Genomic DNA, 230,686 nt, shown 5'->3' on the forward strand with positions numbered 1-230,686 from the left:
TGCGATCCGGACTTCTCATTATCCGAATGATCCCTATATCTATGAGCTCTGTGACCGTTATGGTATTATGGTGATGGATGAAGCTAATATGGAGACCCATGGACTTGGTGGAAAACTCATGAACGATCCCTCCTGGCTGGCGGCACTTCAGGAACGTGTCACACGCATGGTGGAACGGGACAAGAATCATCCTTCGATTATCATCTGGTCGTTGGGGAATGAATCTGGAAGAGGTCCGAATACAGCCGCGATGGCTGCCTGGATCCATGATTTCGACATCACACGTCCTGTACATTACGAACCAGCTATGGGTAGCCATCAGTTGCCGGGCTATATTGACCCTTCAGATTCTCGTTATCCAAAATCCAACGATCACGCGCATCGGATTCAAAATGTAAAGGATCAATATTATGTCGATATCGTGTCGCGGTTTTATCCGGGCATTTTCACCCCCGCGCTCCTACTAAATCAAAATAATGGCGATAATCGGCCTATTCTCTTTGTTGAATATACCCATTCCATGGGCAATTCGACCGGTAACATTCGTGATTTCTGGGATATCTTTCGTACACATCCCCGTTTGATCGGTGGTTTTATCTGGGACTATAAGGATCAGGCCTTGATTCGCAAAGATTCCGTTTATGGTAAAGTGCTGGCTTATGGTGGCGATTTTGGTGAAAAGGTGCATAATGGCGCTTTTAGCCTGAATGGCATTACCGACGCTTGGGGACGCCCAAAAGCGGCGATGTACGAAAATAAGCGCATCTATCAGCCTGCAGAGGTCACTTTAGTTGATCCAGAAAAGGCCACGGTACAAGTCAAAAATAGATCAGCGGTGCTCAACCTAAATCATTATGATGCTGTCTTATTATTCCGCAGAAATGGGCTGCTGGTAAAAGAAGTACCAATATCGGCCATGAATCTGGCCGCAGGCGATTCTGCACAGGTAAGCTTTGCCAAATATTTACCTTTCAAGCGTGCCGCAGATCAGGAATATCAGCTCGATATTCAATTTCGTTTACGGGAAGTGACTGCATGGGCTCCAGTTGGATTTGTGGTCTCTTCATCGCAAGTACGCTTGCAGGAACAATCCAATGTCCTACGACCTTTATCATACAATGGAGGTAAGCTGATTAAGACAGAAACTACCGATAAGTATTATATCGCAGGCAAGACATTTCAGGTCAGCTTTGACAAATTAACCGGAAGTTTGACTGCGTTTAATTACAAGGGACAGGAAATAATCAAAGATGCCATTCGCCCAAACTTTACGCGGCCGGCTACGGACAATGACCGCCGGGGCTGGAAACCGGAGAAAAAACTAAAATACTGGTATGGCACACCAAAAGTAGTGTCGGTAAACGCGCAGGAAAAAGATCAAGGGTATGAAATACAGACACTGTATGCCCTTGCAGCTGATTCTGCACAGGTAAAAGTGATCTATACGGTGAAAAATCCAGGTATTGTGTCAGTAAACTACCAGTTGCAGGTGAAGGCTGGATTACCTAATATCCCAAAAGTTGGGCTCCAAATGGGTATCAATCCGACATTTGAAGACATCCAATACTATGGCTTAGGGCCGATGGAGAATTATCCTGATCGTGCTTATGGTTTTGACCTTGGTGTCTATCACATGAACATCGATCAATTGATGGAGCATTACCTTTATCCACAGGAGAACGGAAATCGGATGGATGTACGTTGGATGCACCTCAAAAATAGAAATTCGGGTCTTTTGGTTGTCGGCAAACAGCCATTGCATATGAGTGCATGGCCTTATTCACAAAAAGCGATTGTCGAAGCAAAGCACTGGTTTAAATTGAAAAAAGAAGATAAGATTACCTTAAATGTCGATTTAAAACAGATGGGTGTCGGTGGAAATGATACTTGGACAGATGTGTCGCAACCGTTGGAAAAATATCAAATTCCAGCACAAGACTATAATTATTCCTTTTATTTGATTCCGACAGATTTGAAACAATCGATCGAGGATTTCGTAAAATCTAATTAAATAAATGAAGATTAGAAGGAAGCTATCTAGTAAGTAAAGTTAAACCCTGTAGGTGTCGACTACTTGAAATGACGCGATAAGGGAGATAAATTCAAAAATGAAAGAAATAGGCTGCCCAACCTTTTTGGATAGCTTTAAAAAAGAACAAGATAAGATATGACGAGGATTCAGTTGCTATTAGGAACAAGTCTTCTTTTGGGCTGTTTGAACAGCAGTGCACAGATTAAAGGTATTCCAACGGCATTAGTTCCTTTGGATCAGCGTTCGTTTGAACAGGCAAAACCTTGGGTGTTTTGGTACTTTATGCATGCCAGTTATTCCAAGGAAGGGATTGCAGCAGATTTGAAAGCGATGGCGGATAACAACATAAAAGGAGCATATTTGGCCCCTATTAAGGGGAAAACTGATCCGCCGCTTTTCAATCCGCCAACAGAGTCTTTGACACCCGAATGGTGGGATATGTTTGGATACATCGTTGCCGAGGCAAAAAAATATGGATTAAAGATCGCTTTGTTACCTAATGATGGATTTGCGACCGCCGGTGGACCATGGATTAGTCCAGAAAAATCGATGCAAAAATTGGTTTATGCAGATACCGTAGTCAATAGCAAGGGCGGGCGATCACCTGGTATTCAATTGCCACAACCCCAAACGCAACAAGGCTATTACGAAGATATCGCTTTATTTGCGATGCCATTGACCCACTCGCCGCGAAAGAGCTTTACAGAGCTGGTAAAGGTAACCAATAGCTATGGCGAAGATCTAAAACGACTGGCTGAAAGAGGCAACAAACAAAATTTTGCAGCAGCTGCGCCAGGATGGATCCAATATGCTTTTGAGCGGCCCTTCCCTTGCAATTCATTGAAAATTGAATGGACAGCATCCAATTACCAAGCAAATCGTCTGCAAGTTTGGGCCAGCGATGATGGCTTAAATTTTCGGAAGATTACACAATTAGAATCCCCAAGAATGGGCTGGTTGGATTGGGATAATGGTGTAACACATCTGATCCCCTACACCAAAGCGAAATATTTTCGCTTCGTATACGATCCCACAGGAAGTGAGCCCGGAGCCGAAGACCTTGATTCTGGTAAATGGAAGCCTTCCCTAAAATTGAATGGTATCAGTCTGTTTGAAGAAGCGCAGGTTCATCAGATCGAAGGTAAGACAGGTGAAATATGGCGTGTTGGCAAAAAGTCCGACCCAAGCGCTGTTGTGCCGGAAGCTATTATTGGACAGCAACAGCTTATCCGTTTGCCTAAGCCGGATCAAGCGGGTCGTGTCGACCTGACATTACCTGCAGGAAGGTGGAAAATATTACGGGTGGGACATACCTCTACTGGCCATAAAAATGAAACTGCTGGTGCAGGAAAGGGCCTAGAATGTGATAAGTTGGACGCAGCTACTGTCGCTTTTCAATTTGATCAGTGGTTTGGAGCAGCCAAAAAGCATGTAGATCCACACTTGTCTAAAGAAGTTCTCACGGTATTTCATATTGATTCTTGGGAATGTGGTAGTCAAAATTGGACCCGTAGTTTTCCGGATGAGTTTTTAAAACGCCGGGGCTATGACCTGACTAACTATCTCCCGGTTTTAGCAGGTTGTTTTGTGAATAGTGTGGAAGATTCCGAAGCCTTTTTGCAAGATTACAGACAGACCATCAGCGAACTGTTACAAGAGAATGGCTATGCGACATTACGTCGAAAAGCGGATGAATACGGTGTTGAATTTACAGCAGAAGCGACTGCTCCTGTGATGGTCGGTGATGGTTTGGCACATTTTGCTTCAACCGACCGTCCAATGGGCGAATTTTGGTTCAGAAGTCCTTCGCACGATAAACCTGCGGATATCTTGGATGCTATTTCGGGAAGCCATATTTATGGTAAGCGCGTTACCATGTCGGAGGCTTTTACCCAGATCCGTGCACAATGGGATGAACATCCGCGGCTTCTGAAAAGTCTTCAGGACCGAAATTACGCCTTGGGCATCAACAATCTGGTCTACCATGTGTATGTGCATAACCCCTGGATGGACCGTAAACCTGGTATGACCATGGACGGTATCGGAACCTATTTTCAGCGCGATCAAACGTGGTGGAAGCCTGGTAAAGAATGGGTCAATTATGCAATCCGTTCACAGCAGCTACTGCAATATGGAGTACCCGTACGAGATGTGGCTGTGTTTATTGGGGAGGAGATTCCAAGAAGGTCTGTACTCCCAAGTGCTTTGATCGATGTCTTACCCGGTATTATTGGTGAAGCCCGTGTTCATCGTACAGATTCTTTGTTGGCCAATGTCGGCCTGCCCTTACAAAAAGTTGCAGGTGTGACTACAGGAGCCAATATGTATAGACCCGAAGATTGGGTCGATCCACTACGCGGCTATGCCTACGATTCCTTCAATCCCGATGCGCTTTGGAATCAGACTAGCGTACAGGACGGTAAGGTGATTTTTGCGAATCATATTGCTTATGCTTTACTTGTGATGCCTGGAGAAACAGGATTAAATCCGAATGGTAGCCAATATTCCCTTCGTACGCTAGAACGTATCAGGAGTCTTGTCAATCAAGGGGCTACGGTGCTCTTCCAAGATATTCCACAGACATGGCGGGGCAAACTGACCGATGACAAAGTACAACAGTATCGCATTTTGCTTGATGAGTTATTCACTGGGCTAGAGCCATTCACAAATACAACATTACAAACAAAGCAATTCGGCAAAGGCCGTGTGCTTGTTGGCCACTATGAAGAGAAAGATTTTAAGCCGCTAAATATTGCTCCCGATGTGCTGATTAACGAAGGGCACAATCCACATATTTCTTGGAACCACCGCCGTTTCGATGGTGGTGATTTGCTTTTTGTAGCCAATCAAGATAGTTTAGCGCAAAAGGCAACTTTATCCTTACGGACAAAAGAAAAATATGCCTACCGTTACGATCCTGTAAGCGACAAACTAGCGGTTTTACCGTTTAAAGTGATCCACGATAGGACCGTTATCGAACTATCGTTTGATGCGTATCAATCTGGCTTTGTATTGACCAGCGATAAAAAAATAGATATACCGACCTATCAATACTCCAGAAAAACAGCTTTGACAGGACCCTGGTCATTTACGGCTGATGGGTTATCCGGCAAGCAAGCAATTAAACAGCAAGAGCCTCAGTTTTGGACAGCCAGTGCAGACGATGACATTAAATATCATGCTGGATCAGGAAGTTATCAAACGACCATTCATATCCAAAAAATAGCTGAAAAGCAACGCGCTCATTTACAATTTTCGGCCATTGAATCTATGGCAGAAATCTTTGTCAATGGACAATATGCTGGGGTTGTCTGGACCAAACCTTATCAGATCGATGTAACTGATTTTATCCGGCAAGGTGATAATAAAGTACAGATCAAGGTCTATAATACATGGGGGAACCGTTTCCTTTATGAAAAAGAGAATACAACAGTAAAAAAGAAAATACAGACAACAGCGTCAGACAAGTTCCTCAAAGGCTTATTACCTTCCGGATTACAAGGGAAAGTTGACTTACTGTGGTTAGATGCAAAATAAAGAAATCATGAATACGAAGCACAAACTAATGATCCTAGGGCTCTTCTTCGCGACGGCCTGTCAAGTCCAGGCCCAGGAAAAGTCTATTACCAATACGGGGTCGAGTCCCCATGCTGTTCAAAACGCAGTTGATATGGGCGACGTGAAATGGACGAAAGGCTTTTGGGCGGATCGTACCAAATCGTGTTATGAGCAGATGGTACCGCAACTCTGGCACGTTTATACCGATGCCTCCATTAGCCATGCTTATCGTAATTTTGAAATCGCCGCGGGATTGGAAAAGGGTGAGCATAGCGGACCATCTTTTCATGACGGCGACTTCTACAAAACATTAGAAGCAGTCTGTGCACTATATGCCCAGACAAAAGATAAAAAGCTGCTTCGGATGATAGATGAAGTGACTCCTGCGATCCGAAAAGCACAACGTACTGATGGCTACATCTATACGAAAGCGACAATTGATCAGGAACGTTCGGGACAAAATATTGAATTTCAAGATCGTTTGAGCTTTGAGTCTTATAATATTGGACATTTAATGACGGCCGGATGCATACATTACCGGACAACGGGACAACGGGAACTATTGGATATTGCAATAAAGGCAGCGGATTATCTGTATGGGTTTTATAAAAAGTCCAATCCAACTTTAGCCCGAAATGCAATCTGTCCCTCTCATTATATGGGGACCGTCGAGCTTTATCGGACGACCAAAGACCCCAAATATTTAGAACTAGCCAAGCATTTAATTGATATTAAAGGTGAAATCGAAGACGGAACGGATGACAATCAAGACCGTATTCCTTTCCGTCAGCAGCATAAAGCTACAGGACATGCCGTGCGTGCAAGTTATCTATATGCAGGCGTCGCAGATTTATGCGCTGAAATTGCAGATACAACGTTGAGCAACCGCCTTTTTGAAATTTGGGACGATGTCACGAAGCACAAGATGTACATTACAGGCGGTCTGGGATCGCTGTATGATGGTACCTCACCTGACGGAACTTCCTATAATCCCAGTGAGGTACAGAAAATCCATCAGGCATTTGGGCGGGATTATCAATTGCCCAACTTAACTGCGCACAATGAGAGCTGTGCAAATATTGGTAATATGTTGTGGAATTGGCGCATGGCGAATTTCACGGGCGATGCAAAATACATCGATGTATTGGAGCTGGCACTCTATAATAGTGTACTGTCAGGGATTAGTTTAGATGGCGACAAATTTTTGTATACCAATCCATTGAGTTACTCCTCCGATCTTCCATTCCAGCAGCGCTGGTCTAAAAAGCGTGTTCCTTATATTGCACTGTCTAACTGCTGTCCACCTAATATTGTTCGTACGATAGCAGAAGTAGCCAACTATGCTTACGGATTAGCAACAGATGCCGTAGCAGTCAACTTGTATGGTGGAAATGAATTAAATACAACATATCAAGGCAAACATATCAACATTGTACAAGAATCCAGCTATCCATGGGTAGGAACCGCCACCTTCACCTTAAAAGAGTTTCCTTCCGATTATACATTGAAACTCCGGGTGCCGGGTTGGGCTGGGAAGGTTGAAATATGGAAAAACGAAACGAAAATCGAAGCACCGATGGAGAAAGGCTATGCCATATTAGCTGGATTGTGGAAGAAAGGTGATCGCGTTACCGTCAAACTGCCGATGGAGGTTGCTCTGATGGAGTCAAATCCACTGGTTGAGGAAACGCGTAACCAGGTTGCAGTCATGCGTGGACCGATTGTGTATTGCCTAGAGAAGCAGGATGTGGCTGCGGATGTCAATATCTTTGATCTGAAAATGAAACAGGGTGAACAGTTTGTGCCGAAAAATGAAAATATATTAGGGCAGGATATTGTCTTGTTGGAAGGAAAAGCCTATCGTACAAATAGCACGAAATGGAATTCACTATACCGTAAAACTTCCGATGGAAAGCCTGAAACTATCCCTGTGCGTCTAGTACCCTATTTTGCTTGGGGAAACCGTGCATTTGGTGATATGAGCGTTTGGATGCCAGTATTTTAATGGGATAAATCGTATGAAGATGAAAACTTATTTTTTTATGATCGTATTCCTATTGGCACAATTGGAGAGCCAGGCGGAAGTCCGTTTATCGGCGCTCTTTACCGATGGAATGGTGCTGCAACAACAAAGCAAAGTCCCTTTTTGGGGCTGGGCAGAACCGCAGGCAACAATAACCGTACAGACCTCCTGGAATGGGCAGAAATATCAAGCGAAAGCAGATAAACTTGGCCAATGGAAAATTGTAGTACAAACACCTGTAGCAGGTGGTTCTTATCAGATCAAGGTCTCAGAAAAGAATAGCATTGAACTCCATGATATTTTAATTGGTGAAGTTTGGTTATGTTCGGGCCAGTCGAACATGGAAATGCCTTTAAAAGGCTATCCAGGGCAACCGATCCTCGGTAGTACCGAAACGATGATGGATTCCAAAGACGATCAACTGCGTATCTATACCGTGCCTCGCAATCCACAGATTCAGCCCGCAGCTGACAGTAAACCAAGTGTTTGGAAGAAAGCAGAACCGCAATCCGTGGTCGGTTTTAGTGCAACGGCCTACTATTTCGGACGGCAATTGCGCAAAACTTTAGGGGTGCCTGTTGGTTTGATTCATAGCAGCTATGGTGGTTCAACTATTGAAGCCTGGATGGAGGCATCCTGGTTGGCAGATCAGAAAGGTCTGCAGATCCCCAAAGAAGAAGAGGGCCTGAAAGATAAAAACCGTATTCCGACCATGTTGTACAATGGTATGATCCATCCTATTGCCAGATACGGTATCCGGGGCATGATTTGGTACCAAGGAGAATCTAACTACGATCGTCCAGAGCAATATGAAGTGCTATTCCCCCGGATGGTTGAAAAATTCCGTGCGTTATGGGGAAATAATAAACTTCCGTTTTATTTTATGCAAATTGCACCATTTGATTATGCTTCATTGCCGCCTTATCATGTTGGGGGAAAATACAATTCGGCCTATCTACGCGATGCACAACGTAAATCTTTGGATAAAATTCCGTATTCTGCAATGGCCGTCACCTTGGATTTGGGCGAACAGAATTGCATCCACCCATCACATAAACAGCAAAGTGGCGAAAGATTGGCCTACCTAGCACTGCACGATAGCTATGGTTTTGAGACGTTAAATCTCAAAAGCCCCCTATATGAAACGTTGGAAATTAAAGGCAGTACAGCAATACTTTCTTTTAAGGATGCACCATTGGGGCTAACAGCATATGGTAAAGAAATAAAGACTTTTGAAATTGCGGGTAAAGATCAGGTTTTTTATCCTGCAGAGGCTGTTTTGAAAGGAAAGACCATTATTGTCGCGTCGCTCAAAGTTGAGGAGCCGGTGGCTGTTCGTTATGCATTTAAAGATTTCGTCGTCGGAGAGGTGTTTGGAGTCAATGGCTTGCCCTTAAGCTCTTTCCGTACAGATGATTGGTAAATAGAAATGATGATTGAAAAACGTATTATAGGCATTATATTCCTAGTAGCAACCTTCTTAAATCCAGCCTGGGCGCAAGAGTTCAACTGGAAGGACTACAATGTAACTTGGTCCAGGCAAAGCAAGAATTCATCTGAATCCATGCCTGTAGGAGGTGGAGATATTGGATTGAACGTGTGGATGGAGAACGGTGAACTACTTGTGTATTTAGGGAAGACCGGGGCATTTGACGAGAACAATACCCTGTTGAAGCTTGGCCGTATTCGACTTCGTCTCTATCCCAACCCGTTTTTGGACGGAAAATTTCAACAGGAATTGCAGTTGGAAAAGGGACACATTGTTCTGAAAGGGGAGAACAGAGGAGTGAAGGCTGAAATATTGGTTTGGGTGGATGTTTTCAATCCTAATGTCCATCTTGAAGTGAGCAGCAACCGGAAGGTTAAGGTGGAAGCGGCTTACGAAAACTGGCGCTTTCAGGATCTTTTTCCAAAGAAAAAGGAAAACAATGCAAACTCTTGGAAATGGGCACCTCCAAAACCGGTAGTGACGCCTAAAGATCAGATTGCAGCAACAGCAAACCGTGTTATTTTTTATCATCAAAATCAAGATACCACTGCATTTGATTTTGTCGTAGACCAACAAGGCTTGACAACAATCAAAGATTCATTATATAATCCCCTGCAAAGCCTAATTTCAGGGGGACTTTTAAAAGGAGAAGATTTTGTATACGCCGGTGAGCGTGCCGGAACCTATATGAATACACCATATCAAGCTTGGGTACTCGAAAGTAAAGCCGCAAAAACCAATCATGCACTTCAAGTTACGCTTCACGTAGGACAGCAAGCAGACCTAAAGCACTGGAAAGCGGAACTGGAAGATCTGGCTACGCCCAAACCTAGCTTTGTGTCGCTCAAACGGGCGACGGAATCCTGGTGGAAATCTTTTTGGGATAGAAGTCATATCGTTATCCAGCCTGGCTTAAAAGATCCCCATAATGAAGCTTGGCAAGTCGGCCGAAACTATCAGTTGTTTCGATTTATGCTAGCTTGTAATGCTTACGGAGATTATCCAACAAAATTTAATGGCGGTTTATTTACCTACGATCCTGTCACGATCGATAGTACGTTTACGTTCACACCGGATTTTCGGAATTGGGGTGGAGGTACCCATACCGCACAAAATCAGCGCTTAGTGTATTGGCCATTATTGAAGAGCGGTGATTTTGATCTAATGCCGGCGCAGTTTAAGTTTTATCAACGCCTTTTGAAGAATGCCGAATGGCGATCCAAATTTTATTGGGGGCACGCTGGTGCAAGTTTTACAGAACAGATCGAAAATTTTGGTTTACCCAATCCTGCTGAATACAATTGGAAACGGCCCAAAGATTTTGATAAGGGCCTCGAATATAATGCCTGGCTGGAATACGAGTGGGATACGGTGCTGGAGTTCTGCATGATGATACTGGAAACAGAACGTTATAATAAGTCCGATATTCAGACTTACATTCCGTTGATAGAAAGTTGTCTGCGTTTTTTTGATGAGCATTATCAATACCGGGCTCGGCAACGGGGTAGCAAGGTATTGGATGATGCAGGTCATCTTGTACTATATCCTGGCTCTTCTGCGGAAACCTATAAAATGGCCTATAATTCGGCAAGTACAATTGCTGCTTTACAGCAGGTGACCAAAGGATTGCTGGCATTGCCCAAGGGGTATATCAACGCTGAGTCGCGTGGTTATTTTCAGGGGTTTTTAACCAGAATCCCACCTTTGCCACAGCGTGAAGTTGCAGGCAGAAAAATGCTGGCTCCAGCCCAGCTATGGGCCCGGATCAACAATACCGAATCCCCGCAGCTCTATCCTGTATATCCTTGGGGAATTTATGGTATCGGTAAAGCAGATATCGATATTGCCCTCAATACGTACACCTATGATCCCGATGTGCTTAAATTCAAAAGCCATGTTGGCTGGAAGCAGCATAATATCTTTGCTGCACGCCTTGGGTTGACCGACGAAGCGAAGCAACTGATCCTCTCGAAACTAAAAAATGCAGAACGGCGATTCCCCACCTTTTGGGGGCCAGGGTTTGATTGGGTTCCGGATCATAACTGGGGTGGTTCGGGCATGATCGGCTTGCAGGAAATGCTTTTGCAGGTAACAGATGATAAAATTTATCTTTTTCCAGCTTGGCCCAAAGATTGGAATGTGGATTTTAAACTACATGCGCCGGGGCAGACTACCGTTGAAGGAAGATTAAAGGACGGTCAATTATTGGAGCTAAAAGTTTTTCCAAAAGAAAGAGAAGCGGCAATTGTCAACCTATTGCAATAGCCGCTTCGAAATTGTTAGCGAAACAACATCGCGAATTAACCCATTGTAACCATTAAATCGAGCGCTGAAAAATAAGAAAATAGACGTTTGATGCCTTGACTCCTAGGTCAATACACGCGATGTCTAAAATATTAATAAAGGGGCTATCCAAGAAGATCGGATAGCCCCTTTTGTTTTTTTTATACAAAATCGGGTCGTTCATAACAGTGCATAACAGTTCTGAAAAACCAAAGAATTATCTTAGTTGCTAAGAACCTAAATAACGTTTATATGAATGCAGTTTTCGGAGTTATATTTCATTTCATAGGCGGATTCGCTTCTGGAAGTTTTTATGTGCCGTACAAGAAAGTAAAAGGATGGTCCTGGGAATCCATGTGGATTCTAGGCGGACTTTTTTCGTGGATTATTGTTCCGCCCATAGCGGCGATGTTGACGATACCCAATTTTATTGAGATTATTAAAAGTGCGAATAACACGATATTAGGTTACACATTTTTGTTTGGTTTGCTTTGGGGCATCGGCGGTTTAACTTATGGTCTTGGTGTACGCTATCTTGGAGTATCCTTGGGTAGCAGTATTATTTTGGGCCTGAGTATGGTGTTTGGTTCTTTAATGCCCAGCATTTATTATTTTTTTAATAAAGCAGAAGGCAAGCATGGCATAGATTATTTTTTTACAACCCAATCCGGTATTTGTATTCTCCTTGGTCTTTTAGTCTGTGTGCTTGGTGTATATCTATGTGGTAAGGCAGGTGTTTCTAAAGAGAAACATATAACCTCCCTATCTACAGCGAGCAAATCCGATTATAATTTTGGTTTAGGAATTGTAGTAGCTATTGTTTCAGGGATACTAAGTGCTTGTTTCAATTTCGGTATTGAAGCCGGAAAACCTATGGCCGATGTGGCAAATACATTATGGAAGTCTGTTAATCCAAACCAAGGCGAATTTCTTTACCAGAATAATGTCACCTACATTGTGATACTTTGGGGCGGGTTTACAACAAACTTCCTATGGTGCCTTTATTTGTTGATTAAAAACAAAACGTTTTCGGATTATACGAAATCAAAAGCACCGAGAGGCAAGAATTTCCTTTTATGTGCTTTAGCAGGAACCACCTGGTATTTACAGTTTTTCTTTTACGGTATGGGAGAAAGCCGTCTTGGAAACGGCGCTAGCTCTTGGATCCTACACATGGCCTTTATCATTCTTATTTCCAATGCATGGGGCGTAGTGCTCAAGGAATGGAAAGGTGTCGATCGTTCGACGTATCGTTCAATCATAGGAGGAATTCTAACCATTATCATCTCTATTTGCATTGTAGGGTTTGCGAAGACATTAGAAAATTAATATTTAAATATAGAAGCAGTGAAAACGTACAAACATGTCAATTATTTATGGGACGATGAGAAAGCTCAGGCACTAAGGGGTGATGAAGTAGCTTTGTTATTATATCGTTCAAATATTCTAGGTGCAGATTTAAGAATTACAAATTATGGTGGAGGGAATACATCTTGTAAAGTAGTGGAAAAAGATCCATTGACGGGAGAAGAAGTAGAGGTGATGTGGATTAAAGGGTCTGGTGGAGATATCGGAACGTTGAAAAAGTCAGGTCTTGCAGCGCTTTATTTACAACGTCTTCGCAATTTGGAAAATGTCTATCGTGGTCTTGAACATGAAGATGAAATGGTTGAGTTATTTAACCATTGTATCTACGATTTAGCATCAAAAGCACCTTCTATCGATACACCTTTACATGGGTTTCTGTCGTTTAAACATATAGATCACCTCCATCCAGACGCTGCAATTGCGATTGCTGCGGCGAAAGATGGAAAGAAGATAACCCAAGAATTGTTTAATGGAACTATAGGATGGGTGGAGTGGCAACGCCCAGGGTTTGACCTAGGTTTGCAGTTGCGTGCTTGTTTAGAAGAAAACCCAGGTATCCGCGGTATTATGTTGGGCTCACATGGCTTATTTACTTGGGGAGATACGGCTTATGACTGTTATATCAATTCCTTGGACGTCATCGAAGCTTGTGCGGAATATCTTGAGCAAAACTATGGTAAAAAAGCGCCTGTATTCGGGGGGCAGCAAGTAACTAGTCTCAGCAAGGAAGAAAGAAATGCACAAGCAGCCAAGCTCGCTCCTGTTTTAAGAGGTTTTTGTTCCAGTGAGCGCCACATGATCGGGCATTTTACAGATGATGAGCGCGTATTGGAATTTATCAATTCAAATGATTTAGAACGTTTGGCTCCGCTTGGTACCAGCTGTCCGGATCACTTTTTAAGAACGAAAATTCAGCCGTTGGTATTGAATTTGGATAAATCACAAGATTTAGACAACGTGGAGGAGTTAAAAGCAAAGTTAACGCCCTTATTTGACGGATACCGTGAGATGTACGCGCAATATTATGAAAGCTGCAAACATGAAAATAGCCCGGCAGTGCGGGATAAAAATCCGGTAATTGTTCTCTACCCTGGAGTAGGAATGTTCGCATTTGCGAAAGACAAACAGACAGCACGCGTAGCAGCAGAGTTCTATACCAATGCAATTAATGTTATGAAAGGAGCAGAAGCAGTGAGTGAGTACACCGCTTTGCCCCGTCAGGAAGCATTCGATATTGAATATTGGTTATTGGAAGAAGCCAAGCTTCAGCGTATGCCAAAGCCAAAAGCTCTGTCAGGGAAAATTGCTTTGGTCACTGGAAGTGGGGGTGGTATCGGTAAAGCGATTGCAAAAAAGATGGCACAAGAGGGGGCTGTTATCGTGTTAAATGATATCAACACAGAACGTTTGGAGTCAAGCAAAGCCGAGTTTGTAGCCGAGTTTGGAAAAGATGCAGTCATCGCTACGAGCCTCGACGTAACCAATGCGAATTCGATCAAAGATGCTTTGGAAGATGCTACGCTAGCATTTGGTGGTATTGATATTGTGGTCAACAACGCCGGATTATCGATTTCGAAAACAATCGAAGATCATACGGAGAACGATTGGGACTTGTTATATAATGTACTGGTAAAAGGTCAATTCCTTGTTACTCAAGGAGTGACTTCATTATTAAAAGGCCAAGCAATCGGCGGTGATATCATCAATATCGTCAGTAAAAATGCCTTGGTCAGTGGTCCAAATAATACAGGATATGGAAGTGCAAAAGGCGCACAATTGCATTTAAGCCGTTTATGTGCTGCCGAATTAGGTCCGGCAGGCGTACGCGTGAACGTGGTTAACCCGGACGCCGTTATTTCAGACAGTAATATTTGGGCCGGCGGATGGGCCGAAGGTCGTGCTAAGGCTTATGGTATCACGGTAGCCGAATTGCCGGCCTATTATGCAAAGCGAACTTTATTGAATCAGATCATTCTTCCGGAGGATATTGCGAACGCTTGTTTCGCCTTTGTGGGCGGACTGTTGAGCAAATCTACAGGGAATGTTTTAAACGTTGACGGAGGTGTTGCAATGGCGTTTGTACGCTAATTTTTATATCTTAGGTGTCGCGTTCAGAAAGGGAAATATGGACGCGACACCTCACATTTTTACACAATAACCATTAAATTATGATTCTGGATAAGAAAATTATAGATCAGCACAATAACCAATTATTAGATAAGCATAGACGGGCATTTGACTACGTGTCGGCAGATATTCCACAGTTAGATGAAATGCTGAATAAACTTCAAAAATTTCAAATTGCCATACCAAGCTGGGCATTAGGTACAGGTGGAACGCGTTTTGGTCGTTTTTCTGGCGCAGGTGAACCCGGTACTTTAGAGCAAAAGCTAGAGGATGTTGGCTTGCTGCATGCGCTCAACAAATCGAGTGGAGCAATTTCGATGCATATTCCCTGGGATATTCCATCAGATGCAGTAAAAATTAAGGCATTGGCATCTTCCCTAGAAATCGGATTTGACGCAGTAAATTCCAATACGTTTCAAGATCAATCAGGTCAGGAGCATAGTTATAAATTTGGTTCATTACATCATGTCGATCCAAGCGTTCGTCAGCAAGCAGTAGATCATAACATCGAAGTTATCAATTATGGTAAAGCGGTCGGTTCTAAAGCCTTAACAGTTTGGTTGGCTGACGGATCATCTTTCCCAGGACAATTGAATTTTAGAGAGGCTTTTCAAAATACCTTATCAAGCCTACAAGAAATATATAAACATCTACCCGAAGACTGGAAACTTTTTGTTGAGTACAAAGCATTTGAACCCCATTTCTACTCCATGACGATTGGCGATTGGGGGCAATCTTTGCTGTTGGCCAATAAGTTAGGTCCCAAAGCATATACATTGGTTGATTTGGGACACCATCTGCCAAATGCAAACATTGAACAAATTGTCTCTTTATTGTTGATGGAAGGCAAATTAGGTGGATTCCATTTTAATGATAGTAAGTATGCAGATGATGACCTGACAGCAGGTAGTATCAAACCATATCAACTGTTCTTGATCTTTAATGAACTGATCGATGGTATGGATGTGAAAGGTATTGATCATGCCAGCGGATTGGGTTGGATGATTGATGCCTCGCATAATCTGAAAGATCCACTGGTAGACCTTTTACAGTCAGTGGAGGCCATTAAGATTGCTTATGCTCAAGCATTGTTGGTCGATCGAAAGGCATTGAAACAGGCGCAGCAAGCAAACGATATCGTGAAGGCACAGGAAATCCTGCAGGATGCATTCCGTACCGATGTCAGACCGCTTGTTGCAGAAGCAAGTACGTAGAAGTGGAGCGGCGCTGAATCCCGTTCAATTATTTAATGAAGAAAATTTACGGGCCAAACTTATCGAAGAACGCGGAAGGAATTCCGTCGCTACCGGTTTGTAACGAGGGAAAAGGAATGAGGGGAAAACCAATACCAGTAGTCGCTATATTCGACGTTGGAAAGACCAACAAAAAGTTATTTCTCTTTAATGAGCAGTATCAGATTGTTTTCGAAAGGTCTGCCCGTTTTTTAGAAACTACTGATGAAGATGGTGATAGTTGCGAAAACCTGGAGAGTTTACGTTTGTCCGTTTTCGATTCCTTGCATGAGGTATTTCGAAAAGGCGAGTTTGAAATTAAAGCGATTAATTTTACGTCCTATGGCGCAAGTTTCGTCTATATTGATAAAGATGGTCGGCCTTTAACGCCACTATATAACTATTTGAAAGAATATCCAAAGAAATTGTTGGATTCTTTTTATGCACAGTATGGCGGAAAAGATACCTTAGCGTTGGAAACCTCGTCTCCGAGTTTGGGAAGTCTAAATTCTGGATTGCAGATCTATCGTATATTTAAATTAAAGCCGGTAATATATAAGGAGGTGAAATGGGCATTGCATCTTCCGCAATACCTGAGTTATTTGATTTCAGGCCAAGCATATTCTGATATGACAAGTATAGGTTGTCATACCGCACTTTGGGATTTTAACCAAAATAATTACCATCAGTGGGTGCTTGATACAGGCATTATTCAAAAAATGGCACCTATTGTGCAGGGTGACCAATTGTTCAGGGCAACATTTCCTGGCAGTGGTTATCTTGTAGGCAGTGGGCTGCATGATAGTTCTTCGGCTCTCATCCCATACTTGTTGAATTTTCATGAACCTTTTGTGTTGATTTCAACGGGTACCTGGTGCATTTCATTCAACCCATTTAACGAACAACCGTTGACTAAAGAAGAGCTGCATGAAGACTGCTTACAATATATGACTTACACCGGTAAACCAGTTAAAGCATCACGCCTATTTGCGGGTTATGAACATGAAGAACAAGTCAGACGTATTGCAAATTTCTTTCAGGTGTCAACGGGCAAGTTCAAGCAAATTGGGCTGCAATGGAATATTATAGAAAAATATCAAGCGTTAGATATATCGGATGAGCTGTCGGCTTTTTCATCCATTGATTTGAGCCATTTTAATGATTATACCGAAGCTTATCATGTTTTTATGATGCATTTGGTAAAAGCACAGATCAAAGCAACCTCTTTGGTGTTACAGAACAACGGTGTTCAACGCATATTCGTTGATGGCGGATTTAGTAGAAATATAATATACATGACGCTATTGGCCCAAGCTTTTCCAAATAGTGAGGTTTTTGGAGCGTCAATGGCACAGGCTACGGCACTAGGAGCTGCCTTGGTCATTCATGAGCATTGGAATACGCAGGCTATGCCAAATGACATGATCGAGTTGCGCTATTTTAGGGCCAAACAGCAAACGCATATATAAAAGGTAGTTTGTGCAAATAAGAATCTAGTTTTTTTTATTGGTTATCGTGAAAGGTCAGGCACTTTGTTGTCTGGCCTACTTTTTATTTTCTAGCGTATGAACAAATAACCAGTAAGAGTTTCTCGCCACTTTAACAATATTAAAAAGGGATTCCAAACGGGGAGTAAAGTCCTGAACAGTTGGCGAGCAGGAAGAACTGGGAAAATTAAATTTGAGATTCCAAATTATAAAATTTAAAAATGAAGAAAGTTGCAACGGTTGTTTTTTTTGTCCTGTTCTGTCAGGTATTGTTCGCCGAACAGATTGTGAAGGAATTTAGCTTTGGTGATACTAAAAAACAGCGGGCTGTAATTGCGCTAAAGCAAGCCCTTCCGTATACGGAGGCCAAAGGGTATGGCTTTGAGTTTTTTACAGAAAAAAATGTAAGAATCGATCGAAAGAGTAAACATCTTTTTAGCGATAAACCATTCTACTTTTCTGTGAAAGTTCCTGAAGGGAATTACAAAATTACGATTAGTTACGATGGCTTAAGCGATAAACCCTACCAAAGCACGGTGCGGTCAGAATCGCGTCGGTTACAAATAGAAAATCAGGAAGTAGTGCCAAATAAATGCGTACAGAAAACGTTCATCGTACATCTCAAAGATCCCAAGATTTCATCAGGCGGAAGGGTGGAATTGAAGAAGCCCCGGGAGCAGCAAAAGTTAGACTGGGATGATAAGTTGACTTTGGAGTTTCAGCAAACGAATTGTATTTCGGCTATTCGCATTGAAGCGATGAGCAATGTCACAACGGTCTTTTTAGCAGGAAATTCTACGGTCGTGAATCAAGAAGATGAGCCATGGGCTTCTTGGGGACAGATGATTCCCCGCTTTTTTGATGCAGGCGTTGCTATTGCTAATCATGCCGAATCTGGGTTAGCATTGAGTTCGTTTTTATCCTCAAGAAGATTGGACAAAATTTTATCTGTAGCCAAAAAGGGAGATTATCTATTTATCGAATTTGGGCACAATGATCAAAAGCAAAAGGGAGAAGCTGCTGGAGCATATAAAGGTTACAGTGAACGATTGCATTATTTTGTCAATGAATTTAGAGCAAAGGGCGGTATTCCTGTTATTCTCACTTCGACAGCACGACGTTTATTTGATCAACAGGGAAATTTAGTTCATACTTTAGGAGACTTTCCAGATGCTGCACGTAAAGTTGCGGCAGAACTTCAAGTCCCTTTGATCGACCTTAATAACAAGACCAGTATATTTTATGAAGCATTGGGCGTTGAAGGTTCCAAGAAAGCATTTGTTCACTATCCCGCTTCTACTTTCCCAAATCAGGAAAATGCATTGGCTGATAATACCCATTTTAACCCGTATGGTGCTTATGAGATTGCAAAAATGGTATTAATGGGAATTAAAGAAAATAAGCTTGTTATTTCCGGTAATATGGTAGATTTTAACGGGTTTGATCCATACCACCCCGATGATTTTAAGACTTGGTATTGGCCTCCAAGTTTGATCAATAGTGTTTTAAAGCCGGATGGCAATTAGTTTTGTACTGATCTTCTTTAGCGAGAATTGAATGGGATCATAACATATCGATGACTCTTCATTATTTTGAATATGAAGCTTGTTTTTTATAAATGTAATATTTACATTTATAATTATTTCTGATTAATTATAACCAATGGAACGAGCTATTTTCACATTAAGAGCCTGCTCTTTTTTTCTTGCAAAAGCAATTTGCTTTTTTTGTCTGTTTTGGATTTTCAGTACACCCGCATATGCCTATAGCAGCACGATTTCTGAACCGGATTCAGCCTATCTCTTTGCTTATGCAAAAGATAAGAATGCTGGTAGAGAAGGGTTATTATATGCCTGGAGTTTGGACGGAAAACAATGGGACGCTATTGGAACAGAACTTGCATTTGTGAAATCAGATTATGGACGTTGGGGATCAGAAAAACGGATGATAAATCCGGTGTTGTTTCCTCGAAATGGCGGGGGGTGGTCCTGTGCGTGGCAATTAAGTCCTGAAAATAATGGACCATATGCCTATACTTTTACAACTGATTTTTTTAATTGGGGCAGGCAAGACTATTATGTCGAATTAAATGATTTGGATAAATCAATGGTTTCGCTTGTAAATAACAGTTTGTTGGACCGTGAGATTATTTCCATTAATGGGGAAAGTTTACGTGGAACGAAGCTGAAAGTTACATGGTCTATAATTAAAGAATTGATTAAACACTATGATCTTGCTCTGCTTAAGCAAAAGCAATGGTCCGAACGAAGTGTTGACGATGATGTACGCTTTGCAGGCTTAAAACCCTTGGATGTTAAGTTAACCCCAAAGATCGGACAAAGCAAGTCCATCAGCGATATGTTGGTAGGTGTATTTTTTGAAGATATTAATTATGCAGCAGACGGAGGTCTCTATGCGGAATTGATTCAAAATAGAGATTTTGAATATAAATTGAGCGATAAACAAGGGCATGACAAAAATTGGAACGAGAAAACAGCTTGGAGTATGGATGGATCGGGACAATTTCATATCGACAGTATCAATCCCATTCATCCCAATAATAAGCATTATGCGAGGTTACAAGGCGCGGGTATACTAAGAAATATAGGCTACGATGGGATTGCTCTGCATAAAAACGAACGCTATGATCTTTCATTTTTTGGACGGGGCACTGCGGGTAAAGGGCGTCAACTAAAAATCCGGATAAGTACACAAGATGGAAAGATCCTTGATGAAAAATCCCTTGTTGTTGACAGCAAAAACTGGAAAAAATATCAATTGGTATTGACAGCCAATGCGACCTGTAAGGATGCCGTATTGGAATTTGTATTTACAGATCGACAACAATTGGATTTGGACCTGATTTCCTTATTCCCTCAAAACACCTTCAAAGGACGTAAAAATGGATTACGTAAAGATTTAGCCGAGGCTATTGCAGCTTTGAATCCACGTTTTGTTCGTTTTCCGGGAGGCTGTTTAGCACATGGCGATGGTATCGACAATATCTACCATTGGTCCAATACTGTAGGACCTTTAGAAAGCCGTGTGCCACAACGCAATATGTGGGGATATCACCAAACTGTTGGTTTAGGATATTATGAGTATTTTCAATTTTGTGAAGATATAGGTGCCTATGCTGTCCCGGTAGTGGCGGCTGGGGTACCCTGTCAAAATTCGGGCGCTCACGGTCATCCATTGGGCGGGCAACAATGTGGTATTCCAATGGAAGATATGGATGACTATATCCAGGAAGTGCTCAATCTGATCGAATGGGCCAATGGGGATAAAAATAGCACCTGGGGAAAGGTACGTGCAGCAGCTGGACATCCAGAACCATTTCATCTCAAATATATTGGCGTGGGTAACGAAGATTTAATATCGAATGTTTTTGAGGAGCGTTTTACGATGATTTACAATGCTATCCGTGAAAAATATCCCGATATACAGGTTATTGGAACGGCGGGGCCATTTTTTGAGGGAACCGACTATGTTGAGGGCTGGAAAATCGCCGATAAATTAAGCGTACCTATTATGGACGAACACTATTACCAGACACCCGGATGGTTTATTCATAATCAAGATTTCTACGATAAATACGATCGGAATAAAGCGCAGGTTTATTTGGGCGAATATGCCGCTCATATCGAAGGACGTGCAAGTACCTTGGAAGTGGCATTAGCCGAAGCCGCATATCTCACTGCATTGGAAAGAAATGGTGATATCGTTAAAATGGCTTCCTATGCACCGCTGTTAGCCAAAGATGGCTATACCCAATGGCGCCCCGATCTTATTTATTTCAATAATACCGATGTGAATTTAACGCCATCTTATTATGTACAGCAATTATTCGGTCGTAATAATGGAACAGAATATGTTCCTGTGGAAGCCAGCTATTCTAATGCTGCCGTTGAGGTACAGAAGCGCGTGGCATTTTCTATTGTTAAGGATCCTAAAGATCAATCAATCATTATAAAAATGGTCAATGTTTTGCCTGTTGCCGTCAACATGGAATTGGAACTAGCTAAATTCAACCTAGAAACTGAGCCTGCTGTCGTTGCGCAGCTCACAGGAGAGTTGAAGAGTACAACAGCGAAGCCCGAACAAAAGAGCGTGCCAGTGGAAAAGCTTAAAAACCAGCAATTGCCACCTTATTCGTTAACCATCATTCGAATTCCATCGCGTGCAAAATAGCCCAATTCAACTCCTATGAAACCGCTAGTTGTGCAGAAAAGTATATGTTAGTTTTTATTCATCTCTATTTGGCAAAAATGAAAAAACAATTTCTAGTTACCCTATTCGTTCTTTTAACTTACCTGGTTAAGGCGCAATCTCCCGTATACCTTTTTTCGTATTTTGTAGATAATGGCGCTGATGGATTACATCTAGCTTATAGTTTGGATGGTTTGAAATGGGAACCATTGAATCAGGGAAAACCTTTCTTAACACCAACAGTAGGAAAAGATAGACTGATGCGCGACCCCAGTATTTGTCAGGGTCCCGATGGTACCTTTCATCTGGTATGGACAACAGGTTGGTGGGACAAAATTATCGGATATTCTTCCTCCAAAGACCTTAAGCAGTGGACCCAACAAAAAGCAATACCAGTCATGGTAGATGAACCAGATGCAAAAAATGTATGGGCTCCCGAACTTTTTTACGACAACGCGACGAAAGAATATTATATCATTTGGGCCACGACAATTCCTGGTCGCCACAAAGAGGTACCGACTAGTGCTAGTGAAAAAGGATTAAACCACCGGATGTATAGCGTGACGACGAAAGATTTTAAAACTTTTTCAAAAACTAAGTTATTTTTTGATCCCGAATTTAGTGTGATCGACGCGGCCATTATACAACAAGCCAATAAGCAATATATGATGGTGCTGAAAAACGAAAACTCTAATCCGCCGGAGAAAAACATCCGAATCACGGCAACAAAGAATTTAGCCAAAGGATTTCCAACTACTGTCTCTAAACCAATCACAGGCGATTATTGGGCGGAGGGTCCTGCTCCGCTGCAAGTAGGGGAGTATATATATGTATATTTCGATAAATACCGCGATCATAAATATGGTGCTGTTCGTAGTAATGATGGTATCAACTGGGAAGATGTCTCGGATCTGGTGAGCTTTCCTAAAGGCGTTCGTCATGGAACAGCTTTTACGGTAAATCCAACCGTTTTATCCAATCTATTAGCATTGAAAAGATAGTTGAGAATAACAGTTGTCATCTTAATTATAGCGATTGTAATAAAAAAGGTCTTCAAACGGGGAGAATGAAAACCTTTAAAATAACCAATTAATCCTAAATATATGATGAAAAATATCATGCTTTGCTATAGGCTTTCCTTTGATTTAAACCATCTCATCTAAATCATAACATATGTACAGGCCAATTAAATTGAAAAGCTACCGATTCAATACAGCAAGTTTACGTAAACCAAATGAACTTGTCATCCTGTGCTGTACTGTTCCAAAAGTATGGGGTTAGATCTGAACACCATTCAGGTAAGTTCAGGACACTAGTGCGTCCTGAATTTTTTATTTTAGGAGTTTGCTAAACCAAATGAATAGACCGATGCTTAAAATTCGAATTACGCTCTTTGCTTTAATATACGTTATGATGGCACATATCGCCTCAGCGCAAATTGGGAAAGAAATACAGTATCTTTCGGGAACTGACAACGTTCATACCGTTAATTGGGATTTTTGGGTGACGGGGGGGCGTAAAGCCGGGAAATGGGATAAGATCGCTGTGCCTAGCCATTGGGAACAACAAGGGTTCGGGGCATACAACTATGGACGGGATTATGTGACTTATGGCAAGAATTTTACCTTTCATGATGAGAAAGGTCTATATCGGCATCAATTTACTGTCCCAAAGAATTGGAAAGGGAAAAAAATAAACCTTGTTTTTGAAGGTTCAATGACGGATACTGAAGTCAAGATCAACGGGAAGCTAGCCGGAGATATCCATCAGGGTGCTTTTTATCAGTTTAAATACGATGTTACCGACAAGATCACCTTTGGCAAGGCCAATATATTGGAGGCTACTGTGTCAAAAATGTCTTCCGATAAATCCGTTAACAATGCGGAGCGCCTTGCGGATTATTGGATTTTAGGGGGTATTTATAGGCCCGTATACCTTGAAGCGACAGTACAGGAACACATCAGCTGGACGGCTATCGATGCAAAGGCAGACGGAGCTTTTCGAAGCAATGTGCACTTAGAGGGGCTCTCTAAGGCTAATAAACTATCGGTAGAGATCAAAGATCTGAAGGGTAATGTGATCGCGATTCAACAGTTTCCAATTACTGCGAAAGACTCAGTGAAATTGATCGAAATGAAAGTTGAAAACCCTTTATTATGGACCGCCGAGACACCAAACCTATATCAGGTCATCTATACCTTGTGGAATGGGAAGAATAAAGAATATCAATATCAAGATCGCTTTGGGTTCAGAACAATTGAAGTTCGTGAGGGAGATGGCATTTATGTCAATGGTGTAAAAGTGAAGATGAAAGGTGTTAATCGTCATGTATGGTGGCCCGAAACCGGACGGTCGGTAAACGCGCAATTGGATCTGAACGATGTTAAATTGATCAAAGAAATGAATATGAATGCGGTCCGCTGTTCGCATTATCCGCCAGATAGATCTTTTTTGGCCTATTGCGATTCATTGGGCTTATATGTTTTGGATGAATTGGCTGGCTGGCAAAAAGCATACAGTACTGTTGTGGGTAAAAAGTTGGTGCGAGAAATGGTTATTCGAGATGCCAACCATCCTTCCATTATACTTTGGAGCAACGGCAATGAAGGTGGACATAATAAAGAACTTGTAGACGAGTACAAGAAATATGATCTTTCGTCGAGAACAGTCATTCATGCACATCATAGACCGGGAAATGCAATCAATGGAATCGACTGTAACCATTATGAAGATTTTTATTCAACAAAAAAAATTCTGGAAGGACCAAATATTTATATGCCAACGGAATTTCTCCACGCACAGGATGATGGAGGTGCTGCGGCAGGATTGGCGGATATATGGGAGCTGCACTGGAATGCCAAATTGGGTGCCGGCGGATTTATCTGGGATTTTGCAGATGAAGGTATTGTGCGTACAGATTTCAATAATGCGATTGATGTCAACCGAGTAAATGCCCCTGATGGAATTCTTGGGCCACATCGCGAAAAAGAGGGAAGTTTCTATGCTATTCGGGAAATCTATTCACCTGTGCATATTACGATGAAGAAATTACCTGCCGACTTCAATGGAATTATTCCCGTGGAAAATCGATATCACTTTACAGACCTAAAAGATTGCAGGTTTGAGGGTAAATTGGTGACGTATCAACAACCCTATGCCGAAGAAGCAGGGGTGGACTCGGTGTTGAAACTAAAGATAAATAGTCCTGTATTGGCGCCGACTCAAAAAGGAAACGTGCAGTTGAATTTACCGAGCGATTGGAAACAATATGATGCGCTAATATTGATGGCAACTGACCCACATGGGGAGGAAATTTATACTTGGACCTGGCGTGTAAAATCCAATCAGGTTCTTACAGCTGAAATTCTACCTTTAAAATCTTCGACCGATGTTGAAGCGAAAGAGGACAGTGTGAATTATATCCTCAAGGCAAACGGAATAACAGCTTTTATCTCCAAAAAAACAGGATTATTGGTTGATCTAGCCAATGATTATAGCATGAAATTAGCTTTTAATAATGGCCCGGTGCTTATTGATGGACAGTCGGAGCTGAAAAGTGCTAAACGTTGGAAAGACGGAAAAAATGAAGCTGTTGAGTTTATGTTTGATGGTAACCTAAGTTTTATCCGTTGGACGATGCGGCCAGACGGCTGGTTGAAACTTGATTATGCTTACAATATGAAAAAAACGGTGCCTTATGCCGGAGTAAGCTTCAACTTTCCTGAAAACTATATTATTGGGGCCAAATGGCTCGGTAATGGACCGTATCGCGTATGGAAGAATAGGATGCAAGGTGTCACCCTAAATACATGGGAAAAAATGTATAATGACGGAAAAGCCGGTATTGGTCCATGGGCATTTCCTGAATTTAAAGGCTACTTCTCCGATGTTAGCTGGGTACAATTCAATACCGTGCAAGGCAAGTTTTTGGTCGCAACAGATCAGGAAGATTTATTTGTGCGATTGTTCGAGTTTTACGGAATTTCCGGTCCTAAAGGATATCCGCAATTGCCGTCTGGAGATATTTCCTTTTTAGATGCTATTCCCCCTATTGGAACAAAACTGGCATTGGGAATCAATGGAAATGCTGGGGTGAATGGACCCGCAGGTGAGCTTAATCAAATGGATAAAAGGATTAACCGGACACTCTATTTTTATTTTGGAACCCCAAAAGGCGAAAAAGAAAATACACAATTTGTGATGCCTAAGGTTAATGTGTTGACAGATTAAAAGAATAATGCATAAAAAAGGTGTACCCCTAATAGTATGTATTCTTTTCAATAATGCTTATTTAGGTTTTTTGACCCCAAAAAGGTTGTACTTTATTCACTTTTATCGCTATTCGTGTAGGAAAAATCATTGGCGTATTTATTTTGAATAGCAGTTGTTGTTGTTTTTTTAAGATGTTCATCCTTCAATTGTACGGTCTGAATTGGAAGTTCGGGATTGCCATTGATCTTCTAATTTTACCAAGCAAGACAGTACAAGGTGGTTTGGATATACTTTCTTATGGATAAGGTATTACCAAATCCATACCATCTCCTAACTGCAAGCGGATTGTTAAAAAGGTGAAAGCATAGCGAATCGACCTTTAAAGGTGGACTCAACGTGGACTCACTGTGCACTCAACGTGGTTGTAGTTAGGAGTTGGTAATAAGTTGGTAATAAGTTGGTATGGAGTTGAGGATTCTATAACAAATATATTACGAATAGCGTTGAATCCCTGTTTTTAACCTTATTATACATGAAAACGAGCACTTTCTGACTGTATTGTCTGGTTTGTTCAGGATACTACAGGATGGCTCTTGTTAAAAATGTTGATACTTTTAAAACGAGCTACTTATTAAGCATTCTTAAATACGCTAATCAATTCGAAGTCATTGTCTACATTTTTTAATTAAGCTGTAGACAAGCGGGAAAACAAGACTTAAAATAAAACTAAATATGATGAAAAAATTCTTTCGATTTTTACTCCTGCTTACATCAATTGCGATCTTGTCCAATGCACATGCGCAAGGCAAGTTTCCGGACGGAACAGCAATCTCAAAATGGTTTGAGACTGTAAAATCGACTGAGATCGAAACGCTCGGAAAGAAATTTCTCATCACAGATTTTGGTGTTGCGTCAGATAGCACCATCGTGCAAACGGCCAAAATTCAACAGGCTATTGATAAGGCCTATACCAGCGGTGGAGGTGTAGTCATAGTGCCTAAAGGTGTCTACCTGAGTGGATCCTTATTTTTTAAACCGAATACACATTTACACCTTGAAGAAGGAGCTGTACTGAAAGGAAGCGATGATATTGCGGATTTTGCGCTAGCGGAGACTAGGATGGAAGGGCAAACAGTGAAGTATTTTTTGGCGCTTGTCAATGCAGACCAGGTGGATGGATTTACAATTTCGGGTAAAGGTACACTCGATGGAAACGGGTTACGCTACTGGCGATCCTTCTGGCTTAGGAGACAGTTTAATCCACAATGCACAAATATGGACGAGATGCGTCCACGTTTACTTTATGTGTCCAACAGCAAGGATGTACAGGTTTCCGGCATTCGCTTGATCAATTCACCTTTTTGGACCTCACATTATTATAAATGTGAAAATCTCAAATTGATCGGTTTACATATTTCAGCACCAAAGGAACCTGTGAAAGCGCCTAGTTCAGATGCGATTGATTTGGATGTCTGCCGCAATGTATTGATAAAGGATTGTTACTTATCCGTTAATGATGACGCCATTGCATTAAAAGGTGGTAAAGGGCCAAAGTCTGATAAAGATCCTAACAATGGCCCCAATTCAAATATTATTATTGAGAACTGTTTCTTTGGTTTTTGTCATAGTGCACTGACTTGTGGTAGTGAATCTATTCATAGTTACAATGTGATTTTTAGGAACAATACCTTAGATAAAGCACGTAAGCTACTGCAATTAAAAATGCGCCCCGATACACCTCAGGAATATGAAAACATTCTGATCGAAAATATTAAGGGAAATGTCAATAGTATGTTGTTTATCAAACCTTGGACTCAGTTTTTTGATTTGAAAGGCGAGAAAGATATCAAAATGTCTTATGCAAAAAATATTGTTTTGCGCAATATTGACCTAGATTGCGACATCGTATTTGATGTACTCAACTCGGAGCAATATGTACTGTCAGATTTTACATTTCAAAATCTGCATGTCCGCGCCGCCAAAGATCCCGTGATTCATAAGGAATATGTTAAAAACTTTGTCCTGAATCAGGTGACTGTTAACAGTAAAATGCAATAATAATATGTACCAGGATATTGCTGTGGCTTAGACCTTGAATTATGAAGACAAAACTTGTTCTTTTGACTGTGGCGCTGATCGGTTCCCTATCCGTCTCAGGTCAACGTAAAATGGAGTTCTTGGATCGGGGGATGGTGGCTGTAAAAACGACGGATAACGCTGTTTTTTTAAGCTGGCGTTTGCTTGGTACTGACGATTTTGATACGGCCTTTTCAATTTATAGAAAGGAAAGGAACGGCAAACAGAAAAAACTAAATACTTCACCTTTGACCAAAGGGACTAATTTTTTGGACGATCATGTTGATTTGAATCAAGATGTTACCTACATTTTGGATATAGTAACCAGAGGAAAAGAAAAAGAAGTGGCTAAACTGACCTTACCAAAAGATCAAAAAGTACAGCAATACTTGGATATTCCTTTACGCACTCCTAAAGGCTATATGCCTGGGGATGTTTCCGTCGGCGATTTGGATGGTGATGGGACGTATGAACTTATTGTTCATCAGACTGGTGTTGGACACGACAATGCACACAATGGGATTACTTCGGAACCTATATTGCAAGCATACAAACTGGACGGTACTTTTTTATGGGAAATTAATTTGGGTAAAAATATCCGTGAAGGGGCACATTACACCCAATTTATGGTTTATGACCTCGATAGTGATGGCCGTGCGGAGTTAGTCTGTAAAACGGCCGACGGTACGAAAGATGGACTGGGAAATGTTATTGGTGATGCACAGGCCGATTGGCGTGATACCGTATTAAATTCGCGGACAGTTGGTCGTATATTGAAAGGTCCTGAATACTTAACGGTATTTGATGGATTGACGGGAAAAGCCCTGAGTACGGTTGATTATCTGCCACAACGCGGAGAGCTAAGTTCATGGGGGGATACGAATGGCAATCGAAGTGACCGATTTCTGGCTTGTGTAGCCTATTTGGATGGTGTAAATCCTAGTGTTATAATGACGCGGGGATATTATGAACGGACAGCTCTGGCAGCATGGGATTTTAAAGATAAAAAATTAGTGAACCGTTGGGTATTTGATAGCAAAGTGCGTAAAGATCCGTATTCCGGACAGGGATATCATAATCTTACAGTCGCGGATGTTGACCAGGATGGCAAAGATGAAATTGTGTTTGGTTCGATGGTTATTGATGATAATGGCAGAGGTCTATACAGTACAGGACTGGGACATGGTGATGCGCTGCATGTCGGCGACTTAGATCCGGATAGACCCGGCCTGGAGATCTTTGGAATCCATGAACTGAAAGGGGAGCGGAAAGGGACTGGTGTGGCTTTATTGGATGCCAAAACCGGGGCAATTTTGTTTAAAAGTGCAATAGACCAAGATATTCCTCGCGGTGTTGCTGCAAATATAGATCCCGATCATAAAGGGGCGTATCTGTGGTGGCTGGGATCTCGAGATATGTACGATACCAAAGGTAATCGTGTAGGACCGGCTCCGAGATCGACCAATTTTCTGATTTGGTGGGATGCTGATTTGAGCCGTGAACTTTTAAACAGCAACTATATTGAAAAATATAAAAATGGAAAAACAGAACGAATCTTTACGGCGATGGGAGCATCATCGATTAATGGAACTAAAAGTACGCCCAACCTGAGCGCGGATATCTTTGGCGATTGGCGGGAAGAATTGATCCTACGTTCAGATGATAATCAATATCTGCGTATCTATACCACAACGATCCCGACAGAAAAGCGTGTATATACACTCATGCATGATCCACAGTATCGTTTGAGTATAGCATGGCAGAATGTAGGTTATAATCAACCGCCACATACGGGGTATTACCTTGGGGTAAGTATGGATCGTCCGGTCAAACCGAATATTCAGTTGGTGAAGCCTGCCCGCACAAAATAGAAATTTAGACTCGTACGATTGGAATTGTTTGATTAAAAGAAATAGATACGTTAGCAAATGAAGCATACAATAAAATGGATAGGGATGGCATTGGTAGCGGTTGTTTTAATATCCTTTGCAAAGCAGCAAAATAGACCCACGATTTATCTTATCGGTGATTCGACAGTTAAGAACAGCAATAAGGAATATTGGGGCTGGGGTACCCTGCTTCCTGAATTATTGGATACGACACGAGTCCGTGTGGACAATCATGCGATGGCGGGGCGTAGTACACGAACATTTGTCAAAGAAGGAAGATGGGCAAAAGTTGATTCTTTGTTCAAGCCGGGAGATTTTTTATTGATTCAGTTTGGCCACAACGAGGGCAGTAAGCCCGATACCAGCAAACAAGGCTATCGAGGTGTGCTAAGGGGTATCGGTAAAGATTCTGTTGTTTTAGATTGGGGAAATGGAAAGAAGGAGACCGTGCACACTTATGGTGAAAACCTGCGTCTCTTTGTAATTGAAGCAAAGAAAAAGGGGGTAACACCGATTTTGTTATCCATGATTCCGCGCAACCAATGGGATGATCAAGGTAAAGTGAAGCGGGCCGACAAAGACTTTGGCTTGTGGGCTAAGCAGATTGCCGAAGAACAAGGCGTTCCTTTTCTGGATCTGAACAGTATTACCGCAGATAAATATGATCGCCTTGGACCAGAACTGGTAAAAACCAGTTTTTTTCCCGGTGACCATACACATACGAATAAAGCTGGAGCAAGAGAAAATGCATGGTCTGTTATCGAAGGATTTCGGAGGATTAAAAGCCAATTAGTACACTACATTAAATAAAAACGAAGATGAAATTGAAATTGTTGCCTTGGGCTGTGGTCCTTTTCGCTGTAATCAGTATGTCTTTTTTGGAAAAACAGCATAAACCGACCTTATTTATTATTGGTGATTCCACCGTAAAAAACGGACAGGGAAATGGGGCCAATGGACAGTGGGGCTGGGGAAGTTTGATCGGTCAGTATTTTAAATTAGATAAGATCAATGTCAAGAATCGTGCTTTTGGGGGAACAAGCACAAGAACATTTTATAATAATCCAAAACTCTGGCAAAAAGTACTGGATAGCATTCAGCCTGGTGACTTTGTAGTTATCCAGTTTGGACATAATGATTCAAGTCCCATTGTGGACACGTTACGCGCTCGAGGAACGATAAAGGGAAATGGTGATGATTACCAAGAAGTGTATAATCCATTGCTGAAACAGCATGAAGTAGTCTATAGCTATGGTTTTTACTTACGTCGATTTGTGAAAAACATTCAAGATAAAGGAGCGGTCGCGATTATCTGTTCGCCCATTCCACGCAATGCTTGGGATGGAAATCAGGTTCGTAAATCGGATTATGCAATATGGGCGAAAGAGGCTGCTGAACAGGCCAATGCATTTTTTATCCCATTGCAGGATCTCGTGATTGCCCAGTATGAAACATTGGGAAAAAAGAAAGTAGAAACGGAATTTTTTGATCCTAAAGATGCGACCCATACAATTAAAGCCGGTGCTATGCTAAATGCTAAACTCGTTGCTGAGCAATTGAAAGCACAAACCAAAATCGGACTAAAGAAATTTATGTAGTATGATAAAATCTACCTTTCCGCTGGCGATCTTCTTTCTGCTCACAGTATTTACAGTCCGTGCACAACAACGGCCCAATATTGTGTTGATTCTGGCCGATGACATGGGCTATGCTGATTTGGGTTGCTTTGGTTCTGAAATTCAGACTCCAAATCTGGATAAAATGGCAAAGGAAGGGATTAAGATGACTAATTTTTATAATGCTTCGCGTTGTTGTCCATCGCGTGCTTCCCTATTGACCGGATTATATCCGCATCAGGCGGGAGTCGGCGATATGATGAACAAGCGTCCTTTTCCAGCCTATCAGGGTTATTTGAACAGAAATTCGGTCACATTGGCCGAACTATTGAAAAGCGCAGGTTATGGAACCTATATGGCTGGGAAGTGGCATGTTGGACAGGAAAAGGAAAATTGGCCCCGGCAGCGTGGATTTCAGCGCTACTATGGGCTAATTGATGGAGCAAACAGCTACTTTGAAAACCGGCCTTATCGCCCCAATCAAACATTAACGATAGCCTTGGACAATGAGGCGATCGTTCCGCCAAAAGATTACTATAGCTCGGATGCCTATACAGATTATGCAATGACTTTCATTGGTGAGCATTTAGAAACTAAAAAAGAGAATCCTTTTTTTCTATACCTCGCTTTTCAGGCGCCCCACTGGCCTATACATGCCAAACCTCAGGATATTGCAAAGTATCGGGGTAAATATATGGAAGGATGGGAAGCTATTCGTGAAAAGCGTTTTCAAAAACAGCAGCAGTTAGGGATAGTGCCGCCAACGACCAAATTGTCTCCAATGGATACCACCTTGCGAAATTGGAATGATTGCAGTTGGGAAGAAAAAGTCAAATGGGACGAAAAAATGGCTGTCTACGCGGCGATGGTAGACGAATTGGATCAGAATGTTGGCAGACTGGTTGATTTTCTCCGATCGAAGGAACAATTGGACAACACTGTTTTTATCTTTCTCTCTGATAACGGGGCGAGCAATGAGACCATAACCAATGCTGGATTTACGGCAGACATTAGAGCGGCTAACGAATTTCCTGCCAGTCATCCGCGTTCTTTTACAGCTTATGGAGTCGAAGGTGCTGCGGTGAGCAATACGCCTTTCAAAAAGTTCAAGCATTGGGAGTTTGAGGGGGGGAATGCCACCGGATTTATCGCTTATGGACCGAAATTCCTACCAAGAGGGAAACAGTTTGATAGGCCAGCCCATTTGATCGATATCATGCCAACCTTAGCACAATGGTCGGGAGCAAATTATCCTAAAAATTATGCCGGTAATACGATTAAACCGATGGAAGGGGCGTCCTTGCTTCCACTATGGACAGCACAAAAAGGGGATGTTAATAGGGAAATTTGTTTTGAGCATGAGGGCAACAAAGCTGTGCGCAAAGGAAAATGGAAACTTGTGTCTTCCTATCCTGAAAATAGATGGTATTTATATAATATAGAAAATGATAGAAGTGAAACAGTAGACTTATCAGCCTCTTTTCCGAAAATATACCGAGAAATGGTTCAGATCTATGAAAACTGGGCGAAAAGGGTTGGTGTGATACCCTACGAGCAGCTCGCTCAAAAACCTTCATGATTTCGCAGACACCAACAGCAATGAAAGCAAAAGAAGGTTCTCTCTGGCCAATAAGATCAGACACTTTCAGAAAAAAAAGCAATTCCCGTTATGAATAATTATATAAAGAAAAACATGAAAATATTTAATACGTATACGACCACTTTATTGATTGCATTTTTCCTTTCAGCATGTTCATCGACGAAGAAAGTTGTCGAACAGAAGCAGGAATTAACCGCTGTAGATGTACTCCAATCGTTGCAGTTGACCAATCGTTATTTCATGAACAAATGGACAGACACGGGGAAACCGATCTACACCAACCGTTGGCGGCCGAGCAATATCTGGACCCGGGCCGTTTATTACGAAGGGCTCATGGCACTTTATCAGATTGATAAAAATAACGAATACTACAATTATGCTGTGGATTGGGGAAATAAACATGACTGGGGTATGCGCAACGGTTTGGAAACTCGAAATGCCGATGACCAAGCTTGTGGGCAGACCTACCTGGATCTCTATGAGATTGAAGCGAAGCCTGAGCGTATCCAAAAGATTAAAGCCAATATAGATTACATTATCAAATCTGGAAAAGTCGACGATTGGACCTGGATTGATGCCATACAAATGGCCATGCCAATTTATGCTAAACTGGGGGTAATGACGAAGGATCAAACTTACTTTGATTGCATGTATAAAATGTATCATCATTCAAAAACGCAAGAAGGTGGGGGCCTGTATAACAAGGCCGATAAACTTTGGTGGCGCGATAAGGATTTTGTTCCTCCTTACAAGGAGCCGAATGGTGAGGATTGCTATTGGTCACGTGGCAATGGATGGGTTGTGGCAGCTTTGGTTAGGGTACTCTCTTTGATTCCGGAGAACGAAGCACATCGTGCCGAGTACATGTCGGATTATAAAGCTATGATGGAAGCACTTGTTCCTATTCAAAGACCGGATGGATTCTGGAATGTCAGTCTACACGATCCGACTAATTTTGGTGGGCGTGAAACTTCAGGCACTGCACTGTTTGTCTATGGAATGGCCTGGGGGATCAATAATGGTTTCCTGGATGCTAAAATATATCGTCCTGTTGTAGAAAAGGCATGGAAAGCAATGGTCACAGAAGCAGTACACCCTTCTGGGTTTTTGGGCTATTTACAAGGAACAGGAAAAGAACCTAAGGATGGTCAGCCCGTCAGTTTTTCAAGTCAACCGGATTTTGAAGATTACGGTTTGGGTTGTTTTTTATTGGGGGGTACAGAGGTTTATAAAATGTTGTCCAGATAAGTACCCGCATCCATCAGGTATTAGCCAATTAAGAAAATTTGTCGATCATAAAATAGTTGAAGACTGAAAAGAAATGGAGAAAATAGCATTTAAAATGAAATTGAAACCGGGCATGTCTGCGGAATATAAGCGGAGACATGACGCAATCTGGCCAGAATTAATAACCTTATTACGCGAAAATGGGGTGTCTGATTATTCCATTTTTTTAGATGAGGAGACAGACACTCTATTTGCTGTTCAATATTTAGCAGGACATTCGTCGCAAGAATTGGGCAAGGAAGCCATTGTGCAGCGGTGGTGGGATTATATGCATGATATCATGGACGTAAATCCGGACCGCTCCCCAGTGTCGATAAATTTAAAAAAGGTGTTTCACATGGATTAGGCTAATTTTAACATGAAGAAGATCTATATTTCATTAGTGCTTGCCTGTAATCTGTTGGCTGTCGGTCGAACGATAGCGCAGGATCTATGGCCAGCAGTTACCAAAGAAATGAGGCCTTGGACCCGTTGGTGGTGGCTGGGGTCAGCCGTGGACCGGCCTAATCTCGAACGTGAATTAACCTTATTTGACAAAAGTGGATTTGGTGGCGTCGAGGTAACACCGATTTATGGTGCTAAGGGATTTGAATCCAGCTACCTGAACTTTCTTTCACCACAATGGATGAATATGTTGGGTGTAGCAACGGATAAGGCCAATGCCTTGGGCATGGGAGTGGATATTAATTTGGGAACCGGTTGGCCATTTGGGGGACCTCAAATCAAAGAAAAGGATGCCGCTACCAAATTGATCCTAGATGAATTTGAATTAAAAAAAGGTGAAAGGATCACGTTTCCCCTAAAACCTAAGGATCCTAAACAGCATTATTTCTTTCTGCAGGCTTTACAGGCATTTAGATCCGACAATAGTGAGATTAATCTGGATGATTATATTTCAAAGACCACTGGAACATGGGAAGCGCCTGCCGATATTCGCCTATTAGCGGTATTTTCTGGTAGAACGGGGCAGAAAGTCAAACGTGCCGCACCGGGGGGAGCGGGGTATACGCTCGATCACCTTGGACAGCAATCTGTCCTATCATATTTCAATAGATTTACCGAAGCTTTTAAAGATAAACCATTGCATGTGCGTGCTTTTTTTAACGATAGCTACGAAGTATATGGGGCAAACTGGACGGATGAGTTTTTGCAATCATTCGAACGGATAAAGGGATATAGGTTACAGGATCATCTCCTGGATTTTGCAGGTAAGGGCAAGAATGAAGCGAAAACAGCAGGCCTTAAATCGGATTATCGTGAAGTTGTGAATGCACTGCTTGCGCAGAATTTCTTGATCCCATTTACGGATTTTGCCCATCGCTATCGTGCGATTTCAAAAAATCAAGCCCATGGATCTCCAGGAAATCTGATTGACTTGTATGCGGATACAGATATTGCGGAGTGTGAAACCTTTGGATCCAGCAGTTTCGATCTTCCCGGATTAAGACGGGATACTGCTGATATCCGTAATGTGGATCCAGACCCCATGATGGCAAAATTTGCGACATCGGCGACAAATGTATACGGTAAAAAATATACTTCTTCGGAAACATTCACGTGGCTTACGGAACATTTTAAAACCTCCTTGTCACAAACGAAACCTGAAGTCGAACAACTATTCCTCGCTGGGGTGAATCATGTATTCTATCACGGGACAACCTATTCGCCGAAAAATGTTCCTTTCCCGGGATGGTTGTTCTATGCTTCCGTTAATTTTGTTCCACAAAACTCGTTCTGGGAACACCTTACCGGTTTGAATCAATATATTACGCGTGTGCAATCCATCCTTCAATCCAGCCGGGCCGACAATGAACTGCTGGTATATTGGCCCATTTATGATATTTGGAATAATGCCAAAGGAGTGGATAAGGCATTAAAGGTTCATGATGTGGACGAGTGGTTACATCCAACGCAATTTTATAAACAAAGTGTTCAGCTGCAGAAACGGGGGTATAGCTTTGATTTTGCAACTGATAAAATTTTAGAGGGAACTACAGTAAACGGCGGAAAATTACAAACCTCAAAGGATGCGATCCCGTATCGAGCAATTTATATACCTGCCTGTCATTATTTTTCAGAAGTGACCCTGCAGAAAATTCTGGAAATGGCCAATCAAGGCGCAACTGTCATCTTCCAGCAATTACCGAAAGAGGTTCCTGGATATAGCCAATTAGAGAAACGGCGCACGCTGTTCAATAAATTAATTGCATCACTAGGGTTCGAAAAAGATAAGGCTAATCAGTATACAGCATTTGGAAAAGGAAAAATCTATTTGACTACAGATATTAATTCAGCCCTGGAAACCGAACAGATATTACCTGAACGGATTAATCAAACCGGACTAAAGTTTTCAAGAAGAGTTGCCGGTAAGGATACCTATTATTATTTAGTCAATCACAGCGGACAGACCGTGGATCGCCATATCGCGCTGAATGTACAAGCGAAATATTATTCTTTATTGGATCCCCAGACTGGGCGGACCTATCAGTTGCCATCATCTGATGGCAAGATACGGGTGCAGATTCCATCGGGTTATTCTTGGATTGTCTTGGCCTCGGAGCAACAAGCCAGCGAACCTTTCCGTTATCAGGATGAGTTACACCAAGTGGCACAATTGGACCGCGACTGGAAAGTGAATTTTATTGCCGGAGGACCTGTTTTACCAAAGGCTAAAAAGCTTGATCAGCTCTCTTCGTGGACCGAATGGGGCGATAAAGATGCCGTTAATTTTTCGGGTACAGCAAACTACGAGAAAACATTCTCTATCCATAAAGACTTGTCAAAATCATATCTACTCAAGCTTGGGCGTGTTGCGGAAAGTGCCAGAGTATATATTAACGGAAAGGACGCGGGTGTGTTATGGTCAATTCCTTTTCAACAGGATATTACCCCATTATTGGTGAATGGCGAAAACAAGATTCGTATTGAAGTCGCCAACTTAATGGCAAACCGGATTTGTTATTTGGACCGCAAAAAAGTTACCTGGCGAAATTATCACGAAATCAATTTCGTCAATATCAATTATAAAGATTTTGATGCCAGCAAATGGGCGCCCATGGAAAGTGGGCTGATTGGGCCCGTAACCATTTGGAGTTATTAAATGAAAAACGATACATGTATAGCGTAAATGCTGCTGCTTAGAGATGTGCAATGAATCGTATGGAAACGGGGCTGTCTAACTTTCTTGGACAGCCCCGTTTTATTTAGAAGCCTCTTTCAGTGACAGGATTGAACAGGATGGTTATTACAAATCATCCTGTTACTTTTAACCAACATTATAAGCCTAAGGGGGAAATCTGATTATTTTTTTAATCCAGTCGTCCTATAAAGCAATACGTAAAGATCATCCAACACTTTCATTATCTCGTATAGTGAAAACCGATTTTCACTACCGAAGATCAAAAAGGGAAAGAATAAAATAATACCTAAATAATACTTTAATGATAAACTATTTAACAATTAGGTTTGATCATCATGTAAAGAAGTACACTTTTTTGCTACTTATGGCGATGCTGTGCACCTTGAATTTATTTGCTCAAACCGCTCGGACTGGAAAAGTAAACGATGAAAAAGGTTTGCCTATCCAAGGTGTAACTGTACAGGTAAAAGGCAAAACTATGACGGCAAAGACCAATGCCGATGGGTCATTTAACATCAATGCACTGCCATCGGATGTATTGGCCTTCAGAAGCCTTGGTTATGAACCTCAAGAAATTTCTGTGGGTAATAAAAATATCTTCAATATAGTTCTTGCACAAAAGGTCGATGTCATGGACGAAGTCGTGGTGGTTGGTTACGGCACGATGAAAAAGAAAGATGTGACGGGTTCGATAGCGAGTGTGGGCGAAAAAGAACTTAAGGCAATGCCCGTAAAAGATGCGTTGCAGGCGATGCAAGGCAAGGTGGCAGGGGTTGACATTACATCCAATCAACGGCCGGGAACAACTGGTAGCATAAAAATCAGGGGTGTAAGGTCGTTAAACGCCGATCAAGACCCTTTATATGTAGTTGATGGGATGGTATTGCAGGCCGGCGGAATTGAGAATATCAATCCGAGTGATATTGAGACCATTGATGTCTTAAAAGATGCTTCTGCAACCGCTGTGTATGGTTCGCGTGGTGCCAATGGTGTGGTTTTGGTGACGACTAAGCAAGGCAAAAAAGGTCGTTTACAATTAAATTATGCAGGTACAGCGACATTCGAGAAGATGTATGATGTCACAGAATACATGGATGCTGCACAATGGTTGGATTATGCGCGCTTGGCGAAATTTGGAACAACAACACCTAGTTATACAAGTGACTTTTCAAAGTGGGGCTCTGTAGCGGCCTCCTGGGCAAATATCGCGAAAGGATGGACCAATAATAATACGGTTTGGGATCCAAGCTTAGTAGGTAATTACGATTGGGCTGATGCTGGCCGTAAAAATGCCTTATCTACTGAACATACCTTAAGCGTCTCTGGTGGTGGCGAGAATTCAAAAGGTTATGGTTCATTTGGCTATTTAAAGCAAGATGCCACACAGCCAGGGCAAAAATTTAATCGCTATACTTCAAAAGTAAGTTTTGAAGCGACTCCGACGAATTGGTTTACTATGGGTGCTTCACTAAATGTATTTTTCTCCGATCAAGATTATGGCTATAACTTTTCTAAATCCGTCACGGGAGCGGGCGATTACTACAACGCTTTACGAGGAATGTTGCCCTGGACAGTACCCTATGACGAGAATGGAAACTACCTGAGAAACCCTGCGGCAGGTGATATCAATATCATTAATCCAATTAATGAATTGGAATACAATACCAATCAACGGCAGACTTTTGGTGCGAATGGTAGTTTCTTTAGCCAATTGGATTTTGGACAGATTTATGAGCCATTAAAAGGTTTAAAATATCGTGTGCAATTTGGGCCGGAGTTTAGATATTATCGTGCGGGCTTGGCCAATGCGGCTGAAGGAATTAATGGTGACGGAAATAACGCAGTAAGGTTTTCGACAACTCGAAATCTTGCTTGGACCTTGGATCATTTGATCTACTACGATCGCGACTTCGGCACAGATCATCACTTGGGGATTACCTTATTACAGAGTTCATCGAAAAAAAATGTCGAAACAAGCGATATGCGTGCGACCGATGTGTATAGTGCAAATGAACTATGGTATAATATTAGTTCCGGAGGTTTTATCGGTAGCTACGGGACAGGCTTATCAGAACGACAAATGGAATCCTATATGGCTCGTGCAAACTATAGCTACAGGGACCGTTATATGTTAACTGCTTTTGTGCGATGGGATGGATCGTCGGTATTGGCTCCAGGGCATCAATGGAGTTCATTTCCCTCTGTAGCTGCTTCTTGGCGTATTGATCAAGAAGATTTTATGAAAAATTCATCTTACATCAATACTTTAAAATTACGCATGGGATTTGGTATCGTAGGAAACGAGGCAATATCTCCTTATCGAACTAAAGGCTTATTAACACAGAACTTTTACAATTGGAGTGCAACGAATTCAACGCCAGGCTATATTGCATCAGACCCTTCTGCAGCGTCTCCCCAATCCATGGCAAACCCTGAGTTGGGTTGGGAACGTACGACGCAATATAATATGGGAATAGATTATGGCTTTTTCAATAACCGCGTTAATGGAGCGCTGGATTTCTATAAGACACGAACCAATGATTTAATTATGTTGATGGGATTAAACCCTGTAGCAGGATTTCCAAATACTTGGGCAAATATTGGGAAAACCGGTGGCTGGGGGATTGATTTACAATTGAATACTGTCAATATCAAACAGGATAATTTCCAGTGGAATACAACTTTAACTTGGTCCAAAGACAAGAGTAAAATTATCCAATTGCAAAACGGTCGTACGAGTGATATCAGCAACAAATGGTTTGTGGGTCAGGAAATTTCTGTTCCTTACGATCTAGTTTACGATGGTATTTGGAAGACTTCCGAAGCAGAAGAAGCTAAAAAATATGGTGCTAATCCTGGACAGATTCGTGTAAAAGATATTAGTGGTCCGGATGGTGTGCCTGATGGAAAAGTGGACAGAAACTATGATTCACAAATATTAGGTTCTTATCGTCCGAAATGGTCAGCAGGTATTATGAATACATTCACCTATAAAAACTTTGATTTATCTTTCTTTATTTTCTCCCGTTGGGGGCAAATGATTAATGCTGGTGCGGAGACCTTAGGCGGTCGTTTTATGATGCGTAAATTGGATTATTTTATTCCTGGGGTTCATGAAGATGCAGAATATTACCAACCAGGATCAAATGGAGAGGCGGCAGATCCGTGGAGTTCTTCCATGAATTATCGTGATGGCTCATTTATTAAGTTGCGGAATGTAAGTTTGGGCTATAATTTTCCGAAAACAAAATTAGCGAAGCTGGGGGTAAGTAACTTTAAAATCTATGCACAAATTATGAATCCGGCAATGTTGTATTCAAAAGTGGATTTCTTGGATCCGGATTTAGCAAGTTATAATAATAACACGACACAAGCTGGCTCAGCAATAACAACACGAGGTGCAGTAATTGGTGTAAACATTGGGTTTTAGACCGTAAAAAGATTAAAAAAGATTCTCATGAAAAATTATAAAATATTAATTGCTTTAATGCTTGGATCAGCGGGATTGCTGGGATTAAATGCTTGTAGTAAAGATTTTTTAAAAGAAGAGCAGATCACCACACCGACGACTGACTATTTTAAAACACAGGCAGGGTTGGATGATCTGGCGACAGGAGTTTACTCGAAGCTGAAATTTAAATATAATTATACCTGGGGCATGGCTTTGTTTAATTTAGGTGTTGACGAGTTTACGGATGCAAATAACCCCTCTCCGAGCTTCAATAGTTATAGTATGGATCTTAACCCAGCTGAATCAACCTATGGGGGAGCAAATATTCAGCCGGTGTTTGACAATATGTATAGCGGTATTGAATCGGCCAATACCCTGATTCAGAATGTACCACTATATTACGATAAATCCAATGCCAACTATAATACACGTCTAGGCGAGGGGTATTTTATGCGGGGATATTTCTATCTACAATTGATCGTACAGTTTGGTGGTGTACCCTTAAAGTTGACCCCAACGACAAAAGTGGAATCCTATTTTACGCGCGCTTCCGAAGACGCGTGTTTTGCGCAGGCCATTTCTGATCTGGAGCAGGCTTATGCCTTGCTGCCCGCTTCGGCGACAGAATTTGGACGGGTGACCAAATCAGCTGCAGCACATTACGTTGCTAAAGCCAGACTGACTCGGGCCAGTGAGTTATATTCTTCTTGGAATTCAAAATATATCGCAGAAGATTTGGATGCGGTTATCAAATACGGAACGGAAGTCGTGGCGGCACATCCCCTGGTTGATGACTATGTAAAATTATGGGATTATCAAAAGGCGAATAGTGCCAATGAAAAAGTATCTGAAGTTGTTCTTTCGGCACAGTTTTCGGACGACCAGGCAACCTGGGGACGTTATGGAAATCAGATCCATCTTTACTATCCTGCTGTTTATCAAGATTTAGGTGGAACGAGTCGAGACATATCGGGCGATCGTGAATTCTCCTATGCGCGTACCACAAACTATACCTTAGATGTCTTTGACCGCGTCAATGATTCCCGTTTCTGGAAATCCTTTATTACGATGTATGGCGCCAATAATACCGCGAATGCACCTGTATGGACTGCAACTAATGCATCTCTTGGGCCTACAGGGACTGTTGCAGGTACCAAACGCTTTAAAGGGGGTGAGCTGGGTATAAAATATATTGTAAATAACAATGGCGATACGCGCTACACGGCAGTAGCCAGTGATGCAACAGGGGTGCTTAAAAATGGCGTGATGCAAAATACCCATACCTTTGTACGTTATTTTCAAGGAGAACCGCAAGCCTGGGTGGGAAAACATGGAAATAACGGTTACTATGGTGTACAGTCACGCTATGTGGCGCTTTCAAAGTTTAGAGACGGTTATCGGGTTAGTATCGCCTCAGCTAACGGTACACGAGATGTGATTATGGCACGTTCGGCAGAAGACGTCTTGATGGTGGCCGAAGCGTATATCCGCAAGGGTGAAGGCCAGTATGCCAATGCCATACAGTGGATCAATAAACTACGTAGCCGTGCCGGCTATAAAAATGGTGAAGACCGCGCGAAAAATGTCGATGGCGGACAAGCCTATAAGAATAATTCCTATGCGGTCGGTAAAGGAGGTGGTTTTTCCGCTGAAGGTGCAATCTACTGGGAAGGGAACTCTTATTACGAATCCAATAATGATATGGCTAAAACCACGGCATCTTCGGAAACACAGATGCTGATCAATTCGGTCGCTGATATTTATAACTCAGCAGTAGATGCTCCAATCTACCAAAAATTGGGTGCGGCAAGCAATGCGCAGAAAATGATGGCTTTCCTGTTGAATGAGCGCACGCGTGAATTGTGTGGCGAACTCTACCGCTGGGAAGATCTGGCACGCACCAAAACCTTGGAATCGAGATGGAAGGCTTTCAATGATGGGTATGTACGGGGTAATACAGTGTTTAGTCCGAATACGCATTACTATCGGCCAATTCCGCAATCTTTCTTGGATGCAACCACCAATGAAAGTGGTGCTGCATTGACACCGGCCGAAAAACAGGCTATGCAGAATCCAGGATATTAGTAATTTTTATAATCAAACTCAACCTAACCTACCCGTTCTGAACGGGTAGGTTTTTTTTTGTGAAAATGCATGCGGTTACAGGATAGCGCAGGATAGGTCCCTTCGCTAGTTTTCTTATCTTACAGCTTGATTCGCCTATCACTGCGAGTCTAATTAAACCAAATTGTAAACCACGGGACGGAAGTGTTTAAATAGATAGAAATCCCATTGGCCATTCTGTGTATTTTCACGGTCGATGCCAGTGGGCTGGAGGTGCCCGCTCATATATTTAAGTATAACCAGAAACAATTATAAGTCAATGAAAAAGATTCTTAGTATGATTCTCGCAATTTTTGCTTGCGCAGCAGGTCAAGCGCAACAGACGACCTGGAGCAGTTCCCAGCAGCCCCTAAAAGAAATTGAACAGCTTAAAAAGATTATTGTGGCCCCCTCATTTAGAAATAAAGATTATTCCATCGCCGATTTTGGGGCACTTGGAGATGGAAAGACAAAAAATACAGCAGCTTTTAAAGAAGCAATTGAAACGTGCAATAAGCAAGGTGGAGGACGGGTGGTGGTTCCTAAAGGGGTATACTTGACCGGTGCTATTTATTTGAAAAGCAATGTCAATCTTCATGTTAGTGAAGGCGCAACGATACTGTTCAGTAGAGATAGCGCAGATTACCCAATGGTATTCACCCGTTGGGAAGGTATGGAATGTGTCAATTTTTCCCCATTCATCTATGCGTATAAAGAAGAAAACATTGCCATTACGGGAAAAGGATTGTTGGATGGAAATGCCGACAATGATCATTGGTGGTATTGGTGCGGTGCGAGAAAATATGGCTGGCATGAAAGCCGCCCTGGCGAACAAAAGCCTGCACGTGCAATTTTGCATCAGCAGATGGCCGAAGAGATCGATCCGCACAAAAGGGTATTTGGCGACGGAAATTTTCTCCGGCCCAATTTTGTACAACCTTATCTATGCAAAAATGTCTGGATTGCTGACGTGAAGTTAATTAATTCTCCGATGTGGAATCTCAATCCTGTCCTATGTGAGAATGTGTTGATTGAAGGAGTGAAAGTGGTGAGTCATGGACCTAATAATGATGGCTGTGATCCTGAAGCAAGTAAAAATGTATGGATCAGGAATTGCTATTTTGATACCGGCGATGATTGTATTGCCATTAAGTCTGGACGAGACGAAGATGGCCGCAATATTGGTCGACCTGCGGAGAATCATATCATCGAAAATTGTGAAATGAAAGATGGACATGGCGGTGTCGTTATCGGTAGCGAGATTGCCGGCGGAGCTAAAAATATCTACGCGCTGAACAATGTCATGGATAGTCCAAATCTAGATCGTGCCCTTCGGATAAAGACCAGTTCAAGTAGAGGCGGTACTATCGAAAATGTGTTTTTTTATAACACACAGGTGGGACAGTATAAAGAAGCTGCTGTGCGTTTTAATATGTTTTATGAAAAGCCCGGAAAACATATTCCGACGATTCGGAATATCTGGGTCGAAAACCTTCAGGTCAAAGGTGGCGGCAAGTATGCGGTGCTCTCCACGGCTTATGAATCGTCACCTGTCACTGATTTTACAATGGTGAATTGTAAAATTGAAGGTGTAAAAGAAGCCTATAAAGTGGATTACCTAAAGCATGTAACATTAAAGAATGTCATTGTTAATGGGAAGGAAATCAAGTCTTTCGATTAGCATAACCTATCCGTCACGGGAAAATTTAAAATCCATTGGCCATGAAGTAGCATGTTTGTCCTTAAAAAAGAAAGCTCAGCATCGCTAATGCATGAAATAATTATTGATATGATACGAAAGTGTTTGATTTTTTGTTGCTTTTCGATTGCCGTATTTTTACAGGAAACTCTTGCTCAATCCAAGCATTGGCAAGATAATGACCGCACGTTACATTATACCGAAGATCAGGGTGACTTCCTGCTGGTCAATGGGCGATATCGATTTAATCGCGCACTTTATGGTAATAACCTCGCATCCCGCGTTGAAGCAGGAGATCTACCCGAATTCGCGTTATACATGCCAGGAATGGGCGGTAATCTGCAATTTGTGTTAGGCAACAAGCAACTGCGAAAAAAAATGATTGATGCCGATCACATAGAGACAAGATATCGACCTGGAGCGATGCACTATCGTATTCAAGATGCTTTATTAGGAAAGGGCTATATTGATATTACTGTCCTGGCGCAGGCCAATGCTGAGGGGATGATCGTAAAACTACAGCCGAAAAACGTTAAATCTGATGTACAGCTGTATGCTATCTATGGGGGAGCGAGCGGACAAACATTCAGTAGAAATGGCGACATAGGCGCTGATCCTGAATCAGGGTTTTACCTTCTTCCAGCGTATTGTGAGCGTAACCACTATAGAATACACAAAAATAGTTTTGAGCTCAGGTATCAAAACAAGAAAAATGAGCCGCAGTTTATGCAAGGTAGTTTTTCCGATCTTTCAAAGCTGCGCGTGTCAGATGCTACCATTTTGGATGATCTTTCCAATCTGGCGAACCTGGAAAATAGGGGCAGCCCTATTCTTGTGGGAGAATATGATCTGACTGAAAAAACACATTATATTCAAATCGCTAAGGGTAAGCTTTCGGCCACGGAATTTTCTGAAAGCTCCATAGCGAAGATCTTTGAACAAGCAGAACAGAAAAGAGCTTCCTTAGCCGGTCGGGTCAAAATAAATACACCGGATCGCTTTATCAATAATTTGGGTGCAGCATTGTCGGTAGCTGCTGACGGTATTTGGGAATCGCCTACTTTTCTGCATGGTGCTGTGGCATGGCGTATGCGATTGAATGCCTGGCGGGGAGCTTATACAGCAGATGTGTTGGGCTGGCACGATAGGGCGAAAGAACACTTTTCGAGCTACGCCAATTCGCAGGTAATGGAACCAAGCTCCGGCCCCGTAGTGATGGATACCGCATTACACCTCGCACGACATTTGGAGAAAATGGGTACCTCCATGTTTTCCAGTGGCTATATTTCGCGCAATCCCAATAACAAGTCTGTCCCCCATCACTACGATATGAACTTGGTCTTTATCGATCAACTATTGTCACATTTTAATTATACAGGAGATGTTGCTTATATCAAAGAGATGTGGCCCATCCTGACCCGGCATCTCAATTGGGAAAAGCGCAATTTTGATCGTGACAATGATGGCCTGTACGATGCCTATTGTGCGATCTGGGCCAGCGATGGATTGCAATATTCTGGTGGGGCTGTCACGCATACGACCGCTTATATGTATCGTGCGTATCAGATGATGGCCAAGCTCGCAAAGGTTATCGGTGAAGATGCAAATCCCTATCAACAGGAAGCTAATAAGATTCAACAGGCATTAAAAAACCGACTTTGGCTAAAAGAAAAGGGATATTTCGCAGAATTTCAGGATGCGCTTGGCAATCAGCTTGTACACGAAAATCCGGGTTTATGGACCATTTATCATGCCGCGGATGTGGCTATCCTAGATGATTTTGAAAGCTATCAAAACCTGCAATATGTAACTAATTATTTGCCAAAGATTCCTATTCATGTCAACGGACAAGAGCAACAGCACCTGTATACTTTGCCCACGACGACATGGCAGCCCTATACCTGGTCCACCAATAATGTCGCTCTAGCCGAGAATTTACAAACGGCTCTTGCATACTGGCAGTCCGGACGGCCGGATGATGCGTATCAGCTTTGGAAGAGCAACCTTATAGAAAGCATGTATCATGGCATTAGCCCAGGAAATTTTCATCAACTCTCCCACTACGATGCATTTCGGGGTGAGTTGTACCGTGATTTTGCCGATCCCATTGGCGTCGCATCGCGAACGTTGGTTGAAGGTTTATTCGGTGTGCATCCCCGTCTATTGGATAATGAATTATTTATTAAGCCTGGTTTTCCAGCGACATGGAATCATGCGCAGATCGAATTGCCGCAATGGAGTTACGCTTATAAAAAAGATAACACCTCTATTACATTTCAAATTAACACGCGTTATGCAATGCCAGTAAAACTTACGTTGGAAGTTCCAGTAGATTTTACAGCGGTACGTGCCGTGAAGGTCAACGGAAAGGAAGTCAAGTGGTCGCTAAAATCTTCAGCTATTAATAGGCCATATGTCGTGATTGAATCTGACCCTGACAAAGATTTCGATATTTCAATCATCGGTGATGGTCAACTCGAAAGAATAGAAACCAGAAATGTAGAGCAAGCATTCACCGATCAATGGTCAGTCCCCTTAGCTGCTAATACCCAACTGTTAGAAAGCTTCGATCCTCAAGGTCTTATTGTAAACAGCATAGGGCAAAAATTTTCTTTCGTACAGCAAGAGCGGCTAGGGACCTTTTTTGTGAAGCTTCAGCAGGGAGAGATGATTTGGTGGCAAGCCGTTGATATTCGGTTATTACCACCATTGAAAGCAACGATTGTAAAAAAGCATGCAGGTTATGGGTTAATCGTAGAAAATCGTTCCGTTCACCCGCAAGACCTCAAAATTGAGCATAATAGTTTCCAGGCTACCTTAAATTTAAAATCTAATGAAGCAAAAGAACTGCAGCTTCCAAGTCGTATCTTTTCGAAAGGAACAAACAACTTTTATCTGCGTGGGAAGACTTATCTTCAAAAAATAGATTATACCGATTGGACGATTAAGGATAAACCGAGTTTTTTGAAACAAAATTTATCAAATTATTACAATGCCCGTTTGACAGATATATTTCAACAGCAATATCTTTCGCCACGACCAGAAGGTCCGACGTTGCAACTCCCTTGGCAAGGGATAGGCAATTGGTGCTATCCATTGACGACGGCAAATATTGATGACAGCGGAATCATGAAAAAAGCCGAGCAGAAGGATCTAACATACCTAAGTATTCCGTTTCAGCTAAAAAATGACTCCAAAAATGTTGTCTTTGTCAGCCAGTGGGATAATTATCCGACAAGCGTCAAAATACCTTTAGCGGGCCAGGCCAGCAAAATGTATCTCTTGGTCGCCGGTTCTACAAATCCCATGCAATCCCAGTTTATCAACGCTACGATTAAGGTGAAATATAGCGACGGAACTGCAGATACCCTTGATCTGATCAACCCCGTAAACTGGTGGCCAATCGAACAGGACTATTTAGATGACAATCATGCTTTTGATCTCCCTGATGATCGTATTCCTTATCGAATCAGTTTAAAATCGGGCGAGCTGTATAAAGGAGGCACCTGGAAGCATTACACCGATATTAAAGGATATAGCAGCAGAGCCATTGAAGGCGGAGCGGCTACCTTATTGGATTTACCGTTAAACGTAAAAAAGACGCTCCAATCCGTAGAGCTTATTGCTGTAGCAAACGATGCGGTCATCGGTCTGATAAGTCTCACTTTAATCCGATAGATAAATTAAGAAATATTAAGATGTACGCCGAAATTTCTAGTAGAAATCGTGCACTGGGGTAGCGTATATCTAAAAATACAATATAGATGAAAAAGAAGTTTAGTATTATTTTCACTTTCCTTATAAGTGCCTTAAATCCTATGTTGGTGTTAGCTCAGCAAGGGACTAAAATTAATCGAGAAAATGTCGTTAAGAGGCATAACGTCTCCAATCATGCTATGGATACTTTAGCATCGCTAACCGTGGGGAATGGTACCTTTGCCTATACGGTCGATGCTACAGGAATGCAATCTTTTCCGATCTATTACAAAAACGGAGTTTCTTTAGGAACGCAGTCTGAGTGGGGTTGGGACGCCTTTCCAAATACTAAGAACTATAAATTTGAGGAAACCTTACAATCTTACGACTTTAACAACGAAGGCCGGAGTGCAAAATATAGTGTGCAGCTGAAAGAGCCAGTGCGTAATGCCAGTGCAGTAAACTATTTTAGAGAAAACAAACATCGCCTGCAATTAGGGAACGTGGGTTTGGAGCTGTATCTAAAAAATGGCCAACGGGCTACGGTCAAGGATATTGAAGGCATTCGGCAGGAATTAAATCTCTGGACCGGTATTATTACCAGTGAATTTCGCATAGAGGGAGAGCCAATTGCCGTAAAAACGGCCGCATATCAAGGAAGTGACCGTATTGCTGTACATGTTGTTTCTCCATTAATCGCACAGCAAAGGCTTAAAATATTTATACAGTATCCGTATCCCAGCGGGAAATTTTTGGATGAAGGGACTAATTATGATCAGGCGGATAATCATCAAACCACCATCATCGATCAATCGTCAAATGGTGCAGTGATAAATCATCAGTTGCAGGGCACAAGTTATGTTACAAAACTGAATTACTCCCAAGGAATCCTAAAAAATAAGGCTTCACATTACTTTGTGTACCAGCCCGCTAGTACACTGGGAGAGTTTGATTTTTCATTTGCGTTTGCAGAAACAAACAACGTTGACAAAGGTGGGTATGGGTTTACGGAAGCTGCTGCCGAAAGTATCGATACCTGGAAGCGTTTTTGGGAAAGCGGTGCTGCCGTTGATTTTGCAGGAAGTACAGATCCCAGAGCCAATGAATTAGAAAGAAGAGTGGTGCTTTCTCAATACCTGACAAAGGTACAGTGTGGTGGAAGCAATCCACCCCAAGAAACAGGTCTTACTTTTAATAGTTGGTATGGAAAGCCGCACACGGAAATGCATTGGTGGCATGCCGTACATTTTGCATTATGGGGGCGATCAGACATGATGGAAAAAACATTAGACTATTATTTTAGGACTTTTAAAAAGGCCAGGGCACTGGCCGAGCGGCAAGGCTATCAAGGCGTTCGATGGATTAAAATGTCTGACAACGATGGCCATGAAAGTCCCTCATCTGTAGCTGCTTTTTTAGTCTGGCAACAGCCTCATATCATTTACATGACCGAATTGGCGTACCGTGACAAAAAGAACCTGGATGTCTTGAAAAAATACAAGGACTTGGTATTTGCAACGGCTGATTTTATGGCTGACTTTGCCCATTATGATCGAGTAACAGGTCGCTATAATATCGGAAAGGGAGTTATTCCGGCGCAAGAAGTATTCAAAGCTTCCGAAACAATGAACCCGACTTATGAGGTTGCTTATTGGGATTGGGCGCTGCGTATCGCCCAACAATGGAAGGAGCGTCTGGGAGAACCGAGGGTGGCAAAATGGGATGAAGTTATTGACAAATTAGCTCCCTTACCAATGAAAGACAACTGCTACCTGGCCACGGAAACTGCGCCCGATTCTTATACTTACGATCGATGGATGACAGACCATCCTGCGGTACTCGGTGCATTGGGCATGGTTCCTGAATCCGCGAAGCTCAATAAAGATGTGATGAAAAATACGTTGGATGTCATTTGGAAGAAATGGCATTGGGAAAAAACCTGGGGATGGGATTTCCCGATGACGGCCATGAATGCTGCTCGTCTAAATCTTCCCAATAAAGCACTTGATGCACTATTTATGAATGTCCAAACCAATACCTATCTCAAAAATGGTCATAATTACCAAGATGGACGGCTCAGAATCTATCTGCCCGGCAATGGCGGTGTGTTAACAACCGTTGCGATGATGCTTGAAGGTTGGGATGCGTCCACAGGTGATCTTCCTGGATTTCCAAAAGATGGTTCATGGGTTATAAAAAAAGAAGGATTTAAAAAAATGCCTTAATAGATGATATAGAAAATAAGAACGATGGCCAAAGGATAGAGTCCCCTTTGAAAAGCACCGATAGCCTCTGAGTATCAATGTGTCGTTTGGACATATAGCAGTACAGTGCAGGATGATGAAACCGGTTGCATTGTGTAATATTGAATCAACCAATATGATACAATTATAAACCCAAAAGCTAACGCGAGTTGGCTTGAAAATTCATTATTATGAAAAGAAGGTGTCTATTTTCTTTTGGCGCTTTGGCTATGATATTTATTTCTTGCGCTAAAGAGGGGCTTATTTCAAAGCTGGACTGGATTGAATGGATAGCGCACAATGCCACAGCAGACGGTTCTGCATTAGTAGCTTTCCCTGGAGCAGAGGGCTTCGGCCGTTTTGCGAAAGGCGCAAGAGCAGCAATCACGCCAAGCGTCTACTTTGTGACGAATCTGAATGACAGCGGACCAGGCTCTTTTCGGGATGCAGTCAGTAAACCAGGACGTTTCGTTTTATTCAAGGTTGCTGGGATTGTTTACCTCAAATCGAATGTATCCATTGCAGCACATACGACAATTGCAGGTCACACCGCTCCAGGACAGGGCATTGTACTCTATGGAAGAAAGGTCTCTTTTACAGGATCAAATGAAACGATCGCACGTTTTCTTCGCATTAGGCTTGGAGCCAATGCAGGGGCAGGAAAAAATGATGATGCTTCTGGTATTGCAAATGGAAAAAATATCATGCTCGATCATATGTCTTTCTCTTGGGGCTTAGATGAGGTATTTTCCATTAATTGGGATAATAAAGGAAATGAACCGGATAGTATCACCATTCAAAATTCGATTATTGGTCAAGGCCTGCAGCGCCATAATCATTCCGCTGGCGGATTGATACAGACTAGTGGAAAAATATCGATTATCAGATCCCTTTATCATAGTAACAAAACTAGAAATCCAAAAGTCAAAGGAGTCAACGAATTTGTGAACAATGTTGTCTATAACTTTGGGAATGCAAATACAACCTATCCGGATCATGCAATATCTGCCGATGCCTATATTCTAGGAGGAGAATCCTCTGGAGAGTCTAATGTGACCATATTGAACAATTATTTTGTTGGTGGGCCGTCAACACCCAAGACCAAAACAACGCCGTTCTCGCGAGGAAACGGCAACTTTAACCTCTATCAGTCGGGTAATTACTTTGATAACAATCAAAATGGAATATTGGACGGGCAACGCATTGAAGCGAATGAAATCTGGTACCCGGGCATTGCCGCAGAGAATTTTAAAACCATCGACGTTTACACGGCCTATCCCTCTGTGAGATCAAAATTAAGTGCCAAAGATGCCTATACCTACCTGATCAATAACGTTGGTGCCATATTGCCCAAAAGAGACCAAGTAGATGCTTTTTTAGTCACTGAGCTACAAAGTAAAGGAACTTTGGGATTTTATACCTATCGGGAATCTGACCTTCCCCTGGAAAATGGCGGTTTAGGTTATTATGAGAGCGCAGATATCCCGTTGGATTCGGATGGAGATGGAATACCGGATGAATGGGAGGAAAAGTTAAAGCTGGACAAAAACAATCGTGCGGATGCACTGCAATTAAGTACTCAGCAGTTGTTCAAAGGTTATCTCAATCTCGAAGCCTATTTGATCCTGCTTGCTCAGAAATAAATATAGTATAGTTCCCGATCATCAAACTCCAATTATAAACCAATGCCAGTATTAACAAATTGGCACATTTAATTTTTATGAAAAGACTATTCATCTATGTTATTAGTGTCTTTTTAGCCTGTACATATTCCTGCTCCAAAAAGGAACTTGTATCGCACTATGAGAGACCGGATTGGCTGAAAGGCAATGTGTGGGAGGTTTTGGACAATCGCAAAGAATTTACCATTTTTTTAAAAGCGGTTGAACGTGCTGGTTTTAAAGAAATATTGAATGGCAAAACAATTGTATCTGTCTTTGCGCCCAGCGACCCTGTGTTTTTAAGCTATCTGAAGGATAGAAACCTGGCCTCGATAGATCAAATCCCAATCCACGAACTAAAAAAAATGATCGGTTACCATCTGATCTATTATTCGTACGATAAAAATAGACTGATGAATTATCAACCGCAGGGGAGTCAAAATCTGCAACCAGCTTTTGCAGGACTGTATTACAAACACCGCAGCAGAAGTCAAGATTCCATCAGTGAAGAAATGGATGTAACCGATGGAATTGTCAAAAAAGTATATCATAAAGACAGGTTTGTTCCAGTTCTTTCTGCGACCCATTTTCAAACTAAAGGAATTGATGCAAAGCAGAATTATGAATATTTTTTTGGAGCAGATAGCTGGTCAGGAACAACTGGTTTTAATGTCTCGAATGCAGGAATTACGGAATATGATATTCCTGCAGATAATGGTTATGTGTATGTGATCGATCAGGTAATTGCGCCCTTACCTACTGTTTATGAACGATTGGATCATAGTACAGCCTACAAAGATTTCTTGGCTGTTTACGACCGTTTTCGAACGTACACGTATGACGAACAGGCGAGTATGAATTATGCAGCTGCAGGAGAGTCCTTATTTTTAGTTCACCACGGTGCTTTGCCTGCGATTGCTTCGGAATGGTCCTATAATGGTGAGTCAGGTACTCCAGACTATGCCAATCTTGGCGATCTTTCCTATAAAGCGTTTAATGTATTTGCGCCCAATAACCAAGCATTGTCGACTTTCTTTAATCAATATTTTAAATCATATTATCCGTCGATGAAGGAGGTCGATATGTTGCCTTTGGCAATGATGCTACGTAACCACGTATACGCTGGAAATATAGTCTTTCCTGCTGAGATCGGTAAGAATCCCGATATCAAAACAGTCGATGGAATTCCTATTGTTTTCAATACTCAGTCGGATGTAGGAGATAAAGCGATTGCCTCTAATGGAACATTCTATGGGTTAAATAAAGTGTTAATTCCGGAAGCTTTTAATAGTGTGACTGGCCCCGTGTTAGTCAATCCAAAATTCAAAATTTTCATGTACATGCTCCATAACTCGGGTATGTACAAAACGTTAGCGAGTAGGGATATACGTTACACACTGTTGATTCCATCCGATGAAGAAATTCTCAGTACACTTTATGGCGATAGTTATATCTTCTGGAACGAAGGTAACCCCTTTGTATTTGGAGACGAAGAAGTCCAAATTCAAAATAACGACGGTGTTAAAGTAGCCATGTCGCAACGTCAACAAGAGCTTTTTGTTTCCGATCATATTGTATATGATGATATCACCAATTTGGCCGGTACGAAAGTGTACCGTACTCGAAATCCATATAACTATATTTTTACTAAGAATGGAAGCTTGTATTCGACGGCTACCTATAATAGTAATGAGCCAGTTTCTGTGAAGCCAATTGCGGGAAGTTGGTATAATGGAAAGAGTTTCGAAGCAGCTCAAACTTTATTAGGAGAAACGCGAACGATCAAGTTTACACTGATTGGCGCTGAAACAAGTAGCAATCCGCTAAATAAATATGCAGAATTTTCGAAGTTATTGGCTAAAGCAGGGATGATAGATGCAGGCAGCTCGCTGTCCTTTCTTTTTGGCAATCGTTTTATGCTGTTCGCCCCGGATAACGCCACAGTTTTGTCGGGCCTAGCTGCGGGCCTGATTCCAACAGAGAAGACAGCCTTGGCAGAATATCTTAAATCTTATTTTGTTTCCGTATCCGACAATTCTATTGGCGATTATCCTTTCCCCGGTTTCGGTGTCCAGGGAACCTGGAATACCACACGAAGAACAGGGTATAACCTTTATCGGCAAATTACCCTAATGGATTATGGGACGGGACTGAGTTTGGAAGATTCAGATGGGACGCACATTTCAATCGTAGACTATCTGCCACAAGTATTTAATGATGGAGCTGTCTATCATATCAACAAACTTTTAAAGCCATAGGCATGGTTTCATTCGCGTTGATTCATTACCATAAACTAAAATTCATGAAGCTAAATATATTTTTAATCATTACCTGGATTGCTTTTGTACTGCCTGCTTATGGGCAGCGTGCAAAAGTCTTGACCGGTACTGTCCAAAGCGGACCAAACGCGCCTTTGGCAGCGGCTTCCGTCTATATCGAAAACAAAGATAATCGGAGTTTGATGGGCGCTTCAACAGACAATTTAGGTCAATTCACCATTGGAGTTCCCGCCGGTGAAGGCCTAACTATTGTCGCTGCCTGTATAGGTTATAAGACCACAAAAATTCCATTTAACGGGCAGAGCACTGTAATCATCAAGCTCGTTAAAGACGATCGTATGATTGACGAGGTTGTCGTTACAGGAGAGAAGGCCAATACAAAGAATAGCATGGGAATTAACTACCGCAATCAGGTTTCGGCAACAGAACGCTTTGACATGAAAGAGTTGGAAGCACTGCCTTTTGCTTCTATTGAAAGTGGGCTACAAGGTCGACTGGCGAATGTGGATATCGTGTCTAGCGCAGACCCCGGTGCAAGAAGCGCTATCCGGATTAGAGGGACATCCTCGTTGAATGGTAATTCAGAACCCTTAATCGTTGTTGATGGTGTTCCTTATCCTACCTCCATAGGTAGCGACTTTAATTTTTCCACCGCTAACGACGAAGATTTTGGTGGCCTAGTGAATATATCTCCTAACGATATCGAATCCATCGAAGTGTTAAAAGACGCCGCGGCTACAGCGATTTGGGGCTCTAAAGGCGCAAACGGCGTTTTACTCTTCACCACGAAAAAAGGACGTAAGGGTAAAACCCAATTTGCATTGTCCAGCAAATTGGATGTTAAGCGCGAAGCAGAAACAATCCCCATGTTAAATGGAGGACAATACGTCGCACTGGTACAGGATGCCATTTGGAATTCAGTGAATGATCTGGGCTATACTTCCGCGTTACCATACCTCAATTTACTCTATAATACGAACGAAATTAAATATGATCCATCATGGGTCTATTTTAATGAGTATAATCAAAATACCAACTGGCTTGAACAAGTGACCCAAGTGGGACATTTCGAAGATAATTCTCTTTCGATTAGTGGCGGAGGAGATAAAGCTACCTACAGGCTGTCGCTAGGTTTTTTAAATGATGTGGGAACGACAAAAGGAACCAAACTGAATCGCTATAATTCACTGTTGAGTCTCAATTATAAATTCTCTAACAAGTTTAATGTTAATGCCGATATGTCCTATTCCATTAGTGATCGGAAGAATTTTTGGACGGGTGAAGATATCAGTACACCAAGAGGTATGGCCATGACCAAAATGCCCAATATGAGTCCTTATGTCATCGGGGAGGATGGCCAATATACAGATCAATATTTTACACCACGTATTAACTTTCAGGGTTCATTTGGCGAGAACCAAATGTTCAATCCAGTAGCGATGGTGAATGAATCAATCAATAATACTGTCGGCGAGCAGGCAAGGGTCGTCTTTCGAGGGCTCTATACTATTATTCCAGCGCTTCAATATATTGGTACAGTTGGATTTGATACCAGGTCAACGAAAAATCGAAAATATTTGCCGCAGGCTGTTACCGGAGTTATCTGGACTGACCCGTTCTTCAATAGGGGATCGGATATGCTGTCAGATGAGTTATACTTAAACACCGAGAATAAATTTATATTCAATAAAAAGATAAAAGAGCATAGCATTGTTGCTACGGGCTTATTGCAGACAAATGAAGCACGAAAGTTTAGCTATGCCAGTGAGACATCAGGCAACGCATCATCATCTTTAAGTGATCCAACCGCCGGCGGCGCCGTCGTGAATATGGGGTCGGGAAATTCTAAAACACGGAATATCGGTGCGATTTCCAGTTTGCATTACGCATATAAGGATCGTTATATCGTCAGTGGTACATACCGTGGGGAGGCCAACTCCAGTCTCTCGGCACAACATCGCTGGAAAGGCTTTCCTTCAATTGGCGCTGCCTGGCATCTCGGTGACGAAGAGTTTATTAAAAAATTAGACCTTATTAGTACGGCGAAACTTCGCTTTAGCTGGGGGAAAAGTGGAAATGCCCCTTCGGGCGCTTTCACCTATTTGGGCACGTTTCAGCCGCTCACGCCAGGTTATATTGATATGACTGCTGTGGGACCAGTATCCATTCAATTGGATAATCTTAAATGGGAGACGATAACCCAAACTGATTTTGGTGTCGATCTCTCTTTCTTTAAAAATAGACTTCAATTTACGGGTGAGCTATATAATCGGGTGACCACAGACCTCCTACAAAAGGACGTGACATTACCTTCATCCACTGGTTTTGGTAAAATGCGGTACTACAATTCTGGCAAATTAGCCAATAAAGGCTGGGAATTGATTTTCAATGCTGAGGCAATCCGCTCCAAGGATTTTGGTCTCTCTGTTAATCTGAATGTGTCACGTAATAGAAATGAAGTTATTGTACTTCCCGATAACATGCAATTTGAGAACTACAACTTCGGTAATGGCAAATATGCGCATAAAATTATCGAAGGCAATCCAGTAGGCTCATTTTACGGCTACCATTATCTCGGTGTATATCAGAACGAACAAGACACCTATGCCAAAGACCTGGACGGAAAAGTAATGTACGACCTACAGGGGCAACCTGTCTATATGGTAAATGGCAACAGGCGGGTATTTGCCGGCGATGCCAAATATCAGGATATTGACGGGAATGGTGTGATTAATCAATATGACATTGTTTATTTAGGAAATGCAATGCCCTTATTTACAATGGGGGGCGGGATAAACCTGCGTTACAAAGCTTTTGCGCTAAGTACTTTTTTGCACGGTAGATTTGGTCAAAAAGTAGTCAATCAGGTACGGATCAATACGGAGAATATGTATGGTACAGCGAACCAAAGTACCGCTGTACTTGGAAGGTGGCGCCAAGAGGGAGATGTTACAGATATACCACGGGCGCTATATGGTGAAGGTTACAATTACTTAGGGTCAGACCGCTTTGTGGAGGATGCATCTTTTGTTAGGTTAAAAATGATCTCTCTCAAATATGCACTTCCTAAAAAAGTAATCGAAAGATGGGGATTGACCCGCTGTGAAATATTTACGACCGTTCAGGATGTCTTTACGTGGACTGATTATTCTGGTCAAGATCCAGAAGTCTCCCTCTCAAGTAATATTTATATGCTGAGCCAGGATAATGCAAGTACGCCACGTCCAAGACGCTTTGCCTTGGGGGTAAATATAAACTTTTAAAAAAAGGAAGTGATGAAAATATGCTATAAATTAATGATGCTATGTCTATTGTTGCCAGCGGCATCTTGTCAGAAATGGCTTGATCTCAAACCACAGAATGAACAGGTCAGTGATGCTTACTGGACCAATAAAGCTGAAGTGGAAGCTGTATTAGGTGCGGCCTATGTAAAATTACAAGGTGCTGTTAAAACAATGTTAGTATGGGGCGAAGGCCGGGGAAATACACTGAGCTTAGGCGGGTATGTTGATGTTGATCTTTTAAGGTTAAAAAGCTTCTCGCTTTTGCCGACAAACAATTATGCAAAATGGGGTGAATTTTATCAGATTATCAATTATGCCAATATGGTGATAAAGTATGCCCCTGCTGTTGTTGAAAAAGATCCAGCGTTTAATCAAGCGACTATGGCATCTTTTTTATCGGAGGCTTATTTTTTGCGAGCACTCAGTTATTTCTACATCGTTAGGAGTTTTGGCGAGGCACCATTGATCCTAGAACCCTATATGGACGATCAGCAAGCATACGAATTGTCAAAATCGTCCAAAGCTCAGCTCTTTGATCAGATTGTGCAGGATCTGACGGTTGCGTCAAACAACGGTAAGGAGATCTGGCCAACGGTTTGGGAAACCAAAGGGCGTTCCACAAAATGGGCTATACAAGCGCTGTTGGCAGATGTCTACCTCTGGCTGGGAAAATATGATGAGGCGATAATCGCCTGTAATACCATATTGCAGTCAGGAAAGTACGGGCTCTTGCAGGGAACAGTCAATAATAAGAATAATTGGTTCAGTATTTTTAATCCCGGAAATTCCAACGAGGGGATTTTTGAAATCCAATTTGATTATACCAAGAATCAAACAAATAAATTGATGGAAATATTTGGCTCCAACTATAATTGGATCATATCCAACTATTGTGTGTCGCTATTTACAGAAAATGCCGAAGATATCCGCGGCGCAGGGGCATCCTACGAAACGGTTGCCTACAAGCTTTGGAAATATTTAGGGGCAGAAGGAAATACAACGATTCCTAGACCCTATAGTGATCAAAATTGGATCATCTATCGGATGGCGGATATTTACCTGATGAAGGCCGAAGCATTGATTATGAAAGGAGAAAGTTACTACCCACAAGCGGTAGAATTGATCACTACGATTCGGTCAAGGGCCTCAATTTCCCGCCCGCTCGAAGCAGGGAGTACCGAATTGGATATATTGAAAGCATTAATGGATGAGCGTGCACGGGAGTTTGTGGGAGAAGGAAAACGTTGGTTTGATCTATTACGTGTGGCGCAACGAGATCAATATAAATATAAAGAATATTTGATCGAACAAGTATTACTCGGCGTATCAGGAGCCTCAACACCTGTGATTAGATCCCTATTGCTCAATGAGAATGCGCACTATTTGCCAATACATGCCGATGAATTGAAGTATAATAAATTGCTTGTGCAGAACCCGTATTATGAAAACCTAAATTAATGCAAAAATGAAAAAGAATCTTATTCCTCTTTCTAACCTTGTGCTGCTTTTTATTGGATTATTTTCAATCCTACTCTCCTCCTGTAAAGATGATTTTGAAAATAATACCTATTCAGCGTATGAAGATTTACCCATGGCTGTATACCTTAAAAATCAGCCCGAAAAATATGATCTATGGGTCAAAATCCTCGAGAAAGCAGATTTGTACAATACATTGAATATTAATACCATATACACGCTCTTTGCGCCAGTCAACGATGGTGTCGAACGATATCTCAAAAAAGTGAATCTGACTTCGGTTGATCAGATGACAAAAGACGATGCTAACTATTTGGTGCGTTATCATCTTGTTCCAAATGTTTCAATTGACCTCGGTCAGTTTCAAAGTGGGGCAATCTCAGATTTAAATGCTACCGATGATAATCTTTTTGTGGAGTTCAAAGATGGTGGATTGGATCAGATCTATTTGAATGGGCTATCGCGATTTAATGCTTTCGATATTAAGGTAACTAATGGAATTATCCATAGCGTAGACGATGTTTTGGAACCTCTTACAGCGACTATATTGGATCGATTGAAGGATCAAAAATATAGCATATTTCATGATCTGGCCGTCGCAACCGGATATGACGAGCGATTAAATACCGTCTACACAGCAGGCACAGACCCGGATGGAAATCCAATTCAACAGCGATTCAAATATACGGCATTTGCGGTAAGTGATGCTGTTTACCTGAAAGAAGGCATTCATACGCTAGCAGCGCTATTGAATAAACTGGGCGCATCAGGATCAGACCTGAAATCGACGAGCAATCTTGCTAATCGTTACATGGCTTACCACCTATTGGCGCAGCAGCGCTCTTTTGCCGATTTAGGTAAATTCCCTGCTGGCGCGACAAAAATGAATTTGGAAACCATGGCCCAATACGAATTGATAAAAATTAGCGAAGGAGGAGAAGGTTTGGTTATTAATACCGATGAACGTATCGGCAGTGCTATTCATTTTAATGAAATCAATATCCCCTGCAAAAATGGTGTATTGCACGATATTAGCCATTGGATGCCAATTTTCGTTCCAGAGCAGGTCAAGGTTATTTGGGAGTTTACAGACTACCCAGATATTGCCGCCAATGTTACCCAATACAGAAACCCGAGCCTTGGAGCGCAATACAATAAAATCTTTGTGGCCAACGAGCTGACGAGTATTACATGGCGGGCGCAACCAGAGACCAAGTCAAATGTATTGATTTATAGGAACAACAGGAGTGCGGACGGTATTTGGTATACCGGTCCGCTGAATTACGATCATTTACGTGTAGAATTGGGCGAATCGGGATGGATTCAGATGCGAAGCCCCACTATTGTAAAGGGAAAATACAAAGTCAAATTGACGTGGCCTAGTACTAAATATGCTTCAAATACAGGAATTTGTGCCTTTGTATTGGATAATGAAATGCTGTATCCCCGGTTGGTGATGTCCAATACCAGCTCCGACAAAATGATGACGCAGGATTTAGGAACCGTGGAATTTAGGGAAACAACAGACCATACCCTCCGCATACTATCACTGGATGGTAAGTTGCTGACGTTAGATTACATCCAGTTCGACCCGATTAATTGACCCAAATAAATGAGATCTAATTATACACACATGAAAAACGTTGTAGGAATTCTCCTGTTCATGCTTGTTGCAGTAACAGGATGTAAAAAGAATTGGAATGAGCACTACGAGGAACAAGGATCCATATCGCAATTAGATTTGTTAGCTTATCTTAAAACTCAACCACAATACAGCCTATTTGTCTCAAAACTGGAAGAATATGGGATTGCTGAAGAGCTGACCCGCGATCAAGAATTAACCATATGGGCGGTACCTAATGATCAGATGGCAGCCTTTGAATCATCCACAGAAGATAAAATCTCGATCTTAAAGTATCATATCAATAACCTCAAATATGACAGTGGAAAACTTAAAGATGGTTTAAAATTAATTACTTTAAATGGGAAGTATCTGATGGTTTCACGTAAGGATAATCAGGCATATGTTGGTGACGCCAAACTGATTAAGGCCAATCAATTTTGTAAAAACGGGGTGGTGCATGAAATTGATCTGTTGCTGAAGCCGGACGTTAGCATTTATGATTATCTCCGTGGTCTGGGGAATGACTATTCGATCATTCGAGATAGCGTTCTCGCCATGAATGATACGATTTTTGATTTGTCAAATAGTGTTCCCATAGGGGTAGATCCAACTGGGAACACGTTGTACGACTCCGTATTTACCATTACAAATCCAATATTTGAAAAGGCGAACATCCGCTCTGAGTTTGCAAATGTTACGATGTTCCTTCCTGCTAATCAGATTATTAAAAATTGTTTTGATGATTTACAGCGTCTCTATAATCAATTTGGAAAGAAGTTTTTGAGAGAAGACTCCTTAATCGCCTATACATGGATCAAAGAGGCTATTTTTTATAATGAAATTATAACTGACTATGGCACAAAGGATCTGACGTCCGCCTTTAATCGCTTATGGAAGCCAGGTATACAACTGGTAGATCCGCAATATAAACGCATGAGTAACGGTAGAATCTTTAACGTAACCAAATTAAAAATTCCCAATAATGTCCATATTCAAATGATAAAGCAGTTGTTTCATTATTATGAATATGTACCCGAAAATGAAAAGGCAAACCTGTTTGGCCTCGCCAATGTGACCGCTATAGAACCAAAAGACAGGGATAAGGTAAGTTTTCCTACATTGGGGATCGAGCTTACCTACCGAACCCTTCTCATACGGGGAGATATAGCCGACAATAAGCCTGCATCAATCAATTTTACTCCGATTATGTTAGCGCGGAAGCCAGATGGTTCAACAGGTTATAAAGTCGTGGAAGTTCCACCAGGAGAATATAATCTGTATATGGGATTTTTGGCCAAAAACCATCCATTTGTGAATATCTACGTAGACGATAAGTTAGTGGCAAAGTCTTTAAATGTGGAACCGTCGACGCCGTGGAACTATGATCGCGCGACAAATACTGTAGCTGGAACCAAGTATAATGGTTGGGGAGGACTAGTCGGACCTGTAGTGATCGAGGGCGATAAAATCCGGTCCTTTAAAATTAAAGTTGAATTTGCCGGGTTAGGAAAGGGAACTGTAGAAAATATTGAGCCTTACCACTGGGCGTTGATTCCAACAGTAAATAATTATTAACCAAATGAATTTTACAGATCTCATGTATAAGAAAAATAAACATGTGTGGAAGTTGTCAATGGCTTTGTCATTCTCATTATTCTGCATGCATAGTTATGCCCAGCAAAATATTCAGGGAAAGGTCGTGAAATCGTACGATAAAACTCCCATAGAGGGGGCTATTGTAAGTATTTTGAACTCAACACATACCACCAAGACGAAATCGGATGGAACATTTGTTTTCGATAATATACGAGATGAGTCGCCAGTTATTCGGATTTGGAGTCCCGGATTCTTTGAATCACGTATTGAAGTGTTGGGGCGTAACCAAATTGAAATAAAGTTGATTTCTGAGGGACGAGAACATTATGAAAATGTAGTTTCGGGGTCTTTTTCTGCAGCTAATGCGACGTTGTTGACCACGGAACACTATCCTAAGGGCGCAGCCACCGTTGAACAAGTACTAACTGGCCAGATTGTAGGGTTACGCACGACCAACAAAGGTGGAATGCCTTCAGAAGGTGCTGCATTGAATTTTAGGGGAGTGCGCTCGTTTGAAGCAAATAGCAATCCGCTGATTGTCGTCGATAATGTACCGTATTTACCAGACATGGATAATTCTCCGATTATTGGTGGATACTCGAGAAGTATCTTTGCCCCATTTAACCTTCATGATATTAAAAGTATTCAATTCTTGAAGGGAGCCGAAACAGCACGTTACGGTTCGTTAGGCTCAAATGGAGTACTCAAATTAGAAACCTCTGCATCCGATGATATGGAAACGGTTATTGAGTATCGAGGTAATTTTGGAGTAGCGCATCAGTATAGAACGCTGCCTGTGCTGAATGATAGTCAATACAAGAGTTATCTCGGTGCCGTTGGGATGACCAATTACAACGATATGGGCGAGCTGCTGGCGCAATTTCCTTTCCTGAAAGATGATCCGAATTATTATTATAACTACCTGTACAATAATAAAACGGATTGGCAAGATCAGATTTATCGAAATGCTTTTGCAACCGATCATCATTTAAGAATCAAAGGTGGCGATGCGGTTGCAAAATATGATCTCTCGCTTGGCGTGTTGAACCAACAGGGCGTAGTGGACAATACAAACAACACCCGATACAGCACGCGTTTGAATTCAACGATTGCTTTAGGACAGAAATTCGACTTGAATGCAATTATGGCATTGACCTATAACACCGGAAGAATGCAGGAACAAGGCATGTTAAAAGCCACCAATCCCATGTTGGCCGCAATGTATAGAGCGCCGATTCTTAGCCCCTATACAAAAGATAAAGACAACAACCTATTGACTGATTTGGACGGTGTTAGACAATTTGGCGTCTCTAATCCCTTAGCTCTTCTACAAACCGGCGATTTTACATCGGACGTCTACGATGTTTTTGCACAAGCTAATTTGCGCTATAGAGCGACTAAAGATCTTCAATTTAATGCTTTGCTTGGTTACTATACAAATTATAGCCGTCAGACAACCTTTGTACCAGGTTTGTCTAGCGGCACCATTCTCCCTTTAGAGAATGGAATTGCTTTAAATACAGCGCGATCGGGCGCTGGGCAGTCTACTAATATTTCCTGGAATTTTTATGGAAGTTATGCGAAACAGTTAGGCCGCGATCAATTGGATGCTGGTATCGGTATACAGGGCCTGCTGAATAGTCAGGAGTATGATGCCGGTGCGGGCAGGAATACGAGTTCCGATTTTTACCGTACACTGAATTATGTCAGTAATGCAGGACGTAAATTTTGGGGATATGATGAAGACTGGAATTGGATGAACATGTATGGTTTCGTCCGTTACAACTGGCGCAGCTTACTGAAATTAGATGCCAATCTTAGCGTTGACGGTAGCTCCGTTACAGGGGAAAATGCCAAAAGGTTTGGCCTGTTCCCGGGGGCGGACTTATCAATTCTGCTCTCTAATATGTCTTTTCTGAAGGAGAATGAATCGATAAACAACCTCGTGTTAAAATTTGGTTACGCAAAAACCGGTAACAGCCGTTTTTCATCAAAGATTGGACAATCGTACTACAATAGCCAATTATATCGACAACTTGCTGGAATTGTAGTGGGTAACATTCCTAGCAATGAAATTAGATGGGAAGATAACCAAAATATGCAGGGTAATTTAATCTTTTCGGGGCTAAATCAACGTTTAAATATGAACGTGGGATATTATTACAACCGTGCCAGTCATCTTTTGAATCGTTTTTCTGTGTCGCCCATAGCGGGAATCGACAGGATATTTTTAAATGGGGGTCAAATCAACAATCGTGGTTTGGAAGTGGATGCTAATTTTGTTTTCGTTGACAAAACAGACTGGTCCTTCACACTGGGCGGTAATTTATCCACATTAAACAGTACCGTAAAAAAGCTGTTGAGTGTGAATCCAATATTGTTACAGCAGGAAGATGATGTTATTCGCATCCATCAGGTGGATAAAGCACCCTTTTCTTTTTATGGATATCAATCCAATGGCGTTATTGCTAGCGCCAGAGAGGCCGAGCAATTGAATTTATACGATTATAAGAATAGAATGTTTGCTCCAGGCGATGTTTTCTTTGAGGACGTGAATAACGATGGTATTATAGATGCCGAAGATGAGGTCGATCTAGGAAGTAGTTTGCCGAAATTATTTGGGGGCGCATATTTCACTTTACGTTATAAGAAGGTTCAATTGCAGGGTCTCTTGAGTTTTACCAAGGGCAACAAGACTTATAATGCTGTACGTAGAAGTCTCGAGGATCTCGCCGGTTATAATAATCAATCCATTGCGGCACTGCGCCGTTGGCAGACCGATGGCCAACAAACTGATATCCCACAGGTACAATATGGTGATCCCATGGAGAACGCACGCTTTTCTAGCCGATGGATTGAAGATGCTTCTTATATGCGTTTAGAGAACTTGTCTTTGTCTTATCGTTTTGGTAATCATGGACTTAAAATTCTTGCGCATTCGGAATGGTATATCGTTGCTGAAAATTTATTTACATGGAGCAAATATTTGGGACTGGATCCTGTAACTGCATACAGCAATAGCATGGCTTATACCGGTGCAGACTATGGCAAAATCCCTTTACCACGGACCTTTAAATTAGGCGTCAATTTTAAACTCTAGAAAGTATGAAAAGTTATTATATACACTATAGCATAGTCGTCGTGTGCTTGGTTCTTACCAGTTGTTCCAAATATTTTGAAGTGAATACCAACGATGTTTTGACGGAAAAAGATTATGGTCAAGAAACCAATGAACTGTATTCAGGTTATATGGGAGTTGCTGCAAAAATGCAGGCTCTGGCCGATCAAACTGTATTTTTAAGTGACTTACGAACCGATCTACTTGAACCTACGGCCAATGCACCCCAAGATTTGTGGGATTTGTACAACTACAAGGAAAAAAAGGGCAATACCTTTGCCAACCCACGCACCTATTATGATCTTATTGTAAATGCCAATGCTTATTTGGAAAAAATTAGGTCTTATCGAAAAGCAAACCCAAAAGCATTGGAGGACGAGCACTATAATGCATTGATATCTGGAACAATTCGTTTTAAAGTATGGACGTATCTGACGCTAGGGAAATTATACGGTAAGGTAGCTTATTTCGATGATTCTAAGATCGATTTAGACAATCTGTCTTCCATTCCCGTAATTTCTTTAAATGAACTGTTGCCTAAACTGGTCGCATTGATGGAAATAGGTGTGGACGGTGTTGATGGAAAGTATGTCGCGAATTGGGGCAATATTTTATTTCCAGGGGTGGCTACTAATCAGCAAGATCTCACTTGGAATATGATTTGTCCATCGCCTGAACCATTATTAATGGAGCTGTATCTGTGGACGAAGCAATATACAAAAGTGGTCGATATCGGTATTCGCTTTATCTACGACAATGGTAGTAATAAGTTTAAGGTCAGTAATGACGATTATAATGGGGAGTGGGTTCAGGTATTTACGAGGGATCCAATAACACGTACAAGAGTATTGATGAATATCGTACCCTATGATTTTGAACGAAACCAGACAAATCGCTTGATGCAGTTTTTCTCGAATCAAAGTCCTTCCTTATACTATTTAAGGCCGACGGCAGCCGCCATGCGTCGATACCAGGAACAAATTCGATATGATGGACACACCTTGGGTGATCAATATCGGGGAGAGAATTACACCTACTTTTTACAGAACGGAGCATGGGTGATCCGCAAATTTTCGAGAGATCGGGAGAGTGCTTCGGAAATCTATAAAAATAATGTCCATATTGTCATATACCGAGATGCTGATATACACTTTTTTATGATAGAAGCCCTCAATAACTTGGGCATGTTTGATCAGGCGGAGGCATTGTTGAATGATGGTGTAGAGTTGTATCTTTCACGAAACGCAGGCAATTTAAAGTATCCTTTTGACAATGCGGCGATGAATGTTAGCCTTGCCAGAAATTGGGGAATTAGACGTCGGGTCAATCTCGCACCCGTGCACCCTGAAGGTGTTAGCAGAGATGATTTATCAACGACAGAAAAAGTTGATGCTTATAAGAAGGCATTAGATAAGTTAGTTGTTGAAGAGACCCTGATGGAAAGTGCGGGCGAAGCAAAGGCTTATTTTGCGATGATGCGCATTGCCGATCGTTGGAACGACCCTACAATTTTAGCCGATATCGTCGCGAAGAAGTACTCCGAAGGCCAAACGAACCAAATTCGCCAATATTTGCTGGATAGAAATCATTGGTTCGTTCAATATCCTTTAAATTAAACTTCAGTTACATTTTAAGCGGCTCAATATATAACGATTTCAATTGTTAAAAAATTCACTGTTAAAATAAGGGGATGTTTATATGATTCGAAGGCAGTAGATTTTTGTCATGGGCTGAATCGCAAAAGATCTTTGAAAACGGTGGTTTTTAAGTTTTTTTTAAAAAGTTATGAACAAATCGTTAATTTTATATTTCTTAAAATCTAACAATGACCAATTCAGTAAATCAATTTTTAAAAACTTTAGAAATTAGTGATTTCTCTGCTACTCCAAAGTATTTGCAATTGGCAAATACCATCACCGATGCCGTAAGAAACGAAATATTGGTCCGAGATGATATGTTGCCTTCCATTAATGAGTTAAGTGCCTATTTAGAAATATCACGTGATACCGTTGAAAAGGCTTACCGATACCTGAAGAAAAATGAGGTTATTGCTTCGAACCCCGGTAAGGGCTATTATGTGCATAAAACAGATGTACAATCGAAACTTAAGATTGCAATCTTTCTGAATAAACTCAGTGCGCATAAAAAGATTGTGTATGATTCCTTTGCAAAGGAATTAAGTGACTATGCGAATTTGGATTTGTTTGTTTATAATTCAGATCTATCGTATTTAAATACACTTTTAGGGAGTCTAACGAAAACTTATGACCATTATGTTCTTTTTCCACACTTTAAAGAAGGTAGGGATAAGGCCCCGGATATTATACGGAAAATCCCTTCAGAAAAGCTAATGTTATTGGGTAAGTTTATCGAAGATGTACCTGGCGATTTTCCAGCTGTTTATGAGAACTATGAACAGGATATTTACTCCGCTCTGGAGGAAGCTAATGAAGTTTTGAGTAAATACAAAAGCTTAAAACTGGTCTTTCCGGACTACAGTGATTTTCCAAAGGCTATTATCAAAGGATTTTATAAATTTTGTCAGCAATATGCTTTTGATCACGAATTAGTTTCTGATATCGATGAAGAGAAGGTAGAGAAGGGAACGTGCTACATTAATATTATCGAAGATGATCTTGTAAAACTGCTGAACAAAGTGATACAGAAAAAATTGGTCATCGGAACTGACGTTGGTGTGATCTCCTATAATGAAACACCATTGAAAAAATTTATTCTCAATGGTATCACAACCATATCGACTGATTTTGAAATGATGGGACGTTTAGCGGCCGAATTGATTATTAAAAAGTCCAAAGACCGTGTTGAGGTTCCATTTTATTTGAAAGTTAGATCATCGATTTAGAACCAGGATATAATAATGAGTTCTTCGCATAGCGGGGGAATATACATAAGGAATGCGCAGTCCAAAATCTGTGCCGATATTAGCTGTCTTTTTGTAATAGAGGCAGTTGTATATAAAAGAAAAAGACTGGTTAATTAGCGTCAACCAGTCTTTTTCTTTTATATATAAACTTCGTTTATTTTTTTAAGGTCTTCACCGGAAACAGTTCAATAACACCTTTTGCAACCTTGCTGATGTTATTAATTGCTTTTTCTGGGTTATCGACATCTCCTGATCCGCGTGCCTGCCAAATCACTGCATTTGTTTTGCGGTCAATAGCTTCAATAATTAGATGACCATAACGATAGCGCTCTTTTGCAACTGGGTAATAGCCGCCACCGTAGTAATAGGGTGAAAACCACGGACGATACCATCCCCAGGGTCCACCCCAGCCGTAGTAACCGCCGCCACCATAGACCAAGCGACTCTTATTATTGACAATCGTGATGTATCGAAATAGCAAATCAGGGTTATCTTTGGAATATTGAAGGCCTTTTGCTTCTAAAGCAGTATTAGCTGCGTCCAAGATATTGGTTTTAGCGATATCATTGTCAAAATAAGACTTTGATAACGAGTCGACCGGAGGTAACCAAGCATACGTCTTAAATGGCGTAAAATCCATCTTTTCTACCCGTGTGGTATTGTATTGATAAGACGAACATGATGCGAGTGCAACGCAAAGCACCAAAAATAATAGAATCTTTTTCATCGTAGTAATTATTTATAAGTGTGATCTCATTGGTGTAAATGAGCTCGTTTCACTCGGTTTGTTTATTAACTGTGATGAATCTACCATGAGTATTTTATCACCGTATTTAGCGGCCAACTCATGATGGTTCATGGCCTATATTGAACTTATATTTATTTAACTAATTTGTTTTTATTCCTTATCGTATACCTTTCAAGTGTAAAAATATTACAGTTGACGGTCTTTATGGCAATTGTTTCTTTATCCTCCGGGATGCTATTATCCTTTTTGATTTCACAACCTATTACTTTAGACAAAAAACTATAAATATGGTTTAATCGTAATTGTAAAATTAATAAGGATATTTTGCCACTAGCGGAATCTGTCTTCCAGGACCAAATGCTTTTGGACTGATCCGCAGGATAGGAGGAGCTTGAAAACGTTTGAATTCAGCATTATTAACCAATTTACATATCCTTTCTACTAACGATTGTTCGAAGCCCATTGCTACAACCTCAGATCCTGCTTTCTCATTTTCGATGAGTTCAAAGAGGATTTGATCCAATAGTTCATATTCCGGTAAGGAGTCTGAATCTTTTTGATCTGGCCGAAGTTCTGCGGAAGGTGCTTTTTCAATGGTATTGATTGGAATGATTTCCCGTTCTCGATTGATATAGCGTGCTAAATCATAGGCTTTGGATTTGTAAACATCACCGATTACAGAGATGGAACCTGCCATATCACCATAGAGCGTACCGTATCCTACAGCAGCTTCACTTTTATTGGACGTATTGAGCAGGATATGACCAAACTTATTAGAAACGGCCATCAAAATTACAGCACGGGCGCGTGCTTGTATATTTTCCTCAGTCGTATCGGGTTGTAGATTCTCAAAAAGAGGGGCCAAGCTATGCTCGTATGCATTAGCAATATCTTTGATGGGAACGATATGGTGTTTGCAGCCAGTGTTGTTGACCAGATCCATGGCATCTTTTATCGAATGGTCGGAAGAATAAACCGATGGCATCAGTATGGCCAATACATTATGGGCCCCGAGAGCCTCGCAGGCCAAGGCAGCAACCAAGGCCGAATCCAGTCCGCCCGACAGGCCTAAAACTGCCTTTCTGAAACCAGATTTTTGAAAATAATCACGAAGGCCCAGGATTAATGCATCATGCACAAGCTCCATCTCAGATTTAGGGTGCTTCGGAGCGGCTGTGGTGGAGATTATATTTTGTTGATGATAGGTTATAAATTGAAGATCCTCTTCAAAGCTTTTTAGTTCAGCGACCGTTGTACCTTCATTATTCAAGGCAATGGAGCGTCCATCAAATATAATATCCATGTGAGCCCCAATTTGATTAACATAAATAAGCGGTCTGCCCGACTTTTTGACCTGCTGACTAAGAACTTTAACGCGTTCCTCAAAATGCGTATAGGAAAAAGGAGAGGCCGCTATGTTGATGAGTAGGTCTGGATTTTCTCTTCTCAGTTCTGCCATGGGATCGCCAACGTACGAATTGCCACCCTCGTCATCGTCCCACAGATCTTCGCAAATTGTTAGGGCAATCTTTACGCCGTTCAGTTCGATGCAGTTGAAAACTCTACTAGGTTCAAAATAGCGATATTCATCAAATACATCATAATCAGGCAAAAGACCTTTTTTAACAACGTCCTTTACGATTCCATGTTCGATAAATACAGCAGAATTGTAGAGTTCTTTACCTTCAGGATCACCGTTTTTGAAGGGTGCTCCAATGATACAGGCGATATCCTGGCACTGTGCAGCGATTTGATGAATAGCTTCATCACATTGATGTTTGAATGCCTTATTTCTCAAGAGGTCCTTGGCAGGATATCCGCCAATTGCGAGTTCAGCGAAGATAATAAGATCGGCAGCTGCTTCTTTGGCCTGTTGGATGGCGCTAATTATTTTTTTAGTATTTGCTTCAAAATTACCGATATGGTAATTTAACTGTGCTAAAGCTATTTTCATATGCTATTGATCGTCTAAAAATAAGATACCTAATTATGGAGGATCTTCTCACAAATTTATTTCTTTTTTTTGATACTAAGCTTGCTCTTATTCGAATAAAGGAAAGTTAACCAAGAGAAATCGATGTTTGTACCCTGTATGTTACCGATGTAGCAATATATAGGGTTATTTGTAAGGTATACATAGAAATAAGCTAAGGGAATTGAATCGAATGGGGGCCGCTTCTTTGAGGCAGCAATAGCCTTTAAGCAAATCGGGGGGAGAGAATGAATAGTTTAACAGTATGAGATATGCTAAATTGTTTTAACATAATTTTAACAACGTTAAATGCTGTTAAATTTCTTGACATGAATGCAGATGTATAGTACCTTTGATATATCAAAAGCAACGAAAGATATTAAAAATAATATATAAAGAACTTTTCATAATTTAGGTTAATAATTGGTTAGGTAAAGCTCGGAGTTCCCCACTTCGAGCTTTTTTATTATAAACATTTCGCATTCGGTTTTTGCACCCAATTCATTTCCATCCCAATTTGATTTGTTAATGTATAGGAGGGATTCCTTTGTTACATAAGCACAGTTACTTTCATTTTTTTAATTTAATTCTTAACGGCAGCAAATGGAGATTAAGTTGTAACCAACTTGTACCATTTTAAAAATGGTGTTAGGATTTTTTAGATTCTAACACCATTGTATACAAGAGAACTTATAGTTAAAATATTTTTATTTAATGTCTACCACTTCAATCACGAAGTCTAAGGGTGAGTTGGCAGGAATTGGCCCTACCGCTCGGTTTCCATAACAGAATTTAGAAGGCGCCATGATATGAATTTTAGCACCTTTTTGAAGCCCTTTCTCTGTCAGTCCTCCGAGATCTACATCACCTATTTTTTTAGGAGCAAATGCGAATGTCCAAGCTGGTATAAGCGTGCTCTCGAAAGGATAATTATAACCGGTATTGGTGAGGAGCTCAAAGCTAGCCGTTTTATCGGTTTCAGTTTGGTCGAAAATACTGCCATTTAATAGGCGACCAGTATACTTTACAGTTGGATTAACTTTAAAGGCTTTAGCATTTAAGGTATCCACAATTTTATATTGATAATTTCCTGTGCCTTCAGCTAAAATTTTATACCAAATGCCTGTCTCGCTATTGTATTGGGCATCGGGATACTTTTGGCTAACATAATTTTTAAGTGCGACGGAGTCTGTTTTAAATTGTGCAGCTGCATCGTAAATCGGCGCATCATCACTTTTGGCACAGCTAATAATAATGAAAGCGATTGCTGTAATTCCTAAAAATAATGGTGATAACAATTTTTTCATGGTATTATTTGTTAGTTTTTCAATAAGTGGCCATTTCATTGTGAAATTGGCCCAGCAAATGTATAAGATTTTTTTCTTTTTGTATATTTACGCCTAAATAATTAACAAATTGATACAGTAATTTACATTTCTGTATTAAGATCTGCCAAAAAAAGCCATTCTCATTAAGAAAATGGCTTTTTTTAGCACGGCTTATTTGTTTAGTTGGAGGTAGCAGATCCAATACTTAACAATTCGATTGTATACACAACTGGTGTATTCTTAGGTACTGTCACCTTCTCACTGCCTTTGGTATATTCATTTTGATCAAACGAATAATATGAAGGCGCAATAAAAGTAATTTTATCTCCTTTTTGTAATCCTTTTGGAAGTAATCCGTGTGGGTAATAATCTATGCCATTCTGTTTAATTACAGGAGGCGTAAAGGCTCTCATCCATCCTACATTATATATATTGATGGCTTTGTATATATCAGTATAAACAGCTGGTGAACCAACTGGATTTTTATCAAAAACTCTTCCATCCATTAACTCTCCTTGAAAATTGAAAGTTGCCGCAAAAGGTGTAATCGCAGGACCATTATTTGTTAAAGTGATACCATATGTATAAGGTGTAGCGGTTTCTTTAGCATATTCGATTTTGTACCAAATACCTTTTGATAGCAAAGAGTCTGAACGCTTAGCATCGTTACCCCACTTCTGTCTCGCGTAAGCTTCCAAAAGAGGTGCTTGATCTTTATATAAAGAATCTTGTCTTGCTTTCTCCTTTTTTATCGCCTCTTCTTGTTGTTTGTAATAGGCGTCCCAATCAAAATTATCTTTATTACAAGCTGTAAAAAGAATGCCTAGACACAAAAACGCCATTAAAAATTTTGTGATATTTTTCATAATTTCTTAAAGTGTGTATTAATTATAAAACTCAAAACGCAGGCTGGACAAACTTCGCTACATCAAATGTTAAATTATTCTAAAAAAGCATATAACTCTTTTGAATTCAAGTATTTTTGTCGTATGCTTTTTAGATGAAATTTAGAGTCCAGCCTTAAAATACTCGGAAAGACAAACTGTTTTCCCTGCAGTAATTGTACTGCTAATGGATGGTATTTCCCTACTTTCTTTTTTCTGCTCAGTGACTTCCATATGCTGTTGTCGAAAACAATCTCTTCGGTAGATTCGGCATCGTACTTCACCGCATAGTAACGCTGGTTAATTAATTCAATAATTTCTCTTTTTGTAAAGATTTCTTGCTCCATTTTTCTGCAGTAGCTACACCAATCGGTATGGATGAAAAGCAGTGTTTCCCTTGGCTCAACAGCAAGTAAAGAATCAAGCTGTTCGAAGCTGATCCAATTAATCCGCTCTTGCCCAAAGTGACAGAGCGGATAAAATAGCATCATCGACATAACGTATATTTTCCTGATATGCTTCATAGATCAGTTATTGTATTTTAATGGAAATGGCCAACGCGCAAGCCAAAGGTAAATGTCCGAGGACGAGTCGGACCATAGATATAGTCTGAATCTCTCAATGGTCCCTTGTCAAAATCTTTCTGAAAAGCATTGAACATGTTTTGTATACCGCCGAAAATTTCAATACTAAAATCTTTATGTATGGGTAAGGTATAACCCAGCCGCAGATTTAACTCGACGAAGTCGCGCGCATTTTTCAAGGTCATCATATCGTTTTGGATATGAGGAACAATCATCTTTCCAGTGTAGACTCCGGTCAGATCGATTGCAAATTGTTTGGTCGCCTTTAAATTGCTATTCATATAGCCATAAATATTGGGTGTACGGACGTATTTCTTGGTCAGGATGTCCTGTCCGTCTTCCTTTCCCTCGTAGATAAGTTGATCTCTTTTATAGCGAGAGCGCTGAATGGTCCCACCGGTTTGGATAGAAAACCAAGATGATGGTGCAATATTGATCTCAATATTAGAGCCATATACCCGGGCACCATCACCGTTTTGCATCTCCTGGATGATCAATCCGTCTTTTTCTGATGCCATGACATTGACAAATTGATTGTTTAGATCCGTATAAAACCCCTCCACAAGCAGACTCGTCTGTACATTTCCAAAATTTTTGTTGTAGCTAAAGGAACCTGTATACGCATTGGAATACTCTGTTTTTAGATTTTCACCAATCAACACAAATACTTGATTTCCACCAATGGAAGTGACATGCATATCCTCGTTAAATGCCTGGGGCGCACGGAAACCGCGGGCATAGCCCCCTCTAAATTGAAGGTCCTTGGTGATATCATATAAGATTGTCAACCGTGGGCTAAAAGTGCCAAAACGCTGATATGAGTTTCGGTCTATACCTGCAAGACTGTATTTGCCATCGACATAGGTATAATCGTATCGGGCTCCGATCAAGGTTTTAAAATTACTTAAAGGCTTCCATTCGTATTGGGCATAACTGCCTAATCCTCTGTTTTGCTGATCAATGGTTCGTTTGTACCCCGGTATGTCGTCTTGGGTATCGTTGTACGAGAATTCCACTCCGGCGGTAAATACATCGCGTTCAAAGTTGTAGGTATACTGTCCCCCTGCAACCAGCGCGATATCATTTGTCTTTCCGTATGCATTGGCAGCTAATGTGCTGTCTGCGAGTGTTGCTCCGCCCCCTAGGCCGCCATAGTAGCTGTCACGAACGGTTTTCTGTACAGAGCCGTAAAGCGACATTTTTTGCTTGTAATCGCTAGAGTAATGATCGTAGGTGATTCCGCCAACAAGCGAACTGGTTTCCAATTGTTCTGTGATTTGCGTCAAGTGGGGTACTTTATCAAGCTGATCACCACCGCGACGGAACTCATTCACTGTACTAAAATCTACGGTTATCTTATCTAGATCACTCGGTTTGTAAAATATTTTTGTGCCAAAAGTAGTGTTTCGAAGTTTGGTCATTTCCGAAAAACCATCTCCATTAGCATCATATGCTTCCCGATTGCGGTGCATGCCGTAGAACGTCGCACCTCTCTTGAGGTCTTCCGCAACCGTCGAGGTGTTAAAATCAACTGTATTGTCCCAGCTTCTGCCACCTATGAGTGAGTTGGTTGATTTTACCTGCCAGTCATTTTCTACCGGATCTTTTGTAATAATATTGATTGTCCCAGCAATGGCATTGGCGCCAAATAATGCCGAACCGCCACTTCGTACGACCTCAATACGATCGATCATACTGGTGGGAATCTGGTCTAATCCATATACACTATTCAATGCGGAGAATACGCCTCTGCTATTGATCAATATTTGTGAATAGGGACCTTCGAGACCATTCAACCGGACTTGTGAAAAACCGCAATTCTGGCAATTGTTCTCTACGCGTACCCCCGGCTGATAATTCAGTGTTTCAGACATGGCGACAGATTGTGTCGCATTAAATAATTTGGGGCCTATTACATTGACAACTACCGGAGCATCCTTTCGTTTGACGCCGTAACGTGTAGCAGAAACAACAACCTCATCCAAATTGAGGTTGTCTTCCTCAAGTTGAATATGTAATGGAGCCTTTAGCGTATCAAGGGAGATAAGCTTGCTGATTGAGCGGTAGCCTACTGCAGATATATTTAATGTTACTTTTTGCATCGGTATAACAGACAACTTGAAGTAGCCCGCTGTATCAGATGTAGTCGCAAGCTTGCTGTTTTTTAAGGTCAGTGTGCCAGAGGGAACTGCTTCATGGTTTTTATTGAATAAATAGCCTTCAAGTTTCGATTGGGCATATATAGTGGATGTACCCGCCAGTAATAAGGCGAATAAAGTGTATTGCTTTAGCATAGTAATTTTATAAAAATTTTAAAAATACAAGCCTCATATCCCATTGTCTATAGCGTGCTATGAACAGCAATCAAGGTATTGAATACGGATAAGAAACAAGAAATAACTTGTCCTTAAGCAAGGCTATTGTACCAAGGAGTTCATTGAAACCACTGTAAGGTAGTCCGACGAAGGGTGTCGCCTTGGCATCAACGACAATGCTCGAAAAGGAGGCCAAAAAGAAATTGTATCAAAGACGCCGTACCGATATGGGCATTTCGTGGTATAGCAATCTGTTATTGGACGCTTATAGCCTGTTTCGCTTATTTGCGTCGAGTACTGCTATTCCAGACCACTGGTTTTCGAAATCTTTAATGTTGGTTTTATACTATGCTGGGGGGCCACGTAAATGGTAATGATCGATCGTTGTGGTGATCGCCTCCGGACAAAATGAATTATAATGTTCTTCTTTTACTTCACGCGGAATAGGAAATTCAAGGACGGTAAATTCGGTTTGTACGTAGGTGTTGTGGTAGATGACATTCAGGTATTCGATTTGGTCATCTGTTTCTTGGGGCTTTTGTTTCTTGGTAAAATCATAAGGGTGGGTGTGCATGACAATTTCACCTGTAGATTTTACCTCTTTGTGCATAAAAACAACACCTGAAATAATAATCAGCGACATTAACACCAATTGGCATAATGCGATAAGCTGACGTGGACTTCTGGTTGTTTTTCGGTACATAAAAAAGCGTTACTTTTTTAGGGTAACGCTTCAAAATTACGATTTTATTTTATCAGTATAGGGCTGTATGGATTAAAAAATATTAAGTATGTCTATTTTTGATACTTTAATGTTCTCTTTTCCTTACATCCATACTATTTAATCAGATGATTGTTGTCGTCTGGAAATACAAGCGAGGGTTGAAATTGTTTGGCTTCTTCAAAATCCATGGTCGCATAGGAAATGATGATGACGATATCGCCAACTTGAACCAGGCGTGCCGCAGCACCATTCAAACAAATTGTTCCCGAACCGCGTTGGCCAGGGATAACGTATGTCTCAAAGCGTGCTCCATTGTTATTGTTTACGATTTGAACTTTCTCGTTAGCGATGATATTTGCGGCATCCATCAAATCTTCATCTATTGTGATACTACCCACATAATTCAATTCCGCTTGTGTGACCTTAACGCGGTGAATCTTGGATTTCATTACTTCTATTACCATGGCGCAAAGTTAGGGCTTTCTACTGAATTTGAAAGATTTGTCAATTAATTTGACAAATTATTCAGAATCATATTATCGATCAGACGGACGCCCTCAACCCAGGCCGTGACGAGGGCAACATGTTGTTTGCTGAAATCGATGTGATCGACCTCCTTTAAGCTGGTACTTTCACATATGGCAAAGTATTCAACGCTCAGTCCATCTGTATCTGTTAAAATCTTCAGCGCTTGGTCTTTTACTTCCCGGAGTGCTATAGCATCATTGATGTGGTCTTTTACGTATGTCAAGGAACGTGAAAGGGCCAACGCTATTCTTTTTCCTTCTTCACTTAATCGCATGTTTCTGGAGCTCAAAGCTAGACCATCTAGATCTCTGATGATGGGACATATCGCCAATTGAATAGGTAGATCCTTCATTTCAATCATGCGTTTAATAACCATGACCTGCTGAAAGTCTTTTTGTCCGAAACAGGCAACATGCGGTTGTACTAATGTAAATAATTTATAGACGACTTGAGTGACGCCCTGAAAATGCCCTGGACGTTTTTCCCCTTCCCAGATTTGATCCAGTTCGCCCAAATCGATATGCCAGTGTTCGTGTTTGTCGGGGTACATTTCGTCAACGGTTGGCAAGAAAAGAATATCACACCCCACAGATTCCAATAGTTTGATATCGTTCTCGATTGGGCGTGGATATTTCTCGAGATCTTTTGGGTCATTAAATTGCGTAGGATTTACAAAAATACTGCAGACGCGAATGTCGCTCAAAGGTTTTGCATAATTTAATAAGGATAAATGTCCTTCATGTAATGCCCCCATGGTCGGGATTAGGGCGATTTTTTGATCGGTTTTTCGTGCTTCTTGCAGGTATGCTTGGAGAGAGGCTTTCGTTTTGAAAATTTCCACTTTGCTATTTAGTTTTTGTGGGCAAAGTTGCATATAATTTTGGGAATATAAAACGATGATTAATAGTAAATTGCATAGTAAGTATTTTTTTCGTACCTTTGTAGACCGATTTTACTGTTCGAAAATAATAAATAAAAATAACTGGAGATGGCAAAAACGAAGATATTGTTTATTACTCACGAGATGTCGCCTTTCCTCGAATTAACTAAAATTTCTGAAATCACACGTCAACTTCCGCAAGCGATGCAAGAAAAGGGTTTTGAGATCCGGATCTTAATGCCGCGTTTTGGGAATATCAATGAGCGTAGAAATAGATTACATGAGGTTATTCGTCTTTCAGGCCTGAACATTGTTGTGGATAATAATGATAATCCGCTAATTATTAAAGTTGCTTCATTACCTGCGGCCCGGATGCAGGTGTATTTCTTGGATAATGAAGACTACTTTCAGCGTAAAAAAGTTTTTAGTGATGAGCATGGCGAGTTCTTTGCAGACAACAATGAGCGTTCGGTGTTCTTCTGTAAAGGAGCGTTGGAAACTGTGAAGAAATTAGGTTGGTCCCCAGATGTAGTGCACTGTCATGGATGGTTCTCTGCGTTGGTACCGGCGTATGTCAAGACGACTTATAAAGACGATCCGACATTCAAGGATGCAAAAGTAATGTACTCTTTGTTCAATGAAGAGTTTAAAAGTACACTAGGTACGAAGTATGCGGAAATGGCACCAGAGGGTTCATTCAAAGCTGAGGATGCGCAGGTGTACGGTGATGGTAGCTATGAGGCTATCTATAAAGGTGCTTTGCATTTTACCGATATGGTCGTTGTTGCGGATCAAAATGTCAATACCGAAATAGTTGATTTTGCAAGATCAAAAGATATTCAGGTTTTTGAGCCCAACGGCGATCAAGACTATGATGCCTTTGGAGAAGTATATGATCAATTTGCGCCGGAAGAAGTAGAAGCGTAGGCTGTACTTTTTGAAGCGTTTCAAAAAACAATAAAAAAAGGTTATTTCAAAAAATAGCCTTTTTTTATTACGCAGGTTTTCATTAAGTCGAATTGCTATTTGAGTGACTTTCTTCGCAATGCCTCCTCCCTAAATCATTTGTAACAATAAATATAGCTGCGAATTGTTATCTTCGCAATAATCTGTCATTAGGTTTGTATGTTGATACGTGGAGATCTCGGAGAAGATGTCCTAAGTTTGATTTATAGCGGCGCTGGGCGGTTGTAATAGCTTATATTGACTTTGTTTTAAAGATATATAAATCGAGTGTCTCGGAATATTTTAAATAGGAGTAGACACCATAGTTATAATTATTGTCATGAAAATTAAGGTAGGATTTGGATTTGATGTCCATCAGATGAAAGAGGGTCATCCCTTTATTGTTGGAGGTGTTCAATTGGAGCACCATGCTGGGGCCTTTGGCCATTCTGATGCAGATGTATTGGTGCATGCGATATGTGATGCCATTTTGGGGGCAGCAAATTTAGAAGATATTGGCTACCACTTTCCAAACACAGATATGCGCTGGAAAGGTATCAGTAGCTTATTGTTACTGAAAGAATGTATGGCGCTGATTGCTGCGAAGGGATATACGCTTGGCAATATTGATGCGATGCTGTGCCTGGAAGCTCCTAAGATCAAACCTTATATCCCGCAGATGAAAGTTAAATTGGCTGAAGCCACTGGTTTGGATATCGATGATATTTCCATTAAAGCAACGACAAATGAAACCATGGGATTTATCGGCCGTCAGGAAGGGGCCGTTGCCTATGCGGTTTGCTTGATCGAACGGGCGTAGTTCTGCTCAATATTTTTCGCGTTTAAATTCTTGCTTTTGGTACAATTAGTAATACCTTTGCCAAGTAAGGATTATTGGCACACTATCTGATAGAGTGAGCATTAATGTCTTAATTGAAGTCTACAAGGATCAAAATAATGCAGTATTCAAGTTTTAAAATAGCACAGTGTGTGTAAAATCTGAATACGCTGTGTGGTCTTAAATGAATAATATTTACGTCTGAAATTTAGTGATTAGATGAAACGAGTATCAAAAAAAAATCAACTGACGGAAGCTGATATCAAACGATATACGTTCAATTTTTGGAAGATTATCGTTGGAGTTGTTGCAATAGGTTTTCTGTTTATATTGAGTATACGTCTTGGATTATTTGGGAAATTGCCCTCCTTCAGTGATTTGGAAAATCCAAAAAGCAATTTAGCTTCTGAAGTTATCACTGAAGATCATAAAGTACTGGGGACCTATTATGTTCAAAACCGTTCCAATGTAAAGTATAGCGAATTGTCCCCTTATTTAGTCAAAGCATTGGTGTCTACAGAGGATAAACGTTTCTATGATCACTCTGGTATAGACTATTCGCGTACATTCACAGTCATCTTCCATACCTTGACAGGTAATAAGCAAGGGGGGAGTACGATTACACAACAGCTGGCACTTAATCTCTTCTCGGATGGACGTCAGAAGAATTTTTTAAAACGAGTCATCCAAAAATTTCAGGAATGGATTACGGCGGTTCGTCTGGAGAGAAATTATACCAAGGATGAGATTATTACCATGTATTTCAATACGGTAGACTTTGGTGCCTACAATACATACGGAATCAAATCAGCTGCGCGGACTTACTTTAATACGACTCCCGACAAATTGACAGCGGAACAAGCAGCCTTGTTGGTGGGTATGCTAAAAGGTCCGGGAGCATATTCTCCGGTGCGTTACCCTGATAGATCTCGCACCCGACGTAATACGGTGTTGAACAATATGGTTGCCGCCAATTTTATCTCGGCAGAAGAGGCAACAAAAGCAAAAGAGAAACCACTTGGTTTAGAGCTTAAGATCGCAAATTACGGCGAAGGATTGGCTCCCTATTTCAGAGCGGTACTAAAAGACGAGATCAAAAAGGAATTTGCCAAGCTTTCTATTACCAAGCCGGATGGTACGCCCTATGATCTTGATCGCGATGGATTGAAAATCTATACGACAATCAACATGTCTATGCAGCAATATGCAGAGGATTCACAAAAGGAGTGGATGAAGCAATTGCAGTCTAAATTTTCCGCACAATGGAAAAATAGGGATCCCTTCAAAGGCGATAAAGCGAAGCTATTAATCAGCGGAATGAAGCGTTCTGATCGTTACCGCATTTTGAAGGAAGAAGGTTTGAATGAAGACGAAATCAAAAAGGCTTTCAATGTAAAAGTTCCTATGAATATTTTTACATGGAAAGGAAGCGTCGACACTATGATGACGCCAATGGATTCCATTAAATACAATAAACTCATGTTGCGCAATGCGATGATGTCAATGGAGCCAAAGACGGGACATATTAAAGCGTGGGTAGGGGGGATTGACTTTGACCATTTTAAATATGATCAGGTAAAAATGGGCACGCGTCAAGTCGGATCGACGGCTAAACCATTTACTTACGCGGTTGCGATTGACAATGGCTATTCACCATGTTATAGTATTCCAAACTACCAGCAAACGTATAACGGATGGACCCCAAGGGGAAATGCGCAAGGAGGAAACCCTATTACCTTGGCTAAGGCCCTTGCTTATTCTCAAAACTATGCGACAGCCTATTTAGTACACGAAGTTGGTGCTGCCGAAGTCGCTGCATTGACAAAGCGAATGGGTATAACAAGTGATGTGCCTAATTATCCTTCGATCTCATTAGGTGCTTATGAAGCGTCGGTGTTTGATATGGTGGGTGCTTATTCGGCATTTGTAAATCAAGGAACCTGGATTGAACCGACTGCGATCTTACGGATTGAAGATAAAAATGGTACACCGATCTATGATAAAGCACCAAAGGTCGTAAAAGCCTTAAATAGTGAATCTGCTTATATTATTGTTGATATGTTGAAAAAGGTGGTATCCCAAGGTACGGCGAGACGTATTCAATGGATGTACAAGCTCACCAATCCAATCGGTGGTAAAACGGGTACAACGAATGACAACTCGGATGCTTGGTTTATCGGTATTACGCCCGAACTGGTTACAGGTGTGTGGACCGGGGCGGAAGATCGGGGCATTAGTTTCGATCGCATGGAGTACGGTCAGGGGGCTGCGGCAGCTATGCCAGTATTCGCTTATTACATGCAGAAAGTATATAAAGATTCGAATTTGAAATATACTAAAGGTGATTTTGAACAACCTCAAGGTGGACTCACCCGTGTGATAGACTGTAATCAATACTGGGGTGGCGGAGGCTCTGATGTAGAAGATGGATCTACCGATTCGAGCAGTAAAGACGAAACTAAACTAAAAGATGACCGCTTAGGTTTCTAAGTTATTTTAACGAATACCAGTGGGCCAGACAATAAATTTTTTCGAAATTTGTTGTCTGGCTTTTTTGCTGAGCGTGCTTGATATTAAAACATAATGGACGTATTTGATTATAGAGAGGAATTAAAGAAGATACCGCATCGGCCTGGAGTCTATCAGTATTTTGATAAAAATAATGAGCTGATATATATTGGGAAAGCGAAAGATTTGCGCAATCGGGTCGGATCTTATTTCGTTAATGAAAATCAGCTGAATGGCAAAACACGCGTTTTGGTCCGTAAGATTAATCGGATATCTTTTACTATAGTTGATACGGAGATTGATGCTTGGTTGCTTGAGAATTCATTGATCAAGAAACACAAACCCAAGTATAATGTTCTTCTCAAGGACGATAAAACTTATCCTTGGATTGTTATCAAGAATGAGCCTTTTCCACGCGTTTTTTGGACCAGGCAATATATCAAAGATGGTTCGCGCTATTATGGACCCTATCCTTCGGTGGGGATGATGCATATTGTTTTGGATCTGATTCGTGAATTGTTTCCCTTGCGGACCTGCAATTTGGCCCTAACACAGGAAAATATACGGAAAGGCAAGTTTAAGATCTGTCTTGAATACCAAATTGGAAACTGTAAGGGGCCTTGCGAAGGATATCAATCTGAAGAAGACTATGATCAGAATCTGAGTGATATTAAGGATATTCTGAACGGAAAGATTGCTATGGTGACCAATCGCTTGAAAGAAGGTATTGCTACTGCCGCGGTAGCTCTGGATTTCGAAAGAGCACAATTAATCAAGGCGAAGTTGGATAAGCTAGACAATTATCAGAGTAAATCCACCGTTGTTAACTCATCCATTACAAACGTCGATGTATTTAGCATCGCTTCGGATGAGGGATATGCTTTTGTCAACTACTTGAAAGTGATGAATGGTGTGATTATTCAAACGCAAACACTGGAAATGAAACGGCGTTTAGATGAGAGTGAACAGGAGCTCTTAGCCCTGGCCATACCAGAGATACGGGAACGTTTCAAAAGTCTGTCGCGGGAAATTATCGTACCATTCGCGTTAGATATTGAAGAGAACGAACGGATTCGATTTACAATCCCCAAATTGGGTGAAAAGAAAAAACTCCTGGAGCTTTCGCAAAAGAACGTCGCATTTTTTAGGAAGGAACGTTTGTTGCAATATGAGAAGCTTAATCCGGATGTCCGCACTGAGCGTATTTTAAAACAGATGCAAAAGGACCTTCGGATGAATGTGCTTCCGCAACATATTGAGTGTTTTGATAACTCGAATATTCAGGGCAATTATCCCGTATCGGCTATTGTTGTCTTTAAGGATGCAAAACCTTCGAAGAAAGATTACCGCCACTTTAATGTGAAAACCGTGGAGGGGCCCAATGATTTTGCCACGATGGAGGAGGCTGTTTTTAGACGCTATAGGCGATTATTGGATGAAGATCAGCCTCTGCCCCAATTGATTATTATAGACGGTGGTAAGGGGCAGCTAGGGGCCGCGTTAAAGAGTCTGCGCTTATTGGGGATCGAACGGAAAGTCACGGTGATCGGTATTGCGAAGAGGCTGGAGGAGCTTTTCTATCCGGGTGATCAGTATCCACTTTATCTGGATAAGAAGTCTGAAACCCTCAAGGTCATTCAACATCTCCGGGATGAAGCACACCGCTTCGGAATCACCTTCCACAGAAATCAGCGGAGCCGAAAAACTTTTGTTTCTGAACTTGAAAATGTGCCAGGCATAGGCAAAACAACAGTGGAGAAAGTGTTAACTGAATTTAAATCGGTAAAAAAGGTGAAGGAAGCGTCTGATGAAGACCTAAAAAAAGTGCTTAATCTCAAACAGATTAAAGCACTTCGTGAATACTTTGCAAAGTAACATTAAAATAGAATAGTGCATCAGCCGAAGGTTTATATATCAAAGTCTTCCGCTGATGTATTCCATACGAATTAGTCATCGTAACCGAAACGTTTAAGGTAATTTTTCTTGCTTCGCCAGTCAGGAATTACTTTAACGAAAAGTTCGAGAAATACCTTTCCGTCGATAAACTCCTCAATATCCTGACGCGCGTAGGTTCCTACTTTTTTGATCATGGCGCCCGCCTTTCCAATGATAATATTTTTTTGAGAGTCGCGTTCAACAATAATTTCGGCAGCAATCCGCGTAATATTAGCTTCTTCTTTGTACGATGTAACGATCACTTCTGTGCTGTAAGGAATTTCCTTGTCATACAGTTTGAACACTTTTTCACGGATCATTTCGGAGACAAAGAAACGCATGGATTTATCTGTCAGTTCATCCTTTTCATAATAAGCTTCGTGAATTGGTAACTTGTCTTTTATGTATTGCATTACGGCAGCAACATTATGATTCAGTTTTGCTGAAATGGCAAAAATGGTATCTGGATTTAATTTTTCTTGCCAGAATTCAATTTTTGCTTTGACTTCTTCTTCTGAAGATTTATCAATTTTATTGATCAGTACAGCAACAGGAGAATTTGTTTTGCGTAATTTCTCGAGGACATCGTTCTCATCGTATTTTTCGTTGATATCTGTCACAAATAGTATAATGTCTGCATCGATCAAAGATCCTTGGACAAAATTCATCATGGATTCCTGCAAAGAATAGTTTGGTTTAATAACACCTGGAGTGTCCGAAAACACAATTTGATGGTCTTCATCGTTTACAATACCGATAATGCGGTGTCTTGTCGTTTGCGCTTTGGGTGTAATGATAGACATTTTTTCACCCACTAAAGCGTTCATTAGTGTGGACTTACCAGCATTTGGCTTTCCGATGATACTTACGAATCCTGCTTTGTGTGACATTTTTCTAAATTTTATTAGGATTACAAAGAAACAAAATATATCTTTGTACTCCAATTCGGAAGGATCATAATCTTGTTTTTTCAAAAGAAAAAAGCAATTTTGTTCAAAAATATATTGCGGGGTGGAGCAGTTGGTAGCTCGTCGGGCTCATAACCCGAAGGTCACTAGTTCGAGTCTGGTCCCCGCTACTAAAAGGAAGAGCCGGTTGCAATGGCCGGTTCTTTTTAAGAAATTCAAAATACATTGCGGGGTGGAGCAGTTGGTAGCTCGTCGGGCTCATAACCCGAAGGTCACTAGTTCGAGTCTGGTCCCCGCTACTAAAGGAAGAGCCGGTTGCAATGGCCGGTTCTTTTTAAGAAATTCAAAATACATTGCGGGGTGGAGCAGTTGGTAGCTCGTCGGGCTCATAACCCGAAGGTCACTAGTTCGAGTCTGGTCCCCGCTACTAAAAGGAAGAGCCGGTTGCAATGGCCGGTTCTTTTTTAAGAAATTCAAAATACATTGCGGGGTGGAGCAGTTGGTAGCTCGTCGGGCTCATAACCCGAAGGTCACTAGTTCGAGTCTGGTCCCCGCTACTAAAAGGAAGAGCCGGTTGCAATGATCGGTTCTTTTAAAGAAACTTAAAATACATTGCGGGGTGGAGCAGTTGGTAGCTCGTCGGGCTCATAACCCGAAGGTCACTAGTTCGAGTCTGGTCCCCGCTACTAAACGAAAAAGCTGAGATGAATATCTTGGCTTTTTTTATGCGCTACTAATCTATTTTAGCCATGGTATATCATCCAGGATAGGCGCACTTTCCTTTCATCTAATTTCCCATTGTTTGGTTGTCCACATTTATTTAAAGATCAATTTTTGATACAGCTTTATGCTTCTTCTTCGTGCACGTGTGATAGGTTGTATAATGCGTGTTTATGCAATCGTTTGTCCAATTGGCGCAATCGATTTCGTTGTTTGTAAATTTTGATATCCTACCATCTTACTTTAGTTTTAGCATTCATGTACCTAAATTTTGATTAGTAAGCTAATCAATTTTTAAACTAACTATAAAATATTATGATTTCAAAGATTCTTGAAAATCACAAGTTGAGTCTGTTATCAATAGCTTTACTCCTATCAAGTTCGCACAACTTGGCAAATGCTAATGATCTTCCAGTTGCGGGCCAAAATGTATTGTTGCATGGCGCTGTTTATCAACAAAAAGTGAATGGAAAAGTGCAGTCGACGGACGGCCCATTGGCTGGAGCAACCATTAGCGTTAAGGGGAGCGGTAAATCGACATCGGCAGGAGCAGATGGACGTTTTACAATAGATGCTAAAAATGGTGATGTACTGGTCATTACGAGTGTGGGGTATAAAGCACAAGAAGTGATAGTGACAGGACCGGTTGTTAACATCAATATGGAGTCCAATAGTGAAGCACTCCAAGAAGTTGTCATTGTTGGTTATGGAACACAACAGAAAAAAGAAAGTTTGACTGGCGCTCTTCAGGCGGTTAAAGGAAACAAATTACGTGATGTCACTACGCCATCGGTTGAAAACATGCTGAATGGTAAAGCTGCCGGGGTATATGTTGCCCCAGGAGCTGGTAAACCAGGGTCAAATGGCGGTGTTGTGATTCGTGGTCAGGCAACCCTAAGCGGTACGACGAGTCCGTTGTGGGTTATTGACGGTGTTATCGTTGGCTCAAGCCCAGGTGATATCAATCCAGATGACATTGAATCATTGACTATACTAAAAGATGCTGCCTCAACATCTATTTATGGTTCTCAAGGTGCAAATGGTGTTGTTGTCGTTACAACAAAAAATCCTTCGGCTTCCAAAACAAGCATTAGCTTTTCTACAAAAATGGGTATCAACCAACTTTCCAATGGACACATGGAAATGATGGACGGGGCTGAACTTTATGACTACTTTGCTTCATTTTCGAATCCCGCTGATATCAAATTCCCACGTTGGAATTCGGACTTGCGCAATAGCAATTTTGAGTGGTGGAAGCTGGCAACGAAGACCGGATTTGTCCAAAACCACAATTTATCCATTCAGGGAGGAAATGATAAACTACAGTCTTATTTGTCTTTAGGGTACTACAACGAAGCCGGTGCTGTAAAAGGGTATGATTACGATCGTTATAACTTTAGATTACGTACCAACTATAAGCCTTTTGACTGGTTGACCATCAAGCCATCTATTGCCGGTTCGAGACGTGCGGTAGATGATCGTCAATATGATGTCAATGCCATGTATGGAAACCTACCTTGGGATAGTCCATACGATGCAAATGGAAATTTAGTGCCACACCGTTATAGTGGCTGGGTCAATAATGCAAGCACGAATTACTTGTATGACTTGCAATGGAATCATAGTGCCAATACCAATTATGAATTTATGGGTAACTTAGATTTCGATGTCAAATTAACGGATTGGTTGACCTTCTCTTCTGTCAACAATTATCGCTACAATACGTATTCTGACAGTGGTTATCAAGATCCGCGATCAAACAGCGGTGAAAGTGTAATTGGGCGTGTGACGGATTACCGCATGGAGTTTGCGCGTCGTTATACCAACCAAATCTTGCGTTTCAACAAGACCTGGGATAAACATAGTCTGAATGGATTGGCTGCATACGAATTTAACGACTACTGGACAAAAACTTTAGATGCTTACGGAACGGGTATTGTCAATGGTTTCGAGGTATTGGATGTTGTTGCAAAGCCAGAACGTACGAAAGGCGGAATTTCCGAATGGGCAGTACAGTCATTCTTGTCGAATGCAAACTATGCATACGATAATAAATATCTGGCACAGGTGTCGTTCCGTCGAGATGGAGCATCCAATTTTGGTACCAATGCAAAATATGGAAACTTCTTTTCCGTTAGTGGTGGCTGGAATATCAATAAGGAAGAGTGGTTCAAGGCTGATTGGGTAGATAATTTGAAACTGCGGGCGGCTTATGGATCGGTGGGTAATAGACCAAGTTCATTATATCCGCAATATAGTCTTTACTCGGTGTCTGCATCATCAAGTTACAATGGTATACCAGGGGCATTAATTAGCCAAATCGGTAATAAAGATCTGACTTGGGAAAAAACCTACACAACTGGTTTTGGGGTTGATGCATCCTTGTTTAAGAATAGATTGCGATTCAATGTTGATTATTATGACAAGAAGACTGATAATGTACTTTATCAAGTGCCAATCAGCGGTCTGACCGGTGTCACTTCTATCTGGAAAAATATTGGTAAGATGCAAAACCGGGGGATTGAATTGACCATTGGTGGCGACATCGTTCGAAATGACAATGTACATTGGAGCTTGGATGTTAATTTGAGTCATAATATGAATAAATTGACCGAGCTATTTGCGACAAAAGATGCCAATGGTAATCTAGTTTCAAAACCAATTATCGCCGGTGACGGATCGGGTATCGCTGGATCAGCGCAACGTCTGCTTCAACCTGGTTTTCCGGTAGATACCTATTACTTAAAAGAGTGGGCTGGTGTTAACGTAGATAATGGTTTGCCAATGTGGTATCGATACGAGACAGATGCCAATGGCAATGAAACAAGGACAACGACGTCGAACTATTCCAATGCAACCTTCCGTAATGTAGGAAAAGGAAATCCGGATCTTTTCGGCGGTTTCAGTACGGCTTTAAGTTATAAGCAGTTTGATCTAAATGCCGTGTTCGGTTTCTCCTTGGGCGGTAAATTATATAATTACTCGCGTCAGGAATTTGATTCGGATGGAACCTATACGGATCGTAACCAGATGAAGTTACAGGATGGTTGGAGCCGTTGGGAAAAACCTGGCGATGTTGCCACTCACCCGATTGCAAGATACGATAACCAAGATAAAGGTAATTCACCGTCAACACGCTTCTTGGAAAGTAACAATTTCTTAAAAATGAGATCCTTGACTTTGGGTTACAACTTCGATCTGAAAAAGTATAACATCAAAAATTTACGTGTATTCTTAGCTGGAGAGAATTTGTTTACGATTACAAACTACTCGGGTGTTGATCCGGAGCTTCCATTGACTGAACCAGATGGTAAAGGCGGGGGTGGTCAAATGATCAGATCTACAGGCGTTTCTGTATATCCAATGGTTCGTAAATACATGTTCGGCGCAAGTGTGACATTTTAATTTTAACGTTTAGAAAATCAATAATGAAAAAGATATTAATCGGACTTTTGATCGCATCGGCAGTATCCTCCTGCGATATCGATCGTCTTCCTTATACTTCGATGGACGAAGAGAATATTGTGAGTAATCCTGATGCCATGGTAACAGGTACTTATGCACAGTTAAAAGCTTGGTCCGACCCAATGCACCGTCTTGGTGAATACGCTGGTGATAATATGATGATCCGCGGGTCATCGACAGACGCGTTTTACGAATTTATCTCCTATGCGAGAACACCTAATAATTACCGTTTGCAGAACTTCTGGGATAGCGGTTATAAAGCTATCGCGCAATCTTCGAACGTCATTAAGATGTTTGCTGAAGGTCAGAGTCCAGAAATGGACAATAAAATAGGTGAATGTTATTACATCCGTGGAATGATGTATTTTTACCTTTGTCGCGCATTCGGGAAGCCTTACTACCAAAGTCCCGAGACAAACTTGGGTGTTCCAATTGTCAACGGTACACCTGAAGATGTATTCAATGATTTGAACTTACCGGACCGTGCGTCTGTAAAAGATACTTACGCGCAAGCAATCAGTGATCTGAAGAAAGCAGAAGCTTTAATGACACTTGATAAAGGGGCAGCATATGCGTCTAAGGGTGCAGCGCAAGCGATGCTTTCCCGTATATATCTGTATATGAGTGGTACGTATAAGAATCCAAATGCGGAATATGCGCGTCTTTCTGTTGAGTATGCAGATAAAGTGATTAACTCAGGTAAATATGTCCTGTTGGGCCGTGAGCAATTTATGAAATACAATACCTTTAGACCTGAAGATAACAAGGAGACCATCTTTGCGGTGAAACGTGTTGCGTCTGAGTTCTCGGGCGATGATCATTATTATGGTATCGGTGGTATGTATTCGAATATTGGTGGTATGGGCTGGGGTGAGATGTATTCCAGTGCCAAGTACATTGATTTATTGAATGAAACTGGTCGCAATGACTGGAGACCTGATCATTATACGATTGTCGACGCACGTGCAGCATTTATTGAACCTACTTATTCAAAAGATGATGCGGGAAAATACACAACTGTTTTTCGGTTTATTAAACAGGATGTACCCAAAAAAGCAGGCGATCCGGTTACACTAAGCTATGTGCAGGCTCCTGCTACTATAAACGGGAATACCGTGACTTGTAAAGATGGTGATAATGTCTATACATTAACTGCTGTCAATGCTGCGCAACAAACCTATAAAATTGCCTATGCAGATGGTAAAACATATACAGGTATGATTGATTACTATATTTCCTTAAACCGTGCTTATCCACAGTTTTATATTGTGAAATGCTCACGTGAAGGCGAGGAGTCTCAACTGCACTCCCCTGTCATCAGCCGCTTGGGTGAAATTTATCTAAACCGCGCAGAGGCTAATGCAAAATTAGGTAATTATGGTGCAGCGCTAAATGACTTAAATACCATCAGAAATCGTTCTATTGTCAATGGCGGATATACTTCAATTGATGCGGCCAGTGCAAGCAAGCTGATTGACAAAGAGCGTCAGTTGGAATTGGCCTATCAGGCTGAACGCAGCTACGATGTATTCCGTAATGGAGACCCGTTAAACCGTACATATCCGGGGCCACAAAAACAATTTGAAGATATTCTACCGACAGATTTTAGAGTAACTTATTTTATTCCTCAGGATGCGATCAATTCATATCCGGGCAAATTGACTCAGAATCCAACGTCTAACTAGGCGAATATTGATAATTTAAACCGCATAAATGGCTTTACTTCACGGTAAAGCCATTTTTGTTTTTGTGTCTCGATAATCCCTTTCGAATCCGTATCTTTGTTCCCTTAAGTATATTTTTAGCATAAAAGTGCCATCTGCTGCGATAGTGGGTGGATCAAATAAAATAAATATGGCAAATATTGTTGCAATTGTTGGTCGTCCAAACGTTGGTAAATCTACCTTATTCAATCGTCTTACAGAAAGTAGAAAAGCGATTGTTGATGACTTTAGCGGGGTGACGCGCGACCGTCATTATGAAACAGCCGAGTGGATCGGAAAGAAATTTACAGTAATTGATACAGGTGGTTTTGTACATGGTTCGGATGATGTCTTTGAAGAGGCAATCCGTGATCAGGTCTATATCGCTATTGAAGAAGCATCGGTCGTGATCTTTATGGTGGATGTCACTACGGGCATTACCGACTTGGATGACGAAATCGCTGATATTCTGAGAAGAAGCTCCAAACCTGTTTATGTGGTAGCGAATAAAGTCGATCACGCAAAATTGCACCATGAATCAGCAGAGTTTTATGCTTTTGGTTTAGGTGAGGTCTTCAATATTTCGTCGGCTACAGGATCGGGTACAGGAGAACTGTTGGATGCTGTCGTCTCTCATTTTGAAGTGGAAGAGGAAGAAGAAGAATCCTTACCAAAATATACCATCGTGGGCCGCCCGAATGTGGGTAAATCCTCTTTGACAAATGCCTTGATCGGCAAAGATCGCAATATTGTAACGCCAATGGCAGGGACAACACGTGATTCAATCCGTATCCATTACAATCAATATGGCCACAACTTTTTATTGATTGATACAGCAGGTCTTCGTCGCAAATCCAAAGTAAATGAAGATATCGAGTTTTATTCGGTCATGCGTACCATTAAAGCGTTGGAAGATTCTGATGTGACGATTTTAATGCTTGATGCGCAAGATGGGTTAGAGGCGCAGGACGTTAATATTTTCAACTTGGCAGAGAAAAACCGCAAAGGTATCGTGGTCGTTGTCAACAAATGGGATTTGATCGAAAAAGATAATAAGACCATGAAGGCGTTCGAAGACCGCATCAAAGAAAAAATAGCGCCGTTTACTGATGTGCCTATTATCTTCACTTCCGTAACCGAAAAACAACGTGTTCTTAAGGTGTTAGAGGTGGCTGATAAGGTATATGCTAACAAAACCAAGAAAATCCCAACGTCCAAGCTGAATGAAGTGATGCTGGATATTATTGAAAACTATCCACCACCATCCTTAAAAGGCAAATACATCAAAATTAAATATGTTACACAATTGCCAGGAAGAACACCCATGTTTGCGTTCTTCTGTAATTTGCCACAATACATCAAAGATCCATATAAACGCTTTGTAGAGAATAAATTACGTGATAATTTTGATTTTACTGGTGTGCCAATTCAAATATATTTTAGACAAAAATAGCTTTCAAGCAGCGATTAAACATGGACCATAATCTCGTTTTATACAATACCCTTTCGCGAACAAAAGAAAAATTTGAACCCATTCATGCCAATCTCGTTGGTATGTACGTCTGTGGCCCTACTGTATACAGTGATGTACATTTGGGTAATTGTCGAACGTTCGTTTCTTTTGATTTGATTTTTAGATACTTGCGTCATCTTGGTTATAAAGTGCGTTATGTGCGCAATATTACGGATGCAGGACATTTGGAGGGCGATCGTGATGAGGGAGACGACAAGTTTGCAAAAAAGGCAAAATTGGAACAGTTGGAGCCTATGGAAATTGTACAAAAGTATACAATAGGTTTTCACGACGTATTGCGCCTATTTAATACCTTGCCGCCAAGTATTGAGCCTACGGCGACAGGGCATATTTGCGAGCAGATCCAAATGATCGAGCAGATTGTGGAAAATGGCTATGCTTACGAGCGGAATGGTACCGTATATTTTGATGTTGAGAAGTACGTTGAAACGTATGATTATACGATATTGACCAATCGTAAATTAGAGGATATGCTTAACAATACCCGCGAATTGAGTGGTCAGGACGAGAAAAAGGGCCGTTTGGATTTTGCCTTGTGGATCAAAGCAAAACCCGAAACGATCATGCGTTGGCCCGCTCCTTGGAGCGTTGGCTTTCCGGGCTGGCATATCGAATGTTCAGCTATGAGCAGAAAGTACCTGGGCGATCAGTTTGATATTCATGGTGGTGGAATGGATTTGGCTGCTACACATCATACCAATGAAATTGCACAGTCTGAAGCCTGTAACCATACGAGTCCTGCAAAGTACTGGATGCATACTAATATGCTGACTGTAAACGGCGCCCGTATGTCTAAATCTGCTGGAAATGGTTTCTTGCCAGGTGAGTTGTTTACTGGAAATCATCCCTTATTGAATAGAGGTTATTCACCAATGGCTGTACGCTTTTTTATGCTACAGGCTCATTATAGAAGTACCTTGGATTTTTCCAATGAGGCACTGGATGCGGCCGACAAGGGCTATAAACGCCTAATGACTGCCATAAGCTTGTTAGATAAATTGAAGGTGTCGAAAGGTGCTGATTCATTCAATTTAGCTGAAATCCGCCGCAAGTGTTACGCCGCTATGGATGACGACTTTAATAGTCCAGTACTCATCGCCGAGCTATTTGAAATTGTACGTATCATCAACTCAATTTATGATGGTAAAGCGAAAGTGTCGGCTGAAGGATTGGAAAACCTGAAACTATTCATGAAAGAGTTTGTCGAGGATATCTTGGGGCTTATAAACGATCAGACATCCGTATCTGATGATATTGACGATGTTATGAATCTGGTTATTAAGCTACGTAATGAAGCAAAAGCAAATAAAGACTTCGTTACCTCAGATCGTATTCGTGATGAGCTTAATACTATTGGAATTCAATTGAAAGATAGTAAAGAAGGAACACTTTGGAATAAGATTTGATATAGAAGAAATCGAATTATTAAAGAGGAAATCATTTTGCGTATGAATTTTTGGAATAGGCTATCTGTTGTTACATTGATGAGTGTTGTTGGTACAACACTACATGCACAGATACCCGAGAAAGTTGGCAGCCTCCTGCAGGCAGATAAGGATGCAGCAGCATTGGCTAAAGCATCTACACCGCACCAGGCATTTCTTTCGATTATTGATAAAGAGTCTACGTTTTATGTTCCGTCGGCAGTAAATGCTTATAATTATCTGAATAATAGACCAAATATTCCGGATGTCTTACATTGGCAACCTACGTTTGCACTGATTGCGAAGAGTCAGGAGTTTGGCGTGACTTCGGGGTCTATGGATTTTCAGAAGGTAGGTGCGCGATTGCGACACGGAGAATATCTCACTGTATGGAAGCGGAATAAGAAGGGCAAGTGGCTGGTCGATATTCGCGCCGAAGTGGAAAACAATGGGAACGATGGTGAATTTGATTTGGAATATATCGAACCTACCGATTCTTGGTATCTGAAACATCGTTCTAAAGTACGCTTAAACCAGCGTGAAGATATTGTCCTGGAGACAGACAAATTGATGTCAACCGTTTTGAAAGCCGACAATCCAACCGCATATAAGGAGTTTTTAAGTGAGGATGTCCGGTTTTTGTTCCCTTGGACCAATCCGATGGAAGGAAAGGCTAAAATGATGGCCTATCTCAAAAAACAACGCATGACGATAGAGACAGTCCCCGAAGAAGTAAAACGTTCATATAGTGGCGATTTTGCCTATACCAAGGGAACTGCAACGGTGCGACAAAAGGATAAGGTGGTGAAGTATAATTATATTCGCATCTGGCAACTCAGCGAATTGGCGAAAGATGATGTCAAGAAGGCCAATTGGAATATCCTGATTGAGATGATGTTTGAGAAATAATAACACGGAGACTGCAAACTAAAAAGGGCTTGAATATCAAATATTCAAGCCCTTTTTAGGTGATAAGTGTTTTAAGCTTATTATTTTCTCCATTTTTTCAATTCATCACATGAACCAAATTCGTCACTGATATCAATAAATGTTGTTTTGGATTTATCGTCAAACCATTTGCTCAGATTGCGATTGATTTTATCTTGTCTGGCCGCCTCTTTAATTTTGGTAAAATCCTCGTCCAAATTAGCTTTGTGTGGAGGGATACGTGTTTTTAAATAGTTGAAGCGATAGCCAATATCGCCCATTTTGTCTGTAAATTGCGCAGGTTTGGAGTATTCTCCCGGTTTTAGCTGATCGATTGCTGTAAATACTGATTTTTCTAAGCCATCCATAGGAATTACTGTAGTGCGGCTCGATCCTTCTTGATTAAGGATCATACCACCATTGAATTTACTTTCCTCTGCATCCGAATAATTTGTGGCAGCATGATAGAAATCCATTTTTTTGTCAACAACTAATTTATAGATACTGTCCAGTTTATTTTTGGTCCGTTCTAACGCTGCGGCACCAGGATTAATCTTCATTAGGATATGGCGTGTGTGAACCTCTTCGCCACGTCTTTCGAGTACCTGAATAATATGGAAACCATATTTAGATTCTACAATGGGCGATATTTCTCCAGGTTTTAATTTAAATGCCATGGCAGAATATTCCTTGACGTAGTTGTCGCGCGTACCGAAACCCAAATCTCCACCGTAGGGCGCTGATCCCGGGTCTTGGGAATATATACGAGCCATTGTACCAAAGTCAGATCCCTCTACAATCTGTTTTCGGATACCTTCAATTTTGTCTCGTTGTTCTTTTTTTTCCTCATCTGTCAACTTCGGCATCATGACAATTTCACCAATTTCGACTTCAGTATTGAAATAAGGAAGGCTATCTTGATTCAGGCCTTCAAAATAACGTTTTACTTCCAATGGTGTTACGTCAACTTTTTGAACAATGTTTTGTTGCATCTTGTTGGCTTTCAATTGTTCAAAAACACTTGCACGCATTTCTTCCTTGTATTGTAATAACGAGCGGTTGAGAAATTTCTCAAGACGTTCTTGACCTCCAGCCTGTTGCGACATGTGGCGTAAACGGGAGTTAAGGTTGTCGTCGACTTCAGTTTCTGTTACATCAATAGAGTCAATTACGGCCTGCTGGGAAAGCAGTTTCTGAATGATTAATTGCTCAAGTACACCGCATTTAAAGTTTTCATTAGGTTTGTTTCCTTGCGCTAACCATTGCGAATATTGCATATCCACATCGGACTGTAAGATAATGCCCGATCCAACTGTTGCGACAACACGGTCAATCACCTGACGTTGCGCTAGACTAGCCTGAATTGAAGCTAAAAGCAATAAAAACAATATATAAATGTTTTTTTTCATTCGTATAAATTATTTATGATATTTATGAGTGTTCACCATTTGTTTAAATGGGCTCTTTTCACTCGGTCACTTGTTCATGATTTATTCATTATTAAAGGCTCAGGCCTTTGCAGACATGTATGCTAATTATATTCAATATATACTTTTTTGAACAACAGCACAAAATTATCAGATTATATGAATTATTCGTACTTTTATTTAACAATATTTTTGCATCCAACTATTTGAAATGGATAATTTTTGAATTGTTAAAATTGATGCGCTAAAATACGCATTTGCCTATTAGAAAGCACTGTTTTAACCAAATTTAACAAGTCTATTGACGATCTTTGTGGTGACAAGACAGTAGGAGTTTTTAGATCTTCGCGCCGAAGAGTGAATAGATAAATTTCAGCGCGATCGTAAATATTTTACAAACAAACCTGTTTTTTAGGTTCTGATTTGAAAGATATGTATCAACACGTATAAAGTAATTTCAATGAAAAAAGCATTTATTTATTTGATGGCAATTTTACCGCTAGCGAGTTTCGCCCAACAAATTCCTATGTTTGTGGGTACGTACACCAGTAAAACCGAGAGCAAGGGGATTTATATCTATAATTTTGATGTTAAAACCGGTGACGCAACATTATTGAGTACACAGGAGAGTAAAGACCCTTCATTCCTGGCAAGGAGTAACAACTTTATCTATGCCGTTAATGAGATTCCGAATCAAGAAGGGACAGTTTCAGCCTATTCTTTTAAAGACGGTCATTTAACTTTTTTAAATTCGCTTCCTTCGGGGGGTGGGGCGCCTTGTTTCGTCGAGGTACATCCTAATGGAAGCCTGCTGGCCGTAGCAAACTATACAGGCGGATCTGCGGCTCTTTTTGATCTAGAAAGTAACGGAGTATTAAGTAAAAGAGCGCGACTCATACAACATGAAGGTAAGGGAGTGGATCCCGTTCGGCAAGAAAAACCACATGTACATTCTACTTTTTTCTCTAAAAAGGGGGATAAGTTGTATATCCAAGATCTTGGTTTGGATGAGATTTCTATTTATCCGGTGAATAAAGCGGGAAATGTCTATAGCCTTGCTGAGGAATCGGAAGATATCTTTACACCTGCGGGCGGAGGTCCGCGACATATTGCATTTGATAAGAAAGAGAAATTCTTGTATGTTATATTGGAAATGACAGGTCAAATTGCATTTTATAAGAAAGATGGCAATGCGTGGATGTATCAAAGTACATTTGATATCAATCCGGAAGGTTTTAAAGGAAGTAATGGTGGGGCAGATATCAAGATGTCTGCTGATGGCAAATTTTTGTATGCAACCAATCGGGGCGATGCCAATACGATAGCTACTTTTTCCGTAGAGAAAGATGGAGAATTAAAGAAAATAGCCAATATGGCGGTTAAAGGTAAGGGACCGCGTAACTTTATTCTTTCTCCCGATGGTAAATATCTTTTGGTAGCCAATCAATATACGAACAACATTGTTTTGTTTAGCCGGGATACAAAAACTGGTTTGTTAACGGATACCGGTAAAGAAATTGCTGTGCCAGCTCCTGTTTGTATTCTATTTTAATCAAGCTAAGAAGATTTTTAAGAAAGGCTAAGTGCACTTTTCTTAAAAATCTTCTTTTCTGCAATCTAATTTACCCTCTTTTTCGAGATCATTTAAGGTGGTTCCCTTCCATGTTTTTACCCGTTGTATATATGCCGCTCGGCCAATCATGTGTGCTGCAACTGGCGCCGTTAGGATCAGGAAGAAACCAATAGCTATGGCCTTTGTTGTTACAGATACATCCGGGAAAGTCACCGCAGCACAGATGAGCAATAGCCCAACACCCAATGTTGCCGCCTTGACGGTTACGGAAAGACGTAAATAAAAATCCGGCATCCGCAAGATGCCAATAGAAGCAAACAATATGGCCAGCGCCCCTATCGTGCTGAGTATAGCTAAAGTAATATCATTCATCTTTGCTTTGTTTTTCTAAATAAAATGAAAATGCAATTGTGCCGAGAAATGCGATTAGCGCTAATATCATGGCAATATCTAAAAATACTTCCTGCGAAGTTCGTATACTATAAACGGTAATAATGCCAATTCCAATGGTAATGATGAGATCTAAGGCAATGACACGATCAAATATTTGAGGTCCTTTATACAGGCGAATAAAAGCCAATATCACTGAAACAGTCAAGATTGGAAGGATTACATAGTCAAAATAGCTGTTTAAAGTCATCTTAAGAGTTCTAAAAGTCTTCGTTCAACATTATTTTTAAGCGTAGAGACAAACTGTTCCCTGTTCTTCATGTACATCACATGGATAAAGATCGTTTTTTTATCTTCACTTACATCGAGAATAAGTGTACCCGGTGTTAACGAAATAAAAGTTGAAAGCAGGTTGATTTCTAAATCTGTTTTTGCATCCATAGGATATTTCACAATAGCCGGTTTGATGAAAAATTTTGGCGTGATGACATCATACGCAACCTGAATATTAGCAACGATCATTTCCCAAAGGAAAAAAAGAATAAAACTCAATGTTTTAGGTACCCGATAGAAGTAGCGCTGATCGGCTTCATTTCTGTTCATCAACCAGAGTATACCAAATCCGAGCATAAAACCGAATAGAAAGTTCGAGTAATACATTGATCCCGTCAGTGCAACCCAGATAAAGGATAACATGAGGTTCATTAAAAACTGCTTTATCATATTATTTCTGCCCTCCTAGTACAGCGTTTATGTAAGGTGATGTGTCCAATAATTGTGTAGCAATCTGATCCGCCACGTGAATGATAGCCTCGGCGTTGAGCCCGATATACAGCGACGCAGATGCCAAAATAACGACCGGGAGTATGAGCATTGTTTTTTTATACCCAATCATATCTGCAAATTTATCTTCTACTATTTCTGGATCAGGTGTATCTTTCCAGAATACCTGTGCCCACATTTTAGCAATGACAAATAAGGTGATAAAACTACCGATGATCAGGGCTCCTGCAAAGGCATACTTTTCGAGCTGGAACGCGTCCCGGAATAAATAGATTTTAGGCCAGAAACCCGATAGGGGCGGTATGCCGACAAGCGAAAAAAGAACAAGGGCAAAAAGTAAAGAAATTTTGGGGTATTGGGCATACAGTCCACCCAATTTATTCATATCCATGGTACCGCGGAGTTGACGTACAACACCTGCAATTAGGAATAAATTGGTTTTAACCATAATATCGTGGATGAGATAGAATATTGCCCCTAGTAGCGCCCACTTACTATATAATCCCAGCCCGCCAATCATAAACCCGATATGGCAAACAATTAAATAGGAAAACAACCTTCGGATATTGGTTTTTATCAATGCACCAAAGGCACCGGTCAAAATTGTCAATATGGCTAGTGCAATCAGTAATTCTTTTGTAAAATGATTGGGAATAAATAGTAAAGAAAATACCCTGAATAATGCGTATATACCTACTTTTGTCAATAAGCCGCCGAAAGTCGCCGCTACTGCGGAGGGCGGGGTATGATAAGATGATGGTAGCCAAAAGTAAAGTGGAAATATGGCAGATTTAATACCAAAACCGATCAGAAAAAATGTTGCTGTGATTTCTACTAACGCTTGGTTCTGTATCTTTGGGATACGCAAAGCTAAGTCGGCCATATTCAATGATCCTGAAATACCATAAAGTATACCTATCCCTGTTAAGAAAAATGTGGAGGCCAGGATATTCATGGCCATGTATTTTACAGCACCTTCCAGTTGGGATTTTCTCCCCCCTAATGTCATGAGTACGAAAGAAGAAATGATAATGACTTCAAACCATACATACAAGTTGAAGATATCTCCAGTAAGAAAGGCTCCATTCAGTCCCATCATTAAAAAGTGGAAGATCGGGAAATATCCGTAGAGAATACGCTGGCGGCCCACGCCGACACAGGAAAAGATGGAGACAGCGAGGCCGGCAATTGATGTGAGAAGGACAAGGGTGCTACTGAATAGATCTGCAACAAAGACAATTCCAAAGGGAGCTTTCCAATTGGCGGCATTCATGGTTAAAATACCACCTTCGTAGACCTTAAAGAATAATTTAAAAGCAAGAATAAGGACGAGCAAACTTCCACCAACGCTCAGAAAACGTTGCGCAGTAGATTTGCGCCAAAACATCAGTTGGACAATAGCAATAAATAAGTGCACGATGATCGTGGCAATAATGTGGTTGTCTATCATATATCTTCTTCCTCAGGGGTGTTCAAATCATCCAAATCGTCTGTACCCAGCAATGCATATACACGCTTTAGTAGAACGATGGCAAAGGAGGTTAAGCCAAAGCTAATCACGATGGCTGTTAAAATAAGAGCTTGCGGAATTGGATCTGCATAAATATCGTTGAATACTTTCAGATCGGGTGCAATAATAGGCGGTTTTCCTTTAATAATATTGCCCAATAAGAAGATCAGTATATTGGTGCCATTGCCCAGTAACATAATACCCAACAACAGTTTCACCATACTTCGACGGAGGATAAGGTATATCCCAGCGGCATATAAAATGCCTATTAATAAGACAAGAATCAGTTCCATTATTCTTCTTCTTCAGTAGTTAACGCAATTGTAAATAAAATTGTAAGCACGACGCCAATAACAACAAAATATACACCAAGGTCAAAAAACAAAGCTGTTCCGATCATGCCGATGACTGGAATTTTTTCCTCAAGCCACAGTCCCGTCATAACGGGATAGCCAAAGAAAACGGGCAGGAACATGCTTATCGCCGAAACTCCGAGTCCAATGGGAATGAGTGATAAGGGTTTATATTGAATTAATTTCATGGTGTTTTGTGGACCAAAGGCAAAACTATGCAAAACAAAGGCAATCGAAGCGACCAAGCCTCCCACGAACCCTCCCCCAGGGTAATAGTGCCCTCTTAATAGCAGGAATACCGAGAAAAGTAAGAGTATCGGTAATAGATATCGCGTAGCGGTCTGTAATATTGTACTGTTCATTTGTTACTATTTAGCTATGCATCCTGCTATGCTTTTACGGACCCATAGCTGTTAAACATTATTATTCTTTATCCGAAGGTTTTAAACGCAATTTTAATAAGCTGTATACTCCCAATGCAGCAATACTTAAGACGACAATCTCAAACATGGTGTCAAAGCCTCTGAAATCTACAAGCAGTACATTGACGACATTTTTACCCTTAGCAAGCACATAAGCATAGTCGCCGTAGAAATCACTGATATTAGTCGTTGTTGGTTCATGCAATACGCGGAGTGCTACCATGGATAGCAAAACGCCAAAAATGACAGCGACTATGGCGTCACGAATGACGGTGCGTCTGTTTGCCAGATTCAAGAAGGAGGGGAGTTTAAACAGTACCAAGACGAAGAGTACTACCGTGAGGGTGTCTATGGTAAATTGCGTCATCGCTAAGTCTGGAGCACTGTAAAATACGAAAATAAGACATATGGCATAACCTACGACACTAGTGGCTACGACTGCTGTCAATCGGGATGTGGTTCGTATCGTCAATACAATAGCGCCGATCAAAATACAGACCGTAGTTACTTCATAGAAGCTTACGGGCGATAGCGTTTCCCATTTGATGTGGAGTGGCCCCCCGAGATATAGCTGGTAGGCGATCAATACTTCCGCAAATAGGATGATTTTTAATAAATATGACCGCAAGTAGCCGTTGTGCATTTTGTTTGTAAAGAAAGCGGAGAACAGCGCAATTTCCTGTGCACACAGGTTGATCATATATTCTGGAGAAATTTTATTGAATTTCGCGATCCAAGTCAATTTGTTTTGACTTGGTTTGTTTACGAAATAGAGGAGCGTACCGGCAGCAATTGTAATCGCGCTTAGGAGCAAGATTAAATTAAAGCCATGCCAGATTTTTAGCTGAAAAACTTCCGTTTTGGCAAGTATACTTACCGCGGTTGGGCCTGCAATCCATTCACCAATAAGTCCGGGAATACAGCCAAAAATAACACCAAGAACGGCTAAAACTAATGGGGGGATCCACATGGCTTTGTAAGGCAGATGGATTTTACTGAATTGTTCGGGCAACTTCCCCATAAAAGGTTTGATACCGGCCATAAATCCAGCGGAGACCAATAATATATTTGTTGCGACCGCAGCTGCTGTCAAATAGAGAAATAAATCCGGTGCTGCGTGTAGTGTTGCCTCATAGATCAGATCCTTTCCGATAAATCCAAAAGTAAGCGGAATACCAGCACTGGAAAGTGCCGCAAGAAAACCTGCGATAGCGACAGGCATCAAAACCTTACGCAGTCCCCGTAAAACCGTTAGATCCCTTGTGCTGGTTTCATGGTCTATAATTCCCGTAATAAGGAATAAAGCGGCTTTATATAAGGCATGGACAAGTATAAAGACACATGCTGCAATAATGGCCTCCTTTGTACCAAGACCCAATAAAAAAACCAAAATGCCTAGTGCGGAAATCGTTGAATAGGCCAAAACCCCTTTTAGGTCTGTTCTGAACAGCGAATGAAAGGCGGTGTAAAGCATCGTAAAGCCACCAATGGCCATCAGCGAGTACATCCAAATGGGGTTTCCTCCAAGAATCGGTGAAAAGCGGGCCAAAAGATAAATACCTGCTTTGACCATGGTTGCAGAATGAAGGTAGGCCGACACTGGCGTTGGCGCTTTCATGGCACCGGGTAACCAAAAATGGAAAGGGAACTGTGCAGATTTTGTAATTGCTCCAAGTGCCACCAAGCCAAATACCAAGGGGAAGAGTGGGTGTTGTTGAATGAGTGATACTTTGTCGAGCAATGCTGTAATATGATAAGTACCTGCGATATTACCCAGTAAAATGAAACCTGCCAGTAGAAAGAAGCCACCTAGCCCCGTGATGGACAGAGCGGTCAACGCGCTTTTGCGTGACTCGTTGTTATCATTGTTAAACCCAATGAGAAAAAATGAGCTGATTGAAGTCAGTTCCCAAAAGATAAACAATAATAACATATTGTCCGATAGGACAAGCCCCAGCATCGCTGACATAAATAAGCAGAGGTAGCCAAAGAATCGATCGATATACCGATGACCTTTGAGATAGGCATTGGCGTAGAAAAAGATACAAGCTCCGATACCGGTAATCAATAGGGAGAAAAGGAGGGATAGCCCATCCAGTTTAAAATCCAGATTGATGCCTAGAGAGGGCACCCATGAGGTCGACTGTACAAAATAGGAGCCTCGACCAATAGGTACAATATATTGAGCAAAATATAGAAATAGAAGTACCGGTAAGAATGCGAGAATAAAACCCCATTTGGTTTTTAGGAAACGACCAAATGGAACAATAAGGCTCGATGTTATTAATCCTGACAGAACAGTAAATAGCATTTAGTCTTTTTTTAATTTTTATTGAAGTGTTTGTTTTACTTGTCAATTAGCACCTTCAACATTTCATCTTAGTCAACGCTGATAGGGCGATGAAGGTTTTTTGAAAGTTTACAATATAGTAAAAAAAAACGACATTTTGGCGTTTATAGACCATTTTTTCTATTTATAAATACGGAGAATAGTGTTTTTTTTTAAATATGATCGAAATTTTTGAGTCCAAATATCACTAAATTATGGATGTGAAAATATGATTTTATTGAAAAACAAGATTATTATGGGCTGATATTAACATTTTATGCAATAAAAATGTCAAATCTTGTTAAAAAAAAATAAAAACTCTATCTTTAAAATAGTTAATCTGCCTACGAGGACTGTTTGCTAATCAATTTTGTTATACCCGTTAGAATTATGGGCCCAGAAGAGAAATTATTTAGAACGTATTATAGGGGTTTGTGCCATTTTGCTTGGAAAATTGTGCGGGAATCTACGACTGCGGAGGATTTGGTACAAGAAGCATTTGTCACATTCTTCAAAGATCAACAACGAATTGAACAATCCGAAGCATTTGTACGAAACTATTTGTATACGGCTGTTCGATTTTCTTGTTTAAAGCATTTACGGCATGAAAAAGTAAAGGAAAAGTATTGGGCTCGGGTTGAGTTCAACGAGGAAGATGGGCATTCGGTTGAGCGTTCCATTATTCATACCGAAGTGATTAATGAAATTTACCGGATTATTGCTCAAATGCCTTTTTCTTGTCAACAGATTTTTAAGATGGGTTATTTAGATGGGCTGTCGAATCTTGAGATCACAGAAAAACTTCAAATCAGCGTAAATACGGTTAAAACGCAAAAACAAAGGGGCATGAAAATTTTGATGGATAAGCTGCACCCCGAGTTTTTACCCTTTATTATTTTTTTATTAAAATAATTTTAATTTCTTGTCACCCTCGACGAATCTATAGGGTTTATAACCTATAGATATGAAAGCTAATACCAATTACATAACCAAACTCATTAATAAATTGCTTCGTGGTCAAGAAACCATAGCAGATCGGGATGCTATTGAACAGTGGCGGAAATCTGACAAAAATAACGATGAATTGCTTGAAAGCTTTCGGGATGCAAAAAATATTGAGGAGGATCTTATCTTTTTAGATAATCTGGACGAAGATGGTGCTTGGCGTAATATTCAGGAGAGTACTCAGAGAATTAAGAAACATTATAATCCTATTCTCCGTGTGGCAGCTAGTCTTGTCGTATTGATGGGTATGTCACTCTTTTATATTTTTCATCAGAAGGGTAAAGTTTCGGAGAAAGTTGCAATTATCAGTCCAGTGAAGGGCGATATACAACCGGCAAAGTCCGGAGCTTTGCTTGTTTTGGCTGATGGATCAATTATGCCATTGGAGAAGTCTAACAAAGCAGTTGATCCGAAAATAGTAGCCTTAACGAATAAAGCTAACATTGACCAAATCAATCACGCTCAAGCAGTGGCTGAAATACAATTTAATACATTGGTTGTTCCTAAAGGCAATTTTTATAAATTAAATTTAGAAGATGGAACTCAGGTTTGGGTAAATGCTAACTCTCAGCTTAAATTTCCTGTAAAATTTAAAGAAAATGAGCGTCGCGTTATGCTAGAGGGCGAGGCTTATTTCGAAGTCGCTCATGAAGCTGATCGTCCTTTTGTAGTGGAGTCTAGAGGAAGCGAGGTAAAGGTATTAGGTACACATTTCAATATTAACGCCTATAGTAGTAATGTTCGTACGACATTATCCTCCGGAAGAGTTCAAGTCAGCCATTTAGGCAATGTTATTGTTCTTGAACCTGGAGAGTATGCAAATCTGAAAGGTGAACTTCTCAGTAAAGGGAAAGCAGATCTGGATCACGATCTTTCATGGCATAATAATCAGTTTTATTTTAAGAAAGAAACGATTGTTGAGATTGCTTCTACGCTGTCTAAATGGTACGATGTCCAAGTTCGATTTAAGAAAGATGTTGCACTCGATAAAGTGTATAACGGTAATTTTAAACGCGATGTTACGTTATCTGAAGTTTTGGAAATGTTGACTTACGTCTGCGATTTGAAATTCGAGCTTCATGGAAAAGAATTAATTGTCGAAAACAAATAGAAAGGAGTGCTTATGTGAGAATCGATACCTAACCTAGAGGTCTTAGAAGCAAAGTAGAACAGGAATGTTGCAGCATCCCTGTTCCGAAATGATCAAAAGGCCTAAAAATTTTAGAGCGAATTAAGTAAACCCAATTAACCACAAAGAGTAAATGTATGAATAACTTACCATTTGGCAAAACTTGGCGAATGCTACCTCATGACCCACGGTTTTGTAAACCTTTACGTATTATGAAAATTAGTACCTGCCTTCTTTTTGCCTTTGTGACCGGAGTTCAAGCCAACGGCATTGCACAGAAAGTTACTTTAAAGATGAAAAATGCAAGGATTGAAGAGGCGTTGAACGCGATCTCCAAACAATCTAATTTGCAATTATTTTATGGGGAAAACGTTGATTCTAAGTTAAGGGTCAATGTGAACTTAAAAAATGCTTCGGTAGAAGAAGCATTAAATTCTGTCTTGCGCAATAATCACATTGATTATAAGATTATTGCGAATACTATTTCAGTAAATGGTGATGAGGGCGGTCGTTTCGAATTTAATACGCAGCAACAGGTTGTTTCTGGTACTGTTAAAAGTCAAGATGGCAAAGGATTGAGTGGAGCTACAGTAACCGTAAAAGGCACTTCTATTTCAACACAGACTGATGATATAGGACATTTTAAAATTAATGCTTCTTCATCGGCTGTTTTGGTAGTGCGGTACGTTGGGTTTGGCACCAAAGAAATTCCCGTGGATGGCAAGTCAAGCGTGAATGTGGTGCTTACGGCTGATGACCTTAAGTTAAAGGAGGTTAATGTTGTTGCTACAGGTTACCAAAATTTGGACCGTAAATTATTCACTGGAGCATCATCCAAAATCGACGCTAAGGAAGCTGAGCGTGCCGGTGTTCCAGATATTTCTAGGATGCTGGAAGGGCAAGCGGCAGGTGTCTCTGTGCAAAACGTCTCTGGTACATTTGGTGCGGCTCCGAAAATCCGGGTTCGTGGGGCAACTTCCTTAACGGGAGATAATAAACCTTTATGGGTGATCGACGGGGTTATTTTGGATGAGGCTGTCAATATCTCTAACGAAGCATTATCCACTGGTGATGCAAATACCTTACTCGGGTCCTCTGTAGCGGGCTTGAATCCTGATGATATTGAGTCGATCACGGTATTGAAAGATGCCGCTGCAACAGCGATGTATGGTGCGGCAGCGATGAACGGGGTCGTCGTGGTGAATACGAAGAAAGGACGTAATACTGAGGGAGTTGTTAACTTTAATTATTCAGGCAACTTTACAACCTATATAAAACCCAATTATAGCCAGTTCGATATCATGAATTCTGCGCAACAGATGCAATTAATTATTGATATGGAAAATAAAGGCTACTTGAATCATTCGCAAGTCTCCCGTTCTCCTACAGGCGGAGTCTTTAATAAGATGTATAATCTCATGTATCAGTATAATCCAGCTACGGATTCTTTTGATCTGAGAAATGATGCTCCTTCACGCTATGATTTTTTACAGCGTTATACGAATGTCAATACCGACTGGTTTGATTTATTATTTAAACAGTCTCTGGTTCATGATCATTCTTTAAGTATGTCTACCGGGACTACCAAGAGCCAAACGTATGCTTCTACGAGTTTTATGAACGATTCCGGTTTTACAATAGGTAATAGCGCGAAACGGTTTACAGGCAATATTAGAAACAATTATAAAATTAGTGATAAACTAAGTACGGAATTCATTTTTCAAAGTAATATCCGCGATCAACGGACACCAGGTACTTTAAATAGAGTTTCAGATGCTGTTTTCGGGACTTACTCGCGTGATTTTGATATTAATCCTTACTCTTATTCTCTTAATACTAGCCGTATCATCACTCCTTATGATGAAAACGGAAACTTGGAATATTTCAATCGAGATTATGCCCCTTTTAATATCTTAAATGAAATTGATAATAACTATATCAAACTTAAATTGATGGATATCAAGGTGCAGGGGGGGATAACTTACAAAATTCTACCTTCCTTAACCTATTCTGCAAATGGAATGTACCGTTATTATAATTCAGAAAGACAGCATACGATAACAGAAAATGCAAATTTGTCGAAAGCATATCGGGCAAATGGCGATCAAACCGTTAATGCGGGAAATCGCTTTTTATATGCCGATCCGGATTTTCCGAATACAGATAAATATGTTCTATTGCCTAATGGAGGATTTTTTAATGTCGCTAACAATAATATGATTAGCTATTACATGCGACATAATTTAGAGTATAATCAAAAATGGAATGATCATAGTTTAAATTTATTTGGAACCTATGAATTGCAGTATGCCGATAAGCAAAACCATGATTTTAATGGCCCAGGCATCGAATATGATAATGGAAATCTCGTTATGCCTACTTATCGGTATTATAAGTATGCTATTGAAAGTGGAAATGTACCCTTCGGAATGGCCTACAATTACGATCGAAAGTTAGCTTATGCAGTCCGTGGAGCTTATAATTATAAAGATAAATACTCTTTGAACTTTACCACACGATATGATGGCTCCAATAAAATGGGACACACAAGCGTCGCACGGTGGTTGCCAACCTGGAATATATCGGGAGCCTGGGATATTGATCAAGAGAATTTTTTTAACAAGGATAGTAATATTCTTTCTCATGTACGTTTGCGCGGTACATATGGCCTAGTCGCCAATATGGGGAATGCTTCAAACTCATCTGCAGTGTTTTATAATGCCGTGGCTTATCGGCCGTACGAGTCAGAAAAAGAGGGGAAGATTAATATCAGCGGTTTAGAAAATTCGGAGCTGACTTGGGAAAAAATGTATGAGCTCAATGTTGGTACCGATTTGAGTTTCTTAAAGAACCGAATAGATCTGAATGTTGATTATTACAAAAGGAATATTTTTGATCTGATTGGTCCTATCCGAACCTCAGGAATAGGAGGTCAATTTGAGAAATATGGTAATTACGCGGATATGAAAAGCCACGGTGTGGATATTCAAATTGGAGGTTATCCATTTAAAGATCCGCAAGGCTTTACATGGAGAACGCAATTTACATTTGGGTACAATAGAACCGAAATTACTAAGCTGAATGTTACCAGAAATATTTGGGACTTGGTGTCCGCGGAGGGGGGAGCTAAACTTGGAAATCCGCATCGCGGATTATACTCCATTGATTTCGATAAGCTTAATGCGAGAAGCGGTTATCCGATGTTCATTGGTACTGACGGTACGCCCGGAACGACCTATTTTTGGCTTCAAGATAATGAAACAGATTTCTTGAAATATGAAGGACCAGTAGATCCGACCATAGCCGGTGGTTATTATAACCGAGTGGAATATAAAAATTTCAGTTTTTCTTTTTTACTGAAATTTGCTTTTGGTAATAAGGTCAGATTACAACCTAGTTATTCATCGTCTTACTTGGATATGTACAATGTATCGAAAGATCTCGTAAATCGCTTTATTTTTCATGGGGATGAATATTTAACCGTAATCCCGTCGACACTTGATCCTTTGTCCGCCGAATTCGATGTTAAGAACTTTTTAGGCGAAAGGAATGCTGCTAATTACACGTATAATGCTTATAACTATTCATCTGAACGAGTGGCTAAAGGTGATTATATCCGTTTGTCTCAACTTTCTATAGGCTACAACGTACCCAAGGAATTGGTGTCACGTATAAAATTCAGGACTGCTCAATTTAATCTAGTGGGCAATAATTTATGGCTATTACATGCTGATAGGAAATTGAATGGCGTGGATCCAGAGTTTTACAGCAATGGAGGTGTCGCTCTTCCAGTGCCTAAGCAAATTACATTATCGGTGAAGTTAGGATTCTAAATAATTATATTATGAAATTAAATACGATTAAATATATATTGCTAACGTCTGTTTTTCTATTTAGCGGATGTAGTAAATATCTGGATCAAGAGCCGGATATGCGTGCTCAGATCAATACGGTAGATAAAGTTAAAAGATTAGTGGCATCAGCCTATCCTGGAAGAAATTCATTGGCCATGGCTGAGACCTACTCTGACAATGTGGAGGACAAAGGTGTTGGAGGTATTTATCAACCGGTACCTGCTCTTTATGAATGGAAAGATATCATAGGTGATGATACGGACTCTCCTACAGCGTACTGGAATTCCTGTTATGAAGCAATAGCTGCAGCAAATCATGCCCTAGCAGCTATAGAAAAAAATAATTTTGGTGACGAGGTTCTGGCCTATAAAGGAGAAGCACTTGTGGCCAGGGCTTATTGTCATTTTATGTTGGCGATTTACTTTGCTAAAGTATATGACTTCAAATCGAATGCATCGAATGATTCTCCAGGAATACCGTATGTGAAAGATCCAGAAACGGTTTTAATAAAGCAATATGATCGAGGTACAGTTAAGTCTACATATGACAATATCCGTAAAGATTTAGAAGAGGGATTGGCCTTATTGGATCAAGGGAATGGTTTGTGGGATGTTCCGAAGTACCATTTTACGCCCGAAGCCGCGCATGCTTTTGCTTCTCGTTTTTATCTGTTCACAGGCGAATGGCAAAAAGTGGTGGATAACGCAAATAAGATTTTTGGAGGTAATTATGTAGGCAAGCTTGTTCCTTATAACTCAACTTTAAAATCATTAGGCTTTGAGGCTGCCCGTACAGAGATTACCAAGGCTACACAACCCTATAATTTGTTGATTACAGAAACGTATAGCGGTTATCAGCGCTGGTGGGACAATCGCTATGCTATGGGAATTAGTGTCGTACAAAATATTTATAATAGCATGACTGCTGCAGGAGCGAAGCTCTACAATTTTGGTGTAAGTTATGGCTCTCCACATTACACAACCTATATATGGAAGGAATTTTGGTATGTAACGAACCCTACCGCCAATACAGGGTTCCCTATGTTAATGGTTCCGGTACTAATGTCAGATGAGGCTTTATTAAATCGAGCAGAAGCTTATGCCGAATTAGGCAATGTAAACGGGGCACTAGCTGATCTCAATTTATTTGCACGCAATAGGATCGACAACTACAATTCAACTGATTATGCTGTTACAGTGGCTAAATCAAAGCAATTTTTCGACGTCACTGATGACAAAGAAGCTCTTGTTAAAACAGTATTGCAATTTAAACATGTTGGATTTATGTCCATGGGACTACGGTGGCTTGACATTATTCGTAAAGGGATAACGGTCAAGCACAATGTCATAGGAAGCGATGAACGAGAAACATTTATTGAATTAAAACCCGATGATCCTAGAAGGGTATTCCAAATCCCTCAGGAAGCTAAATTAGCAGGTGTTGAACTAAACCCAAGATAAGTCATGAAGATCATTTTTAAACTATTTACAGGGATTGGTCTAATTGGATTAATTTTTTCCTGTTCGAAAGAAGATAAATTAAATTATACCTTACAAAATTACGATACTTTCGTTCCTGGTACTATCGACAATTGGATCAGCGCGAATCTGACAGATCCATTTAACATCGAAGTTATTTATAGATATCAGCGGAATATGCATGATATTAATAAAAATATAGCACCGGCCGATGAATCGAAAGTAATCCCGCAAATGAAAATCGTACTCAAGGGATTTTTGGAGGTATATGGTAAAATTGGCGGCTCTAAATTTATTAAACTCTATACGCCGAAGCAATTTGCACTTTTTGGATCTGGTGATTATGATCCTGATGGCTCTGTGAAAGGAGGTACGGCAGATGGGGGAAGAAGAATTACATTGTACGGTCTCAATGGACTGAATGATAACGATGCCAGTTCTGTGATTGGAAATCTACAGGTAATACACCATGAATTTACACACATATTAAATCAAAATCGGTTTATACCAGGCGAATTTGGTTTAGTCTGTGTAGGAGATTATTATGCAGATTGGACTGCGGCTGAAAATACCGAGGCAAAAGCTAGATCTTTGGGATTTATCAGTCCGTATGCGCGTAAGTCGATTGGTGAGGACTTTGCTGAAACACTTTCACATCTGGTCGTTCGAGGACAAAAGTTTTATGATGATTATGCATCACAATCGGGTGAAACAGCTTATAAGAAATTCAAGGAAAAGGAGTCTATTGTAAGAGATTATATGATAAAGTATTTTAACATTGACGTCACGCAATTGCAAAATGAATTTCAAAGGGTCATGGTTGAAGAATATCATAGCACGGATTATACTTCTGTATTGATTTCATCAGGTAAATATGATCCTTTTTGTACTGATTTCTATACTGAATATACTTTGAGTATGAATAGGTATACGAGATTGAATTCTTACTTATTTGGCCAATTAACCTAGAAAATTACCGTATGAAAAAGATATTTTATGTTATATTTTTGGTTTTACTGACAGTAAGTTGTAATAAGCCGAAAGAAGTTGCTTTGGAATTTGAAAAGGATCCTGACTCCCGTATTGCAGACACACTTTCTTATGTCAGAAAGATGCTTGTCGAATCTCCTTATGGTTGGAAGGGATCATTAGTAACCGAGTATGCCGGAGCCTATGGTTTTTATATGCAGTTTGGTAAAAATGACCGCGTGAAAATGGTTGCTGATCTAGATGAAGAGACGGCTTCAAAAGAGAAAGAGTCGACGTACCGGATACGTCAAATCATGACTTCTACACTTTCTTTTGATACCTACACCTATTTAACTATGCTTGAAGATCCGAACCCAGCTACCTACAATGGGCAGCCAGGAAAGGGGATGGGAAGTGATATCGAGTTTAATTATATTAAAAATCATGGAGATACGTTGTTTTTTGAGGGACGTAAATTTCAGAAATCAATGATCTTGGTGAAAGCAACCGCCAGTGAGAGTCAACAGTATCTGAGTAATGGCTTTGGTAAAAGCAGAAGTCAACTGCTAAATTATACAGATGCTAATCCCAACTTATATCTACAAATTCCCTCACTAGAAAGTAAGATTTCGGTATCGTTTAGTGATGAGAGTAGGACAGCCTCTCTTACATATATTTCAGGTAAGGAAATTGTTTCCAAGATTGGTAAATACAATTTTGATCTAGGTGGACTAAATTTTGCTGAGCCTGTAGTGTTGGGCGATTTGACGATTGTAAAGGCAAAGATGCAAGATGGCAAGTTTATGTTATTAGATTCGTCCAATAAACCCTATGAAATTAAGTCGAACGCTGTACCTGTATTGCCAATTACGGCGTTTTTTGGTTATCGCGACACCTACAATTCTATTCAAATTGATGGAGCAACTTTGCCTGGTGGCATAAATTCGGCTTTTAATGATATATGGGCAAAGCAAATCAATACCTACAACGGATGGGGTGTGAAAATGGTTTCCATGACCTTCCGACTCGTTAGTTCGCAAAAAGCTAAATTAGAAGTGTGGTTTTTTGTTAATGGTTATAATTACCGCGTTGACGTCGGCTACGATTATGTAATGACTGATAATATAATTAAACTATCCAACGAAGTTCAAAATGACTTAGGATGGATACATAGTGATATTAAGAGCTATTTCAAAAATGCTGAATTTAAGCTGGATTATGTCGCGAGTTCAGATCCCAAAGTAAGAGGAGTGGGAGGATTGATAAAAACAAATAATCCGAATTCGTTTTTCTATGGAAAATTAGTGAAACTAAGTAATTAATTATGTATTAATATCGGAAAATCAGTATTGTTTCTAATGCTTATAGAGACAATACTGATTATAAGAATTCAAATTTTGATGAAATACAGCTTGTTATTATCTTTTTTTCTCATGTTTACTCGTTGCGAAACTTCTGGTCCATGGAACTTAAGCGGTGAATTTAATGTTTCGCCCCCTATTTATGTGGATCTTTTTCAAGTCAAAACAGGGCGAAAAGTGTTGTGTGATACGATAAGATCTCTGAATTTTGCGTTAAGAGTAAAGAATTTGGAAAAAGGTATCTATCAAATTATCCTTTCATGGGATAGGGATGTTGTAAGACCCCAAGAGATGGAAAGATTTGCTCGTCAGCCCGAGCTCGGCACACCAAAATATTATATGTCAACTACATTTTGGTTCGATTCAAAAGAGTCCAATAATTATAAACTGTTATTTGATAGCGTCTATCACCAAGATCAACTACAAGAACTGTTGTTAGCTAAGAATGGAGGCGAATCAATTAAAATGGCGGTCGTATCCGATGGAGAAAACAATAAACTCTATAATGAATACTTAACTTTATTGGATTATTATAAGGCAAAAAATCGACAACAGAAAGACAGTCTTCGGAAAGTAGCAACACATTTCAATGATCTTAAATTATTCAAAGATTCAGCGCGAATAAATGCGTTCTTAGCAAAGGATTGGCTGGTAAATGTCAAGGCCGCATTGTTACAGGAAGAGATAATCTTTATGAAAAACAATATTAACAGCGAAGTCATCCCTCATATCTATCATATATTGGTGAACACGAAAGATGATTTCGAACAGTATCACCAAGTATACAATTTATTTTCAATTACTGTCAAGCGAGATTTAGCTGTCAGAAATTAAAATAACTGATCCATTAAAAAATTATTAGGAATGAAAAAAATCTTTAAAACGCACATAAATTTTGGAAGCTACGTTTGGGGAATAGTCGTGATCATATTTATTGGAATATTGTTATTTGAGCGACTTGAAAAAGGACTCTATATCGGCACATTACTCTTGTTTGGCATATGTCTATCAATCTGGTATTTTACATTTTTTTTTAAACGCTATTGGATTGAAGGTCAACATCTTTTCATTAAGACGATCTCTGGTGTAAGATCGATAGATATTAGATCTATACACAAATTAGAAACAAATAAGGTTGACTGGTTTGGATCAATGGGCCTTACAGTTTTAAAACCTTACAGAAGAGGAATGGTCTTACGTTATAATGTGGTTGACCACGTATTTGTTGATCCAGAAAATGCTACCGAATTTATCAATGAGCTAAAACAGATTACACCCAATATAGATGTTGTATAAGGTAAATAATCTATAGTTTTGAGCATACTTTATTATACTATTTCGGTCCTTTTATCCGAGAATTTCGTATATTGTATCGTACTAGCTTGCTACTAATTTATCATTATACATAGATAATTATTGGGATATCCGTTGGATATAAATAAACGGGAAGTGTCTTGTTACAATTAAAACTCTCGTCTCGGGAACGATCTCATTTTCTAAACTGCTCTATTTTTTCCGTTTTACTTCCCCTAAGGCAATTAGCTTTTATTTTTTTGATCTGTTTTTTTAGATTTACATGGACAAAATATGGTTTCAATTTTTCCTTGCTAACTTTTTTTTGCAGAAAATAAAAAATATTAAGCATTTTTACGACGCAATTATTAAGCATCCTGATCAGATGTACTTATATGTCCTAAAAATTTCCACTATGAAGTACGATTTGTAGTTTGGAAGATATCTAACTATGCAGAAGGAAGAAATATTATTTAAAACACACTATAATGGGCTTTGCCACTTTGCCTGGAAAATTGTCGGAGATTTAGCTGTCGCGGAAGATCTGGTGCAAGATTCCTTCATCGCTTACTTTAAAAATACAGAACAGGTCAGTGATAATGATATTGCTATAAAAAACTATTTGTATAGTGCTGTCCGTTTTGCATGCTATAATCATATTCGTCATGAGAAAGTTCGGCAAAAATATTGGAATGTAGTCGGTTTTACGGAAGAGGATAATATCGCCCTCGAATTAAATATGATTCATAGTGAGGTTATTCAAGAAATTTATAAAATTATCGAACAAATGCCTTTGTCATGTCAACAGGTATTTCGTCTTGGATATTTGGAAGGTTTATCAAATCTTGAGATAACCGAGGAACTGAAAATTAGTGTTAATACCGTAAAAACTCAAAAACAACGCGGTATGAAAATGCTTTTAAAGCGACTAAATCCTGAGTTTTTGCCGTTTATTATATTTTTGTTAAAAAATATTTAAATTCTTGTCACCCTTTTGCCTGTCTTAAGTTTCTTTATTCTACAAAATGATGGAAAACTCAGGACATATCTCCCGTCTTCTTCAAAAATTTCTATATGGTCAATTGACCGAAGAGGAGAAAAATCAATTTGAAGAATGGCTACAAGCTAGTGACCATAACAGACGGCTTTTGGATTCATTTCAAAGAGCGAAGAATATTGAACAAGATCTAGCTATTGTTGGGCAGTTAGATGCAAATAAAGCATGGGATAGGCTTACTAACAAAAATAATAGATCGTACAATAAATGGTTTATTGGTATTGCTGCCTCACTGGTGCTATTATCTAGTTTCTTCTATCTATGGTACAGCCAAATGGAAAAAGAAGATAATGATGGCAGCATTTCGGCTCTAAACCTAAGTCAAGATGTAGCGCCAGCGAAAAGTGGAGCTGTTTTACGTATGGCAGATGGCAAAGAAGTTAGGCTAAACAATACTAAACCGAATGGTTACAATAGCGATAAAACTTTTGTATGGAATGCTGCAGAATTGATTGTTAAAAATGGCAGAAATAAGCTCGAATCTTCCCTGAATTCTTTAATTGTACCGCGGGCTAGTTTTTATAAAATCACATTGAGTGATGGTACTAAAGTTTGGGTGAATGCGCAGTCTAATCTAACATTTCCAGCACAATTCTCAGCAAATGAGAGGAGAGTACGTTTAGAAGGCGAAGCCTATTTTGAAGTGGCACATGATCCTAGCAAACCTTTTTTCGTTGAATCAAAAGCTGGTGAAATTAAGGTGTTGGGAACTCACTTTAATGTTTTTGCTTATCACGATGATATTCGAGCAACATTAGTTGAAGGAAAGGTTGAAGTAAGGCAGAAGGATAATACGCTTGAATTAAATCCTGGAGAATTTGCCTCGCTTTCGAAAAGTAACCTTATAAAAGGAAAAGCTGATATATTGCAAGATTTAGCTTGGCATAATAATGAGTTTTATTTTAAAAAGGAAACCATAGTAAATATTGCCCATCAACTTTCCCGTTGGTACGATCTAGAGGTGAAATTTAGAGGTAATGTTAAACTTAATAAAGAATACAGCGGCAGCATACAGCGAGATGTAAAACTTTCACAGGTATTGGAAATGCTATCTTACGTCAGCGATCTTAAATTTGAGATTCGTGGAAAAGAATTGATTATCGAGAATAAAATTTAAGTTGTTTAAATAGACATAAAATTAATTTGCCAAGGCTTATGATATAACTTTACTACCCAATCATTAAAATGCCCCAAAAAAGAGAACAGGAATGTTGGCGCATCCCTGTTCAGAAATGTGATCAAAGGGCTCATAACTTTTAAAGTGAACTATTAATTACCTAATTAACCACAAAATGTAAATGTATGAATAACTTACCATTAAGCAAAGCCTGGTCCTTGTTACCTCAAGACCATCGGTTTTGCAAACCCTTACGTATTATGAAAATTAGTACATGCCTTTTATTCGCATTTGTAACTGGCGTCCATGCAAAAGGAACAGCACAAAAAGTTACTTTGAAAATGAGGAATGCACGGATTGAGGAGGCGCTTTCTGCGATCTCTAAACAATCCAACTTACGCGTTCTCTATAGCGAAAACCTAAACGCTAAATCTCGTATTACAGTCGACCTAAAAAATGCGTCTGTGGAAGAGGCGTTGAACTCGATACTAGGAAATAAAAATATCGAGTATAAGATTATAGCAAATACGATTTCCGTTAACAGTAACGAAAAGAGCGAAGTTTCAGAGAACTTGCAACAATCTGTCACTGGAACCGTTAAAAATGCTAACGGAAATCCTTTGGCCGGTGCTACAATTACGGTTAAAGGTACCTCCATTTCTACCCAAACTGATGCAAATGGACATTTTAAGATAAACGCAGGCGGAAATTCAACATTAGTTGTTCGTTATGTTGGATTTAGCAATACTGAGGTTGAAGTCAATAATAGAAGTGTAGTTGCCATTATACTGGATTCTAATGAAAAGCAGATAGATGAGGTTGTTGTGACAGGTCTTGGAGCTAGGATCGACAAGAGAACTTTTACAGGTGCTACCGCTAAAGTCAATATGAAAGATATTGAACTAGGAGGGCTTCCTGACCCTTCGAGAGCTTTGGAAGGTCGTGTTGCCGGTGTATCAGTACAGAACACAACAGGAACATTTGGATCAGCACCAAAAATCAGAGTTCGTGGGGCGACCTCGATTTATGGTAGTTCAAAACCACTTTGGGTAGTCGATGGAATCATAATAGAGGATGTGGCGAATGTTTCATCGGATGATCTTTCTTCCGGAGATGCATTGACGTTGATCAGTTCTGCCGTAGCTGGATTGAATGCGAACGACATCGAGTCTTTCACCGTTCTTAAGGACGGTTCAGCGACATCCATTTACGGTGCTCGGGCGATGGGTGGTGTTATTGTTATTACAACAAAAAAAGGAATTGCCGGTAGAAATTCTGCAAACTATGTAGGAGAGTTTACATCCAGAGCTATTCCTTCTTATAATAATTTTAATATCATGAACTCGCAGGAGCAAATGGCTTTCTATCAGACACTTGAGCAGAGAGGATGGCTTACAATGTCCGATGTGGCAAATAGGTCCGAATCAGGAGTGTATGGGAAAATGTATCAGTTGATCAAAGCGGGACAGTTAGAAAATACACAGGAGGCAAGAAACGCCTACCTAAGACAAGCTGAATACCGTAATACAGACTGGTTTAAACAGTTGTTCAGCCGGACAATCATGCAAAATCACTCGGTCAGCCTTTCTTCTGGTACAGATAGAGCACAATATTATACCTCTATAAGTGGTGTTTTTGATAATGGCTGGACGCGCAAATCGGATGTGAAGCGCTATACTGGGATGTTTAATGCATCCTATAATTTGTTCGATAACCTAAAATTGGATTTAAGAACAAATGGTTCTTATAGGGATCAAAGAGCACCAGGTACGATAGGTTCATCAGTGGATCGGGTCTCGATGGAAATTAAGCGAGACTTTGATATCAACCCATATACCTATGCATTAAGGAATTCTCGTACCCTTGATCCTAACGAGTTCTATACACGGAATTATGCTCCATTTAATATCCTGCATGAGTTAGACAACAATTACATGGATATCAATGCTGCTGATATAAAATTCCAGGGGGAACTAAAGTGGAAGCCCATCAAAGCACTTGAACTAGGGTTATTAGCTGCAACACGCTATCAACAAACTTCGCAGCAGCATTATATCAAGGATCATTCGAATCAGGCATTAGCTTACCGATGGATGCCAACAACGTTTATTCGTGATGCAAATCCTTTCTTATATACTGATCCAAGTAATCCCTATGCTGTTCCAGTTTCTGTGTTGCCTGCTGGAGGGATATATAATCGTACAGACAACAAGATGTTTACCCGTGATTTGCGCTTTACTGCAGCTTATGATAAGACATTCAACGATATCCATAAATTATATGTATTTGCGGGAGCCGAATCTAATTCTGTAAATCGTAATCAAAACTGGTTTAGAGGTTGGGGCTTGCAATATGATCTAGGAGAGATTCCATATATTGATTACACCTTATTTAAGAAAAATCAAGAAGAAAATGCTGATTACTATTCTATAGATCGTAAAAAGAACGGTGATGTGGCCCCTGCGCGAAATAGACAGGTTGCTTTTTATAGTACAGCGAATTATACATTTGACAATCGTTATACTGTCAATGGAACATTTCGTTATGAAGGTACAAATCGCTTAGGACGTACAACATCTGCGCGTTGGATGCCTACATGGAATGTTTCGGGTATGTGGAATGTGATGGAAGAGGATTTCTTTAAAAACTTGGAGACGCCTTTTTCAAACCTGAGTTTTAAAGGTTCCTATAGTTTGACTGCTGATAGGGGGCCAGACTTTGTAACCAATTCGAAAATTATCATTCAAAGCTATAATCCATGGAGACCAAGTACAGCTGATAAAGAAACTGGTCTTTCTATTTCGGATCTTGAAAACTCTGAGTTGACCTATGAGAAAAAGCACGAACTTAATATTGGTACTTCAATTGGTTTGTTCCGAAATCGTATTGCCATAGATGTGGATTATTACAAACGTAAAAATTACGATCTTATAGGCATAGTCAATACTCAGGGATTAGGAGGAGAAATCTTGAAGTACGGTAACGTGGCAGATATGGAATCTAATGGTATTGAGCTTAGCTTATCTGCTACAATATTGAAAAAGGAGCATTTCTCTTGGGTATCGAATTTTATCTATTCAAAGGCGAAGAATAGAATTACTTCATTGGAAAATAACAGCAGAGTTTCTGATTTAATTGCGCTAGGTGGATACGGTGTAGAAGGTTATCCGGTACGCCCCTTATTTTCTATTCCTTTCAACCGTATTATTGACAACGGATTACCAATTTATAATTACATCGATGGCGCTGAAACAACTACAGGTGTCTATTTTCAGGAAAGAAATAATATTGGGTTCTTAAAGTATGAAGGTCCTACCGAACCAACAGATATGGGAAGCTTTGGAAACGTATTCTCTTACAAAAATTTTAAACTGAATATATTTCTTACCTATTCTTTTGGAAATGTCGTACGATTGGATCCTGCGTATAAAACAGGTTACACAGATTTAGATGCCATGCCGAGAGAGTTTGCAGATGCCTGGACAGTTCCTGGTGAAGAAGCGCGTACCAATATACCTGTCATTTTGGATTCTCGTTTTATTCGAAATAACAGTCAGTATAGGTATGCGTACAATGCCTACAACTATTCTACAGAGACTGTTGCAAAAGGTGACTTTATTCGCTTGAAAGATATATCATTAGCTTATGAATTACCGAAACATATCGTTAAGTCCTTAAAGATGTCTAATCTAGGTGTACGTTTCAATATGGTGAATCCATGGTTGATTTATGCAGATAAGCGTCTAAATGGACAGGATCCAGAATTCGTTAATTCAGGCGGTGTAGCTTTACCAATTGCAAAACAATATACATTAACCTTAAAAATGGGATTTTAGCATATGAAAAATAGACTATCATATATACTGATTTTTGCCGGTTTAACGGCGATGGGCCTATCGTCCTGTAAAAAGTACCTTGATGAATTGCCAGATAATAGAGCCGAGTTGAATACCACAGACAAAATAGGTAAAATGCTTGTAGGGGCTTATCCTAGCAGCGCTTACGTTGTTGTTACTGAGCTGTCGTCAGACAATGTCGACGATGTTGGTCCGGTATATTTAAACTATCCGAGATTTATAGAAGAAATCTATAAATGGCAGGATATATCGGAGACGAATAACGACGGCATTGAGCGCATTTGGGGTGCATGCTATGGTTCAATAGCCAGTGCCAATGCTGCCTTACAGGCAATTGAAGAACAAGGAAATCCTGCTAGTCTCAGTGCACAAAAAGGGGAGGCATTGTTGGCTAGAGCCTATAATCATTGGATACTTGTCAATGTTTTTGCTCAGAATTATTCAAAGACACATGCGACAACTGATCTTGGTATAACTTATATGACAAAGGGGGAAACTACTTTAAACCCTAAGTATGAGCGTAATACTGTCGCAGAGGTTTATGATTATATTAAAAAAGATGTGGAAGAAGGGTTACCATTAATTAATGATGCTTCGTACGCGAATTCAAGTGTAGCAAAATATCATTTTAATCGTGCAGCCGCTTATACATTCGCATCTCGTGTTGCTTTGTTTATGGAAGATTGGACCAAGGCAGTGGAGTATGCGACATTGGCTTTAGGTGAAAACCCAGCCATCACGTTACGGGATTATAAGACAATAGCTACTTTCTCAGCGACTTATGCAAACTTTACGCGCGAGTACAATGCGAGTTCTGTTAAAGCAAATTTTCTGATTGCTACGGCATCTTCTTCTATGGGGCAAACGTTTGGAAATTATTCTACAAACAATAGGTTAGCACACGGTGGTAGTATCGCTATGACAGAAACTATCTTTGCCAAGCAACCTTTCGGACAGGCTAAGGTAAGTACTGATTACAGAATTAAAGCTGCAATTTATTCCAGTACTACAACAAATAAAGTTATTTTTCCACATGTGGCGCGAATGTTTGAATATACCGATCAAGTTGCAGGTATCGGTTATACAAAAGGCGTTTATGCCCCAATCGTATCGGAAGAAGCCCTACTTAATCGGGCGGAAGCGAATATTCATTTGAAAAATTATAGTGCAGCGCTCTCTGATATGCAAATCCATATTGACAATAATACGATCAATGCTCCTGCAACAGTAAGTGAAGCTTCAATTAATAATTGGGCAAATTCGTTTGATTATTTTACGCCAACCACACCTACCCCAAAGAAAAAATTGAATCCAGAATTTTCCATTGAGCCTGGTACGCAGGAAAATATGCTTCATGCCGTATTATCTTTAAAACGGCTACAATTTTTACAAACTGGTATGCGATGGTTTGATGTGAAACGTTACGGAATAGAAATTGCAAGAAGGGAGGCACCGGCTGTATATAATGGTAATCTAACATATACGGTTACAGATAATATACTTACCAAACGTGATAAAAGACGTGCTATCCAATTGCCGCAAGATGTTATTAATGCAGGTTTAACTCCTAATCCTAGATAATATGAAAAACAATACCCTATTAATATCAATATTATTATCCTGTGGCGTGATGTTTTCAGGCTGTAATAAAGAGGATAAGTTAGATTCGAAAAGTGTTTTTGTAGATTCAGAGATCCCGAAAAATGCTTTAGACAACTATTTGTACAACAACTATACGAAGCCTTATAACGTACAGATATTTTATAAATATAATGACAACGAATCCAATATGACTTATCGATTGGTGCCAGCTCCTTATGACGCTTCTATTCGTTTGTCAAAACTAATGTTGTTCTTGGTAATGGATCCGTATAGTGAAGTAACTGGAAGTACCCAGTTTTTAAGAAGTAATTTTCCAAAGATCATTACTTATACAGGCTCTGTACCTGTACAAACAAACGGTGTCATTATACTAGGTACAGCCGAATCCGGCACGAAAGTTTCACTGTACAATTTATTGGAGCTGAATGAAACTACTGGTAAAAATTCCCAGTTTTTGAATAACGGATTCTTTAAGACAGTACACCATGAATTTCAACATATTTTAAATCAAAATAAACCCTATCCGAGCAATTTTAGAGAAATCTCGGGAAGTAACTATATTGAAGATGAGTGGAATACAAAATACCCTAATAGTCCAGTCGGAATTGGATCCGCTATAGCGGCAGGTTTTATATCACCTTATGCTTCTAAGGCTGATACAGAAGATTTTGCTGAACTGTATTCATTCTATGTTACACGAAGTCAGGCTGATTTTGATGCGATGTTGAATGTCGAAAATTCGACAGCAGCGGGAAGGACATTGATATTATCAAAATTAGCTATTGTAAAAAGCTATATGAAATCCGAATGGGGAATCGATATGGACATTTTACGGGCTAATATTATTGCTCGTTATCCTAAACTTAGTACGTTTGATCAAACAACTTTAAATTAAGAAAAATGAAATTAAAACTATTTATATTCGCAATAGCCATTTTATCTTTGAGCGTAAGTTGTGAAAAGAAAATGGATCGAATCTTTGATGAAAGTCCGACTGATCGTTTGAATGCAAGTGTATCCAATGTATATGCAATGTTGCAGACTAATAAAGATGGTTGGATGATTAAATATTATCCTAGCAGTGCATTGGAATTTGGTGGTTATACATTATTTGCAAAATTTACCAATTCGGTCGATGTGACTGTGGAAGGTGACATGACGACTTTGGCTGCACAGACTAGCACTTACATAGTGGTTCCGGGGGCGGGGCCAATTTTGACGTTCGATACCTATAATCGTATTTTTCATTATTTTGCTTTGCCAGGGTATTTTAATAAATCAAGTGCATATCAATTACCTGGTTTCTTAACGGCGCAAATCGGTTCCGTTAATGAAGGAATGAAAGGTGAAAATGATTTCTTGGTAACAAAAGCGTCAGCTGATTCCATTGTTATGGAAGGTAGAAAGTCGTACAATAAGGTTGTGATGGTTCCAATCAAATCTTCAGAGGCTACCACAATTGTTGCAACATATCGTTCTGCACTTACAAAATTCCATGCCTTTTCAAATTACAAATTTGAAGTAGGAACTGAATCTTTTCCTGCAACATTTGCAACAGCGGCAACGAAGAGAGCACTATTGATCGCTGGAAATTCAAAACCATATGCCTATCGTTATATCCCTACTGGACTTGAATTTTACACAGAATATGACGTCAATGGAGTGAAGTTTAGAGAATTGAAGTATGTAGAACCAACAGGTAGCTATGCGAAGGGATACTTTACCAATGATGCTGGAACAATCAAATTAGTTCCACAAAGCTAAAATCTATTATATTCAGAATAGTTTCTTAAGTTTATGTAATTATACCCTCTCAAATGTTTTTGAGAGGGTTTTTGTCATTCCGATAATAGATTTATACACTATCACCTTTCGATTAAAATCCTTCTTGTTATCTACGCAAAGTTAACTTACCCTTATGCTTTTGTAAAATCGTCTGTTTAAACTTGCTGTAGAGACTGAGATAGCGAAATGTGAAGAAAGCGTACGATTGATAAGTCGATAGGTGCCTTGCAGAAAAGAAAATATTAGCATAACTTAGTTGTAGCCTATTTTCTGAAATTTAATGACAATGAGATACATTATTTCCCTATTCATTCTTCTTATACAAACTGTTGCCATTCAAGCGCAACAAAAAAGCAGACCATTCCAATTTAAGAAACCGAATAAAGTAGTTGAACATGCTAAGTATGGCAAAATAAGGCTATACGATGCACGAGAAATAAAAGATAACCTCGGCGTCATACAAGTAGGTATGCTCAACGCAAATCGATTTTTAGTGGCTGAACCATCATTGGAAAAGCAACTGCAGCGCCAATTGGAAGATATGACAGCAAGCCGCAAAGCCGACGACGAATTACTAATGCGCCTTGAAAAATTTTGTATTTCGGAATTGACGGGTGCTTTTTCCGAAAAAGGATTCTTGGATTTTAGAGCAATTTTATTTGCTAAGAAAGGAAATGGAAATTATTTGCAAGTTGCTCAGGTAGATACGTCTATTATAGTGAAAGGGATGGATGTAACCAAAGCGACTTTGGCACGTACTAGCGACGTTGTCAATAATTTGATCTGTGATGTGTTAAGCAAAGAAGGCGATACCACAAAACTTTACACCCTAAGTCAAATTGAAAATTACGATTCTGATCAAAAGAGACAATTAGCGTTATACAATACGTCCACTTATAAAGATGGACTTTATCTCACCTACGAAGAGTTTGTGCGTCAAAAACCTTCAGGTGGGCCTGCACAATTAAAAGATGGGGATTTGTATTTGGGATTCTTTAAAGAAAATGAAAAAGGGAAACTTAAAAAGTTAAATGCAAAAGATTATTATGCAGTGGTGTACAATGGTAATCCTTTTATTTCAAGTCAAGATCAATTTTATGCGTTAATCAAAGAGGATGACGATTTTATTTTTGTCGGGCCTGTAAAGGAAACTGCTTCTGCAAGCAACGTCGTTGCGGCTTCCGTGCTGTTAGGTGCGATAGGAGGGATTTTGGTATCGGGACCTGAAACAAACTACTGCACGCAGAAACTTGATTATGTTAACGGTACCTTTATTCGAATAAAATAGATGGTTGGGAAAAATTACATGGACGCAATTGTTTCATCAATGTCTTGACTTAATTCATTTGCCAATAAGTTGTACATAATATTCTCGCGTATCTTTTAATAGGGGAGCTTGCAAATGAAGTAAAACTTCAGTTTTCCACATAATGTTAATAACGATGTGGAAAACGCTTTCAGCGTTCGCATCGAAAATCGCAAACTCATCCACTGTGGTTCCAAGCATACAATCATACCTTTTCTTTCGATTTTAAAGAAAGAGAATTCGAAGAAGTAAGCAATGATGAATGGGTGATTGATCTCTTTTATAGGCAAGATCCCATTTCAGGGAAATAAATCAGTATTCGATGCATCAATTTTGCGGGCAGCCCCATGCTAGCGGGATTTACACTCATATATCTTCAATTTTTTCAATCCTAACCGGTATCCATTCACCGCTCCATTACTGCCATTTACCGACTTTTTTATTTTGTTTATCGAAATGTAATAAAATGGAACGCTGCGTTGTCTTACTTTTGAATCAGAATCTTAAAGGAAATGATGCAACATAATCAAGATCCTTACGACAATAAGAAAAGAAACAAAAAACTAACACTATAAAGTACAATATTATGAAAACTTTAGTAAAGACATTCGCCGCAGCAGCATTGATTACAATATCAACATTCGCAGTGGCAGCTACCGATCCTGGAAAAGCATTGAACCTTTCCACAGCTGATCTGGCCATCGATAGTTATGTGTCGGTAATGACGGAAGGTGCTTCTCAGGGGGTAGAAAAATTGTTCGCCCAGGAATTTAATCAGAAAATTCAAGGGAAATCAGCTCGTACCAACAGCCGTTCGGAAGTTATTTCCTTCCTCAAGAAACAAAAAGGTGAAAAATTGAACTGCAGTACGCATACTGAAGTTCTGGAGGAATCTGAAAACTATATGGTAGCACGTATCACCATGAAGTTTGACAATTTCATCAAAACAGATTTAGTGACATTGGTCAATGAATCAGGAACCTGGAAGGTTGCAAGCTCCGTAAACTCGTATAAATAGAAACTGTTTAATTAAATTCATATGTTTATTTTGGCCACGTCGGGATGATGTGGCTTTTTCGTTGTATTAAGCACTTAAAAAGTGCCAAAATTATTCATAAGCCTTTTATCAGAAGTAGTATATCTATTCTGTTGAGCTCCTATCGTTGATTTTATACTGTGTAAAAGAAAATAGGATTTCTTTATGGGAGCACAATTGCTCTACTGCTCCTATAATAATGGCGTCTAGTCATAAGATCATGTTGTTCGTTCTACGGGTAAAATGGGTTTTCAACAATGTTATTAACATTGTGTGGATAACTAAAATTACTAATCTATCGTATAACACGCAATGAATATAAAAATTATTTAACCGATTATTGTTTTAATTGTCTTTGATATTTCCTATTATTGCTGCTATACAAACCAGTATTTATGAAGGGTTATTTAAGTTTTTGGGCGTCATTAGTATGCTTTTTATCGTTTAATTTGTGCTTATCAAACCTTTATGCTCAGGTTTCTTTTACCAGCTATCACAAGAGAAATGATACCGAAACAAAGCATTTGGATTCGGCCTATTACACGCGGATAGTTCATGTCGACGCCTCCGGGAAGGATAAAGTTTACCGTGTCGAAGAATTTTATACGCGCAACGACTCCATTAAACTCAGTGGGATCAGTACGAGTGCTTTTTACCCGTTTAAATTTCGCGGGCGAAAGTATGAATTTTATGAACAGGGAACGATACGAAATATCGAGGACTATAGCGATGATAACGCGCTTGTAGATTCTGCTTTTTACTTTTATCCACGTAATAAATTGGAAAAAATTGTTTTTTATCCGAGTAGTTCAGCTAAAAAGGGAAAACTGAAAATAGGAGATCCCATTTATGTTGTGTATTATGATTCGCTAAATAATAAAACACTGGAAAATGGAACGGGTTTTATCCGTTTAACTCATAGCGGGGGTTATGAAGAGGGGAAAATGAAAAATAATTTACGCGAGGGTGAGTGGAAAGGAAAGTCCGGAAAGGATAGCTTTGTTGAAAATTACACAAATAATCAATTAATTTCAGGCATTAAAACAAAGGATTCGGGCGAAGTTTTTAAATATGATTCGTCGAACTTTATGAGTCCTCCCGATTACCCTGGTGGAATTTCGAGACTGATGGGCTTCATAGCGAGCAATTATGTCTTCCCAAGGGGCGCTATTAGTAATGGGGTGTCTGGCGTTGTAAGGATAGCGTTTGTGGTAGGCAAAGATGGTAACGTAAGGGATTTAGTTGTAGAGAATGACCTAGGTTTCGGAACAGGCGAGGAAGGAATTCGCGTGATAGAAAGGGCGGGAAAATGGAAGCCGGGTATACAGCGTGGAGAGGCCGTTAATGTGAAGTATACGCTTCCCATACAATTGCACCTATCAAATTAGGCCTATTTAGATCGTATAATTAGCGGATGTGCAAAAGTGATCTCAAAGAGCTGAAATAGCATTCTGAAGATATATATGTAACAGCAGTTATATAGATAAATCAAACTAAAAATGGCTGTCCGATTTTTTTGGACAGCCATTTCTACATATCTCGCATACGTTATACTATTTTTTCAAGGCTGATGCCCCGCTGATAATTCCTTCTACTACATTCGGATCCTGTAGGGTAGAAGTATCTCCTAAATTGCTGGTATCGCCTTCGGCTATCTTACGTAAAATTCGACGCATGATTTTGCCTGAACGAGTTTTTGGTAGATCATCGACAAATTGGATGATGTCTGGTTTTGCAATCGGGCCGATAATACGAGAAACGGTTTCCATGATATCGCGTCTGGTCGCTTCGGCATCTGTGTGGTGATTGGCAATCACATAGGCATAGATACCTTGCCCTTTTACGGCGTGCGGATAGCCTACGATTGCAGATTCTACAACGTCAGCGTGCATGTTGATAGCATTTTCAACTTCAGCTGTGCCAATACGGTGACCCGAAACGTTGAGTACATCATCTACACGACCTGTGATTTTGTAATAGCCCTCTGGACTACGGAAACATCCGTCGCCCGTAAAATACATATCCTTATAGGTCGAGAAATAGGTTTGACGACAGCGGTCGTGATCTCCCCACGTCGTACGTAACATACCCGGCCAAGGGAATTTGATACACAGGTTTCCTGTAACATCATTGCCCTCGATTTCTTTTCCATTCTCGTCCATCAAAGCAGGCTGAATACCTGGCATTGGGAACATCGCATAGCTTGCTTTCTCTGGTGTCACGCCCGCCAATGAAGTAATCAAGTGGCCTCCGTTCTCTGTTTGCCAATACGTATCAACAATAGGACAATTGTTCTTACCGACTTTCTCATTAAACCAGTTCCATGCTTCTTCGTTGATCGGCTCTCCTACAGATCCTAAAACACGCAACGAAGAAAGGTTGTTTTTGTCTACAAATTCATCACCAAAAGCCATTAATGAACGTAGAGCAGTCGGTGAGGTATAGATAATATTGACGTTGAATTTATCCACAATATCCCAATAGCGGCTCGCATCCGGGAAGGTTGGTATACCTTCAAACATCAATGAGGTAGCGCCTTGTGATAAGGGGCCGTAAACGATATAACTGTGACCTGTAATCCAGCCAATATCTGCAGTACAGAAAAAGACGTCGTTGGGTTGGTATTGGAAAGTGTTCATGAAGGTATAACCGGTGTATACCATATAACCACCACACGTGTGCACCACCCCCTTCGGCTTTCCTGTAGATCCTGATGTATAGAGAATAAACAGGGTGTCTTCAGCATCCATTTCTTCTGCTGGACACGCCGGATTTCCTTGTGTTTCTACTTTCTTGATCTCATCTTCCCACCATACATCACGGCCTTTAATCATCGATACCGGTGTACGCGTACGCGTTAACACAATAACTTTCTCCACCGTATCACACTGCATCAACGCATCATCTACAATATTTTTAAGGCCAATAGTTTTATTTCCGCGGTAACTGCCATCTGATGTGACAATCAGTTTGCATTCGGCATCTTCGATACGATCTGCGATAGAACGCGCTGAAAAACCACCAAATACTACAGAATGGATAGCACCAATACGGGCGCAAGCCAATACAGCAATGACCAATTCGGGAACCATCGGTAAGTAAATACAGACACGGTCTCCTTTTTTGATGTTATTATTTTTAAGTACGTTAGCAAATTGCTCCACCTTTTGCAATAATTGCTTATAGGAAAGAATGCGGTGTGCTTCATTCGGATCATTGGGTTCCCAGATGATGGCCGGTTTATCTCCATTCGCATATATATGGCGATCAAGACAGTTTTCTGTAATATTTAGTTTGGCACCCTCAAACCATTTGACATTAGGTTCTTCAAAGTTCCAATTTAGCACGTTATTCCATTTTCTCTTCCAGAAAAAATGATCTGCAATGCTCGCCCAAAACTCCTCAGGTTGTTCTACACTTCGCTTATATTCACTTTGATATTCTTCAAATGATTTTATTTGTAGGCTCATCGTTATTAGGATTATTATGAATTATTTTAATTTATATTGTTATCGTTGCGAAATTGTTTTTGGTATTTCGATTTCGGTGTACAATTTAGCGGTTTTTGCCCATTTTATCAAAAAAATGATGTTTAATATCATGTTAAACTACTTTTATCTTTCGAGATTGTTATCTTGCATCAAGATTTATTAAGATGCCTTTTCTGAGAAAGCTATTCTATATTATTATCTATACAAATCTTCTGATCGCCATGGCGGCCATGGCGCAATGTGCACTGACCTACATTATATTTGAAAGGTCTATCAATTGGTACATCGTTTTAGTGGAGGGGACCGCCACATTATTGCTGTATAATTTTAGCCTATGGTGGTCCAAGCCAAAGAATCCAAAACAATCAAAATTCCCCCGGACACGCTGGATCTTTAACCATGAATGGGTCATGTGGTTAAATAATGGTATAGCATTGCTGGTGCTGGGGTATTGCTTGTGGCATATACACATGTACTCTTTCCTGTTTTTGGGATTTATTGGAGTTCTAAGCCTGTTATACGGGATGCCACTATTTAAGTTCCAAGATCGTAAAGTGGGACTTCGACAGATTCCTGGTGCCAAAATTTTTCATATTGCCCTAGTGTGGGTCTGCAGCAGCGTGGTGCTTCCTTATGTGGAACTGGCCAACGTCGGTGTCAAAATAGATCAGTGGGTTTTTATTGCGCTCTGCGGATTGAAGTTCATATTTTTGGTTATCTGTACATTGCCTTTTGATATTCGGGATATCCAACAGGATTCCTATTATCACCTACGGACTTTGCCGAATATGCTGGGCGAACAAAAAGCTAAAAATCTTACCTATTTGTTACTGGGCCTGCATTGTATTCTGGTCCTGCTGGCACCCTATCCCATGCTTATAAAAATTGGACTACTTCTAACAAACATGCTGATATTTGCCCTGCTAAAGTTTGCGGTATTCAAAACAAAAGACCATTATCACTATGCTTACTTACTTGACGGTAGTCTAGTATTGCAGTTTTTCATTGTCGTTCTAGCGGTCATCTTTAGTCCAGCAGTATGAGTTTTTACTAGGACAGCAAAAATAGATTACTCAAACTTCATGTATTGTAGCTGCCTGCTGCACCAGAGATTTTGGCCATTGGGGCCGTGTAAAACTCAAGAAGCCACAAATGCAATAATCTTATCGGCGGCGATTTCTGATAACTTATAATAACTTTCAAATGTCCATCCTGCAACATGGGGAGATAAGATCACATTGTCTCGACGGATAAGATCCGCATACCAGTTCTGTTCGGCGAGTTTTGGGAACTTTTCTACAGGCAATACATCAAATGCTGCTCCCAGAATGGAGCCTGAATCAAGGCCACTAAGCACTGCAGGTACTTGTACAATACCGCCCCGTGCTCCGAGTAAAAAGAAAATAGGTTTTTCAAATTTTGCCAGATAATCCACATCAATCATCCCTTTTGTTTCATCCGTTAAGGGAATATGAAAACTGATCACATCAGCTTCTTTGTAGATTTTTTTCATGTCTGCTTCTGTTGCATATTGATCGGTATAGCCGATCCGGTATTTGTCGTAGGCAAGTACCGTTACATCAAAGCCCGATAATTTTTTTGCCATGGCCATCCCATTGTGTCCGTAGCCAATCAATCCCACAGTACGCCCCTTAAGTTCGTAACCACGATTGGCTTCACGCAACCACTGGCCAGATCGTATTTGTTGGTCGCTAGGATTCAGATTGTTCATCAGACTAAGCAACATCCCGATCATATGCTCACCGACAGCGTCCCGATTGCCTTCATTTGCCGGAATTAACTGCACAGCTCTTTGTGCAGCAATGGCATCGTCGATATTGTCCATACCGGCTCCGGCGCGGGCAATAAAGCGGAGGTTGGGCGCGAGGTCAAAAAATGCTTTATCGACCTGAAATTTAGAACGGATGACCATGCCAGAATAGTTAGAAATAATTTTCTCGGCTTCTTCTCGGCTGATATCGGGCTGATAATCGTAATGGATACCTGCCTGATCAAATTTTTTCAGCATGATCTCATGAATGTCGTCGACGATCAGAATAGTAGTTTTCATCCAATTATTTTTTTATGTGGAAACGATAAATAAATAGTGCTTCTATTTCGTATTGATTTTGTGCCCAGGGGCATGATTACGGTTAATCTGCATAAAATCCACAGAAAGTAATTTGTTTAGCTGCTGTTGTTTCATACGGTTCGGCATAGTCTTCATGAGAAAATTTCGTATTCCAATTAGGAGTGGATTTTCCCATTGTGCAATTTTGCCTATCCTCCAAGAGGTATTACAGATGTAATTTACTCGCTCCAATCTTCTCTTTTCGAATCGTTGAAAAGCTACATTGATGGGTACATGGGTTTGAAGCTCGTCCATCAGTACAGCCACATCTTCAATAGCCTGACAGGCTCCCTGGCCGAGGTTAGGAGTTGTTGCATGTCCAGCGTCTCCGAGCAAGAGTATGTTGTCAAATGCAAGACGATCAAGCGGTGCAATATCGATAATATCGTTTGTAATCAGTTCGCTATCCTTGGTCTCAGAGAGAATTGTTGGAATAGGTGCATGATAACTCTTAAAATTGTCAAGAAGTTCTTTTGTGCGCCACCTTTTTAAGATTGGGTTCCGTGCAGTTGTATTGATACAAGCGTACCAATAAATGCGGTTATTGACCAGTGGTGTCATACCAAAACGTCCTTTTGCACCCCAGGTTTCCGTCCCTTTGTTGAGTTGTATGCTGCTATTGTCAATGGTGGCCCGCCAGCAGGTGTAACCCGAATAGCGGGGTGCCGAACCGGGTATAAGTTGCTGCCTTAAGGGGGAGTGTACACCATCAGCAATTAAGAGTGCTTGACCTCGTACATGGCTTCCATCTGCAAAATAAACTTGAAGATCTTCACCCTCTCTTTCGAACGAAACGGCGCGTTTGCCAAGGTGAATTTGGCTGCTTGGAATTTTGGATAATAAAAACTGATGCAGATCTGCCCGGTGGATAGCAAAATTTTCCTGCTGGTATTGTTGGCTTATTAATTTCGTGTCCGGTTCCACTAAGATATTCCCGTTTTGATCCAAGACATTGTAGGACGCAAGATAATGTCCTATTGGAACGATTTCGTCTTTGAGCCCTAAATGCTCCAAGGCTTGCATGGCATTGGCTGCAAGACCAAATCCTGCTCCGATACCTTTTAACTCGTCTGCACTTTCATAAATCTGGGCGTCGATGCCGAGCTTTGCCAAACCAATTGCAGCACATAATCCCGCGATACCTCCACCAACGATAATAAATGTGCTGTCTGTTGAATGCATATTAAAGACTGTTTGCTATTTCATTTGTTAAGCCGACAAAATCATCTACTGTCAGTCGTTCTGCTCGTAGTTCGTAGAGGGGATTATCGGACATTTTATCTTTGGGAACAACGCCTGAAAGTGAATTCCGAAGGGTTTTACGACGTTGGTTGAAACCTGCTTTCACGACGCGCCAAAACAGTTTCTCATCACAGGCTAATTGATCCCTTTCATTGCGGGTCATGCGAATGACCCCTGATAGTACTTTTGGAGGCGGATTAAATGCTCCAGCCTTGACGGTAAATAGGTATTCTACCTTATAGTAAGCCTGTAAAAAGACACTTAATATGCCGTATTCTTTGCTGCCCGCTTTAGCCGTACAGCGTTCTGCCACCTCTTTTTGGAACATCCCCGTCATCTGAACGACACGCTGGCGTTCATCCAAAATTTTAAAGAGAATCTGGGAGGAGATGTTGTACGGGAAATTGCCAATGACAGCCATCTTCTCCCCGAAGTATTGTGAAAAATCAAGGTTTAGGAAATCCCCATGGATTAACCTTTTGCCCAATTGGGGATATTTATCATCCAAATAAGCAATTGATTCCTCATCCACATCGATTAAATAGGTTTCATATTCCTCTTTCTGCAGGAGAAAATCTGAAAGTACACCCATCCCAGGCCCCACTTCAAGCACTTGGCTAAAACCCAGTTTAGGATCCAATGCTTCCACAATCTTCTGTGCAGCATTTTTGTCGTTCAAGAAGTGCTGTCCTAAATGTTTTTTTGCTCTTACTGTACTCATGTTGCAAAAGTAAAAAATAAATAAGGGAAAAGTTATTCTAAGAAAAAAATCCCTATTTTTGAATCAAAGCATTTAAACAGAATGAGCGATAAATTAAAAATCGGAATTACCGTAGGCGATATTAACGGCATTGGACTTGAAGTAATCATTAAATCTTTGGTAGATCAGCGGATGTGCGATTTCTTTACGCCGGTGGTTTACGGAAATACCAAGGTTGCTTCTTTTCACCGTAAAGCGATCGGTGTAAATGATTTTAGTTTTAACGTGATTAATGATGCTGAGCAGGCGCATTCCAAAAGAGCAAATATGATCAATTGCTGGCAGGAAGATGTCAAAATTTCGCTGGGTGAAGAAAACGAAATTGGCGGTAAATATGCTTTTCTGTCCCTAGAGAAAGCCGTTGAAGATTTAAAAGCCGGTAAAATCGATGCTTTGGTAACCGCTCCTATCAATAAGCATAATATTCAACAGGAGGGATTCCAATTTCCGGGACATACCGAATACCTGCAAGCGAAAGTTGGAGCCGATGATGTATTAATGTTTATGGTATGTGATGAACTGCGTATTGGCGTGGTGACAGGGCATATTCCATTGCATGAGGTTGCTGCTCAAATTACCGAAGAAGCCATTCTCAAAAAACTTGCGCTGATGAATGATTCGCTTAAGAAAGATTTCTGGGTAGAAAAGCCTAAAATAGCAGTTTTAGGGCTCAATCCACATGCTGGTGATCATGGTATTATTGGTACCGAAGATGATCAGATCATCAGGCCTACTGTAGAAAAAGCCAACGAACTAGGAATTTTCTGTTTTGGACCTTATCCTGCTGATGGATTTTTCGCGAAAGGGGCATATGAGAAATTTGATGCGGTATTGGCAATGTACCATGACCAAGGGTTGATTCCTTTTAAACATATCGCAAAAGGTGCCGGTGTAAACTATACAGCTGGTTTACCTATTGTACGCACCTCGCCAGATCATGGGACAGGATATGATATTGCCGGAAAAAATTTCGCATCTGAAAGCTCGTTTGTAGAGGCAATTTTTTCTGCATTGCATATTGTAAAACGTCGCCGTGAACAAGCTGAATTACTTAAAAATCCACTTGCTTTCCGTAAATTGTCCAAAGATAGGGATTAGGGAAAAAATTGTTACTTTTGCAAACTGTTTGGTTTTTTACCTGCTGTTTTGACTATGTACGATAATTTACAACATCCAATCTTCTCAATCATTAAGGAACTCGCCGAGACAACACATACCGAATGTTATGTCATCGGGGGGTATGTCCGCGACTATATCATGAAGCGTCCTTTTAAGAATGATGTGGACATTGTTGTTGTCGGAAGTGGAATTGAATTTGCGACGTTACTGGGTGAAAAGCTACATACCAAGGTTGCCGTATATAAGAATTTCGGCACAGCAATGTTGGTTTATGAGGGGCTCAATGTGGAATTTGTCGGTGCGCGAAGGGAATCCTACCGCGCTAATTCGCGCAAGCCTATCGTGGAAGATGGCTCCCTATCCGATGATCAAAATAGACGTGATTTTACGATCAATGCAATGGCTTTTTCACTAAATAAAGCTGATTATGGTATTTTAGTCGATCCATTTGGAGGTGTGCACGATCTTGAACAGCGGATTATTAGAACCCCCTTAGACCCAATAGAAACTTTTTCGGATGACCCATTGCGTATGATGCGCGCCATTCGATTCGCCACGCAGTTGAATTTTAAAATTGCTATCGAAGCAATTACAGCAATTGCCGATACCAAAGAGCGGATAAAGATTATTTCCAAAGAGCGGATTATTGATGAAATCAATAAGATTGTTCTTTCCCCAAAACCTTCGGTGGGATTCAAATACTTGTTTGATACCGGTCTATTGGAATTGATATTTCCGGCGATGTATAATCTACATGGTGTGGATATTATTGATGGCAAGGGCCATAAAGATAATTTCTACCATACGTTGGAAGTATTGGATAATGTCTGCGAATTATCAGATGATCTTTGGTTACGTTGGGCGGCGATTATGCATGATATTGCTAAACCAGCAACAAAACGTTTCGATAAAAAGCTCGGTTGGACCTTTCATGGCCATGAAGATCGCGGTGCCCGGATGGTTCCCAAGCTATTTGCTGAATTGAAGCTTCCGCTCCACGAGAAAATGAAATTTGTTCAGAAGCTGGTGCAATTGCATCTTCGGCCGATTGTATTGGCACAAGATATTGTAACAGATTCGGCCGTGCGCCGCCTGTTATTTGAGGCTGGTGACGATATTGAAGCCCTGATGATGCTATGCCATGCGGATGTGACAACAAAGAATGAGTTTAAAAAGAAAAAATATCGACAGAATTTTGAACTTGTCAAACAAAAACTGAAGGATGTCGAAGAGCGGGACAAGGTTCGAAACTGGCAGCCGCCAATCAGCGGGGAGGATATTATGCTCTTATTTGGCTTGACACCAGGACGTACCGTTGGGCAGCTTAAAAATTTGATTCGTGAAGCTATTCTGGAGGGTGAGATTCCAAACTCCCGAATAGAAGCCTATCAATTTTTGGTTCAAAAAGCAGTGGAAATGAACTTGACGATCAAACAAGAAATCCCATTGGAAATTTCCAATTCTTAAAATATAGTATTATTTTTAAAAAGGTTAAAAGAAGAAAATAGTAGAGATGGCAATTTATAGATTTAGAGTTACTTTTGAAGATTATGAAGATGTGTACCGTGAGATTGACATGCCTTCTAAAAGTACATTTATAGACCTACATGAGGAAATCCATAAATCAACAGGATATAATGCAGATGCATCTTCCTCTTTTTATGTAAGTAACGATCAATGGAAAAAGGGAACTGAAATTGCATTCAAACCTACTCAACGTAAAAAAGATGCTGAGGTATTGTTGATGGAGAATATCCGTTTAAGCAAGTTTATTGATGACCCACATCAGAAATTTTACTACGTTTACAATTTTGATCGTCCTTATGATTTTCAGGTTGAATTGATCAAGATTTTGAAAGAAGAGGAAGGAAAGGTTTATCCTACATTATTTAAATCTATTGGACAGGTTCCTAAGACGATGACTGCGGCTAATTTCCCGGTAGCAGATGCTGTTGAAGAGGATGAATTTGTAGAGGAAGATGAAACGCAATATGGTGTGGATGATGACGATGAATTGGATGGCTTCGATAGTGATGGTGACGATGAGGAAGAGGGGGAAGAAGGCGAAGAGCGCGAAGAATCCAACGGCTACGAAGACGAATATTAATTAAGAAGAATTTGCAGGTTCTTTTCGGCCTGTGAGCTATTATGACAAATAAGAAAACATTGATAGCCATTGTGGGGCCAACAGCTGTTGGTAAGACTGCAATGGCTATTTCATTGGCACAATATTTTAAAACAGCAATAATTTCTGCCGATTCTCGTCAGTTCTATCGGGAAATGTCTATTGGTACGGCTAAGCCAGGTCCAGACGAACTTGCTGCTGCTCCTCATTATTTCATTGATTCACACTCCATCACGCAGGATTATTCTGCAGGCGATTTTGAACGTGAAGCTTTACTGAAATTAGAAGAACTATTTCAATTGCATGACGTCGTCATTATGGTAGGTGGATCGGGCTTGTTTGTACGGGCCCTCTGCGAAGGATTGGATGATCTGCCCAAGGCGGGAGATGAAGTGCGCGAACGACTTAATCATGAACTTGCAGTATTGGGCTTGGAAGCCTTAAAAGATCGATTGAAAAGTATTGACCCCGCATATTTTGAAACGGCAGACATCGATAATCCGCAACGTGTGGTGCGTGCTCTTGAAGTTTTTGAGGCGACAGGTAAACCGATGTCATTTTACCATAAGAAAGGTGTCGAAAAAAGACCTTTTGCTATTCTTACCATTGGCTTGAATATGGACCGGGAAAAGTTGTATGAAAGAATCAATTCGCGTGTAGATCTAATGATGGCCAAAGGCCTACTGGGCGAAGTGAAAGCTTTACTTCCTTTCAGAACGAAACCTGCTCTGCTCACGGTGGGGTATGCGGAGTTGTTTGATTATTTTGATGGTAAGCAGTCTTTGGCTGAAGCGACCGAAAAAATCAAACAAAATTCGAGACGTTATGCCAAGCGACAGATTACCTGGTTTAAAAAATACGGTAATACAAAGTGGTTTCAATCCCAGGAGACTACAGCTATTATTGAATTTGTGCAAGATAAGCTGACAGGAGAGCATTCCTAAGCACCTGGAAGCAGAGAATCAGACGTTATCCGCGAAGGCAAGTGAGGCGTATAGACCGTGTTTCAAGGTATGCAAAACGTGTATAGGCAATAAAAAAAAGCCTTTGTTATTAATAACAAAGGCTTTTCTATTTCATTTTGGAAATTATTTTACTAAGTAGTTCCAACCATACGGATCTTCTACTTTGCCGTAACGTAAGTCATTGAGGTAATTCAAAACACGATGTGAAAACTCGCGGCCTTCGACTGGTGGCAAATTATAATCCTGTCCTTCGTAACCGATACGGCTGATATCGGTAATGGTGGCTGCAGTACCCGCTGCGAAAGCTTCTGTCACGCTACCTGCTTTTATACCGTCGATTAGTTCTTGGACAGATACCTTTCTCTGCTCCGTTTTATAGCCCCATTTTTCTGCCAATTCCATGATTGTCCGACGCGTAACACCGTGTAAGATTGTGTCGCCATGTGGAGTGATGATTGTATCTCCAATCCGGAAAATAAGATTCGCTGTACCGGCTTCTTCAATGTATTTGTGCTCTCGGAAGCATCTGTCCACATAATTTGGTCATAACCTTCATCATTTGCCAATTGTGTTGGATAAAGTGATAAGGCATAGTTACCAGCATTCTTCGAAAAACCGACACCACCCTCTGCTGCACGCGTATAGTAGGTCTCCACTTTTAAGCTGATTGCTTTGCTGTAATAGGCGCCTACAGGGCCGGTGATAATGATAAATTTGTATGATTTTGAAGGGTGTACACCTAATGCTGCTTCTGTTGCGAACATAAAAGGACGGATGTACAATGATGAACCTTCTTTTGCCGGGATCCAGTTACGGTCGATGTCCAATAGTTTGCTTAGACCATCCATAAAAATCTCTTCAGGTACCTCCGGCATTTGAAGGCGTGCGGCAGATTTGTTGAATCTTTCCCAGTTTCTGTCCGGACGGAAGATACTCACTGTTCCATCTGCAAATTTATAAGCTTTGATTCCTTCAAAGATCGCTTGACCATAATGTAAAGCGGACATCGAAGGACTAATACTGATATCTCCATAAGGGACGATGCTGACATCTTTCCATTCACCGTCATCATAGTTAGCGACCAGCATGTGGTCGGATAAAATCTTTCCGAATTTTAGATTGTCGAAATCTACTTGCGAGAGTCTTGAATTTTGAGTTGGCTCTACGCGAATTGAATAGTTCTCTGTCGCGTTCATCTTATTTTTAAATTACTTAGGCTAAGTTAGGAAAAAAATGAAATATAAGTCGCACGTATAGCTGGATAATTTGCTGGTAAGGATATGCCTCTTATTTCGGACAGTTGTTCCCCATTTTACTACACTTTTTTTTGAAATGGAAGAATTTAGATTCATTTTTTAGTGCGTACAAGTATTCATAATTAATAGTGTTAATTTTTTATTAATTAATGTTGGGTTTCAATAGTATGGCATAAAGTTTGGCTGTAAAGGATGCAACCATTTTGATGGGCTTTGTGGTTTGCAGTAACGCTATAAAATCACTTATCATAAAATAAACTAAGTATGGAATTGACTCACAGTCTTGACAAAGGTAATGAAGTAACATCGGGCGATGCACGCACATTGTTACCGCGTGAAGTTGAAGTTCAGAAGAAAGGTATTTCGATGAATTTTATCCTCGGTTTTTTTGTGTTTTTATATAAAACAGCAATTAAACCCTAATAAACCTCCACTATTGTGTAATCTTTTTGGGGCTTATGACATTCAAAAGAACTCACAGTAGTTTTTTTAACAATGATTGAGTACCATGAGATTAGCCAAAATAAAAAGTCCAGAAAATTTTGGCTAATCTCAAGAAGGAGGGTGCGCTATTAGTTCGGCAGTATGTTGCATCATCTTACAGTATCTTGAAGTGATCATGCTCAATGTATCATTTAGCTAGCGAGTAGTTTTAAAAGTGGGTCAATATATTCGCGATTATTGCTTAATCTAGGAACCTTATTCTGTCCCCCCAGCTTACCGCGTGATTTCATCCACTTATAGAATGTATCTTCGGGTGCATTATGAACGATGGGTTGACGGAGAGCCATATCTTTAAAACGCTTGGCGTCATAATCCGAATTGATTTCACGAAGCTTTGCGTCTAATATTTCACAGAAACGCTTAAAATCATTGGGCTGCTGTTCAAATTCGATCACCCATTCATGTGCGCCGGCTTGGGAATCTTTGAAATATACTGGTCCTGCCGTATAATCTTTTATTCGTGCTTGAGTCAGTTTGCTCGCTTCGGCCAGCGCCTGTTCAGCATTATCGACGATAACTTCTTCCCCAAAAGTATTAATATATTGCTTGGTGCGTCCGGATATCTGAAACCGATAAGGGGATAATGATGTAAATTTTATGGTATCCCCGATTTTATAACGCCATAGACCTGCATTGGTCGAGATGATCAATGCATAATTTTTACCTAGTTCAACCTGATCCAAGCGTAGCGTTGGCGGGTTTTCTTCCTGCATTCGCTCTGTAGGTAAAAACTCGTAATAAATACCATAATCCAACATCAGTAGGAGATCTTCCGAATCAGATTGGTCTTGTAAACCAAAATAGCCTTCTGAAGCATTATAATTCTCTAGATAATACATGTTTTCTGAAGGAATCAATTTTTGGAATTGTTCGCGGTAAGGTTTGAAACTCACACCTCCATGTCCATAAAATTCGAGATTTGGCCATATCTCCAGTAAGTTGTCTTTACCTGTAATTTCAAGTATACGCTTGGCCATCACAATATTCCAAGTGGGTACACCTGCTAGGCTTGTTACGTTTTCTTTAAGCGTGATTTGAGCAATTTGCTCAATTTTTTCCTCAAAGTTCGGGTTTAAAGTTACTTCCATAGTTGGTGTCCGTTTAAATTCGGCCCAAAAAGGCAGATTTCGAATGAGAATCGACGAAAGATCACCATAATAGGAATCTGGACTAAAATTGTTTATTTGGGAAGAACCACCGATAACCACTGATTTTCCTGTAAATACACGGTTTTCGGGCCTATTATGGCAATAGATTGTCAACATATCCTTGCCCCCCTGGAAGTGGCATTCTTCGAGGGCTTCTTCACTAACTGGAATAAATTTGCTTCGATCTGAGGTAGTGCCCGAAGACTTAGCAAACCATTTGATATCCGATGGCCACAGAATATTTTGCTCACCCTTGATCATACGATCAACATACCCCTTAATATCGTCGTAGTCCTGTATAGGGACACGTTCTTTGAAAATTTCAGGCGTTAATATACTGGTGTAATCGTATTTTTTTCCCCATTCTGTTGCTTCCGCAGTGGCAATTAAACTTTGAAACCATTCTTCTTGAACATCATGCGGATATTTCATGAAAAGTTCAATCTGGTGAATTCTCTTTTTCATGAACCAAGTAAAAATGGAATTTAATAAGGCCATAGGGGAGGTTTGTCTTTAATTTTTAAAATTTTTTCCTTCTTAACTCAAAATGTCGACCGAGATAAAATTTACGGGCAAGCTCATTGTCAGCAATCTCCTCAGGGGTACCGGGTCAGCATAATCTTTCCTTCGGTGAGGAGATAGGCTCTATCGGTGATTGATAATGTTTCCTGCACGTTGTGATCGGTAATTAAGATGCCGATATTACGTGTTTTGAGTTTGGCTACGATCGTCTGAATTTCTTCCACGGCGATCGGGTCGACCCCTGCAAAAGGTTCATCCAAAAGAATAAACGATGGATTTGCAGCTAATGCCCGCGCAATTTCGGTACGTCGACGTTCGCCACCAGATAACAAATCACCTCTATTTTTACGGACACGGTGTAGGCTGAATTCTGTGAGCAGTTCTTCCAGTTTTGCCAAACGTTCTTCTTTATTCGGATAGTGTATCTCTAATACAGCCAAGATGTTGTTTTCTACCGAAAGCTTCCGGAAGACCGATGCTTCCTGAGCGAGATAACCTATCCCGCGTTGAGCGCGTTGGTACATCGCATCTTGCGTAATCTCCTGATCGTCGAGAAATACTTTCCCTTCATTGGGCTTAATAAGACCAACGATCATATAGAAAGAGGTCGTTTTGCCAGCTCCATTCGGGCCCAATAACCCGACGATCTCTCCCTGTTCTACAAAGAAAGACACATCGTTGACAACGGTGCGCTGTTTATACTTTTTGATAAGATGTTCTGCCTTTAAAATCATCTTTGTGGAATATCTATTGTTTTGTAAATATATTTAATATCTTCTTACTATTGCAATACTAATACTTAATCCCTTTGATGTTTAGCTGTAAGTTCTTTTTGTTGCGCCACACATTCTCTTCGATGCTGTAGCAGATGTCGAAACTTTGTCCAGAGTTGATATGCGTGATATGTTCTGCCAATCCAAAACCAATGCAGTCAAATGCTGGAGAGTCTTCCTGCACAACAGTCATCTTAAGATGATTGGTGCCTACTATAAAGGCTTGTCCTACTGCATTCACCTTTTTACTGAGGAAAATAGGTGATTCGTTTTGGGGACCGAATGGTTCAAATTGCTGAAGAATACGAAAAAACTTAGCGTCGATATCTTTCAGTGCTAACTTGGCATCGATCAAAATTTCTTGCGTCAGCATTTCTGGACTGATACGCCGTGATACCACTTCTTCAAAACGATCTTGGAAGAGTGTGACATTATCTACGGACATGGTTAGTCCGGCAGCATATTTATGTCCGCCGAATTGTTCCAATAGATCGGCGCATTCGCTCAACGCTTCATATAAATCAAAACCCAATACCGAACGGCAGGAACCGGCGATATGACCATTTGTTTCGGTCAATATTATTGTCGGTCGGTAATATTTTTCGGTCAGACGGGAAGCGACAATTCCAATGACGCCTTTGTGCCAGTCGGCTTTATACAGTACGGTGGATTTGCGGCTTTTAAGTAGAGCGTTATCTTCAATGAGGGCCAACGCTTCTTCTGTGATTCTGAGATCGAAGTCTTTCCGCACATTGTTTTGATCATCAATGCTCGAACTAAAATCTTTTGCTTCTTGTAGCGACTTTGAAATCAATAGTTTGACAGCGTCCTTGGCATGATCTATTCTGCCCGCGGCATTTATTCGTGGGCCAATCTGGAACACGATGTCATTAACGGTAAAGATCTTCGTTCGATTGTTTGATAAATCAATCAGTGCTTTTAATCCGACACAGGGATTCGTATTAAGTTTAATGAGGCCAAAGTGGCTGAGTATTCTGTTTTCACCTGTAATAGGAACAATGTCTGAAGCGATACTTACAGCGACGAGATCCAAAAACTGATAGCAGGCATTGATATCCATGCCGTTGGTCAATATAAAAGCCTGAATAATCTTAAAGCCTATTCCACAACCTGAAAGTTCTTTGTAGGGATAGGCACAGTCTGCACGCTTGGGATCTAATACGGCATAGGCTTTGGGAAGTTCCTCGCCGGGAAGGTGGTGATCGCCAATGATAAAATCAATTCCTTTGCTGTTTGCGTAATCTATTTTATCGATTGCCTTGATACCACAGTCTAATGCGATAATTAAGCTGAAACCGTTTGCCGCGGCGTAGTCGATTCCTTGTATCGAGATGCCATAGCCTTCGGCATAGCGGTCTGGAATGTAAAACTCGAGCTGGCTATGGAATTCCCTGAAGAAACTATAAACAACGGCTACAGCAGTTGTACCGTCCACATCATAGTCTCCATAAATAAGTATTTTTTCTTTGTTGCCAATGGCTTGAATGATCCGGTTGATGGCTTTCTCCATGTCCCGCATCAAAAATGGATCGTGCAAATTCGATAATTGAGGTCTAAAAAACTGTTTTGATTCGTCAAAAGTCTCCACTCCCCTGCTCACGAGCAACTCTGCCAATACAGGGTTGATGTTTAATTCCTCGCGCAATTTGTTGGTTATTTTGACATCATTTTTAGATTTTAGTACCCACCTTTTTTGCATATCTTTGCACAATATTTTAAGTGTAAATATACGTTTTAAGGCTGGACTTACCTAATTCCTAAACCGGGTATTGATTCGCTGTTGCTTAACGTGCATATTCCCAATGTTTTAAATATGGTACAGGCTTATTCTTTATACGAAGGTTCTTTTTCGGTAGATAAAAGCAGAAAATTTGTTCCCTTCGACCCTTCAATAAATGCCCCTCAGGACCGTCCGGGCGCTATGTTTATCGATGTTCATCCTTTCTTGATCCCAACCGATGCCGGGCTCGTACTCTGTGATACTGGTCTTGGTTATACGGATGAAAATGGGCGATTACAGCTGTATGATAACATGTATAGATTAGGATACCGGCCTGATGATGTAAAATATGTATTGATGTCCCATTTGCATAAAGATCATGCCGGTGGCATGGTGACATTTGAAAGTGGAACAGGTCGGATAGCATTTCCAGAGGCCGAATATATTGTACAGCGAGGTGAATGGGAAGATGCCTATTCGGGAATTTCCAGTTCATACCGGACAGAGATTTTTGATGTGATTCAACGCAGCGGTAATTTGATATTGGTAGAAGGTGAAGGAAACATAAATAATGTAATCAGCTATGCGCTCAATGGTGGACATACCGCACATCATCAGGCATTTCATATTCACACGGATGATCAGCACTATTTCTTTGGTGGAGATGTATTACCTGAGCCCGAAGAGATTTTCCATAATTATGTCGCCAAATATGATTTCGATGGCCGGCGCTCCAAAGCCTTGCGTCAGGAGTATTGGGCAGAAGGTGCGCCAGCAGGCTGGATTTTTTTGTTTTATCATTCAAAGAATATAGCCATTGGTCGCAGCCAGCTCCGGGAAGATGGAACTTATAGGCTGATTGATGCTACCTTGCAGGAGTAAAAAAGGCGGGTTCATTGGGCTCGCGCATACCGTGCGACAGGGAAGAGGGTTTGTTTCCTCTATTATTTTTTGCTACTTTAGGGTAATTTGCACCTTGTGAAGCCACCCTGTCTGCTATTGACGGATTCGTTTAAGACTGAATTTTTGGCTAAATTTGTATTTAGTAGCTAAGGGCTGATGCTGTTTTTTCTGTAAGTCTTTGTTTTTATTGGCTGGAAAGCATCTTCAGTTTGCTTTCATAACGTTCGTTTAAACAAAATTATGAAGGTTTTTTTATTATTGGTATATATTTTAAAAAGAAGATTATGTCTATTGTAAGAGAGTCCGATCTGATTGGAATTGGGAAAAAATTTCAAATTGAAACCGATGCGGGAGATAACATGGTTGTTGTTATCCATGACGATGGCAGACGGGAACTTTATCGCTATGATGACGAGGAGCATGAGTCACGTTGTGTGATGACACTTAATGACGATGAGTCCCGTCAGATTGCGGGAATTATCGGTGGATTATCCTACAAGCCGAAAGCTTTGGAGACGATAGAAGTTGCTCTGGACGATTTGCGTATTGAATGGTATAAAGTAGAGGGCAAAAATGAAGGTGCAGGAAAGACAATTGGGGAGTTGGAAGTTCGTCAACGCACTGGCGCATCGATTATTGCTGGTATACGGGATGATGATACGGTTATTAATCCAGGACCATCTTATTTGATTAGCCCAGGTACAACATTGGTTATCGCGGGGAAAAAGAATAATATTAAACTTTTAAAGGAAATTTTACTGTAATTTATGCTATCACATACCTTAATTCTGGAAATTGGAATCGCTGTAGGACTCGTTGCCATTGTTGGCCTAATTGCCAATAAGCTTAAGTTTTCTGTTATTCCTTTTTTCATCATTATAGGAATGGTGTTGGGACAGCACGCCCCACAGATTGGCATGGTGGATTTAACATTTACGGAAAGCAAGCCCTTTATCGATTTTATGGGCCGTTTGGGTGTACTGTTCCTACTATTCTATCTTGGTCTTGAGTTTTCAGTCAATCGGCTTATTAAGTCTGGTAAAGCCATTGTGACAGGGGGAACCATTTATGTTTTATTGAACTTTACTTCAGGGCTATTGATCGGTTGGTTGATGGACATGCCATTTAAGGAAATGATGGTGCTTTGCGGTATTATGACAAGTTCCTCGACAGCTATTGTTGCAAAAGTTCTGACCGATCTTAAACGTACTGCCAACCCCGAGACTGAAGTCATTATGGGTATGATTATGTTCGATGATTTGTTTATAGCGATGCATATCTCCTTTCTTTCAGGCTTGATTCTTACGGGGAGCAGCTCTTTTTGGACGGTGGCTGGAACTTCCTTATTGGCTTTAGGATTTATATTGGCATTTTTGATTTTAGGCAGAAAGCTGGTGCCTGCAATTGATCGTTTATTGAAGGAGAAAACCTCCGAATTATTTATATTGATCATCTTTGCGCTGCTTTTTATTGTGGCGGGGTTTTCCGAAACGATACACGTTGCAGAGGCTATTGGCGCATTGATGGCTGGATTGGTGCTTGCAGATTCTCAATACATTAAAAAAATCGAATCCATGGTACTGCCCTATAAAGATTTTTTTGGGGCGATGTTTTTCTTTAGTTTCGGATTGTCCATTGATATCATGTCGTTAGGGGGTGCCGTTTTTTGGGCTTCGATCGCAGCATTGGTCACCATGATGGGTAATCTAGCCTCGGGATATTTTGCGGCTAAATTTTCGGGCATGAAGCCTAAAACTTCTTTTGATATCGGCTTTACCTTGTCTGCGCGTGGAGAGTTTTCTATTATCATGGCAAATATTGGTAAAGCGGGGGCTTTATTACCGGTTATTCAATCCTTCGTGGTTGTTTATGTACTTATTCTTTCCATTGTATCGCCTCTATTAACCAAAGAATCTCGAAAGCTGTGGAAAACACTTTTTGGAGCAGATCCCAATAGTGCTAAGCCCTTAAAGAAGCTAAGTGATCTGGAAAATAATCAGCGGATTTAGGTTTTACAAAAATCCCAATTCTAGCTTTGCTTCTTCCGACATCATGTCTTTGGTCCAAGGCGGATCAAATGTCAATTCTACCAATGCTTCTTTGATGCCTTCTATGGCAGCAACTTTTTCTTGCACTTCATTCATGATTTCGCCTGCGACCGGACAGCCTGGAGCAGTAAGTGTCATCACAATCTTTGCAATGCCTTCTTCCTTCGTAATGATTTCATATACAAGCCCCAAATCTACAATATTTGCAGGCTTGAGTTCAGGATCATAAATCGATTCCAGTACAGTCTGTATCTGCGGTGCTAAACCTAATTTATCTAATACGATGATACTCATTTATTCCCTTTTTTATCGTGAATAGCGTCCTGATAGATCGCCAATAATTTTTCTTTATTTATTTCAGGTGTAAAATTACTAAAATAGTAAGTATTGCAGGTCTTTGTTATCTCATCTTTTTCATCTTTCATTTTTGTACTCCATGCGGTCAAAGAACGGATGATATCATTTTTATTGTGAGGATCGAATGTCAGCCCTGTTTTGCCAGTAGCAATCAATTCGGGGAGCGGGCCAATATTGGAGCAGAGTACGGCTGTGCCTACAGAGTACGCTTCAAGAATTGTAATGGGCATGCCCTCGAAACAAATGGAAGGAACGAGCAATGCTTGTGCATCTGCTACCAAAGGCAAGATTTCATCCCTCTCTTTAAAGCCAAGGTAGGATATATTAGGTTGACCCTTGATGCGTCGGTTTACTACCGCTTCGAGCGGTCCCCCGCCAATGATCTGTAGTTTAAAATCTGAACCGATAAAAGCATCTATCAGATTTAGTATGCCCTTTTCTTCTGAAAGACGACCGACGTAGATGAAGTATGGAGTGGTAACTTTGTGAGCTATTGGAGTAGGAAAGACGAAGTTTGGTTTAACAGCAAATAGGTGAGGTAAAAGGTTCAGCGTAGATTTAACAAATATCTCTTTTGCAAAAGAGCTTAAAGTGATGTATCGATTTACTTTTTTCCAGGTCCCAATTCTACGGTGAACCCAATAATTCAGAGCTAGGATAAATGTTTTTACCGTAGAGTTATTGAATGCTTTTTGTCGCACAGCAGTCCAAGGGAAGTTCTCATGGATTGAGTCCAAAAAGAGGTGGTTGTGGTGATAGAGAGTGGCCGATGGGCATAACAGCCGGAAGTTATGGAGCGTCATGACCTGTGGAATTCCGAGTTTGGCGATGGTACGCACGATAACTGGGCCAGCTGCATAATGTGTATTATGTATGTGAACGATATCTGGTTTAAATGTATTTATTTTTTCCTTGACACGTTGCGCAGCGAAAATATTCCAAAAGGATCCCACTGTCTGTAGGGCTCCCCTCCATCCCTTTTTATTCTGGAAAGTGACCGTGAGGACTTCATGATCCTGAGCAAGGAGGGAAGTTTCCTGCTGAAACACAGTGTCTTCACCACCAGGATCTTGGTAAAACGTATGGATAATCAGTATGCGCATAATAAAATACTTGTACAAATGTACAATTTTGGGGCGACTTCCTTTAACGGGACAAAATTGCCATTTCTATCCGATTATTGCTATATTCGCAAGATTCGATCGTAAAGATATATGCAACATTTACAACAACTCGTGATGGAGGCGATAGAGACAAGTAAATTTCCTGAAACACCATCCAATTTATATGATCCAATACGGTATATTTTGACTTTGGGCGGGAAGCGGGTTCGACCTGTGCTGACCTTGATGGCGGCCGAATTGTTCGGTATGCAGGACATGACCGATATTATACCGGCCGCCAAAGCAGTGGAGTTTTTTCACAACTTTTCGCTAATCCACGATGATCTGATGGATAAGGCTCCCTTAAGAAGGGGTAAAACGACAGTACACGAGAAATGGGATGCTAATATTGCCATATTATCTGGTGACGGATTGTTGGTTAAAGCTTATGAGGAAATCTCAAAATGTAATCCGGTTTATCTACCAGCAACTTTGAAAATTTTAAGTAAAGTTGCCATGGAAGTATGCGAGGGCCAACAATTGGATATGGATTACGAAAGTCGGAGTTCGCTGTCGATGGCTGAATATCTGGAAATGATCCGCTTGAAGACGTCGGTGTTATTGGGTGGAGCATTGCAATTGGGTGCTATTCTGTCCGGAGCAGATGAACTGCAACAGCAACTGATTTACGATTTTGGTGAGAATGTGGGTTTAGCATTCCAGTTACAAGATGATATTTTGGATGCTTACGGCGATCCGGAAACCTTTGGAAAGATCGTTGGTGGTGATATTCTGATCAATAAAAAGACGTTTTTATTGGTGAAGCTGATGGCCGTGATTTCGCAAGAAGATAAACCCATTCTAAAGAATTTGTTGGAAGCTCCAGCTGAGAACACTCCATCAAAGATAAACGATATGCTTGCGTTGTATGGAAAATATGAAATTAAAGCTGCTGCGGACAAACTTAAGGATAGCTATACACAGCGGGCTTTTGAAAAAATGGAAGCTTTAAATGTACCAAATCATCGCAAGGAACCGTTATTAGTGTTAGCAAATAACCTTTTGGTACGGCAGCAATAAGTATTATTTCTTTTAAAATTTGTATCTTGCCGTTAAATGGTTATTTTTTATAAAATAATTAAGTAAATTTTTAGATTACGTTCATGGAGCCTTTAAAGATCACCGTATTTCAAGCATACCTATTTTGGGAAAATATAGAGAAGAATCTCAATAATCTCGCATTGAGACTTTCCGCATTACGCGAAAAAACGGATGTTATTATTCTTCCCGAGATGTTTAATACAGGCTTCACCAATAATGTTAAGAAATGCGCGGAACCTGCAAATGGACCTACAACAAGATGGCTATTTGAGATGGCTGGTTCGCTTAATTGTGTTGTTGCCGGTTCATTAATCATTGAAGATGGTGGAAAATATTATAATCGTTTTGTGTGGATGTTTCCGGATGGCAAATATGTAAAATACGACAAACGCCATCTCTTTGGATTATCGAAAGAAAATGAATACTTCGAGGCTGGAAATGAACGCATTTTAGTAGATATTAAAGGCTGGAAAATTTGTCCAATGATCTGTTATGACCTTAGATTCCCTGTTTGGTCTAAAAATCAAAATGGTGCATATGATATTTTAGTATACACGGCCAGCTGGCCTGACAAGCGATCTGCACATTGGAGAGCCCTTATTCCAGCACGCGCGATAGAAAATCAAGCCTATGTTGTTGGTGTGAACCGCGTTGGGCATGATGGTAATGATGTTTATTATTCTGGTGGTTCGATGTGTATATCTCCACTAGGGGATGTAGTGTATTACAAACCTGAAGATGAAGACTTATATACATTTACCTTAAATCCCAATGATCTATTGGAAGCCCGTGAAAAATTCCCTTTCCTGAGAGACTCTGATTCCTTTACGATCAGCTAACTCCTTTTGAATTAGGTATAATTGCAAGCAATAATTTTGGTTGTATACTTTTTATTTGCTAATTTCAGTCTGTCATAAATCAAATTTTGATGATTTATCAACATCTACTGATGACATGTTGATAAATTTTGTTTGTAGAAGCTATGCTAAAGTGTAATTTAGGCTAACTGTTAGCCACAATACATTAGCTTTTTTTTACATTATATGAAAGACAGCATTTTATTGCTATAATAAGTTGCGTAAACAACCATAACCATTATTATATGTTGCACCAAGATTTAGTATCACAAGAGTATTTTTATAATTTCCTAACGGGCAAATATTCCATTGCAGTAATGCGAAGGTTACAACGTAATCTTCGTGAGGCCGGATTAAGCATTACTTCTGAACAATGGAGTATCATGTATAACCTTTGGGTGGAGGAGGGGCTTACCCAGCAGGAGTTAGCTATTCGTACATTTCGGGACAAGCCGAGCGTGACTCGGCTAATAAATAATTTGGAACGGGTCAATCTGGTTATTCGCGTAAATGATAAAAACGATAGACGGTCTAATCTGATCTATTTGACAAAAACGGGAAGAAAGATGAGGGACGAGGGCATGAAGCAAGCTAGAAATACAATTGAACAGGCCTTGGAGGGGTTGAACGATGATCAGATTGCTGTCTCAAATACGATTTTACATCGTGTACTCTTTAATCTAGCATAATTATTTATGTTCGGCTTCTTCCTGAAGTAAGCGAGCTATAAAAAAGTCCCCTATGCTGATTTGACATAGGGGACTTGCTGTTTTATTTAAAAAATGCCGATTAATCTTCGAATAGCTTACTTTCGAAATCTGTGCGGCTGTTGACCAATTTACCTTCATTTCCGAAGTAAATTTCTTGAAAGCTCAATGTCCGTATCGCATCTACTTTACGATAAAATTTATCTGCCGATACGTCAGAAAGTGTTTTGAATCCACACGCTTCCATAATTTCGACAGTAGCACGTAAAGTGTTACGATGGAACTGAGCGACACGCACATATTTATCGTTCACGTCTAGTCCTTTGTAGAGGTGTGGTTGTTGTGTCGCCACCCCAACTGGGCAAACGTCTTCATTACATTTAAGTGCCTGGATGCAACCCAAAGCGAACATCATACCGCGCGCGCTATAACATGCATCTGCTCCTAGGGCGATAACTTTTAAAATGTCGAACCCGGTGACGATACGGCTGGATACGATGACTTTGATGTGTTTTTTTAGGCCGAAAGAAATTAAGGTTTTTGTGACAAATGCAAGTGCGTCATAGAGCGGCATACCTAAATTGTCCGTAAACTCAAGTGGCGCGGCTCCCGTACCACCTTCCGAACCATCTACAGAAATAAAATCTGGAAAAATCTGCGTATTTTGCATCGCATGACAGATATCCATAAACTCATTTTTGTCTCCGATACAGATCTTAAAACCGATGGGCTTCCCGTCAGACAATTCACGCATATGTTGTATGAAGTGCATCATTTCTGTTGGCGAAGCGAATGCACTATGCGCTGGAGGTGACATGACGTCTGTTCCGGGAATAACGTGACGAATGGCAGCAACCTCAGGTGTATTTTTTGCAGCTGGAAGGATACCCCCATGACCTGGTTTAGCACCTTGTGAGAGTTTCAATTCAATCATTTTCACGTTTTCACGGGTTGATTTTTCTCTGAAAAGTTCGGCATCAAATTTTCCCTCTTTATTACGACACCCAAAATAACCTGTACCAACCTGCCAAATTAGATCACCGCCATTGTTGTGATAGTCACTGATGCCCCCTTCACCCGTGTTGTGCGCAAAGTTTTGAAGTGCAGCCCCTTTGTTTAAGGCCGTTATTGCGGTTTTGCTTAAGGCACCGTAACTCATTGCTGAAATGTTGAACACACTTAAACTATAAGGCTTTTTACAAGCGGAGTTTCCAACCGTAGTGCGCAGGTCGTGGTTTTCGATATGACAAGGGAACACAGAGTGCGCTGCCCATTCATTCCCGACGGCCTGCGGATCAGTCTGCATACCAAATGCGACAGTTTCACGTTGGTTTTTTGCACGCTGGTATACAATCGAACGCTGTCGTCTGTTAAAAGGACGTCCATCCATGTCTGATTCCCAAAAATACTGTCTCAATTCAGGACGAATAGATTCAAAAACATAACGGAAGTATCCAACCAAAGGATAATTGCGCAGAATGGCATGTTTAGTTTGGAAACTGTGATATAATGCTATCAATAGCAGTGGAAATGGGATGATAAGCAGCCAAAACCAGCTTGATGTAAATATAAATCCAAATGATAAGATGATTAAATTAATCACTATCATTATTGAAAGAATGAGTTTTCTAACTTCCATAGAAAATACGATTATTTATTTTTGATTCGCTATTTTTAATTTTAGCCCAACTGATTATTATAGTACTCAATTAGCATTCCAAAACACGCTTTTGGACGAAGCAAATGTACTAAAGTTCCCTAAGTAAATAGCTATATTCACCCGTTTGGAATAAGTTTTGACAAGTTTATAACCGTTTCTAACAAACTATTTTCTTTTAGTAATCTCCTGCGATAAAAGTTGATAGATTTGCTGTAAATCTGGTTTATTACTAATAAATTGCAAATGTTTTTGCATTGTTTTGCTGTCTTGTCGGATGGCTGGTCCTGTCTGAACTGTTATCGGAATATGATTTTGAGCTTTTTCTGCCGTCTCCCGGATGATTGGTTTGATCAGATCAAAGGATAAGTTGTTTTCGTTGAGAATCTCATACGCCATCTGATAGAGGATGTTCGAAAAATTATTGACCATGACCGAAGCAAGATGAATAGCTAAACGCTGGTGTGAAGTACAATATAAGCTGTGCGGGCTTAAGTTGCGTGCGAGCTGGAGTAGCATTGCGCTATTGTTATACGTATTACCTTCAACACAAAGCGGAACGGTGGAAAAATCGACTGCTTTATCTCTAGATAAAGACTGTGGTGGATAGATGACACCGGCGTTCTCAAATCTATTGAGTACGGCCAGATCTGTTGCGCCTGAACAGTGGATAACAATTCCTTTTAAATTTTCAGGTAGCGCTTCTACTACCGGTATGATAGCATTATCCGCAACCGCAATAAGGTAAAGATCGGCATTTAAGTCAAGTTCATGCAGCTGGTCAATTGCCACGCAATGAAGATCAAAGGCCAATGCGTCTGCATTGGCCTTTGTTTTACTACTTATAGATCTGAACGACTTGCTGTCCTATTTTTTGAAACTGTTTTGCGAAATGTGTGGCTGCATTTCCGCTCCCTAAGATCACTATGTTCATTATTTCAATGCTTTTCGTTTTTCCTCTTTGTTCCTTCTCACAATGGACATGATAAAGCCGATTGTCATGACAATTGTGCCGCACCAGAAAAAGTTGATGTAGGGGAATTTAATGGCTTTAAATACGACCCATTTTTTTTCTGGAAGGGGTTTTTGATAAACCATAATTTCCAGTTTATCTTTATCGGGCTTAATACCCGTAAATCTGAATTTAAGTCCTTGTTCATTGACATCTTTATTGAAGTCATAAACTCCACCATCTTTAATGAGGTAGATAGGTTGTACCTCATATTGTTTGTTGTCGGCGGAAAATACCTTTATTTTCAATCCAACCATAACATCGCCTGGACCCTTTGGAATTTTCTCTAGTTGAGCTTCCTTGTTTAGGCCTTCAATGACATAATAGCCATTACGATAGCGTAACGTATCGCCGATGTTTACTTGATATGTGGCTGGCTCCTCGTAGTCTTCAAAACCAGTTTTCTCTTCTGCCGAAACTTTCGCATGTGTAGCCTGACTTTCAGCTGCGGCAGCGGTAATCAATGTATATACATCATGTGTAATATAATGTTTGGTCGCTGGGGTACCAATCAAACCACCCATTTTTGCATTGTTTTGAGCAAAAGGTTGCAGAACAAACTGCTCCTTTACCTTTCCTGTTTCTTCGTCAATTCGTTCATATTTTATTTTATAAAACGTATTTGGAGCAACGATGCTGTCACCGATATAGGTGATTTTGTATTCCCCCATCTGTACAGGTTCGCCCTCGGTCAAGAATAAATTTTCGCCAGGTTTCTCCACTTTGTCAAAGCCTGATACGGCGATGTATCCTGTATTGTTAACAGAGATGACCTCATTAGTTGCTGCAGCGACCATGGCACCGATCAGCAAGAGTCCGAAACCGATGTGGGCTACGGAAGAGCCCGCGAGTTTCCATTTACCTTTAACAGCATCTCCCAATACACGGATATTGGCCAAAATACAGAAAATACTTGCGAAGGTGATTAAAATATAGATCAGGTTGGTATAAGTCTTCGTCACATAAACAACTGCGGTAGTTAAAAGAAGAGATACCACCAATGATGCTACTGTAGACGCCAAAAACTTGCGACTGTCGGTACGCTTATATTTTAAAAATTGCGTAAATCCGGTTAAGATCATAACGATAACAGCAAAGCCTGATTGCCATTTATTATAATGTTGTATCGGATCTAAAGGCGGGGCTACTTTTGTACCAAAGATTTTGTTAAATACCGGAATTGATGTTGAGGCGATGATCTGTGCACAGGCGACAGTCAATACCAAAGCGCCGATAAACATCCAGAATTCTCTGGAGTAGATATCTTCATCCTTTTCTGTGATAGGCATTTCTTTCTTTTTAACTGTCAGAAATACCACCATAATAACTAAAAATACGACATTGAACAATATCAGTTGTCCACTCATTCCCAAATCAGTAAAAGAGTGCACTGAAGTTTCTCCGAGAACACCACTTCGCGTCAGGTAAGAGGCATAAATCACCAGCACAAAGCTGATCATCGCTAAAAAAGTAGCGGTGAAGTAGGAATGGCCAGAATTTTTGTAAGCGACCATGACGTGTACCGCTGCGATCAACGTAAACCATGGAATAATGGATGCATTTTCTACGGGATCCCAAGCCCAAAAGCCGCCAAAGTTAAGTGCTTCATAAGCCCAGAATGAACCCATGATAATACCAGCTCCTAAAATCATCACAGCAAATAGTGCCCAAGGAAGTGCAGCATTGATCCATTCCTTGTAACGTTTGGTCCAAAGAGCGCCCGTTGCATAAGCAAAAGGAACAATCATAGACGCAAAGCCAAGGAACAGTGTTGGTGGGTGAATCACCATCCAGTAGTTCTGTAATAAAGGGTTTAGACCATTGCCGTCTTTAAGTAGCGACAAATAGTTTGCTTCCTTTAGAATAGGGAAATCCATTGCATCCCGCAGGAGGATAAATGGAGAACTTCCGATGCGTAAACCTAGTAACTCAATTCCTATGATCATCGAAGCTAAAAATGCTTGACACAACATCACAAAGGTCATAACGGACGTTTCCCAACTTTTGGCTTTGAATAATAATATTGCGCCTAATACGGTTTGCCAGAATGTCCATAGCCAAAAGCTTCCTTCCTGCCCTTCCCAGAAACTGGAAATGATATAATAGGTCGGTAAGTCTCTCGAAGAGTGTGCAAAAGCGTAATTATATTCAAAATAGTGATTGTAAATAATATAAAATAAAGTTGCGCCGACAGCTACGACTGACACAGCATTCACCCAGAATGCAATACGAGCAATTTTTTTCCATGAAGTCTCTTCAGGAGTGTTAGTCGCGAAAAAATAAGCGATACAAGATAAAAGTGCGGCACCAAAAGAAAGAACAATAAAGAACTGTCCGATCTGCCCGGGTAGCAGGTGCTCACCAACGTAATTAACGTCCATTGAAAATTGATTTTACAAATTAATTATTGAAAGCAGTCGCATTGATCTCGGTAACGACCGATTTATCGTTATATTTTGACGGACATTTCATTAAGATCTTACTTGCCCTAAACACATTTCCATCCATTTTACCCGTCAATACAATTTGTTCTGAACGTTCAATATCTTGAGGTTTGGCACCCTTAAAAATCACTTCACACTCTGTACCATCATTGTCGAACATGAAAAACGAGAATTTGTTGGCGTCGGTCTTAGGATCATAATGAAGCGCTTTTTCTTTATTTAATTGACCTACCACATACAGTTCGGTTTTCTTTTCTTTAGCTTCGGTAAATGTCGAATATGTACTTGAATCGGTGTAGATAACAAGTATCATGGCAATAGCGACAGCGATGATAGCGATTAGAATAATTGAACTTTTTTTCATTGTATTTACTTATTTATAAGTGTTTGATTATATCGAAAACATAAATCGTTTCACTCAGTTTCTTTGTTTTGATGATGAGGTTTATTGGGTAAAATATTTAGATCACTTCTTATAAAAATCCCGAATTTCTTACATTTGACACCTAATCGAATGCAAAATTACAAATAGATTCGCTAAGAAAGGAATAATGCAACTTTTCCATATTATTTATATCTATTCTAAATAGCTTAAATTAGTTTGAAAAATAGGAGGTATACCAATGCTTTTCAATACTTTGATGTAAGATTTGCTTTTTCGATTCTGATGATTTCGCATGAATTTTACAATTGCCTGTTAATATGAGTGTTGGTTTGCGATCCTTAGGGCTCCTGTTGCCCCTAATATCTTCGTGTTTTCTTGTGTTTGGGCAGGTGAAATTCCGTAAACACGAAATTTCTATCCAAAATGATAATGATGTTTACCTCTTGGTGGGCCAGGATAGGTATTATACGAATGGTATCAATGTCAATTATCGTGTGGCAATACAACCCAGGAGCGATGTGCAGACTTCCAATACTGTTTTGGACTTTGAAATTGGACAACGAATCTATAACGGCATTAGCATAGTGGACTATCGTCGGCAAAATAGGACATATGACCGGCCTTTTGCAGGTTACCTTTATTTGAGCGCAGGTGCAACCCGGTTTCTAAAGGAGGATCAAGTTGTAGAAGTAAAGGTGGAATTTGGGCAAATCGGCTCCAGATCCTATGGTGAAGAAGCACAGAAGTTTATCCATCATCTTTTTGGACTGTATGAGGCCACAGGTTGGGAAACGGAGTTGCGCAATGCATTTGGTGTGGATATGCAGGCGAAGTATCTCAAAGGAATTTACCGGAATGAATCGCAGTCCTTCGATCTTGGCATGATAGGAAGAGGTGTACTGGGCATGAACAACACCAATATCGAGGCAGGAATTCCGATACGTGCAGGTAAACTCAAATCGTACCATGCTTCGACCTTTACCCGTGGACATCTGACGCAGGCCAGAAGTAACAACGAGAAGGAATGGTACTTTGTCTATCAGCCTAGTTTGACACGGGTTTTTTATAATTCCACTATACAAGGGGGATTGGGGAAAGATGATCCGATCGGTGAATTATATCAGATTGAACCGTGGATGCTCAGTCATCGCGTCGGATTCAACTGGTCTGATCATAAGGTTCATTACGGCATTAATTATATTTTCAATTCCAAGGAGCTTAAGTCTGTCTTCCATCGACATCAATACGGACAGTTATTCTTTGCTTACCGCTTTTAATACGTTGAGCAAAGACCAATTTCCACTGGTATTACCTCTGATTGATTGAACTTAAGCTGAATAACTTGCATGTTCAGGCTTTAACCCTGATTTACTGGGACAGGATCTGTGAGTTTTTGTCCGATGAGGCGGGTAGTGAGCATTGCAGCGACCGTATCGCCTGTCGCGTTGAGCATAGTCGCTAACGGATCTACTAATGTCGCAATGATCATAATTGAAGGAATGACCTCAGTCGGCATTTGATAAACCGATATGATGAGCATCTCACCGATATATCCTCCGTTTGGGATACCGCCCGCAACGATGCTGACCAACAAGGTGATCCCGACTGCCATGATCATATTGCTTGGTTCAAAGAACTCTTGTCCACTCAACAGCAGGGCAATGTAAATTTTAAAGATACAGGCGATGGCTGAACCATGTTTATGTAAGGTCGTGCCCAAAGGGATGACGACGCTGGCTACCGTATCGGGGATGCCAATTTGTTTCGCTGCCAGTAAGTTGGCCGGCATGGTCGCAAGGCTGCTGCAGCTGCTGAGGGCAGTCAGAGAAGGTAAAATATTGTTTTTCCAATAGCGTTTGATACCTTTGAGACCAGATGCAAGAAAGGCAAAGACACTAAATACCACGAAGAAGTAAAGTACCCCAAAGAGATAATAAAGGCCAATAGGTTTGGCATAGAAGCCAAAGAGCTGTGGGCCAAGGGTACCGACTTGATAGGCAAAATAAGCGCCGAGACCTAGTGGAGCCAGTTTCATGACCATGACCAGTAAATTGCCCATGACGGCATTTCCGGAATTAATGAATTTTCGGAATATATCAGCGGAAGCGCCAGATCTGCGTGTGGCGATACCTACCAAAAATGAGAATATCACAAAGGCAAGCATATTCTGCCGGGATAAGAGACTGGAAAATTCACTAACAGTTAGGAATCGAACCATTTTTTCACCCCAGGAATCATGAACGGCTGTATCCATGATATTGTTTGCCTGTTCGATGGCGAGTGGAGCGTATACCGGAAATAAGTAGAGAAAGAATATGGTCGATACTCCTGCAACGACAATACCGACAACAAATACGAATGACATCATGCCAATAATTTTGCCCAACACACTGTCACCTTCAATATTGGCCACAGACGAAGCTATTGCGAAAAAGACCAAGGGTATAACACTGACGAAGAGCAGATTTAGAAAGATATCCCCAATTGGCTTAAGGTTATCCACAAAATGTGGAAAAAAGATACCAAATAAACTTCCGATACTGATGCCAAGAAGCAGGAGTAAGATGCTGCCGTAGTGCTGTATAAAAGTTTTTGCCGAGTATGCCATTAGGTTCAGTGATTGCTTCGTGTTTACGGCGCTAAAATAATCTTTTTATCTATTATTTTCATTTTACGTTTTGATAAAGATTAATCGGAGTTTATTCGAACCGGCTTTTTATCTTTGAACGAATCTTCTGATAGCATACCGTCGCGGTTGCAGGTAGAAAGTTGGAGTATAGAGGGCTGTTGTGTCGAATGGAACCGAAGATTCATGAAGACCTTGTTTATGTCTTGTTGGGAGAGGGAGATAAGGCTATTAGATTTTTAATAATGAGTATAAGAAAAATGAATTTTGTAACGACCGGAGATGGCTCGAAGACATTGTACAATGCCGAGATCGGCGAATGTTATCATTCAACACATGGGGCCGTACAGGAAAGTAAGCATGTGTTTATCAAAACAGGTTTGGATCACTATGTGCAAAAGACAGGAGCTTCTAATGTTGCTATCCTGGAAGTAGGATTTGGTACCGGACTTAATTTTCTTCAGACAGCCGATTTCATTCGGGACAGGTCATTTCAGGTAGACTATGTTGGAATTGAGGGTTTTCCATTGCCACTGACGACCATCGCTGAGACAGGGTATAATGAGACCGTAGATACAAGCGTCTGGTCGGCTTATTTTGATAACTATGAAGCCGCATTGCAGCAGGAGATGCAAATTCATGAACGTTTACGACTCACTATTGCTCATACTTTATTGATGGATTTTCAAACAGAAAAACAATTTGACGTCGTATATTTTGATGCTTTTGCTGCCATACATCAGCCCGAAATGTGGAACGATGCGGCATTGGCACATGTTGCGAAGTTCGTTAAACCGGGGGGAGTCTTTGTGACTTATGCGATTACGGGTAATCTTAAACGTAGTATGAAATCTTTGGGCTTTTCTATTGAGAAGGCTCCCGGCGCACCTGGAAAAAGGGAAATGTTACGGGCGACAAAACTTTAAACAGCCTGTTGTTCCATTTTAAATTATTGTTAACTGTTTGATAATCTAAAAAGTGTTTTCTAATTTAGCTTTGATATTAAGGCTAACCTAATAGTTCACTTTCCACTACCTCATGACAGATTCACAGTTGATAGACAGTTTGAAGGAAGACAACCAGACAGGGTTTGTGGCTATTTATCATAAATATTATAAACAGCTGCTTTTCTTTGTTTTGCGTTACCTGAAAGAGGTCGATGTCGCTGAAGAGATCGTAGCGGATATTTTTGTTAAGGTATGGTCCCGCCGATCCGATTTTCATTCCATGGAAAGTCTGAGGGCTTTTATTTATATTACGGCAAAACATGCCAGTCTCAACGCTATTCGGGACAAACGTACAAAAGGTATTCAGGAACCTTTATCCAATTATGAAGATCTACTTACGGATGATCGCGATGCTTTTTCAAAGATGATTCACGCAGAGCTGGTACATGCCATCTTTAATGAAGTTGAAAAATTGCCTGAAAAGCAAAAAGAAGTCTTTAACCTAACTTATCTGGAAGACAAGACTGTAGAAGAAATTGCAGACCAGCTGCAGATGAGTCCAGCCGCCGTATACACGAACCGCTCCCGCGCAGTGAGTACGATTAGAGGGCTTTTAGGGGCAAAGGATGCTTTAACACTCCTTGCATTCCTATCCTTTGTCAGTAAGTGACAGACAGCAAGTAGAAACCCGGAAATTTATGTTTAACAGAATATATTGCCTATGCAATATAAGATCTAATGATTTTTTAAAAAAAAACATTTGCCTGATACACAGTCTTTTGATTCTTTTTGTGTTTTTTTCTGTAAGATAATCTTATGCTTCGTGTTTCTATCGTCAACAAGGAAATGAAAAGAACATCATGTATACGATAGATCATATTATTCAATTACTTCAAGCTTACCTAAAAGGGGAGATTCTCCCTGATGAGCATGCCGAATTAAGCAAGCTGTTTGAAAAATATCCAGAATTACAGGACTTGGCTAAGAAATTGGAAGATCCGGCAAATTTGCGCGAGGAATTACAGGCTTATGAAGAATTTTCGACGTCAGATCCGGCGCAAGAACAAAGGATTCTGTCGAATATTATCGATAAAATCGAGGCCCAGGTAGATCAACCGCCCAAACACCGATGGAGGCAGTATGGTTGGTATGCTGCCGCAGCTTGTTTTATTGCTGTTGTTGGCTTGGGAATATGGCAAATAAATAAACGAGATGGGATAGATACGTCGGATCCTGCTACTCCTGTTGATGCTGTTAAATTAGCAGAAAATCTTCTTCCCGGTGGAAATAGAGCCACCCTTCAGCTTGCGGATGGTACCGGTATCGGACTTGATCAACAGCAGATGGGGATCGTGATGGGTGATGAGATAACCTATACAGATGGTTCAGTCGCCTTGGCGACTGCAAAAGATGAAAAACGCATGATTATCTTGTCAACTCCCCGTGGTGGACAATATCAGATCGCCCTTGCAGATGGGACCAAGGTTTGGCTCAATGCTGATACACGCCTACGCTACCCCAATAAATTTACAGATGAACAACGGGTTGTTGAACTGGATGGCGAAGCTTATTTTGAAGTCGCCAAGGTCGCTGGAAGGCCATTCATCGTTGTTACAGCAAAGGAAAAAGTAGAAGTGTTGGGAACTCATTTCAACGTCTATTCTTTTCCAAAAGAGAAGGAGTCCAAAGTTTCTCTGCTGGAGGGTAAAGTAAAAGTCTCCGTCCCCGCAGGAAAGACAAGGCTACTTCAGCCGGGGGAGCAAGCTTCGGTACAAGGGGAAGAACTTTCCGTACAACAGGTACTTGTGGATGAAAGTATTGCCTGGAAGAATGACGAATTTATGTTCAATAACGAACCTTTGGGGACAGCACTGGCTCAGGTAGCACGCTGGTACGATATTGATATTGAGATTGACCCAAGTGTAGCCAAGATGAAACTATGGGGATCAGTTTCACGCCTTGATAATTTTGATAAAGTGTTAAAAATCATAAAGATGACCGATGATAAAATTAAGGTTCAAATCGAAGGAAGGAGGGTCCGATTGATGAAATAAGAACCAAAAATCACTATATCCTATTTCGTCTATCAAAAAGCTGAGGAAGGTGGTACTTCCCCAGCACATTTTGGTCCGAAATTTTATAAAACGCGCTTAACTGTTTATTAAACTAACAAACCAATCAAATGTAATGAAAAAGTATAAATACCTCATTATTATGAAAATGATTATTATGCTTCTTTTATTTACACTGGGACAGCTCCATGCCGGAAGTTTTGCCCAGACAGTAAATATTAAAAAGAAGAATAGTTCGATCGTCAACGTATTTCGTGAAATCAAAAAACAGACCGGATATACTGTTCTGTGCAAATCAGAAATCGTCAATAATACACCTGTTATTACGGTTGATTTCAATAACGTTCCTTTGGACCGTGCTTTGACAGAGCTTCTTACTCCACATGGTTTAACCTATTTTAAGGAGGGAAAATCAATCGTTGTTAAGGCTGGAAAGACTGACTTGGCGATTGATCGCTCACATAGCACGGCGAAAGACAACACGCTTGAACTGCAAAAGAACATTCATGGTCAGGTCACCGATCAGCAGGGTAAGGCCCTTTCAGGTGTAAGTGTTACCGTAAAGGGTACAAAAGCGACTGTGGGTACAGATCAAAACGGAAATTATTCGATTGCTGCCAACCGTGGAGCGACGCTAGTTTTCAGTTTTTTGGGCTACGATCGCAAGGAGGTTGAAGTGACTGGGGAAACACTCAACGTGAGCCTGCAGTTTAGCCAATCCAATCTGGAGGAGGTTGTTGTCACGGGCTATGGAACTTTTAAGAAGGCAGATTATACGGGATCGGCTTCGACGATTCGGACCGACCGCATGGCGGATGTTCCGGCAGTAAACTTCTCAACTATGCTACAGGGCAATGCCCCCGGTGTTCAGGTAAACTCCCTATCGGGACAACCCGGAGGAGCGACCGATATTCGTATCCGCGGTATGGGATCCATTAATGCCTCCAACAAACCCTTGTTTGTCATTGATGGTGTACCTGTAATGTCTGAAAATATTGCTTCAAGCAGTTCTAACAATGCCGGATTGGATGTCATGTCGACCATAAATAGTGCCGATATTGAGCAAATTACGGTGATCAAAGATGCGGCAGCAGCTTCTCTTTACGGTTCACGCGCTGCCGGTGGTGTGATCTTAATTACCACCAAGTCCGGCAAAGCAGGTAAGCCCGTGTTTTCAGTGAAAGGAGACTATGGGCTATCCAGTCAGGCGACAGATTTTCGCGAAGTAATGGATGGGCCACAACGACGTGAGATGCTTTTGGAGGGCCTGCGCAATAGAGCTCGCTATTTAGATAAACTAACGGATGAGACCAAGATTGAAGATTATGCGCAGGCAAATATTGATAAATATGCACCTAAGCCGACAAGCGGTTGGGCAGATTGGAAAAAAGAACTTTTTCGTCGCAACTCACCATTCAGAAATGCAGATATATCTGCTTCGGGTGGAGATAGCAAGCTTTCCTACTATACATCCATGGGTTATACCAACCAGACAGGATTATCCTATCAGTCAGGCTTCGAGCGTCTCACTGGAAGACTGAACGTCAAGTACAAAATGAGTAAAAAGATGGAGTTGGGGGCCAATATTTTGTATTCCAACATTACACAAGATGTCAATTCTGAAGGAGGAGGTTATACCTCCCCAATCTATTCTTCACGTCATAAGATTACGGCATCAGAGCCGGTTTATAACGAAGATGGATCTTTCTACCTGGATTTCTTTTCTAATGGCCCACGTAATCCCAAGGCTTCTTCCCTGTACAATTTCCGACGGGAAAAAGGTGACCGTTCATTCAATACGGTTTTTGCCAACTATAAATTTATTGATGGGCTAGTTTTTAATACAACTTTTAGCCTGGATCATACAACAACGCGCTACAACTCCTGGTCGGATCCTCGTACCTCGGATGGCGAAAAGACGAATGGTTCCTTGACCACAAGTTTTTCGGACTATAAACAAATGGTATGGCGTAATAGCCTAACATACACCAAAACAATTGCGGAGAAGCATCATTTGGATATATTGGGCGGTTATGAGGTGAATTCTTATCGTAAAGAAGGATTGAGCGGTGCCAAGGACAATTTTCCGACCGTGGATAAAACGGTGTTGTCCAACGGTTCGGTTTTGATCGATGCTACGGGATCCAATAGTGAGTGGCGTTTGCTCTCTTACTTGTCACGTGCGAACTATAATTTTGATGACAAGTACTTTCTAGGAGGTAGTATTCGTATGGATGGTAGCTCGCGGATTCACCGTAGCAACCGCTGGGGAACATTCTGGTCATTGTCGGGAGCTTGGAAGTTTACAAAAGAAGACTTTATGGCATCTTTAAATGATGTGATCAGTGATGGTAAAATCCGTGTTTCTTATGGTACCAATGGTACGTTGCCATCCAGCTATTATACGTATATGGATTTGACAGGTTTTGGCTTTCCCTATAGGAATAACCCTGGTATACGGGAAATCCAGATTGGAAATCCGGGTCTGAAATGGGAAAAACAGAATAACCTCAATGTAGGTTTAGATTTACGTTTGTTTGAACGACTGGGACTTACCTTTGAATGGTACAAGCGTCAGTCATCGGATTTGTTGAATGATGTTCCTACATCTTACACAACGGGATTCTCATCCTATCTGAGCAATATTGGAACGATTCGCAATTCGGGTATTGAGCTCGACCTGAATGCAGATATTCTACGGAGTGGGGCATTTAAATGGACATCGAGTTTAAACTTTGGAATGAACCGTAATAAAACGATTGCCTTATCTGATGGTAGTTCGGAACTGCGGGATGGGACACAGATTCACCGCATCGGACAACCCTGGTATAGTTATTATTTAATCGAATTTGCAGGGATTAATAAAGATACCGGTGTACCACAATATTATATTAATGATCCTGCGAATCCCGGATCGAGAGAGATAACTGAGGATTATACTGCTGCAACACGGATATTGTACAAGAGTGCAGATCCCAAGCTTGTAGGTGGTTTTACAAATACATTCCGTTATAAATTTTTGGATCTGAATTTCACTTGGACTTATTCACTGGGTGGAAATTCCTATGATAGTGGTGCGCAGAAAACGGAGTTGGGTGGTAAAACAGGTTATGACAATATTCCAAAATATTACGAGCGGAGATGGCAAAAGCCGGGTGATGAAACCGATATAGAGATGTTTATGGTCGGAAATAAATATGACATGAGCAGTGTGGCCAATACTCGTCGTGTGCATTCTACTGACCATATCCGTTTGAAAAACCTGACTTTCGGGGTTTCTATTCCGCAGCATATCTCCCGTAGACTAAAAGTGAGTAATATCCGGGCTTTCTGTTCTGGTATGAACTTACTGACATTTGCGGCTTATAAAAACTACGACCCTGAGGTACCTGTGGATGGAGTGGTATATTTTGAATCCCCTAAATTGAAGACAGTAACCTTCGGTTTGGATGTTAAATTTTAAGGAGTAAGCACTGATTCGTTCATGATTATAATTTGATTTTTCAGATGAAAGGAATTTTAAAATATGATCATGATAATCACCCCATCGGTATGATGGGAAAAAATAAAATAGAGATGAAGAATATAGTATCAATAGCGTTATTGTCCTGTGCATTGCTGACAGGCTGTGGCAATAAATGGCTGGAGACAGCACAGCCAAGCACCTCAACCGAAAGTTCGGTGGCCATTAAATCGGCAAATGAGGCAAGTTACGCATTAAATGGTATTTACAATATTATGCGTGGCTATGAATATTATGGCGCGCGCATGACTTATTATGGAGATGTCACTGGTGAGGATATGCTCGCTAATGGCGATACAAAGCGTGCAGCAGGTTATTATCTTTTTGACTTTAATAAGGATAATACACCATCCTCACTTTGGTATCAACCTTACCGTGTGATCCGTAATGCCAATGGAGTATTGGCCTATGTAAATGGTGTGCCTGCCGACCAAATGACCGATGTGCTCAAGGACATCAAGGGACAGGCATTAACCATGCGTGCAATGGCCCATTTTGACTTGGTTAAAGTATTTGGGGTACCGTACCTGGTAAATCAAGGCGCTTCTTTAGGGGTGCCTATTGAGACGGAGAAGCATGTGTCTACAAGCAAACCGGCTCGAAATACCGTTAAAGAGGTTTATGCACAGATTATTACAGACCTTGAAGGGGCAGATAGCCTATTGAGCACAGCAAGAAATGATGGTAAGCTGAACAGATTTGCTGCAGAGCAAGTATTGGCACGTGCCTACCTGTATACTGGAGAAAATGCAAAGGCCTTTGCTATGGCAACCGCATTGATCAAAAATGCTGAAGCTGCGGCAAGCTCAAAAAAAGGGCAATACCAATTATGGAAAAAACGAAGAGTATGCGACGGTGTGGTCGAAGGACTTTACAAGCGAAATATTGTTTCAGTTGTCTAATACCAAAGTGGAGGCCAGTGACTCAAAAGAGGGGATCGGAAACCTGTTATGGCGTCTGGGCTATAATGACATTATTCTTTCAGACGATTATTTGAATTTGCTGAAAGATGATCCGAATGATGTGCGTCAGAAAGTGATTACCAAATATACCAGTAAGCAGGTCGATTATTACTATTTGAATAAATATCCGGGCAACACGGCGGAGAATGAAAATCCTGAATTTGCTGATATTCCGGTTCTTCGGCTATCGGAAGCATATCTGATTGCGGCTGAGGCAGCGGTGAAATTGGGTGATAATAGCAATGCACTTAATTATTTAAATGCCATTGTCAAGCGTGCTAATCCGGCCAAGTCGGTAAGTGGAACGGTAGACCTGAACCGTGTGATGGAAGAACGTCGTCGTGAGCTCGTTGGTGAAGGTCATCGTTTATTTGACGCAATGCGTAATAATCTACGGATAGAACGTAAAGGTAAAGCGCACGTTTCGCCCTTATTGCGACCTGAGACAAAGTCATTTGACCGAACATACTTCAAAACGCAGATGGCTATTCCGAGAAGGGAAATAGACGTAAATCCAAATATTGTTCAAAATACCGGCTATTAAAATAGTTCACGATGCAAAACAATCGGAAATATAATCTTAAACACCTGTGTACTGATCCAAACTGGATCAGTACACAGTACTTTTTACTTTTTATATTGTTTGGTTTTCAGCAGTTACATGCACAGGCTCAACAGCTGTTGGGGCAACATGATGGCCCTTATTTCTTCTACGAAGCGGGGAATACCAAATCTGTACGCGTAGTTGATGGAAAGATACAAGTCGATAATTTAATTAAAGAGCCTTTCTCGGTGTCCACAGAAGATGGTCAGTATCACTTTGAGGTTTCGCGCCATCCTATCACAGTTCCCAAAGAGGTTTATCGTCCTAGCGACAAGATCATAGTACTTTCCGATCCGCATGGTGACTTTGCCTCTTTTTATGCTATTTTAAAGGCGCAAAAGGTGGTTAATGCGAACTATGAGTGGACTTTTGGAAAGAATCAGCTAGTCGTTATAGGAGATGTGTTTGATCGGGGAAAAGATGTCCTGCCTATTTTTTGGCTGATTTATAAATTGGAACATGAAGCTGTTAAGGCTGGAGGACAGGTTCATTTTTTGCTGGGCAATCATGAGGAAATGTTGATGCGTGGAAATTATAAATATACGCAGGATAAATATAAGGTATTAGCGGATTCCATCGGCAGGAGCTACCGTGATTTTTGGTCATCAGAGACGGAATTGGGACGGTGGCTACAGAGCAAGAATACGATGGAGAAAATAGGTGATTATCTTTTTGTCCATGCGGGGCTGAGTACGGCAATGTTGGATCCAAAATGGACTATTCCTGCAGTCAATGATTCTGTCCGCCGTTATCTGTTCCATACGAAAGAAGAGCGGCAGCAGTCGGAGGCGGCATCATTTCTTTTTGGAAGCGAAGGTCCATTATGGTACCGTGGTATGGTGGTAAAGGAGGAAAAATACCATCCGTTGGGTGAAGAGGATTTGAATAACATGATGAAAATATATGGTGCTAAGCAGATTTTTGTAGGGCATACCATTTTCCCTGAAGTAAGTAGTTTTTATGAAGGGAAAGTGTACGGTGTGAATGTCAATAACGAATCCAACCGACTGAAAGGACGCAGTCGGGGGCTGCTAATGGAGGGAGGTAAAATTAAGGTAATCTACGATGATATTACCAAGAATAAAGTAATAAATTAGATCGCTTAGGCATCGCAGTAATGATAAAAGGCTGGAACTAAATTCCAGCCTTTTATTGTGTTGTCTATACGGGAAAGAAAACATAATTTAGTGATTATCCATCAATTAAAAGGACTGGATGATAGTTTATGGAGAATGCTTAACAAGAAGGATATCCGGTTAGAAATACAAGTCAAAATGAGAATAGCACAGATCTTAGCTAAGCAGAGTGAAACCAAGCTTACAAAAGCTAAAAAACTCGTCGTTCGTGAATTGGAGGAAGTTGAAAGTAAAGGAAATTTTGTGGCTTATGTAGATGAGGGGGGGGAATCTTATGATGTAAATATCCAGTTGGATAAAGATGATATTGTCGGTCATTCATGCGACTGTGGACGCAGGGATACCTATTGTATACATCAAATCGCGATACTCCTGATGCTCTCGACAAATACGGAGAACCCTTTGACCGCGAAAAAAAACGCAAATTCAGCCATTGGGAAGAAGGTGAAAGCGAGTGAACAACTGTTGTTAACCTTAGAACAGGAAGCACTAGCCTCTTGGCTTTTGGAACTTTTCAAATCCAATAAAGATATTGAATTACAGTTTCTGTTGAAATTCGGGAAAAATCAAAAAGAATATCAGTCGGCGGATGTCGATAAAATTTTAAAAGATGCAGTTACCTCGGTGGTGGGTAAACGAAAGAAAATAGAAGCTTCAGAAGTTAAGAAGATTGTGCAGCTATGGGAAAAGGCACTTGAGCCTTTTTGGGAGTATTTAGCGCTGAATATCGGAAACGAAAAAATCATTGATCTGTTTTCAGCAGTATATCAAGCTGTTTTGGACCTTGAATATAAACTTTTCTATACGGGCACGCGTTTTAGAAAGTTTATTGAAACCGGAAACTCGAAAATAGCTGGAATCATCGCTCATGTTGATTCTGACATACAGTGGGCCGCATTGACAAATTCGTATTGGGATAAAATGTGGGCGGAGGATAACGCACAGGGGGGGATGCTGGAGTTGTTTATACAGATCTATGAAAGTTCTTCTATAGAACGGAAACGTTTACTGGCCGACAAAATAGAAGATCTGATCACCTCCCTGTTAGAAGGGCACTATTACATGTCCGTAGCGGTTGATGGCTTCTTTTTAGATGTATTGCTTGAGAATAATATGTTTGACAACAGTGCTGATTATTTTGTACCCCGCCAATGGGAAGCGAAGTATAATTTGAAATTAATAGAAGCAATAAGAGATCATGATCCCAACAAAGCGATTGATTATTGCAACAGGGTGATCGCTGGCAATGTAAATTCAACTTATAATGATCCTTTTTTGGAGATTTTAGAGGACATATACGCGGATAGTGGAGATTTTAGCAAGCTTGCCTCTATTAAAATGGAAAAATTTTCAAGTGCTCCGAATATTGTTGATTACGTTTTTATAATGGATCATTCCAACGATGAGGAGCTCAAGAAGAAATTTAGGACGAGGACATTGAGTATGCTTCGCAATAATATGGGATATGCAGGGTCTGATGAGCTGTATTTCAGGATATTGGAATATGAAAAGAATTATAAAAAAATGCTTGAGGTGATAGATTATCGTGTTCGTCCTTCTGTACTACTGAAATTTTGGAAATATCTTTATGCCCACGATAAGCTAAGATTCTTGCGTGCTATCGCAGCTAATGTACAGATTGATTATCGTACGGATCCATCGGCACTTGAACAACTGATTCTCAAGATAACCGATAATTATGAAAGCGACGTCATTAAGATATTGTTCAAGCCAGACGCGTGGTCGAGCCATCAACGAACTTTTAAGGCAATGGTCTATAGTAGATTAGATAGTTTGAAATAATATTCATTTCTGAACTTTTTAATCAGGCTGAAATTGTTTAGCAATTAAGTCATTTAATTGTCGAAATGCAATAACTTCCCCAAGATTTTTTCCGTGATCGTATGGTTTATTACAGCTCGCGTCTTATACATACATTAGTTACACGCGGACATAGCGGAAATACCTATGAGTTACCAGAAGTTTACTTCATTGGTATTCTTAATTTTGCATTGGATAACATTGATAATGATCGATACTATTATGATGTGGTACTTTGTGATCGTGAGAAAGGTGAACAGTTTTATGATAAGTTAGGCTTTAAACTTCTTTGTTTGCCTAATTTTCGCAAAGAGGAGGTTGAGATAAAAAGTTTTATGGACATGTGGCTTTATCTTTTCAAACATATGTCTAAACTCAATGAAATACCGAAATTTTTGGATAAGCGTGTCTTTGGTCTTATCTTTGACATAGGAGAGGTGTCAAATCTAAATTCAGAAGATATGAAAGCATATGAATTGAGCCTTAAGGATAAAAGAGATGCGGAAAGCATTCGCCTTACAGCGGAACGTATAGGCATGGAAAAAGGCATTAAAAAAGGCATGGAAAAGGGAATAGAAAAAGGTCGGGAAGAGGAACGAGCGAAAGCTGAAGCTGAGAAGAGAATCTCAGCCTTAAAGATGTTGAAGAGCGGTTTTGATTCCAAGGTCATAGCTGATATTATAGGATTGTCAATTGAGGAGATTGAGAAATTGTAATAGCGTGTTTAATCGAATCGCCTCTTCGGTGATATCAATGATAAACAATTAAGGTATTTCTTTCTCTATAGTGCCTATGTAAATACTTTGCTTTTAAGATTAAATAATAAATGCACCGACAATTGCCGCAGGATGCAGATCTTTACTATTGAGCAGGGCATAATCTTCGCGAAATCTTTCATAGTATTCGATATTCATTCCAATAAGTACGGTCTCAGCATCTCGATCGTTCACATCAAATCGTAATTCTTCCAATTCAACAGTTCTAGGATCTGCCTGTAAGCTCAACGGAATTTGGTGTTTGTGGCTACGGACATAGATCTGTTTTTCGAAATTAAATACGACAATCATCAGATTTATCTTCATGAGATTACAGTATTTTGGACGATGAATATCGTTTTGCATGTCAAATTTTGGGAACTTTATGGCAATTTGTTTTTTATCCAACAATTTTATTTCTGGATCAAAATGCATGTAGTCATGCATATGGCATTTGTCGTTGAATTGAAAGTTTACTATCCGATCGATCTTTCCGCCTCGAATCGTCTTTTCACCCAGAGGCGCTCTATTTGGGCGGGTGACTCTTTTCAATTGATTGATCAGGCGATTGTGCATATTGCTATCGTGCAATTTGAGGTGAACTTCAGCCATTATATGTCGTATGCGGGATCCTGCAGTACTCGCATGACCAAAATCTGTAGCAGCTGCTTTTGTGCTCTTCGTTTGTTTTGTTTTACGCCCTGGAGCAGTCTGCACAATAGTTTTTTCATTTGATTTTCGAAAGACAAGGTTTCCAACCAAGCCTTTTAGATTCCCATTTTCCAATATAGCCATGGGTTGAATTTGCAAATTAAAATACTGAAAGCCAAATAATTGTTTATTTTTGGGAGATTTAAAATTGCCTTTGACCAACAATTGTTAAATTCATAATAGCCAGTAAAAGCCTATTATGAAAATTGCATTGATATTTTTATGAGTGACGTAGGCAAGAATCGTTTTCGAAGTTTGTATAGGTGTAAAACTACTGCTTCAATGGAGGTTCGATGCAGCTTCGTATCTGCTTTGATACAGCTTCGTCACCTACTCGAGATAAGTCTGTAGTGAGCGCAACATGTGTCCGTGGTGAGTCCGAGTCAGACTCGGAGATAAGGCGATAGCAAGACTGTCGGAAAACGCTCTTATGTGCTCGTAAGTACGAATAAGGCCCGAAGATGCCTCGAATCATTGTCGAAGGAGATTGAAATAACGTATAGAACACGGACTCTCTGATTAAAAATAATAACGGTAAAACAGTATATAGGCTACCTATTGGATATGAATTTACAATGGAGATTATATAAAAGCAAATATCCTCTTAAAAGGTGATACTACTTATTAACACAACAGATTTTGTTTATCAGTTAATTAACATGTTTATCCACATTTTATAAACCACTTAATAATTGGATATAGTTGTCAATATAGTGTTGTTTGTCCTTTGATTTATATTGTTGGATATAGCGGGGATGATCCAGAATAATCATCTCTCCAAATAGTTTCTCTTCTTTGTTGATTTTTGCGAGGAAGGTAGCATTTTTCTTTCCGAGGACGAAGACTTGATCCGTTTCGAGCCCCATGGCGATATGTTGTTTGAGAGATTCAACCATAAATGGCTTCACCATTTCAAAAAGCTGCTTATCGTCATAGTAGTTTGCATTGATCCAGTTGTTGGGATTTGTCTCACGGACAATTGCCAGTGGAAAAGGTGAATTGATATAAAACTGCTTGTAGAAAATACTTGGTCCTCCATAGGCTTCGATCATATCGTACATAAAAACAGAGGATATTTCATGCGTGTGTGCTGAACGCATTGGTATACCACATGCGCTAGCTAATCTTTTCGTGTCGGTAAAAGGAACACCCGTTACACCTGCGCCATGCCTGCTCGGATTAATGCCGATAATGAATTTTCTTTGTAAGTTATCCTGATAAAATTTTTTGTAAAACTGTTCCATCACAACCAATGTCTCGGGATTATCAAGATAAGGATTAATGACGTTGAACCCTATAGGTAAATTCCCTTGATAATGAAGTTGTTTGTTAAATAAAACTACTTTTTCCGAAAATGTCAACATATCGATTGCGTTTGAGGACAGTATAATTTTTTAAAAAGTTATAAATAAAATAGGGCGCCATTTTGGCGCCCTATTTTTGCTTTATCTAGGCCGCAATTAGTGACCTTGCGTACCGTCTACACCATGTGAATGTCCGTGAGACAATTCTTCTTCAGTAGCAGGACGTACAGTTAAGATTTCGATATCGAAATTTAATGTTTTACCAGCCATTGGGTGGTTTAAATCAGCAACAACAATTTCTGGAGTAACTTCAGCTACCACAGCGCGGAATTGGTTTCCTTGGTTGTCTTGCAAAGGTAATACTTCTCCCACTGGAGGTAATCCTGTTTCTTTGAACATATCTACTGGCAACTGTGCGAATGCTCTTTCGTCTTTTTGACCGTAAGCATCATCAGGTGCCAATTCAAATGAAATTTTATCACCAATGTTTAAATCTGCGATGTTTTCTTCAAATTTAGGCAACATCATACCTACACCATATAAGAAATCTAAAGGTTGTTCTGCAGTTGTTTCTTCAACGAAAACTTTTTCACCGTTTTCTACTGTGTGAAGTCTGTACGTCAATGCTACGACGTCGTTTGCTTTTATAGCCATCTGATTTTGATTTTTGGAAGCCGAGGCTACCGTTTATTAAATATAATTTATTAACGCTTTTATTGAATCCTGAGGCAGACTGCAGGTCCTATTTTTACAAAGATAAGCTTTTGTCTCCTTTCCGACCCTATGTTTTAGAAGTGGAAGATTTTCTTCTGTACCGCCAAGAACAATTTTATTTGGAATATAATATTGATCGAGCTCATGTTTAAAAGCCATCGCTTTATTGCCCGTCAATGCAATTTCATTGATTCCATACCTTTCTTCTAGCAATAATATTGCCCAATTTGAATAGGCCGAACCATAAGTCTTGATTTGAGGGAATACATTCGCTAACAATTGGTCTGATATGGCGATATAATTTTCATCATCAAATAGCAGACCTAGACGTTTGAGTTGTCTGGTCATGGTCGATGAAGAAGAGGGGATTACGTTATCCATAATTTCGCTTTTTCGCGCGATGAGTCGCTCCGCTTCCGACGATGTATAATAAAAAGTTTTTTGCGATCCATCGTAAAATAAGGCAATAGCTTTGTCAGCAAGCTGTCTTGCTTTCGTTAACCAATTGAAGTCAAATGTAGCCTCATACAATACTATGAACGCTTCAACCGTGAATGCATAATCATCGAGGAAGCCTGCAATCGTTCTATTTTTATCTTTTGGCTGATGCAATAATTGCCCATTGTTTTGGATAAGTTCATTACATATAAATTGTGCATTATTTAAAGCTAGTTCCAGAAAATGTATGTTGTCCAGACTGGTATAGGCATCTATGAGTCCTTTTAAGAATAAGGCATTCCAAGAAGTCAATTGTTTATGGTCCAGTCCCGGGCGTACTCTTTTTTCGCGGAAGTCGTATAATTTTTTCTTTGAATCTTTTAGAAACTCTGCCCATTCGTCAGCTGTCATATTGACCTTTGCAGCTAACTGGTCTGCATTTATGGCGCAAATAGGAATATTCGTTTGCTCTTCCTCCCAGTTGCCCGATTCTGTAATATTAAAGTATTGACTAAATAAGCCAGCGTCATTGCCCAGTACTTCATCGAATTCGGCTTTTGAAAAGGAATAGTATTTTCCTTCAATACCTTCACTGTCGGCATCAAGAGCGCTGTAGAAACCATGATTGGGGGCAAGCATTTCCCGTTCGGCCCAAGCAATCGTTTCTTCGATAATTCGTTTATAGAATGGATCCTTATTTTGTTGATAAGCTTCGGCATAAAGCGAAAGTAGCTGGCCGTTGTCATACAGCATTTTTTCAAAATGAGGGATATGCCAATAGTGGTCTACTGAATAGCGGGCAAAACCACCACCAATCTGGTCGTATATACCGCCAGATCCGATTTTTTTCAATGTAAAATGCACATGGTTCAAGATCTCTTCATCATCGGCAAGTACTCCATATTTTAGAAAAAACAACCAATTGTTTGGTAGAGGAAATTTTGGAGCTCTTTGATAACCGCCTTCTTTTCTATCGAAAGTTTCGGTCCATGGTGTTACAATTTCACGTAAGTCTTCACTAGTATACTGTTCGGGAATGGAGTGGATAGGTAGTTTTTCAGCCCGTTGAATACCGTTGTTTAACTTTTCGGCATATTCCAATGCGACTTCGGGCTTCTCTTCCCACATTTGAGCAATTTGTAACAAGATGTTCTGCCAGTCGTGCGGTTTAAAATAGGTGCCGCCATAAATCGGGCGACCATCTGGTAAACAGATACAGTTCAAAGGCCATCCGCCCCCATTCGTCATCAATTGGACAGCTAACATATAAACTTGGTCAATGTCGGGGCGTTCCTCACGATCGATTTTGATCGAGACAAAGAATTTATTCATGGTCTGGGCGATGGCAGAATTTTCAAAACTTTCGCGCTCCATCACATGACACCAATGGCAAGCGGAGTAGCCAATGCTTACGATAATCAGTTTATTTTCGTCTTTTGCTTTATTTAAAGCTTCCGGCCCCCAAGGCATCCAATCTACCGGATTGTGTGCATGCTGTTTGAGGTACGGTGAATTTTCAAATTGCAATTGATTCGCCATAAGACGAAGGTAGTGAAAATGGAGGAAAGATTTTGTTGTAGCATAGCTTTCTGTTTCTTCGTTTAGGAATAGATATTCAGAAAAAGAAATCTGATTGTTATTTGGCGTGTTGTCTTGGAGAATGCCTTGTTTTCCCAAGAGAAGAACTTTATTTTTTCATTTCAATAAGAACAGGTTAATTTGATGAAATTCATTACTTTTACATGCGATTATTATTAGCTTTACCGAAGTCCTATGTCAAACGAGGTTGACCTGCTTAAAAAGATAGTTCATAAAGACAGAGATGCTTTTGAAACTATTTATAAAGCCCATTTCCGTAAATTGTATACATTGTCTTTTCGGTACGTGAGAGATGAAGCGATCGCCGAAGAGTTGACAAACGATGTGTTTATGATGTTATGGGAAAATGCGGGCAGGCTAGCTATTAATCAATCATTGGGAGCTTATCTGTCACGCAGTGTCATCAATCTCTCCCTTACTCACCTCAAAAAGAATCAGCGCCTGCTGGATAGAAATAATGATTATATCAAGGATCTGGATCTGACAGACGATGAAGATCAAGCCGATTTCGCTGCGCTATACGAATCTAAACTGCTGATGATCGAAAGTATACTGGAGAGTCTACCTCCTCAGTGTAGAAAAATTGTTCTGATGAGTAAGTATGATAAAATGAAGCAGCAGGAAATTGCCGATCAATTGGGGATTTCCATTAAAACCGTTAAAAATCATTTGACCATTGCCTATGATAAAATTCGGGTCGCCTTGGCCAAACAAAGAACGTACCTGTTGCTCTTAATTGGCTTTTTATTTTTTTCATTAGGACTTTTTGTTCAGTTTATTATCTTATAGATATGGAAGAAAACAATACTTCAAGATTTATTCCTTATGATCTGATCCAGAAAGAATTGGATGGGGTTATTTCCGCAGAGGAAAGGCTGTTGCTTGAACGTTGGCTTTCTGAGGATCTGGAGAATCGTAAGCTATATGATGAAGTCAGCATGATATCCAGTGACCTTATAGTGTTGGAGCAGTATAAAAAAGTGGATGCCAATAATCAATGGGAAAGATTTAAACAACAGTTGGATAAAAAGACCACAGATAAAGAGGAACAAAAACTTACTCCTATAAAAACGATCTGGAACCCCTGGGTGAAACTCGTTGCAGCGGCAGTGTTGCTATTGATTGGGTTTGCTAGCTACCTGAACTTCGATCGCTGGATGGGCTATGAGGTCAGATTATATGGGTCAGCTGCAGAGGAGCCTATTATATTGCCCGATAGTTCGGTCATGATACTACATGCTGGTGCTGAAGCTGTATTCAATAAGCGTACGTTCGACCAGCAACGTTTTGTTGAACTAAAAAAAGGAAAAGCATTTTTTGATGTGAAGCATGGGAGGACATCTCCCTTTGTGGTCGACCTAGCCAATAATTATGTACGCGATATAGGGACTTCCTTTGAAATCAATTTGATCGCCGAAGATGTAGAGGTCCTGGTGACAGAGGGTGTTGTGGCTTTGAGTGGCGGAAAAGGGCCTGCAGCAAAAGAACTGATTCTGCAAAAGAATGAAAAGGGATTTTTTAAACGTGAGACAGCATCTCTGTCAAAGATTGACCTTGGCCCTCTGGACAATGATCATAAAGTAGCGCAAAAACTCAGCTATTCCAATGAACGCTTAGATAATATCTGTTTGGATCTTGAAAAGCGCTTTCAATCGAATATCGTTGTGGTCGGTGAGGAGCTGAAAGCACGGAAGCTGAGTATGTATTTCGATGGGCAATCGCTTAATGAAATTGTGCAGATTCTTTCCAAGACTTTAAATGTGAAATGGAAAGCAAGCAAAAAAGGATATAGTATCTACGAATAGCGGCCAGGGATTATTGATATGAAGGGTATTGTTCTGTATCGTTTTCTCCTTTTTTTCGGGCTGTTTATTTTGACCGGTTCGAAATCACTGGGTCAAAATAATCTAGCTGATATCCAGGTATCCATTGACACCCAAAATAAAGAGATTATTCAGATTTTGACAGAGATTCATCGAAACTATGGTCTGTCAATGTCGTACGATGAGCAGATTTTCAATAAAAATATCATCTATGGCAGAAATTTCAATAAGGCGAGTCTGGAGGAAGTACTACATTATTTGCTGAGGGATTCTAGAATCGGTTTTACAATGATCAATCGGGCATTGATTTTCTATAAGGAAGATAAGGATTTTACCATTAAAGGACGTGTTGTTGATAGTTTAAGTGGGGAGAGTTTGATCGGTGCGACCTTAATGATCCCTGAGAAGAATAAAAGCAGCCTGAGCAATAAATATGGATTTTATTCACTTACGCTTCCGCAAGGAGATTACAGTTGTTTTGTTAGCTATTTGGGTTATAAGACCCGTGCGGTTCGATTGAACTCCCAACTGGAGGATGGCTACGTACTTATTAAGCTTGCACCTGCGGGTTTGAGCCTAAATGAAGTTGTGGTGGATATAGATTCTTCGTTGATGGTCCAATATACCGGTCATTTTACTGATAAAATTAACTGGCCTCGAGCGCGCAGAAATGCATTTTATAAAGGTGAGGCCGATATTATGAAGGTTTTACAAATGCAAAATGGTATCAACGGATTGACGGAAGGAGGAAGTAATTTATTTGTTCGCGGGAGTGGTAAGGATCAGAATTTGATTCTTCTTGATGAGGCGGTGGTCTATAATCCTTCGCATTTATTTGGTTTAACCTCTGTTTTTAATTCAGATATCTTAAAAAATACGCAAGTGTATAAAGATGCACTTCCTGCAAATTTAGGTGGACGTCTTTCCTCTATTATGGATATGAGCACGAGGGATGGTGATGCCAATAATTTCCATGTTTTTGGTGGAGCCAGTTTGCTTGTTACGCGACTGGGAGCAGAGGGACCTTTTATTAAAAAAGGTAAAGGTGCCTTTATTGCTACTGCACGGACCAGTCTATCCAATGTATTGAATACGGATTATCGCCTGTTCAATGTAAAAGGTAACTATAGCGACTATAACGTCAAATTGAACTATACACTTGACAATAGAAATCGTATCTATTTATCTGGGTATTATGGCCAGGATAAAGTTACCTCATCGAATAAAAATACAAATCGCTGGGGCAATTGGACCTCAACCTTACGTTGGAACCATGTGCATAGTTCGCGATTGTTTCTAAACCTCTCCGCGATATTCAGCGATTACCATAATAAGTTGGATATCAGTAAGCCGGAATCTCCGGATAATCAAATCTGGCTGACTCGAATACGTGATCTCAGTTTGAAATCGGATTTCACCTATTTTATGGGTTTAGATCGTACCTTGGATTTTGGACTTCAGGGGACACTGCATCGTTTTAAACCAGGGGAGATATCTCCTATAAATAGCAATAACGAAGATAATATCTTTAGGGCACAGGCCTATGATTATGCGGGTTATATTTCTTTCAACTGGAAAGTAGATTCTGCATTTCGCGTTATCATTGGGACCAGGGTAAATGCTTTCTTTAATACGTCTTTTGGACGTTATTATCTTCTTGGTACTGGGCAATCAAAACCATTGGCAAATGATGCTGAAAAAAAGAAATCGTATTATGGTTTGGAGCCTCGCCTCTCGCTACAATATAAATTGGGAGCAGATTATGCATTACGATTGGGTTATAGTCGGAGCTATCAATACTTGCAACTCTTGCAAAATGATGAGCTCGCATTTTCCTCTTTGGAGGCATGGGTACCCGCGGGTCCAAATATAAAACCGCAGTATGCGGATGTATTTTCTTTTCGTGTCAATAGATTAATGTATAAAGGCAATATTGGGCTGGAAGGCTATTGGAAGAAAATGGGAAATCAGGTCGAATTGATTGACCATGCACAGCTCATTCTCAATCCTTTTATCGAAACGCAGTTGCGACAGGGAAATGGGCGGGCTTATGGACTGGAATTGTCCATCAACCAGCGCTTTGGAGATTTGTCAGCTAGCATACTCTATAGTTGGTCTAGATCTTTTCGAAAGATAAATGGGATCAACAAAGGGAAGGAATATGTAGCTAACTTTGATATCCCTCACGTGCTTAAGAGTAATTTGTCTTATGACTTGGGACGCAGTGTTCATTTTAGTGCTTTCTATACAATTCATACTGGAAGACCTTTAACTTATCCAATTGGATTTATGGAATACGAGGGGATCTACGTACCAGTTTATTCCAGCCGTAATTCTCAGCGTATGCCCACTTTTAGTCGATTGGATCTGAATTGCTCAGTAGATCTGGAAACTAGTCAACAGCGGCAACGGGGTACACGGCATACATTGAATTTTGGTTTATACAATGTTTTTAATCAGCGGAATCCGCTTTATTATAGTTTTTCGGAAGATAGTAATGGAAACTTAGCTATCAAAAAAAACTCGTTCTCTGGACGGGTACCATCAATCAGTTACGCAATGAGATTTTAATATGAGAATATTTTTGATTTTTATCGGTTGTTGCCTGCTACTTTCTTGCAAGAAATCAGAGGTGGATACAGGACAGTCCTATGATATGATCGTCGAAGGTGGGATCAATACGATGTATAAAGAACAGTATATTCAATTGAAAAAATTAGATGGATTGCATTCAAATGGGATGACTGTCGGGGTTTCTGGTGCTACAGTGCAGATCGTTAATGGACCAAATACAATCGAATTCGAAGAATTGGGAGAAGGGCTCTATATGGGTGAGCTATTTAACTTGAAGGATACAGTCGGAAATATCTTTCAGTTACGGATAGCATTGAATGGTAAACTGTATGAAGCACAGGACCAATTGGTGCCAACTGTCCCTATTGAAAAGGCGTTTTTGCCAGTTGAAAAGAGAGGCATAAATAACAGTTGGGAAGTTAAAGTCAGCAAACATCTATTTGGTATGAAAACTTCCAATAAATGGTTGATTATACCTCAGAAAGATTTTTCAAATGAAGATATCTCTACCTTCCGGTTACCGTTTAGTTATAGCTATCGCTTAGGAGCCCCTAATGTACTCAATACATTGCTTGGACGTACCTATAATTACGAGATGTCAAAAAAGGATAGTCTGATGGTGTTTAAGCTTTCTGTGTCACCACGCTATGCACGATTCCTTTACAACCTCTTTCAGGAGACGGAATGGAAGGGCCTATTGTCTGCGGTTCCTGCAAATGTGGAAGGAAATGTTTCAGGTAATACGCTTGGCTTTTTCTATGTTATGGACGGCGTTTATAAGACGATCCCGATAAAAGATATTAGAAACAGCAAATAATTTTATATACCCAATTTATCATTTTACAACAATGAAAACTGAACAATTTAGAGCGGTCACGCTACTTATGCTTTTGTTTTTCTGCTTATGTTTGAGTGGATTTATCCAGGCAGGCAATCTTCCTAACTATGTAATACCACTTAAGGATAACACGAATAAACAGAAAACCATGCTGGTATTTATCACAGGGGATGGTGGCTATAATGATTTTAGCAAGAGTTTACTTGCTTATTTTACACAGGAGGGATATCCCCGGCTGGTGATTGATGCTAAAAAATATTTTTGGAAGAAGAAAGATCCACAGGAAGCGGGGCTGGATTTTGAACGGTATATAGATCATTTCAAAAAGGAATGGAACTGCGATCAGATCTATATTATCGGTCATTCATTTTCGGCGGGTGTGTTACCTTTTGTCCTCAGTAATTTTTCAGATCCGTTAAAAAAAACGATCCGGCATGTGACTTTTTTATCACCGGATCAGTATGCAAGTTTTGAGGTAACAATTTCGACCATGCTCAACTGGAAGCAGAAAGCAAATGGCTATGATGTGCTCGCTGAAATTATGAAACTAAGGCAATTTCCGGCTACTTATGTGTTTTGTCGTGAGGGAGAGGAAGATCTTGTGAGAATGTATCGAAACGCGGGACTAAAAGTCGATGTATTGGCCGGACCACATAACTACAATCGCGATTTTAAAACAATATACAATACGATTCGATTAAGATAAGATTCTTATTAGGACTTTTTTAGATAAACCTTGTCATCTTATTGAATTTAGATGCAAGGTTTTTTTATGCGATATCGTTTTTTATTGTTTTTAGTGTTCTTTACTTCTCGAATATTTGGACAAGGAGCTTCACTGACAGGTATTGTCCTGGACGCTACAACCGAAAAACCAATCCAAGGTGTAACAGTAAAGCTTTCCAATACCACAAAATCTGTTGGTACAAACAAAGAGGGACAGTTTTCAATGTCTTCTATGCCTGATAACTGGACGTTGATATTCAGCGCCGTCGGTTACAAAAAACAGCTATTCCCGATGAGCGTTGCACAAGGAAAGAAAGTGCTTATCATCCGATTGGAAGATGAGCAACAAAGCTTGGATGAGGTTGTCGTACTTGCACCCAAGAGAAAAAAATACTCAAATAAACATAATCCAACGGTGGATTTGATCCATAAAGTGATCGAAAGGCGCGATGAAAATAATGCTTTGAATGCAGCCATTGGCAACTACCGAGAATACGAGAAGCTTTCCATGTCGCTCGCTATCCAGAATCAAAAAGTAGATAAATCCCGTTTATTGAAACGTTTTGTTTTTTTAAAACAGGGTATGGATACTTTGAAATATCCCGGTAGATCATTGGTGCCAATATTTATGGACGAAAAAATCGGACAGCGCCAATTGGATAAGGCCAAGGGAAATACGTTTGTATTATTGGGGGAGAACCAATCACGTGTAGACCAATATCTGGATGAAGATGGTATTGATGAATACCTGGATAAGATCTACGGCGAAACAAATATCTATGATACGGATGTGTCCATAGGAAATAGACGCTTTTTAAGCCCCATCGCCACACTGGGGCCATCCTTTTATAAATATTATCTGGTCGATACATTAAAAGAGAAAAAACCATGGCATGTTAAAATTAGGGTAGAGCCACGGAATAGGGAAGATGCGTTGTTTTCGGGTTACATTTATATTCGGTTGGATGGTACCTATGCGTTAGACCAAGCTGAACTATCTATCAATGAGGCAACGAATATCAATTGGGTACGAAGCCTAAATATTGAGTTAAATTATGTAGAAGATAAGGCTCACCGTTTTTTTCTCAGTAGAGGTGTGCTTCGGATAGATCTAGGGATTTTTAAGGATGGCATGGGATTGTTTGGTGAGAAAGTAACCAATCGTTCTGTGCTGGATTCTCTACAACTATCATTGAATGTAAAGGGTGTAACCGGTCGGGGGGCTGAGAACCCCAATGCGATCAATTGGGAACAGACAAGACCCGAAAAGCTAAGTAAACTGGAACAGCAGGCTTTTACCAATATTGACAGTTTAAAACAATCAAAGTCTTTTAAAAACCTGATGGCTTTAGGATCTTTTATCATGTCGGGCTACTATGGTCGTGGTGTGATTGAGATTGGATCTGTTCCTTCATTTTACAGTTTTAATCCAATAGAGGGTAGCCGGTTTAAATTTGGGGGCAATACAACTGATGCATTTAGTAAAACCTTGCTATTGGAGGGGTATGCAGCATACGGTACCAGAGATAGGCAATGGAAATATAATCTGGGTGCAACCTATTCTTTTAATAAGCAATCCGTGTATAAGTTCCCGGTCAAACTGCTTAGTGTAAAAGTGAATAAGGAAGTTCAGGTACCGGGGCAGGATTTTAATTTTATTGACAATGATAATTTTCTGCTTTCTTTTAGACGGGGTGAAAATGATAAGATGTTTTATCTGCAACGGAGACAGGTGGAATACTTTCAGGAATTTGAAAACCATCTTTCGTTTAAACTGGGTTTCTTCAATCAGATTTTAAGTCCTGCGGGGATTCTCAAGTTTGACCATAGCGCATTCAGACGGAGTCGTGACAACGAGTTGTGGACCTCAGCTTTTACGGGGGAGTTACGTTGGGCTCCTGAGGAAAAAATCTATCAGGGAAAACGCTATAGACGTATCATTAATACAGGAAAACCTGTTTTTACATTGGCGGCACAGATAGGTGTGAAGGGCGTTTTGGGCGGAGATTATAATTATCAGCGTTTCATCTTTAGCGCGAATAAGCGATTCTATGGATCACAATTTGGTTTTACGGATGCTGTATTCGAGTCTGGTATACAGTTTGGCAAAGTTCCCTATCCACTCATGATTATCCACCGTGCAAACCAGACTTATTCCTATCAGTTGAACTCGTATAATTTGATGAATTCCATGGAATTTATGAGTGATAAATATACATCGCTGTTGCTGCAGCATTCTTTCAATGGTTTTTTTCTGAATAAGATCCCATTCCTTAAGAAGTTGGATCTTCGTGAAATCGCTTCGGTAAAAGTGCTCTACGGTAAAGTAGATGCATCCAATCGCTATACCAAAAACTTTGATACAACTCCTAAGCATCCCAGCGAACCGCAGTTATTTTCGCTCAATCGTGGGGCTTATGTGGAAGGTAGCGTCGGGCTGAGTAATATCTTCAAGATCCTGCGTATAGATCTGGTTCGTCGTTTTACCTATCTGGACAATCCGGGGGTATCGCCCTGGGGTGTACGGGCGAAAATTGGTGTCGATTTTTAAATTGTAAAAATGTATTGGGACTATTTACAAGAAATGGTGTCATTACATAAATAGCAGTAAGAAAAAACAGTAGCGCAGTAGCATGATGAAGAACAAAATGTTGATCTGGAAATCCTTTCTGGGACTATTAATGATCTTTGGAGCCTTATACTTTTTTGCCAATCAACGGCAGGAACTTTCCTCTTCTTTACAGCTTATCCAATCAAGCTCCTTATTTTGGATCGCGGTAGGTATGGTGATTTCTTTAGCCTATATCGCTATGCAGGGGTTGGTTTACGTCTATAGTTTCAAATCTTTGCGACAAAAACTTTCACTTGGTGGGGCTACTCGCTTGTTTCTGAAAAGAAACTTTATTAGTGTATTCTTGCCTGCCGGTGGATTTACTTCCTTAGCATTTTTCAAGAAGGAGGTCAATCAAGAAGGGATCTCTGATTCGAGTTCCAATCTTGCCTCAGTGATTTATGCAGTTATTAGCTTGGTTTCTCTCTTTATACTTTGCCTCGTAGTCTTTCTTTTTATAGGAATCGCTGGGCTCGATCTGCAATTGGTTGGGATAATGCTCGCTTTTACGGCCTTGTTGATTGCCTTTGGATGGTATTGCCGCTCATTTTATCAGCAGGGGCAAGCATTTCATTTAACTGTACGCTATTTTCCTTCGGTAGCGACAATCTGGGAAGAACTCAATGAAAATGGTGTAGACTTTAAAGCTGTTTTTCAAAGTTTACTCTGGGCAACAGCGATTGAATTTGTGGGCATCTTGCATATATACATTGCCATGCTTGCGCTCGGTTTTGACACTTCCTTGTCGGCTTGTACCGTGACCTATGCTGTGGGAACATTGGTTTATTGTTTTTCTCCACTGATGAAGGGTGTAGGGCTAATTGAAGTTTCCATGGTCGTAGTTTTGTGCAGCTTTGGCTACACCGAAGAGCAGGCTATTTCAATCTCATTGTTATACCGTCTATTTGAGTTTTGGGGGCCGCTTGCATTGGGTGGAATGAGCTTCTTCGTTAATAAAAACAATATTTTCGTACGGATACTTCCTTCGGTCTTTATTTTTGCGATGGGTATCATCAATATTATTTCGGTGTTGACACCCGCAATTCATAGCCGGATTGCTGTTCTCAAACAGTTTATATCCTATGATGCGCTCAACTTTTCCAATGCTGCAGTACTGTTTTTTGGCATTTTGCTGGTTATGTGTTCGGGATTTTTACTGAAAGGCCTGCGTACGGCCTGGTACGCTGCGGTTGCATTGTGTTCACTTTCCATTGTTGCTAATCTATCCAAAGGACTTGATTTTGAAGAAGCCTGGTTTGCCTTTCTGGTATTGCTGATGTTGCTTTATTCATCGCGACATTATTTTGTACAGAGCAACCGCAAACTGACGATGCCTAATCTAGGTTTGGTTTTATGGCCTATTGGCGTTGTGTTGCTCTATGGGATCATTGGATTTTACTTCCTTAACGCTAGGCATTTCAATATGGATTTTACGATCGTAAATGCGGTAGCTAGTACATTACACAGTTTTGTACTATTGAATGGAGATGTAGCCGAACCGCAGACTGCTATTGGTCAATATTTTTTGTATTCTATTAACTTTTTCAGTGTAGTTAGTCTTTCCGCATTATTTTATTGGCTGGTCAATCCCTGTCAATCAGCTGTAGTCGAGATGGAAGGAAAAATAGAACTTGCTCAAAAGTTGCTTGAACGTTATGGTAAATCTCCCGTAGACTATTTTAAGACCTATGGTGACAAAGAGATTTTTCTGAATGATGAAGAAACAGGGTTTATAGCCTACAAAAAATGTTATGGTTTTGCCATTGTCCTAGAGGGACCAGTCTGTGAGGATAGAGAGTCTGTGATAAAAGAACTAATTAATTCCTTTGAGCGGTACTGTCGTCGATCGAGTTTAAAAACAGCATATTATCGTGTCGATGGGAAATACTTAAGAATTTTCAAACAGCTAGGGAAGAAATCATTTTTAATCGGCGAGGAAGCTATTGTAAATGTAGACAGCTTTTCATTGGAAGGCAAGAAACGAAAGTCATTGCGGAATGCGGTAAATAGTATTGAAAAGAAGGGATTTGTATCCAATTTATATCGCGCTCCTTTATCAAATGGTTTGCTGCAGAAATTGCAGGTTGTTTCAGACCATTGGCTGAGGGATATGAAACGTTCGGAGCGTGTTTTCTCACAGGGGATGTTTGATCTTGGAAAGATTAAAAATAGCCATGTAATTACATTGGAAGACAACGAAGGTCGGATTTTGGCATTTCTGAATATCATTCCCAACTATGCTCCAGATGAAGCGACTTATGATCTGATACGCAAATTGCAGGATGCCCCAGGAGGGAATATGGATGTGTTAATTATCCGTTTTTTGGATTATTGTAAAGAAGAAGGCTATTCCTATTTGAATATGGGTTTGGCTCCTTTTTCGGGATTCGACAAGAAGAAAGGGCTTGTAGAACGTCTTATCAACTTCTTATATGAGAATAATACATACTTCCGTCAACCCAAAGGTTTGAGGGAATTTAAGGAAAAATTCGACCCCTGTTGGGTGGAGAAGTTTGTGGTTTATTCACATGATCTGGATTTGATAACAGTGCCTTTGGTGATTGATAAGGCTATGAAATCAACTGCCGTGAAGTGATAAGACGATTGTCAATTGACCAATTTGTTCTTTGAATAGAATTTTAATCAATGATCTGTACAAGATCGGCACAATTGCCACTGAGCATTTGAAAGGTAAAACCAGTATCGAGTTTAATCTCCGCAAATGATGAAGTACGGAGGTAGGCTGACTTTCTGGTTAGAAATTCAACCAGGTCGGTCAATGTTGGATTGTGGCCAAAGAGTAAGACATGATCAATATGATCTGGGATGGTATTGATGACGGAAAGTAAGTGTTTGTAGGTGCATTCATAAATAGATTCTTCAATTTGAATATCAAAAGAAGGAGATCCCATTACATCCAAAAAAACACGGGCGGTCTGTAAGGCTCTATTGGCAGGAGAACTGATAACGACACTATTTTCATTGAGTGTCAGTTTAGCTGTCAGCTTCTCCGCGACCTGTTTTGCATGTTGTATGCCTTCGGATGTCAATGCACGATCAAAGTCATTTATCCCGGGAATAGTTTCGGCTTTGGCGTGTCGGATGATATAAAGTTTTTTACTGTTGTCCATGATTAAAATTTTTGATTCAATACTATTAACGCTTTTGTTCTGCATTTCATTGTGTTTGATAAGAGAGCGGTGATTGCATATGAAGACAAATAATAATAAACGAAGTTTTGAAAAAGTACATAATTTATGAATAATTTTTGCACCCTATTTAACTCACTGTATCTTTCAAGGGGATTGGCCATGTACCGCTCGCTTGAAAAATGTGCGAGGAACTTTCATCTTTATATTTTTGCATTTGATGATGAGTGCTACAGTATATTGACAAGATTACAACTCGCCAAAGCAACTATTATTCCACTGTCGGATTTTGAAGATGAGCAATTATTTGCCATAAAACCGACCCGTACAGCAGGCGAATATTGCTGGACTTGTACGCCTTCAATTATTTTATATAGCATTCGAAAGTTTGGTTTATCCAATTGTACTTATCTGGATGCCGATTTATTTTTCTATGCTGATCCTATCGTTTTAATAGAGGAGGCTAAAGGTGCGTCTGTAATTATCACACCACACCGCTATACGCCAATGTATGAAGACAGTGAATCTGGAGGAACTTATTGCGTACAGTTTGTCTACTTTAAAAACTCAGCTGAGGGCATAGCAGTGTTGGAGTGGTGGCGTGCAGCTTGTATAGAATGGTGCTATAATCGCAGAGAGCCGGGCCGTTTTGGCGATCAAAAATACCTAGATCTATGGACGACAATGTTTACAGGTATACATGTCCTGGAGCATTTGGGTGGAGGGGTAGCCCCTTGGAATGTTCAACAATATGATTTCGAACGAAAAATAGGTCAGATTTGGGGTAAAGAACTAGCTAGTCAACAATTATTTCCTGTGATATTCTATCACTTTCATGCCTTAAAATATGCGGACAAAAACTCCTTCATACCCGCAGGCACTTATGTAATGACCGATAACGACATAGAATTACTTTACAAACCTTACATAAGAACATTAGTAAGTGCAGGAAGAGAGATAAAATCATTGTCAAATACTGTTGTTTCGCATGAAATCAAGGAAATTCCACGTATCAGAACTTCGCTTCGCCGCATGTTTAAATTATATGTATTTGGCAAATTCAGAGAATACTATCATCAATCCTATTTTTTAAGATAATGGCTTACCAAATTGATCTAAAAACATTCACCGATGATCGAGGGCATCTAACGGTGATCGAAAAAGTAATTCCTTTTGATGTGAAACGCATATTCTATATTTATGGCGTAGACGGATCTATCCGAGGCGGACATCGGCATCATCAAACGATACAGGCTGCGATTTGCCTGAAAGGAAGTTGTGCTATTTATAACCAGGACGGAATTAATGAGCGCGTTTTTGAACTGCATTCGCCAGATCAATGCCTGATTTTGGAACCCAAAGACTGGCATCAGATGTTTGATTTTTCGGAAGATGCAATCCTTATGGTGCTCGCCTCCGAGTATTTTGATTCAACAGATTATATTTACGAACCCTATTTTATACATGATCGCTTACGAGAGCCTACAGCAAGTCAATAGGGAATTTATGGAGGAATATACCAATATTTTCCAGAGCGTATTGCATGGAGGCTGGTATATTTTGGGAAAAGAAGTTGGGGAATTTGAGCAATCGTTTGCTAACTATTGTGGCGTTGAGCATTGTATCGGAGTAGCATCGGGGTTGGACGCGCTGGTTTTGTCGCTACGTTATTTTGGTTTTAATCCGGGGGATGAAGTGATCGTTCCTGCTAACACCTACATCGCGTCGATACTCGCTATTATGCAAGTTGGACTAAAACCTGTTCTTGTGGAGCCTGATTTAAATACGTATAATATAGATCCAAAAAAAATAGAGTCAGCTATAACAGTGCGAACTAGAGCTATTCTTGTTGTGCATCTTTATGGAAAGATGTGTGATATGGATCCCATTTTACTGCTTGCGGAACAATATGATTTAAAAGTTGTTGAGGATTGTGCGCAAGCGCATGGGGCTATTTACAAAGGACTAAAGGCCGGCTCATTTGGCGATTTTGGTGCATTCAGTTTTTATCCAACAAAGAATTTAGGTGCTTTAGGAGATGCGGGAGCTATCACTTGTAAAGATCAGGAATTAAATAAATCTATTCGTACTTTAAGGAATTATGGTTCTTCAGCTAAATATGTCTTTGATGAAGTGGGTTACAACTCCCGGCTTGATGAGTTACAGGCAGGTTTCCTTTCTGTAAAGTTGAAATATTTAGACGACATTACTACTCATAAGCAGAAGCTAGCTGCAATTTACCGAAATGAATTAAAGACTGATTTTACACTTCCAACTTTACAGGTTGGTTTTGAGGATGTTTACCATATTTTTGCTATACGTCATCCTGAACGAGATCGGCTCAAAAAGTATTTACTAGATAACAACATTGGAACTGAAATTCATTATCCAATAGCTCCACACCAACAGAAAGCTATGAACGGAATTTTATCCGGAGCAAGCTATCCAATCTCAGAAGAAATTCATCGAACAGTACTAAGCCTTCCTATTTCCTACGGCCATACAGAGGAGGATATTAATAGGGTGATTGAGGTAATGAATAAGTTTTCCTAAAGTTTTTTATGATTAATTTATTCAGGGATCTTATCAATGGAATTTTTTCCAAGAAAAAAAATAAAGCAATACGTCTTTTGTTGGCTGTGACCTCTTTAAGATTAATATCTTGCCATATTTCGAATGTTGCATAATGTAAACCTAAGACCTCTAAAAAATCGAGGTCTTTTGTATTTGGTAGAGTACCCAAAATCATGCTGCCATTTCTAGTTGTATTTAATAATTCCGAAGGAGAGTTTCTTAAGCGAAAATCGTCGGGGTAGGTTGAATTAAGAAAATTACCGTATGTTTCATATTCCGAGAATCCCGAAAGTGCCATGTCTTTTGTGGCTATATTTTCAAGGATATAATACGGCCAAGCCTGCTCTCCTGCTTTTTTGTTGATCTCAAGTAACATGTTTTGCATCAGCTTTGTTTGGACCATAAAATGTTCAGATATAAAAGAGTAATTGACTGTTTTAGTCAGACCAAGTATATGTTCCAATGTTTCAAAATACGGGGTGTGATTTTCTTCACTCTTGTGGATAAGGACTTTATCTTCCTTATCAAAGAAATCAATTGGTTTTAATGGGATGGTATCTGCGTCCCATATCAAATAATGGTCACTTTGAATAATTTTGGAAATTTCCATTTTTAAAAACTGTTGGAAATACCAACCTGCACGATCACCATTATCTATTTTTTGTTTTAGGAAGGTGGTTATAGATTGAAAATTGAATCGATCGAACAATTCATTTTCGTTAATAAGGACTAAGTTGGTTAGACTGGGCGCCTGAAATTTTTCGAAATGACAAGGGTTTGTTATGACATAGATTTGTTGCGCCTGAAAAAATCGCCCGACCTGATTGATCACTATTTTTGCAATTTCGATGTGTTGTGGGCCGACGCAGATGACAATATCGTAGTTTGGTTTATTTGCAAATGATCGCATCACTGGTGAATCTAGATGAGTTAAAATGTAACAAAAGTCGGTAAAATCAATCCCGTCGTATCTATCGTGGCATCATTAATCCATTTTTTTGGTGATACCACAACTTTGTCTGGATCATCGTTTAACCAAGCACCCCACCAACTAAAGCTGCTATTTGCAATAATATGGTGCTTACACAACGACATTAATTGTAGATCTCTAAAGCTATTGGAACCTACGTTTTGCTCAACAAAGATCATATTTAAATTTTTAAATGTAGATTTACACCAACCTATATCATTAGAAAATACAATAAATAGAGGGGATTCTTGTGTTTCAAGCATATACTGTATGCTCTTTTCATAATATTCTTCTGTACAGATATCTTTAAATAATGGTTCCTGCAGATAATCTCCTCTACGAACATGTAGTGATACCGCATTTTTTTGCTGTATCAAATGCTGTATACGTATATTTTCAGTGTCATTAAATGGAGGGAATGTAAGATTCTGACGAAGAAGCGATGCTACTTGATTAATATAGTCAATATGTTGCCAGTATCCCCAATAGTATCGGCTTTTTTTATCTTCAAAAATTTGCTTCGAAAAGGAAAAAGGAGCCGTTTCTTCAAGAAATATGTGTTTTGTGTTGAATAATCGCTTTAATTTTCTCCATAACCATTTGTTATTGTTTCTAGTATAAATATTCGTTTCAAATGTGCTTAGCTGTGGGAGGTTGATATTAAATATCGCCTCCAATTCGAAGCCGTTATGTAAATCATAGTCTTCAAAATCTGTTAAATCGGCTTTTACCTGCTTAAACTTTTGTTGCAATGCCAAAAAGAAAGCATACTGAAATAGCTGATTGCCCAAGCCGCCCAAAAATTTAACGATCTTCATTTCTGTTTTTTTAGTATGTTTTTAATTGAACGCTTAAACACTCTTCGAAATTGCTTAAACGTTATGTGGCCCCAGCTAAAAAAAGGCTTGGAAAAAAATAAAATAACCGTATTTCTACCGCCGTTTTTCATAATCACATCATACCATTTCTCAAATATAAACTTCTTAACTTCTATTGAACGCTCAGTTTCTGGGATAACACGATCAAATAGTTGAATATAGAAATCTTTGTAATCGTCGATTGTAATATCTGACCATTCAAAGGGATGGGTTAGCATTTTTTGATATTTAAGCGCGGATGGGAGACCAAGTATCTTTAAAATAGCGCCTTTAATCGGCATAATTTGATTTTCTAATTCAACCGCATATTTTTTTGAAATACCTTGCGGATGTTCTCGGTATAATAGAAAGTATTCATTAATATTTAGCACGGGATATTTCGTCGAAATACGAAAGAATAAATCATAATCTTCTGACAATGGAATCCTGTAGCCACCAAACTCTCTGAAAACACTACTTTTCATCATAACGGAAGAATGGGCGAAACTATTGCCAAAAAATAAAAGAATTGGTAATAGTTTTGGATTTGTTTCTACATTGTAAGTAGCACCGGTTAAATTTCCATCTGAATCAATAATGCGAGCATGAGTACCTATAAGTGCTAAATGAGGGTTTTCATCGAATTTGTCGACCAAGCTCGCTAATCTGTTTGGAACGGCAATGTCATCACTGTCCATAATAGCGATGAATTCTCCCCTGGCTTCCGTTAATGCCCTATTTCGAGAGATAACAACCCCTTTATTTGTCGTATTGTTGAGTACGCTTATCCTGTTGTCTTTAAATTTTTCAATTTCCCTTAATGTATTGTCTGTTGAAGCATCGTTGATTATAAGTAGTTCAAATTGCGTATAACTTTGATTTAAGATACTTTGTATGGCTTCGCCAATATATTTTTCTGTATTAAACGCTGTCATTAATACAGTCACTCGTGGGGAAGATGAAATCATTATAAAAAGTGCTGTTTTATTCTAAATGAACGGATATTTATCTCGAATTGCTACCCTATGGGTAAAATGAAATTTAATTTGAACAAAAGTAGTTAAACTTTTGTAATGTGATATATTGATAAGGCATTACATTATAAAAAGTTGAAAGAAAAAGGTGCATTCAGGGAAAAAGTAAGATGTTTTTTTGGATAAAGCCCCTTATTAAATGTATTTAAATATCTATTTTTACTTAAGTTTGAAAGAGTAGTTTGGACTGAATATGTATAACTGCTGAATATAGTTTATCAAAATGTAATTAATTTGGAAAGTTCTGATTTAGTAAGGGATAAGGAGATTGGTGTTTCCGTTGTTATGCCAGTTTTTAATGTGGATAAGTTTTTGGGCGAGGCGATTGAGAGCGTACTTAATCAAACTTTTGAAGACTTTGAATTAATTCTGGTAAATGATGGGAGTACAGATTCTTCTGCTGCAATTTGTAAGCGTTATCTTGCCCTGCATGCACGAGTTAGATTTTTAGACCAGCCGAATTTAGGCGTGTCGGCCGCAAGGAATCGCGGGATGGAAAATGCCGAAGGGAAATATATCTACTTTATGGATTCGGATGATACAATTGATAAAGATTTTTTGCGCAATTCGTATTGTATTGGAGAGAAAAGTGATGCTGATATTGTGGTGTTGGGAGAATATTACATAAACCGTTTGCCCGATCCTCCAGCTTTACCGGGATGGGCGATGCTGATTCGCAGAAATTTCATCAAAGACAATCCCATCGTATGCTTCCCCAATGACATCCAGCCGTGTGAGGATGGTTTATTTTCTCATCAGTTGTTAGCATTGACGAACCGCATCGGATCGACAGCCGATGCATTATATTTTTATCGGAAACATGATGAACAGAATCATCAGGCAATAAATAAACAAGCAGATAAACTCTTAAAGCAAATTCCGCAGTGGTTTGCCGTGTTGGAAAACTTTTATACGCATTATAGTCTATATCTGAATAAAAGTCTTCATTTGGCGAGATTTCTTGAGCACGAACCTTTTGAGTTCAGGTATTTAGGGATGCCTTTAAATTTAAAACAAAAGGAATACCTATTTCATACGATTCACAAATATTTTGATAGTCATGTAAATCCATATCTTTCGGCTATGGATTATAAGAAATTAAGTGTTCCTTTTCAGTTATTTTTACAAAGTAAAAGCAGCATCGAATTTGACGATAGATATCGAGAGTACTGTAACAAAACAGCTATTAGGAGAAAAATAGTGCTTTTTGCGGCAAAATTTATTCCTTTTTCTTCGTTGCGCCGGCGTGTGCGTCAAAAAATTAATGCAAGATTGAGATGAGGATTTTAATTGTTCAGCATGCAAATTTTATCAATGGCTCAGGAGGAACGGAGAAAATATGCTCGTTTTTGGCAAATACATTCGAAGCGGGTGGTCATGAAGTCATCATTGGTACGAATGAAAAAATAGCGGGCAAACCAGTTTTTCCGCTTTCCGAAAATATTGAAGTCAAAAATATTTATAGTGAAAATGATGGTCAAATAAAATTTTTGCCAATTTATAATTACCTAGGTAAAAATCCTCTAAGGTGGTTGAGCTTTAAACTAGAGAAAAAATTCGCTAAAGCCAAAAACAGGAAAATTATTCAGGATACTGGAGGTGAGGAAAAGCTATATTTTCATAATCTGTCTGCCAGAGCTGTGCAATGGAAAAAGTATATAGATGGAATCAGCCCCGATGTGATTATTACAATGTCTATCGGCTCTTTATTGGAGATCACCTATAATAATGAATATGATATTCCAATTATTAATTCGACAAACGGTCGCCCTGATTACGATTATAGCGATATACTTTGGTATAGGCCCGACTATGAAATGAAATTATTGGAAGCGGCCTATAGGCATTTATCCGGCATTCAGGTATTATTCGAAAGTTATCGGAGTTATATTCCGAAAAGCTTTACAGGCAAGGTTTTTGTTATTTCTAATCCTATTAATGGTTCAGATAATACGCACTTTCCATCAAATCAAAAGGATAGGCATAAGGTGACTCATGTAGGTACACTTAATGTAAGCTGCAAACAACAAGATCTTGCGATAGATGTTTTTAATGCTTTGGCGGCTTCAAAACCAAATTGGATTTTGGAATTTTGGGGTGAAGGAAAAGATTTTAAACTTTTAAAGAAGAAAATAAAATCGTTAAAACTTGAGAACCGTGTGTTTTTGAGAGGGTTTACAGATGATCCAATTCGTCACATGAAAGAAGCAGATATTTTTATTTTTCCAAGTAAATACGAAGGATTTGGGCTGGCACTAGCTGAAGCGATGTCCGTTGGTCTGCCCTGTTTAGGCCTGGCATCCTGTTCGGGTGTAAATGAATTGATTTTACACAAAAAAACAGGTTATCTAGCCGATAATAATGAACAACTGCAGGCATACCTGTCTGAACTGATGGATAATGAGGTGGAGCGAAATGCGATTGGAGGCGCGGGAAAAGAGTTTATCCTTGAAAAATGTTCGCATTCTTTAATTGAAAGACAATGGATCGATTTGGTCGATAATTTTAAACAATAAAAACAGGGGTATAAATGAGAAAACAAATATGGGCTTCGCGAGCTTTAGGTGGTTATGATTTATTTAAATGTTTGATTCTTATTGTTGCGTTTTCTGGCTTATTTTCGTTAATAAAAATACTGTCTAGATGACTGTAATTGAAAGGCGTTAAACGTTTACTATGTTTAGCGTGCTTTATATAATTTCTTCAAGATTTACTTATCGACATTATTTCTAATTGATTGGGTCATGGTAAATAAAGAAATTAGTTTAATAATAATTGTATTAGATAAAAATCAACTGTCTATATAACGTATCGATTTTTAATTACATTTTAAATGTCCAACAAGAAAAAGATCCTTTATTTTGTGCCAGATAATCCTTATCAGGGGCGAGCGGGCAATATCACTCGATTTACTCAGATGCTTGATTATTTTAATCACAATAACCAAGAATTTACAGTTGACTATGTAACTGAGCGTCTCTGGGGAAATTGGGATGATGCCTCTATTGAAAAATTTAGAATCGCTTATCCAACAATCAACTTTAAAATAATTGACCGTAAAGTTCCGCGGTCGACTTTTCTTCAGTACTTATTCAAATATAAAATACCGGAAGTATTGTTCAATTACTTTAGGCATAAAATAGATTTTACAACGTGGTATCTGAAGAAGAATTTCAGGTCGATTACGAAGGATGAAATATATGATTTTGTGATAATCAGCTATGTTCATTGGGGAAATCTGATCAAGGAGCTGAAAAATTACAATAAGGCGATTATTGACACGCACGATTTTATCACCGGCCAATACGCCACCTGCCATAAGGGAAATCATTCGAGAATATCGGGTATCTTCAAGAACGAACTCAAGATTCTCAATCAATTTGATCAGATATGGACCTATTCGGTTGAGGAAAAATATATTTTTGAGCAATTTACCAGTCGTTCAGTACTGCAGCTTCCCATTTCATTTAAGCAAAATGTTTTAGAAGGACAAGAAGACAGTACCTCTGCTAAACTTATCTATATCGCCAGCGATAACCCTCATAATGTTAGAGGAGCGGATTGGTTCCTGCAAAATGCTTTACAATATATCGATGCCAATATAAAGATTGTTGTGATCGGTAAGATATGTGGGTATTTCCCAGATACCGAACAGATTGTAAAATTAGGAATGGTAGATGATCTAGATGCACAGTATCGAGATGCCAAAGTAGCAATATGTCCGATGATCAGCGGTACCGGAATAAAAATCAAGGTTGTAGAAGCCTTGTCCTATGGCCTACCTGTCGTTACTAACCCGCGCGGAATAGATGGTTTATTTAATAAAAGACAGAATGGTTGTATCGTAACTCAGTCCGGGCAGGAATTTGCGTCAGCAATCAATCGCCTTTTTTTGGATGAACCTTATTATCATAAAATCCGTCAAGAAGGATTGGCATACTTTGCTGCTAACCACACAATTTCGCAAGAGGAAGAGTTTTTGAACGCAACGTTTTTATCCGGCCATCGATAAAATAGTTCAATAAGTAGACCCCGTCCCAGAATTTTAAATGATGATTTGGGATAAAAAATATGAAAAACAAATCGAACAGCCTATCTTTGGTTAACGATAACGAATGAAGAAAAAACAGATCATATTTGATGCCGAACGGATGAGATATCCGCATACGGGCTTATATCACTTTTGTAAACAACTAGGAAATGCTTTATTACACAAGACGGCCGATCCTTATGCAATGATATTTTATACAAATAATCCTGCGAACGAAGATTTTGGGCCCGGGGCAAACTATTATCGGCAAAAATCGCTGCAAAAATTCTGGATGCCGCGATTTTCCAATAGCGATCTCTGGCATTCTACATTTCAGCTAAGTTCATACTTTCCACGTAATAACAAAATTAAAGTTCTTTCTACCATTCATGACCTAAACTTCCTAAAAGAAAATAAGTCAGTCGAAAAGGAAAAAAAATACTTGAAAAGCTTGCAGAATAATTTGGATAAAGCAGATGTGATTGTTGCGATATCCCAGTATGTAAAACAGGACCTCGAAGATTATTGTAGTTTACAAGGAAAGCCACTTCATGTGATTTATAATGGAAATAATATTGAACAGAAATATTCGGATCAGTTAGATTCATCGCACAAAAGTGATGAGCATAAACCTTTCATTTATTCTATTGGCACCATAAACCGTAAGAAAAATTTTCATACGTTGCTTTATTTATTGGTTGGGAATGATTTGGAATTGATCATTAGTGGCATTATAGCAGAACCAGATTATAATCAATATATCCTTGATTTAGCTGCTAAACTTGGGATTTCGGAACGTCTGCGGCTCACTGGGCCGATAACAGAAGCAGAGAAATATAATTATTTAAAAAATTGTGCTTTATTTGTTTTTCCATCCATTGCAGAGGGTTTTGGATTACCTGTTATTGAGGCGATGTCATTCGGCAAAAAGGTGCTGTTATCAACATACACCTGTCTCCCAGAAATCGGAGGACCTGAAGCTTTCTTTTTGGAATCCACAGATCCAGATTATTTGATCGAATTTGGGAAATCCAATCTGATGGATATTATCTATAGCGAAGATCGTACCGCAGAAATTAAATCTTGGGCGGCTCAGTTTTCATGGGATAAAGCAGCTGCTGAATATTGGGAACTTTATAAAAAACTTTTGAAATAAGGGAATGGCTATACCGAAAGTAATCTATCAGACGTTTAAAACTAACCAAATACCTTGGTTAACAAAGTTATACATTAAGAGCTTTAGACGAAAAAATAAAGGCTACAAATATGAGTTTTACGACGATCAACGCGTAGATGCATTTATAAAGGAATCATTTAATGAAGAGATCTATAAAGCATACTCCAGACTTCAGATTGGCGCAGCAAAAGCTGATTTTTTTCGTTATGCTGTTTTATACATATATGGAGGAGTATACCTAGATCTCGATAGCGATATTCTTGTTAATCTGGATAAATACCTGCAAGACGATGACCATGCCGTTATCACGCGTGAAAAGAACCACCAAAATCTTTTTGCGCAATGGGCGCTGATATTTGAAAAGGGGCATCCTTTTCTGGAACGAACGATAAAGTATATTGTTGAAAACATTCAGCAAAATAAATTTCCACATGACGTGCACGGCATGACGGGACCAACAGTTTATACGAGGGCCGTAAACGATGTTATCCATGAAGACCCAACAGTCCCTTATCGCATAGTGCCTGATGACTACCAGGGGATAATGAAATTTAAATACAAGCTCGGTAAATTATTGATCTATGGAGATCGGTCACAACACTGGAAAAAACTACAGAAAGTAATACCTGTTGTGAAATCGGAGGACTAAAGTGTTAAATATTGCTTCTTCCATTGTGCAGCGAGGTTGTCATCATTAAACTTTTTAACAAATTCTAGTCCTTTTTTGATCATTTCATCTCGCTTGGAAGAATCACTAAGTAATGATTTTATGGCATGCTGTATCTTTGAAATATTGGTAGGGTCAATATAGCAAGATGCCGGTCCCCCCGCTTCTGGGAAGACGCCCATATTACTTGTGATAACAGGAGTACCTGAGTAAAGCGCCTCTATAATAGGAATGCCAAAGCCTTCATAAATTGACGGATAAATGAAGACCGTTGCCGATGCATAGAGAATAGCCAATTCTTCCATCGCTAAGCCTTGCAAAAAGTGTATCCTGTGCTCCATATTGTTTTGCTGAATATAGGCAAGGATCTCTTGATGGTAACGTGTTGGTTTACCCACAATCACAAGTGGAATATCAAGGTCTTTTATGGCCTTCACCACCGATAATATATTTTTACGCGCCTCAATGGTTCCAACATTTAGTAAGAACTCCTGTGGTAATTTTAATTTATTTCTTAGATTAGCCTTCTGTTCTGATGTTTTAGTGCTCTTGAATGCTTCGTGACAGCCTTGGTAAACGACATCAATTTTTTCTTCCGGTATATGAAAGAGGTCGACAATATCGTTTTTAGTACATTGACTTATGGCAACGATACGATCGGAAGTCTCGCATGCATGTTTGAATTTCTTTTTATAAATCCAACGGTCAATTGGATGATAAAGTTCAGGGTGTCTCAGAAAAATTAAATCATGAATGGTAACGATAGATTTAATATGAGCCTTTGCTAAACCTAATGGGATTTCACCCGATAGTCCATGGAAAATGTCAACTTTATCTTTCTTTAAATCATCCACAATACGTTGGTTGCGCCAGAGGTTGGGCCATGTGGTGTTGATCAGCCCTTGTGGTAAACGAATATTATTTTGAGCTGTGGGTTGATGGATATATTGATGGCCAGTTTTCGGCGTGTATTTTAGATACTCATTTTCCGGAGCATACTTTTCGAGTATACGAATTAAGTCGCGGCTGTAATTTCCCAAACCGGTATTGTTTAAGAAATAACGTTTTGCATCAAATCCAATCCTCATCTTATTCCGTTTATTCGTTCAATCACCATCTCCGGCGTAATTAAATCAATTGCCTCTACCCCGTCACAGATGCAGGACTTATTCCCATACACTGAACTTGGTCTATTGGGATGTTCAACTTGGATACAATCTGCTAACTGTTGACCGTAACCCGTAAATCCCGCGTAAGGGTGTGTTGCTCCCCACAAGGAAAGGCATCGTACACCCATTAGGGAGGCCATATGAAGACCCGAAGAATCCATGCTGATCATAAGATCCAAATTTGAAATTAAATCCAGTTCTTCTCTCAACGTAAATTTTCCGATCGTATTGTGAGTGTTCGGAAAACTTTCTGTCCAGTTTTGGGCTATTTGAAACTCTTCCTGACCACCTCCAAAAAGCAATACGTCATATCCATGATGTGCCAGATAATCTATGATCTGTCCCATTTTTACCAAGGAAAGAATCTTATATCGATGTTGCGCAAAAGCCGCTATACCAATTTTCTTTCGATCGAAATTCGCAAACATACTAAAAGCAACTTTAGGTACATCCTGCAAATTGGCAACCAATTTATGACTGAGCTCAAATTTAAAACCTAATGTCCGAAATACATCTGCATAGCGTTCTACCGTTAGTCTCAGTGGAACTTTGATTTTGTTTTTTTTCCTGATAAGCGCTTTTTTCTCTTCACGCCCTTTGTCAAGCTGCTTTACTTTTACGCCCGATAAGGAAAACAATAAATCTAGCACACGCGAACGCAAATTGAAATGTAAGTCAGCTACGGCATCTGGGCCATACTGCGCAAGCTCTTTTTTTAGCCTGAACAGGCCCCAAAAACCTTTATGAATGGTTTTCGGTTCTATCGCGTGGAACCTGAGGTTTTTTATTCCATCAAAGAATGGCGAAAAGAATGGTCTGCTGACCATGATGATTTCTACATCAGGATAGTGTATGCAAAATTCTTTCAATACAGAGGCAACCATGGCAACATCGCCCATAGCTGAAAATCGCGTGACTATGATCCGTTGCGGTAACGACATGTTTACTTTCCTGATGAATATAAGACAGGGTTCAATGAAGGATCGTTATACATTTTCATCTGTTTATAGACTTTCATGTATTTATCGCCCGATGATATGGCATCCATCAATTCATCAATACTTTGAGATAAATCTTTTCTTTGTTCCAATAGGACGTTAAGCTTTTCTTGGCAGGTATTAATGTGTGCCTCGGAAGCATCTGTACGTAATGTTTCCTGTTCCATATGGTAGATTTTTAAAGCCAGAATGGAAAGCCTATCAATAGCCCACGCCGGACTTTCCGTATTGATCGTTGCGGAAGGACGAGCCTGTATCTCCTGGAATTTCTGTAGAAAATAGCTGTCAATATACTCTACGGTATCCGTGCGATATTGATTGGACTCATCAATTCGTCTTTTCCAATGTAAGCCTTCTTTCGGGTCAATAGCGGGATCGCGCACGACATCTTCCATATGCCATTGTACGGTGTCAATCCAGCATTTTAAATAGAGAAGATGTTCCAGGGATTGTTTGTCGTACGGATTTTGGATTGGATGATCAATCTGGTCGTATACGTGGTAATCCTGGATAGCACGTTGAAAAATTGGATTTGCTATTGCACTAATCATGGTACAAACTTAGATAAATTGCTTTTTATATGCAATTTAATTGCGCTTTGCATAAAAAACAATTTATCGGTCTCTCCTCAACCATAGATAATACTTTTATTGAGGAAATATAAATATATTATGGAGTTTATCCTTACTATTCAACCAGCACATGTAGTGATTGAATAGGATCGTAGATTTGTTAAGAATGAAAGGAGTTTCTCTGTTTTTCTAAAAGGCCGAAAGCAAAAGATCCGGAAAAATTCCTAAACACAATACTACCAAGGTACATAGGATTCCAATACATAAAAGTACAGCATTGACTTTTATTGTTGAAGATGCTGTATTGTCCCTTAAAAACGCGTTCAGTGGAATTTTAAAATAGTAAAATAAAGAGATAACTGAGGTCAGTCCGCCGACAATAAGCAATGCCAATAAACCGAAGGATTGAAAGTTTTGATACTGTTCGAACACTTTGGAAAAGACCAAAAGCTTTCCGACAAATCCCGCAGTGGGAGGGAGCCCCACTAAAGCGATTAGAACAATTGAAAATGAAGTAAACAAAAGAGGAAACTGTTTTCCTAAGCCACGATAGGAATCGATGGATGTACTCCCCAGACTGACTTCCAAGGCATCAATAAATATAAATACAGCAATATTCATCAAAGCGTATATGGAAAGGTAAAACAACAATACATTCGACTCATTATTTTGATATACCAATACAGCCATCAGGAGTATACCCGTATGTCCAATCGACGAATAGGCCATCATCCGTTTCGCATCCTGTTGACGTAAAGCTGCTAAATTACCGATCAGCATGGTTGCAATAGCTACCCCAATAATCACATACGTTAGGAAATCGCTAAAGTAAAAGGAAACATTAAGCCATGCGGCGAGGAGCCTGGATAATAGGACGACGACTGCAATTTTTGGTACAGTAGCCAGATAGGTGGTAATTACTGTGGGAGCACCTTGATAAACGTCTGGACTCCAGACATGAAAAGGAAAAAAGCTCAGTTTAAAGCCTATGCCCGTCAATAAAAATAATAGCGCAATGCTGATCATGACCTTTGGTGCTTCCATAAGGCCAGCAATGTGACTCTGGGAATCAAAATTCAAGTTCCCCGTGAAACCGTAGAGTAAAGACAAACCGTAAAGCATCACTGCCGCACAAATCGATCCAAAGAGTACATATTTTAAAGCTGCCTCCGACTGAACTTTAGTAGCTGAAAAGTACCCCACCATGATATAGGAACTAATGGAAACGGTTTCAACGGCTATAAAAATCATCAGCCAGTTGCTCGACATGGTCAATAGGTCCAGTCCTAACGTCGCAGTCAGTAAAACAGCATATAGATCTCCTAGCGGTCGGCCATGTCTCCCATGACCTTGTTGAATAAAGATACAAATAAGGAGTGTCGACAACAGGATAATCAATCGTGCAGAAGTAGCAAAGGCATCAACCTGGATCATATCAAAAAAGCCAGCCATCTCTACCTTACTGAGTCCTTGCCCAACGAGGTAACAGCCACTCAACAATAATCCGATGATTGTAAGCATAAAAGACGTATGCTTCCAGTGCTTGTCAGCAAAAAGACTTGCGAGAATAGTACCAATAAAAGTGAGGATCAGTGTCAGTTCAGGTTTAAAATACGGTAGACTAACGATAATCTGATCGAGGAATGAACTGATATATGGACTGAATGCGAGCATGCTGATTTAAATAAATTGTTGAATAAAGCTTACAAGATTCAGGACACTTGCGTTTAAATTGTTAAAAACTAAAGCAGGCATAATGCCAAGTAATAAGGCCAACGCTAACGTTGGAAATAGGATCACCTGCTCGCGCGGATTGACATCTGTCAGTGCATTGCTCCAAGATTCACCGCCTCTTAAACGGATCTGCCCAAAGAACATCCGCTGCAATGTCCAAAGTAGGTAGGCTGCACTCAATAAGATTCCCACAGAACCTGCGAGTGCCATCCAACGTGGCAAACCTGTGCCAACACTTTCAGAATTGAATGAACCGATAATGACAAATGCTTCACCAATAAAAGCTGAAAAGCCAGGTAAACCTAAGGAAGCAAAAAATGCAACAGCAACATACCCCGTATATTTGGGCATAATTTGAGCTAAACCTCGAAAACTATAGATATTTCTGTCATGCACACGGTCATAAACTACACCGACTAGAAAGAAGAGTGCAGCGGATAAAAACCCATGGGAGATCATCTGAAACATCGCTCCAGAAATTCCTTCTGCAGTCAATGAGGCAATACCTAATAAAACAAAGCCCATGTGGGAAACGGATGAATACGCAATCATTCGTTTGAGGTCTTTTTGTGATAAGGCGTTTAAGGCTCCATAGATAATGGAAACAACGCCTATTAGTCCAAGCCACCAATTGGATAAGGCGGCCATGTCGGGAAAGATGCTATAACAGATACGGATGATACCGTAACCTCCAATTTTCAGAAGAATACCTGCTAAAATAATAGATACTGGAGTCGGCGCTTCGACGTGGGCATCGGGTAACCAGGTATGCAATGGCACGATGGGCACTTTAATGGCAAAGGCAAAAAAGAGGACAATGAAGCCAACCAGTCTGGCCGAAATACCCAAGATTTCCTGATAACCACCCCACTCAAAAATAGATCCTTCAAGGTAATTCTGTGGGTTCATCATATGGATCATATTGAACGTATGCGCCCCAGTCATCGGGTTGATCACTGAAAAGTATAGTCCTACGATGATCAATAGCATAAATACAGAACCAAATAGCGTGTATAAAAAGAACTTGATGGCTGCGTATTCGCGTCTTGCACCACCCCAGATACCGATCAGGAAATATAGTGGAAGTAACATAACTTCATAGAAAAGGTAGAACAGGAAAAAATCCAGTGCACAGAAAATCCCCATAACAGCCATATTAAGGACCATGAGTAACGCAAAGTATCCCTTCGGACTTTTCTGTATATTCCAGGAGGCTCCGATAGCCATCAACATCACAAAAGCGCTCAGCAATAATAAGGGCATCGATATCCCATCAATACCAATGAGATAGTCAATTTCTAGCTTACCTATTGATCCTAGATCTAAACGAATCCAGGAAAGCTGCTCAACAAACTGATAGCCCCCCAGATCTTGAATACCTGTTTTGCTTGCATCAAAATGTGCGTAACACAATCCAGCCAGTACAAATTGTATTGCGGTAATTGCTAACGCAATATATTTGTAACTCGATTTATATCGTGTTGGCAAGGCGAGAATAAGCGCCGTAGCCAATAACGGTAAAAATATCAATAAGGATAAAATAGGCATTTCCTAAAAGAATAAAAGATAAATTAAACCAAGTAAAACTATTAAAAAGACGGAGTACAAAGCGGTCTGTATCTTCCCGTTCTGTACCAAGCGGACTTGATGACCGGTCCAATAGGTTACTGAAGCAACCGTATTGACTAAGCCGTCTATAATATATTTGTCTATCCAAACACTTAATCTTGAAAGCGATAGCACGATTGACTGAATCAAAGAAACAAAGGCATCAACAACATGTTGGTCAAACCAATAACAGAATTGAGCCAATTTTAATGTGCCCTTAACAAATACTACATCGTAAAACTGATTGATATATCCTTGATTTAAAGAAACCTTCAGTGCCGGATTAGCTGATTTGAATGGGTATCTATTTTGGACATACCATTTCCAACCGATAATCCAGCCAATGATAGAACCAATGAGCAGGATCGCGGGAATAATTAGGTGTGCAAGGTGACTTGGTGCAAAGATATATTCGTCCAACAATAAGCCGTCCATCAACCAGGAATCGTGGTACGAAAATGGATTGAACGAAAATAGTGGGAATAAGCAGAATACACCCAAAATAAACATCGGAAACAACATGGTTTTTGGCGCATCATGCAGTGGATGACCATGAAGTTTATCCTGAAGCTGATCCAAAAGCCGGAACTTTCCAAAAAAAGCTTTAAATAGCAAACGGCCAATGTAGAATGCGGTTAAGATACTTACTATAATCAAACTAATAGGAATGAGAAGATAGACGCTACCTTTTGAAAGTGCCCATTCAAATGAAGAAATGATGATACTATCTTTGGATAAATAACCCGAAGTCAACGGAAATCCTGCAAGTGCCAATGAAGCTATACTCATGAGCAGAAAGGTATTCGGCATATACTGACGTAATCCACCCATGTTACGTAAATCCTGCGGGTCAAAGTCTAGGTGGCTATGTGTTTTCAGATGGGCCATTTCATGAATGACTGCGCCGGCCGAAAGAAATAGAAGGCACTTAAAGAAAGCATGCGTCGTGAGATGAAACAAAGCAGCATCCCATGTTCCAATGCCGATCCCAACCATCATAAAGCCTAGTTGCGATATGGTCGAAAAGGCAAGAATACGCTTGATGTCATATTGGCCCAAGGCGAAGTATGCTGCCGAAGCTGCCGTGATGGTACCGATAATAGCGATAAATAGTAATGCCGATTCGCTGAATAATGGAAATACTGTAGCCAATAGGAATACGCCGGCTGCGACCATAGTCGCCGCATGGATCAGGGACGATACGGATGTAGGGCCTTCCATGGCATCCGGAAGCCATACATGTAATGGAAATTGCGCTGATTTGGCCATAGCAGCCAAGAAAAAGGCTAGTCCTCCTAGGGTAAACCAGATCTGAGGTAAACTATTGACTGGAGATACCCACAGTCCATCGACGATTGTGGATTGATAGATCAGTCCATTATCACCCAATAAATCGACCAAATTAAGTGTCTTGAACTGCGTAAATACGATCGCAAGGCCCATTAGAAAGCCGAGGTCACCGATGCGATTCACTAAAAATGCCTTTTTATTGGCTTGTACAGCAGTTTCGCGCGTAAACCAAAATCCGATCAGCAGATAGGACGCAAACCCAACCAATTCCCAAAAGACATACATCAGCAAAAGGCTGTCCATAATGACCAATCCCAGCATGGCAAAACAGAACAGGCTTAGATACATCCAATAGCGATGAATGCCGGGATCACCTTTCATATATGCCCGGGAATAAATATGCACCGGCAACGCGACAGTAGGTACCAAAAAAAGCATTAAGGTGCTTAAATTATTTAACAGGATACCAACTTTAAATGAGGTTTCGCCAATAGTGAACCAATCAGCCTGAACTGTTACGGGTGCATTATTCCATATGGTAAACCAAGTGAGTCCACCAGCGATAAAGCTGAGGGTAATGGCTAGGAGGGAGATAATACCGGACTGGTCGCGTTTACCTAATAAAGATTGATATAAGAACGCTGCTAATGGGGACACTACGGTAATTAGTGCGGTCAAAAGGGGCGATATGTGAACAACTTGATCCAATGTTTATTTGTCTTTTAATTGGTTTACCTCATCCGGATTAATGGTGTTGTAATGTCTATAAACATTTAATACAATAGCCAGTCCAACGGCTACAGCTGCCGCTGCTAGAACAATCGCAAACAACGCAAAAATTTGTCCGCCATAACTCACTTTATCATATTTCCCAAAGGCAACAAAATTCAGGATAGCTGCATTGATCATCAACTCAATACCGACCAAAATCATGATCGCATTTTTTTTGGAAAGAACGGTGTAGAGTCCAATGCTAAAGATACACGCACTCACCACCAAGAAATGCGTCAACGTAATCATATTGTACGCTCCTTTCTGGATAAATGAGAAGCTCCAATTAAAGCCATCATCAGAAATATCGATATAATTTCAAAAGGCAATACGTAAAAAGTCATAAAACGTAATCCGATTTGATGAATATTGTTATCAGTCGCAGTAATATTATTTCCATTTTCTATGGACTGAATGATCCAGGTTGATGGGGCCTGTTGCCATTCAAAGATGCCATAAAGCATCAGTAACAGAAAACCAAGCACCACTGGAATAGCTTGCCATTTAGGCATGCTTAAGAATGAGCCACTGTTATCTTGAAGATCTTTTAAGAGCTCTTTATTGGAGAGCATAAAGGCAAACAGCATGAGAATAAGTACCCCGCCGACATAGACCATAATTTGTGTAATTGCCACGAAATCAGCTAAAGCAAATAAATATAATCCTGCCATTGCAAATAGAACAATAAAAAATAGGAATAAGGCGCGAGCGATATTTTTAAGATTCACCAGTAAAAGAGCCGAACCGATTGCTAGGGTAGCGAAAGCGTAGAACAAAATACTTTCCATTTTCTATTTTTGCTTTGCTGCCTCCTTTTCAGCTTGAAACTGTGTCCATTCAGCTTTGCGTTGAGCTACCTGCTCGTCAGTCATATCCGAGAATCCGTAAATCAGATCGGTCAGCTTTTGCGAGCTGCGGTCATATGCATCCGTCATGGTAATACATTCCGTCGGACATACCACCGTGCATAAGCCACAGTACATACACTTCGCCATGTCAATATTGAATTTGGCGGGATATAACCGTTTGACGCTACCGTCTGAAGTCTTTCCGATTGCTTCCGGCGATTTGATCGCTTCAATTTCGATACAGTCCACAGGACATGCTTTAGCGCAAAGATCACATACAATACAGTCGTCGATATCAACCTGCAATTGGTAACGTGCGACATCGGGGATGGGCATTTTTTCACGCGGATACTGCACGGTCACAATACCTTCTTGCCGATCAAAATAGTTGTCTTCTTTGATATTCAATTCCGTCCGTGAGCGACGTGCCCCAAACAGGTGCTTGACAGTCAAAGATAAACCTTTGATTGCCGTACGAAATGCATGCGAAGCCGTTTTAAATATCATAATATCCTATGCTATAACTAAAATTCGCCAAATGGCAGAGATGGCCATACACAGAAAAGCCAGCGGTGTCAATACTTTCCAACATAAACTCATCAATTGGTCTGCACGTAACCGCGGTAATGTCCAACGGATCCACATTTGGATGCCTACAATAAGGAATGATTTGGCTAAAGTCCAAAATATTCCCCAGGCTAAACCAGTCGTCCAATCTGCGAGGCGTACAGCCCCAATGTTTGGTAATGGCGTGTTCCATCCGCCTAAAAAGAGGACAACACCCAACATCGATACCAAAAACATCATGGCGTACTCAGCCAGAAAGATAAACGCAAATTGTATTCCACCATATTCCGTATGGAAACCACCCACCAGTTCAGATTCGGCTTCCGGAATATCAAAAGGAGCACGATTACACTCGGCAAGGGTAGCGATAAAGAATATGATGTAGGTGATAATCAAATGCGGAGCCTGAAAAATATTCCAGGCGAAGAGACCGCCAATCTCATTAACTTCCCAGATACCCAGGAATTTAATGCTCCCATTGGTCAGGATCCCCTGACCAATAGCGATTTCATTCAGGTTTAGGGTTTGTGTAAGCATGACAACTGTAATCAGCGAAAGGCCTACCGGTATTTCATAGGATACCATCTGTGCAATGGCACGCATGGAGCCTAACAAAGAATATTTATTGTTGGAACCCCAACCAGCCATTAAAATGCCCAAAGCATCAATGGAAATTATCGCCATAATGAAGAATAAACCGGTATGCGTATCGGCTGGAATAAAATCTTTTGCCCAAGGAATAACGGCAAATCCTGTAAAGACGGCAACAAAAATAATGATAGGAGCAATCCTAAAGAGAATCTTATCTGCAGATGAAGGGGTGATCAGTTCTTTTTGGAGTAATTTGAGAATATCAGCGATGGTTTGAAGACTACCATACTTTCCAGTTTCCATGGGGCCTAGCCGGTCTTGGACAAATCCCGCAATCTTTCGCTCGGCATATACTGCAAATAAGGTAAATGCTGCTATAAAGGTAAAAATAGCAATAGGAACCAAGATATGTAGTACATTTTCTAGCAAGTCTTATTTATAATGATTTTTAATAAGAGACCAATTAATACGCAAACTTAACGAAAAACAGGGAATTTAGATAGGGAAAAATTAAAATATACTTAACAAGTAGTTTATCGTGACAATAGCGTAACGATGAGCCACTGTTTATTGTTTGATTGAATGCCTCATTCGTACATCCAAAGATTCAAAGGTGCTGCATTAAAAAGAAAAAAGCATCCTATAAGGATGCTTTTTCGGATATAAATCGAAACCGAATTAACGATTTGAGAATTCAACGTAGTCACGTTCTGTATGGCCAACGTATACTTGTCTAGGACGACCGATAGGCTCTTTGTTTTCACGCATTTCTTTCCATTGTGCAATCCATCCTGGAAGACGGCCTAAGGCAAATAATACAGTAAACATATCTGCTTTGAAACCTAATGCACGGTAGATGATACCTGAATAGAAGTCAACATTTGGATAAAGTTTTCTATCGATGAAGTATTGGTCATTCAATGCCGCTTCTTCTAATTTCTTCGCGATATCCAATACAGGGTCTTGCACACCTAATTTTTCCAAAATATCGTCACATGCTTTTTTGATGATTTTAGCACGTGGATCAAAGTTTTTATACACGCGGTGACCAAATCCCATTAAACGGAAAGGATCGTTTTTGTCTTTCGCTTTGGCAAGATATTTTTCGGCATCACCACCATCATTTTTAATAGCTTCTAACATTTCAATTACCGCCTGATTTGCACCACCATGCAAAGGGCCCCATAATGCATTAATACCTGAAGCGACAGATGCATAGAGGTTTGCATTTGACGAACCTACGATGCGAACGGTAGATGTCGAACAGTTCTGCTCGTGATCAGCATGCAAAATCAGCAACTTGTGCATAGCATCAATGACAACCGGATCGAACGTTTTTTCGTCGTTAACTTCTCCGAACAACATATTCAGGAAGTTGTCGATGTAGCCAAGGTTATTTTTGGGGTATACAACAGGGTGTCCTAATGATTTCTTCTGAATCCAAGAAACGATCGTTGGCATTTTTGCCAAAAGATTGATGATCGTTTGATCCTCTTCTTCATCTGTTAAGTTTGGGTTTAAAGATTCTGGGTAAAATGCCGATAATGCACCAACTAAACAGGAAAGTTGTCCCATTGGATGCGATTTGGAAGGAAATCCAGCGAAGAAATTTTTCATGTCCTCGTGAATCATCATTTGCTTTTTGATGTCAGCTCTGAATTTTTCCAATACCTCTTTTTTAGGAAGCTCTCCATAAATCAACAAATAAGCAACCTCCAGGAAAGTCGATTTCTCTGCCAATTGTTCAATGGGATATCCTCTATATCGCAATATGCCTTTTTCACCGTCAAGGAAAGTAATCGCACTCTTCGTAGCACCCGTATTTTTATATCCTGGGTCTAATGTAATAAATCCGCTTAGATCTCTTAATTTGGAAATATCAACTGCTTTTTCATTCTCAGTACCGACAACGACCGGAAGGTCATACGAAGTTCCGTCTAAATTTATAGATGCTTTATCTGACATGTTTATATATTATCTTATATCTGATTTGTTATGCTAATCTCACAAATTTAACTATTTGATATTTAAAACTGAAAGTTCTTTTGGAATTAAAATGACATGACTGCGTCATTTTGGATAATATTCACGAACTATTTACCTAAATAAGCAAATTATGTATACAGATTTAACATTACCTTATTCTACAAAGCGTTAATCTATTTTCCGCTGAGCAACCTTTCCTTTATCTTCAAAATTTCCATGTTTACCTGATCCGAAGAAAGGAATGATAACAAAGCAGACGAGCACGATCGAAGTCACGGTCAGTATCCCGGTGGTCCATAGAATTTTATTGAAATTTTCGGCGTCTAATAGCCGGATGCCCCACATTCCTAAAAGGAAATAGGTAGCAATGAAAAGAATCACCAAAGTGAATAGTATACCAAATATATATTTCATGATGAGTTATATTTTGTTGAGGATCTGTTTCTTAAGTGCGTCGAATTCTTCTTGCGTAATGATGTTTTCACGAAGTAGCAGTTGCATCTTTTGGAGCTTTTCCACGAAGTCGCCTTCTTGCTGTATATGCCCTTTGATCTCGTCCTTTTGAAGGTCAAACTGCTTACCCAGTTCCATACCGACGCCAAGTTGTGCGCCCACTCCCGCAATCCCACCTTCATTCTTAGCGGCGTCTCGAAGCGCACGTAATTTTTCTAATTCAACATAGCTTAGGCCGGCTTGCTGTGCGGCTTGATTTTGTGTGGTTAGGTCGGCGATTTCTCCAATTCTACGTTGCGTATTCGCATCAAATTGGGTTCCTAAAATTTTAAAATCTGTAATGTCGAGCCCGAGATCTTTAAAATCTTGTTCTACCGCAGTCTTGATATCGTTGGATAGTAATGCTAATTGGCTGTCAATTTCGTTATAACCCAGCTTCTTCTGTGCAATCTGTGTGGTTATTTGTTGGGGAATGCGATTATTGAGGATGTCCTGGATGACCGCTGTGCTGACCGTATTTTGATTGGCTACAATGTTTTTATAGAAATGCACCGGTTCCTTGATGAGGTAAGAGAACGTGCCATTCAAGCCGATTTCTACGGGTAAGTTGTAATGAGGGTCGATATATTTTATTGGAGATCCAGTTCCCCAGGATTGATTTACAATAGCTGCCGTACGAAAAAAGTAGATATACAGTTTGTGTTCGGATTCGAAATTTTGCCGTAGTCGTGCTAACGTAGTAAAAAATGGATGGTTGTCCGTTTTGAGGTTATACGTTCCAGGCTCGGTGAGCAGGCTCTCACCTTTTCCTTCATACACAAGAATGCATCCCTGCCCTGGAGCGAGGATTAGTTTGCTGGAATTTTTGATCTCATTCCTTTCGGATGGAAATTTATACCATAATAATCGAGGGTCTTGGTTTTTCCACTCGATAACTTCAGAAAGTTGGTTATTAAAAAGATTAAATAGTCCCATAGTTATTAATTTAGCGTGTCGAATTTGGGATTATACCCTTCAAATTTGTTGATTTGTTTTCCATTATTATCAAAATAATAATAATCACTCGAGCCTCTTACAATAAAGCCGTCTTTTAACAGTGTCCCATTTCCGTAGATGGACTTGAGGTCAGTAGTAAACGTTTTTTGTATGGCCCCAGTTGTGATGTCCAATAGTTGGATCTGGAAAGGATCGTCTTCAGCTGGTGTGGGCTTATAGGCGATAAGGAGCGTTTTGTCATTCTGGGCGACGACTATCGGCTGAAAGTAAAGTCTGCCTGGTGTAAAGTCTTTGAAGTTAATCAAACGCGCTCCTTTAAATTGCCACGGATTGATTAATACTTTTTTATAGGGATCTCGGTCTGTAAAAATACCCGATCCGCCATAATCCTTATCCCAAGAAAACCGTGGGGTATCTTTTGGATATCCATATTGATAATGGTAAGTATATTGGATTAACTGAATTTTTTCCTCTGGATAATAGCTGGACTTACTTGAAAAAGTAAACTCCGTTTTTGTCGTTGGATTTGGAAGTTTCTTTCTTCTTTCCTCGTAAAGCACTTTATCCGGTATCGCCTTATTTATTAAAGGGTAATAAGCCAGATTTTGACCTTCATTATTGATAATTTGATAAGCGGAACCATAGTCTTCATACTTAAATTCAACTTTGGCTATGCCAGTACTTAAAGATGGAGCATCTTTCACATAATTTTCTAAAACACTCTTATACGTGAGCGTGTTTTTGTCGAGTTGATAGATGTATTTGGACTTGACGATGATGTAAAGGTTTTGATCTTCAAATACCTGAAGTTTAACGTCGCTGCTCGATAATTCAACAGGAGTCTCCATCAATGCTTTTACCCATTCTTTTTTACCTGTTTTAGGGTCAAAAAGCCCAATGTATACCTTGTTGTCTTTGGCTGAATCCATTCTTTTCCTAAATGTTCCTACATTACCAACGACCACCACATGCGGCGTATTATTTTTGTCCATGAATAACGTGTTACTCGCATAGTTCCATTCAAGCGGCTCAGCCTCTTCTTTCTCGTTCGCTGAATTGGAACCACTATAAGTCGAATAACTTGGCTCAGGCTTCTTGGAAAAAATAGCACTGATCGCCCCGATGATAAACATGACCGCGATAAATCCGACAACGGCGAACAGAACAATCCGTAGGGCTTTATATTGATCTGTATTGTTGCGCGGATAGTTGTAGTTGTGATTGATATTGATGTCGTCGCTATCGAGAAAAAATTCTGTTCCGCAGCTGTCACATTTATAATAATCAGGACGTAGTGTGGTGATTTTTATACTCCCACAATGCGGGCATTTGATCGCTTTAATATTTTTAGCCATTTATCTTAATTGTATTTAACTTAAATCATCTTCTTACTTTTTTATGCTTCCAATCGATCGGATTGCATTGAATTTATCCAGTTGATTTTTTTCTTTCCAATGGAGGACACGATTTATAGTGAATTTAGAATTAAAATAATCCTATAACAAATTTTCTGCCAGCTAACTTATATTCGTGGGATTTGAATTTAAATACGCAGGAAATGAGCCGTTTGTTTTTTGATCTAATCCGACTGATGCTATTTACTGTCGATTATATAACTCAGTATAAAAAGATTTTTTATATTTACGAATTATTCGTAGGTTAGTGAAAGATTAGATAAAGTAGATACAGGCATGGAAAAATTAACAGCACAGGAAGAACAGGCAATGCAGTCGATTTGGAGTCTCAATGGAGGATTTATAAAGGAGATCTTAGATAATATCAAAGGTGAAAAGATGCCTTATACCACCTTAGCTTCAACAGTAAAGAATCTGGAACGTAAAGAATTTGTGAAAGCAGTGCGTTATGCCAACGCCAAGCGCTATGAACCAATGGTGAGTGAGGAAGATTATAAAGCAAAATTTATGAATTCCTTTGTCGGTGATTATTTTAAAAATTCTTATAAGGAGATGGTATCTTTCTTTGTGCAGGAAGAGAAATTAACAGCTGATGAATTAAAGGAAATTATGGACATGATTAAGCATAATAAATCTTGATAGCATGGAAAGCTTACTCACCTATATTATACAAATCAACCTGTTGTTGGGTATTATCTATTTGGGGTATATCGGTTTATTGAGCGGGTTGACGTTCTATTCCCTAAATCGGGTATACTTTCTAGTAGGCGGACTTTTTGCTTTTATATATCCGTTTCTTGATTTAAAGTCTTTGTTCGTACAGCGCGGGTTGAATATGGGGGGAGTAGGGGAGCAGTTTTCACTTTATATGACGGAGCCGGAGGTCCAACAACAGCTATCTTTAGGAAGGCTGGTGGAAATCCTGTTTGTGATCGGTGCCGTTTTATTGTTATTGAAATTTGTGTTTCAATTATTGAGTTTATTGCGGATTCATCTGAATTCGAAGTCCGATCAATGGCGGACGTATTTATTCCGGAATGTGCTTATTCCGGTTGTTCCATTTTCGTTTTTGAATAAAATATATGTCAATAAGGGGCAGCATCAGGAGGTTGAACTGAAAGATATTTTTAAGCATGAGGATATTCATGTGAAAGGCCTTCACAGTGTGGATATTTTATTGTTTGAGATGATATTGGTATGTTGTTGGTACAATCCCTTCGTTTGGCTCATGCGCAGGGCCATTCGCCAAAATTTGGAGTTCTTGACTGATCAACAGGTCCTTGATAAAGGAGCGGACAAGCAGACCTACCAGTACAGCTTATTGAATGTGTCCAAAAAGGGGGGCTCGGTGGGATTGAGCAATCAATTTAATTTTAAACTCTTAAAACGGCGTATTGTGATGATGAACAAGAAACGATCATCGAAATTAGAGCTCAGCAAATATGCCTTTCTTTTACCGGTATTTTTATTGACGGGAGCAGCATTTACAGTAAGTAAAGTCGAGGGGAGTATAGAGGGGGTCGTTGAGCAGGTAAATAAGACAACGGTTATCCAGTTGGACAAGGACTTACAAGTTGATGTTGCTTTGCCAGCAAAGATAAGTAACAAGGTAAGTAAGTCTTTAGCGGAAGGCTTGCTTGCCAGGCAAATGACAAAAGATACCTTGAAGCCAAAAGGTGTAATGGATACGATTCATTTTCGGGCCAATATGAAGCCTGAAAAGGAGCCACTCTATTCAACCATTATGTCTGCTATTCCATCGTCGGAAATCGAATCGATTAATGTAATTAAGAATAATGGTAAGGCAATATATGGTGAAAAAGGGAAGAATGGTGTTATTCTTGTCACGTTGAGAAAAAACGGTTCACCTATGGTAATGAATCAGCCCTTTACTTTTACTTATGATAAAAAGGACGATGCAGTTAATGTTCCCAAGATTAAGATGAATGGAAACCCTACGAAAGTTGTTGTGGCGAGCTATAAATCTATAAATACGACTGAACCGGATCTCAAAGGCCGAACGGAGGGAATCTCTGGAAATAGCATTGGGTTATCAGATGATGGGGCGAGGAAAGCTGCTGTCCGCAGTATTGAGTTTCGTGGAGTTCATGCATCTAAGGAAAACCCCCTACTTGTAATCGACGGGAAAATTGTCGAAAACGCCCAGTTAAGTGGGTTAGACCCGAATACAATCGATAACATATCGGTTTTGAAAAATAATCCTGCTACTGCACGATATGGCGATCAGGCGGAGAATGGCGTTGTCATTGTGACCACTAAGGCTTATATGAAGGAGCATCCTGAAGCATTATCTTCTGATGTTGAGGATCGTTTGTCAGGGAAAGTAAAGAAAGTAATTAGGATCGAGTTGGATAAAGAAAAAGGTGAAGCGGTTAAAAAAGAGAGGGGAGAATAATCCATTCAAATCGGGTTGTGTACAATAATAACACAACGCCGACGCCTAATATAAGGTCTATACACAAGAAGCGCGTAAGAGTTACACAAAAAAAGCCGATCTAGTCGGCTTTTTTTATTTCGTATTCAGATTTGTCATGGTTAGCTCGATGCCGATATTAACAAAACTCTGGATCATTTTAACGGAATGGTCTATCAGAGCCGGTAACTCTGCTTGTTCATCTTTATCAAAAGGGCCAAGTACATAATCTACCTGTCTGCCTTTTGGATAGTTGTCTCCAATGCCGAAACGTAAACGGGGATATGCTTGTCCACCGCAAAGCTGTTCAATGGATTTTAGTCCGTTGTGACCAGCGCTACTTCCTTTGGGCTTCATGCGTAGTGAGCCGAAAGGGATCGCCAAATCATCCACAATTACCAATACATGCTCAATTGGGACTTTACATTGTTGCATATAATAATTAACAGCCTTTCCACTTAAGTTCATGTATGTCGTAGGTTTAATGACGGTGACATTATGCCCTCTTTGCTTAAATTCGCTATAATAGGCTAATTTCAGCAAGGAGAAGCTAGCACTGGCCTGTTTAACAAGCTCATCGGCAACCATAAAACCGATATTATGCCTTGTGTCGGCATATTCACTGCCAATATTGCCTAATCCAACGATAAGATAATTCATGATGCAAAAATAAAAAATTTAGTAAACAAAAAAAGCACCGAAATCCGGTGCTTTCTGCAGTATCTTAAAATCTTGTTCAGATTATTTTTTACCACCTTTAGTTGCTTTAGCAGCTTCTTGTTCAGCTTGACGCAATGCACGAGACATGATTACCGATACGATTGTATCATCAGCATTGTTCAATACTTTTGCGTTTTCTAATTGAATTTGACCCACACGAACTGATTTACCAACCTCTAAAGATTCCATTGGTACTTCAATTTCTTGCGGTAAGTTTGCAGGTAAAGCTTTTACGCGTAAATTACGTAATTTTTGAACTAATTTACCCCCCATTTTAACACCTGGAGAAGTTCCTGTTAATTTGATAGGAATATTCAATGATACTTCTTTGTCATCAAATAACTCTAAAAAGTCAACGTGAGTAACTAAATCAGTTAATGGGTGGAATTGTGCGTCTTGAACGATAGCTCTTTTAGTTTGACCTTCAATGTTTAATTCAACAATGACTACGTCAGCAGTGTAAAGAACTGGTTTCAAATCAGCTGCGGATACAGAAAGAGCTGTTTGCTCTGTACCACCGTAAAGTACTGCTGGTACTAAGCCTTGGTAACGCAATTCTTTTGCATCTCTTTTCCCTACGTTCTGTCTTACAGAACCGCTAATAGCAATTGATTTCATCTTTAATTTTTTTATAAATTTGAGGTGCAAAGATAATCTAATTTCTGATATTATCAAAAAAAATGATGCCGCTATTCTTTCGAAAACAGGCACTTATTCAAGATTATGAACTTTTCCATTCTCATGATTATACCTATTCTAATTTACTGATCAGCTCAATGTAAGAACAAATAGATACCATTTTCTATATTAAAACCGAAATATGACTCTTTTAGTACGGAAATAGCAAGGGGTTAACAGGGGTTTTACCCCTGTTAACCCCCTGTTGTCCACTTGGTCATGTAGGAATTGATATAAATCAAGTATTGTTCACTTATGTAGGAACTAAAAAGCTATTCGCCCAGGGCTAAAAAAGAAGAACCACGCGAAATAGTATTTTTAAATAGTTGTTGCTTTTAGAAAAGGGTGGGGGCCATAAAAAAAAAGACTCTGGTCGTTTCGCTTAAGGCTTCACGTACCAGAGTCCAATATTTTATAAAACGCAACGCTTATTCTACTTCAAATAAGTCAGAAATAGAAGAGTGTTGATTGACGCTTTTTATGGCTTTCGCAAATAAGTCTGCTGTGGATAACACTTTGATTTTGGTCGATTGTTTTGCTTTTTCTGGATCCAATTGAATCGTATCTGTTACGATCATTTCTGACAATACAGAATTTTCAATGGTTTCATAAGCTTTTCCTGATAGCACAGCATGTGTACAAACTGCTCTGACAGATTTTGCTCCGTTTTCCATAATCAATGCCGCTGCTTTTGAAAGCGTACCTGCCGTATCACAGATATCATCGATCAAAACAACATCTTGACCTGTAACGTCACCAATGATCGACATTGATTCGATTTCATTCGCACGCTTACGGCGTTTATCACAGATAATAACTTCCGCATTGAAAAATTTAGCAAAAGTACGTGCTCGGTACGAACCACCCATATCTGGAGAAGCAATCGTTAAATTCGGAAGTTTTAATGATTTGATATAAGGAACAAAGATAATAGAGCCATCCAGATGATCAACAGGGATATCGAAAAACCCTTGGATTTGAGCTGCGTGTAGGTCCATCGTCATGATGCGGTGGATACCAGCAGCGGTCAACAGATTAGCAATCATTTTAGCGCCGATAGCAACTCTTGGTTTGTCTTTTCGATCTTGTCTTGCAAAACCAAAGTAAGGGACTACCGCTGTGATGTAATGCGCTGAAGCTCTCTTCGCTGCATCTGTCATCAATAATAATTCAAAAAGATTGTCGGTAGGTTGGTTGGTTGACTGGATAATGAAAACATCGCTTCCGCGAACAGATTCATTGTAGAATGGTTGAATCTCACCGTCGCTAAAACGTGATAATGTTTTGTCTCCTAGTGGTTTCCCGTAAGATTGTGCGATTTTTTCGGCCAGTTCTGTAGTGCCAGAACCTGCAAATAGTTTAACCGTGTTGAATTGCAAAGGCATGGTTTTGTATATTTATGTTGGGTTGTTGTATTGTCGTTTATTCAATATTTTTATTCCCTGACTATTTTTTAAAGTTAAACATTAAAAAAAATGGATTGTTTTCACAATCCATATATGCTTAACTTTAAAAGTTGTCCGACCTGGATTCGAACCAAGACAAACAGAACCAAAAACTGTCGTACTACCCTTATACTATCGGACAATGTCTCTAAAAAGTCAACGTTTCCGTCTTTTTCTTTTTGACGACGCAAAGATAGAGATTTGTTTTAAAAATCAAAATGCAATTTAAAAAAATCTGAACCCTTTTATAAATATAAGCCTTGCATATAACGCAGAAAAGGCTTGCATTTGCAAGCCTTTTCTATTGTTTGTTGTCCGACCTGGATTCGAACCAAGACAAACAGAACCAAAAACTGTCGTACTACCCTTATACTATCGGACAAACAATTCAAAAGTGTTTTCGATCGTGATGATGTCGTTCACATTTGATGATGCAAATATACGGACTATTCTTATTTCTGCAAATAAAAATGTCCTGTAAAGTGCATTTCGGCTGATTTTCAAATAAATAATTTTTCTTTGATGCCGAAAAATCTTTACATCACCCCTTTTTCAGTGGTGCTGTCGGTCTATAAAAGTATGTGCGTACAGTTTTATATCCTTTCTTTACAGCCAATATCGGCTCACATAATGAAATTGTTTCAATCAATATGTGTTAAAAAATCAGAATAAAGTTCATTTCTTATTAACTTATCCTTATTTTCGAGCCGTATTAATAATACTTTTTACAGTTATCATTTTATGAACTATACTAAAATCAACAATCTTTTAGGATGGATATGTGCGCTAATTGCAACAGTAGCATATGTCATGACTGCCGAACGATCGACGAGTTGGTGGGACTGTGGTGAGTTTATCGCTTCAGCCTTCAAGCTTCAAATTGTGCACCAGCCGGGAGCACCTTTATTCTTAATGATTCAGAATATATTCTCCAACCTTGCTGGTGGAGATGTTACACGAATTGCATTCTGGATGAATGTCGGATCGGCGGTATGTAGTGGTCTGACCATTTTGTTTTTGTTTTGGACAATTACAGCCTTAGCAAAGAAAATCGTTGTAAAGGGTGTTGATGGATCGTATACGTCGACCGATTTAATTAAAATATTTGGTTCGGGTGCTGTAGGAGCATTGGCCTATGCTTTTACAGATACCTTTTGGTTTTCTGCCGTAGAGTCTGAGGTTTATGCGATGTCTTCTTTATGTACTGCAGTAGTATTTTGGGGGATTTTAAAATGGGAAAACCACGCCGATGAGGCTGGTGCGGACCGCTGGTTGATCTTTATCGCCTATGTGATGGGCCTTTCTATCGGGGTACACTTACTCAACTTATTGGTAATTCCTGCAATTGCTTTGGTGATTTATTTTAAGCGTTCAAAAACAGTTACCTCTTCGGGAGCAATAAAAGCGTTTTTAACAGGTGTCGTTGTTTTGGCCCTCATTTTATGGGGTATTATCCAATATACGGTGAAAGCTGCGGCTTATTTTGATCTATTTTTTGTAAACACCTTAGGAATGGGCTTTGGGACCGGATTTAATCTGTTCATGATTTTAGCTGTCGCTTTATTTGTCTATGGTATTTGGTATTCAATCAAGAAGGTTAAACCCATGTTGAATCTGATTTTGATCAGCACTGCGTTTATTGTTTTTGGTTATAGCTCTTTTGCCATGATCATGGTACGTGCCAAGGCCAATCCAACCTTAAATAACAGTGATCCAGATAATGCATTTTCTTTTGTAAGCTATTTGGGACGCGAGCAATATGCTAGTGAGCCGCTTTTAAATGGTCCGACATTTGATGCGCAGGTGGTTGATGCTGAGCCGACCTATACGTATAGAAAAGATAAGGACAAATATACGAAGGTGGAAAATGGTATGGACTATAAATATGATAAGACCATGTTTTTCCCACGTGTCTACAGCTCACGAGATCAAGGACATATCGAATATTACCGTGATTATTTGAAAATTCCAGATGGGCAGTCTCCGACTTTTGCCGATAACCTCAAGTTCTTTTTCAGTTATCAGATCGGACATATGTATGGCCGTTATTTCTTGTGGAATTTTGCCGGCCGGCAAAATGACCAACAAGGTCAAGGGTCGTTTACAGAGGGTAATTGGCAGGCGGGTATCAAGCCGATTGATCAAATGCATAATGGTGGGCAAAATGCTATTCCGGATTCATTAAAGACTGATCCATCGAATAATAAATATTACTTCCTGCCTTTGATTATTGGTTTAATTGGCGCATTCTGGCATTTTGGAAAGCGGCAACGTGATGCGGGAATCGTCGGTTTATTGTTTTTCTTTACTGGGCTAGCCATTGTATTGTATTTAAATCAGAGCCCACTTCAGCCTCGTGAGCGTGACTATGCCTATGCAGGTTCTTTCTATGCTTTTGCCATCTGGATCGGACTAGGGGTTTTCGCTATTGCCGATTATTTAAGCAAAAAAATGGATGGTAAAATTGCTGCTGGTGCAGCTACAGTTGCTTGTTTGTTGGGTGCTCCGGTATTGTTGGGCTTCCAGAACTGGGATGATCACGATCGCTCGGAGAAGACGACCGCCCGCGATTTAGCGAAAAACTACCTGGCTTCTTGCGCGCCAAATGCAATCTTGTTTACCTATGGTGACAACGATACCTATCCGTTGTGGTATGTTCAGGAAGTTGAAAATTATCGTCCGGATGTACGCGTGGTGAATTTAAGTTTATTGAGTTCCGACTGGTACATGCGTCAGATGAAGCAAAAAGTGAATCAGGCCGACGGTTTGCCAATCAATATTGATGATGAAAAGTTCAAAAAAGGCGTGCGTGAGGTACTTTACTATCAGGATATGAAAGTACCGGGACATGTTGATCTGGATTTGATTATGCAAATTTTATTATCGGACGATCAAAAGAATAAATTGGAATTGAGAGGTGGTAAGTTTGAAAACTTCCTGCCGACCAAAAACTTTAGCCTTCCGGTGAATAAAGAGTCTGTTCTGAAAAATAATGTAGTGCCTAAAGCATGGCAAGAATCCATTGTCGATACCATGAGCTGGACTTACAATAGAAATTATATTTCTAGAGCGGAGCTGTCCATCTTAAACGTATTGTTAAATAACGATTGGAAACGTCCAATTTATTTTGCGGCGACAGTTCCAAATGATAATTACCTTGGTTTAGATAAGTATTTGGTGCAAGAGGGCTTTGCATTGCGCTTAATGCCTATTTCAACTCCTGCAGGAGCAGAAGGTACATTGGTCGATACTCAGTCTGCTTATAAAGACATTACCACAAAATATCAATGGGGTAATATGGCACATGCTTCTTACTTGGATCCAGAGTCTTACCGGATGATTACCATGATTACAAATACAGTAATGGGTGGTACGGCGACACAATTGATGATGGAAGGTCGTAAGGATGAAGCACGTAAAGTTGCCGTCGAAACTTATGAAAATATGCCGAAGCGTGTTTATCTGATGCGTGATATTTTGGGGTATATTCCAATTATCAATGTGTTGTATGAAACAGGTGAAACGAAACGTGCAAATGAGATCGTAAACCGTAACCTGAAATTTATGACGCAAAATATGCGGTGGTATCAAGATATTGCACAGACAAAGCCTGAGCTGGAATATTCTAATATTGGTACAGCTTTACGCGCATTGGGTGCCTATAAGAGCATTTTGGCTACCACGTCGGAAAAACAGTTACTACAGCAGGTGACCGATTTGGAGAAATTATATAAACAACAGTATGGTGTTGAGTAATTGTTAGCGATACCATTTTAAGATAAGGGCTGCCCTTTGTTACAGATATTCAAAACAGAAATTTGTAGCAAAGGGCAGCTTTTTTTTTGATTATTTTTTCTTAGCTTAAGGGCTTATAAACCGACCCGAATGAGGAGGAGATTCTTCTATAGAAAAGCTCATTATACAGATGTGCCTGGTATTGGCGCTTTTGCCTTGTCTTTATAGTCATCTAAGAAGGTGTCGAGTGCGGAATGATAAAGCAAGTGATTTAGAATGCCGGATGTAAGGTGTTCTTTTGCCAATGAAAATCATACTAAACAAATAGCATATGAAACGTCAATTAAAATTGTGGGATGCAGTGATGCTGGTCATGGGGTCGATGATCGGGAGTGGTATTTTTATTGTATCGAGCGATATGATGCGGCAGTTAGGGTCCGGATATTGGTTGGCGGTCGTGTGGTTGTTGACGGCTTTGGCAACGGTCGCAGCTGCAATCTGCTATGGCGAATTGTCATCGATGTATCCAAAGGCTGGTGGACAATACACCTATCTGACAGCAATATTTGGGAAGCCTATCGGCTTTTTATATGGTTGGAGCTTATTTACGGTCATTCAAACAGGGACGATAGCAGCGGTAGCAGTGGCCTTTGGTAAGTTTACGGCCTATCTTATCCCGCAGTTGAATGATGCTCCACCACTGTTCCAGCGTGGGGAATTTAAGATTACCTGGATCCAGATTCTCGCAATGGGCGTGATAATGCTCCTTACCTTTATTAATACCAGGGGAATTAAAAGTGGAAAAACTGTCCAATCTTTTTTTACCTCTGCAAAAATTATTGCTTTAATTTTGTTGATTTTAGGTGGTTTGTTCTTGATTAAACAAAATCATTTTTCGGAAAACATGGCTTACGGTTGGGATTCTTTCCAGAATTTAAAAGGTGTAGGCTGGTCGCAGATCTCTGGAGGCGCTTTGATGGGAGCATTAGCTGCTGCGATGGTAGGTTCGGTATTTAGTAGTGTGGCCTGGGAAAATGTAACGTTTGTTTCGGGTGAGATTGTCAATCCACAGCGTAATGTTGTACGCGCCTTGGTAATCGGTACAAGCTTGGTGATGCTGCTCTATATCAGTTGTAATTACATTTACCTGGCGGCTTTGAGTAGAGAGGAGATCGCTTTTGCTGCCAATGATCGGGTCGCGATTGCGGCCGCTGAGAAAATATTAGGCCATAGTGGTACAATAGCGATGGCGATTTTAGTTATGATCTCGACATTTGGTTGTGTCAACGGTCTTGCATTGTCAGGGGCGCGTGTTTTTCAGACCATGGCCAAAGATGGTTTGTTTTTGAAACAGGCAATTCCCAACAACAAGTACGATGTGCCGGCAAGATCATTGTGGCTACAGGGGATTTGGGCTTCATTGCTTTGTCTAAGCGGCCAGTACGGGAATTTGCTGGATATGATATCCTTTGTGATTGTCATATTCTATATGATCACGGTACTCGGTGTCATTATTCAGCGTGTCAGAAGACCCGATTTAGAGCGCTCCTATAAAACGTTCCTATTTCCGGTTACACCAATCTTATATCTTGTGATAGGTACGGTTTTTTGTGTGTTACTGATTATTTATAAACCGCAATATACCTGGCCTGGATTTATACTTGTCTTGATTGGTGTGCCTGTGTATTTTTTTGCACGAAATAATAAACCTGTCGAGCGAGAGGAATAATTTTCGTAGAGAACCTGTCGATGCTATGGAGTTTTCCATAAATAGTTGCTAGTAAGTGTTATGTATGAGTATAAAAATCTGTAGATATGCTGAAGTAATAGGTTTTCAAATTTTATGGAAAGAAAGATATACTTTGTTTAAATCACTTTCTAATCGTGTGCCAGTGGGATGCGAGTGGTGAAATTAATTGCTGTTCATGGCGTTATTTCTATAAAAAAAGTGTAGCTTTGCTCAAACATTCCCATAATGAAACAGTCGATTTTATTAGACGGACCAAAATTTCAAATCACAATTCAAAGACTATGTCGTCAATTGATTGAGAATCACGGTGATTTTTCAAATGCTGTCGTCATAGGTATTCAACCCCGAGGAACTTTCTTAGCGAGACGTATTGTCAAAGAGCTTGAACAAATGATCGGTAAAGAGATTTTAGTTGGCGATTTGGACATTACCTTTTACCGCGACGACTTTCGCACGAAAGGAAATGCTGGTCCACTCTTAGCAAATAGCACAAATATCAATTTTATTGTAGAAGGTAAGGAGGTCATTTTTATAGATGACGTCTTATGGACAGGACGTACTATTCGTGCCGCAATGGATGCTGTACAGGCCTTTGGCCGTGCAAAGCGAATAGAATTGCTTGTTTTGGTCGATCGTAGATTCTCAAGACAGATTCCTATTCAACCTGATTATATCGGCATACAGGTCGATTCAATTGATTCGCAAAAAGTAATTGTTAACTGGAAAGAGTCAGATGATCAGGATAGCATTATCCTGATTACAGAAAAGAAGACGTCAGCTGGCGATTAATAGAAGTGCCTCAAAGTCCTAAAGTCTATTTTGGCCCTTGGGAACGAGCACTTTCAATACAAAATGATTAGTAAATATTTGAATACGCTAAAATGTCATCTGTAGCAGAACAACTAAGTACCCGCCATTTATTGGGGATCAAAGATCTAAAAGAAAACGACATCCAATTGATCCTGGATACAGCAAGTAATTTTAAAGAAGTATTAAACAGACCGATTAAAAAGGTTCCTTCCTTACGGGATATTACAATCGCCAACGTTTTTTTTGAAAACTCTACGCGCACACGTCTATCTTTTGAACTTGCTGAAAAGAGACTCTCTGCAGATATTGTTAATTTCGCAGCATCATCGTCCTCCGTAAGTAAAGGAGAGACGCTGATAGATACTGTCAACAATATTCTCGCGATGAAGGTTGATATGATTGTGATGCGACATCCTTATGCTGGGGCAGGGGTATTTTTAAGTAAGCATGTTGATGCACAGATTGTCAATGCAGGTGACGGAGCACATGAACATCCTACGCAAGCTTTATTGGACTCTTTTTCAATCCGCGAGCGTTATGGCGATGTGGCTGGTCGTAAAGTTGCTATAGTAGGCGATATCACCCACTCACGGGTTGCGCTTTCTAATATCTTATGTCTTCAAAAGCAGGGTGCGGAAGTGATGGTCTGTGGACCCACCACATTAATTCCGAAACATATCACTTCATTGGGGGTAAAAGTGGAGCACGATTTGAGGAAGGCGCTCAATTGGTGTGACGTAGCAAATATGTTAAGAATTCAATTGGAACGCCAAGATATTGCTTATTTCCCATCATTAAGAGAGTACTCCATGCTTTATGGGCTGAATAAAGGAATTTTGGACTCTTTGGATAAACCCATCACGATTATGCACCCCGGACCGATCAACCGTGGCGTCGAAATTACATCAGACGTTGCCGACAGTGAACATTCCATTATTTTGGATCAGGTCGAAAACGGTGTTGCTGTACGTATGGCTGTGTTGTACTTATTGGCAGGACAACGCGGATAGTCGGAATCGGCTTTAACAATATTATGCCTGACTTTATTTTTTGTCGGGCATATTTTTTGTGCAAAATTTCCGTTATAATACAGTATTATTCACAGATGTTAATAACTTTTGTGTAAAATAGCTCAATTAAAGTATAATTTAGTAAAATGAATAAAACTATCTCTTTAGCAGTGGAGATTTGAATTGAATTTCGATAAATTTGAAGCGATCTTAGTAACCTATAATAGGGAAGGATTGTTCATTTTACTCGCGTTTCAGGGCAATTTTATCAGGGTTTAGGAGGAGATTCATTTACATTTGCAGATAAATAACATATTAAGGTTTCACATATTATGTATAAGAAGATTTACCAGGTGGGAGTTGCATTAACCGTTATGGCGACGCCAGCATTAGCGCAACAGACAGAATGGCAACAAATCAACAAGGCGTATAAAACGGGGATGGAGTTGTTTGAACGCGGAAAATTTAGTGCCGCTTCAGTGCAATTTGATCGTGTTGAAGCTTTGCGGACAAAATCCAATTTGCAATTGGATGAGACAGAGGAGCTTTCTTTATTGAAAGAAAATGTCCGGTATTATCAAGCTGTTTGCGCCTTGGAATTGGGAGAGTCTGATGCCGAAAATCGTTTTTTGAAATACATTAAAGATTTCCCTGTGAGTGCAAATGCCAAAGCAGCTTACTTTCAGATCGGTAAATCTTACTATGCTAAAAAAGACTACGTTAAAGCGCTAGAATGGTTTAACAAGATTGATAGCAAAAATCTTGCGGGTAAAGAGAATGTTGAATACCGCTTTAAGTATGGTTATGCTTCCTTTATGACGAAAGATTATAAGGCAGCGAAACCTTTATTTGAAAGCTTAAAAGATCAGAAAACTGAATTTCAGGAGGCATCTATTTATTATTACGCTTATCTTTCCTACCTAGATGCCGAATATAAAACGGCGTTGAATGAATTTGAGCGTCTCAATGGATCTAAGCAGTTCGAAAATAGCTACCCTTATTATATCACGGCTTTATATTTCTTGGATAAACGCTACGACGATGTGCTGAATTATGCATTGCCAATTTTGTCGCGTACAAAGCAAGAAAATGAAACAGAGATGTTCCGTATTGTCGCGGCGACCTACTTTATCAAAGGCGACTTAAAAACGTCCAAAGCGTATTACGATAAATTCCAGGCACAAGATCAAGGTAAAACACAGAATAATCAGGATAGCTACCAAATCGGTTATATCGCTTATAAATTGAAAGATTATGATAAGGCGATCACTGAATTGGAAAAGATGACTGATCCAGATGCATATTATCAGTCTGCGATGATTACCCTGGGGGATGCCTTCTTGAAGAAAGGCAATAAGCAATCTGCACGTAACGCATTTTTCCGTGCTTCGAAACTGGATTTTGATCCAGCGATGCAAGAAGAGGGCTTGTTCAACTATGCGAAGCTTTCATATGAATTAGAATTTCACCAGGTCGCATTGGCTTCGACACAGGAATATCTAAAAACGTACCCAAAATCGAAACGTTTGGAGGAAGCGAAAACACTGCTTGCTGAAGTGTTGCTGAGCACAAAGAATTACCGCGAGGCAGTAGATATTTTGGAGTCTATTCCTAAACGTGGTAAAGAAGCAAACTCCGCCTATCAAAAAGTAACCTATTATAGAGGTTTGGAATATTATAACGAACGTGCTTTTGAAAATGCAATCTCCTTATTCATGCGTTCTGAGCAGTTTCGTTATGATGAGGAAATTTATGCTTTAGCAACGTATTGGAAAGCAGAAGCGATGTATGAAGTTCGTAAATACGGTGAAGCCGTAACCAATTTCAATAAATTTCTACGTTTGCCTGGAGCTAGTAAAACCGATGTGTATGGTTATGCCAATTATGCTTTAGCCTACGCTGCTTTCCGTAATGGTAATTATAATACTGCGGCTAATTATTTCGAGCGTTTTCTCGCCTCGGGTGGCTCAAAGGGTATAGAGATGAATACACGTAACGATGCCATCGCACGTTTGGGTGACTCGTACTTCTCTTCCAAAAATTACGGCCGAGCTTTAACAGAATATAATAAATTAATCTCTTCTAAAGCACCTAGTCAGGATTACGCATTGTTCCAAAGAGGTATTATCCAAGGATTGCAAGGGGATAATAACGGTAAAATTGCTACGTTGAATGCTGTTATTGCGCAATTCCCGAATTCTAATTATGCCGACGATATTGCCTTTGAGATTCCTTATACACGTTTCTTAATGGGAGAAAGTGATCAGGCCATTGCTGGACTCCAAACCATGGTGGAAAAATATCCGCGCAGCAGTTATGTACCACGTGCTTTGGTAACAATTGGTCTGGTTCAGTATAATCAAGATAACAATGATGCTGCGCTGGCAACATTCCAACGTGTGGTCGATCAGTATGCTTCAACGGACGAAGCCAGACAGGCTATGCGCTCCATTGAAAATATCTATTTGGACAAGGGCGACGCGACTGGTTATATTAAATATGCAACAGGTACCAACCTTGGTGATGTTTCGAAATCAGAGCAAGATTCCCGTTCATTCTCCACCGCGACAACTTTATTTTCAAGAGGAAATTACAAAGGCGCTGTAGAAGCTGTAAATGCGTACTTTGATAAATTCCCTAAACCAAATCAAGAGAAATATGCGCGTTTTATCCGTGCCGAAAGTAATGCTGCCCTAGGAAATACCGAGGATGCGTTACATGATTACAATATTATTTTGAATGACTGGACTTCCCCTTATACAGAGCGCACGCTGATTTCTGTCTCTAATTTGTATTTGAAACAAAAGAAATACAATGAGGCTACGCAGTTATTGAAAAAGCTCGAGCTTACTTCTGAATACAAATCCAATTATGGTTTTGCAATCAACAATTTGATGGTTTCTTATTATCAAATTGGAGATTATAAAGAAGCATTAAATTATACCAATGCGGTTAAAAATTACGAAAAATCTTCGGAAGAGGAGATCGCAAATGCCTACTTATATGCCGGTAAATGTTACGTGAAGCAAAATAAGAAAGCTGAAGCAATGAAAGAATTTAGTTTAGCTGCATTGAAGAGCCGTACGGTTTATGGGGCAGAAGCAAAATACAATGTTGCTCTGCTGCAATTGGAAAATAAACAATATGATGCTTGTATTAAAACGGCAATGGATCTATCTGATAATTTCTCTTCGTACGAATATTGGGTTGCGAAAAGCTTTATTACGATGGCTGATGCTTATGCCGGTAAAGGAGATACCTTCCAG

Annotated in this window: 160 protein-coding genes, 5 tRNA genes and 4 pseudogenes (2 of these 169 running past the window's edge); 111 read left to right on the forward strand and 58 right to left on the reverse strand. The window is 40.1% G+C overall.

Annotated elements, in window-relative coordinates; all coding sequences use genetic code 11:
- From QE382_RS04045 to QE382_RS04215, 35 genes and pseudogenes are all read left to right on the forward strand, one after another.
- Positions 1 to 2,011 carry the 3' portion of a glycoside hydrolase family 2 TIM barrel-domain containing protein gene (locus QE382_RS04045; RefSeq protein WP_307184789.1) on the forward strand. It extends 1,310 nt beyond the left edge of the window, so 2,011 of the gene's 3,321 nt are visible here — the last part of the coding sequence; its start codon lies off the left edge, out of view; the stop codon is at positions 2,009 to 2,011.
- Between the two features lie 156 nt (positions 2,012 to 2,167).
- A complete protein-coding gene (locus tag QE382_RS04050) occupies positions 2,168 to 5,569 on the forward strand; it encodes a glycosyl hydrolase (protein WP_307184790.1) in 3,402 nt (1,133 codons plus the stop codon).
- A gap of 7 nt (positions 5,570 to 5,576) precedes the next feature.
- Positions 5,577 to 7,595 (forward strand): aceric acid hydrolase, encoded by a 2,019-nt coding sequence (locus QE382_RS04055; RefSeq protein ID WP_307184791.1) that lies wholly within the window; start codon positions 5,577 to 5,579, stop codon positions 7,593 to 7,595.
- Positions 7,596 to 7,614: 19 nt separating this feature from the next.
- Positions 7,615 to 9,036 carry a sialate O-acetylesterase gene (locus QE382_RS04060; protein WP_307184792.1) on the forward strand — a complete coding sequence of 474 codons (1,422 nt, stop codon included), beginning with the start codon at positions 7,615 to 7,617 and terminating at the stop codon, positions 9,034 to 9,036.
- A 6-nt stretch (positions 9,037 to 9,042) separates the two neighbouring features.
- A complete protein-coding gene (locus QE382_RS04065; protein ID WP_307184793.1) occupies positions 9,043 to 11,367 on the forward strand; it encodes a DUF5703 domain-containing protein in 2,325 nt (774 codons plus the stop codon).
- 270 nt (positions 11,368 to 11,637) lie between these two features.
- Complete coding sequence (rhaT, locus tag QE382_RS04070) at positions 11,638 to 12,714, forward strand: L-rhamnose/proton symporter RhaT (protein ID WP_209578225.1); 1,077 nt, start codon at positions 11,638 to 11,640, stop codon at positions 12,712 to 12,714.
- Between the two features lie 18 nt (positions 12,715 to 12,732).
- Positions 12,733 to 14,841, forward strand: a complete 2,109-nt coding sequence (locus tag QE382_RS04075) for a bifunctional aldolase/short-chain dehydrogenase (RefSeq protein ID WP_307184794.1) — start codon at positions 12,733 to 12,735, stop codon at positions 14,839 to 14,841.
- An 80-nt stretch (positions 14,842 to 14,921) separates the two neighbouring features.
- Positions 14,922 to 16,197 (forward strand): annotated as a pseudogene (locus QE382_RS04080) (sugar isomerase).
- A 13-nt stretch (positions 16,198 to 16,210) separates the two neighbouring features.
- Positions 16,211 to 17,581 (forward strand): FGGY-family carbohydrate kinase, encoded by a 1,371-nt coding sequence (locus QE382_RS04085; RefSeq protein ID WP_370877889.1) that lies wholly within the window; start codon positions 16,211 to 16,213, stop codon positions 17,579 to 17,581.
- A gap of 239 nt (positions 17,582 to 17,820) precedes the next feature.
- A complete protein-coding gene (locus tag QE382_RS04090) occupies positions 17,821 to 19,125 on the forward strand; it encodes a rhamnogalacturonan acetylesterase (RefSeq protein ID WP_307184796.1) in 1,305 nt (434 codons plus the stop codon).
- Between the two features lie 136 nt (positions 19,126 to 19,261).
- Positions 19,262 to 21,790, forward strand: coding sequence for an alpha-L-arabinofuranosidase family protein (locus QE382_RS04095; RefSeq protein WP_307184797.1), 2,529 nt, complete (start codon positions 19,262 to 19,264; stop codon positions 21,788 to 21,790).
- A 77-nt stretch (positions 21,791 to 21,867) separates the two neighbouring features.
- Positions 21,868 to 22,809, forward strand: a complete 942-nt coding sequence (locus tag QE382_RS04100) for a glycoside hydrolase family 43 protein (RefSeq protein ID WP_307184798.1) — start codon at positions 21,868 to 21,870, stop codon at positions 22,807 to 22,809.
- Positions 22,810 to 23,218: 409 nt separating this feature from the next.
- Entirely contained in the window at positions 23,219 to 26,038 is a 2,820-nt protein-coding gene (locus QE382_RS04105; protein ID WP_307184799.1) for a glycoside hydrolase family 2 protein, read from the forward strand.
- A gap of 714 nt (positions 26,039 to 26,752) precedes the next feature.
- On the forward strand, positions 26,753 to 28,078 hold the full coding sequence (locus tag QE382_RS04110; RefSeq protein WP_307184800.1) for a rhamnogalacturonidase: 1,326 nt from the start codon (positions 26,753 to 26,755) through the stop codon (positions 28,076 to 28,078).
- Between the two features lie 41 nt (positions 28,079 to 28,119).
- Positions 28,120 to 29,967, forward strand: coding sequence for a rhamnogalacturonan lyase (locus QE382_RS04115; RefSeq protein WP_307184801.1), 1,848 nt, complete (start codon positions 28,120 to 28,122; stop codon positions 29,965 to 29,967).
- A 57-nt stretch (positions 29,968 to 30,024) separates the two neighbouring features.
- On the forward strand, positions 30,025 to 30,795 hold the full coding sequence (locus QE382_RS04120; RefSeq protein WP_307184802.1) for a rhamnogalacturonan acetylesterase: 771 nt from the start codon (positions 30,025 to 30,027) through the stop codon (positions 30,793 to 30,795).
- A gap of 8 nt (positions 30,796 to 30,803) precedes the next feature.
- The gene (locus QE382_RS04125; protein WP_307184803.1) at positions 30,804 to 31,583 is read left to right on the forward strand and encodes a rhamnogalacturonan acetylesterase; all 780 of its coding nucleotides are present in this window, start codon (positions 30,804 to 30,806) and stop codon (positions 31,581 to 31,583) included.
- Between the two features lies 1 nt (position 31,584).
- On the forward strand, positions 31,585 to 33,180 hold the full coding sequence (locus QE382_RS04130; RefSeq protein ID WP_307184804.1) for an arylsulfatase: 1,596 nt from the start codon (positions 31,585 to 31,587) through the stop codon (positions 33,178 to 33,180).
- Positions 33,181 to 33,294: 114 nt separating this feature from the next.
- A complete protein-coding gene (locus tag QE382_RS04135) occupies positions 33,295 to 34,449 on the forward strand; it encodes a glycoside hydrolase family 88/105 protein (protein WP_307184805.1) in 1,155 nt (384 codons plus the stop codon).
- 73 nt (positions 34,450 to 34,522) lie between these two features.
- Complete coding sequence (rhaM, locus tag QE382_RS04140; protein ID WP_307184806.1) at positions 34,523 to 34,834, forward strand: L-rhamnose mutarotase; 312 nt, start codon at positions 34,523 to 34,525, stop codon at positions 34,832 to 34,834.
- 12 nt (positions 34,835 to 34,846) lie between these two features.
- On the forward strand, positions 34,847 to 37,588 hold the full coding sequence (locus QE382_RS04145) for a glycosyl hydrolase (RefSeq protein ID WP_307184807.1): 2,742 nt from the start codon (positions 34,847 to 34,849) through the stop codon (positions 37,586 to 37,588).
- Between the two features lie 340 nt (positions 37,589 to 37,928).
- Positions 37,929 to 41,057, forward strand: a complete 3,129-nt coding sequence (locus tag QE382_RS04150) for a SusC/RagA family TonB-linked outer membrane protein (protein ID WP_307184808.1) — start codon at positions 37,929 to 37,931, stop codon at positions 41,055 to 41,057.
- Positions 41,058 to 41,084: 27 nt separating this feature from the next.
- Positions 41,085 to 43,163, forward strand: coding sequence for a RagB/SusD family nutrient uptake outer membrane protein (locus QE382_RS04155; protein WP_307184809.1), 2,079 nt, complete (start codon positions 41,085 to 41,087; stop codon positions 43,161 to 43,163).
- A gap of 298 nt (positions 43,164 to 43,461) precedes the next feature.
- Entirely contained in the window at positions 43,462 to 44,862 is a 1,401-nt protein-coding gene (locus QE382_RS04160) for a glycoside hydrolase family 28 protein (RefSeq protein ID WP_307184810.1), read from the forward strand.
- Between the two features lie 108 nt (positions 44,863 to 44,970).
- Complete coding sequence (locus QE382_RS04165) at positions 44,971 to 48,558, forward strand: DUF4450 domain-containing protein (RefSeq protein WP_307184811.1); 3,588 nt, start codon at positions 44,971 to 44,973, stop codon at positions 48,556 to 48,558.
- 86 nt (positions 48,559 to 48,644) lie between these two features.
- Positions 48,645 to 50,801 (forward strand): glycoside hydrolase family 65 protein, encoded by a 2,157-nt coding sequence (locus QE382_RS04170; protein WP_307184812.1) that lies wholly within the window; start codon positions 48,645 to 48,647, stop codon positions 50,799 to 50,801.
- Between the two features lie 209 nt (positions 50,802 to 51,010).
- Positions 51,011 to 52,462 (forward strand): hypothetical protein, encoded by a 1,452-nt coding sequence (locus QE382_RS04175; protein WP_307184813.1) that lies wholly within the window; start codon positions 51,011 to 51,013, stop codon positions 52,460 to 52,462.
- Between the two features lie 77 nt (positions 52,463 to 52,539).
- Entirely contained in the window at positions 52,540 to 54,738 is a 2,199-nt protein-coding gene (locus tag QE382_RS04180) for a fasciclin domain-containing protein (protein WP_307184814.1), read from the forward strand.
- 44 nt (positions 54,739 to 54,782) lie between these two features.
- A complete protein-coding gene (locus tag QE382_RS04185) occupies positions 54,783 to 58,022 on the forward strand; it encodes a SusC/RagA family TonB-linked outer membrane protein (RefSeq protein ID WP_307184815.1) in 3,240 nt (1,079 codons plus the stop codon).
- Between the two features lie 12 nt (positions 58,023 to 58,034).
- The gene (locus QE382_RS04190) at positions 58,035 to 59,501 is read left to right on the forward strand and encodes a RagB/SusD family nutrient uptake outer membrane protein (protein ID WP_294185439.1); all 1,467 of its coding nucleotides are present in this window, start codon (positions 58,035 to 58,037) and stop codon (positions 59,499 to 59,501) included.
- A gap of 7 nt (positions 59,502 to 59,508) precedes the next feature.
- Positions 59,509 to 61,122 (forward strand): fasciclin domain-containing protein, encoded by a 1,614-nt coding sequence (locus QE382_RS04195; protein ID WP_307184816.1) that lies wholly within the window; start codon positions 59,509 to 59,511, stop codon positions 61,120 to 61,122.
- Between the two features lie 30 nt (positions 61,123 to 61,152).
- A complete protein-coding gene (locus tag QE382_RS04200) occupies positions 61,153 to 62,718 on the forward strand; it encodes a fasciclin domain-containing protein (protein WP_307184817.1) in 1,566 nt (521 codons plus the stop codon).
- Positions 62,719 to 62,722: 4 nt separating this feature from the next.
- On the forward strand, positions 62,723 to 65,839 hold the full coding sequence (locus QE382_RS04205; protein WP_307184818.1) for a SusC/RagA family TonB-linked outer membrane protein: 3,117 nt from the start codon (positions 62,723 to 62,725) through the stop codon (positions 65,837 to 65,839).
- A 5-nt stretch (positions 65,840 to 65,844) separates the two neighbouring features.
- A complete protein-coding gene (locus tag QE382_RS04210; RefSeq protein WP_307184819.1) occupies positions 65,845 to 67,473 on the forward strand; it encodes a RagB/SusD family nutrient uptake outer membrane protein in 1,629 nt (542 codons plus the stop codon).
- 209 nt (positions 67,474 to 67,682) lie between these two features.
- Positions 67,683 to 68,720: a GntR family transcriptional regulator gene (locus QE382_RS04215; RefSeq protein ID WP_307184820.1), complete on the forward strand. Its 1,038-nt coding sequence runs from the start codon at positions 67,683 to 67,685 to the stop codon at positions 68,718 to 68,720.
- A 175-nt stretch (positions 68,721 to 68,895) separates the two neighbouring features.
- Here QE382_RS04215 and QE382_RS04220 read toward each other — a convergent pair whose 3' ends face one another.
- The 9 genes from QE382_RS04220 to panC all read right to left on the reverse strand — a co-directional run bounded on the left by QE382_RS04220 (position 68,896) and on the right by panC (position 78,665).
- Complete coding sequence (locus tag QE382_RS04220) at positions 68,896 to 69,468, reverse strand: DUF4136 domain-containing protein (RefSeq protein ID WP_307184821.1); 573 nt, start codon at positions 69,466 to 69,468, stop codon at positions 68,896 to 68,898.
- A gap of 331 nt (positions 69,469 to 69,799) precedes the next feature.
- Complete coding sequence (locus QE382_RS04225) at positions 69,800 to 71,443, reverse strand: NAD+ synthase (RefSeq protein ID WP_307184822.1); 1,644 nt, start codon at positions 71,441 to 71,443, stop codon at positions 69,800 to 69,802.
- Positions 71,444 to 72,168: 725 nt separating this feature from the next.
- Positions 72,169 to 72,768, reverse strand: coding sequence for an FKBP-type peptidyl-prolyl cis-trans isomerase (locus QE382_RS04230; RefSeq protein ID WP_307184823.1), 600 nt, complete (start codon positions 72,766 to 72,768; stop codon positions 72,169 to 72,171).
- A gap of 200 nt (positions 72,769 to 72,968) precedes the next feature.
- A complete protein-coding gene (locus QE382_RS04235) occupies positions 72,969 to 73,655 on the reverse strand; it encodes an FKBP-type peptidyl-prolyl cis-trans isomerase (protein ID WP_307184824.1) in 687 nt (228 codons plus the stop codon).
- Positions 73,656 to 73,729: 74 nt separating this feature from the next.
- Entirely contained in the window at positions 73,730 to 74,197 is a 468-nt protein-coding gene (locus QE382_RS04240; protein WP_307184825.1) for a thioredoxin family protein, read from the reverse strand.
- A 17-nt stretch (positions 74,198 to 74,214) separates the two neighbouring features.
- The gene (locus tag QE382_RS04245) at positions 74,215 to 76,551 is read right to left on the reverse strand and encodes a TonB-dependent receptor (RefSeq protein ID WP_307184826.1); all 2,337 of its coding nucleotides are present in this window, start codon (positions 76,549 to 76,551) and stop codon (positions 74,215 to 74,217) included.
- Positions 76,552 to 76,918: 367 nt separating this feature from the next.
- The gene (locus QE382_RS04250) at positions 76,919 to 77,275 is read right to left on the reverse strand and encodes a DUF8478 family putative metalloprotein (RefSeq protein ID WP_307184827.1); all 357 of its coding nucleotides are present in this window, start codon (positions 77,273 to 77,275) and stop codon (positions 76,919 to 76,921) included.
- Positions 77,276 to 77,409: 134 nt separating this feature from the next.
- On the reverse strand, positions 77,410 to 77,760 hold the full coding sequence (gene panD / locus QE382_RS04255; protein WP_293956899.1) for an aspartate 1-decarboxylase: 351 nt from the start codon (positions 77,758 to 77,760) through the stop codon (positions 77,410 to 77,412).
- 44 nt (positions 77,761 to 77,804) lie between these two features.
- Complete coding sequence (panC, locus tag QE382_RS04260) at positions 77,805 to 78,665, reverse strand: pantoate--beta-alanine ligase (RefSeq protein ID WP_307184828.1); 861 nt, start codon at positions 78,663 to 78,665, stop codon at positions 77,805 to 77,807.
- A 147-nt stretch (positions 78,666 to 78,812) separates the two neighbouring features.
- Here panC and QE382_RS04265 point away from each other — a divergent pair, with 147 nt between their 5' ends.
- From QE382_RS04265 to uvrC, 4 genes are all read left to right on the forward strand, one after another.
- Entirely contained in the window at positions 78,813 to 79,631 is an 819-nt protein-coding gene (locus tag QE382_RS04265; protein ID WP_307184829.1) for a glycogen/starch synthase, read from the forward strand.
- Between the two features lie 358 nt (positions 79,632 to 79,989).
- Entirely contained in the window at positions 79,990 to 80,469 is a 480-nt protein-coding gene (ispF, locus tag QE382_RS04270; RefSeq protein WP_307184830.1) for a 2-C-methyl-D-erythritol 2,4-cyclodiphosphate synthase, read from the forward strand.
- Positions 80,470 to 80,706: 237 nt separating this feature from the next.
- Positions 80,707 to 82,977: a penicillin-binding protein 1A gene (locus QE382_RS04275; protein ID WP_293956897.1), complete on the forward strand. Its 2,271-nt coding sequence runs from the start codon at positions 80,707 to 80,709 to the stop codon at positions 82,975 to 82,977.
- A gap of 93 nt (positions 82,978 to 83,070) precedes the next feature.
- Positions 83,071 to 84,870, forward strand: a complete 1,800-nt coding sequence (gene uvrC, locus QE382_RS04280) for an excinuclease ABC subunit UvrC (RefSeq protein WP_307184831.1) — start codon at positions 83,071 to 83,073, stop codon at positions 84,868 to 84,870.
- Positions 84,871 to 84,941: 71 nt separating this feature from the next.
- Here the strand turns inward: uvrC and era are convergent, their stop codons facing one another.
- Complete coding sequence (gene era, locus QE382_RS04285; RefSeq protein WP_293956894.1) at positions 84,942 to 85,820, reverse strand: GTPase Era; 879 nt, start codon at positions 85,818 to 85,820, stop codon at positions 84,942 to 84,944.
- A 115-nt stretch (positions 85,821 to 85,935) separates the two neighbouring features.
- On the opposite strand from era, the gene QE382_RS04290 reads away from it, so the two are divergent.
- From QE382_RS04290 to QE382_RS04335, 10 genes are all read left to right on the forward strand, one after another.
- Positions 85,936 to 86,008, forward strand: a tRNA-Met gene (locus QE382_RS04290).
- Positions 86,009 to 86,064: 56 nt separating this feature from the next.
- Positions 86,065 to 86,137: transfer RNA gene (locus QE382_RS04295), tRNA-Met, on the forward strand.
- Positions 86,138 to 86,192: 55 nt separating this feature from the next.
- Positions 86,193 to 86,265, forward strand: a tRNA-Met gene (locus QE382_RS04300).
- Positions 86,266 to 86,322: 57 nt separating this feature from the next.
- Positions 86,323 to 86,395: transfer RNA gene (locus QE382_RS04305), tRNA-Met, on the forward strand.
- A gap of 56 nt (positions 86,396 to 86,451) precedes the next feature.
- A tRNA-Met gene (locus tag QE382_RS04310) sits at positions 86,452 to 86,524 on the forward strand.
- A gap of 349 nt (positions 86,525 to 86,873) precedes the next feature.
- Entirely contained in the window at positions 86,874 to 89,963 is a 3,090-nt protein-coding gene (locus tag QE382_RS04315; protein ID WP_307184832.1) for a SusC/RagA family TonB-linked outer membrane protein, read from the forward strand.
- Positions 89,964 to 89,986: 23 nt separating this feature from the next.
- On the forward strand, positions 89,987 to 91,708 hold the full coding sequence (locus QE382_RS04320; protein ID WP_294346002.1) for a RagB/SusD family nutrient uptake outer membrane protein: 1,722 nt from the start codon (positions 89,987 to 89,989) through the stop codon (positions 91,706 to 91,708).
- 169 nt (positions 91,709 to 91,877) lie between these two features.
- A complete protein-coding gene (gene der / locus QE382_RS04325; protein WP_307184833.1) occupies positions 91,878 to 93,179 on the forward strand; it encodes a ribosome biogenesis GTPase Der in 1,302 nt (433 codons plus the stop codon).
- A gap of 20 nt (positions 93,180 to 93,199) precedes the next feature.
- Positions 93,200 to 94,666 carry a cysteine--tRNA ligase gene (cysS, locus tag QE382_RS04330; RefSeq protein WP_307184834.1) on the forward strand — a complete coding sequence of 489 codons (1,467 nt, stop codon included), beginning with the start codon at positions 93,200 to 93,202 and terminating at the stop codon, positions 94,664 to 94,666.
- 42 nt (positions 94,667 to 94,708) lie between these two features.
- Positions 94,709 to 95,593 carry a DUF4440 domain-containing protein gene (locus QE382_RS04335; RefSeq protein ID WP_307184835.1) on the forward strand — a complete coding sequence of 295 codons (885 nt, stop codon included), beginning with the start codon at positions 94,709 to 94,711 and terminating at the stop codon, positions 95,591 to 95,593.
- 80 nt (positions 95,594 to 95,673) lie between these two features.
- Here the strand turns inward: QE382_RS04335 and QE382_RS04340 are convergent, their stop codons facing one another.
- Positions 95,674 to 97,020 (reverse strand): peptidylprolyl isomerase, encoded by a 1,347-nt coding sequence (locus QE382_RS04340; RefSeq protein ID WP_307184836.1) that lies wholly within the window; start codon positions 97,018 to 97,020, stop codon positions 95,674 to 95,676.
- A gap of 478 nt (positions 97,021 to 97,498) precedes the next feature.
- Here QE382_RS04340 and QE382_RS04345 point away from each other — a divergent pair, with 478 nt between their 5' ends.
- Positions 97,499 to 98,590, forward strand: a complete 1,092-nt coding sequence (locus QE382_RS04345; RefSeq protein ID WP_307184837.1) for a lactonase family protein — start codon at positions 97,499 to 97,501, stop codon at positions 98,588 to 98,590.
- A gap of 42 nt (positions 98,591 to 98,632) precedes the next feature.
- Here the strand turns inward: QE382_RS04345 and mnhG are convergent, their stop codons facing one another.
- The 7 genes from mnhG to QE382_RS04380 form a co-directional block, all read right to left on the reverse strand.
- Entirely contained in the window at positions 98,633 to 98,983 is a 351-nt protein-coding gene (gene mnhG, locus QE382_RS04350; RefSeq protein ID WP_209580360.1) for a monovalent cation/H(+) antiporter subunit G, read from the reverse strand.
- The gene (locus QE382_RS04355) at positions 98,976 to 99,251 is read right to left on the reverse strand and encodes a monovalent cation/H+ antiporter complex subunit F (protein WP_293956882.1); all 276 of its coding nucleotides are present in this window, start codon (positions 99,249 to 99,251) and stop codon (positions 98,976 to 98,978) included. The genes mnhG and QE382_RS04355 overlap by 8 nt, the downstream gene beginning before the upstream one ends.
- Positions 99,248 to 99,724, reverse strand: a complete 477-nt coding sequence (locus QE382_RS04360; RefSeq protein ID WP_209580364.1) for a Na+/H+ antiporter subunit E — start codon at positions 99,722 to 99,724, stop codon at positions 99,248 to 99,250. The genes QE382_RS04355 and QE382_RS04360 overlap by 4 nt, the downstream gene beginning before the upstream one ends.
- 1 nt (position 99,725) lies before the next feature.
- A complete protein-coding gene (locus QE382_RS04365; protein WP_307184838.1) occupies positions 99,726 to 101,234 on the reverse strand; it encodes a proton-conducting transporter transmembrane domain-containing protein in 1,509 nt (502 codons plus the stop codon).
- Positions 101,231 to 101,587, reverse strand: coding sequence for a Na+/H+ antiporter subunit C (locus QE382_RS04370; protein ID WP_293882736.1), 357 nt, complete (start codon positions 101,585 to 101,587; stop codon positions 101,231 to 101,233). The genes QE382_RS04365 and QE382_RS04370 overlap by 4 nt, the downstream gene beginning before the upstream one ends.
- Positions 101,587 to 102,009 carry a Na+/H+ antiporter subunit B gene (locus tag QE382_RS04375; RefSeq protein ID WP_209580377.1) on the reverse strand — a complete coding sequence of 141 codons (423 nt, stop codon included), beginning with the start codon at positions 102,007 to 102,009 and terminating at the stop codon, positions 101,587 to 101,589. Before QE382_RS04375 ends, QE382_RS04370 begins: the two co-directional genes overlap by 1 nt.
- A 61-nt stretch (positions 102,010 to 102,070) precedes the next feature.
- Entirely contained in the window at positions 102,071 to 104,380 is a 2,310-nt protein-coding gene (locus QE382_RS04380; RefSeq protein ID WP_307184839.1) for a putative monovalent cation/H+ antiporter subunit A, read from the reverse strand.
- Between the two features lie 408 nt (positions 104,381 to 104,788).
- Between QE382_RS04380 and QE382_RS04385 the strand changes: the two genes are divergently transcribed.
- From QE382_RS04385 to QE382_RS04465, 17 genes are all read left to right on the forward strand, one after another.
- Positions 104,789 to 105,310, forward strand: coding sequence for an RNA polymerase sigma-70 factor (locus QE382_RS04385; RefSeq protein ID WP_307184840.1), 522 nt, complete (start codon positions 104,789 to 104,791; stop codon positions 105,308 to 105,310).
- 52 nt (positions 105,311 to 105,362) lie between these two features.
- Positions 105,363 to 106,514, forward strand: coding sequence for a FecR family protein (locus QE382_RS04390; protein WP_307184841.1), 1,152 nt, complete (start codon positions 105,363 to 105,365; stop codon positions 106,512 to 106,514).
- A 230-nt stretch (positions 106,515 to 106,744) separates the two neighbouring features.
- A complete protein-coding gene (locus tag QE382_RS04395) occupies positions 106,745 to 110,365 on the forward strand; it encodes a SusC/RagA family TonB-linked outer membrane protein (protein WP_307184842.1) in 3,621 nt (1,206 codons plus the stop codon).
- 11 nt (positions 110,366 to 110,376) lie between these two features.
- Positions 110,377 to 111,846, forward strand: coding sequence for a RagB/SusD family nutrient uptake outer membrane protein (locus QE382_RS04400; RefSeq protein ID WP_307184843.1), 1,470 nt, complete (start codon positions 110,377 to 110,379; stop codon positions 111,844 to 111,846).
- Between the two features lie 3 nt (positions 111,847 to 111,849).
- Positions 111,850 to 112,833 (forward strand): substrate import-associated zinc metallohydrolase lipoprotein, encoded by a 984-nt coding sequence (locus QE382_RS04405; protein ID WP_307184844.1) that lies wholly within the window; start codon positions 111,850 to 111,852, stop codon positions 112,831 to 112,833.
- An 11-nt stretch (positions 112,834 to 112,844) separates the two neighbouring features.
- Positions 112,845 to 114,155 carry a DUF4302 domain-containing protein gene (locus QE382_RS04410; RefSeq protein WP_307184845.1) on the forward strand — a complete coding sequence of 437 codons (1,311 nt, stop codon included), beginning with the start codon at positions 112,845 to 112,847 and terminating at the stop codon, positions 114,153 to 114,155.
- A 111-nt stretch (positions 114,156 to 114,266) separates the two neighbouring features.
- On the forward strand, positions 114,267 to 115,028 hold the full coding sequence (locus QE382_RS04415) for a hypothetical protein (RefSeq protein ID WP_307184846.1): 762 nt from the start codon (positions 114,267 to 114,269) through the stop codon (positions 115,026 to 115,028).
- Between the two features lie 30 nt (positions 115,029 to 115,058).
- The gene (locus QE382_RS04420) at positions 115,059 to 115,490 is read left to right on the forward strand and encodes a PH domain-containing protein (RefSeq protein WP_307184847.1); all 432 of its coding nucleotides are present in this window, start codon (positions 115,059 to 115,061) and stop codon (positions 115,488 to 115,490) included.
- 448 nt (positions 115,491 to 115,938) lie between these two features.
- Positions 115,939 to 116,466, forward strand: a complete 528-nt coding sequence (locus QE382_RS04425) for an RNA polymerase sigma factor (RefSeq protein ID WP_293889574.1) — start codon at positions 115,939 to 115,941, stop codon at positions 116,464 to 116,466.
- A 46-nt stretch (positions 116,467 to 116,512) separates the two neighbouring features.
- Positions 116,513 to 117,661: a FecR family protein gene (locus QE382_RS04430; protein WP_307184848.1), complete on the forward strand. Its 1,149-nt coding sequence runs from the start codon at positions 116,513 to 116,515 to the stop codon at positions 117,659 to 117,661.
- Between the two features lie 260 nt (positions 117,662 to 117,921).
- Positions 117,922 to 121,497: a SusC/RagA family TonB-linked outer membrane protein gene (locus QE382_RS04435; protein WP_307184849.1), complete on the forward strand. Its 3,576-nt coding sequence runs from the start codon at positions 117,922 to 117,924 to the stop codon at positions 121,495 to 121,497.
- A 3-nt stretch (positions 121,498 to 121,500) separates the two neighbouring features.
- Positions 121,501 to 123,099, forward strand: a complete 1,599-nt coding sequence (locus QE382_RS04440; RefSeq protein WP_307184850.1) for a RagB/SusD family nutrient uptake outer membrane protein — start codon at positions 121,501 to 121,503, stop codon at positions 123,097 to 123,099.
- Position 123,100: 1 nt separating this feature from the next.
- The gene (locus tag QE382_RS04445) at positions 123,101 to 124,015 is read left to right on the forward strand and encodes a zinc-binding metallopeptidase (protein WP_307184851.1); all 915 of its coding nucleotides are present in this window, start codon (positions 123,101 to 123,103) and stop codon (positions 124,013 to 124,015) included.
- Positions 124,016 to 124,020: 5 nt separating this feature from the next.
- The gene (locus QE382_RS04450; RefSeq protein WP_307184852.1) at positions 124,021 to 124,884 is read left to right on the forward strand and encodes a DUF4302 domain-containing protein; all 864 of its coding nucleotides are present in this window, start codon (positions 124,021 to 124,023) and stop codon (positions 124,882 to 124,884) included.
- Between the two features lie 307 nt (positions 124,885 to 125,191).
- The gene (locus QE382_RS04455) at positions 125,192 to 126,193 is read left to right on the forward strand and encodes a hypothetical protein (protein ID WP_307184853.1); all 1,002 of its coding nucleotides are present in this window, start codon (positions 125,192 to 125,194) and stop codon (positions 126,191 to 126,193) included.
- A gap of 604 nt (positions 126,194 to 126,797) precedes the next feature.
- Positions 126,798 to 127,229, forward strand: a complete 432-nt coding sequence (locus QE382_RS04460; protein ID WP_307184854.1) for a nuclear transport factor 2 family protein — start codon at positions 126,798 to 126,800, stop codon at positions 127,227 to 127,229.
- 413 nt (positions 127,230 to 127,642) lie between these two features.
- Positions 127,643 to 128,635: an energy transducer TonB gene (locus tag QE382_RS04465; protein WP_307184855.1), complete on the forward strand. Its 993-nt coding sequence runs from the start codon at positions 127,643 to 127,645 to the stop codon at positions 128,633 to 128,635.
- A gap of 165 nt (positions 128,636 to 128,800) precedes the next feature.
- Here the strand turns inward: QE382_RS04465 and acs are convergent, their stop codons facing one another.
- Positions 128,801 to 130,717, reverse strand: coding sequence for an acetate--CoA ligase (gene acs, locus QE382_RS04470; RefSeq protein WP_307184856.1), 1,917 nt, complete (start codon positions 130,715 to 130,717; stop codon positions 128,801 to 128,803).
- 185 nt (positions 130,718 to 130,902) lie between these two features.
- On the opposite strand from acs, the gene QE382_RS04475 reads away from it, so the two are divergent.
- Positions 130,903 to 131,781, forward strand: a complete 879-nt coding sequence (locus QE382_RS04475) for a UbiA prenyltransferase family protein (protein ID WP_307184857.1) — start codon at positions 130,903 to 130,905, stop codon at positions 131,779 to 131,781.
- A gap of 95 nt (positions 131,782 to 131,876) precedes the next feature.
- Here the strand turns inward: QE382_RS04475 and QE382_RS04480 are convergent, their stop codons facing one another.
- Genes QE382_RS04480 through rsmA form a run of 3 tightly spaced genes read right to left on the reverse strand, consistent with a single transcriptional unit; the run spans position 131,877 to position 134,832 of the window.
- Positions 131,877 to 132,809, reverse strand: coding sequence for an NAD(P)-dependent oxidoreductase (locus QE382_RS04480; protein WP_307184858.1), 933 nt, complete (start codon positions 132,807 to 132,809; stop codon positions 131,877 to 131,879).
- Between the two features lie 42 nt (positions 132,810 to 132,851).
- On the reverse strand, positions 132,852 to 134,051 hold the full coding sequence (locus QE382_RS04485; protein ID WP_307184859.1) for an FAD-dependent monooxygenase: 1,200 nt from the start codon (positions 134,049 to 134,051) through the stop codon (positions 132,852 to 132,854).
- 1 nt (position 134,052) lies between these two features.
- On the reverse strand, positions 134,053 to 134,832 hold the full coding sequence (rsmA, locus tag QE382_RS04490) for a 16S rRNA (adenine(1518)-N(6)/adenine(1519)-N(6))-dimethyltransferase RsmA (protein ID WP_307184860.1): 780 nt from the start codon (positions 134,830 to 134,832) through the stop codon (positions 134,053 to 134,055).
- Positions 134,833 to 134,913: 81 nt separating this feature from the next.
- Here rsmA and pdxA point away from each other — a divergent pair, with 81 nt between their 5' ends.
- Genes pdxA through miaA form a run of 4 tightly spaced genes read left to right on the forward strand, consistent with a single transcriptional unit; the run spans position 134,914 to position 139,059 of the window.
- The gene (gene pdxA, locus QE382_RS04495) at positions 134,914 to 135,969 is read left to right on the forward strand and encodes a 4-hydroxythreonine-4-phosphate dehydrogenase PdxA (protein WP_293956849.1); all 1,056 of its coding nucleotides are present in this window, start codon (positions 134,914 to 134,916) and stop codon (positions 135,967 to 135,969) included.
- 54 nt (positions 135,970 to 136,023) lie between these two features.
- A complete protein-coding gene (locus tag QE382_RS04500) occupies positions 136,024 to 137,457 on the forward strand; it encodes a CCA tRNA nucleotidyltransferase (RefSeq protein WP_307184861.1) in 1,434 nt (477 codons plus the stop codon).
- A 46-nt stretch (positions 137,458 to 137,503) separates the two neighbouring features.
- The gene (locus QE382_RS04505; RefSeq protein ID WP_307184862.1) at positions 137,504 to 138,097 is read left to right on the forward strand and encodes an IS1096 element passenger TnpR family protein; all 594 of its coding nucleotides are present in this window, start codon (positions 137,504 to 137,506) and stop codon (positions 138,095 to 138,097) included.
- Positions 138,098 to 138,138: 41 nt separating this feature from the next.
- The gene (gene miaA, locus QE382_RS04510) at positions 138,139 to 139,059 is read left to right on the forward strand and encodes a tRNA (adenosine(37)-N6)-dimethylallyltransferase MiaA (protein ID WP_307184863.1); all 921 of its coding nucleotides are present in this window, start codon (positions 138,139 to 138,141) and stop codon (positions 139,057 to 139,059) included.
- Positions 139,060 to 139,203: 144 nt separating this feature from the next.
- Here the strand turns inward: miaA and QE382_RS04515 are convergent.
- Positions 139,204 to 140,276, reverse strand: a pseudogene (locus tag QE382_RS04515) (branched-chain amino acid aminotransferase).
- 324 nt (positions 140,277 to 140,600) lie between these two features.
- Between QE382_RS04515 and QE382_RS04520 the strand changes: the two are divergent.
- Positions 140,601 to 140,759 carry a hypothetical protein gene (locus tag QE382_RS04520; protein ID WP_293956844.1) on the forward strand — a complete coding sequence of 53 codons (159 nt, stop codon included), beginning with the start codon at positions 140,601 to 140,603 and terminating at the stop codon, positions 140,757 to 140,759.
- A 212-nt stretch (positions 140,760 to 140,971) separates the two neighbouring features.
- Here QE382_RS04520 and QE382_RS04525 read toward each other — a convergent pair whose 3' ends face one another.
- From QE382_RS04525 to recJ, 3 genes and pseudogenes are all read right to left on the reverse strand, one after another.
- Positions 140,972 to 142,486 carry a GH3 auxin-responsive promoter family protein gene (locus QE382_RS04525; RefSeq protein WP_307184864.1) on the reverse strand — a complete coding sequence of 505 codons (1,515 nt, stop codon included), beginning with the start codon at positions 142,484 to 142,486 and terminating at the stop codon, positions 140,972 to 140,974.
- A 22-nt stretch (positions 142,487 to 142,508) separates the two neighbouring features.
- Positions 142,509 to 143,244 (reverse strand): annotated as a pseudogene (gene lptB / locus QE382_RS04530) (LPS export ABC transporter ATP-binding protein).
- A 58-nt stretch (positions 143,245 to 143,302) separates the two neighbouring features.
- On the reverse strand, positions 143,303 to 145,003 hold the full coding sequence (gene recJ / locus QE382_RS04535) for a single-stranded-DNA-specific exonuclease RecJ (protein WP_307184865.1): 1,701 nt from the start codon (positions 145,001 to 145,003) through the stop codon (positions 143,303 to 143,305).
- A 114-nt stretch (positions 145,004 to 145,117) separates the two neighbouring features.
- On the opposite strand from recJ, the gene QE382_RS04540 reads away from it, so the two are divergent.
- From QE382_RS04540 to QE382_RS04550, 3 genes are all read left to right on the forward strand, one after another.
- On the forward strand, positions 145,118 to 145,906 hold the full coding sequence (locus QE382_RS04540) for an MBL fold metallo-hydrolase (protein WP_307184866.1): 789 nt from the start codon (positions 145,118 to 145,120) through the stop codon (positions 145,904 to 145,906).
- A gap of 305 nt (positions 145,907 to 146,211) precedes the next feature.
- Complete coding sequence (locus tag QE382_RS04545; RefSeq protein WP_046672804.1) at positions 146,212 to 146,691, forward strand: cation:proton antiporter regulatory subunit; 480 nt, start codon at positions 146,212 to 146,214, stop codon at positions 146,689 to 146,691.
- A gap of 3 nt (positions 146,692 to 146,694) precedes the next feature.
- Positions 146,695 to 147,936 carry a cation:proton antiporter gene (locus QE382_RS04550; protein ID WP_307184867.1) on the forward strand — a complete coding sequence of 414 codons (1,242 nt, stop codon included), beginning with the start codon at positions 146,695 to 146,697 and terminating at the stop codon, positions 147,934 to 147,936.
- Between the two features lie 3 nt (positions 147,937 to 147,939).
- Here QE382_RS04550 and QE382_RS04555 read toward each other — a convergent pair whose 3' ends face one another.
- Both QE382_RS04555 and QE382_RS04560 read right to left on the reverse strand, forming a co-directional pair.
- A complete protein-coding gene (locus tag QE382_RS04555; protein ID WP_209580447.1) occupies positions 147,940 to 148,269 on the reverse strand; it encodes a metal-sulfur cluster assembly factor in 330 nt (109 codons plus the stop codon).
- Complete coding sequence (locus tag QE382_RS04560) at positions 148,266 to 149,435, reverse strand: glycosyltransferase family 4 protein (protein WP_307184868.1); 1,170 nt, start codon at positions 149,433 to 149,435, stop codon at positions 148,266 to 148,268. The genes QE382_RS04555 and QE382_RS04560 overlap by 4 nt, the downstream gene beginning before the upstream one ends.
- Before the next feature lie 111 nt (positions 149,436 to 149,546).
- Between QE382_RS04560 and QE382_RS04565 the strand changes: the two genes are divergently transcribed.
- The 3 genes from QE382_RS04565 to QE382_RS04575 all read left to right on the forward strand — a co-directional run bounded on the left by QE382_RS04565 (position 149,547) and on the right by QE382_RS04575 (position 152,082).
- A complete protein-coding gene (locus QE382_RS04565) occupies positions 149,547 to 150,515 on the forward strand; it encodes a polyprenyl synthetase family protein (RefSeq protein ID WP_307184869.1) in 969 nt (322 codons plus the stop codon).
- A gap of 83 nt (positions 150,516 to 150,598) precedes the next feature.
- Positions 150,599 to 151,375: an amidohydrolase gene (locus QE382_RS04570; protein ID WP_307184870.1), complete on the forward strand. Its 777-nt coding sequence runs from the start codon at positions 150,599 to 150,601 to the stop codon at positions 151,373 to 151,375.
- A 263-nt stretch (positions 151,376 to 151,638) separates the two neighbouring features.
- Entirely contained in the window at positions 151,639 to 152,082 is a 444-nt protein-coding gene (locus QE382_RS04575; protein WP_209580454.1) for a MarR family winged helix-turn-helix transcriptional regulator, read from the forward strand.
- A gap of 100 nt (positions 152,083 to 152,182) precedes the next feature.
- On the opposite strand, the gene QE382_RS04580 is transcribed toward QE382_RS04575, so the two are convergent.
- From QE382_RS04580 to QE382_RS04595, 4 genes are all read right to left on the reverse strand, one after another.
- The gene (locus QE382_RS04580) at positions 152,183 to 153,739 is read right to left on the reverse strand and encodes an FMN-binding glutamate synthase family protein (protein ID WP_307184871.1); all 1,557 of its coding nucleotides are present in this window, start codon (positions 153,737 to 153,739) and stop codon (positions 152,183 to 152,185) included.
- Positions 153,740 to 153,925: 186 nt separating this feature from the next.
- Positions 153,926 to 154,549, reverse strand: a complete 624-nt coding sequence (locus tag QE382_RS04585; RefSeq protein ID WP_307184872.1) for a Rossmann-like and DUF2520 domain-containing protein — start codon at positions 154,547 to 154,549, stop codon at positions 153,926 to 153,928.
- Between the two features lie 141 nt (positions 154,550 to 154,690).
- A complete protein-coding gene (locus QE382_RS04590; protein WP_307184873.1) occupies positions 154,691 to 157,150 on the reverse strand; it encodes a heme lyase CcmF/NrfE family subunit in 2,460 nt (819 codons plus the stop codon).
- Between the two features lie 19 nt (positions 157,151 to 157,169).
- Positions 157,170 to 157,577: a cytochrome c maturation protein CcmE domain-containing protein gene (locus QE382_RS04595; RefSeq protein ID WP_293956832.1), complete on the reverse strand. Its 408-nt coding sequence runs from the start codon at positions 157,575 to 157,577 to the stop codon at positions 157,170 to 157,172.
- Between the two features lie 338 nt (positions 157,578 to 157,915).
- Here QE382_RS04595 and QE382_RS04600 point away from each other — a divergent pair, with 338 nt between their 5' ends.
- Positions 157,916 to 158,875, forward strand: a complete 960-nt coding sequence (locus tag QE382_RS04600; protein WP_307184874.1) for a lipid A deacylase LpxR family protein — start codon at positions 157,916 to 157,918, stop codon at positions 158,873 to 158,875.
- An 80-nt stretch (positions 158,876 to 158,955) separates the two neighbouring features.
- Here QE382_RS04600 and QE382_RS04605 read toward each other — a convergent pair whose 3' ends face one another.
- Positions 158,956 to 160,206, reverse strand: coding sequence for a dicarboxylate/amino acid:cation symporter (locus QE382_RS04605; protein WP_307184875.1), 1,251 nt, complete (start codon positions 160,204 to 160,206; stop codon positions 158,956 to 158,958).
- 263 nt (positions 160,207 to 160,469) lie between these two features.
- Between QE382_RS04605 and mnmC2 the strand changes: the two genes are divergently transcribed.
- The 9 genes and pseudogenes from mnmC2 to QE382_RS04650 form a co-directional block, all read left to right on the forward strand.
- Positions 160,470 to 161,150, forward strand: a complete 681-nt coding sequence (gene mnmC2 / locus QE382_RS04610) for a tRNA (5-methylaminomethyl-2-thiouridine)(34)-methyltransferase MnmC2 (RefSeq protein WP_307184876.1) — start codon at positions 160,470 to 160,472, stop codon at positions 161,148 to 161,150.
- 112 nt (positions 161,151 to 161,262) lie between these two features.
- Positions 161,263 to 161,841, forward strand: coding sequence for an RNA polymerase sigma factor (locus QE382_RS04615; protein ID WP_307184877.1), 579 nt, complete (start codon positions 161,263 to 161,265; stop codon positions 161,839 to 161,841).
- Between the two features lie 190 nt (positions 161,842 to 162,031).
- Positions 162,032 to 163,225: a FecR domain-containing protein gene (locus QE382_RS04620; protein ID WP_307184878.1), complete on the forward strand. Its 1,194-nt coding sequence runs from the start codon at positions 162,032 to 162,034 to the stop codon at positions 163,223 to 163,225.
- 133 nt (positions 163,226 to 163,358) lie between these two features.
- Complete coding sequence (locus QE382_RS04625; protein WP_307184879.1) at positions 163,359 to 166,706, forward strand: TonB-dependent receptor; 3,348 nt, start codon at positions 163,359 to 163,361, stop codon at positions 166,704 to 166,706.
- A 44-nt stretch (positions 166,707 to 166,750) separates the two neighbouring features.
- Positions 166,751 to 167,668, forward strand: a complete 918-nt coding sequence (locus tag QE382_RS04630) for a RagB/SusD family nutrient uptake outer membrane protein (RefSeq protein ID WP_307184880.1) — start codon at positions 166,751 to 166,753, stop codon at positions 167,666 to 167,668.
- Positions 167,661 to 168,272, forward strand: a complete 612-nt coding sequence (locus tag QE382_RS04635; protein WP_307184881.1) for a RagB/SusD family nutrient uptake outer membrane protein — start codon at positions 167,661 to 167,663, stop codon at positions 168,270 to 168,272. The genes QE382_RS04630 and QE382_RS04635 overlap by 8 nt, the downstream gene beginning before the upstream one ends.
- Before the next feature lie 11 nt (positions 168,273 to 168,283).
- Complete coding sequence (locus QE382_RS04640) at positions 168,284 to 169,429, forward strand: metallophosphoesterase (protein ID WP_307184882.1); 1,146 nt, start codon at positions 168,284 to 168,286, stop codon at positions 169,427 to 169,429.
- A 177-nt stretch (positions 169,430 to 169,606) separates the two neighbouring features.
- Positions 169,607 to 171,271 (forward strand): SWIM zinc finger family protein, encoded by a 1,665-nt coding sequence (locus QE382_RS04645; protein WP_307184883.1) that lies wholly within the window; start codon positions 169,607 to 169,609, stop codon positions 171,269 to 171,271.
- 89 nt (positions 171,272 to 171,360) lie between these two features.
- A pseudogene (locus QE382_RS04650) lies at positions 171,361 to 172,005 on the forward strand (Rpn family recombination-promoting nuclease/putative transposase); the annotation flags it as partial.
- Positions 172,006 to 172,104: 99 nt separating this feature from the next.
- On the opposite strand, the gene QE382_RS04655 reads toward QE382_RS04650, so the two are convergent.
- The 4 genes from QE382_RS04655 to QE382_RS04670 all read right to left on the reverse strand — a co-directional run bounded on the left by QE382_RS04655 (position 172,105) and on the right by QE382_RS04670 (position 176,750).
- Positions 172,105 to 172,839 (reverse strand): hypothetical protein, encoded by a 735-nt coding sequence (locus tag QE382_RS04655; RefSeq protein ID WP_307184884.1) that lies wholly within the window; start codon positions 172,837 to 172,839, stop codon positions 172,105 to 172,107.
- Between the two features lie 590 nt (positions 172,840 to 173,429).
- On the reverse strand, positions 173,430 to 174,119 hold the full coding sequence (locus QE382_RS04660; protein WP_307184885.1) for an SMUG2 DNA glycosylase family protein: 690 nt from the start codon (positions 174,117 to 174,119) through the stop codon (positions 173,430 to 173,432).
- Between the two features lie 96 nt (positions 174,120 to 174,215).
- Positions 174,216 to 174,713, reverse strand: a complete 498-nt coding sequence (locus tag QE382_RS04665) for an FKBP-type peptidyl-prolyl cis-trans isomerase (protein WP_209580491.1) — start codon at positions 174,711 to 174,713, stop codon at positions 174,216 to 174,218.
- Between the two features lie 36 nt (positions 174,714 to 174,749).
- A complete protein-coding gene (locus QE382_RS04670; RefSeq protein WP_307188011.1) occupies positions 174,750 to 176,750 on the reverse strand; it encodes a thioredoxin domain-containing protein in 2,001 nt (666 codons plus the stop codon).
- Between the two features lie 234 nt (positions 176,751 to 176,984).
- Here QE382_RS04670 and QE382_RS04675 point away from each other — a divergent pair, with 234 nt between their 5' ends.
- The 7 genes from QE382_RS04675 to QE382_RS04705 all read left to right on the forward strand — a co-directional run bounded on the left by QE382_RS04675 (position 176,985) and on the right by QE382_RS04705 (position 187,978).
- On the forward strand, positions 176,985 to 177,599 hold the full coding sequence (locus QE382_RS04675) for an RNA polymerase sigma factor (protein WP_307184886.1): 615 nt from the start codon (positions 176,985 to 176,987) through the stop codon (positions 177,597 to 177,599).
- 2 nt (positions 177,600 to 177,601) lie between these two features.
- Positions 177,602 to 178,615, forward strand: coding sequence for a FecR family protein (locus QE382_RS04680; RefSeq protein WP_307184887.1), 1,014 nt, complete (start codon positions 177,602 to 177,604; stop codon positions 178,613 to 178,615).
- An 18-nt stretch (positions 178,616 to 178,633) separates the two neighbouring features.
- Positions 178,634 to 181,204 (forward strand): TonB-dependent receptor, encoded by a 2,571-nt coding sequence (locus tag QE382_RS04685; protein ID WP_307184888.1) that lies wholly within the window; start codon positions 178,634 to 178,636, stop codon positions 181,202 to 181,204.
- 1 nt (position 181,205) lies between these two features.
- Entirely contained in the window at positions 181,206 to 182,024 is an 819-nt protein-coding gene (locus QE382_RS04690) for a hypothetical protein (RefSeq protein ID WP_307184889.1), read from the forward strand.
- A 31-nt stretch (positions 182,025 to 182,055) separates the two neighbouring features.
- Positions 182,056 to 182,751 carry an AcvB/VirJ family lysyl-phosphatidylglycerol hydrolase gene (locus tag QE382_RS04695; RefSeq protein WP_307184890.1) on the forward strand — a complete coding sequence of 232 codons (696 nt, stop codon included), beginning with the start codon at positions 182,056 to 182,058 and terminating at the stop codon, positions 182,749 to 182,751.
- A 51-nt stretch (positions 182,752 to 182,802) separates the two neighbouring features.
- Entirely contained in the window at positions 182,803 to 185,322 is a 2,520-nt protein-coding gene (locus tag QE382_RS04700) for a DUF5686 and carboxypeptidase-like regulatory domain-containing protein (protein ID WP_307184891.1), read from the forward strand.
- Between the two features lie 82 nt (positions 185,323 to 185,404).
- On the forward strand, positions 185,405 to 187,978 hold the full coding sequence (locus tag QE382_RS04705; RefSeq protein WP_307184892.1) for a phosphatidylglycerol lysyltransferase domain-containing protein: 2,574 nt from the start codon (positions 185,405 to 185,407) through the stop codon (positions 187,976 to 187,978).
- 43 nt (positions 187,979 to 188,021) lie between these two features.
- Here QE382_RS04705 and QE382_RS04710 read toward each other — a convergent pair whose 3' ends face one another.
- On the reverse strand, positions 188,022 to 188,513 hold the full coding sequence (locus QE382_RS04710; RefSeq protein WP_307184893.1) for a SixA phosphatase family protein: 492 nt from the start codon (positions 188,511 to 188,513) through the stop codon (positions 188,022 to 188,024).
- Between the two features lie 126 nt (positions 188,514 to 188,639).
- On the opposite strand from QE382_RS04710, the gene QE382_RS04715 reads away from it, so the two are divergent.
- The 3 genes from QE382_RS04715 to QE382_RS04725 are packed head-to-tail and all read left to right on the forward strand — an operon-like array spanning position 188,640 to position 191,084.
- Positions 188,640 to 189,629 (forward strand): glycosyl transferase, encoded by a 990-nt coding sequence (locus tag QE382_RS04715; protein ID WP_307184894.1) that lies wholly within the window; start codon positions 188,640 to 188,642, stop codon positions 189,627 to 189,629.
- Positions 189,629 to 190,030 (forward strand): sugar 3,4-ketoisomerase, encoded by a 402-nt coding sequence (locus tag QE382_RS04720; RefSeq protein WP_307184895.1) that lies wholly within the window; start codon positions 189,629 to 189,631, stop codon positions 190,028 to 190,030. The genes QE382_RS04715 and QE382_RS04720 overlap by 1 nt, the downstream gene beginning before the upstream one ends.
- Positions 190,031 to 190,037: 7 nt before the next feature.
- Positions 190,038 to 191,084 carry a DegT/DnrJ/EryC1/StrS family aminotransferase gene (locus QE382_RS04725; RefSeq protein ID WP_307184896.1) on the forward strand — a complete coding sequence of 349 codons (1,047 nt, stop codon included), beginning with the start codon at positions 190,038 to 190,040 and terminating at the stop codon, positions 191,082 to 191,084.
- On the opposite strand, the gene QE382_RS04730 is transcribed toward QE382_RS04725, so the two are convergent.
- Genes QE382_RS04730 through QE382_RS04740 form a run of 3 tightly spaced genes read right to left on the reverse strand, consistent with a single transcriptional unit; the run spans position 191,047 to position 193,900 of the window.
- On the reverse strand, positions 191,047 to 192,015 hold the full coding sequence (locus QE382_RS04730) for a DUF6492 family protein (protein ID WP_307184897.1): 969 nt from the start codon (positions 192,013 to 192,015) through the stop codon (positions 191,047 to 191,049). The genes QE382_RS04725 and QE382_RS04730 overlap by 38 nt on opposite strands.
- 20 nt (positions 192,016 to 192,035) lie before the next feature.
- Entirely contained in the window at positions 192,036 to 192,893 is an 858-nt protein-coding gene (locus QE382_RS04735; RefSeq protein ID WP_307184898.1) for an alpha-1,2-fucosyltransferase, read from the reverse strand.
- Positions 192,890 to 193,900 (reverse strand): glycosyltransferase family 2 protein, encoded by a 1,011-nt coding sequence (locus tag QE382_RS04740; RefSeq protein WP_307184899.1) that lies wholly within the window; start codon positions 193,898 to 193,900, stop codon positions 192,890 to 192,892. Before QE382_RS04740 ends, QE382_RS04735 begins: the two co-directional genes overlap by 4 nt.
- 300 nt (positions 193,901 to 194,200) lie before the next feature.
- Between QE382_RS04740 and QE382_RS04745 the strand changes: the two genes are divergently transcribed.
- The 5 genes from QE382_RS04745 to QE382_RS04765 all read left to right on the forward strand — a co-directional run bounded on the left by QE382_RS04745 (position 194,201) and on the right by QE382_RS04765 (position 199,822).
- Positions 194,201 to 195,247: a glycosyltransferase family 2 protein gene (locus tag QE382_RS04745; RefSeq protein WP_307184900.1), complete on the forward strand. Its 1,047-nt coding sequence runs from the start codon at positions 194,201 to 194,203 to the stop codon at positions 195,245 to 195,247.
- Positions 195,244 to 196,482: a glycosyltransferase gene (locus tag QE382_RS04750; RefSeq protein ID WP_307184901.1), complete on the forward strand. Its 1,239-nt coding sequence runs from the start codon at positions 195,244 to 195,246 to the stop codon at positions 196,480 to 196,482. Before QE382_RS04745 ends, QE382_RS04750 begins: the two co-directional genes overlap by 4 nt.
- Positions 196,483 to 196,799: 317 nt before the next feature.
- Positions 196,800 to 197,978: a glycosyltransferase family 4 protein gene (locus tag QE382_RS04755; RefSeq protein ID WP_307184902.1), complete on the forward strand. Its 1,179-nt coding sequence runs from the start codon at positions 196,800 to 196,802 to the stop codon at positions 197,976 to 197,978.
- Positions 197,979 to 198,081: 103 nt separating this feature from the next.
- Complete coding sequence (locus QE382_RS04760) at positions 198,082 to 199,152, forward strand: glycosyltransferase family 4 protein (protein ID WP_307184903.1); 1,071 nt, start codon at positions 198,082 to 198,084, stop codon at positions 199,150 to 199,152.
- A 4-nt stretch (positions 199,153 to 199,156) separates the two neighbouring features.
- Complete coding sequence (locus QE382_RS04765; RefSeq protein ID WP_307184904.1) at positions 199,157 to 199,822, forward strand: glycosyltransferase family 32 protein; 666 nt, start codon at positions 199,157 to 199,159, stop codon at positions 199,820 to 199,822.
- Here QE382_RS04765 and QE382_RS04770 read toward each other — a convergent pair.
- The 14 genes from QE382_RS04770 to QE382_RS04835 all read right to left on the reverse strand — a co-directional run bounded on the left by QE382_RS04770 (position 199,819) and on the right by QE382_RS04835 (position 214,778).
- Positions 199,819 to 200,928 carry a glycosyltransferase family 4 protein gene (locus tag QE382_RS04770; protein WP_307184905.1) on the reverse strand — a complete coding sequence of 370 codons (1,110 nt, stop codon included), beginning with the start codon at positions 200,926 to 200,928 and terminating at the stop codon, positions 199,819 to 199,821. The two genes, QE382_RS04765 and QE382_RS04770, sit on opposite strands and share 4 nt — an antisense overlap.
- On the reverse strand, positions 200,925 to 201,950 hold the full coding sequence (locus tag QE382_RS04775) for a glycosyltransferase family 9 protein (RefSeq protein WP_307184906.1): 1,026 nt from the start codon (positions 201,948 to 201,950) through the stop codon (positions 200,925 to 200,927). Before QE382_RS04775 ends, QE382_RS04770 begins: the two co-directional genes overlap by 4 nt.
- Before the next feature lie 2 nt (positions 201,951 to 201,952).
- A complete protein-coding gene (locus QE382_RS04780; protein WP_307184907.1) occupies positions 201,953 to 202,558 on the reverse strand; it encodes a DUF4254 domain-containing protein in 606 nt (201 codons plus the stop codon).
- 210 nt (positions 202,559 to 202,768) lie between these two features.
- Entirely contained in the window at positions 202,769 to 204,253 is a 1,485-nt protein-coding gene (locus QE382_RS04785; protein WP_307184908.1) for an NADH-quinone oxidoreductase subunit N, read from the reverse strand.
- Between the two features lie 6 nt (positions 204,254 to 204,259).
- Positions 204,260 to 205,861, reverse strand: coding sequence for a complex I subunit 4 family protein (locus tag QE382_RS04790; protein ID WP_307184909.1), 1,602 nt, complete (start codon positions 205,859 to 205,861; stop codon positions 204,260 to 204,262).
- Positions 205,862 to 205,864: 3 nt separating this feature from the next.
- The gene (locus QE382_RS04795; protein ID WP_307184910.1) at positions 205,865 to 207,919 is read right to left on the reverse strand and encodes an NADH-quinone oxidoreductase subunit 5 family protein; all 2,055 of its coding nucleotides are present in this window, start codon (positions 207,917 to 207,919) and stop codon (positions 205,865 to 205,867) included.
- Positions 207,920 to 207,922: 3 nt separating this feature from the next.
- The gene (gene nuoK / locus QE382_RS04800) at positions 207,923 to 208,231 is read right to left on the reverse strand and encodes an NADH-quinone oxidoreductase subunit NuoK (RefSeq protein WP_209580538.1); all 309 of its coding nucleotides are present in this window, start codon (positions 208,229 to 208,231) and stop codon (positions 207,923 to 207,925) included.
- Positions 208,228 to 208,770 carry an NADH-quinone oxidoreductase subunit J family protein gene (locus QE382_RS04805; RefSeq protein ID WP_307184911.1) on the reverse strand — a complete coding sequence of 181 codons (543 nt, stop codon included), beginning with the start codon at positions 208,768 to 208,770 and terminating at the stop codon, positions 208,228 to 208,230. Before QE382_RS04805 ends, nuoK begins: the two co-directional genes overlap by 4 nt.
- A gap of 3 nt (positions 208,771 to 208,773) precedes the next feature.
- Positions 208,774 to 209,337 (reverse strand): 4Fe-4S binding protein, encoded by a 564-nt coding sequence (locus QE382_RS04810; RefSeq protein WP_307184912.1) that lies wholly within the window; start codon positions 209,335 to 209,337, stop codon positions 208,774 to 208,776.
- Positions 209,338 to 209,343: 6 nt separating this feature from the next.
- Positions 209,344 to 210,417, reverse strand: coding sequence for an NADH-quinone oxidoreductase subunit NuoH (gene nuoH / locus QE382_RS04815; RefSeq protein WP_209580543.1), 1,074 nt, complete (start codon positions 210,415 to 210,417; stop codon positions 209,344 to 209,346).
- Positions 210,418 to 210,666: 249 nt separating this feature from the next.
- The gene (locus QE382_RS04820) at positions 210,667 to 211,953 is read right to left on the reverse strand and encodes a citrate synthase (RefSeq protein ID WP_209580544.1); all 1,287 of its coding nucleotides are present in this window, start codon (positions 211,951 to 211,953) and stop codon (positions 210,667 to 210,669) included.
- A gap of 189 nt (positions 211,954 to 212,142) precedes the next feature.
- Positions 212,143 to 212,388: a hypothetical protein gene (locus tag QE382_RS04825; RefSeq protein WP_307184913.1), complete on the reverse strand. Its 246-nt coding sequence runs from the start codon at positions 212,386 to 212,388 to the stop codon at positions 212,143 to 212,145.
- 6 nt (positions 212,389 to 212,394) lie between these two features.
- Positions 212,395 to 213,402 (reverse strand): SPFH domain-containing protein, encoded by a 1,008-nt coding sequence (locus QE382_RS04830; protein ID WP_307184914.1) that lies wholly within the window; start codon positions 213,400 to 213,402, stop codon positions 212,395 to 212,397.
- Positions 213,403 to 213,407: 5 nt separating this feature from the next.
- Positions 213,408 to 214,778 carry a hypothetical protein gene (locus QE382_RS04835; RefSeq protein ID WP_307184915.1) on the reverse strand — a complete coding sequence of 457 codons (1,371 nt, stop codon included), beginning with the start codon at positions 214,776 to 214,778 and terminating at the stop codon, positions 213,408 to 213,410.
- Positions 214,779 to 215,114: 336 nt separating this feature from the next.
- Here QE382_RS04835 and QE382_RS04840 point away from each other — a divergent pair, with 336 nt between their 5' ends.
- Both QE382_RS04840 and QE382_RS04845 read left to right on the forward strand, forming a co-directional pair.
- Positions 215,115 to 215,477, forward strand: a complete 363-nt coding sequence (locus tag QE382_RS04840; protein ID WP_307184916.1) for a BlaI/MecI/CopY family transcriptional regulator — start codon at positions 215,115 to 215,117, stop codon at positions 215,475 to 215,477.
- A 4-nt stretch (positions 215,478 to 215,481) separates the two neighbouring features.
- Positions 215,482 to 217,254, forward strand: coding sequence for a M56 family metallopeptidase (locus tag QE382_RS04845; RefSeq protein ID WP_307184917.1), 1,773 nt, complete (start codon positions 215,482 to 215,484; stop codon positions 217,252 to 217,254).
- Between the two features lie 114 nt (positions 217,255 to 217,368).
- Here QE382_RS04845 and pth read toward each other — a convergent pair whose 3' ends face one another.
- The 3 genes from pth to QE382_RS04860 all read right to left on the reverse strand — a co-directional run bounded on the left by pth (position 217,369) and on the right by QE382_RS04860 (position 220,055).
- A complete protein-coding gene (gene pth, locus QE382_RS04850; RefSeq protein ID WP_209580561.1) occupies positions 217,369 to 217,932 on the reverse strand; it encodes an aminoacyl-tRNA hydrolase in 564 nt (187 codons plus the stop codon).
- An 81-nt stretch (positions 217,933 to 218,013) separates the two neighbouring features.
- On the reverse strand, positions 218,014 to 218,610 hold the full coding sequence (locus tag QE382_RS04855; RefSeq protein WP_307184918.1) for a 50S ribosomal protein L25/general stress protein Ctc: 597 nt from the start codon (positions 218,608 to 218,610) through the stop codon (positions 218,014 to 218,016).
- A gap of 488 nt (positions 218,611 to 219,098) precedes the next feature.
- A complete protein-coding gene (locus QE382_RS04860; RefSeq protein WP_293883805.1) occupies positions 219,099 to 220,055 on the reverse strand; it encodes a ribose-phosphate pyrophosphokinase in 957 nt (318 codons plus the stop codon).
- An 801-nt stretch (positions 220,056 to 220,856) separates the two neighbouring features.
- Between QE382_RS04860 and QE382_RS04865 the strand changes: the two genes are divergently transcribed.
- From QE382_RS04865 to QE382_RS04885, 5 genes are all read left to right on the forward strand, one after another.
- Positions 220,857 to 223,871: a glycosyltransferase family 117 protein gene (locus QE382_RS04865; RefSeq protein ID WP_307184919.1), complete on the forward strand. Its 3,015-nt coding sequence runs from the start codon at positions 220,857 to 220,859 to the stop codon at positions 223,869 to 223,871.
- Positions 223,872 to 224,181: 310 nt separating this feature from the next.
- Positions 224,182 to 225,579, forward strand: coding sequence for an APC family permease (locus tag QE382_RS04870; protein WP_307184920.1), 1,398 nt, complete (start codon positions 224,182 to 224,184; stop codon positions 225,577 to 225,579).
- Positions 225,580 to 225,825: 246 nt separating this feature from the next.
- A complete protein-coding gene (pyrR, locus tag QE382_RS04875) occupies positions 225,826 to 226,389 on the forward strand; it encodes a bifunctional pyr operon transcriptional regulator/uracil phosphoribosyltransferase PyrR (RefSeq protein ID WP_209580570.1) in 564 nt (187 codons plus the stop codon).
- A gap of 92 nt (positions 226,390 to 226,481) precedes the next feature.
- Positions 226,482 to 227,420, forward strand: coding sequence for an aspartate carbamoyltransferase catalytic subunit (locus QE382_RS04880; RefSeq protein ID WP_307184921.1), 939 nt, complete (start codon positions 226,482 to 226,484; stop codon positions 227,418 to 227,420).
- A 332-nt stretch (positions 227,421 to 227,752) separates the two neighbouring features.
- A protein-coding gene (locus QE382_RS04885; RefSeq protein ID WP_307184922.1) for a tetratricopeptide repeat protein crosses the window boundary here: on the forward strand, positions 227,753 to 230,686 show its 5' portion. Its footprint extends 105 nt past the window's final position; the window shows 2,934 of its 3,039 coding nt (coding positions 1–2,934); the start codon lies at positions 227,753 to 227,755; its stop codon lies off the right edge, out of view.

The sequence above is a fragment of the Sphingobacterium zeae genome (assembly GCF_030818895.1).
GTDB classification, from domain to species: Bacteria; Bacteroidota; Bacteroidia; order Sphingobacteriales; family Sphingobacteriaceae; genus Sphingobacterium; species Sphingobacterium zeae.

Bases quoted from the DNA above. Each gene is read 5' to 3' on its own strand.
- QE382_RS04050 (WP_307184790.1), top strand. From the start codon at position 2,168: ATGACGAGGATTCAGTTGCTATTAGGAACAAGTCTTCTTTTGGGCTGT.
- QE382_RS04055 (WP_307184791.1), top strand. From the start codon at position 5,577: ATGAATACGAAGCACAAACTAATGATCCTAGGGCTCTTCTTCGCGACG.
- QE382_RS04060 (WP_307184792.1), top strand. From the start codon at position 7,615: ATGAAAACTTATTTTTTTATGATCGTATTCCTATTGGCACAATTGGAG.
- QE382_RS04065 (WP_307184793.1), top strand. From the start codon at position 9,043: ATGATGATTGAAAAACGTATTATAGGCATTATATTCCTAGTAGCAACC.
- rhaT (WP_209578225.1), top strand. From the start codon at position 11,638: ATGAATGCAGTTTTCGGAGTTATATTTCATTTCATAGGCGGATTCGCT.
- QE382_RS04085 (WP_370877889.1), top strand. From the start codon at position 16,211: ATGAGGGGAAAACCAATACCAGTAGTCGCTATATTCGACGTTGGAAAG.
- QE382_RS04090 (WP_307184796.1), top strand. From the start codon at position 17,821: ATGAAGAAAGTTGCAACGGTTGTTTTTTTTGTCCTGTTCTGTCAGGTA.
- QE382_RS04095 (WP_307184797.1), top strand. From the start codon at position 19,262: ATGGAACGAGCTATTTTCACATTAAGAGCCTGCTCTTTTTTTCTTGCA.
- QE382_RS04100 (WP_307184798.1), top strand. From the start codon at position 21,868: ATGAAAAAACAATTTCTAGTTACCCTATTCGTTCTTTTAACTTACCTG.
- QE382_RS04105 (WP_307184799.1), top strand. From the start codon at position 23,219: ATGATGGCACATATCGCCTCAGCGCAAATTGGGAAAGAAATACAGTAT.
- QE382_RS04110 (WP_307184800.1), top strand. From the start codon at position 26,753: ATGATGAAAAAATTCTTTCGATTTTTACTCCTGCTTACATCAATTGCG.
- QE382_RS04115 (WP_307184801.1), top strand. From the start codon at position 28,120: ATGAAGACAAAACTTGTTCTTTTGACTGTGGCGCTGATCGGTTCCCTA.
- QE382_RS04120 (WP_307184802.1), top strand. From the start codon at position 30,025: ATGAAGCATACAATAAAATGGATAGGGATGGCATTGGTAGCGGTTGTT.
- QE382_RS04125 (WP_307184803.1), top strand. From the start codon at position 30,804: ATGAAATTGAAATTGTTGCCTTGGGCTGTGGTCCTTTTCGCTGTAATC.
- QE382_RS04130 (WP_307184804.1), top strand. From the start codon at position 31,585: ATGATAAAATCTACCTTTCCGCTGGCGATCTTCTTTCTGCTCACAGTA.
- QE382_RS04135 (WP_307184805.1), top strand. From the start codon at position 33,295: ATGAAAATATTTAATACGTATACGACCACTTTATTGATTGCATTTTTC.
- rhaM (WP_307184806.1), top strand. From the start codon at position 34,523: ATGGAGAAAATAGCATTTAAAATGAAATTGAAACCGGGCATGTCTGCG.
- QE382_RS04145 (WP_307184807.1), top strand. From the start codon at position 34,847: ATGAAGAAGATCTATATTTCATTAGTGCTTGCCTGTAATCTGTTGGCT.
- QE382_RS04150 (WP_307184808.1), top strand. From the start codon at position 37,929: ATGATAAACTATTTAACAATTAGGTTTGATCATCATGTAAAGAAGTAC.
- QE382_RS04155 (WP_307184809.1), top strand. From the start codon at position 41,085: ATGAAAAATTATAAAATATTAATTGCTTTAATGCTTGGATCAGCGGGA.
- QE382_RS04160 (WP_307184810.1), top strand. From the start codon at position 43,462: ATGAAAAAGATTCTTAGTATGATTCTCGCAATTTTTGCTTGCGCAGCA.
- QE382_RS04165 (WP_307184811.1), top strand. From the start codon at position 44,971: ATGATACGAAAGTGTTTGATTTTTTGTTGCTTTTCGATTGCCGTATTT.
- QE382_RS04170 (WP_307184812.1), top strand. From the start codon at position 48,645: ATGAAAAAGAAGTTTAGTATTATTTTCACTTTCCTTATAAGTGCCTTA.
- QE382_RS04175 (WP_307184813.1), top strand. From the start codon at position 51,011: ATGAAAAGAAGGTGTCTATTTTCTTTTGGCGCTTTGGCTATGATATTT.
- QE382_RS04180 (WP_307184814.1), top strand. From the start codon at position 52,540: ATGAAAAGACTATTCATCTATGTTATTAGTGTCTTTTTAGCCTGTACA.
- QE382_RS04185 (WP_307184815.1), top strand. From the start codon at position 54,783: ATGAAGCTAAATATATTTTTAATCATTACCTGGATTGCTTTTGTACTG.
- QE382_RS04190 (WP_294185439.1), top strand. From the start codon at position 58,035: ATGAAAATATGCTATAAATTAATGATGCTATGTCTATTGTTGCCAGCG.
- QE382_RS04195 (WP_307184816.1), top strand. From the start codon at position 59,509: ATGAAAAAGAATCTTATTCCTCTTTCTAACCTTGTGCTGCTTTTTATT.
- QE382_RS04200 (WP_307184817.1), top strand. From the start codon at position 61,153: ATGAAAAACGTTGTAGGAATTCTCCTGTTCATGCTTGTTGCAGTAACA.
- QE382_RS04205 (WP_307184818.1), top strand. From the start codon at position 62,723: ATGAATTTTACAGATCTCATGTATAAGAAAAATAAACATGTGTGGAAG.
- QE382_RS04210 (WP_307184819.1), top strand. From the start codon at position 65,845: ATGAAAAGTTATTATATACACTATAGCATAGTCGTCGTGTGCTTGGTT.
- QE382_RS04215 (WP_307184820.1), top strand. From the start codon at position 67,683: ATGACCAATTCAGTAAATCAATTTTTAAAAACTTTAGAAATTAGTGAT.
- QE382_RS04220 (WP_307184821.1), bottom strand. From the start codon at position 69,468: ATGAAAAAGATTCTATTATTTTTGGTGCTTTGCGTTGCACTCGCATCA.
- QE382_RS04225 (WP_307184822.1), bottom strand. From the start codon at position 71,443: ATGAAAATAGCTTTAGCACAGTTAAATTACCATATCGGTAATTTTGAA.
- QE382_RS04230 (WP_307184823.1), bottom strand. From the start codon at position 72,768: ATGAAAAAATTGTTATCACCATTATTTTTAGGAATTACAGCAATCGCT.
- QE382_RS04235 (WP_307184824.1), bottom strand. From the start codon at position 73,655: ATGAAAAATATCACAAAATTTTTAATGGCGTTTTTGTGTCTAGGCATT.
- QE382_RS04240 (WP_307184825.1), bottom strand. From the start codon at position 74,197: ATGAAGCATATCAGGAAAATATACGTTATGTCGATGATGCTATTTTAT.
- QE382_RS04245 (WP_307184826.1), bottom strand. From the start codon at position 76,551: ATGCTAAAGCAATACACTTTATTCGCCTTATTACTGGCGGGTACATCC.
- QE382_RS04250 (WP_307184827.1), bottom strand. From the start codon at position 77,275: ATGTACCGAAAAACAACCAGAAGTCCACGTCAGCTTATCGCATTATGC.
- panD (WP_293956899.1), bottom strand. From the start codon at position 77,760: ATGGTAATAGAAGTAATGAAATCCAAGATTCACCGCGTTAAGGTCACA.
- QE382_RS04265 (WP_307184829.1), top strand. From the start codon at position 78,813: ATGGCAAAAACGAAGATATTGTTTATTACTCACGAGATGTCGCCTTTC.
- ispF (WP_307184830.1), top strand. From the start codon at position 79,990: ATGAAAATTAAGGTAGGATTTGGATTTGATGTCCATCAGATGAAAGAG.
- QE382_RS04275 (WP_293956897.1), top strand. From the start codon at position 80,707: ATGAAACGAGTATCAAAAAAAAATCAACTGACGGAAGCTGATATCAAA.
- uvrC (WP_307184831.1), top strand. From the start codon at position 83,071: ATGGACGTATTTGATTATAGAGAGGAATTAAAGAAGATACCGCATCGG.
- era (WP_293956894.1), bottom strand. From the start codon at position 85,820: ATGTCACACAAAGCAGGATTCGTAAGTATCATCGGAAAGCCAAATGCT.
- QE382_RS04315 (WP_307184832.1), top strand. From the start codon at position 86,874: ATGATTTCAAAGATTCTTGAAAATCACAAGTTGAGTCTGTTATCAATA.
- QE382_RS04320 (WP_294346002.1), top strand. From the start codon at position 89,987: ATGAAAAAGATATTAATCGGACTTTTGATCGCATCGGCAGTATCCTCC.
- der (WP_307184833.1), top strand. From the start codon at position 91,878: ATGGCAAATATTGTTGCAATTGTTGGTCGTCCAAACGTTGGTAAATCT.
- cysS (WP_307184834.1), top strand. From the start codon at position 93,200: ATGGACCATAATCTCGTTTTATACAATACCCTTTCGCGAACAAAAGAA.
- QE382_RS04335 (WP_307184835.1), top strand. From the start codon at position 94,709: ATGAATTTTTGGAATAGGCTATCTGTTGTTACATTGATGAGTGTTGTT.
- QE382_RS04340 (WP_307184836.1), bottom strand. From the start codon at position 97,020: ATGAAAAAAAACATTTATATATTGTTTTTATTGCTTTTAGCTTCAATT.
- QE382_RS04345 (WP_307184837.1), top strand. From the start codon at position 97,499: ATGAAAAAAGCATTTATTTATTTGATGGCAATTTTACCGCTAGCGAGT.
- mnhG (WP_209580360.1), bottom strand. From the start codon at position 98,983: ATGAATGATATTACTTTAGCTATACTCAGCACGATAGGGGCGCTGGCC.
- QE382_RS04355 (WP_293956882.1), bottom strand. From the start codon at position 99,251: ATGACTTTAAACAGCTATTTTGACTATGTAATCCTTCCAATCTTGACT.
- QE382_RS04360 (WP_209580364.1), bottom strand. From the start codon at position 99,724: ATGATAAAGCAGTTTTTAATGAACCTCATGTTATCCTTTATCTGGGTT.
- QE382_RS04365 (WP_307184838.1), bottom strand. From the start codon at position 101,234: ATGATAGACAACCACATTATTGCCACGATCATCGTGCACTTATTTATT.
- QE382_RS04370 (WP_293882736.1), bottom strand. From the start codon at position 101,587: ATGGAACTGATTCTTGTCTTATTAATAGGCATTTTATATGCCGCTGGG.
- QE382_RS04375 (WP_209580377.1), bottom strand. From the start codon at position 102,009: ATGAACAGTACAATATTACAGACCGCTACGCGATATCTATTACCGATA.
- QE382_RS04380 (WP_307184839.1), bottom strand. From the start codon at position 104,380: ATGCTATTTACTGTTCTGTCAGGATTAATAACATCGAGCCTTATTGTT.
- QE382_RS04385 (WP_307184840.1), top strand. From the start codon at position 104,789: ATGGGCCCAGAAGAGAAATTATTTAGAACGTATTATAGGGGTTTGTGC.
- QE382_RS04390 (WP_307184841.1), top strand. From the start codon at position 105,363: ATGAAAGCTAATACCAATTACATAACCAAACTCATTAATAAATTGCTT.
- QE382_RS04395 (WP_307184842.1), top strand. From the start codon at position 106,745: ATGAAAATTAGTACCTGCCTTCTTTTTGCCTTTGTGACCGGAGTTCAA.
- QE382_RS04400 (WP_307184843.1), top strand. From the start codon at position 110,377: ATGAAATTAAATACGATTAAATATATATTGCTAACGTCTGTTTTTCTA.
- QE382_RS04405 (WP_307184844.1), top strand. From the start codon at position 111,850: ATGAAGATCATTTTTAAACTATTTACAGGGATTGGTCTAATTGGATTA.
- QE382_RS04410 (WP_307184845.1), top strand. From the start codon at position 112,845: ATGAAAAAGATATTTTATGTTATATTTTTGGTTTTACTGACAGTAAGT.
- QE382_RS04415 (WP_307184846.1), top strand. From the start codon at position 114,267: ATGTTTACTCGTTGCGAAACTTCTGGTCCATGGAACTTAAGCGGTGAA.
- QE382_RS04420 (WP_307184847.1), top strand. From the start codon at position 115,059: ATGAAAAAAATCTTTAAAACGCACATAAATTTTGGAAGCTACGTTTGG.
- QE382_RS04425 (WP_293889574.1), top strand. From the start codon at position 115,939: ATGCAGAAGGAAGAAATATTATTTAAAACACACTATAATGGGCTTTGC.
- QE382_RS04430 (WP_307184848.1), top strand. From the start codon at position 116,513: ATGATGGAAAACTCAGGACATATCTCCCGTCTTCTTCAAAAATTTCTA.
- QE382_RS04435 (WP_307184849.1), top strand. From the start codon at position 117,922: ATGAAAATTAGTACATGCCTTTTATTCGCATTTGTAACTGGCGTCCAT.
- QE382_RS04440 (WP_307184850.1), top strand. From the start codon at position 121,501: ATGAAAAATAGACTATCATATATACTGATTTTTGCCGGTTTAACGGCG.
- QE382_RS04445 (WP_307184851.1), top strand. From the start codon at position 123,101: ATGAAAAACAATACCCTATTAATATCAATATTATTATCCTGTGGCGTG.
- QE382_RS04450 (WP_307184852.1), top strand. From the start codon at position 124,021: ATGAAATTAAAACTATTTATATTCGCAATAGCCATTTTATCTTTGAGC.
- QE382_RS04455 (WP_307184853.1), top strand. From the start codon at position 125,192: ATGAGATACATTATTTCCCTATTCATTCTTCTTATACAAACTGTTGCC.
- QE382_RS04460 (WP_307184854.1), top strand. From the start codon at position 126,798: ATGAAAACTTTAGTAAAGACATTCGCCGCAGCAGCATTGATTACAATA.
- QE382_RS04465 (WP_307184855.1), top strand. From the start codon at position 127,643: ATGAAGGGTTATTTAAGTTTTTGGGCGTCATTAGTATGCTTTTTATCG.
- acs (WP_307184856.1), bottom strand. From the start codon at position 130,717: ATGAGCCTACAAATAAAATCATTTGAAGAATATCAAAGTGAATATAAG.
- QE382_RS04475 (WP_307184857.1), top strand. From the start codon at position 130,903: ATGCCTTTTCTGAGAAAGCTATTCTATATTATTATCTATACAAATCTT.
- QE382_RS04480 (WP_307184858.1), bottom strand. From the start codon at position 132,809: ATGAAAACTACTATTCTGATCGTCGACGACATTCATGAGATCATGCTG.
- QE382_RS04485 (WP_307184859.1), bottom strand. From the start codon at position 134,051: ATGCATTCAACAGACAGCACATTTATTATCGTTGGTGGAGGTATCGCG.
- rsmA (WP_307184860.1), bottom strand. From the start codon at position 134,832: ATGAGTACAGTAAGAGCAAAAAAACATTTAGGACAGCACTTCTTGAAC.
- pdxA (WP_293956849.1), top strand. From the start codon at position 134,914: ATGAGCGATAAATTAAAAATCGGAATTACCGTAGGCGATATTAACGGC.
- QE382_RS04500 (WP_307184861.1), top strand. From the start codon at position 136,024: ATGTACGATAATTTACAACATCCAATCTTCTCAATCATTAAGGAACTC.
- QE382_RS04505 (WP_307184862.1), top strand. From the start codon at position 137,504: ATGGCAATTTATAGATTTAGAGTTACTTTTGAAGATTATGAAGATGTG.
- miaA (WP_307184863.1), top strand. From the start codon at position 138,139: ATGACAAATAAGAAAACATTGATAGCCATTGTGGGGCCAACAGCTGTT.
- QE382_RS04520 (WP_293956844.1), top strand. From the start codon at position 140,601: ATGGAATTGACTCACAGTCTTGACAAAGGTAATGAAGTAACATCGGGC.
- QE382_RS04525 (WP_307184864.1), bottom strand. From the start codon at position 142,486: ATGGCCTTATTAAATTCCATTTTTACTTGGTTCATGAAAAAGAGAATT.
- recJ (WP_307184865.1), bottom strand. From the start codon at position 145,003: ATGCAAAAAAGGTGGGTACTAAAATCTAAAAATGATGTCAAAATAACC.
- QE382_RS04540 (WP_307184866.1), top strand. From the start codon at position 145,118: ATGGTACAGGCTTATTCTTTATACGAAGGTTCTTTTTCGGTAGATAAA.
- QE382_RS04545 (WP_046672804.1), top strand. From the start codon at position 146,212: ATGTCTATTGTAAGAGAGTCCGATCTGATTGGAATTGGGAAAAAATTT.
- QE382_RS04550 (WP_307184867.1), top strand. From the start codon at position 146,695: ATGCTATCACATACCTTAATTCTGGAAATTGGAATCGCTGTAGGACTC.
- QE382_RS04555 (WP_209580447.1), bottom strand. From the start codon at position 148,269: ATGAGTATCATCGTATTAGATAAATTAGGTTTAGCACCGCAGATACAG.
- QE382_RS04560 (WP_307184868.1), bottom strand. From the start codon at position 149,435: ATGCGCATACTGATTATCCATACGTTTTACCAAGATCCTGGTGGTGAA.
- QE382_RS04565 (WP_307184869.1), top strand. From the start codon at position 149,547: ATGCAACATTTACAACAACTCGTGATGGAGGCGATAGAGACAAGTAAA.
- QE382_RS04570 (WP_307184870.1), top strand. From the start codon at position 150,599: ATGGAGCCTTTAAAGATCACCGTATTTCAAGCATACCTATTTTGGGAA.
- QE382_RS04575 (WP_209580454.1), top strand. From the start codon at position 151,639: ATGTTGCACCAAGATTTAGTATCACAAGAGTATTTTTATAATTTCCTA.
- QE382_RS04580 (WP_307184871.1), bottom strand. From the start codon at position 153,739: ATGGAAGTTAGAAAACTCATTCTTTCAATAATGATAGTGATTAATTTA.
- QE382_RS04590 (WP_307184873.1), bottom strand. From the start codon at position 157,150: ATGGACGTTAATTACGTTGGTGAGCACCTGCTACCCGGGCAGATCGGA.
- QE382_RS04595 (WP_293956832.1), bottom strand. From the start codon at position 157,577: ATGAAAAAAAGTTCAATTATTCTAATCGCTATCATCGCTGTCGCTATT.
- QE382_RS04600 (WP_307184874.1), top strand. From the start codon at position 157,916: ATGAGTGTTGGTTTGCGATCCTTAGGGCTCCTGTTGCCCCTAATATCT.
- QE382_RS04605 (WP_307184875.1), bottom strand. From the start codon at position 160,206: ATGGCATACTCGGCAAAAACTTTTATACAGCACTACGGCAGCATCTTA.
- mnmC2 (WP_307184876.1), top strand. From the start codon at position 160,470: ATGAGTATAAGAAAAATGAATTTTGTAACGACCGGAGATGGCTCGAAG.
- QE382_RS04615 (WP_307184877.1), top strand. From the start codon at position 161,263: ATGACAGATTCACAGTTGATAGACAGTTTGAAGGAAGACAACCAGACA.
- QE382_RS04620 (WP_307184878.1), top strand. From the start codon at position 162,032: ATGTATACGATAGATCATATTATTCAATTACTTCAAGCTTACCTAAAA.
- QE382_RS04625 (WP_307184879.1), top strand. From the start codon at position 163,359: ATGAAAAAGTATAAATACCTCATTATTATGAAAATGATTATTATGCTT.
- QE382_RS04630 (WP_307184880.1), top strand. From the start codon at position 166,751: ATGAAAGGAATTTTAAAATATGATCATGATAATCACCCCATCGGTATG.
- QE382_RS04640 (WP_307184882.1), top strand. From the start codon at position 168,284: ATGCAAAACAATCGGAAATATAATCTTAAACACCTGTGTACTGATCCA.
- QE382_RS04645 (WP_307184883.1), top strand. From the start codon at position 169,607: ATGAGAATAGCACAGATCTTAGCTAAGCAGAGTGAAACCAAGCTTACA.
- QE382_RS04655 (WP_307184884.1), bottom strand. From the start codon at position 172,839: ATGGCTATATTGGAAAATGGGAATCTAAAAGGCTTGGTTGGAAACCTT.
- QE382_RS04660 (WP_307184885.1), bottom strand. From the start codon at position 174,119: ATGTTGACATTTTCGGAAAAAGTAGTTTTATTTAACAAACAACTTCAT.
- QE382_RS04665 (WP_209580491.1), bottom strand. From the start codon at position 174,713: ATGGCTATAAAAGCAAACGACGTCGTAGCATTGACGTACAGACTTCAC.
- QE382_RS04670 (WP_307188011.1), bottom strand. From the start codon at position 176,750: ATGGCGAATCAATTGCAATTTGAAAATTCACCGTACCTCAAACAGCAT.
- QE382_RS04675 (WP_307184886.1), top strand. From the start codon at position 176,985: ATGTCAAACGAGGTTGACCTGCTTAAAAAGATAGTTCATAAAGACAGA.
- QE382_RS04680 (WP_307184887.1), top strand. From the start codon at position 177,602: ATGGAAGAAAACAATACTTCAAGATTTATTCCTTATGATCTGATCCAG.
- QE382_RS04685 (WP_307184888.1), top strand. From the start codon at position 178,634: ATGAAGGGTATTGTTCTGTATCGTTTTCTCCTTTTTTTCGGGCTGTTT.
- QE382_RS04690 (WP_307184889.1), top strand. From the start codon at position 181,206: ATGAGAATATTTTTGATTTTTATCGGTTGTTGCCTGCTACTTTCTTGC.
- QE382_RS04695 (WP_307184890.1), top strand. From the start codon at position 182,056: ATGAAAACTGAACAATTTAGAGCGGTCACGCTACTTATGCTTTTGTTT.
- QE382_RS04700 (WP_307184891.1), top strand. From the start codon at position 182,803: ATGCAAGGTTTTTTTATGCGATATCGTTTTTTATTGTTTTTAGTGTTC.
- QE382_RS04705 (WP_307184892.1), top strand. From the start codon at position 185,405: ATGATGAAGAACAAAATGTTGATCTGGAAATCCTTTCTGGGACTATTA.
- QE382_RS04710 (WP_307184893.1), bottom strand. From the start codon at position 188,513: ATGGACAACAGTAAAAAACTTTATATCATCCGACACGCCAAAGCCGAA.
- QE382_RS04715 (WP_307184894.1), top strand. From the start codon at position 188,640: ATGAATAATTTTTGCACCCTATTTAACTCACTGTATCTTTCAAGGGGA.
- QE382_RS04720 (WP_307184895.1), top strand. From the start codon at position 189,629: ATGGCTTACCAAATTGATCTAAAAACATTCACCGATGATCGAGGGCAT.
- QE382_RS04725 (WP_307184896.1), top strand. From the start codon at position 190,038: ATGGAGGAATATACCAATATTTTCCAGAGCGTATTGCATGGAGGCTGG.
- QE382_RS04730 (WP_307184897.1), bottom strand. From the start codon at position 192,015: ATGCGATCATTTGCAAATAAACCAAACTACGATATTGTCATCTGCGTC.
- QE382_RS04735 (WP_307184898.1), bottom strand. From the start codon at position 192,893: ATGAAGATCGTTAAATTTTTGGGCGGCTTGGGCAATCAGCTATTTCAG.
- QE382_RS04740 (WP_307184899.1), bottom strand. From the start codon at position 193,900: ATGATTTCATCTTCCCCACGAGTGACTGTATTAATGACAGCGTTTAAT.
- QE382_RS04750 (WP_307184901.1), top strand. From the start codon at position 195,244: ATGAGGATTTTAATTGTTCAGCATGCAAATTTTATCAATGGCTCAGGA.
- QE382_RS04755 (WP_307184902.1), top strand. From the start codon at position 196,800: ATGTCCAACAAGAAAAAGATCCTTTATTTTGTGCCAGATAATCCTTAT.
- QE382_RS04760 (WP_307184903.1), top strand. From the start codon at position 198,082: ATGAAGAAAAAACAGATCATATTTGATGCCGAACGGATGAGATATCCG.
- QE382_RS04765 (WP_307184904.1), top strand. From the start codon at position 199,157: ATGGCTATACCGAAAGTAATCTATCAGACGTTTAAAACTAACCAAATA.
- QE382_RS04770 (WP_307184905.1), bottom strand. From the start codon at position 200,928: ATGAGGATTGGATTTGATGCAAAACGTTATTTCTTAAACAATACCGGT.
- QE382_RS04775 (WP_307184906.1), bottom strand. From the start codon at position 201,950: ATGTCGTTACCGCAACGGATCATAGTCACGCGATTTTCAGCTATGGGC.
- QE382_RS04780 (WP_307184907.1), bottom strand. From the start codon at position 202,558: ATGATTAGTGCAATAGCAAATCCAATTTTTCAACGTGCTATCCAGGAT.
- QE382_RS04785 (WP_307184908.1), bottom strand. From the start codon at position 204,253: ATGCTCGCATTCAGTCCATATATCAGTTCATTCCTCGATCAGATTATC.
- QE382_RS04790 (WP_307184909.1), bottom strand. From the start codon at position 205,861: ATGCCTATTTTATCCTTATTGATATTTTTACCGTTATTGGCTACGGCG.
- nuoK (WP_209580538.1), bottom strand. From the start codon at position 208,231: ATGATTACGTTGACGCATTTCTTGGTGGTGAGTGCGTGTATCTTTAGC.
- QE382_RS04805 (WP_307184911.1), bottom strand. From the start codon at position 208,770: ATGGAAAGTATTTTGTTCTACGCTTTCGCTACCCTAGCAATCGGTTCG.
- QE382_RS04810 (WP_307184912.1), bottom strand. From the start codon at position 209,337: ATGATATTTAAAACGGCTTCGCATGCATTTCGTACGGCAATCAAAGGT.
- QE382_RS04820 (WP_209580544.1), bottom strand. From the start codon at position 211,953: ATGTCAGATAAAGCATCTATAAATTTAGACGGAACTTCGTATGACCTT.
- QE382_RS04825 (WP_307184913.1), bottom strand. From the start codon at position 212,388: ATGAAATATATATTTGGTATACTATTCACTTTGGTGATTCTTTTCATT.
- QE382_RS04830 (WP_307184914.1), bottom strand. From the start codon at position 213,402: ATGGGACTATTTAATCTTTTTAATAACCAACTTTCTGAAGTTATCGAG.
- QE382_RS04835 (WP_307184915.1), bottom strand. From the start codon at position 214,778: ATGGCTAAAAATATTAAAGCGATCAAATGCCCGCATTGTGGGAGTATA.
- QE382_RS04840 (WP_307184916.1), top strand. From the start codon at position 215,115: ATGGAAAAATTAACAGCACAGGAAGAACAGGCAATGCAGTCGATTTGG.
- QE382_RS04845 (WP_307184917.1), top strand. From the start codon at position 215,482: ATGGAAAGCTTACTCACCTATATTATACAAATCAACCTGTTGTTGGGT.
- pth (WP_209580561.1), bottom strand. From the start codon at position 217,932: ATGAATTATCTTATCGTTGGATTAGGCAATATTGGCAGTGAATATGCC.
- QE382_RS04855 (WP_307184918.1), bottom strand. From the start codon at position 218,610: ATGAAATCAATTGCTATTAGCGGTTCTGTAAGACAGAACGTAGGGAAA.
- QE382_RS04860 (WP_293883805.1), bottom strand. From the start codon at position 220,055: ATGCCTTTGCAATTCAACACGGTTAAACTATTTGCAGGTTCTGGCACT.
- QE382_RS04865 (WP_307184919.1), top strand. From the start codon at position 220,857: ATGAACTATACTAAAATCAACAATCTTTTAGGATGGATATGTGCGCTA.
- QE382_RS04870 (WP_307184920.1), top strand. From the start codon at position 224,182: ATGAAACGTCAATTAAAATTGTGGGATGCAGTGATGCTGGTCATGGGG.
- pyrR (WP_209580570.1), top strand. From the start codon at position 225,826: ATGAAACAGTCGATTTTATTAGACGGACCAAAATTTCAAATCACAATT.
- QE382_RS04880 (WP_307184921.1), top strand. From the start codon at position 226,482: ATGTCATCTGTAGCAGAACAACTAAGTACCCGCCATTTATTGGGGATC.